The 230,686-nt window shown below is 38.7% G+C and carries 231 protein-coding genes and 4 tRNA genes (2 of these 235 running past the window's edge); 87 read left to right on the top strand and 148 right to left on the bottom strand.

Translation table 11 applies throughout. The features are described from left to right. Both ABJG98_RS16175 and ABJG98_RS16170 read right to left on the bottom strand, forming a co-directional pair. Positions 1–814: the start of a DUF6443 domain-containing protein gene (locus ABJG98_RS16175; protein ID WP_348280579.1), read on the bottom strand. It extends 5,519 nt beyond the left edge of the window; the window shows 814 of its 6,333 coding nt (coding positions 1–814); its start codon is at positions 812–814; its stop codon lies beyond the left edge, outside the window. Positions 815–819: 5 nt separating this feature from the next. Next, the gene (locus ABJG98_RS16170; protein ID WP_348280578.1) at positions 820–4,140 is read right to left on the bottom strand and encodes an RHS repeat domain-containing protein; all 3,321 of its coding nucleotides are present in this window, start codon (positions 4,138–4,140) and stop codon (positions 820–822) included. Between the two features lie 460 nt (positions 4,141–4,600). On the opposite strand from ABJG98_RS16170, the gene ABJG98_RS16165 reads away from it, so the two are divergent. Beyond that, a complete protein-coding gene (locus tag ABJG98_RS16165; RefSeq protein WP_348280577.1) occupies positions 4,601–4,915 on the top strand; it encodes a hypothetical protein in 315 nt (104 codons plus the stop codon). Between the two features lie 224 nt (positions 4,916–5,139). Here ABJG98_RS16165 and ABJG98_RS16160 read toward each other — a convergent pair whose 3' ends face one another. Next, positions 5,140–6,183, bottom strand: a complete 1,044-nt coding sequence (locus ABJG98_RS16160) for an alkane 1-monooxygenase (protein WP_348280576.1) — start codon at positions 6,181–6,183, stop codon at positions 5,140–5,142. Positions 6,184–6,542: 359 nt separating this feature from the next. Between ABJG98_RS16160 and ABJG98_RS16155 the strand changes: the two genes are divergently transcribed. Together ABJG98_RS16155 and ABJG98_RS16150 are read left to right on the top strand one after the other, a co-directional pair. Continuing rightward, positions 6,543–8,903: an FtsX-like permease family protein gene (locus ABJG98_RS16155; protein ID WP_348280575.1), complete on the top strand. Its 2,361-nt coding sequence runs from the start codon at positions 6,543–6,545 to the stop codon at positions 8,901–8,903. A gap of 101 nt (positions 8,904–9,004) precedes the next feature. Next, on the top strand, positions 9,005–10,087 hold the full coding sequence (locus tag ABJG98_RS16150) for a type 1 glutamine amidotransferase domain-containing protein (protein WP_348280574.1): 1,083 nt from the start codon (positions 9,005–9,007) through the stop codon (positions 10,085–10,087). 82 nt (positions 10,088–10,169) lie between these two features. Here the strand turns inward: ABJG98_RS16150 and ABJG98_RS16145 are convergent, their stop codons facing one another. The 16 genes from ABJG98_RS16145 to ABJG98_RS16070 all read right to left on the bottom strand — a co-directional run bounded on the left by ABJG98_RS16145 (position 10,170) and on the right by ABJG98_RS16070 (position 27,993). Beyond that, positions 10,170–10,640: a hypothetical protein gene (locus ABJG98_RS16145; protein WP_348280573.1), complete on the bottom strand. Its 471-nt coding sequence runs from the start codon at positions 10,638–10,640 to the stop codon at positions 10,170–10,172. 43 nt (positions 10,641–10,683) lie between these two features. Beyond that, positions 10,684–11,976, bottom strand: coding sequence for an amidohydrolase family protein (locus ABJG98_RS16140; protein WP_348280572.1), 1,293 nt, complete (start codon positions 11,974–11,976; stop codon positions 10,684–10,686). Between the two features lie 44 nt (positions 11,977–12,020). Next, the gene (locus ABJG98_RS16135) at positions 12,021–12,470 is read right to left on the bottom strand and encodes a hypothetical protein (RefSeq protein ID WP_348280571.1); all 450 of its coding nucleotides are present in this window, start codon (positions 12,468–12,470) and stop codon (positions 12,021–12,023) included. Between the two features lie 12 nt (positions 12,471–12,482). Further along, the gene (locus ABJG98_RS16130; protein ID WP_348280570.1) at positions 12,483–13,763 is read right to left on the bottom strand and encodes an outer membrane protein transport protein; all 1,281 of its coding nucleotides are present in this window, start codon (positions 13,761–13,763) and stop codon (positions 12,483–12,485) included. Between the two features lie 42 nt (positions 13,764–13,805). Beyond that, positions 13,806–14,162, bottom strand: coding sequence for a hypothetical protein (locus tag ABJG98_RS16125; protein WP_348280569.1), 357 nt, complete (start codon positions 14,160–14,162; stop codon positions 13,806–13,808). Positions 14,163–14,240: 78 nt separating this feature from the next. Continuing rightward, on the bottom strand, positions 14,241–14,771 hold the full coding sequence (locus ABJG98_RS16120) for a hypothetical protein (protein WP_348280568.1): 531 nt from the start codon (positions 14,769–14,771) through the stop codon (positions 14,241–14,243). A 59-nt stretch (positions 14,772–14,830) separates the two neighbouring features. Continuing rightward, on the bottom strand, positions 14,831–16,840 hold the full coding sequence (locus tag ABJG98_RS16115; RefSeq protein ID WP_348280567.1) for a HAMP domain-containing sensor histidine kinase: 2,010 nt from the start codon (positions 16,838–16,840) through the stop codon (positions 14,831–14,833). Further along, positions 16,833–17,225 (bottom strand): response regulator, encoded by a 393-nt coding sequence (locus tag ABJG98_RS16110; RefSeq protein WP_348280566.1) that lies wholly within the window; start codon positions 17,223–17,225, stop codon positions 16,833–16,835. Before ABJG98_RS16110 ends, ABJG98_RS16115 begins: the two co-directional genes overlap by 8 nt. Before the next feature lie 22 nt (positions 17,226–17,247). Next, positions 17,248–18,435 (bottom strand): HAMP domain-containing sensor histidine kinase, encoded by a 1,188-nt coding sequence (locus ABJG98_RS16105; protein WP_348280565.1) that lies wholly within the window; start codon positions 18,433–18,435, stop codon positions 17,248–17,250. Between the two features lie 138 nt (positions 18,436–18,573). After that, on the bottom strand, positions 18,574–20,385 hold the full coding sequence (locus ABJG98_RS16100; RefSeq protein ID WP_348280564.1) for a sigma 54-interacting transcriptional regulator: 1,812 nt from the start codon (positions 20,383–20,385) through the stop codon (positions 18,574–18,576). A 287-nt stretch (positions 20,386–20,672) separates the two neighbouring features. Beyond that, a complete protein-coding gene (locus ABJG98_RS16095; RefSeq protein WP_348280563.1) occupies positions 20,673–20,903 on the bottom strand; it encodes a DUF4331 family protein in 231 nt (76 codons plus the stop codon). A 256-nt stretch (positions 20,904–21,159) separates the two neighbouring features. After that, complete coding sequence (locus ABJG98_RS16090; protein ID WP_348280562.1) at positions 21,160–21,921, bottom strand: lysophospholipid acyltransferase family protein; 762 nt, start codon at positions 21,919–21,921, stop codon at positions 21,160–21,162. A gap of 108 nt (positions 21,922–22,029) precedes the next feature. Beyond that, entirely contained in the window at positions 22,030–24,270 is a 2,241-nt protein-coding gene (locus ABJG98_RS16085; RefSeq protein ID WP_348280561.1) for a hypothetical protein, read from the bottom strand. Beyond that, positions 24,257–25,000 carry a copper homeostasis protein CutC gene (locus ABJG98_RS16080; RefSeq protein ID WP_348280560.1) on the bottom strand — a complete coding sequence of 248 codons (744 nt, stop codon included), beginning with the start codon at positions 24,998–25,000 and terminating at the stop codon, positions 24,257–24,259. Before ABJG98_RS16080 ends, ABJG98_RS16085 begins: the two co-directional genes overlap by 14 nt. A gap of 4 nt (positions 25,001–25,004) precedes the next feature. After that, positions 25,005–27,212, bottom strand: coding sequence for a family 20 glycosylhydrolase (locus ABJG98_RS16075; RefSeq protein ID WP_348280559.1), 2,208 nt, complete (start codon positions 27,210–27,212; stop codon positions 25,005–25,007). Between the two features lie 19 nt (positions 27,213–27,231). Further along, positions 27,232–27,993 (bottom strand): SDR family oxidoreductase, encoded by a 762-nt coding sequence (locus ABJG98_RS16070; RefSeq protein WP_348280558.1) that lies wholly within the window; start codon positions 27,991–27,993, stop codon positions 27,232–27,234. A 153-nt stretch (positions 27,994–28,146) separates the two neighbouring features. On the opposite strand from ABJG98_RS16070, the gene ABJG98_RS16065 reads away from it, so the two are divergent. Together ABJG98_RS16065 and ABJG98_RS16060 are read left to right on the top strand one after the other, a co-directional pair. After that, positions 28,147–29,724 carry a capsule assembly Wzi family protein gene (locus tag ABJG98_RS16065; protein ID WP_348280557.1) on the top strand — a complete coding sequence of 526 codons (1,578 nt, stop codon included), beginning with the start codon at positions 28,147–28,149 and terminating at the stop codon, positions 29,722–29,724. A 75-nt stretch (positions 29,725–29,799) separates the two neighbouring features. Further along, positions 29,800–30,537 carry a class I SAM-dependent methyltransferase gene (locus ABJG98_RS16060; RefSeq protein ID WP_348280556.1) on the top strand — a complete coding sequence of 246 codons (738 nt, stop codon included), beginning with the start codon at positions 29,800–29,802 and terminating at the stop codon, positions 30,535–30,537. A gap of 17 nt (positions 30,538–30,554) precedes the next feature. Here the strand turns inward: ABJG98_RS16060 and ABJG98_RS16055 are convergent, their stop codons facing one another. Together ABJG98_RS16055 and ABJG98_RS16050 are read right to left on the bottom strand one after the other, a co-directional pair. Further along, positions 30,555–32,726: a T9SS type A sorting domain-containing protein gene (locus tag ABJG98_RS16055; RefSeq protein ID WP_348280555.1), complete on the bottom strand. Its 2,172-nt coding sequence runs from the start codon at positions 32,724–32,726 to the stop codon at positions 30,555–30,557. 226 nt (positions 32,727–32,952) lie between these two features. Next, positions 32,953–33,651 carry a hypothetical protein gene (locus tag ABJG98_RS16050; RefSeq protein WP_348280554.1) on the bottom strand — a complete coding sequence of 233 codons (699 nt, stop codon included), beginning with the start codon at positions 33,649–33,651 and terminating at the stop codon, positions 32,953–32,955. A 122-nt stretch (positions 33,652–33,773) separates the two neighbouring features. Here ABJG98_RS16050 and ABJG98_RS16045 point away from each other — a divergent pair, with 122 nt between their 5' ends. Beyond that, positions 33,774–34,547, top strand: coding sequence for an AMP nucleosidase (locus ABJG98_RS16045; protein ID WP_348280553.1), 774 nt, complete (start codon positions 33,774–33,776; stop codon positions 34,545–34,547). A gap of 65 nt (positions 34,548–34,612) precedes the next feature. Then, positions 34,613–34,993 (top strand): hypothetical protein, encoded by a 381-nt coding sequence (locus ABJG98_RS16040; RefSeq protein WP_348280552.1) that lies wholly within the window; start codon positions 34,613–34,615, stop codon positions 34,991–34,993. Positions 34,994–35,028: 35 nt separating this feature from the next. Here the strand turns inward: ABJG98_RS16040 and ABJG98_RS16035 are convergent, their stop codons facing one another. Together ABJG98_RS16035 and ABJG98_RS16030 are read right to left on the bottom strand one after the other, a co-directional pair. Further along, positions 35,029–35,895: a DUF72 domain-containing protein gene (locus ABJG98_RS16035; protein ID WP_348280551.1), complete on the bottom strand. Its 867-nt coding sequence runs from the start codon at positions 35,893–35,895 to the stop codon at positions 35,029–35,031. Beyond that, complete coding sequence (locus ABJG98_RS16030) at positions 35,892–36,761, bottom strand: SDR family oxidoreductase (protein WP_348280550.1); 870 nt, start codon at positions 36,759–36,761, stop codon at positions 35,892–35,894. Before ABJG98_RS16030 ends, ABJG98_RS16035 begins: the two co-directional genes overlap by 4 nt. Positions 36,762–36,778: 17 nt before the next feature. Between ABJG98_RS16030 and ABJG98_RS16025 the strand changes: the two genes are divergently transcribed. Beyond that, positions 36,779–37,342 (top strand): nitroreductase, encoded by a 564-nt coding sequence (locus ABJG98_RS16025; protein ID WP_348280549.1) that lies wholly within the window; start codon positions 36,779–36,781, stop codon positions 37,340–37,342. After that, positions 37,339–38,667 (top strand): aminotransferase class I/II-fold pyridoxal phosphate-dependent enzyme, encoded by a 1,329-nt coding sequence (locus ABJG98_RS16020; protein ID WP_348280548.1) that lies wholly within the window; start codon positions 37,339–37,341, stop codon positions 38,665–38,667. Before ABJG98_RS16025 ends, ABJG98_RS16020 begins: the two co-directional genes overlap by 4 nt. Positions 38,668–38,699: 32 nt before the next feature. Here the strand turns inward: ABJG98_RS16020 and ABJG98_RS16015 are convergent, their stop codons facing one another. Next, positions 38,700–39,056, bottom strand: coding sequence for a hypothetical protein (locus ABJG98_RS16015; RefSeq protein ID WP_348280547.1), 357 nt, complete (start codon positions 39,054–39,056; stop codon positions 38,700–38,702). A 104-nt stretch (positions 39,057–39,160) separates the two neighbouring features. Here ABJG98_RS16015 and ABJG98_RS16010 point away from each other — a divergent pair, with 104 nt between their 5' ends. Beyond that, entirely contained in the window at positions 39,161–39,817 is a 657-nt protein-coding gene (locus tag ABJG98_RS16010; RefSeq protein ID WP_348280546.1) for an RNA polymerase sigma factor, read from the top strand. A gap of 10 nt (positions 39,818–39,827) precedes the next feature. Here ABJG98_RS16010 and ABJG98_RS16005 read toward each other — a convergent pair whose 3' ends face one another. Genes ABJG98_RS16005 through ABJG98_RS15990 form a run of 4 tightly spaced genes read right to left on the bottom strand, consistent with a single transcriptional unit; the run spans position 39,828 to position 43,921 of the window. Further along, on the bottom strand, positions 39,828–40,373 hold the full coding sequence (locus ABJG98_RS16005; RefSeq protein ID WP_348280545.1) for a DUF2911 domain-containing protein: 546 nt from the start codon (positions 40,371–40,373) through the stop codon (positions 39,828–39,830). Between the two features lie 11 nt (positions 40,374–40,384). Further along, complete coding sequence (locus tag ABJG98_RS16000; protein ID WP_348280544.1) at positions 40,385–40,924, bottom strand: HD domain-containing protein; 540 nt, start codon at positions 40,922–40,924, stop codon at positions 40,385–40,387. A gap of 28 nt (positions 40,925–40,952) precedes the next feature. Beyond that, positions 40,953–43,589: an ABC transporter permease gene (locus ABJG98_RS15995; RefSeq protein WP_348280543.1), complete on the bottom strand. Its 2,637-nt coding sequence runs from the start codon at positions 43,587–43,589 to the stop codon at positions 40,953–40,955. Beyond that, positions 43,586–43,921 carry a PadR family transcriptional regulator gene (locus ABJG98_RS15990; RefSeq protein WP_348280542.1) on the bottom strand — a complete coding sequence of 112 codons (336 nt, stop codon included), beginning with the start codon at positions 43,919–43,921 and terminating at the stop codon, positions 43,586–43,588. The genes ABJG98_RS15995 and ABJG98_RS15990 overlap by 4 nt, the downstream gene beginning before the upstream one ends. Positions 43,922–44,066: 145 nt before the next feature. Here ABJG98_RS15990 and ABJG98_RS15985 point away from each other — a divergent pair, with 145 nt between their 5' ends. The 5 genes from ABJG98_RS15985 to ABJG98_RS15965 all read left to right on the top strand — a co-directional run bounded on the left by ABJG98_RS15985 (position 44,067) and on the right by ABJG98_RS15965 (position 47,912). Continuing rightward, positions 44,067–44,756 carry a hypothetical protein gene (locus tag ABJG98_RS15985; RefSeq protein WP_348280541.1) on the top strand — a complete coding sequence of 230 codons (690 nt, stop codon included), beginning with the start codon at positions 44,067–44,069 and terminating at the stop codon, positions 44,754–44,756. A gap of 122 nt (positions 44,757–44,878) precedes the next feature. After that, positions 44,879–45,295: a hypothetical protein gene (locus ABJG98_RS15980; protein ID WP_348280540.1), complete on the top strand. Its 417-nt coding sequence runs from the start codon at positions 44,879–44,881 to the stop codon at positions 45,293–45,295. 9 nt (positions 45,296–45,304) lie between these two features. Beyond that, complete coding sequence (locus tag ABJG98_RS15975; protein WP_348280539.1) at positions 45,305–46,327, top strand: histidine kinase; 1,023 nt, start codon at positions 45,305–45,307, stop codon at positions 46,325–46,327. Continuing rightward, positions 46,324–47,070, top strand: a complete 747-nt coding sequence (locus ABJG98_RS15970) for a LytTR family DNA-binding domain-containing protein (protein WP_348280538.1) — start codon at positions 46,324–46,326, stop codon at positions 47,068–47,070. The genes ABJG98_RS15975 and ABJG98_RS15970 overlap by 4 nt, the downstream gene beginning before the upstream one ends. 68 nt (positions 47,071–47,138) lie before the next feature. Continuing rightward, a complete protein-coding gene (locus tag ABJG98_RS15965; protein WP_348280537.1) occupies positions 47,139–47,912 on the top strand; it encodes a hypothetical protein in 774 nt (257 codons plus the stop codon). Here ABJG98_RS15965 and ABJG98_RS15960 read toward each other — a convergent pair. Next, on the bottom strand, positions 47,906–48,667 hold the full coding sequence (locus tag ABJG98_RS15960; RefSeq protein ID WP_348280536.1) for a LytTR family DNA-binding domain-containing protein: 762 nt from the start codon (positions 48,665–48,667) through the stop codon (positions 47,906–47,908). The two genes, ABJG98_RS15965 and ABJG98_RS15960, sit on opposite strands and share 7 nt — an antisense overlap. Before the next feature lies 1 nt (position 48,668). Next, entirely contained in the window at positions 48,669–49,706 is a 1,038-nt protein-coding gene (locus tag ABJG98_RS15955) for a histidine kinase (RefSeq protein WP_348280535.1), read from the bottom strand. 244 nt (positions 49,707–49,950) lie between these two features. Between ABJG98_RS15955 and ABJG98_RS15950 the strand changes: the two genes are divergently transcribed. The 3 genes from ABJG98_RS15950 (at position 49,951) to ABJG98_RS15940 (ending at position 53,817) form a co-directional block, all read left to right on the top strand. After that, the gene (locus ABJG98_RS15950) at positions 49,951–52,350 is read left to right on the top strand and encodes a TonB-dependent receptor (protein WP_348280534.1); all 2,400 of its coding nucleotides are present in this window, start codon (positions 49,951–49,953) and stop codon (positions 52,348–52,350) included. 5 nt (positions 52,351–52,355) lie between these two features. Then, positions 52,356–52,601, top strand: coding sequence for a hypothetical protein (locus ABJG98_RS15945; protein ID WP_348280533.1), 246 nt, complete (start codon positions 52,356–52,358; stop codon positions 52,599–52,601). Between the two features lie 73 nt (positions 52,602–52,674). Beyond that, complete coding sequence (locus ABJG98_RS15940) at positions 52,675–53,817, top strand: lycopene cyclase family protein (protein WP_348280532.1); 1,143 nt, start codon at positions 52,675–52,677, stop codon at positions 53,815–53,817. Here ABJG98_RS15940 and ABJG98_RS15935 read toward each other — a convergent pair. Further along, positions 53,814–54,650, bottom strand: a complete 837-nt coding sequence (locus ABJG98_RS15935) for a DUF6268 family outer membrane beta-barrel protein (RefSeq protein ID WP_348280531.1) — start codon at positions 54,648–54,650, stop codon at positions 53,814–53,816. The genes ABJG98_RS15940 and ABJG98_RS15935 overlap by 4 nt on opposite strands. A 162-nt stretch (positions 54,651–54,812) precedes the next feature. On the opposite strand from ABJG98_RS15935, the gene ABJG98_RS15930 reads away from it, so the two are divergent. Next, positions 54,813–55,190, top strand: coding sequence for a nuclear transport factor 2 family protein (locus ABJG98_RS15930; protein ID WP_348280530.1), 378 nt, complete (start codon positions 54,813–54,815; stop codon positions 55,188–55,190). A 164-nt stretch (positions 55,191–55,354) separates the two neighbouring features. Then, a complete protein-coding gene (locus ABJG98_RS15925) occupies positions 55,355–56,188 on the top strand; it encodes an alpha/beta fold hydrolase (RefSeq protein ID WP_348280529.1) in 834 nt (277 codons plus the stop codon). Positions 56,189–56,436: 248 nt separating this feature from the next. On the opposite strand, the gene ABJG98_RS15920 is transcribed toward ABJG98_RS15925, so the two are convergent. Further along, positions 56,437–56,922, bottom strand: coding sequence for a hypothetical protein (locus ABJG98_RS15920; RefSeq protein ID WP_348280528.1), 486 nt, complete (start codon positions 56,920–56,922; stop codon positions 56,437–56,439). A gap of 136 nt (positions 56,923–57,058) precedes the next feature. After that, on the bottom strand, positions 57,059–57,643 hold the full coding sequence (locus tag ABJG98_RS15915) for a Crp/Fnr family transcriptional regulator (protein WP_348280527.1): 585 nt from the start codon (positions 57,641–57,643) through the stop codon (positions 57,059–57,061). 438 nt (positions 57,644–58,081) lie between these two features. Between ABJG98_RS15915 and ABJG98_RS15910 the strand changes: the two genes are divergently transcribed. From ABJG98_RS15910 to ABJG98_RS15885, 6 genes are all read left to right on the top strand, one after another. Then, positions 58,082–59,671, top strand: coding sequence for an alkaline phosphatase PhoX (locus ABJG98_RS15910; RefSeq protein WP_348280526.1), 1,590 nt, complete (start codon positions 58,082–58,084; stop codon positions 59,669–59,671). An 80-nt stretch (positions 59,672–59,751) separates the two neighbouring features. Next, a complete protein-coding gene (locus ABJG98_RS15905; RefSeq protein ID WP_348280525.1) occupies positions 59,752–60,396 on the top strand; it encodes a DNA alkylation repair protein in 645 nt (214 codons plus the stop codon). A 327-nt stretch (positions 60,397–60,723) separates the two neighbouring features. After that, positions 60,724–61,518, top strand: coding sequence for an alpha/beta hydrolase (locus tag ABJG98_RS15900; RefSeq protein ID WP_348280524.1), 795 nt, complete (start codon positions 60,724–60,726; stop codon positions 61,516–61,518). A gap of 79 nt (positions 61,519–61,597) precedes the next feature. After that, a complete protein-coding gene (locus ABJG98_RS15895) occupies positions 61,598–62,164 on the top strand; it encodes a Crp/Fnr family transcriptional regulator (protein WP_348280523.1) in 567 nt (188 codons plus the stop codon). Positions 62,165–62,271: 107 nt separating this feature from the next. Continuing rightward, entirely contained in the window at positions 62,272–63,135 is an 864-nt protein-coding gene (locus ABJG98_RS15890) for an alpha/beta fold hydrolase (RefSeq protein WP_348280522.1), read from the top strand. Positions 63,136–63,293: 158 nt separating this feature from the next. Continuing rightward, entirely contained in the window at positions 63,294–64,043 is a 750-nt protein-coding gene (locus tag ABJG98_RS15885) for a TylF/MycF/NovP-related O-methyltransferase (RefSeq protein ID WP_348280521.1), read from the top strand. Positions 64,044–64,066: 23 nt separating this feature from the next. Here ABJG98_RS15885 and ABJG98_RS15880 read toward each other — a convergent pair whose 3' ends face one another. From ABJG98_RS15880 to ABJG98_RS15870, 3 genes are all read right to left on the bottom strand, one after another. Then, complete coding sequence (locus ABJG98_RS15880) at positions 64,067–65,041, bottom strand: hypothetical protein (RefSeq protein WP_348280520.1); 975 nt, start codon at positions 65,039–65,041, stop codon at positions 64,067–64,069. An 86-nt stretch (positions 65,042–65,127) separates the two neighbouring features. Beyond that, positions 65,128–66,846 (bottom strand): lysine--tRNA ligase, encoded by a 1,719-nt coding sequence (gene lysS, locus ABJG98_RS15875; protein ID WP_348280519.1) that lies wholly within the window; start codon positions 66,844–66,846, stop codon positions 65,128–65,130. Between the two features lie 41 nt (positions 66,847–66,887). Next, positions 66,888–68,066, bottom strand: coding sequence for a proline dehydrogenase family protein (locus tag ABJG98_RS15870; RefSeq protein ID WP_348280518.1), 1,179 nt, complete (start codon positions 68,064–68,066; stop codon positions 66,888–66,890). Between the two features lie 61 nt (positions 68,067–68,127). On the opposite strand from ABJG98_RS15870, the gene aroB reads away from it, so the two are divergent. Beyond that, complete coding sequence (gene aroB, locus ABJG98_RS15865) at positions 68,128–69,150, top strand: 3-dehydroquinate synthase (protein WP_348280517.1); 1,023 nt, start codon at positions 68,128–68,130, stop codon at positions 69,148–69,150. Here aroB and ABJG98_RS15860 read toward each other — a convergent pair. After that, positions 69,143–69,298, bottom strand: coding sequence for a hypothetical protein (locus tag ABJG98_RS15860; protein ID WP_348280516.1), 156 nt, complete (start codon positions 69,296–69,298; stop codon positions 69,143–69,145). The two genes, aroB and ABJG98_RS15860, sit on opposite strands and share 8 nt — an antisense overlap. 69 nt (positions 69,299–69,367) lie before the next feature. Here ABJG98_RS15860 and aroA point away from each other — a divergent pair, with 69 nt between their 5' ends. Then, positions 69,368–70,594, top strand: a complete 1,227-nt coding sequence (aroA, locus tag ABJG98_RS15855) for a 3-phosphoshikimate 1-carboxyvinyltransferase (protein WP_348280515.1) — start codon at positions 69,368–69,370, stop codon at positions 70,592–70,594. Positions 70,595–70,596: 2 nt separating this feature from the next. On the opposite strand, the gene ABJG98_RS15850 is transcribed toward aroA, so the two are convergent. Both ABJG98_RS15850 and ABJG98_RS15845 read right to left on the bottom strand, forming a co-directional pair. After that, positions 70,597–71,253, bottom strand: a complete 657-nt coding sequence (locus tag ABJG98_RS15850; RefSeq protein WP_348280514.1) for a hypothetical protein — start codon at positions 71,251–71,253, stop codon at positions 70,597–70,599. Continuing rightward, positions 71,250–72,866, bottom strand: coding sequence for an amidase (locus ABJG98_RS15845; RefSeq protein WP_348280513.1), 1,617 nt, complete (start codon positions 72,864–72,866; stop codon positions 71,250–71,252). Before ABJG98_RS15845 ends, ABJG98_RS15850 begins: the two co-directional genes overlap by 4 nt. 99 nt (positions 72,867–72,965) lie before the next feature. Between ABJG98_RS15845 and ABJG98_RS15840 the strand changes: the two genes are divergently transcribed. Beyond that, positions 72,966–73,814, top strand: a complete 849-nt coding sequence (locus ABJG98_RS15840; protein WP_348280512.1) for a hypothetical protein — start codon at positions 72,966–72,968, stop codon at positions 73,812–73,814. Here ABJG98_RS15840 and ABJG98_RS15835 read toward each other — a convergent pair. Further along, positions 73,811–74,470, bottom strand: a complete 660-nt coding sequence (locus ABJG98_RS15835; protein WP_348280511.1) for a DUF6090 family protein — start codon at positions 74,468–74,470, stop codon at positions 73,811–73,813. The genes ABJG98_RS15840 and ABJG98_RS15835 overlap by 4 nt on opposite strands. A 79-nt stretch (positions 74,471–74,549) precedes the next feature. Beyond that, positions 74,550–75,059, bottom strand: a complete 510-nt coding sequence (locus ABJG98_RS15830) for a hypothetical protein (RefSeq protein WP_348280510.1) — start codon at positions 75,057–75,059, stop codon at positions 74,550–74,552. A gap of 149 nt (positions 75,060–75,208) precedes the next feature. On the opposite strand from ABJG98_RS15830, the gene ABJG98_RS15825 reads away from it, so the two are divergent. The 3 genes from ABJG98_RS15825 to ABJG98_RS15815 all read left to right on the top strand — a co-directional run bounded on the left by ABJG98_RS15825 (position 75,209) and on the right by ABJG98_RS15815 (position 77,372). Continuing rightward, the gene (locus ABJG98_RS15825; protein ID WP_348280509.1) at positions 75,209–76,219 is read left to right on the top strand and encodes a helix-turn-helix domain-containing protein; all 1,011 of its coding nucleotides are present in this window, start codon (positions 75,209–75,211) and stop codon (positions 76,217–76,219) included. Positions 76,220–76,229: 10 nt separating this feature from the next. Continuing rightward, a complete protein-coding gene (locus ABJG98_RS15820) occupies positions 76,230–76,406 on the top strand; it encodes a hypothetical protein (RefSeq protein WP_348280508.1) in 177 nt (58 codons plus the stop codon). A gap of 321 nt (positions 76,407–76,727) precedes the next feature. Then, a complete protein-coding gene (locus ABJG98_RS15815; protein WP_348280507.1) occupies positions 76,728–77,372 on the top strand; it encodes a hypothetical protein in 645 nt (214 codons plus the stop codon). A 52-nt stretch (positions 77,373–77,424) separates the two neighbouring features. Here the strand turns inward: ABJG98_RS15815 and ABJG98_RS15810 are convergent, their stop codons facing one another. Together ABJG98_RS15810 and ABJG98_RS15805 are read right to left on the bottom strand one after the other, a co-directional pair. Continuing rightward, positions 77,425–78,708, bottom strand: a complete 1,284-nt coding sequence (locus ABJG98_RS15810) for a hypothetical protein (RefSeq protein ID WP_348280506.1) — start codon at positions 78,706–78,708, stop codon at positions 77,425–77,427. 24 nt (positions 78,709–78,732) lie between these two features. Then, a complete protein-coding gene (locus ABJG98_RS15805) occupies positions 78,733–79,263 on the bottom strand; it encodes a YceI family protein (RefSeq protein ID WP_348280505.1) in 531 nt (176 codons plus the stop codon). Between the two features lie 457 nt (positions 79,264–79,720). On the opposite strand from ABJG98_RS15805, the gene ABJG98_RS15800 reads away from it, so the two are divergent. From ABJG98_RS15800 to ABJG98_RS15790, 3 genes are all read left to right on the top strand, one after another. After that, positions 79,721–81,439: a tetratricopeptide repeat protein gene (locus tag ABJG98_RS15800; RefSeq protein WP_348280504.1), complete on the top strand. Its 1,719-nt coding sequence runs from the start codon at positions 79,721–79,723 to the stop codon at positions 81,437–81,439. Between the two features lie 70 nt (positions 81,440–81,509). Next, on the top strand, positions 81,510–81,926 hold the full coding sequence (locus tag ABJG98_RS15795; RefSeq protein WP_348280503.1) for a hypothetical protein: 417 nt from the start codon (positions 81,510–81,512) through the stop codon (positions 81,924–81,926). 1 nt (position 81,927) lies between these two features. After that, positions 81,928–82,503 carry a YdeI/OmpD-associated family protein gene (locus ABJG98_RS15790; protein WP_348280502.1) on the top strand — a complete coding sequence of 192 codons (576 nt, stop codon included), beginning with the start codon at positions 81,928–81,930 and terminating at the stop codon, positions 82,501–82,503. 4 nt (positions 82,504–82,507) lie between these two features. Here ABJG98_RS15790 and ABJG98_RS15785 read toward each other — a convergent pair whose 3' ends face one another. The 4 genes from ABJG98_RS15785 to ABJG98_RS15770 all read right to left on the bottom strand — a co-directional run bounded on the left by ABJG98_RS15785 (position 82,508) and on the right by ABJG98_RS15770 (position 85,496). Continuing rightward, positions 82,508–84,031 (bottom strand): serine hydrolase, encoded by a 1,524-nt coding sequence (locus ABJG98_RS15785; protein ID WP_348280501.1) that lies wholly within the window; start codon positions 84,029–84,031, stop codon positions 82,508–82,510. Positions 84,032–84,160: 129 nt separating this feature from the next. Then, a complete protein-coding gene (locus ABJG98_RS15780) occupies positions 84,161–84,610 on the bottom strand; it encodes a CBS domain-containing protein (protein WP_348280500.1) in 450 nt (149 codons plus the stop codon). Positions 84,611–84,696: 86 nt separating this feature from the next. Then, on the bottom strand, positions 84,697–85,125 hold the full coding sequence (locus ABJG98_RS15775; RefSeq protein WP_348280499.1) for a nuclear transport factor 2 family protein: 429 nt from the start codon (positions 85,123–85,125) through the stop codon (positions 84,697–84,699). Beyond that, positions 85,122–85,496, bottom strand: a complete 375-nt coding sequence (locus ABJG98_RS15770) for a TerB family tellurite resistance protein (RefSeq protein WP_348280498.1) — start codon at positions 85,494–85,496, stop codon at positions 85,122–85,124. The genes ABJG98_RS15775 and ABJG98_RS15770 overlap by 4 nt, the downstream gene beginning before the upstream one ends. A 146-nt stretch (positions 85,497–85,642) precedes the next feature. Between ABJG98_RS15770 and ABJG98_RS15765 the strand changes: the two genes are divergently transcribed. The 4 genes from ABJG98_RS15765 (at position 85,643) to ABJG98_RS15750 (ending at position 88,487) form a co-directional block, all read left to right on the top strand. Further along, positions 85,643–86,221: an ACP phosphodiesterase gene (locus tag ABJG98_RS15765; RefSeq protein WP_348280497.1), complete on the top strand. Its 579-nt coding sequence runs from the start codon at positions 85,643–85,645 to the stop codon at positions 86,219–86,221. Next, entirely contained in the window at positions 86,218–86,583 is a 366-nt protein-coding gene (locus ABJG98_RS15760; protein WP_348280496.1) for a CrcB family protein, read from the top strand. The genes ABJG98_RS15765 and ABJG98_RS15760 overlap by 4 nt, the downstream gene beginning before the upstream one ends. Positions 86,584–86,895: 312 nt before the next feature. Beyond that, on the top strand, positions 86,896–88,080 hold the full coding sequence (locus tag ABJG98_RS15755; RefSeq protein WP_348280495.1) for a DnaJ domain-containing protein: 1,185 nt from the start codon (positions 86,896–86,898) through the stop codon (positions 88,078–88,080). Next, entirely contained in the window at positions 88,080–88,487 is a 408-nt protein-coding gene (locus tag ABJG98_RS15750) for a DUF3052 domain-containing protein (protein ID WP_348280494.1), read from the top strand. Before ABJG98_RS15755 ends, ABJG98_RS15750 begins: the two co-directional genes overlap by 1 nt. Here the strand turns inward: ABJG98_RS15750 and ABJG98_RS15745 are convergent. Genes ABJG98_RS15745 through ABJG98_RS15735 form a run of 3 tightly spaced genes read right to left on the bottom strand, consistent with a single transcriptional unit; the run spans position 88,462 to position 90,232 of the window. Then, a complete protein-coding gene (locus tag ABJG98_RS15745; protein ID WP_348280493.1) occupies positions 88,462–89,046 on the bottom strand; it encodes an acyl-CoA thioesterase in 585 nt (194 codons plus the stop codon). The genes ABJG98_RS15750 and ABJG98_RS15745 overlap by 26 nt on opposite strands. Positions 89,047–89,048: 2 nt before the next feature. Further along, positions 89,049–89,786 (bottom strand): hypothetical protein, encoded by a 738-nt coding sequence (locus ABJG98_RS15740; protein ID WP_348280492.1) that lies wholly within the window; start codon positions 89,784–89,786, stop codon positions 89,049–89,051. Positions 89,787–89,821: 35 nt separating this feature from the next. Then, positions 89,822–90,232, bottom strand: a complete 411-nt coding sequence (locus ABJG98_RS15735) for a hypothetical protein (RefSeq protein ID WP_348280491.1) — start codon at positions 90,230–90,232, stop codon at positions 89,822–89,824. Between the two features lie 84 nt (positions 90,233–90,316). On the opposite strand from ABJG98_RS15735, the gene ABJG98_RS15730 reads away from it, so the two are divergent. Then, complete coding sequence (locus ABJG98_RS15730) at positions 90,317–91,084, top strand: class I SAM-dependent methyltransferase (protein WP_348280490.1); 768 nt, start codon at positions 90,317–90,319, stop codon at positions 91,082–91,084. Between the two features lies 1 nt (position 91,085). On the opposite strand, the gene ABJG98_RS15725 is transcribed toward ABJG98_RS15730, so the two are convergent. The 5 genes from ABJG98_RS15725 to ABJG98_RS15705 all read right to left on the bottom strand — a co-directional run bounded on the left by ABJG98_RS15725 (position 91,086) and on the right by ABJG98_RS15705 (position 98,519). Then, entirely contained in the window at positions 91,086–91,679 is a 594-nt protein-coding gene (locus ABJG98_RS15725; RefSeq protein ID WP_348280489.1) for a hypothetical protein, read from the bottom strand. 9 nt (positions 91,680–91,688) lie between these two features. Then, positions 91,689–92,474 carry a hypothetical protein gene (locus ABJG98_RS15720; RefSeq protein WP_348280488.1) on the bottom strand — a complete coding sequence of 262 codons (786 nt, stop codon included), beginning with the start codon at positions 92,472–92,474 and terminating at the stop codon, positions 91,689–91,691. Positions 92,475–92,584: 110 nt separating this feature from the next. Continuing rightward, positions 92,585–93,856, bottom strand: a complete 1,272-nt coding sequence (locus ABJG98_RS15715; RefSeq protein ID WP_348280487.1) for a YHYH protein — start codon at positions 93,854–93,856, stop codon at positions 92,585–92,587. A 93-nt stretch (positions 93,857–93,949) separates the two neighbouring features. After that, complete coding sequence (locus ABJG98_RS15710; RefSeq protein ID WP_348280486.1) at positions 93,950–97,621, bottom strand: M1 family aminopeptidase; 3,672 nt, start codon at positions 97,619–97,621, stop codon at positions 93,950–93,952. Positions 97,622–97,631: 10 nt separating this feature from the next. Beyond that, a complete protein-coding gene (locus ABJG98_RS15705; RefSeq protein WP_348280485.1) occupies positions 97,632–98,519 on the bottom strand; it encodes an ABC transporter ATP-binding protein in 888 nt (295 codons plus the stop codon). 203 nt (positions 98,520–98,722) lie between these two features. On the opposite strand from ABJG98_RS15705, the gene ABJG98_RS15700 reads away from it, so the two are divergent. Beyond that, a complete protein-coding gene (locus ABJG98_RS15700; protein ID WP_348280484.1) occupies positions 98,723–99,679 on the top strand; it encodes a kelch repeat-containing protein in 957 nt (318 codons plus the stop codon). A gap of 10 nt (positions 99,680–99,689) precedes the next feature. Here the strand turns inward: ABJG98_RS15700 and ABJG98_RS15695 are convergent, their stop codons facing one another. Both ABJG98_RS15695 and ABJG98_RS15690 read right to left on the bottom strand, forming a co-directional pair. Next, complete coding sequence (locus ABJG98_RS15695; protein WP_348280483.1) at positions 99,690–100,010, bottom strand: DUF1801 domain-containing protein; 321 nt, start codon at positions 100,008–100,010, stop codon at positions 99,690–99,692. Between the two features lie 62 nt (positions 100,011–100,072). Continuing rightward, positions 100,073–103,432, bottom strand: a complete 3,360-nt coding sequence (locus tag ABJG98_RS15690) for a methylmalonyl-CoA mutase family protein (protein ID WP_348280482.1) — start codon at positions 103,430–103,432, stop codon at positions 100,073–100,075. 217 nt (positions 103,433–103,649) lie between these two features. Between ABJG98_RS15690 and ABJG98_RS15685 the strand changes: the two genes are divergently transcribed. The 9 genes from ABJG98_RS15685 (at position 103,650) to ABJG98_RS15645 (ending at position 109,901) form a co-directional block, all read left to right on the top strand. Further along, positions 103,650–104,399, top strand: coding sequence for a DUF3667 domain-containing protein (locus tag ABJG98_RS15685; RefSeq protein ID WP_348280481.1), 750 nt, complete (start codon positions 103,650–103,652; stop codon positions 104,397–104,399). An 11-nt stretch (positions 104,400–104,410) separates the two neighbouring features. Further along, positions 104,411–104,902 (top strand): hypothetical protein, encoded by a 492-nt coding sequence (locus ABJG98_RS15680; RefSeq protein WP_348280480.1) that lies wholly within the window; start codon positions 104,411–104,413, stop codon positions 104,900–104,902. 40 nt (positions 104,903–104,942) lie between these two features. Beyond that, a complete protein-coding gene (locus ABJG98_RS15675) occupies positions 104,943–105,758 on the top strand; it encodes a DUF3179 domain-containing (seleno)protein (protein ID WP_348280479.1) in 816 nt (271 codons plus the stop codon). 65 nt (positions 105,759–105,823) lie between these two features. Beyond that, the gene (locus ABJG98_RS15670; protein WP_348280478.1) at positions 105,824–106,288 is read left to right on the top strand and encodes a hypothetical protein; all 465 of its coding nucleotides are present in this window, start codon (positions 105,824–105,826) and stop codon (positions 106,286–106,288) included. A 128-nt stretch (positions 106,289–106,416) separates the two neighbouring features. Next, positions 106,417–107,394, top strand: coding sequence for an acyl-ACP desaturase (locus ABJG98_RS15665; RefSeq protein WP_348280477.1), 978 nt, complete (start codon positions 106,417–106,419; stop codon positions 107,392–107,394). 52 nt (positions 107,395–107,446) lie between these two features. Continuing rightward, entirely contained in the window at positions 107,447–107,833 is a 387-nt protein-coding gene (locus ABJG98_RS15660) for a VOC family protein (RefSeq protein WP_348280476.1), read from the top strand. Positions 107,834–107,872: 39 nt separating this feature from the next. Continuing rightward, complete coding sequence (locus ABJG98_RS15655; RefSeq protein WP_348280475.1) at positions 107,873–108,964, top strand: helix-turn-helix domain-containing protein; 1,092 nt, start codon at positions 107,873–107,875, stop codon at positions 108,962–108,964. A gap of 95 nt (positions 108,965–109,059) precedes the next feature. Beyond that, positions 109,060–109,500: an SRPBCC family protein gene (locus tag ABJG98_RS15650; RefSeq protein WP_348280474.1), complete on the top strand. Its 441-nt coding sequence runs from the start codon at positions 109,060–109,062 to the stop codon at positions 109,498–109,500. Between the two features lie 11 nt (positions 109,501–109,511). Then, positions 109,512–109,901 (top strand): VOC family protein, encoded by a 390-nt coding sequence (locus ABJG98_RS15645; RefSeq protein ID WP_348280473.1) that lies wholly within the window; start codon positions 109,512–109,514, stop codon positions 109,899–109,901. Between the two features lie 102 nt (positions 109,902–110,003). Here the strand turns inward: ABJG98_RS15645 and ABJG98_RS15640 are convergent, their stop codons facing one another. The 3 genes from ABJG98_RS15640 to ABJG98_RS15630 all read right to left on the bottom strand — a co-directional run bounded on the left by ABJG98_RS15640 (position 110,004) and on the right by ABJG98_RS15630 (position 112,511). After that, positions 110,004–110,435: an aspartyl protease family protein gene (locus ABJG98_RS15640; RefSeq protein WP_348280472.1), complete on the bottom strand. Its 432-nt coding sequence runs from the start codon at positions 110,433–110,435 to the stop codon at positions 110,004–110,006. Positions 110,436–110,602: 167 nt separating this feature from the next. Next, on the bottom strand, positions 110,603–111,379 hold the full coding sequence (locus ABJG98_RS15635) for a LytTR family DNA-binding domain-containing protein (protein ID WP_348280471.1): 777 nt from the start codon (positions 111,377–111,379) through the stop codon (positions 110,603–110,605). After that, the gene (locus ABJG98_RS15630; protein ID WP_348280470.1) at positions 111,351–112,511 is read right to left on the bottom strand and encodes a histidine kinase; all 1,161 of its coding nucleotides are present in this window, start codon (positions 112,509–112,511) and stop codon (positions 111,351–111,353) included. Before ABJG98_RS15630 ends, ABJG98_RS15635 begins: the two co-directional genes overlap by 29 nt. A 102-nt stretch (positions 112,512–112,613) precedes the next feature. Between ABJG98_RS15630 and ABJG98_RS15625 the strand changes: the two genes are divergently transcribed. From ABJG98_RS15625 to ABJG98_RS15610, 4 genes are read left to right on the top strand one after another with little or no spacing between them, the layout of a single operon-like run. Next, entirely contained in the window at positions 112,614–113,285 is a 672-nt protein-coding gene (locus ABJG98_RS15625) for a DUF2461 domain-containing protein (RefSeq protein WP_348280469.1), read from the top strand. A 50-nt stretch (positions 113,286–113,335) separates the two neighbouring features. After that, positions 113,336–114,166 (top strand): AraC family transcriptional regulator, encoded by an 831-nt coding sequence (locus ABJG98_RS15620; RefSeq protein ID WP_348280468.1) that lies wholly within the window; start codon positions 113,336–113,338, stop codon positions 114,164–114,166. Between the two features lie 52 nt (positions 114,167–114,218). Further along, positions 114,219–114,629, top strand: coding sequence for a DUF1761 domain-containing protein (locus ABJG98_RS15615; RefSeq protein ID WP_348280467.1), 411 nt, complete (start codon positions 114,219–114,221; stop codon positions 114,627–114,629). Between the two features lie 19 nt (positions 114,630–114,648). After that, positions 114,649–115,179: a DUF5655 domain-containing protein gene (locus tag ABJG98_RS15610; RefSeq protein WP_348280466.1), complete on the top strand. Its 531-nt coding sequence runs from the start codon at positions 114,649–114,651 to the stop codon at positions 115,177–115,179. A 62-nt stretch (positions 115,180–115,241) separates the two neighbouring features. Here the strand turns inward: ABJG98_RS15610 and ABJG98_RS15605 are convergent, their stop codons facing one another. Beyond that, entirely contained in the window at positions 115,242–116,315 is a 1,074-nt protein-coding gene (locus ABJG98_RS15605) for a hypothetical protein (protein WP_348280465.1), read from the bottom strand. A 340-nt stretch (positions 116,316–116,655) separates the two neighbouring features. Here ABJG98_RS15605 and ABJG98_RS15600 point away from each other — a divergent pair, with 340 nt between their 5' ends. Then, the gene (locus ABJG98_RS15600; protein ID WP_348280464.1) at positions 116,656–117,675 is read left to right on the top strand and encodes a nucleoid-associated protein; all 1,020 of its coding nucleotides are present in this window, start codon (positions 116,656–116,658) and stop codon (positions 117,673–117,675) included. Between the two features lie 20 nt (positions 117,676–117,695). Here the strand turns inward: ABJG98_RS15600 and ABJG98_RS15595 are convergent, their stop codons facing one another. Further along, positions 117,696–118,094: a hypothetical protein gene (locus ABJG98_RS15595; RefSeq protein ID WP_348280463.1), complete on the bottom strand. Its 399-nt coding sequence runs from the start codon at positions 118,092–118,094 to the stop codon at positions 117,696–117,698. Positions 118,095–118,135: 41 nt separating this feature from the next. After that, complete coding sequence (locus ABJG98_RS15590; RefSeq protein WP_348280462.1) at positions 118,136–118,900, bottom strand: TerC family protein; 765 nt, start codon at positions 118,898–118,900, stop codon at positions 118,136–118,138. A gap of 298 nt (positions 118,901–119,198) precedes the next feature. On the opposite strand from ABJG98_RS15590, the gene ABJG98_RS15585 reads away from it, so the two are divergent. From ABJG98_RS15585 to ABJG98_RS15560, 6 genes are all read left to right on the top strand, one after another. Continuing rightward, the gene (locus tag ABJG98_RS15585; RefSeq protein ID WP_348280461.1) at positions 119,199–120,899 is read left to right on the top strand and encodes an ATP-binding protein; all 1,701 of its coding nucleotides are present in this window, start codon (positions 119,199–119,201) and stop codon (positions 120,897–120,899) included. Further along, complete coding sequence (locus tag ABJG98_RS15580) at positions 120,896–121,315, top strand: DUF3995 domain-containing protein (protein ID WP_348280460.1); 420 nt, start codon at positions 120,896–120,898, stop codon at positions 121,313–121,315. The genes ABJG98_RS15585 and ABJG98_RS15580 overlap by 4 nt, the downstream gene beginning before the upstream one ends. A gap of 83 nt (positions 121,316–121,398) precedes the next feature. After that, positions 121,399–122,499, top strand: coding sequence for an MFS transporter (locus ABJG98_RS15575; protein ID WP_348280459.1), 1,101 nt, complete (start codon positions 121,399–121,401; stop codon positions 122,497–122,499). A gap of 144 nt (positions 122,500–122,643) precedes the next feature. Beyond that, a complete protein-coding gene (locus ABJG98_RS15570; protein ID WP_348280458.1) occupies positions 122,644–123,489 on the top strand; it encodes a hypothetical protein in 846 nt (281 codons plus the stop codon). Next, on the top strand, positions 123,489–124,505 hold the full coding sequence (locus tag ABJG98_RS15565) for a histidine kinase (protein ID WP_348280457.1): 1,017 nt from the start codon (positions 123,489–123,491) through the stop codon (positions 124,503–124,505). The genes ABJG98_RS15570 and ABJG98_RS15565 overlap by 1 nt, the downstream gene beginning before the upstream one ends. After that, the gene (locus tag ABJG98_RS15560) at positions 124,502–125,173 is read left to right on the top strand and encodes a LytTR family DNA-binding domain-containing protein (protein ID WP_348280456.1); all 672 of its coding nucleotides are present in this window, start codon (positions 124,502–124,504) and stop codon (positions 125,171–125,173) included. Before ABJG98_RS15565 ends, ABJG98_RS15560 begins: the two co-directional genes overlap by 4 nt. 23 nt (positions 125,174–125,196) lie before the next feature. Here ABJG98_RS15560 and ABJG98_RS15555 read toward each other — a convergent pair whose 3' ends face one another. The 53 genes from ABJG98_RS15555 to ABJG98_RS15295 all read right to left on the bottom strand — a co-directional run bounded on the left by ABJG98_RS15555 (position 125,197) and on the right by ABJG98_RS15295 (position 163,559). After that, entirely contained in the window at positions 125,197–127,194 is a 1,998-nt protein-coding gene (locus ABJG98_RS15555) for a peptidoglycan DD-metalloendopeptidase family protein (protein ID WP_348280455.1), read from the bottom strand. Between the two features lie 5 nt (positions 127,195–127,199). Next, a complete protein-coding gene (locus tag ABJG98_RS15550; RefSeq protein ID WP_348280454.1) occupies positions 127,200–127,574 on the bottom strand; it encodes a BlaI/MecI/CopY family transcriptional regulator in 375 nt (124 codons plus the stop codon). 78 nt (positions 127,575–127,652) lie between these two features. Further along, positions 127,653–128,402 carry a LytTR family transcriptional regulator DNA-binding domain-containing protein gene (locus ABJG98_RS15545; protein WP_348280453.1) on the bottom strand — a complete coding sequence of 250 codons (750 nt, stop codon included), beginning with the start codon at positions 128,400–128,402 and terminating at the stop codon, positions 127,653–127,655. Beyond that, positions 128,392–129,453: a histidine kinase gene (locus ABJG98_RS15540; protein ID WP_348280452.1), complete on the bottom strand. Its 1,062-nt coding sequence runs from the start codon at positions 129,451–129,453 to the stop codon at positions 128,392–128,394. Before ABJG98_RS15540 ends, ABJG98_RS15545 begins: the two co-directional genes overlap by 11 nt. A 49-nt stretch (positions 129,454–129,502) precedes the next feature. Then, positions 129,503–130,195: a DUF5668 domain-containing protein gene (locus ABJG98_RS15535; protein WP_348280451.1), complete on the bottom strand. Its 693-nt coding sequence runs from the start codon at positions 130,193–130,195 to the stop codon at positions 129,503–129,505. 165 nt (positions 130,196–130,360) lie between these two features. Beyond that, positions 130,361–131,638, bottom strand: coding sequence for a phosphopyruvate hydratase (gene eno / locus ABJG98_RS15530; RefSeq protein ID WP_348280450.1), 1,278 nt, complete (start codon positions 131,636–131,638; stop codon positions 130,361–130,363). Continuing rightward, entirely contained in the window at positions 131,638–132,741 is a 1,104-nt protein-coding gene (gene carA, locus ABJG98_RS15525; protein ID WP_348280449.1) for a glutamine-hydrolyzing carbamoyl-phosphate synthase small subunit, read from the bottom strand. Before carA ends, eno begins: the two co-directional genes overlap by 1 nt. 89 nt (positions 132,742–132,830) lie before the next feature. Further along, positions 132,831–133,472 carry a 50S ribosomal protein L17 gene (gene rplQ, locus ABJG98_RS15520; protein ID WP_348280448.1) on the bottom strand — a complete coding sequence of 214 codons (642 nt, stop codon included), beginning with the start codon at positions 133,470–133,472 and terminating at the stop codon, positions 132,831–132,833. After that, the gene (locus tag ABJG98_RS15515) at positions 133,472–134,461 is read right to left on the bottom strand and encodes a DNA-directed RNA polymerase subunit alpha (protein WP_348280447.1); all 990 of its coding nucleotides are present in this window, start codon (positions 134,459–134,461) and stop codon (positions 133,472–133,474) included. The genes rplQ and ABJG98_RS15515 overlap by 1 nt, the downstream gene beginning before the upstream one ends. 20 nt (positions 134,462–134,481) lie before the next feature. Further along, the gene (gene rpsD, locus ABJG98_RS15510; RefSeq protein WP_348280446.1) at positions 134,482–135,084 is read right to left on the bottom strand and encodes a 30S ribosomal protein S4; all 603 of its coding nucleotides are present in this window, start codon (positions 135,082–135,084) and stop codon (positions 134,482–134,484) included. A 24-nt stretch (positions 135,085–135,108) separates the two neighbouring features. Next, positions 135,109–135,501: a 30S ribosomal protein S11 gene (gene rpsK / locus ABJG98_RS15505; RefSeq protein ID WP_348280445.1), complete on the bottom strand. Its 393-nt coding sequence runs from the start codon at positions 135,499–135,501 to the stop codon at positions 135,109–135,111. A gap of 7 nt (positions 135,502–135,508) precedes the next feature. Next, positions 135,509–135,886, bottom strand: a complete 378-nt coding sequence (rpsM, locus tag ABJG98_RS15500) for a 30S ribosomal protein S13 (protein WP_348280444.1) — start codon at positions 135,884–135,886, stop codon at positions 135,509–135,511. 2 nt (positions 135,887–135,888) lie between these two features. Then, positions 135,889–136,005 (bottom strand): type B 50S ribosomal protein L36, encoded by a 117-nt coding sequence (gene ykgO, locus ABJG98_RS15495; RefSeq protein WP_348280443.1) that lies wholly within the window; start codon positions 136,003–136,005, stop codon positions 135,889–135,891. 29 nt (positions 136,006–136,034) lie between these two features. Next, positions 136,035–136,253 carry a translation initiation factor IF-1 gene (gene infA / locus ABJG98_RS15490; RefSeq protein ID WP_089356818.1) on the bottom strand — a complete coding sequence of 73 codons (219 nt, stop codon included), beginning with the start codon at positions 136,251–136,253 and terminating at the stop codon, positions 136,035–136,037. Then, positions 136,253–137,560, bottom strand: coding sequence for a preprotein translocase subunit SecY (gene secY / locus ABJG98_RS15485; protein WP_348280442.1), 1,308 nt, complete (start codon positions 137,558–137,560; stop codon positions 136,253–136,255). The genes infA and secY overlap by 1 nt, the downstream gene beginning before the upstream one ends. Then, on the bottom strand, positions 137,560–138,009 hold the full coding sequence (gene rplO / locus ABJG98_RS15480; RefSeq protein WP_348280441.1) for a 50S ribosomal protein L15: 450 nt from the start codon (positions 138,007–138,009) through the stop codon (positions 137,560–137,562). The genes secY and rplO overlap by 1 nt, the downstream gene beginning before the upstream one ends. A 2-nt stretch (positions 138,010–138,011) precedes the next feature. After that, positions 138,012–138,191, bottom strand: a complete 180-nt coding sequence (gene rpmD, locus ABJG98_RS15475; protein WP_348280588.1) for a 50S ribosomal protein L30 — start codon at positions 138,189–138,191, stop codon at positions 138,012–138,014. Positions 138,192–138,195: 4 nt separating this feature from the next. Further along, complete coding sequence (rpsE, locus tag ABJG98_RS15470) at positions 138,196–138,714, bottom strand: 30S ribosomal protein S5 (RefSeq protein WP_348280440.1); 519 nt, start codon at positions 138,712–138,714, stop codon at positions 138,196–138,198. Positions 138,715–138,724: 10 nt separating this feature from the next. Then, on the bottom strand, positions 138,725–139,072 hold the full coding sequence (gene rplR, locus ABJG98_RS15465) for a 50S ribosomal protein L18 (RefSeq protein WP_348280439.1): 348 nt from the start codon (positions 139,070–139,072) through the stop codon (positions 138,725–138,727). Between the two features lie 6 nt (positions 139,073–139,078). Further along, entirely contained in the window at positions 139,079–139,630 is a 552-nt protein-coding gene (gene rplF / locus ABJG98_RS15460; RefSeq protein WP_348280438.1) for a 50S ribosomal protein L6, read from the bottom strand. Positions 139,631–139,640: 10 nt separating this feature from the next. After that, positions 139,641–140,039, bottom strand: coding sequence for a 30S ribosomal protein S8 (gene rpsH, locus ABJG98_RS15455; RefSeq protein WP_348280437.1), 399 nt, complete (start codon positions 140,037–140,039; stop codon positions 139,641–139,643). An 82-nt stretch (positions 140,040–140,121) separates the two neighbouring features. Further along, positions 140,122–140,391, bottom strand: coding sequence for a 30S ribosomal protein S14 (gene rpsN, locus ABJG98_RS15450; protein WP_348280436.1), 270 nt, complete (start codon positions 140,389–140,391; stop codon positions 140,122–140,124). Between the two features lie 6 nt (positions 140,392–140,397). Next, complete coding sequence (rplE, locus tag ABJG98_RS15445) at positions 140,398–140,952, bottom strand: 50S ribosomal protein L5 (RefSeq protein ID WP_348280435.1); 555 nt, start codon at positions 140,950–140,952, stop codon at positions 140,398–140,400. Then, the gene (gene rplX / locus ABJG98_RS15440) at positions 140,945–141,277 is read right to left on the bottom strand and encodes a 50S ribosomal protein L24 (RefSeq protein WP_348280434.1); all 333 of its coding nucleotides are present in this window, start codon (positions 141,275–141,277) and stop codon (positions 140,945–140,947) included. The genes rplE and rplX overlap by 8 nt, the downstream gene beginning before the upstream one ends. 2 nt (positions 141,278–141,279) lie before the next feature. Beyond that, positions 141,280–141,648: a 50S ribosomal protein L14 gene (gene rplN, locus ABJG98_RS15435; protein ID WP_348280433.1), complete on the bottom strand. Its 369-nt coding sequence runs from the start codon at positions 141,646–141,648 to the stop codon at positions 141,280–141,282. Continuing rightward, positions 141,648–141,902 (bottom strand): 30S ribosomal protein S17, encoded by a 255-nt coding sequence (gene rpsQ, locus ABJG98_RS15430; RefSeq protein ID WP_348280432.1) that lies wholly within the window; start codon positions 141,900–141,902, stop codon positions 141,648–141,650. Before rpsQ ends, rplN begins: the two co-directional genes overlap by 1 nt. A gap of 9 nt (positions 141,903–141,911) precedes the next feature. After that, positions 141,912–142,124, bottom strand: coding sequence for a 50S ribosomal protein L29 (gene rpmC / locus ABJG98_RS15425; protein ID WP_348280431.1), 213 nt, complete (start codon positions 142,122–142,124; stop codon positions 141,912–141,914). Next, the gene (gene rplP / locus ABJG98_RS15420) at positions 142,124–142,546 is read right to left on the bottom strand and encodes a 50S ribosomal protein L16 (protein WP_348280430.1); all 423 of its coding nucleotides are present in this window, start codon (positions 142,544–142,546) and stop codon (positions 142,124–142,126) included. The genes rpmC and rplP overlap by 1 nt, the downstream gene beginning before the upstream one ends. 13 nt (positions 142,547–142,559) lie before the next feature. Continuing rightward, entirely contained in the window at positions 142,560–143,291 is a 732-nt protein-coding gene (gene rpsC, locus ABJG98_RS15415) for a 30S ribosomal protein S3 (protein WP_348280429.1), read from the bottom strand. Continuing rightward, positions 143,291–143,755, bottom strand: coding sequence for a 50S ribosomal protein L22 (gene rplV, locus ABJG98_RS15410; RefSeq protein WP_348280428.1), 465 nt, complete (start codon positions 143,753–143,755; stop codon positions 143,291–143,293). Before rplV ends, rpsC begins: the two co-directional genes overlap by 1 nt. Before the next feature lie 8 nt (positions 143,756–143,763). Continuing rightward, the gene (rpsS, locus tag ABJG98_RS15405; RefSeq protein ID WP_348280427.1) at positions 143,764–144,042 is read right to left on the bottom strand and encodes a 30S ribosomal protein S19; all 279 of its coding nucleotides are present in this window, start codon (positions 144,040–144,042) and stop codon (positions 143,764–143,766) included. Then, positions 144,042–144,863, bottom strand: coding sequence for a 50S ribosomal protein L2 (gene rplB, locus ABJG98_RS15400; RefSeq protein WP_348280426.1), 822 nt, complete (start codon positions 144,861–144,863; stop codon positions 144,042–144,044). Before rplB ends, rpsS begins: the two co-directional genes overlap by 1 nt. A 9-nt stretch (positions 144,864–144,872) precedes the next feature. Beyond that, complete coding sequence (rplW, locus tag ABJG98_RS15395; protein ID WP_348280425.1) at positions 144,873–145,160, bottom strand: 50S ribosomal protein L23; 288 nt, start codon at positions 145,158–145,160, stop codon at positions 144,873–144,875. A gap of 1 nt (position 145,161) precedes the next feature. Then, positions 145,162–145,788: a 50S ribosomal protein L4 gene (gene rplD / locus ABJG98_RS15390; protein ID WP_348280424.1), complete on the bottom strand. Its 627-nt coding sequence runs from the start codon at positions 145,786–145,788 to the stop codon at positions 145,162–145,164. Between the two features lie 2 nt (positions 145,789–145,790). Further along, positions 145,791–146,423 (bottom strand): 50S ribosomal protein L3, encoded by a 633-nt coding sequence (rplC, locus tag ABJG98_RS15385; RefSeq protein ID WP_348280423.1) that lies wholly within the window; start codon positions 146,421–146,423, stop codon positions 145,791–145,793. A gap of 172 nt (positions 146,424–146,595) precedes the next feature. Beyond that, complete coding sequence (gene rpsJ / locus ABJG98_RS15380) at positions 146,596–146,901, bottom strand: 30S ribosomal protein S10 (protein WP_089356797.1); 306 nt, start codon at positions 146,899–146,901, stop codon at positions 146,596–146,598. A 59-nt stretch (positions 146,902–146,960) separates the two neighbouring features. Next, on the bottom strand, positions 146,961–149,069 hold the full coding sequence (gene fusA / locus ABJG98_RS15375; protein WP_348280422.1) for an elongation factor G: 2,109 nt from the start codon (positions 149,067–149,069) through the stop codon (positions 146,961–146,963). Between the two features lie 8 nt (positions 149,070–149,077). Continuing rightward, a complete protein-coding gene (rpsG, locus tag ABJG98_RS15370) occupies positions 149,078–149,545 on the bottom strand; it encodes a 30S ribosomal protein S7 (protein WP_348280421.1) in 468 nt (155 codons plus the stop codon). Positions 149,546–149,557: 12 nt separating this feature from the next. Next, positions 149,558–149,932 (bottom strand): 30S ribosomal protein S12, encoded by a 375-nt coding sequence (gene rpsL / locus ABJG98_RS15365; RefSeq protein ID WP_089356794.1) that lies wholly within the window; start codon positions 149,930–149,932, stop codon positions 149,558–149,560. 118 nt (positions 149,933–150,050) lie between these two features. Beyond that, entirely contained in the window at positions 150,051–150,383 is a 333-nt protein-coding gene (locus ABJG98_RS15360; protein WP_348280420.1) for a DUF3467 domain-containing protein, read from the bottom strand. A 4-nt stretch (positions 150,384–150,387) separates the two neighbouring features. Beyond that, the gene (gene rpoC, locus ABJG98_RS15355) at positions 150,388–154,698 is read right to left on the bottom strand and encodes a DNA-directed RNA polymerase subunit beta' (protein ID WP_348280419.1); all 4,311 of its coding nucleotides are present in this window, start codon (positions 154,696–154,698) and stop codon (positions 150,388–150,390) included. A gap of 55 nt (positions 154,699–154,753) precedes the next feature. Further along, entirely contained in the window at positions 154,754–158,623 is a 3,870-nt protein-coding gene (rpoB, locus tag ABJG98_RS15350) for a DNA-directed RNA polymerase subunit beta (RefSeq protein ID WP_348280418.1), read from the bottom strand. A 133-nt stretch (positions 158,624–158,756) separates the two neighbouring features. Further along, positions 158,757–159,137 (bottom strand): 50S ribosomal protein L7/L12, encoded by a 381-nt coding sequence (rplL, locus tag ABJG98_RS15345; RefSeq protein ID WP_348280417.1) that lies wholly within the window; start codon positions 159,135–159,137, stop codon positions 158,757–158,759. Positions 159,138–159,168: 31 nt separating this feature from the next. Next, positions 159,169–159,699, bottom strand: coding sequence for a 50S ribosomal protein L10 (gene rplJ / locus ABJG98_RS15340; RefSeq protein ID WP_348280416.1), 531 nt, complete (start codon positions 159,697–159,699; stop codon positions 159,169–159,171). Positions 159,700–159,704: 5 nt separating this feature from the next. Next, positions 159,705–160,403, bottom strand: coding sequence for a 50S ribosomal protein L1 (gene rplA, locus ABJG98_RS15335; protein ID WP_348280415.1), 699 nt, complete (start codon positions 160,401–160,403; stop codon positions 159,705–159,707). 9 nt (positions 160,404–160,412) lie between these two features. Next, on the bottom strand, positions 160,413–160,856 hold the full coding sequence (gene rplK / locus ABJG98_RS15330) for a 50S ribosomal protein L11 (protein ID WP_348280414.1): 444 nt from the start codon (positions 160,854–160,856) through the stop codon (positions 160,413–160,415). Positions 160,857–160,866: 10 nt separating this feature from the next. Beyond that, positions 160,867–161,430: a transcription termination/antitermination protein NusG gene (gene nusG, locus ABJG98_RS15325; RefSeq protein ID WP_348280413.1), complete on the bottom strand. Its 564-nt coding sequence runs from the start codon at positions 161,428–161,430 to the stop codon at positions 160,867–160,869. A gap of 15 nt (positions 161,431–161,445) precedes the next feature. Beyond that, entirely contained in the window at positions 161,446–161,637 is a 192-nt protein-coding gene (gene secE / locus ABJG98_RS15320; protein WP_348280412.1) for a preprotein translocase subunit SecE, read from the bottom strand. Positions 161,638–161,655: 18 nt separating this feature from the next. Next, positions 161,656–161,728: transfer RNA gene (locus ABJG98_RS15315), tRNA-Trp, on the bottom strand. A gap of 95 nt (positions 161,729–161,823) precedes the next feature. Then, positions 161,824–163,011 carry an elongation factor Tu gene (gene tuf / locus ABJG98_RS15310; RefSeq protein WP_348280411.1) on the bottom strand — a complete coding sequence of 396 codons (1,188 nt, stop codon included), beginning with the start codon at positions 163,009–163,011 and terminating at the stop codon, positions 161,824–161,826. A 75-nt stretch (positions 163,012–163,086) separates the two neighbouring features. Continuing rightward, a tRNA-Thr gene (locus tag ABJG98_RS15305) sits at positions 163,087–163,158 on the bottom strand. Between the two features lie 72 nt (positions 163,159–163,230). Beyond that, positions 163,231–163,303 (bottom strand) — tRNA-Gly (locus tag ABJG98_RS15300). Positions 163,304–163,476: 173 nt separating this feature from the next. Continuing rightward, positions 163,477–163,559: transfer RNA gene (locus ABJG98_RS15295), tRNA-Tyr, on the bottom strand. Positions 163,560–163,816: 257 nt separating this feature from the next. Here ABJG98_RS15295 and ABJG98_RS15290 point away from each other — a divergent pair. Genes ABJG98_RS15290 through frr form a run of 3 tightly spaced genes read left to right on the top strand, consistent with a single transcriptional unit; the run spans position 163,817 to position 165,642 of the window. Further along, positions 163,817–164,311, top strand: a complete 495-nt coding sequence (locus tag ABJG98_RS15290; protein ID WP_348280410.1) for a biotin/lipoyl-containing protein — start codon at positions 163,817–163,819, stop codon at positions 164,309–164,311. Between the two features lie 52 nt (positions 164,312–164,363). Next, entirely contained in the window at positions 164,364–165,068 is a 705-nt protein-coding gene (gene pyrH / locus ABJG98_RS15285) for a UMP kinase (protein WP_348280409.1), read from the top strand. Positions 165,069–165,087: 19 nt separating this feature from the next. After that, positions 165,088–165,642: a ribosome recycling factor gene (frr, locus tag ABJG98_RS15280; RefSeq protein WP_348280408.1), complete on the top strand. Its 555-nt coding sequence runs from the start codon at positions 165,088–165,090 to the stop codon at positions 165,640–165,642. Positions 165,643–165,645: 3 nt separating this feature from the next. Here frr and nadD read toward each other — a convergent pair whose 3' ends face one another. From nadD to ABJG98_RS15255, 5 genes are all read right to left on the bottom strand, one after another. Next, entirely contained in the window at positions 165,646–166,218 is a 573-nt protein-coding gene (nadD, locus tag ABJG98_RS15275) for a nicotinate (nicotinamide) nucleotide adenylyltransferase (RefSeq protein ID WP_348280407.1), read from the bottom strand. Position 166,219: 1 nt separating this feature from the next. After that, complete coding sequence (gmk, locus tag ABJG98_RS15270) at positions 166,220–166,786, bottom strand: guanylate kinase (protein ID WP_348280406.1); 567 nt, start codon at positions 166,784–166,786, stop codon at positions 166,220–166,222. Positions 166,787–167,111: 325 nt separating this feature from the next. Continuing rightward, on the bottom strand, positions 167,112–167,702 hold the full coding sequence (locus tag ABJG98_RS15265; RefSeq protein WP_348280405.1) for a sigma-70 family RNA polymerase sigma factor: 591 nt from the start codon (positions 167,700–167,702) through the stop codon (positions 167,112–167,114). Between the two features lie 275 nt (positions 167,703–167,977). Then, entirely contained in the window at positions 167,978–169,288 is a 1,311-nt protein-coding gene (ahcY, locus tag ABJG98_RS15260) for an adenosylhomocysteinase (RefSeq protein WP_348280587.1), read from the bottom strand. Between the two features lie 78 nt (positions 169,289–169,366). Next, complete coding sequence (locus ABJG98_RS15255) at positions 169,367–170,083, bottom strand: biotin--[acetyl-CoA-carboxylase] ligase (RefSeq protein WP_348280586.1); 717 nt, start codon at positions 170,081–170,083, stop codon at positions 169,367–169,369. Positions 170,084–170,168: 85 nt separating this feature from the next. Here ABJG98_RS15255 and rsfS point away from each other — a divergent pair, with 85 nt between their 5' ends. Genes rsfS through ABJG98_RS15235 form a run of 4 tightly spaced genes read left to right on the top strand, consistent with a single transcriptional unit; the run spans position 170,169 to position 174,219 of the window. Further along, entirely contained in the window at positions 170,169–170,546 is a 378-nt protein-coding gene (gene rsfS, locus ABJG98_RS15250; protein WP_348280404.1) for a ribosome silencing factor, read from the top strand. A 54-nt stretch (positions 170,547–170,600) separates the two neighbouring features. Beyond that, positions 170,601–172,664 carry an ATP-dependent zinc metalloprotease FtsH gene (ftsH, locus tag ABJG98_RS15245; RefSeq protein ID WP_348280403.1) on the top strand — a complete coding sequence of 688 codons (2,064 nt, stop codon included), beginning with the start codon at positions 170,601–170,603 and terminating at the stop codon, positions 172,662–172,664. A gap of 3 nt (positions 172,665–172,667) precedes the next feature. Further along, on the top strand, positions 172,668–173,456 hold the full coding sequence (locus ABJG98_RS15240) for a UDP-2,3-diacylglucosamine diphosphatase (protein WP_348280402.1): 789 nt from the start codon (positions 172,668–172,670) through the stop codon (positions 173,454–173,456). Continuing rightward, the gene (locus ABJG98_RS15235) at positions 173,419–174,219 is read left to right on the top strand and encodes a hypothetical protein (protein WP_348280401.1); all 801 of its coding nucleotides are present in this window, start codon (positions 173,419–173,421) and stop codon (positions 174,217–174,219) included. Before ABJG98_RS15240 ends, ABJG98_RS15235 begins: the two co-directional genes overlap by 38 nt. A gap of 13 nt (positions 174,220–174,232) precedes the next feature. On the opposite strand, the gene ABJG98_RS15230 is transcribed toward ABJG98_RS15235, so the two are convergent. The 3 genes from ABJG98_RS15230 to ABJG98_RS15220 form a co-directional block, all read right to left on the bottom strand. Continuing rightward, a complete protein-coding gene (locus tag ABJG98_RS15230; protein ID WP_348280400.1) occupies positions 174,233–175,537 on the bottom strand; it encodes a TolC family protein in 1,305 nt (434 codons plus the stop codon). Between the two features lie 95 nt (positions 175,538–175,632). Further along, complete coding sequence (locus ABJG98_RS15225) at positions 175,633–176,343, bottom strand: ABC transporter ATP-binding protein (RefSeq protein ID WP_348280399.1); 711 nt, start codon at positions 176,341–176,343, stop codon at positions 175,633–175,635. Positions 176,344–176,402: 59 nt separating this feature from the next. Beyond that, complete coding sequence (locus tag ABJG98_RS15220) at positions 176,403–177,650, bottom strand: efflux RND transporter periplasmic adaptor subunit (RefSeq protein ID WP_348280398.1); 1,248 nt, start codon at positions 177,648–177,650, stop codon at positions 176,403–176,405. Positions 177,651–177,842: 192 nt separating this feature from the next. Between ABJG98_RS15220 and ABJG98_RS15215 the strand changes: the two genes are divergently transcribed. From ABJG98_RS15215 to ABJG98_RS15170, 10 genes are all read left to right on the top strand, one after another. Further along, a complete protein-coding gene (locus ABJG98_RS15215; protein ID WP_348280397.1) occupies positions 177,843–178,109 on the top strand; it encodes a hypothetical protein in 267 nt (88 codons plus the stop codon). After that, entirely contained in the window at positions 178,069–178,722 is a 654-nt protein-coding gene (locus tag ABJG98_RS15210) for a TetR/AcrR family transcriptional regulator (protein WP_348280396.1), read from the top strand. The genes ABJG98_RS15215 and ABJG98_RS15210 overlap by 41 nt, the downstream gene beginning before the upstream one ends. 50 nt (positions 178,723–178,772) lie before the next feature. Then, positions 178,773–180,884 carry an ABC transporter ATP-binding protein gene (locus ABJG98_RS15205; protein WP_348280395.1) on the top strand — a complete coding sequence of 704 codons (2,112 nt, stop codon included), beginning with the start codon at positions 178,773–178,775 and terminating at the stop codon, positions 180,882–180,884. Further along, the gene (locus ABJG98_RS15200) at positions 180,884–182,218 is read left to right on the top strand and encodes an HlyD family efflux transporter periplasmic adaptor subunit (RefSeq protein WP_348280394.1); all 1,335 of its coding nucleotides are present in this window, start codon (positions 180,884–180,886) and stop codon (positions 182,216–182,218) included. Before ABJG98_RS15205 ends, ABJG98_RS15200 begins: the two co-directional genes overlap by 1 nt. After that, positions 182,215–183,678, top strand: a complete 1,464-nt coding sequence (locus ABJG98_RS15195) for a TolC family protein (protein ID WP_348280393.1) — start codon at positions 182,215–182,217, stop codon at positions 183,676–183,678. Before ABJG98_RS15200 ends, ABJG98_RS15195 begins: the two co-directional genes overlap by 4 nt. Before the next feature lie 119 nt (positions 183,679–183,797). Further along, on the top strand, positions 183,798–185,177 hold the full coding sequence (locus ABJG98_RS15190; RefSeq protein ID WP_348280392.1) for a sigma-54 dependent transcriptional regulator: 1,380 nt from the start codon (positions 183,798–183,800) through the stop codon (positions 185,175–185,177). Between the two features lie 151 nt (positions 185,178–185,328). Next, positions 185,329–186,531 carry an ATP-binding protein gene (locus tag ABJG98_RS15185; protein ID WP_348280391.1) on the top strand — a complete coding sequence of 401 codons (1,203 nt, stop codon included), beginning with the start codon at positions 185,329–185,331 and terminating at the stop codon, positions 186,529–186,531. A 12-nt stretch (positions 186,532–186,543) separates the two neighbouring features. After that, positions 186,544–187,623, top strand: a complete 1,080-nt coding sequence (locus ABJG98_RS15180) for a glycosyltransferase family protein (RefSeq protein ID WP_348280390.1) — start codon at positions 186,544–186,546, stop codon at positions 187,621–187,623. Further along, positions 187,620–188,579, top strand: coding sequence for a bestrophin family ion channel (locus ABJG98_RS15175; protein ID WP_348280389.1), 960 nt, complete (start codon positions 187,620–187,622; stop codon positions 188,577–188,579). Before ABJG98_RS15180 ends, ABJG98_RS15175 begins: the two co-directional genes overlap by 4 nt. Before the next feature lie 11 nt (positions 188,580–188,590). Continuing rightward, the gene (locus ABJG98_RS15170) at positions 188,591–189,634 is read left to right on the top strand and encodes a hypothetical protein (protein WP_348280388.1); all 1,044 of its coding nucleotides are present in this window, start codon (positions 188,591–188,593) and stop codon (positions 189,632–189,634) included. Here the strand turns inward: ABJG98_RS15170 and ABJG98_RS15165 are convergent. Both ABJG98_RS15165 and ABJG98_RS15160 read right to left on the bottom strand, forming a co-directional pair. After that, positions 189,631–191,133, bottom strand: coding sequence for a HAMP domain-containing sensor histidine kinase (locus ABJG98_RS15165; RefSeq protein WP_348280387.1), 1,503 nt, complete (start codon positions 191,131–191,133; stop codon positions 189,631–189,633). The genes ABJG98_RS15170 and ABJG98_RS15165 overlap by 4 nt on opposite strands. Then, positions 191,130–191,825 carry a response regulator transcription factor gene (locus ABJG98_RS15160; RefSeq protein WP_348280386.1) on the bottom strand — a complete coding sequence of 232 codons (696 nt, stop codon included), beginning with the start codon at positions 191,823–191,825 and terminating at the stop codon, positions 191,130–191,132. The genes ABJG98_RS15165 and ABJG98_RS15160 overlap by 4 nt, the downstream gene beginning before the upstream one ends. A 235-nt stretch (positions 191,826–192,060) precedes the next feature. On the opposite strand from ABJG98_RS15160, the gene ABJG98_RS15155 reads away from it, so the two are divergent. Continuing rightward, on the top strand, positions 192,061–192,933 hold the full coding sequence (locus tag ABJG98_RS15155; protein WP_348280385.1) for a hypothetical protein: 873 nt from the start codon (positions 192,061–192,063) through the stop codon (positions 192,931–192,933). 53 nt (positions 192,934–192,986) lie between these two features. Here the strand turns inward: ABJG98_RS15155 and ABJG98_RS15150 are convergent, their stop codons facing one another. The 15 genes from ABJG98_RS15150 to ABJG98_RS15080 form a co-directional block, all read right to left on the bottom strand. Beyond that, positions 192,987–193,475 carry a phosphoribosyltransferase domain-containing protein gene (locus ABJG98_RS15150; protein WP_348280384.1) on the bottom strand — a complete coding sequence of 163 codons (489 nt, stop codon included), beginning with the start codon at positions 193,473–193,475 and terminating at the stop codon, positions 192,987–192,989. After that, the gene (locus ABJG98_RS15145; RefSeq protein WP_348280383.1) at positions 193,468–193,959 is read right to left on the bottom strand and encodes an Lrp/AsnC family transcriptional regulator; all 492 of its coding nucleotides are present in this window, start codon (positions 193,957–193,959) and stop codon (positions 193,468–193,470) included. The genes ABJG98_RS15150 and ABJG98_RS15145 overlap by 8 nt, the downstream gene beginning before the upstream one ends. Positions 193,960–194,174: 215 nt before the next feature. Next, positions 194,175–197,705, bottom strand: coding sequence for a PKD domain-containing protein (locus ABJG98_RS15140; RefSeq protein ID WP_348280382.1), 3,531 nt, complete (start codon positions 197,703–197,705; stop codon positions 194,175–194,177). A 9-nt stretch (positions 197,706–197,714) separates the two neighbouring features. Further along, positions 197,715–198,923, bottom strand: coding sequence for a hypothetical protein (locus tag ABJG98_RS15135; protein WP_348280381.1), 1,209 nt, complete (start codon positions 198,921–198,923; stop codon positions 197,715–197,717). Next, positions 198,920–199,783: a glycosyltransferase gene (locus ABJG98_RS15130; protein WP_348280380.1), complete on the bottom strand. Its 864-nt coding sequence runs from the start codon at positions 199,781–199,783 to the stop codon at positions 198,920–198,922. Before ABJG98_RS15130 ends, ABJG98_RS15135 begins: the two co-directional genes overlap by 4 nt. Next, the gene (locus ABJG98_RS15125; RefSeq protein ID WP_348280379.1) at positions 199,783–200,757 is read right to left on the bottom strand and encodes a glycosyltransferase; all 975 of its coding nucleotides are present in this window, start codon (positions 200,755–200,757) and stop codon (positions 199,783–199,785) included. Before ABJG98_RS15125 ends, ABJG98_RS15130 begins: the two co-directional genes overlap by 1 nt. Continuing rightward, the gene (locus tag ABJG98_RS15120) at positions 200,754–201,752 is read right to left on the bottom strand and encodes an SGNH/GDSL hydrolase family protein (protein ID WP_348280378.1); all 999 of its coding nucleotides are present in this window, start codon (positions 201,750–201,752) and stop codon (positions 200,754–200,756) included. Before ABJG98_RS15120 ends, ABJG98_RS15125 begins: the two co-directional genes overlap by 4 nt. Positions 201,753–201,754: 2 nt before the next feature. Then, the gene (locus tag ABJG98_RS15115; RefSeq protein ID WP_348280377.1) at positions 201,755–203,017 is read right to left on the bottom strand and encodes an MBOAT family O-acyltransferase; all 1,263 of its coding nucleotides are present in this window, start codon (positions 203,015–203,017) and stop codon (positions 201,755–201,757) included. Between the two features lie 145 nt (positions 203,018–203,162). Continuing rightward, positions 203,163–203,954: a phytanoyl-CoA dioxygenase family protein gene (locus ABJG98_RS15110; RefSeq protein WP_348280376.1), complete on the bottom strand. Its 792-nt coding sequence runs from the start codon at positions 203,952–203,954 to the stop codon at positions 203,163–203,165. A gap of 93 nt (positions 203,955–204,047) precedes the next feature. Beyond that, positions 204,048–204,986: a hypothetical protein gene (locus tag ABJG98_RS15105; protein ID WP_348280375.1), complete on the bottom strand. Its 939-nt coding sequence runs from the start codon at positions 204,984–204,986 to the stop codon at positions 204,048–204,050. A 1-nt stretch (position 204,987) separates the two neighbouring features. Further along, complete coding sequence (locus ABJG98_RS15100) at positions 204,988–206,307, bottom strand: MBOAT family O-acyltransferase (RefSeq protein WP_348280374.1); 1,320 nt, start codon at positions 206,305–206,307, stop codon at positions 204,988–204,990. Between the two features lie 157 nt (positions 206,308–206,464). Continuing rightward, positions 206,465–207,391: an FkbM family methyltransferase gene (locus ABJG98_RS15095; RefSeq protein WP_348280373.1), complete on the bottom strand. Its 927-nt coding sequence runs from the start codon at positions 207,389–207,391 to the stop codon at positions 206,465–206,467. 3 nt (positions 207,392–207,394) lie between these two features. Further along, on the bottom strand, positions 207,395–208,852 hold the full coding sequence (locus ABJG98_RS15090; RefSeq protein ID WP_348280372.1) for an oligosaccharide flippase family protein: 1,458 nt from the start codon (positions 208,850–208,852) through the stop codon (positions 207,395–207,397). Further along, a complete protein-coding gene (locus ABJG98_RS15085; protein ID WP_348280371.1) occupies positions 208,849–210,549 on the bottom strand; it encodes a CDP-glycerol glycerophosphotransferase family protein in 1,701 nt (566 codons plus the stop codon). The genes ABJG98_RS15090 and ABJG98_RS15085 overlap by 4 nt, the downstream gene beginning before the upstream one ends. Positions 210,550–210,601: 52 nt before the next feature. Further along, positions 210,602–211,840 (bottom strand): hypothetical protein, encoded by a 1,239-nt coding sequence (locus ABJG98_RS15080; RefSeq protein ID WP_348280370.1) that lies wholly within the window; start codon positions 211,838–211,840, stop codon positions 210,602–210,604. A gap of 137 nt (positions 211,841–211,977) precedes the next feature. On the opposite strand from ABJG98_RS15080, the gene ABJG98_RS15075 reads away from it, so the two are divergent. The 4 genes from ABJG98_RS15075 to ABJG98_RS15060 are packed head-to-tail and all read left to right on the top strand — an operon-like array spanning position 211,978 to position 217,328. After that, positions 211,978–213,384: a hypothetical protein gene (locus ABJG98_RS15075; protein WP_348280369.1), complete on the top strand. Its 1,407-nt coding sequence runs from the start codon at positions 211,978–211,980 to the stop codon at positions 213,382–213,384. Between the two features lie 3 nt (positions 213,385–213,387). Further along, entirely contained in the window at positions 213,388–215,238 is a 1,851-nt protein-coding gene (asnB, locus tag ABJG98_RS15070; RefSeq protein WP_348280368.1) for an asparagine synthase (glutamine-hydrolyzing), read from the top strand. Positions 215,239–215,265: 27 nt separating this feature from the next. Beyond that, positions 215,266–216,261, top strand: coding sequence for an NAD-dependent epimerase/dehydratase family protein (locus ABJG98_RS15065; RefSeq protein WP_348280367.1), 996 nt, complete (start codon positions 215,266–215,268; stop codon positions 216,259–216,261). Beyond that, the gene (locus tag ABJG98_RS15060; RefSeq protein ID WP_348280366.1) at positions 216,261–217,328 is read left to right on the top strand and encodes a glycosyltransferase family 4 protein; all 1,068 of its coding nucleotides are present in this window, start codon (positions 216,261–216,263) and stop codon (positions 217,326–217,328) included. Before ABJG98_RS15065 ends, ABJG98_RS15060 begins: the two co-directional genes overlap by 1 nt. On the opposite strand, the gene ABJG98_RS15055 is transcribed toward ABJG98_RS15060, so the two are convergent. Continuing rightward, positions 217,325–218,485 (bottom strand): tetratricopeptide repeat protein, encoded by a 1,161-nt coding sequence (locus tag ABJG98_RS15055; RefSeq protein WP_348280365.1) that lies wholly within the window; start codon positions 218,483–218,485, stop codon positions 217,325–217,327. The genes ABJG98_RS15060 and ABJG98_RS15055 overlap by 4 nt on opposite strands. A gap of 42 nt (positions 218,486–218,527) precedes the next feature. On the opposite strand from ABJG98_RS15055, the gene ABJG98_RS15050 reads away from it, so the two are divergent. Further along, the gene (locus ABJG98_RS15050) at positions 218,528–219,175 is read left to right on the top strand and encodes a hypothetical protein (RefSeq protein ID WP_348280364.1); all 648 of its coding nucleotides are present in this window, start codon (positions 218,528–218,530) and stop codon (positions 219,173–219,175) included. A 169-nt stretch (positions 219,176–219,344) separates the two neighbouring features. Continuing rightward, positions 219,345–222,314, top strand: a complete 2,970-nt coding sequence (locus ABJG98_RS15045; RefSeq protein ID WP_348280363.1) for a DUF2723 domain-containing protein — start codon at positions 219,345–219,347, stop codon at positions 222,312–222,314. 76 nt (positions 222,315–222,390) lie between these two features. Here ABJG98_RS15045 and ABJG98_RS15040 read toward each other — a convergent pair whose 3' ends face one another. Further along, positions 222,391–222,723: a T9SS type A sorting domain-containing protein gene (locus ABJG98_RS15040; protein ID WP_348280362.1), complete on the bottom strand. Its 333-nt coding sequence runs from the start codon at positions 222,721–222,723 to the stop codon at positions 222,391–222,393. Between the two features lie 259 nt (positions 222,724–222,982). Here ABJG98_RS15040 and ABJG98_RS15035 point away from each other — a divergent pair, with 259 nt between their 5' ends. Then, positions 222,983–224,899 carry a DUF3857 domain-containing protein gene (locus ABJG98_RS15035; RefSeq protein ID WP_348280361.1) on the top strand — a complete coding sequence of 639 codons (1,917 nt, stop codon included), beginning with the start codon at positions 222,983–222,985 and terminating at the stop codon, positions 224,897–224,899. Then, positions 224,896–226,794: a DUF3857 domain-containing protein gene (locus ABJG98_RS15030; protein ID WP_348280360.1), complete on the top strand. Its 1,899-nt coding sequence runs from the start codon at positions 224,896–224,898 to the stop codon at positions 226,792–226,794. The genes ABJG98_RS15035 and ABJG98_RS15030 overlap by 4 nt, the downstream gene beginning before the upstream one ends. Here the strand turns inward: ABJG98_RS15030 and ABJG98_RS15025 are convergent. The 5 genes in view from ABJG98_RS15025 to ABJG98_RS15005 are tightly spaced (at most 6 nt apart) and all read right to left on the bottom strand, a layout consistent with a single transcriptional unit that may run on beyond the window. Continuing rightward, on the bottom strand, positions 226,791–228,281 hold the full coding sequence (locus ABJG98_RS15025; RefSeq protein WP_348280359.1) for an NAD(P)H-hydrate dehydratase: 1,491 nt from the start codon (positions 228,279–228,281) through the stop codon (positions 226,791–226,793). The two genes, ABJG98_RS15030 and ABJG98_RS15025, sit on opposite strands and share 4 nt — an antisense overlap. A 5-nt stretch (positions 228,282–228,286) precedes the next feature. After that, on the bottom strand, positions 228,287–229,498 hold the full coding sequence (locus ABJG98_RS15020) for an NADH-quinone oxidoreductase subunit D (RefSeq protein WP_348280358.1): 1,212 nt from the start codon (positions 229,496–229,498) through the stop codon (positions 228,287–228,289). A gap of 6 nt (positions 229,499–229,504) precedes the next feature. Beyond that, a complete protein-coding gene (locus ABJG98_RS15015; protein WP_348280357.1) occupies positions 229,505–230,002 on the bottom strand; it encodes an NADH-quinone oxidoreductase subunit C in 498 nt (165 codons plus the stop codon). Next, positions 229,992–230,528 carry an NADH-quinone oxidoreductase subunit B family protein gene (locus tag ABJG98_RS15010; protein ID WP_348280356.1) on the bottom strand — a complete coding sequence of 179 codons (537 nt, stop codon included), beginning with the start codon at positions 230,526–230,528 and terminating at the stop codon, positions 229,992–229,994. The genes ABJG98_RS15015 and ABJG98_RS15010 overlap by 11 nt, the downstream gene beginning before the upstream one ends. Continuing rightward, positions 230,525–230,686 carry the final stretch of an NADH-quinone oxidoreductase subunit A gene (locus ABJG98_RS15005; protein ID WP_348280355.1) on the bottom strand. The gene runs 297 nt beyond the window's last position, so 162 of the gene's 459 nt are visible here — the last part of the coding sequence; its start codon lies off the right edge, out of view; it ends in the stop codon at positions 230,525–230,527. Before ABJG98_RS15005 ends, ABJG98_RS15010 begins: the two co-directional genes overlap by 4 nt.

The raw sequence follows: 230,686 nt of genomic DNA, 5'->3' as shown, positions 1-230,686 counted from the left end.
CACCGCACTGTGTGTCAATCACTTTTCTTTTAAATTGTGTGGCTTGGGTAAGTGCTCCAATCTCTGACGAAGAAAGGCTTATTCCACCCCCAATATTAGTCCAACTCCCCCCTGATGCCGGTTTCTTCTCCCAACTATAGGTATAATTTCCCGCGCCTCCTGAGGCAGATGTGGCAGTAATAGAGGATGGGGTTTCACCACTACACACAGATTGATTGCTAACACTCCCTCCATTTAGCGGATTGGCGAGTGTGACAGTAATTGTATTTGAATATTGTGCGGCACATGTCGTTTGAGTACGGACTCTGTAACTATAGGTCGTTCCGACTGTTACGTTTTCATCCAACAACGGGTCAGGAAATCCCAAGGCATAATCACCCCATGGTCCGGATCCGGTTTTCTTTTGCCATTTCACGTTTCCCGAATAGCCAGATGCATCCAGTGTTAGGTCATTTCCTCCGCAAGCGGCAGTTGGTCCACCGCTGAGGATAATCGACCCTGGATCTGCCCCTATAGAATAAACTGTAAGAGAGACATTGATGCCTTGCATGAGATTAGTTGCTCTTACAAGAAATGAAGATCCTGATGAAGGAAAATCAATTTGATTTGAGTAACTAGTCCCTGGCACACTTTGTCCATCAACTGACCAGTAAAACTTTCCAAAAGGTATTCCGCCACCGCTAGACTGAACCGAGTACGAAACATTTTGCTGTCCCGGACAAACGGAGGTAGGTCCAACAAGTTCCCATGTTTGGGCGTTCGCAAAAAATGAAGCCACAACTAAGACCAGGGTTATGTATATATTCTTTCTCATGGCGCTTAGTTGTTTTTGAATTTGTATGAAATCTTTCTCACCAGGTCGTTGTTTTGGTCGAAGACCATGGACAGCCGTCCAAAGTCGTCGTATTTATACCTGGTTTGTATCCCACTGGGGTCTATGATCCGTGTGGGGCCATGTTTACCCCCGTCATCATCGTCATACAGGTAGAGTGTCATGAGTTGATGAGGTTCCAATTCTGCTTTGATGGCATTCATCGCAACTTCAACAGATGCTGAATCTGCAAGCTGTTCCAAGTCGTTAGCTGTGTATGTCGTGTTGGCTAACGCTGCATCAAATTGTGTTTTTGTAATTCCTGTAATTTCAGCCACTACACGACTAAGTGAATCGTAGGCCCGAATGTAGATGGAACTGATTTCGTCATCGTAAGTGGTAGTCAATGGGTTGCTGATGACTTGCTCAATTTCACCACTTGACTTGCGAATGATGTGCTGCTTTTTGATAAAAGCCCCATCCATAGGTTCATTTAAACCTGATACTCCGTCCCAGGTTTTGTACGCAACTGGTAGGTTGGTGGAATAATCTACTTTTTCAGCGCGAACCAATACACTATCGCGTTCCTCTGTTAGCATGCTGATTAAACCAGGAACTGTTGAAATTCTTGTAAACGTAAATTCTACGGTCTCACCCAGACTATTTGTGGTTTCCATTGATTCGGTCTGATGATGCGACCATCCACTCTGGTAGGCGTCGTATGTAAACGTAGTAGATTTGGATAGCTCCTTATTTTCAATGCTTTTCTCCACTTTGGTGAGCAACCTGTTCCACCGGCGATAGATCTTGTATGATGCGTATATTGTATTTGCTGGAATGCATGAATAGCATGTTCTATTGGCGGCTTTACGGAACATATAAGCAGTAACTGATGGTGAGGTAATTGCTTCAGTATCATGTGCATCTTCATAGGTGTTCACTTCTTCCATGATTTGCTCCAATGCATTAGAGGCGTTAAGTCTGTAGTCTTCCTTGATCTTAAGCTTGCCATTCTTATAGTCCAGATCTTCCAAGGGTACAGGTGGGTAAACCAACTGACTTGTATGCGTATCATTTTTATAGGTATAGATGGTCTCTCCATTCACCTTCACGGAATCTGCAAAGCCATTCACAGGCTTTATCCCCGAATCCATTTTGTAGGTAACCACCCGGTCGTAACCCACAGGACTGCCTTGAGAAACTCCCAATGGGATCTGACTGACCTGGCTGAGGTTTACAAAAGACGTGATGCTTCCATTGTCTTCAATACAGGTTTGACCAACATTGCCAGTCGTGGCTGAAGTGATGTATCCGCCAATGCGTGGATCAGTGTATAGCTTCCCACTGGATGTTTTTGCTAAACCAGAACCCGAGGTGTACTCATAGAACCGGTATTCATTTTTATTGGTGACCGGATCATGAAACGTCATCTTTTTGATACGAAGGCCCCCGGCTGTTACAAACTTCTCTGTATCGACCTGTTCGAACTCGATTTCAGCGATAAACTCATTTGAAGATTCGGAGGCAGTATATAACCTGTAATCTCCTGCATCCAGATTGACGCGATTGCCTATGGTAGCACTGGGTGTATGAGGCATGTAGGTCGTCCCGTTGTGTTTTTGCAATTGCGCACCACCATCCAGTCCACCTTGAGGTAGGGTATATGTCAGTGTGGCTGTGCAGGCACTCCCCACGGTAAAATATTCATAGTCTTCTACCGGATTTCCTTCTGTTCCTCCAGATGCGGATGAGACGTAGTTGTAGGTGAAGGCATAGTTTTCGTTGTAAAAGTCATTGAGTTCATAATCAAAAAGCGTGTATCCACTCGTTGGGTAGGTGATCTTGCTTAATGTTCCAACCTTGGCAAACAGAATGTTGGGTTCTCTATCCGCGCTTGTGCTGGAATTCACATGATAGTTGGCATCCTTCCATTCCGGAATCATGGAACTGTTGCCCGAACCATTGTAGTAGCCCCAATAGTCCTGGCTCTTGGAGTCTATCGCAGGAAAGCTTCCCGAAAAATAGTCCAAGGTATATTTATTGAGAACCTCAGTATCTTCTTCAGGGTTCACAATCTGAACTTCGTCTAATCTGAGTTTGTCATTGCTGCCAAAATAGGACTGGATTAAACGGTAGTGCTTGATTACCTCGCCATTCAACTTGACTATGATCTCTTTGATTTGGTGGCTTCCTTCCAAATCGTCCCGATCTGAGGTGTCAGCCACAAAGATCACCTCATAACCGTTAGTGGTTGTTATACTGCTTATGCGCTTAGCAATTACGGTCATGTCATTCATGCAGGTGCTGCCTTTGGCTTCTACGGTACCTGTAGTACCAGGTACTTTGAATTGTTGCGTCTCGTAGTAATTATTTTCGTGTAAAATCGTTTCAGTATCATAGTTGAAACTGATCGCCCTGGAACCAATGGACATGGTGCTCAAATACCAGGCTGATTGTCGGTTGCTTACCCCATTATTATCATCAGGGTCATTGGGGAAACAGCCGGACACTGCCGTGGTTCGCTCTACATCACCATAGGTATATGAGATCCCATTTTGATCATTTATGCCAAATGAATAATCAGTATTGGTTGGGTCCGAATTAGCGGTTATCGCCGGACAGCCCACGCATCGCTTACTAGCGTTCGAAGTGAAAGGATATTTATTGAAAACTATATCATCTTCCATCAGTTCGAATAAGCTACCATCGCGCTCGAAGATGAATTTAGAAGATCCGCCCGGGTAGCTCAGGTGATACATGTCGGGTTCTAAATCCCAGTTGCCTCCTGCTAAATGATCAAGTGGATCTACTGGCCTTGAGGTAGTACCATCGGAAAGAACCGGGTAGTACACGTCACAGCTGTTGATGTAGGTCCAATCAAGGGCACCCCCATTGGTATAAAGTGAATCGTTGGAATTATTCGGAGAGACAATAAAGGAAGTTTGAAACAACCCTCGTTGCTCACCAGAATTGAAAGTACCCGCATTGTACACTTCATCTGGCAACCCATGAATGCTGCGTGTAATCACACCGCCGGCATTCAAGCGCCAGCCGGCACCTACATTTGAAGCCTTCTCTTCTACTTTCAAGCCTGAAGCATGATAGTCCAAAGAGATGGGTAGCGATATTCCTTCTACCTGTAGGGTAAATAAAGGAATTGTGATGTTGGGAGTGCCTGTATAAAAGCTGACCGGAACATCCACAAACTTATTTATCGCCGCTGCATTGGGTGAAGGTGGGATTACAGATATTTCTGGTCTAATGGTCTCTTGTGCAAAAACAAGAAGTGATACAATAGTCAGGTGACAAATCAATAGCAGCCTTTTCATACTGATTAGAATTTGGTTGAGTCGAGAAATTCAAACGCATTCATCTATGGAGGGTGATGGTGATATAAATGCGTTATCAATTATCAAATGATAATGCCGGCAATTATAATTAATAATTTTAAAAGTGCCTATACCTAATTTTGGGGATATTAAAAAAATGACGGGGTGGAGACTATTCTGTTTCGAGAATTGTTGAGGGTGGTTGGTTGTTAATTAAATATGAAGGCGTAGCGGATGCATACGCCTAGCTGGGGATTAATAGGAAGGCGTAGCGGATGCATACGCCTAGTGGGTTCCAAATCCGATACTAAATGTTGTTCTTAAAATAATTAAATATGAAGGCGTAGCTGATGCGTACGCCTAGTGGGGGATTAATAGGAAGGCGTAGCGGATGCATACGCCTAGTGGGGGCAGTTAACCACTACTATTATTTGATCGCATTACTAAATATTTTAGCAAAATGAGATTGTATGAGAACACCAGACCTTCCCAGGGAGTTTCGTATAGACCGTGGGCTGAAAGAGTAAAAGAACTACTGGATGAACATGATCTTGAAATGCCACCAAACCATTACCTTCATAGCTATTACCATCAAAATTTCTCTTATGAGGAAGTACTATTTAAACAGCAGTTTAAAACAAGAAAGAATGTATGGATGGAAGTTCACGTAAGACATGAGAATGGTAAATACTCAAATACCTTTAATACTTCAGATCAAGCAAAAGAATTCTTCAAGCGATTTCCTGAATTAAGGGAGGATTTAAATAGCCTATAACTCCGAATGTGAGTTGTTTCTTAAAGCAATCCATAAGAAGGCGTAGCTGATGCGTACGCCTAGTGGGATAATTAAATATGAAGGCGTAGCGGATGCATACGCCTAGTGGGGTTGTTCTTAAAATAATTAAATATGAAGGCGTAGCTGATTCGTACGCCTAGCTGGGGAGAAGTAACAACCTTATAAATAAATTTCTTCCAGCACTTCTTTCCTTTTGCTCAATCTCATTCCGCGTTTTGAACCAATTGGTCCAGCTTTCTATTCATCAACAAAAACCAAAAAGGTTGCAATACTGCCAATACCATCATCCCTGGATACCCTGTAGGCATTTGGGGGCTGTCCGAATGAGACAGTAATATTTGATATTTTTTGCCCCCATTGTAATGATGATCTGAATGTCTGGAAAGATTGAATAACAACATTCTTCCCAGCTGATGATCCGAATTCCATGAATGGCAGTGTCGCACTCTTTCATAGTCTCCTTCTTCGCTTCTTTTCCTCAAAAGCCCATAGTGTTCGATGTAATTGACTGTCTCCAACAGGATAATTCCAATAATGGCTGCAGCAATGAAGGCTAGTAAAACTATCAGGTTAAAAAAGTGATAAATAGTAACGAGCAAAAAGATATTCGCTATTGAGTACACTATCATTCGATTGTTTAATGATAAAACTGACTTATTCGCTTTTTTCATTCTGTGGTTCTCTATTTTCCAGGCTTTAATGTAGCTGCCAAAATGAGACGTTATCCAAAATAGGTATAGAAGCTGATCTCTTTTTGCTGTTGCCGGATCACGTGGCGTGGCTACATCCCGATGATGCATCTCATTGTGATATATGTGAAAATGTGTATCCAGTGAGGTGAGTAACAGTATCTCGCCTAGAAACTTTTCCACCTTATTTCTCCTGTGACCCAATTCATGTCCAATGTTAATACCTAAAACCCCACACATAAATCCCATAGATGAGATTTTACCTAAAAATTCAACTGAGTTTACTGGAGAATTATCAATTACATGTAGAAAATAGATGAATACAAATAATTGAACAGGTACCGCAAGGAAGACGATCCAATCATACATTTTGTTTGAGCCTTCAATGCGCTCCGTCTTTTCATCAAAATTTTTAGTGTCCGGTTTTATAAACAGCTCGATTATTGGCAGTATCACAAAAAATAGGATGACAGGAGAAAAAGTCCATAGTCCGCTTTCGCTAAAGGAGAAACAAACAGTGATTGGTAAAATGTACACCAATAGATATTTTAATCGCATTTATTTTTCATTTGATGAGGGCTTCTGATATTTGTATATCACACACGCTAATTCGAAAGTGAATTCGTTTCTTTTTAAACATTTGCAATTGACGTACCAATCAGTTTAAGTCACTTGTTTACAGCTGGTTGAATGAAATATGAAAAATCAATTCTTTATTTTATTTCAGGGATTTATGATATAAAAGAATTGTATGTAATAATATTCATACCCACTACACTGTTTTTAATCAGTTTCTTCACCGGTGTATTACGGGCATCAAAAAGCAACCTTTTTATAAAATATGAATCTATTAGAGCGTAGCTCTATTCGATCTTTAGAATAGAAATCAACCATTTCAGGACTAAAAAGGAAACCTAATGTTCAAAAACTACCTCAAAACCTCACTTAGAAGCTTATTAAAAAACCCACTCAGCTCATTTATTAATTTATTTGGTTTAGCTGTGGCCATTGGCGTCTGCTTAATTGTGTATTCATTTATGGAATTTGATTATACCATCGATGACTTTCATGAGAATAAAAATGAAGTTTATCTAACCACATTTTTTGTGGATAGAGATGGTACAGAACGTCACCTGGGTTTGTCGCCAACACCACTCGGGGCGATGCTAAAAGAAGATTTTACACATATAAAGAAGGTGTGCAGAGTGGAAGACTTTGGCGTGGTTGTCAAGTATGAGGACAAGGTATTTAACGAGGGGGTTCGATTTGCAGATCCGGAGTTCTTAGAAATGTTCACATTCCCTCTAAAATGGGGACAGGCTAGTTCGCTGGCCGATATGAACAGCATCATTTTTAGCGAAGAAATGTCTATTAAATACTTCGGAAAGGAAAATCCCGTAGGCAAAAATGTGCTTCTGAAATTTGGAGACATACGCAAAACGTTCACCATAGCTGGGGTTGCTCAACCATTCCCTTTGGCACATGCGATTGATTTTGACTTCCTTGTCAATTTTGAAAATATCAATACCACCTACCCTGAGTATGATTTGAACAACTGGCGTGGGTTCGTCCATGCTACCTTAATACAAGTGGAGCAGCCTTCGGATCTGGCCATCATCGAGAATGGTATGGAAAAGTATCGTACGCTTCAGAATAGCGTGCGAGAAGACTGGGCCATCTCAAAGTTTGAGTTTATTAAACTTGCAGATTTACATAATAGATCTGGAGATATAAGCAGTGATATTTCTTCTGGAGTGGAGGATGAGGCAAGATTAATTCTCCCAATCATCGGTTTGTTCATGCTTTTGCTGGCATGCTTTAATTACATCAATATAGCCATCGTCTCTGCATCCAAGAGGCTGAAAGAAATTGGTGTAAGAAAGGTAATCGGTGCCAACAGACGTCTGGTAATTATCCAATTCATCGCAGAAAACATCTTTGTGACACTCTTTGCATTATTCTTTGGACTCCTTCTTGGTGCTTTTGTTTTCCTTCCATGGTTCAATAACCTTTTCACCATCAATCTTACCCTTCGTCTTACTGATGGTAACCTGTGGATATTTCTTGGTTCAATACTTCTATTTACCGGTGTAGCTTCAGGTATCTATCCTGCCTTTTATATCGCCAAATTTGAAGTGGTTAGGATATTTAAAGGGTCTGTTCAGTTTGGAAAGAAAAATCCACTTACCAAAATATTCCTGGGCTTTCAATTGATTCTTGCGTGTATAACGATCACTTGCGGGGTGATTTTTACTCAAAACACCACCTATCAGGCTAGTCGAAGTTGGGGATACGATCCACTAAAATCAATGTACGTGAGAGTGCCGGATCAATCTGCATATGAAAAAATGAGTGCGGCCATGGCACAAAATCCTAATGTGCAACAGATACTTGGATCTCAAAATCATTTGGGTAGAGGCTCTTTGACCAGAGTAATAGAAACCCCAGAACGCCAATACGAGGTGACTGAGTTGGCCGTAGATGCCAACTATGTTGAATCAATGGGTTTAGAGTTGCTGGAAGGTAGGTTTTTCAAAGACCGATTTGAAAGTGATAAAAGAGCTGTGGTAGCAAATGAGCTTATGGTCGAGAGTATGTCGCTCAAAGATCCTATAGGTAAGTTCTTTAAAATCGATAGCGTCCAATATGAGATTATTGGCGTGGTGAAAGACTTTCACATGTACAGTTTTTTCAATGAAATCAGACCGACGATGTTTCGGGTGGCAGACAAGGAAGATTATCGCTATTTATCCATGAAAGTAATGGCTGGTACTGAGGAAGAGACGTATGAAGCCCTTCAGGAAGAGTGGACTGAACTATTCCCAGAAACTCCCTTCAATGGTGGGCATCAAGAAGATGTATTTGGCAATTACTTTGAGGAAATTGGCAATCACGCAAAATTCATGAAGGCTGTGGCTTTCATCGCAGTGATGTTAGCTGCTCTTGGTTTATATGGGTTAGTTACGCTCAATGTAACGGGAAGAGTGAGGGAATTTAGCATCCGAAAAGTACTTGGTGCCGAACTAAAGAACATCGCAACCAATATCACTAAGCAATATGTACTACTGTTTGCTATTTCGCTGACAATCGGGGGGCCAATTAGCTATTTTCTAATGGGAGCACTCATGGATGAAGTGTATGAATATCACATTCCAATGACTGTTTCTGGTGTGATGATAGCCGTTGTACTTTTGATATTCGTATTACTTGCTACCGTTTCAACACAGGTCAGAAAAGTCTCTAAAGCAAACCCAGTGATCGGATTGAAGGTGGAGTAGTTTGCAGATGACCCAATGGTGTCTAAAGCTGATGGAGCAGCTTTTTTTATGTAAAAAGGATGCTCATGTAACAAAAATGCCAGCTACTCAATCACTATATCATGAACATCAGAAAAATATTGAAAATATCCTTATTCAGTTTGCTAATTCTCATAGTAGCAATCATTGGATTTGGTTATTGGTTTATCGGACTTATCAGATCAGATATTCCACGGGAAGATGTATCTCAAGTACAATTTACGGATCTTCCATACCTGGCCGAAGACTCCACATCTTATCGAGGAAAAATACTAGCAGTGGTTACAAGCACGGCTCAAATTGGAGAAAGCACAAAATCAACCGGATATGAGTTAACTGAGCTTTCTCGAGCCTATTATGTCTTCCATGCAAATGGCTTTGAAGTGGACATTGCGAGCCCGAAAGGTGGTAAGCCTCCTGTTGTAATCGACGATGATGATATCGGGATTTATGATTATGCGTTTATGAATGATCCAGTTGCAAACCATAAAACGCAAAACACCATTAGATTAGAAGATGTAGCATTTGCAGACTATAGTGCCGTCTACTTTGTAGGTGGTAAAGGTGCCATGTTCGACTTTCCTAACAATCTGATAATACAATCGCTGGTTCGGGAATATTATGAATCAGATAAAGTGATAGGAGCCGTATGCCATGGACCTGCAGCTTTGGTAAACGTGAGTCTAAGCAATGGACAATCGCTTCTTGAAAACAAAGAGGTGAGCAGCTTTACAAACGAGGAAGAGCTATTCCTGATACCTGATGCCGGTGATCTATTTCCATTTCTTTTGCAAGATGAACTGGTTGGAAAAGGAGCTCGGTTTAAAAAGGGAACTATGTACCTAAAAAACGTAGTGAAAGACGGTAAATTGATCACCGGCCAAAATCCCTGGTCTACCTGGAAGCTTGCAGAGGAGATGGTAGAAGCATTGGGATATGTTCCAAAATACAGGCCTCAAACTTCAGAGGAATCTGCTATTGAAATTCTACTGAGTTATGAAAATAATGGGTATCAGGAAGCGAAAAGTCAGGCTAGTGAAATGCTTACCTCAGGTATGGCTATAAACAAGGAATTAATTGCAGTCCATAGTATTACGTCGGTCATGCAAGGGAATATTGGGAGAGCAATAAGTCTTATTAAACTGCTCAACTTTATAAGTGAATAACCTCTAGTATTTGAATCATTCTAGAAGAAGTGAAAATCAAACGTCACATAAGTAAACCCGGTGACAAGATTGAACGTGTGATTTACAAATGGTCTTCTGCTACATTATTCACTTGGTGCTGGCGTGCGCCAATCCCAAATGCCCACATTGTACCACCTGTCAAGGCTGGAATTACAACTAAAATGACGAGGGCAACATGGATGATATTATTCGACAAGGAATTATATACAATAGCAATTCCCTCTACTTGCAAGAATGATTTGATCAGTGTAATCAACCAGTTGGCATAATTGGAAATTATGAACATGAGAATCATAGCCCTTTTATAACCGTGACCATATTTTATACCGGGTAGGATGAGGATCAGGCTTAATAAAATCATAGCTCCGATGATTCCGTTGAGATGAGCAGCCAGACTGGCACCAATGTTACCCTCAATTTTTCCGGTTGCAACCATGGTAACATAAATGCCGGTAAGTAACCCAAGCAGGAATAAGATAGCTGCTGATCTGGTGACTATTACATTATATCTATTGGCGTCTTTTATTGTCATTTTTATACGTTCTTGTGGTTCAATTCTGTGTATTGATGTGGCGTTATTTTCGTACATGTATAATCCCCTCCTTCATGACCAGGTAAATGCTCTTGGTATTTTGAATCTTTTCAAGTGGGTTCTTATTTAGTACCACCAGATTTGCCTTTTTTCCAACCTCGATAGAACCAATTTCATGGTCCATATTCAACGCCAAGGCGCCGTTGATAGTAGCTGTTTTCAAGGCATCAATCATCGAAAAACCGGACTTTTCTACATAAAGGGCTATCTCATCATGTAAGAATGGATATTGTTCATCTTGATATGCGCTAATAGTGTCCGTTCCGGCTGTAACCATAACTCCAGCTTTATATGCTTCTTCAATGATCTTACTGCTAGCTTCAGACAGCTTATTTAGACGTTCGACTTTTTCATAAATAAATTGAGTAGGATCCAAGAATACTTCATTCGCTTTCATTTCTTGAAACAGTTTCTGCATTAACTGATCATTTTCAGGATATGACGAACCACCGACCTCTTCTGGCAGAACATCAAGCAAGAGAGAAGAATGAGATAAAGAATGGACGCCACTATCCACCAACTCAAAAGGATTGCTATATTGAGTACTTCCATGCGCCAATACCATAAGACCTCTTTTTCTGGCTTCTGTACTTATTTTTTCGACTAATTCTGGTTTTAAGAAAGCATACAACTTGATGCCGTCACTACCATTTCCTATGGCTTCAATTACTGCTTCAGAAATATCAGTACTGTCAGCAATCGTTTTGAACCAAGACACTCGACCTGGCAACTCACCTCTGGTAGCTGCTGCAGCCCTGGGGTCTTCAAAGAATTCCGGGCCTGCAAAGAGTGAAGTGAATACGATATCCGGAGATTGTATTGTTCCCAGTTTTGCTGCTCTGCTGAGTTCACTGACTACTCTTACATCTGATGCCATTTCCCGTATAGTGGTAATACCTCCATCCAATGCATGCTCTAGAAGTGCTACTAAATTTTCTCTTGAGGGATTGTATTTGCGAGCAGGCTCCCAATACGCACTGTGTTCGATGTGTGTATGACTATCGATTAATCCTGGGATCACATATTTCCCTGATAAATCAATGACTTTATCATTTTCAAATGTTTCGGGCGGAGCATTGTGAATATTCACAATTTTCCCATCACGTATTTCAATCGCTTGGTTCTCGAGTATTCCTCCATTAATCACATCAACAATATTGACATTTTTAAGAACTATGGATTGACCAAAAACTGCCGAATGGCTTATTAAAAAGAATAAAATGGGTGTAAGCCTGGTTACAATTTGTTTGTGAGTTCTATTGGTTTTCTTTCTCATTCTACTGGGGAATTATTTTACTAATTAAGGAATTATTCATTTAATCAAATGTTCCTGATGTGAAACAGCTTTAATGGCTTTTTCTCTGTCCATTCAAGGCATGTCACAAACAGGATAATGCATAATGGTTTAACTAGAAGCCACATATAAATTATTTCCCAAATCCATATCAAGGCAAGTGTCAGGGATATGGTTAAAACAGACCAAATGGATCGTTTCAGTAAGTCAATTCTCTTCTTTCTTAAAAGCACCGATTGAAGCTGACTTTCGATCAAATATTTAATCTCAAAAATAGCTTTCAGTAGATACGAGTCTAAGTCCAACTGCGTGCGGCTGTTAACCAAATCAATCCACCGGTTTATTTTAAGAATGTGCTCTTCCTCAAGTTTTTTAGTGTCAATGACATTAAGAATTTTTATCAGGTATTTAAGTTTTAGTTCTTGTGCATCGCTTAGTTCTTTATGCTGCAAGGCAACATTCTTCAGTTCGGTCATTCAAATCGATTCTCAAAGTTTGATTCCTATATCCAGAGAAAACAAATTGGTAGCAAGCGATGAACGGGTGATTGAGGGCACTGCCTGACCACCGTCCGCTGTTGGAAGTATAAAAGGTCCCTCGATTTTACTTTCAAAGCCATGGTGATATCCAATACTCACATCAATGACATCAGAAAAAGCATAGGACGCACCAACTCCTACTGTATGCTGAACTGCAGCAGGTGCTACCGTGCTGAAAAATGAAGCATCATCATCTATGGGATTTGTGCTGTATGAGTAGCCACTTCTAACAATCAATTCTTTGCATATCGATCGTTCAATCCCAATTCCATAAAAGTAGGAATTGGCCCAGCCAAAGCCTCGCACGGAAAAATCGGCAGCATACCCGGTTTCGTTAAATCCTTCCGTCGATGCATAATCAATGTATCTGAAGTCAAATGCTAAAGAGGTTTTACTGAATCCTCTGTAAGAAATACCACCGGCTAGTATCATAGGGTAGTCCAGGGATGTAGTTGACGGGCTTCCTTGACCATTTAATTGATCGTATTCAAAATCTTCAAATTTCTGTTTGCTCTTATAAAGAACACCAACACTAAGCGACTCATTGACTGCATACGTCATCCCCAGATGTATTCCATAACCCAGCGCTTTGGCTTTATCTCGTGATGGGAATAAGATACCCCCTGCTCCTACAAACGGTGTAGCTGTTACAATTGGGCCTAGTTCAAGGGAAGCAATATTAAACGTGGGTGATATCGCTATTGCCAATTTATCTGTAAGTTGATATGCCGCAGTAATTGATAACTGAAACAACTGGTAATTAGAGAAAACATCACCAAAGAGCAGCGAAATAGGACTCGTAGCTGCCTGTGGAAAGTCTACTCCAAAGCCTCCTATCCCTGCTGCGGTAAAACCGAAACTCCATTCACTTTTGGGATTGTAAATGAACGAGATGGTTGGCAGAATGGTGTTGCCTGTTTCATCGTTGAGCGGTCCTGCAATGATCGATCCCTGCGGCAAACTTGGATCTAAAAAAGAAAGATCCAATTCTGAATAGTTTTCGGTATTCAAGGAGATAATAGAAGAACTAAATTCAATTGAAGTAGGGATTTGGGTAATACTGGACGGACTCCACTGAAGAGCTGAGGTTGGATTCATTGCATAGGCAGTTCCCACGCCGGCCATTCCAAAACTTCTTGCTCCTGCTCCATTCAAAATATGCCCGGTTTGAGCGTTTGCGGTGATATTGATCCATCCCATAACGAAACAGATAATTAAAATTCTATTCATATTTATAGTTTGTTTTAGCTTATTGATATTTTCTTTTGAGTACTAGTCGGTTAGAAATTTGAGGGCTAGTTCCTCATTGTCAAAAGGCACAAATTTGTTTTTTGATACTGCATTAAATCCATTTAATAGAACTTTTTTAATTCCTATAATTCCAATCAAGGCTGCCTTTTCAACCTTATGATCAAAGGTTCTTTTTGCTACCTCTTTTACTGCCTTCATAAACTCTGTACTCCCATGTGTATTTGAAAGATCAGCCAGGTACAAGACTGTGCCAGGTTGCCGCTGCATCAGTTGTTCAACTACATAGAGTTTTTCAATCATTTTCTCCTTTTTGTTGCATTCTTTAAAGTCACCGTAAACAATTTTTTTTCCGTTATGTGTTATTAATTCTACAGACATGGTTATCAATTTATAATTCTAATAATGAGAAAGGGATGATTTATTTAAAAAGAGTGGTTTAGCTGTTTAAAACTGAACTTATTCAGTAGCCAGATTTGGAACCGCCAGGTTACTACCATATGCACTTGATTTTCCCATGAGGTTTTCCAGTCTTATGATATAGCTGTTCAACTCAATGTTGTCTTGATTACGAGCAACTAGATTGGCTTTCGAGACGTATTTTTCGGCAAGTTTTCGATTGTTGCTTCTATAATAAGCCATACTGAGTCCGGCATATAGCAGTCCTAAATATTCTACATTTTGAAACTCCTTTACACCAATGAGAAAATGATTTATTGCATTCTCGATATCACCGTATTTTAGATAGAAGTGACCAATGCGATTTTGCCACAATGATGTTGCATATTTCTCCTCTGAGAGGTTGTTGCTAAATTCTGTCATGAAGAACTTGAATGCTGGGAAATTATTTTCCTTCCATGCGAGCCAAATCAATATATCCTTGGTCTTGGTATCTAAATCCGGTGATAATCGGAACTTTTCTGCATAGCTGTCAAAAAAGTGATCGAAGTATTCCTGGCCCTTAAAATCTGTTATTGTTTTTTGAATCATTCACTTGACTCCACACGCATCATTACCGGATGGAGCTAATTCAATTTCTTTCATTTGTTTTAATTATCAATTATGTTGAATACTGTTTTTCCCAGGTTTACTGAAGGTTTTGAATTCCTATTGATCGGCAGGCAAAAAATAAACTTTGAGCCCCTTCCGGGTTTAGACTCAATCACAAGCTCACCGTTGTTTTTCTTGACAAAATCCACACACAATTGAACGCCAAGTCCTGTTCCCATTTCTTTGGCAGTACCAGGTTTTGTGAAGTGAACATTAGGATTCATCAGATTATTGATTTCGGTGTGATTCATACCAACTCCAAAATCAACAACTTTTACATTCAGAAATTTGTCTTCTCGTTCAAACTCAATTTTTATTCTGCTCTTTTCATAGCTGAATTTTATCGCATTTGCCAAGAGGTTTCTTATGACAAATTCGATTGTTTGCTTGTCTCCAAATACCCTGGTTGATACTTTCTGCTCTAGAATAACCTCAATCTCTTTTCTTCTCAGGTCTTCTGAAAACAGTCGCGTGCATTGATTAGCAATTTCTCTTATGTCAAAAAATTCGGGTCTCAGTTTTAAAGTACCCATTTGGGATCTCGCCCAGTTCAGAAGGTTGTCTATTAGCATTTCTACATTCTGTAGAGACTCTTCCAGGCGATCCAAAATTTCAGACTCCTTGTCTTTGCCTAATTCAATGGTATTATCATTGAGTATTTTGATGAAACTGCTGACTGTTCCAATAGGTGAGCGCAGATCATGCGAGATTATTGAAAAGAATTTATCCTTAATTAGTGATGCTTCCTTTTGTTTTTTCTCAGAACTTTTCAGTCTGGTGTTTAACTTTTTTAGCTCTTCATTTTGATTGGATAGCGTGGTGTTAGATTCTTGCAACCGTCTTTTGAATCGTTGCTCTTTCAAATAAAATCGATGACGAAAGTCTGTGAGCCAGATACTCGCAAAGCCAATAGAAAATAACAGTAGCCCCCCTTTTTCAACAAAGTATTCCAATGAGAGTCGACCTTCGACTAAAGCAAATAAGATATAAGACACAAGCGCCACCCCAACAGCAATGAGGGTATCATACCATCGCCAAAGTAGGAAGAGTGCCGATATTAGAAATACCGCTGAATAATTAAGATTATATACTAAAACATTGCTGATAGGCACCTGAGAGGTGGCATAAGAAAGGAATAATACTAGTGCAATTAGACACGAATGTGCTAAAAATCTAGGAGATACTTTGCCTAATACATATGCGTATTGCGCCAATACAAAGTACATAACTATTCCTATTCTAATTGCAAATAAGACCATCCAGCTATCATCCTCAAAAAACAGCGCATCTGGAAATATAGGAAGCAACACAATCGCAATCCACACAAGTTTACGATGGAGTTTACCAGACTCTTTTTTCAATGACATGTTGTCTTCCAGACTTGCATTGTCTGAGGGAATATTCTCAATCAGAGGTGTACTTGGAAGCTCTCTCAAGAAGGCCTGATATTTTCTAGATTGTACATCAAATAGAATAATCACCGAACAGTAGCACATGAATGTAATCGCAAAGACCAAGACCAAAGTCTCATGCCATGCCATGTCATATTGAATTGGAATGTTGTTAATGTGATTATCAAAAGCAAAAAGTGTCACGAACTCCGTAAAAGTCAGAAGTATCCAAAAGGCACTGTTCCTGTTAACTTCATAATCAGAAAAAATAAGTGCGAAGAATGGTGAACACATCAGCCAATATAACGCTGGAGATGAAATACCTCCACTATATATTACTTCAACCAAAAACATCAGGTTGGCATATAAAGCGAGTAAGTTGATGGCACTGATTAGCTTTTTTCTTCTTCTAAATAGAATACCTACGTGAAGAACACCAAGCGTACCAAAGAGGCCCATCCATCCACCTACTGTAAACCCAATGGCGAAAAATGAAATGCTTGTAATAAATAGAAAGAGAAGCGAAAGCACCAAACAATTAACCAATACTCTTCGCTTTGGCCAATCGTCATATGTGTGGTTGAGTGCTCCCCTAAAAAAATGATATACACTAGTCATATTGCATTTGATTGAAAATCATGTCTTTTAAAGTATTTTTCAATATTGGCTTGTTAAATACTCCAGTCACATAATTGAGATTTCTCAGATAGTCCTCCTCAAGCAAACATGAGGTGACGATGAATATAGATGGGACTTTGCTCAAGAGTGGAGCTATCGTGTTGAATTGGTGAAGAAACTCAACTCCATCCATGATGGGCATATTGATATCCAATATGATAAGGTCAGGCAAGTCGAATCCATCCGAATGATGATCTTCAAAATACTTGATGGCATCATACCCATTAAAAAATGATTCCATCCGATAGCCACTCATTAAGTCATTTAAATAGAGACCATAGAGTTTGTGAATCAGTTCATCATCGTCAATCGTAAAAAGTTTCATTGGTTGTTTGGTTTAGTTTGATTTACACCCTCCATTCAAAAAAGAATGTGGTCCCTTGATCAGGTTCAGATTCATACCATATATCACATCCTCTTTGCATCAAAATGGTTTTTACGGTGTACAGACCTATGCCATTACCATCTTTCAATTCTGATTTTTCTATTCGCTCAAAAGGATCGAAAATTCTATCACCTACATCTTGAGAGATGCCGGGACCATTGTCCTTCACAAAGAAGGTGATAGGGTCTTCACTGGAAACTCCCACTTCTATGGTGGTGAACTCACAGTTGCAATACTTGATTGAATTAGAAATTAGGTTTTGAAAGATTATCTCAAGAAGTACTCCTTCCGTTTTAATCACTGGCATATCATCTGCCATTGAAAAAGAAACTTCCCTTACGTTGAGCCTTTCCATGAGGGACTTTAGGAGAAGCTCGGTACTGATTTTTTCCTTTCGAAGCGACTTTAGGTTATTGCGAGAAAATGCCAAAAGTCCGTCTATCATTTGACCCATTCGATCGAGGTACGAGAACATCTTCTCTTTGTATTGCTTCGCATTTTCTTCATCATGTCTCATTAGCTCGTATAAGGACTTTATACTCTGCAATGGGCTCTTTAAATCATGAGCAATCATTTTAGCGAATTGGTAAAGTCTGGCGTTGACTTCAGCCAGTTCTTTATTCTTCCTGCGAACGATTTCCCTATTTTTATCCAGTTCGAAATGCGACACCACCGAATTGGCTAGCGTTCGAAGCGCTTGTTTCTGAGATGCATTTAGCTGCATTGGCCATCGCTCGACTACACACAGGGTACCTAACTTATATCCATTTGGGCTTACTAATGGGTATCCTGCATAATATCTAATGTTCTTTTCGGTAACAATTGGATTATCCTTCCATAGGATGTCTTTTGCTGTGTCTTTAACTTCATACAAATCATCACCTTGAATGGTGACCTTGCAAAATGATATATCACGAGGGATCTCCCTGGAGGACAGACCTGTTTCCCCTTTGATTGATTTGTACCAATTCCTTTCCGAATCCATTAAGGTAATGAGTGATACATCAGTCCCGCAGATGTAGGAAGCTAGCCTGGTAATGTCATCATACTTATTATCGGGAAGGGTATCTAGAATTTGATAGCTATCTAATTCCTTTATTCTCTCGGCTTCTTTTTTACTGTCTGCTACAGGAATGCTATATAATGACATAATACTCAGTTGATTGATTTAGCTTTTGAACCATAGGCTAAATCAATGCCAAAGTATGTAAGTGCCTGAATAACTGTTATTTGTAGTTACATAATGGAAACTAATGATGCTTATTTATCAGTAATTTCTTTTATTTAATCATTGATGAAGATCCCTCTTATCTATCTGCAGTTTCCTGATTTTAGACTCCAGCGTTTTAGCGTTAATTCCAAGAAGTTCCGCTGCGCCACCAGCACCGCTCACCTTCCCGTTGGTTTTGACCAGTGCTTCGATAATTAAGGCTCGTTCTTTGTCTAAAAATTTACTCCCTGAATGGTCGGGAAGTCGAACAGGCAGCCACTCTCCAAGTTCAAGAATACGCTCTGAGGTAATCATGGCCCGCTCTATTACATTCTCTAATTCTCTAATGTTTCCCGGCCAGTCATAATTCATGAGCTTTTCCATTGTCTCCTCAGATATTGAATCGATAGTCTTGCTCATCCGCTTTTCAAATTTTTTGAGAAAGTGGCTGACAAGCGCAGGAATATCAGATTTTCTCTGTCTTAATGGAATGGGGTTAAGTGGAAATACATTTAATCTGTAGTAGAGGTCTTCTCTAAATTCTCTGTTTGAAATAGCTTCCTCTAAGTTTTTGTTTGTGGCTGCTATAATCCTGGCGTCTACACGGATGATTTCGTTGCCTCCTACTCGTTCAAATTCTCCCTCTTGAAGAACTCGTAGCAACTTTGCTTGTATATCCAATGGCATCTCACCTACTTCGTCCAAAAAGAGTGTGCTTTTATCTGCAAGCTCAAATTTTCCTATGCGGCGATTAGTTGCGCCCGTAAAAGCGCCTTTTTCATGTCCGAATAGTTCACTTTCTACAAGCTGCGGTGGTAGTGCAGCACAGTTTATTTTGATTAATGTATTATCTTTTCTATCGCTGAGATTATGAATGGCCCGAGCGAAAAGTTCTTTTCCTGTTCCTGTTTCTCCAACAATTAATACAGTACTTGAAGTCCTGCTCACTTGTTCCAATCGTTTCAGAAGCTGCTTGCATTTCTTATTATCAGCAATGATTTCATCAAAATTATATTGAACCTTTATCTCTTCTCTTAAGTAGCTGTTTTGTTTCTCTAGCTTATTTTTTAAACTTTCTATTTCATTGTAAGCTTTCAGGAGCTTCAATTCGTTATTTCTCCGCTCTGTGATATCTCTGACTACACTGCATTTAAATTCTTTGCCTTCCCAGAGGATTATATTATTTGTGATCTCAACAGGCAATTCCGTACCATCTTTTCGTAAATGGATGGTATTAAAAGTCAAACTTCCCTTAGCTTTTGTTTCTAACCACAACGCCCGGGACTTTTCAAAAGAGAAAGAAGGATTGATATCCAATCCTCTTTTTCCCATCAATTCTTCCTTGGTATATCCCAATAAATCCGCAGCGGCCTGATTTACTCGAATGAACCTTAACTTATCATCAAACCAGTAAATTCCTTCAGATATGCGCTCAATCGTTAAATCCGTGAAAAGCAGTTGCTTCTGCTTTTCCTGATGATCTGAAAGGTCACATATAGTACCAAAAAGTCGCCTTACAGCTCCACTTTCGTCCTTGGTTGCCGCGCCCGTTGCTCTTATATATTTTCTACATCCTTTGCGATCTTCAATCTCACAAAAGATTGAATATGGAGTCCCATTAATCATTGCCATGGTAATAGTGTCATGGATTTGATCCTGCTCTTCTTTGGACGAAAATCTTATAATTTCTTCTAAGTGCGGTGGTGTAGAATTCTGACTGAGTCCATAAATTTTATATACTTCGGGAGACCACTTTATTTCTCTTGACGCTGTGTCATATTCCCATATACCTGTTTTAGTCTGTTGAAACGCCCGTTCTAGTTCAGACACTCTTGATTGAGCATCTTTGAGTTTTTCAACTTTATATTTTTCAATACCCTCCGCCTTCACTTTCTATCGGTTTGCTTTCTTTAATATACTACAATACGTAAAAAATACCCCGACTTTTCGGGGCATTCTATCACCGAATAACTAATCCAACGTTCACACACCAATGGCATCAATGCATTACTAATTGGCTAATTATCCTACCACCGTTAACTAATCTTAATTTTTTACTTCAGAAGCCTTTCCACGATAGTCTACAAAAAATTGTTGATTTCACATTAACTGTTGGGTCAAACAACATGTAAAAAGGGAACGGAGATAGCTCCATTCCCTAACCCATAGCACTTATATTAATGAGAAGAAGCTATGTATGGAAAAGAATTTGAATGCGGTTTATCATTGCCGTCTACACAGTCAGTAGACAAACCAGCTTTGACCGTATTGTCGCCAGCCTCTAACTGGTCGTTAAACACCAAAGCTATCGTTACATCATTGATATCGTCATCAAGCGTTCGGCCATTAAGTGTAGCGTATGACGAAAGAGAACTTACCCCCACCAACAAGTACAAAATTTTTCTCATTACAATTAATTATTAAAAGAGTATCCTTAAATTCTCATTGTGGATTTACAAAGGGTATGCCATACAGTATAAATAACTGGTTAACAGTTATTTATACCATTTCTCTACTCTGAAAAATTTATCTCATTTAAGGAATTTCTGAGATTAAGGAAATAATGATTGCGGAAATTATATACCCGGGTTAACGGATGGACTTGTGTCGTTTTTAAAAATGGGAGTGTCTACTAGCCGTAGTTTTAGATTTCAATACCAGATATTATCTAACAGCATTGCGCACATTCAATTCTGTTTGAATAGTATTTCGCACCTCCATTTGGAACTCTTTTAAGGTTTCAGTCTGGTACTTGGAAGGGTCTATCGGTTCATGAATGATTACCCTACTTTTTCTCTTCCATTTAATCAAGAAACTTCCATCATCGGGAAGAATATGCCAATTATCGGCTAGTGTGATTGGGACCAGGTGTACACCCGTTTTTAGTGCCATTTTGAAAGGACCCTCCTTAAATTCACTCAACTCTGTGGTATCACCTACGTTGATGCCTCCTTCGGGAAACACCGTAAGTGAAAAGTTTTTTTGCAGCGAAGTAATGCTCTCTTTGAATGCAGCGTAGCTACTTCTTAGACTTTCACGATCCACCATGATATGAAATTTTCGAAAATAATACCCAAAACCAGGAATTTTTGAAAGTGACTCTTTACCAACAAATTGAACAGCTACTGGGACCTGAGTCATGATTGGGATATCTAAATAGGAAAAATGATTGGGGCAGAATATATAGGTTGATTTCTTATCCAGCAGGTGTTCATTTTCAACCACTATTTTTATTCCAATAAGAAAATAAAACATTGTGGTCCAATATTTTGTAAGGATCAATCCAAAACGCTTTTTCTTAAACAGCACTGCAAGGAAAAAGATTGGAAGAAGTGAAAAGAATAACAGAAAAAAAATAACTCCGATATAGACTAATAAACATCTATTTAAAAATTTTGAAAGACCAGTGGTTTGATGTTTCTGCATATGCAAATTGCTTTCTTTGTTCTTTCTGGCAAAACTAATGATCGCTCAATGTACTTTTTGTATATGACCGCTTAAATCGCGCTATTTAATGGGGGTTATGCCCTATTTTCATTCATGCTGGAAAGTTCGACCAGAAACTACTTTATCATCAATAATTAGTTTTACCTCGCCTCTTTTCAGTCTCATTTTATCATCACGAAAAACTTCCATTATACCATTCTTCTTGCAAGTGATTGGTAATGTTTGGCTCTGCTTTTCACCATACTCGTTATAAAGTGTCAATTCCATTACAGCTCGAACTTCTTCTAAGGAATCATTCACGATAGAAATAATAAGGTGGTCATCTTCCCAATATGGGATTAACACAACAGGAGCAAATAGCTCGTATAATTCTTCAAATAGAATTTTCTTTCTACCAAAGACGTCTACCGCACTCCAACTTGGTCCTGGCCAGCAATCATTGAGTTGCCAAAATAGACTTCCCCAACAGTGACCTTTTTGCAATCGGTGTGCATCAATAGCCATCTGTATAGCCTTTGCTTGTGTTTGCTGACTTTTCATCACAAAATCGTCAAAGTCGGTTGCGTCATTGAAGTATTTTCCAAGCTGTTCAGTGATCATGTCATTACCTACATAGCTTTTTTGATGATGCTTCATCACATTCGATGCTAAATTCCATTCAGTGGAATCAGCAAAATATGCAACGGTTTCCATGTCTGGGAATGATTGAAAACCGTACTCGCCCATGAAGCGACCGACGTTATTTTTATAATCCTCAAAATCATCATCTCCATGCCATACACCCCAATAGTGCATGCTTGAAAAATTGAAATTTTCAGGTGTCCCCCAGTTGCTCAAAGGAGAGGTAGTAGTATATGATCGATCATCCAGCTGCCTTAGTAAGGAAGGTATTCGATTATGGAATAGGTCTAAATAGTCTTTCCAAATTTTCAAAGAGTCTTGTGATGAATAGCTGTACTGCTTCTGCCATCCCCAGTTCTTCCAGGCTACCTCGATTTCGTTATTTCCATTCCAATGGACAATTGACGTATGGTTTCTCAGCCGCTTTACATTATCTACAACTTCCTCTTCTACGTTCATTACAAAGATGGAATCTCCTGGATACATGCTGCCAGCAAACATGAAGTCTTGCCATACCAGGATCCCATTTTCATCACATAAGTCATAGAAAAGATCATCCTCATATATGCCTCCTCCCCAGACTCGAAGCATGTTCATCCCGGTCGCTTTCACATCCTCAATCAATTTTTTATAGTCTTCATCTTTTACTGACGGAATGAAGTGGCTTTGAGGTATATAGTTGGCACCTCTTGCAAAAAGTGGCTCACCATTAATTCTGAAATAGAAACTCTTGCCAATGCTGTCTATCTCATGAATTAATTCGACAGTCCTGAGCCCAATTTTTATTGTATCTGCATCTAATAAATGATTGGCAGTATGAATTGAAACTGGAATGGAATATTGGTATTGATTACCCCATCCATTGGGCCACCAAAGCTCTGGCTTCTCGATTTCGAACGGAATACGTAACTCGTTGTGGCCTTTGGTGACTTCAAACTCAATCTCTTGATCCATTACTACCACATCCAATGATTCATCGGACTCAACTTTTACCGATATCACTGCTTCGAGTATTGCCAGACTATCGCTAAGTTCCTTTTGAATAATTTGAATGTTATCGATGCGTGCTAAGTGATAAAATTCTAAATTAACAGGCCTCCAAATTCCCGAAGTAACCAGGCGCGGACCCCAGTCCCATCCGAAATGATAAGGTGCTTTGCGTGTGAAAGGGCTCACTTTTTTATCTACCATTTCACTTCCGGCGGGTAGTTCGTAGCCAAGAGCATCAAGTTTAGGACTGTTGACCGTAATGGGAGATAAAAACCTAACTATTAGTCTATTTTGATCTGCTCGTAGTAAATCTTTCACATCTATTCTCCAGGTGCGAAACATGTTGTCAGCAGTCAGAATCAGTTGATCATTAAGCGTAACCTCAGCATAGGTGTCTAATCCTTCAAAAACCAGATCAATCGCTTCTCTTTCTAAATGGGATTGTTGGACATCAAAGATTTTCTGGTATATCCAGTTTTCATTTTCAATCCATTGAACCTCTTTTTCGTTGGTTCCTTTCCATGGATGGGATATTATTCCATTGATTATGAGATCTGTGTGAATAACACCCGGCACTTCTGCCATTTTCCAACTTTTGGAACCTTCCTGCTTGAATTCCCAGCCATCATGTAACTGATAACTGATTATTTTTTTTGGTTCTTCACAATTAATCAAAGTGATGACTAAACCAAGGTATAACCATCTATACCTTTTCATCTAATATTTTTTTTACTTCCAAAATTTTCCTCGAATCAGAAACCTGGATTGAATCTTCCGAAATGTCTGGGGAGCCATTCATTCGCACCTTCGCCTGTTGCTCAGCTAATCCTGGCATTAATGTTTTTGCAGAAAAGTGAAACTCTCTGCATCCTATATCATACAGCTGAGTCACATTTTTCTTATTAATCCCTCCACCTGCTAAAATTGTGATGCGATCAGCAGCTAGAGCCAACATCTTTTCAATGTTTGCTATCCCATGTATCGCTTTTTCCTTTTGACCTGATGTCAATACTCTTTGTATACCACATTGAATTAAGTCTTCTATTCCTGATATAAAATCGGGTACCTGATCAAATGCCCGGTGGAAAGTGAATGAAAGTGGAGATGAAAGTGCTACCAACTCTCGCGTGCGTTTGATGTCTATTTTACCGTCTGGCAACAATACGCCTGAAACTACTCCATTTACTCCAGCTTCTTTGGCTGCAATGAGGTCTTCTTTAATTATTTCAAATTCCATATCACTATAGACAAAATCACCACCTCTGGGTCTTATTAATACAAACGCAGGAATGTTCAACTGTTTTTTTGTCAGTCGTATAGTCGCTATACTTGGTGTGGTTCCTCCCTCCCACAGATTGTCGCACAATTCCACCCTATCAGCACCTCCTTGTTCAGCATTTATTGCTGACTGGACCGAATTTGCACATATCTCGATTTTGTAACTCACAAGGCTATTTTACACTAATTTCATCAATAAATAGCCACGCTTTACTTCCTGCAGCATCGTGCCATTCAGGACAAAAGCCCAAGTTTTTGGCTTTAATCCGGATGTATCGAGCCATAATTTTATCTTGTAGCACTAAGGTGTATTCCTGCGTCTTTTGCTCCTTGTTGCGAGGTGAATCGCTATTCAATACTGTTCCTAGAGAGGAGAAGTTTATCCCATCTGAAGAAATCTCATAAGTGACTTCTACCGGGAAGAATATCCAGGCATTGTTATATTGAAGGAAGCCTGATGAAAGTTGCTGAATTGATATCAACTCTCCTAAGTCTAATGTTGCCGTTACATCATCGCCCCAGTACCCTTGCCAATTGCCATCCCTAAACTGGTTGGTGCCCTTGGTGCCATTTGTAAGTCCATATGCACCTCCGGCAGTGTAGTTTGAATGGTATTCAGCTTCAACTTTAGGTTTTAATCCATTGGCAAGGTGTGGTTCAAAACGCTGATAAATAGTGTCTTTGAAAATTGAAGTACCTTTTCCGAACGTGATCGCCCATGACGTTGATTCAAGAATTTTTTGAGGATTTGTATAGGTGTAATTCTTTAGGCCATCGTGATAGTAAATGATGAGAGTGGAATCATAAGAGACTAGCGAGACTTTCAAGTTATTATTTTCTGACTGAGTCTCAATTTTAACCGGAACAGTCTCAAAGCCATAATTCACGTTCAGTTTATCAAGCATTGGATAATGCTGGGACAGTCTGCTTCTAAATTCATTAAAATTCTTTTGACCTTGGCCACTCCAGAGTACTTCAGACATGGCAATCAATCTAGGGAAAACTTTCGAATCAATTTTTGTTTGTGGTGCACGCTCACTCCACATGTTACATTCGCCGCCAAGAATGAACTCTTTTTCTTGTTTGGTTAAGCCTTCTGGTATTGGATTAAAGTGGTAGACTTTCTCCAAATCAATATCGTTCAATCCGTAATCAAAATAGGCGTGTGAGGTAGGTGATACGATAGCCTTATGACCCAATTTAACTGCAGTTTTTGCACCTTCAAATCCACGCCAGCTTTGCACGGTGGCTCCCTCGGGTAAGCCTCCTTCAAGAATCTCGTCCCAGCCAATTATTTTCTTACCTTTCGAAGCAAGAAAACTTCCAATTCTACTTATGAAATAGCTTTGTAGCTCATGCTCATCATGAAGTCCTTCAGCCTGAATTCTTCTTTGGCACTTTACACAATGTTCCCATCGATATTTTGGAACTTCATCACCACCGATGTGAATGTATTCTGAAGGAAATAACTCAATGACTTCTGATAGTATGTCTTCCAGAAACGAAAAGGTGGAATCATTACCTGCACAGTATATTTCTTTAAAAACGCCCCATTCTGTTTCTACTTCAAACGGTCCGCCCGTACAGGAATATTCAGGATAAGCTGCTAAAGCTGCTTGTGAATGACCCGGTAATTCAATTTCGGGAACTATGGTAACACCACGTGCCAGTGCATAATCTACAATCTCTCTGATATCTTCTTTGGTATAAAATCCACCATACTTCCCTCCTTTCCCATCGTCTCGCCAAGCTCCTAATTCTGTCAGCTTGGGGTATTTATCTATCTCAATACGCCACCCCTGATCTTCGGTCAGATGCCAATGAAGAACGTTCATTTTATATAAAGCGAGAAGATCAATGTATTTCTTTACGAAATGCTTTTCCATGAAGTGCCTGGAGCAGTCTAGTAAAAGCCCACGCCAAGCGAACTCAGGTCTATCTATTATTTCCAATATGGGGACAGAATATCCTCCATTCATTAAAAGAATCTGTCTTAGAGATTGAAATCCGTAGAGAAGAGCCTGATTGCTTCCCCCAATCAATTCAATTCTATCTTCATTTACACTTAAATGGTATTCATTTGAAGGCAAATCTCCGATCTTGAATGAGATCATATTTTTTTTCTCTTCGTCTACAATCTCTAAATCAAACGAAGTTATATTCTTTAGATATTTTCGAACTACTTCAGCATTGGTAAATGATTCACTATCAAAGTATAGTTGGGTTTCATCATTGATCTTGAATGTTCGATTACTTACAGATATTTCCGTAGGTTTTGGGATCAGTGCGATCGATGAATTTTCACTCGGATTACAGCCCGTAGAACCAATAACCATCGACAAGACATAAATCCGATAATAAGAATTTAGCTTAAAAATCACGCACTAAAATACTCAGAAATCACAGAGATATGCCGCCATCAATAGTCAGTGTCTGTCCAGTAATGAAAGTCGTTTGATCTGAACATAACCAATAAATTGTATCAGCGATTTCATCAACTTTAGCCAGGCGCTTCATTGGGGTTGCTCGAAGCAGACGCTCTTTTAGTTCTGGTTTTGATTCATGCAATTGATCAAAGTGATTAGTATCTGTGTATCCGGGGCAAACTGCATTCACTCGGATATTTTTTTTACCATATTCAAGTGCTACAGTTTTAGTCATATTTATTACAGCTGCTTTGCTGGCTGCATAAGCTACATTATTAGGAGCTGCTACCAATCCTGCTAGTGAGGCAACATTTACTACTGTTCCATGTCCTTGTTCCAGCATGTAAGGAATGGCATATTTCATCCCATAATAGACTCCACTTTGGTTAACTGCAATTACTTTATCCCAATCCTCCAAAGAAGAATCTGCCGTTTTGGCAACCTTTGATTGACTAATACCGGCATTGTTGATCAGAATATCCAGCCTACCAAAGCGATCAAAAGCAGCTTTCATTAGCTGAGATACTTGCTTCGAATCCGAGACATCTGTGGTAAAAGCAATGGATGATTTAGGACGAATGGTATTGAGGTGATTCATAAGCGAATCGGCTCCTTCTTTGTCCCTATCTGATAAAACAACGTTCATCATTCCGTGCAGGCTCATTAATCTGGCGGTAGCTGCACCAATTCCATGAGCAGCGCCGGTGATTACGCATACCCTGTTTGATGTTTCCATAATCTTAAGTTAGCTCATAATTTTATCTTTTGATAATAGTTTAATGTGTTTTCTATCCTGAAAATATCTACTCATAGATTATGACTGTTAATCAATTGATCGCTTAAATGGAACTACTTTTGCGACCTTATATAAACATTAAAAATCCTTTTGATGAGGTTGTCCATTATTTTTCTTTTAACAATTGCAGCAAGTAAGCTAAGCGCTCAGGTCATTTTTCCGGGATATCATTTGAATGAATATTATGATCTTCTTCGAATGAAAAATCCGGAGTTGATAGATCCAATCTCTTACCACCCTTCTATCATCAATGATTACGCTGCTGATTCAGCCTTGACGTGGGATATATGGGAAGGAAAATTTGACTTATCAAAGAAAGATGGTGATTACATAGAAGTACTAAACCCCTTTGCCAAAATAGGATATTCAAGTGCATTCCCTGATAACTACAATGATGGTGCAGTTTGGGAAGGGAAAGGATTTAATAGCTCATTGAATTTTGGCTTTACAGGTAGAAAAGGAATACTATCATTCACTTTTGCTCCAGTTGTGTATACTTCACAAAACAAAGATTTCTACATTGCCTCTTCTCCATTCACCAAAAATCCTTTTTCATATCCATTTGAAAGAAAGATAGATTGGATCGTAAGATATGGGGATCAATCGGTAAATAAATTCAACTTGGGTCAGTCAGAGGTTAGGTTTCACTACAAGAAAGTGACCCTTGGGGTATCTACTCAATCAATGATTTGGGGACCTGCTCAGGTTGCCCCCATAGTCATGTCAAACAATGCCGCAGGAGTTCCACATCTGGATATTGGCACAGCAAAGCCAATCGAAACAAAAATTGGAAAAATTGAATTCAAGACTTTTTGGGGTCTGATGGATGAATCCGACTACTTCGATGCGGATGACACTAATGATCAACGTTATTTAACTGGAGCTGTATTTGGATATGAACCAAACTTTATCGAAGGTCTGAGTCTGGGGATCAATCGTGTTTTATATCGCGATATGTTCGATGGAGACTTTAAACCATTAGATTTGATCGCTGCTGTCTGGGGCAACATTAGCAACCCTAACCTTCCCAATGATGACTATGACCAAATGATGTCATTGATGGTCAGGTGGAAATTCAAAGAATACGGATTCGATTCTTATTTAGAATTTGCTCGAAATGATTACCCCGGAGTGATTGTTGATTTTTTTGAAAACCCAGAGCGAACAAGAGGTGTTACTATGGGATTTGTAAAAACATTTGATCTCAACAATGGTAACTTAATAAGGATCCTTTTTGAACATACTAAGCTGAATAAAATAAAGTTATCGGCAGTAACAACAGGGCATCCTACCTACTACGTTCATTCTGTAGTAGAGAATGGTTATACCAATAATGGACAAATAATGGGAGCTTATGTAGGGCCCGGATCTAATGCCAACCACGTTAAGATTCAATACTTTACACCCAAAGGAAGAATGGCATTTACCATAGACAGGGTTCGATTCAATGACGACTATTTTATTGCAAATTTTGGCGGGACGCAAACCATATCAAATGATACACGCTTCCGCATGGGCCTGGATTATCTTCGCTTTATCGGGAATTTTAGTTTGGATGCCACTATTAATGCTGGGTACCGTCGCAATTGGTATTATGAACCTGGCTTAGACACTAGAAACCTTACGGTATCCCTAAAGATTGGATACCTGTTGGATCAAAGAAGCAATTAAGTATTTCTTATTAATGGGTTGTCTACGTACTTTTGAGTGCTAGTCAAGAATTACCATATACCTACTTAACCGATTATGTCCTTTCTGAAAAACTTGGGTGAAAAGCTAATTGATACCAAAGATCCTATTCATCAATCGGTCAAGCAACTTTCTATTGATGAGTTAAAAAAAACGCCCTCAAGGACAGAGGTTATTAACTTCCTCCTAGGAAAAATTGAAGGTAAGACTACCTACTTGGAGATTGGTGTGAGAAATCCGGATGACAATTTTAATCACATAAATGCGACTAGTAAATACAGTGTGGATCCTGGTGTTGAGTTTGAATCCAATCCTGTGGATTTTAAAATGACAAGTGACGAATTTTTCACAGCTTTGAGGAACGGTGAGGTATTGAAAGATGTCAAATTTGATATAATATTTGTTGATGGTCTTCATCTGGCTGATCAGGTAGATCGTGACATTCAGAATTCACTGGAGTTTATTAATACTGACGGATATGTACTCTTGCATGACTGTAATCCCCTATCAGTTTGGCATGCCAGAGAATTCTATAATTACAAGCTATCTCCAGCTGGGGGACACTGGAATGGAACTACGTGGAAAGCCTTTGCCAAGGCTCGGCAACGAAGCGATCTTTCTTCTTGCTGCCTCGACACAGATTGGGGAATTGGTATTATTACACAATCAAAGACACTTGGAAAGCCTAATCAGGTAGAAAATCCTTACTACGAGTATTTTGTTTTAGAAGAAAATCGTAAAGAGACACTAAATCTTATGTCGTTTGAAGAGTTTAAGCTTTTGCTTAAACAATAAACGTCAACTGTTGTCAATTACTTCTTAAAAAGCTTTAAGGTTTCTATTCCCGATTCTGAATAAACATTCAATAAATACACTCCGCTCTTTAATTTGGCTAGATCTTCAGAGGTGGGTTTATTAGGAAATTTATAGTCATATATAACCTTACCATTTAAGTCATTCAACTGTATGGATAGAAATTTATTGATGCCTTCAATTTTCAATTCATAGCTAAATGGATTAGGATAAGCTTGAATACTTCCCCTTGTTTTAGAATCAATAGCTGTAATAAGACCAGCGAAAATAGCTTTAGAATAATCAAACGCTCTGATACCAATTTTCTCACCAATTAGTCTCCCTGGAATATCGTCAAAAGACGGATGTATTCCTCCCCAAATTCTAGAAAGAGAGCATTGATCGGAAGCATCTCTATAGGTGGCCCACTGTAAAACTACATCCTGACTTGGTCCTTCTTCAAAAACCAAAAATTCATTTTGTGGTGCTAAGAACTCTCCCATTCCGCCAGGAAAAAACTCACTACCAGTTAGCATAGTTAACACTTCGGCTGCAGCTCTCGAATATGTGCTATGCCCCGAAACATAGCCGGCAAAAGGTGGCGTCACAAAAGTAGGACGCTGATACGGCCACCAGTTTTCTGCTAAAATCCAATCAACACCGGCGTAATCAATGCTTGGATTGTCAATATAATCCGGACCTCTCCAGGCTTTAAGCTTCAGCTTGTTTAAGTGTTCCATCTTACTACCGACCAAAGGATCAGTTTCTCCAACAAGTTCTATATATCCATCAATCAGTGGCAATCCATCAGGGTCATAATTAGGTAATTCCGAATCTGATGATTGACCTAAACCTGCCATATACCTAATAGCGGAAATCGGCCTAACAAAATCATAATAGCCTTTGATACTCCACGATGAAATAGCTACATCATGCATCGTGCCACCTAGGATGAAATAAGATTTCACATCCCACTCCAAATCATCCAATACATCTCCGGCGCCCTCAAATTTCTTTACCAGGTCAGGATGATCACTTACATAGTTTAAAATGGTAAACCAATGTCCAGGTGGAGTCTCAGAATCTGGGCCATCCGCCCAGAATTCAGCCAACACCCGTGCATAGTCACCCAATTTTACCACTTGAGGATCATAAGCCAAACCAGTAATTGGGTTCAATGCTCTTCCGGTAGAAACATCACCTCCTTCCAGAAAATCGTAAAACTCATCGTATAATTCAAAAGAGGTTGGCATCTGGTCAATGTCAATATTGCCCAAATTTCCAGGCGAAATATCAAGCATGGTTTCACTATCCGGATCTAAATGACTGGACCATGTAGCTACCATTGCAAAACCCCATTGAAACAAGGTGTCTGTCGTACTATCAAAATCTAACAGTGGCGGTAAGCCAGGATCATGAAAAACCCTATAATCGAATCCATCCCTGGAATAAATCTCAGACTCTGATAAACTAAGTGAAAACGGATAGACATTGCCCCATTCCGGACTTAAAAATTCAGGAACTGCCCCAGGTATTTCGTTGCCACTTTGATCAACAAAAACATCAAAACCAAGGGGTTGCCATCTGTTTGGGTCAGTCATGTTTGGATTTCCGGCAGCTTCAGGGCTCAAAAACTCATTAACAGGTTCATAATATTGATTGACATACTCATTTTGTTCGTTTGAGCCATCAAGTAGGCCGTAATCAATATACTGCTCAGCAACGTAATTGCCCAATGCAGCTGCTGACCCAGTTGAATAATCAACTGAAGTAAACGAAGCATCTAATCCCAGATCGCTAAATAAAGAATCAATGTAAAATTTAGTTTCATTCCAATCTGGGGAATCAGCAAATCTGTGACTAATGAGCCTATAAGATGCATAGCTAATTGATTTTTCAAACAGTGCGGATTGCTCTTGTGCTCCCGCATTAAATCCATCAAAGTTGGTGGTAAAAGCTCTTACATTTTTGCCGATAAGGTAAGGTGATGAAGAACCGTCTATGATTGCCCATGCATCATACATGGCCGCTGAAACATGAAAAAGATTCCTCGCATGCACTGTAGGTCTTGCAAAATCATTTCTAACAGCTTCCAATAAGGCCTCATTCCATATTCTTGCTGTCGACTTTTCTTGAGCAAACGATGAAAAAAAATGTAAAACAACAATTGCTAGTGTCAATCCCCTTACCATACTTATTAATTATCGTGTTTTTGCGTGAAATTAAACACCAGAAATTTTTGCATTATTATCAGGTTGATTTATCAAAATCAATGTTAATAATAAAATCACATCAAATAAATACCCCTTAAGGGGTAAAGTCCATTTCTCTTGCAGAGAAAGGAATCTTTGTTCTCAGATTTTATAATGACCAAAAACTCATTCAGAGCGTTAAGATTACAATACAATAATCTTTTATCTAGTTAATTTTTTCATTGTAGTATTTAACTATTTCTTTCAAATCGCTTTCGTTATTAAATTTTAGGTTGGAGTCATTTATATATCTAGTGAGCTCTTTCGAATCAAAAATTTTCAAACTCTTTCGTTTTCCACCAGACAGCTCTACTGCATTACCACCCCTTACAAGATAATACTCCTCAATGCTTTGAATATCAGTATCTGTATCATTGACAAGAGTCGGTGAGGTAGCTTCTCTTGGGGCATACATTCGTTTGCATTTTAAAAGTTTGGTGTTACCATCTTCCAACAACTGTAAAAACCCCGTTACTTCTTTACCTGGATCAAACTTAAAATCATTTCTTAGTACAAATTTTTCGGGTCTTAATCGCTCCACGCTAAACCATTCAAATCTTTTAATAAACGATCCATTTATTGCCTTAATATCATTATCAAAAATGACTTCCAGTTGATTTCGAATCAAATCGTAACGCATATAGTAGGCGACTAAAGAGTCGCCATTATTCAGGTATATATTGCCTGCATTCCACTTCTCATCAAAATGGTAGCGACCTATAGAAGTAAGACTAACCGTAAACACTTTACTTTCTTCGGGCTTATTTCCAAAAAAGAATGGATTGAAAGTTGGTGCCTGTGCCTGGATAGAAATGCTACTTAATGAGACAAAACAACATATTGCAGTAAACGTGATAAATTTCATAGCATTTGATACGATAATGGATGAAACTCGTTTGGTATTGATACTGAAAAGATGATTTTTTATGCGAGTTGACATTGTATTTTGTCTCACCTCGATTTCCAAATCAATTACCTTTGCCACTTATGAATACAAAAGATGAAATAGTAGAAAACTGGCTACCGAGATATACAGGTACCGAGTTGGATGAGTTTGGTCAGTACATCCTTCTTACGAATTTTAAAAATTATGTAGAATTATTCGCAAAGCGTTTTGACGTTCCCATTAAAGGTAAAAACGGCGCAATGCAGACCGCTACAAATGGGGAAATCACCATTATCAATTTTGGCATGGGGAGTGCAATGGCGGCTACTGTCATGGATTTGCTATCTGCAATCATGCCAAAGGCTGTCCTCTTTTTAGGCAAGTGTGGTGGACTAAAAGCCCAAAATCAATTAGGGGATTTAATCCTGCCAATTGCAGCAATTCGAGGTGAAGGAGCATCTGATGATTACATGCCATCTGAAGTACCTGCCTTACCATCATTTCGCCTCCAACGTGCTATCTCCCATGTTATAAAAGCAAAAGGTCTTGATTATTGGACTGGAACTGTCTTTACAACCAATAGGCGTGTCTGGGAACATGATGAGGAATTCAAAGATTATCTGAGAGCTATCCGTGCTTCCGCCATTGATATGGAAACAGCAACATTATTTACCGTTGGGTTCTCCAATAAAATACCAAGAGGTGCGCTACTATTAGTTTCAGATAATCCAATGGTTCCAGAAGGGGTGAAAACTTCGAAAAGTGATCGAAAAGTGACTACACAATATGTAGAGAATCATTTGGATATAGGAATAGATGCTCTTTCTGAATTAATCAACTCCGGTGAATCCGTAAAGCATATGAGATTTGAGTAAGTTTCTTCTCGAGGCATTAAACCATTATCAATTTTTGGTATCTAAGCAGAAACAAAATATATAAGATGAGAAAACTTGCATTAATTATTGGACTAATGGTGGCAGGAAATATTCTTTTTGCTCAAGAAGAAAAAGAGCAAAAAGAAAAACCGCCGGTAAAAATCGAAGAATATAAAGAGCGACTTAAACTTACCGAAAGTCAAATAGCGGAATTAAAAAAATTAAGAGAATCGATGAAGCCCGAATTAGAGGCCATTCGAAAGGATGAATCCAAATCCAGGAGTGAGCGGATGCAGGCACGCACGGATGTTATGAAAAAGCAAGAAGAGCGCGTAGCCGAGATTCTGGATGATAAGCAAGAAGCCGAACTCAAGGAGATTCATCGCGAAATCCGTGACAATGTTAGGGAAAGACGTCAACGCAAAAGAGAACGAAGAAAAGGATGAAATTGAACCCTTCAAATGAAGGTTTTTTAGCTAGACTATTCCTGGCCTACAGGAATAGTCAAATTCAGACCAAATTCTTTGTTCAACTTTTGAGTAAAGTGTGCTGAAAGTACAGGAGATTCTTTTTCTAGGTTTTGATGAACAAAAAAGTAAAGGTTTTCCATTCCTGCATCTGCCCATTTCTTTAAGCGATCAAGCCAAGTATCCAGACGTGAATAGTCGCTTTCATGATTAGCGCCAACATATCTGATAAAGACAGACGGAGAAGTTAGCCGCATATGCAAAAGATCTCTTCTACCTGCAGTATCTGTGATGATATTGGAAACATTATTTTCCTCAAAAAGTGCATAAACTTCGTTTGCTACTTCAGCATCATTGAACCAATCGGTATTCCTCAATTCAATTGCTAAAGGCACATCTTTGGGCCAAAACTCAACGGCAGTTACCAGTCGCTCTATATTCGCCGGCTTGAAATTGTCATGAAGCTGTAGAAAACACATTCCCAGTTTATCGCCAAAAGCCCTAATATTAGTCACATATCGTTCAATCGGTTCTTCCACATCGTTTAACCGCTTGATGTGGCTCACCATCTGATGAACCTTAGGGAAAAACTTGAAATTATCAGGCGTTTTACTTACCCACTTTTCAATTTGTTCCGTGCGGAAATGATTGTAAAAGGTCGCATTCAATTCAATGGAATTGAATTGTGTGGAATAGTATTCCAGTTCATCTTTTGTGCCTCGAGGATAGAATTTCTTTAATTCCTGACGATTCCATTTTGCGCAACCTACAAATACTTCATTCAGTCCTTTGCCTTTCTTCAAGACACGTTCCGTATCGTGATGATCGTCAGGTAAACTGAAATCAATCTCTTCTGGGTTTTCTACACTTCCGAATTTCATTTTTTGGGTCTTAGCTTCAAATTCTTACGTACGAATTTATCTAAAGCTTTACTTGGAAGCAATCTGGGCAGTATCCAGTTTTTAAAACGCTGTGGTACGAGAGCATATCTAGCTTTTGGGTTTTTTTCTTCAAAAGCTCCAAAGATGATCCTTGCCGCCTTCTCTGATGTCCATCCATTCTTAATCGCATCCTTGACAAAAGAGTTTTGAAAAATATTGATGGATTCTTCATAAAAAGAATCTTTGAATCTGGTATTTGCTTCTTCAGATACTCCTTTATTCCAAATGGGTGTTTTAATCGGGCCCGGACCGATGACAATCACCTTGATTCCGAATAATTGCAATTCTCTACGGAGGCTCTCTGATAATCCTTCCACAGCGTGCTTTGACCCAACATATGGAGACATGAAAGGCATGCCTATTTTACCCGCAACAGATGATATTTGCACAATACGGCCTGGTTCTGAATGGTGATCACTCCTAGCACCTAACAGTGGTAAAAAAGCTTTGGTTACCTTAATCAATCCAATCACATTGACTTCAAATTGCTGTCTGTAATCATCTAGGGAAAGATCCAACATTGGTCCACCAATGGCTATTCCCGCATTGTTGATTAAACCACCAAGCCCTTCTCTCCCAATCTTTTCATACATCTTCTCAGCCTCATTATCTACTGCTGCATGATCTGTGACATCAAATAAGACGGCATTAAACTTTTCTCCAAGCTCCTGGGAAAGCCTATCTGCATCAGCTTGCTTTCTTACACTGCCATATACGGTATAACCGTTCTCAACAAATACCTTTGCCAGATCATATCCAATTCCGGTGGATGCTCCGGTGATTAATATGTTTTTAGATTTAGCCATTCTTAAACTAGAAAAAAGTGAGTTTAATAAACGAGACAATCAGGAAGAGACGGTCTGTCTATCCAATGCAATATATCAATAAGCCTATCCCAAAAGAAATACTGGCTGAGTTGATGATAAATGCCAATCATGCTCCTACTCATAAACTTACGGAACCCTGGCGATTCAGGATTTTTACTGGAAACGGAAAAAAAAGACTTGGTGAATTTTTAGCAAAAAAATACGAAGAAATTACGCCAGATTTTACAACCGCTAAATTTGAAAAAATCAAAGTTAACCCACAAAAAGCAGGCGCTGTTCTAGCCATCATTCTTCACCGTGATCCGGCAGAAAGAGTTCCTGAGTGGGAAGAAATCGCATCGGTGGCATGTGCTGTACAAAACATTTGGCTAGCTCTTGAGCAATATGAATTGGGTGGATACTGGAGTAGTCCTCCTCTTTGCAAATTTCTCGGTGAGCATATAAAATTAGCTCAGAATGAATCGTGTATAGGTTTTTTCTATATTGGCTACTGTGGATCAACAGAACGTATCATAGCAAAGAAACCCATTGAAGAAAAAATAGAATGGATTGAAGAATGAAACTAGAAAGAGAATCAATAACACTACTCACCAAAGCATTGCAAAGACTGGAATCCGGTTTTGACTTACCGGATGTAAATCAATCGTTGGATACCAAAACAATGGAGGAGGTGATCTTGAAAACTGCGGAGAAAATGCAGGATAACTATCCCTATTTCCATCCACTATTTGCCGGGCAAATGCTCAAGCCTCCACACCCAATAGCAAAAGCTGCGTACATGCTTGCCATGTGGGTCAATCCAAACAATCATGCAATGGATGGCAGCAAAGCCAGCTCTCCGATGGAGAAAGAAGTAGTAGCAGATTTAGCAAGCATGTTTGGATGGAAAAAGCATCTTGGTCATTTGACTAGTGGTGGTACTATGGCCAATCTAGAAGCATTGTGGGTAGCTGGCAACATTCATCCAGATAAGGCAATTATCGCTTCGGATCAGGCGCATTATACGCATGAGCGTATATCCGAAGTGCTCAAGTTAAATTTTGATAAGGTAGCTACAGATCAACAAGGAAGACTTGATCTGGAAGCCCTTGAAGAAAAGTTAAAGCTAGGGAATGTTGGAACCGTAGTTTGCACCATGGGGACAACCGGGCTCGGAGCAGTCGATCCTTTAAAAGAAGTACTCGAGCTACAGGAAAAGTATCCGTTTAGAATTCATGCAGATGCTGCTTATGGTGGGTATTTTAGATTGGTTGAAAACCTAGCCTTAGAGACAATTCAAAAGTATGCCTTGTTAGATCAAGTAGATAGTCTTGTCATAGATCCACACAAACAAGGTCTTCAACCGTATGGATGTGGATGCGTACTTTTTCAAAATTCCGAAGTAGCTAAATACTATATCCACGATTCACCTTACACCTACTTTACTTCAGATGAAATTCATTTGGGAGAAATTAGTCTTGAATGCTCTCGTGCCGGAGCGTCTGCTGTAGGACTTTGGGCAACACATCAATTACTTCCCCCTATACCTAAAGGTGAGTTTTCAAAGGATCTTCAAAAATCCAGAAATGCTGCCATCAAGCTCTATAAAAAGTTGTTGAGTAGCGATCATTTTTTACCTATTGTGGCGCCAGAAACGGATATTGTGGCCTGGACTCTTAAAGGGGCAAGCACAAATGAAATGAGTGAAAAAGCACAGTCTTTTTTCAAAAGAGCCGAAAAAAATCACCTTTACTTGTCTCTATATAAATACCCAACTGCAAAATTTGAAGATGTCGATTTCGAAATAAATACAGAGTACCTGATTTGTTTGAGGTCTTCACTGATGAAACCAGAACATGAAGATTGGCTGGATCAAATCTGGGACAGGCTAGAACAAAGTCTTTAAGAATGCGGGCAGGGTGTCTGCCCGCAATTTCTTTAAACATGATCTGAAAGCTTGTAGAGTACAAAGGCTCCCAAGGCCATCATTAAATCTCTGACTGCCACATCCACGTAGCTCCAACTTACAATTAATGTCAAAGCGATAAGCGTCAGCCATAGCGCAACGATTAATGCTCCAATTTTGGTTTTCGTAAGAACGAGAATACCTGCAACGATTTCTACTACACCCACGATCATCATAAATACTCCAGCGTCTATGGGAATCATTCCCTCAGTGAGGTACTGTCCCCAATCGGTCAGGATGTTCGTGAATTTATCTGCTCCAGCCACAATTGGAATTATTCCGTATGCGTACTTAAGCAGGTTGAATACATTCTTTACTGTTGTTTCCATTTTCTGTTTGTTAGTTTTTGAGGTTGGATAAGAAAAATGGAAAAAGGTTACACTAGTTGTAACTTTCATCTGGAACAGTGATCTAATGTTTAAAATGATTATTCATGAACATGATTCCAATTACCGAAACGAAGAACAACAAGCTTTCAGAAAAAGAAATCGTTCAAAAAGTTCTTGCGGGAGAAAAGGGCCTGTATGAAATCTTGCTAAGGCGTAATAATCAAAAACTATATCGTGTACTACGTGGTTATCTGCCGGATCACACAGACATTGAAGACGTCATGCAGGATACCTACATGACTGCTTACGAAAAGTTATGGCAATACCGTCTGGATTCAGCATTTTCTACTTGGCTCATACGAATTGGCATCAACAAAGCACTATATACTCTGAAGAAGACTAAGCAAACTGTTTATTTAGCTTCGGAAAAGGAGCGGTCAGTAGACATCAAAGACAAAAGTCATACACCTGAAAATAAACTCATTCAAATGGAGGCAAAGCAAATGCTGGAGGCGGCAATTGGACAGCTAGATCGGAAATATAGAAGTGCATACATCATGAAAGAAATTGAAGGAATGTCAATTGCTGAAATCAGCGACTGTCTTGATTTATCAATTTCGAATGTGAAGGTGCGAATCCATCGCGCAAAAACCATGATCAAGGAAAACCTATATGATCAATCACAGGCTACAACACTATTCGAATTTGGATTCAGTAAGTGTGATAACCTGGTGGAAAAGGTGATGGCTGAAATCTTATAATTTCTCCCTTTTATTGTCTTTCAAGCGCTAGTTCCCACATATAGTTCCCCCAGGTAAAAACTACATTCACTCCATTAGAAGCTTCCACAGCTTCAATTGTAAACTGCTCGACGTGCTCAGTCCGTGATATAGGAACTACTACGGTAGCTAGATCTTGTGAGTAATCAGGTTCAGTATATCCCCAAAACCGTAAATCTGAATTCAATCTGATTTCCATTTCACCTTTTCGAGGAAAAGCATAAATCACGTACTTTCCTGCTGGAAAAGCTGTTTCTCCAAACATAAAGTCTTCGGAAATTTCCATTATGGTTGGCTCATTCGCTCCTAATCGCCAATAAACTCCATATGGCTGCAATGCGCCTTCTTCTTCTTCTCCAAAAATCATTCGATCACGCACAGATGGACGAGAATAACTCACGTTTACTGTTATTCCATTTCCCTGAGCACTTGTTTCTCCTGGAGGGCTCAGCGTCCGGTTGCGATTGTTCGCATAGACCAAAAACGCAATTATCAATACTACAAGTATTCCAAAGCCAATGAGTAGTTTCTTTTTCATAATATGAATATCTAAATATGAAGTTCTTGCTTATTCTTTTTCAAAACATCTATGATAAAGTTAATATGTTCCGTCATATCTACGCCTAGCATTTCTACTCCTTTTGATATTTCATCGCGCTCTACTTTAGCTGCAAAACTGGCTTGCTTTAGTTTCTTCTTCACTGACTTGGCTGTCAATGTGGAAATTCCTTCCGGTCTTACCTGGGAACAGGCAACTATAAATCCTGTTAATTCATCACATGCCAAAAGGGCTTTGTCTAGTTTGTTTTCATAAGACACATTCCATTTGGTGTAGTGTGCTGAGATAGCGTGAGCGATCTTTTCTTCGTCTTTGTCCCTCAGTATGGCTACAATCCGATTAGGATGCTCTTCCGGATATTTTTCATAATCTGCATCATGAAGCATTCCAGTGATCGCCCATTCTTCGGGATCTTCTCCGAATTTAGGCGCATAGGCTTCCATCACTAACTCGACCGTGCGTGCGTGTCTTAGCAGGCTGTCACCTTCGGTCATCGAGGTAAGAATTTCCTTCGCTTCCTTTCTGTTCATAACAGAAAAATAGCAAGATCAGTCCAAACTATTCATCCCTAAGCATATCTGCTGGGTTAGCTCTTGCTGCCCTACCGGTCTGCCATCCAATGGTTAAAATTCCGATAGTGAACACAATAAATACGCCAGATAATAGCTCGATCGGGCCTATAATTATTCGATTCACAAAATCTGCCATTACCATCTCGTTAAAGAAAAGGTAGCTAAGTGGCATCGCGATAGCGGCTGAAATTAACAGCATTACAATAAATCCTTTTGACAGAATAAACATTAAGTTCTTTTTACTGGCACCAAGAACCTTTCTAACGCTTATTTCTTTCTGTCTGGTTTCAGTTGTGAATACAGCCATTCCAAGCAGTCCCATTGTAGCAATAGATATAGCTAGAAAAGCTAAAAAACCAAAAATCTTAAACAAAATTGCTTGATCATTATATGCCTCCTGGATAAGTTCATTGTAAAATCTAGCCTCAAAAGGGTGGATGCGATCGACATCTGACCAGATTTCTTCAAGTTTATTCATAAACGCTACTACATCGTCTGTTTTGACAACAAGGTTAAGGTGCATATAATCAACTGGTGTCCCTTGAATCAACGCTACTGGTTCTGATTCACTATGGATTTTAGCATATTGAAATTCACTTACCACTCCAATTATTTCGAGCTTCAAATCTTCAAGTCTTCTATCCACTGTTATTACCTCGCCAATAGCACTTTGTGGATCTTCAAAATGGAATCTTTTGAGTAGTAATTCATCCACAACAACAAACTTTGCAACTCCCTCCTCTTGATCGTATGGAAAAGAACCTCCGGCTAGAAAAGTGAATTCGTGCGTGGAAAAATAATTTTTATCTACATAGTTTACAAACACATCGGCTGAGTCAAGCGGGTCCTTATATTTGATTTCTTCGCTCCAAACCTCACCCGTATTGGGTATCATTCCTGATCTCGATATTTTACTTACCTCTGGCAGCTTTTCTATCTCAGGAATCAACAATTGAGAATCATTCTCCTGAAGCGCCACATTAAGCACATTCTCGGTAGTGAATCCCATGTCAAAGTTTAGTGCAAACTTGTATTGTCTATAGGCTATGGTAGATCCAATAATTAGAAAAATGGAAGTTGTAAATTGGAGGACAATCAGAATTTTTCTTAGACTTAGCCCCTTCATTAACTTAACTGAGGAGGCATCTCTAAAAATAGATATCGCTTTGAGTCTTGCTAAGACAATTGACGGTAAGATGCCCGCAACAATTCCAATAAATAAAGCAAAAGCCACGAAGTACAATGCATGAATCCATTGAAAATCCATGGTAATCAGATCATTGTTATCAATGACTATTTCCAGAAAGAAGGGTTTTATAAGAGAGAATAATCCAAATGACATTATCACCGAAATCAATGAGACAATAATTGCTTCAAACACAAATTGAGTAAATATTTGATTTCTCCCAGCTCCTACAACTTTTCGAACTCCTACTTCTTTTGCTCTTCTTAGCGATCTTGCTATAGAAAGATTAGTGTAATTAAAACATGCCGATACAATTACAAAAAGGGTAAGGAAAACCAACTGATAGATGCCTTTCCAACTCATGCTTGGTCCAATTTGGTTAGATAGCTCCTGGCTAGGGACGAGATTTGCCAGGCTTTCAACTCGATGATTAATCTGATATCTATCAGTTTTTGCATTTTCTGTGACAGCAATATCTCGTAGATATCCGTTTATTAAATCCGGGTCAGCATTCTCCGGGAGAAGGAGATACACATAGTTCATCCATATGCTTCGCCAATCATAAAAAGTAGTCGTTTCACTAGCTGAATATCTATTCTCAAGCGTGATAAAAGACATCAAAGCTTCAAACTGGATGTGTGAATTGGTTGGAAGATTAGCGACTACTCCAGTCACTGTATATGATTCTTCACCTGAAACCACCACCTGCCCTATTGCCTGCTTATCTTTAAATAGCTTTTCTGCAGTTTTTTCGGTTAACACTATCGAATTTGGTTCAGACAAAGCAGTCGATGGGTTACCTGCTGTAAGTTCAAATGAGAAAACATCAAAAAATTCCCGTGAAGCATAATGTCCTCTAACGGGAATCGTGTTTTCACCTTTGCTTATGTCTGCACGGAAGTTTCGTCGCATCAATAAGACCTTCTCAAAACCGGAGTATTCTTCTTTTAGTTTTTTTCCAATAAAAACTGAAGTTGAAGCAAAATCGGATGACGTAGGTGATGACACACTCTTATATGCAGATTGTACTCGATAAATTCGCTCTCCTTTTTCATGAAAAGTATCAAAGCTTAAAAGCTCACTTATATAGGTTATCATCAAAATACCGATGGACATCGATATGGCAAGCCCAAGGATATTGATAGAAGAGAATAGTTTGTTTCGTGCGAGACTTCTGGTTGAAGTCTTGAAGTAATTACCTAGTAGATTAAAAATAGTCATTTGTCCTAGTATTTTGGGTTTTCGGATCGTGTAGAGTCGGCAGAACTTGATCACGTCTAGTAAGAATATAAGATTGGCTTTGAATCGACTCTTTTTTATGTTTCTAGCATAGTATTCATGCAGATCTCCTTGCAGATCTTCCAATAAGTCTTTAGAACAATAAAGCTCCAGCAGCCAATTCATCCAACGAGGCGGTATTTCTCGGTTCTTACTCATCGGATGCCTTGAAAAACTAATTCTGGGATATTACTCCAGAGTCTGTCCCGTTGTTCCTTGGCTTTCATTAATGCTACCTTGCCAGCGTGCGAAATGTGAAAAAATCGTTTCCTTCTACCTCCTCGCTCTTTAGTAGGTTCTCCCAGCTCAGAGGTTATAAATCCTTTTTTTTCCAAACGGTTGAGCACTGCGTGCACCACACCCAATTTGGTTTTTCTTCCGGTTATAGAAGCGATTTCATCTACAATATTTACACTGTATGCTTCCGACATAAGTGAGGCAATTGTGAGTAATACTATTTCCTCAAACTCACCAAGATTAGTTCCTTTCATTTTCTACAAAATCTGATTAATTCATTAAATGTATAAAAAATCAAAACGGCACTCAAATCAAAAGGTTTAATTTTTTCATGTTTTGTATATTAAATACACTCAGAGGAATGATTAATTATGTAATATCTTCACCAAAATTTATCTTATGAAGCACGTATTATCTCTCTTATTAATCAGCTTAACATACTTTGTGGAAGGTCAAGAAGGCTACCTGATAACACTTGATGGAGACTCAACTGTTGGAGAAATAAAGATCACTCAAGGAATGTACTATGATGAGGTAAAGATCAAAACCAACGCCGGTAGAGAGATGCATAAAGCCTTCAAACTAAAATCGATCATGATAGATAATGAAGTGTATGAACCAATAAATTATAACAAAAGAAAAACCATTGCTAAAGTATTGGCAAAAGGTGATTTGAGCTTTTATGCAGTGAGACTTGAAAATAATACTCAGTATACTGAAAGAGTTCTTTACAAAAACAACAATGCCCTGGTGGTGAGTAGTATTGGTTTTCGCGGAAGTGTAGCTGATTTCCTCGACGATTGTGTAATACTTACATTAAAAATAAAGGGAAGAGAACTTGGGTATTCCGATATTGACGAAATCATAGATTTTTATAATAATCGATGTGAACCACAAGCAATCGACCCAGCGATTGAAGCCGACACTAAAGCCATCATCAATTTCTCACAACTTTTGTTTGACATAACCTCCAGACTTGAAAATGGAGAAGATGTTCCAGATTATATGATAGAAGCGTTGGAAAAATACTCCGCTGTTTCGCTTGATGCAGAAATTAAAAATTTACTATCAACGTTAAAGAAAAACTGATTTACAGTTCAATCCCTAAAACAGACAATTCAATAGATTTTAATTCAATCCAGCCTATTTCATAGTAAGAAGCACGTGAAACCACGTGTCATTTGTATATCAAAACCGAAAAATATACTACTATGAAAAAGCACTTCGCTCTACTGTCTATTCTGGTTTTCGTTGCTTCATTAGCCATGGCTCAAAGCTTTGATGCTCCAAAAAAAGGAGCTAAAATTTATGCCCAGGAGTATGTGATCAACATAGATGCAGACAGCAATACTTCTTTTGACCTATGGATCGTTCGCGCAAAAACTGCTAAAAAAGCCAAATTTCTTGCACCTACACTCAATAGTAGCTCTGGCCTTACGTTTGAGATAGCGCAGGATGCAGAAAACCAAGATCATTTTTTAGTTACCGTAGCTGCTAATAAAGTGGCCGTAGGTCAATACACTGTGATCGTTTCATCAAGAAGCAATGGCACACAAAAGGTAACTGGCACTACACTTTCTTTTAATGTTCTTGCAAGCAAAGCTGTTGCTTCGGAAGATGGAGAGTAATTTTAAGGAATGAAGAAGTACCTATTTAGGCTTTCTATAAGCTTTCTGATATTTCTCTTTTTCAGGCTGACGGATGCTGGAGAACATACGATCCTTGAATGGAGCCTCCTAAATTTAATCAGCCTGACCTACACCATCTCTGTCGTATTAATATGCTGGGAAGTTGCAGCTTGGAGTATCTCTTTCTTCTATAAAAAAAGTGGAATCAGATCCAATAGTGATCTTTATAAGATAACAATAAAGGCAGTACTTATAGTGCTGCCTTTTGTACTCTTATTTTCTTATATAAATCACTACTATATTGAGCCATTATGCTATCCAGATTATGTACCTACACTACAGAAGTTTCAAATTGTAAGTGCACAAGGCTTCGTATTGTCCCAAATCATCATCCTATATGAGATCTTCAAACTCTACATCTCCTATGCGGTGAGAACGGCCCGAGAGAAGGAACAAATTCAAAAAGAACTTGTAGCAGCCAAATATGAAGGTCTCAAAAACCAGGTAAACCCACATTTTCTTTTTAATAGTTTCAGTGTGCTTAGCTCACTAGTCGAAAAAGATTCGAAAATAGCTATTGAATTCATTGCCAAACTTTCAGACATCTATCGGTATATTCTTGAGAATGATGAAAAAAGTGTTGTTAGTCTACAGGAAGAATTAGACTTCTTAGATAATTATGTGTTTCTGCTTCAAATGAGACACCAATCAGCAATTGTCGTGGAAAAGGATATTTCACTGGATAAGTTAAATCTGTCTGTTCCTCCAATGTCCATTCAAATACTTGTTGAAAATGCCGTAAAGCATAATGCTTTTTCCATTGATGATCCTCTTCATATTTCCATAAAGAATGAAGGAAACAAGGCGATTGTGGTAGAAAACGAAATAAGAAAAAAAGAGAATTTATCATCCAGCACTAAAATTGGACTAAAAAATCTATCAAGCAGGCTGCTTCTTTCTGTTGGTAAGGCCTTGGAAATTACGGACAATGAAGAAACATTTAAGGTAAGATTACCGCTATCACTTACATGAAAGCACTCATTATAGAGGACGAAAAACTTACCGCTGATCGATTATTAAAATTAGTCAACGAGCACACTTCCATCAATATCCTTAATACTTGCTACTCTGTGAAATCCGCCAGACAATGGATCAATGAAAATGAATGCCCTGAGCTTCTTTTTCTAGACATTCAACTTGGAGATGGGACTGGTTTTGATGTTTTAGAATCATTAGAAACCTTCCCTCATGTGATTTTCACGACAGCTTTTGATAAGTATGTATTGGAGGCATTCAAATACAATAGTGTAGACTACTTACTTAAGCCTGTACAATCAGATAAGCTAGTCCTGGCAATTGAGAAACTGAAAAAAGTACGCGTACAAGGAGACTTATCTGATGTAATCGGAAATCTCAAATCACAACTTAGTTCAGCCTATAAGCAAAAATTTTTAGTGAAAACAGGGCTTAAATATGCGTCTATTCCTGTTCAGGATATTGCATACTTCTACAGTGAATCGAGCACCACATATCTCAAAACCAACCATGAAGAGTCGATGATAGTAGATCATTCATTGGATGAAATAGAAGAGCTGATTGATCCTTCTTGTTTCTTCAGAGTGAACAGATATATGCTGATATGCGATAAAAATATTGTTTCGATAGACAGTTATTTCAACAATCGTCTTTTACTATCAGTAAAGCCGGAATACAAAGAAAATATTATTGTAAGTCGTGAAAAAGTGCGTTCTTTCAAAGATTGGCTCGATAGTTAGCAGCCCATTTTAGATAGGCGGCCATACAGTTACTCCAACGGAATGGGATTAGTTTTGGACAAGTGTCTATGAATAAATACCTAACCATGAAAAACTGTTTCTTAATCGCTCTTACCCTACTCCTTGCTTGTCAACCGTCTGGAAACGAGAATGTATCTGAAAAAAAATGGCTTGGACTCTCAGTAGATCTTGCGAGCATTCAGCCAGAGATCAATACGTATTACATGTTTGATTCCACAAAGGCCAAGATCGGTTCAATGATCTTTGGAACATACTTTGAAAATGGAAAGCTCATATCAAGAGATACGTCATCATTTGATGACGGGAGCGTATATGAAGAAGCAGAATTTATATTTGATACTGGAACATTCAAACTGGAAGAGGTGTCCATCGGCATGCAGATAAATAGCACCAAGTTAAACGTGGATATTATAGCAAGCGAAAACCAAGTAAATGGCCTTTATAGAGTAACCAGAGACACAACTATTAGCGACTATCCGGTAGATTCTTTATACACTTATGATGTTATTCGAAGCGAGCTGTATATGCTCATGCAAACGCTTGACTACAAGACTGAAGACACCATCAAGTTTAAGGCATTGATTCCTACAAGCATGACTGTCTCAAACGCATCTCTTTATTATGTAAAAGACGAAACGGTAACCACACCGGCTGGAACTTTTGACTGCAAAGTCATTCATCTGATGACAGATGGAAAAATGCCGCAAAATCGAATATGGATTACTAAGGAAAAACCAGCTCGGATAGTCACGTTTTATGTCCCAGGCCCGAAGCTTTCGATGGAATTAATAAACTCTAAAAAAAGCAATGGTACTTATTGATCAAGCCACTGCTTCAATGTAGTAGCCTTTTCACTACTAACTAAAATTTGTTCATCCGAGAAATGGCTCATCTCTATCATGAGCTTACCTTTAAAGTGTTTGTGCACAGTAGTGATGTAGTCAGCATTGACTATAAACTGGCGGTTGGCCCGATAAAAGAGTCGTGGATCGAGTTGACTCGAGAGTACATCTAGTGTAAAATCTGATAAATAGGTTTTTTCATTTTTCGTATTGATATGTACAACACCGTGTTTGCTTTGGAAGCAAACTATATCCTCAGAACGAATGGATAACATTTTATCGCCCTGCTTTACAAGAAAACGTGATTTGTATTTTACCTCAGTCAAATTGATCTGGTTCAGTAATGCCGCCATATTTATTCCATTTTGGCTAAAGTTGGCCTTCAGGCTGCGGTATTTCCGAAGAGATTGCTCCAAGTCTTCTTTCTTTATTGGCTTCAATAAATAATCGATGCTATTTACCTTAAATGCCTTTAGCAAATACTCATCAAAAGCAGTAGTAAAAATCACTGGGCATTTGATTTCGATTTGATCAAAAATCTGAAAGCTGATGCCATCGCTAATTTGAATGTCTAGCAACGCCAGATCAGGGCATTCGTGATTATTCATCCACTTCACTGTTTCCTCTACACTATCTAATACCTCTACAATTTCGATGGTAGGATCGATCTCCAGTAGAATCTTTTCCAGTCTTCTAAATGCAGGAGCTTCATCTTCTACAATCAACACTTTCATATTAGCTGAAATTTAAATCGCTTTCTTCAAGTAAATCGATGAGCGGTACTGCAACCATAAAATTGGATGTGCTCGTAATGACATCAATTTCTTTTTTACCTAAAATGTTGTACCTCTTACGGATATTATCAAGCCCGGTTTTCGTTGACTTTTCTAATGACTCTTTGCGCTGCAAATTATTCTTCACAATCACAGATTTGCCATTTTCGATATAAATATCGATGTGCAGCGGCTTAGCTTTAGAAACTACATTATGCTTAATCGCATTCTCTGCCAGCATTTGGAGCGTTAATGGCGGAATGGTCAAATTAAGGTATGACTTTTCAATATTAAAGCTAACTGTCAGGTTATCAGGATATCGCATGCGCAATAAGAAAAGGTATGACTTTACGAAATCAATCTCTTCTTGAAGGCTCACCAACTCTCTGTCTTTATTTTGAAGAATGTAGCGATATACTTCTGAAAGCCGCTCTGTAAATGAAACTGCAGCTTCGGCATTCTCAGGAATAATGGTGGTCAGCGTATTCAGGCTATTAAATAGAAAATGAGGACTCATCTGGTTTTGCAGCACCTCATATTGTGTACGAATTTGTTGATTTTTCAGCTGTTGATTCAGCGTAAATTGCTCCTTCCATTTATCAAAGAAATAAAAGGCCTCATACGAAAGCGTAACTACAGTCGCAATTATAAAGTTGAAAGGAAGGTACCGAAGGTGTTCATTTATTGACAACAATTCCTTCAATTCAACAACGTTGAAGATGATTTTCAATGGGATACCTCCGACAGTCATCCAGATACCAATAAAAAGACCTGACCATAAAACTCTGCGTTTTGTTTTACTGATTTCTGGAAATTTCTTTCTTAAAAAGAATATGACGGCACAAGCACCATTCCAATAAAGTGTCGTAAAACAAAAGGATACAAAATAATGAAACCAAAGAGGTTTATCAATCATATGGTCATCTCCATCATTGAAAGTAGACAATGCGGCTACTAAAAAGATTCCGACCCATCGAATATGTACTTCTCGCAATTTCATTACGCATTAAAGATAAGTAATGGCATTCCAGAAATTTTGATCAAATCCGAGTGAAGCTGGGAAAATGAGCGGTGAAACAGCATTATCCATTCATGAAACAGCAGGCGCAGTTTAACTGGCCCAATTGTAGGTTCAATCACAAAAAATCGCGCTTCAACCTCGTAATCAAGCGTCTGATTATGAAACTCGTTTCTTTCCAAGATCTCCACCAATAGGTTAGCATCGAAAATCAACATTCAAAACGATGAAAAATTCGAAAGCTATTATTACAATTCTGGGAATTCTTGTGTCAATAGCAAGTATTGCTCAAGATCAAACTGTCAAAGGAATTATTCTTGATGCTCAAGCTGAATATCCATTGATTGGAGCAACGATACAGCTGGTTGGGTCCGATCCTATACAAGGTGCCATTGCGGATGTTAATGGAGAATTTAGAATAGAAAAAATCCCTGTTGGCAGACAGACTTTTGCAGTCACCTACATTGGCTACAAGAGCATTTCATTACCCAACATATTAGTAACCTCAGGAAAGGAAGTCATCCTGCGTGTCCTGCTTGAAGAATCCGTTGAAAAGCTCGATGAAGTAGTAATTACTGCCGCTGCTGACAAAGATCTTCCTATAAATGATCTAGCCAAGGTAAGTGCACGTACATTTAGTTTGGAAGAAGTCACTCGTTTTTCCGGTGGAAGAAATGACGTGGCAAAACTAGCCACATCATTTGCTGGAGTAAATGCTACTAACGATGCACGAAACGACATTGTGGTGAGAGGAAACTCGCCGATAGGATTGCTTTGGCGAATTGAAGGGATTCCAATTGCCACCACCAATCACTTTGCCACTCAAGGAACCACAGGTGGACCTGTAAATGCATTAAACACCAACCTATTACGAACATCCGATTTCCTAACCGGGGCTTTCCCAGCAGAATACGGAAATGCTAATTCGGCTGTTTTTGATGTTTTTTTCCGGAATGGAAATACAGATAAGTATGAATTTACAGGGCAACTTTCAGCATTTAGTGGGTTAGAATTTATGGCTGAAGGTCCTATAAGCAAGAAAAACAACTCATCTTTTGTGACATCCTATCGCTATGGAATTGCAAGCCTTGCGGCAACCGGAACTTCAGCAATCCCCTTTTATCAAGATATTTCGTTCAAAGTAAATTTGGGTGAAACTAAAATTGGGAGGTTTGAAATCTTTGGTTTGGGAGGAAAAAGCAGCATTGACTTTTTAGGTGAAGACATAGATGATACAGATCTATTTGCTGATCCTGAGCAAGATGCTTTTGTCCAAAATGAGTTAGGGCTTATTGGCTTAGCTCATACCATACGCATGGGACAAAAGACATATCTCAAAACCTCTTTTGGAGCATCGACCAACTACAATGAATACCTACAAGACAATCGCATGTTAGATGAAAACAATCAATTCATTGGAAAGTATCGAGCTACTAATGTTAGAAACAGGGAAAATAGATATACGATTACGTCCACACTCAATACTAAATTCAATGCAAGATGGAGTATGCGAGCTGGATTCCTTAACGAAACATATGCTCTCGATTTGTTTTCCGAGGATAGAGATGCTCGTGTCACTATCCCTGATGATAATAATGATGGAATCCCTGATTACTTTCTCATTAATACCGAGGTTGACGAAACCTATCATTTACTTCAAGTATTTGGACAAGCTGAATATAAAATCACAGATGACCTATCTACGACCTTTGGTCTTCACAGCCAATACCATGAATTCATGGATGCGTTTATTCTGGAACCTAGAGCAGCTATTAGCTGGCAACAAACACCTGTTCAGCGCTGGAGTCTTGCCTACGGACTTCACGGCCAAGCGGTTCCATCTCCGGTAGTATTCTATCAAGAAGAAGTAAGTCCGGGAAACACCGCACGAACAAATCAGAACCTTGAGTTCATTAAGGCACATCATTTTGTATTGGGCATGGATCGAAATCTGGGCATTGACTGGAGATTAAAAACGGAGGTCTACTATCAAAGCATTTATGATGTTCCTGTGGAGCAAACATCTTCCAGCTATTCAGTCCTCAATGAAGGCAATGATTTCATCTTCGAAGAGAAAGGTTCATTGGTCAGCGAAGGTTCGGGATTTAACTATGGCACTGAAATCACACTCGAGAAATTTTTTAGTCGGAACTATTACATGCTTTTAACGACCTCTCTATTTGAATCCCAATATGAGGGAAGCGATGGAATTCAACGCAATACAGTGTTTAATAACAACTATGTTTTAAATGTGCTCTTTGGCAAAGAATGGAAGTTTGGACCAAACGATCAAAATGCGTGGACATTCGACACTAAGGTGACTACATCTGGCGGTCGCCCATATACTCCTTTAGACATAGATGCAACTCGAAATAATTCTGGAAGAGAAGTACGCCAAGATCAGATCGCTTTTAGCGAACGATATGGTCAATATTTTAGATGGGACGCAAAATTTGGGGTGAGGCTAAATCGGAAGAAGGTGTCTCATCAATTCTTTGTGGACTTCCAGAACCTTACAAATAGAAAAAATGAATTTGTCAGAAGATACAATCAGGTTACCGATCAAATCAACGTAGTTGAGCAAATTGGATTTTTTCCTGATGTGATGTATCGTATTCAATTTTAAACATTATGAAAATACTCACCAGACCTAAAAAAGATCTTAATGTTTTGATTTTAAAAAGCAATATCAAAACCAAAAATGATGTTGAAAAAATCAATCAGGTGTTCAGCCAGATTAAATACATACAACGCTGGACAGTGGACCTAGACGATTGGGAGCATGTGTTGAAAATAGAATCGTCCATTCTTACATGTGAAAACATTGCTGTCATATTGGAAAGGTTTGGATATCAATGCTCAGAATTAACACATTAGCCTAGGAAAATTAGGTAGTGAATGTTGGTGGGAATAGCTCTGCGAAGGCAGGGCTATTTATATTTAGGGCAAGATGAATCAGACCTCATATGATTATGCTATTGTAGGTGCTGGCGCTGCCGGGCTCCAGCTCGCTTTGAAGATGATCAATGATGACTTCTTTAAAGAAAAAAGCATTCTACTTTTAGACAAAGACGATAAGGTTGCCAACGACAGAACCTGGTGTTTTTGGGAAGCAAAAGAATCATTGTGGGATCAATTGGCCATTCAGACATGGGGCAATGGATTATTTTTCAATAAGCAGGAAGCAATTTCATTCAGTCTGTCACCTTATCGGTATAAAATGGTTCGTTCCGCCGATTTCTACGCATATGCAAAAGCTGAGATTGCCAAGGCTAATAATGTCGTTTGGATTAAAGATGAAGTCAAAATCATCGACGAAAAGCAAATGACTGGAACAGAGGGATCCTACAGTGCCAATCACATTTTTGACAGCCGCATCCCTGAAGAATTTAATGAAAAGAAAGATAAATTCCATTCACTCGTTCAGCATTTCAAGGGTTGGTTTATCGAAACCGAAAGTCCAATATTCGATCTGGAAACATTTACCATGATGGACTATCGGCTCAAGTGGAAGGACAGCACCAGCTTTACTTATGTATTGCCCCTCACACCAAACACCGCGTTGGTTGAATTCACACTTTTCAACGATCGATTACTGGCCGATGACACTTACGATGAATATCTCAAAGAATACATTAGCAAATACTTAGAAACAAATAACTACCAAGTCAAAGAAGTGGAGCAAGGCCTGATACCTATGTCAGATTATCCGTTTCATAAACATCACTCAAAGTACATCACTAAGATTGGGACGGCTGGTGGTTGGGTCAGGCCGTCTTCCGGCTATTCATTTAAAAATGCTGATAGATATTCGACCATGATGGTGGAAAACATAAAGAAGGGAAACCGGCCGGAAAAAGGAGTTGCCAACTCTCGTTTCAGGACTTACGACTCCATTTTCCTAAATGTACTAGCTTCAAGAAATGATCTTGGAGAGGATATTTTTACGCGACTTTACACGAAGCCTCCCATTCAATCTGTATTTAGATTTTTAGACGAAGAGAGTTCGTTTGCGGAAGATATACGCGTCATGTTTTCACTGAATCGTCCACAGTTTTGGCGAGCCTTTCTATCTACCTTCTGGCGGAACTAAATTTTGCATCTGATACCTATCCGCAAGAGCAAGGCATTATCGAGTGATGGTTGGAATACAACATCTTTCCCCTGTCTCAATTGTAAATCAGAAAAGACCGTTCTTGAGAAGACTAAATAGGATTCAATGTGTTCAGAAATCTTGTATTCGTACCGGAAACCAACGTTGATTAGGAACACGCGGATTCTATCCGCAATACCAAAATCATTTATTAATAGATCCTCCTGAATATGTGCGTTGAACGCCTCCCCTTCCGCATGGATCTTGAAGCGATGTTTTTCGGTAGCATGAAACTGAAAGTTCGTATAGGGAGCACCGATTGTATATGACCATTTCTGATGAAATTTTCGATAATAATTGATGAATGGAAACGGAATCGGGAATCGGGTAGTCGTAGAGTAGGCCAACCCAAGGATAAGTCTATTTCGCTTTTTGCTTAGCGATCCATCTTTGGTTTTAATAAATGCCATCACGCCATTGACTAAAAAATCACCTGAAGTGATTCCACTTTGAAAGTTGCTATTAAATGAAGGTGACAGCTGAATGCCGAAGCGCCAGTTATTTTGCAATTCGAACGTATACGTGAGATTAAGATCTATGGATTGGAAGTTTTCTGCATGGGTCTTATCGTATGAATCCTCAGCTTCCTGAAATCTGAATAATATTCGGCTATAGTCGAACCCCACAAATAGGTATGCTCCTTCTTTTACTTCAAATGGAATATTTGCTTCGATCTGTTGCCGATGATATTCAAAGTTGCTACTGCTACCCGGTACATATAGGTACTCTGCCTTTGCCAAATCCAATAACTGGCCATGACCTGAGGTTAGCATTAAACAAAAAACACATCCAATTATAAAACGCATAGAATTCGCCAAGATCGGGAAATTTCCTCCACTGCCACTATACATTTTTTCATATTTCGATAAACCAGTGACATAGGGCTGTCACTCTAGCCCATTTCTTTACCTCATGTTCAACTCTAATACATAAATATGACAACAGAAGAAGTAGCAAATCGTTTGGTGGAACTTTGCCGTGAAGGCAAGTTTGAGCAGGTATTTCAAAAGCTCTATTCACCTAATATTGTAAGCAAAGAACCTGAAGGTGCTCCATGGGGTACGGTGCAAGGCTTTGATGCAATCGCTAAAAAAGGTAAAGAATGGAACGAGATGATAACTGAATTTCACTCCAGCGAAATATCAGATCCGATCGTAGCAGAAAATTTCTTTTCTATTACCATGAAATCCAAGGTGACAATGAAAGGAATGGATCAGCCAATTGATATGGATGAGGTATGTGTGTACAAGGTAGAAAATGGCAAGGTTGTCCTTGAGCAGTTTTTCTACACACCTATGCCCGAGCTGGTATGAGTTGAAGCTAATAGAATCATAAGGAGAAAGGCCATCGGGAGATGGTCTTTTTTTGTTAAAAGTCGAATGAATCGGATGGACCTCTAAACTAGGTTACAAGATGTGCGCAGCCATTTTTTCTAAATTGCGTTTTGTATAATTATTGGCAGTTATGAAAAAAAAACATGAGAGAAGTAGAAATTGAATCGGGTGTGGGTGTTATCACTGCTACTATATATGACAGTATCGACCCCAACACCGTTCTTGTAATTGCTTCAGCAACAGGAGTTAAACAATCATTTTATAAAAAATTCGCCGAGTACCTCTCATCACAAAATGTTACTGTAATCACCTTTGATTATTACGGCATAGGTCTTTCCCTAAAAGGGTCTATAAAAAAACTGACTAATGATGCAGAAGGTTGGGGAGCTGAAGATTTAGAAAGTGTTATTGACTATGCTTTGAACAATTTTGTCGGCTATAAAAAATCTCTGCTAGGTCATAGTATTGGCGGCCAATTAGTAGGACTTTCCAAGTCCTCAACTAAAATGGACAAGATTGTTTTAGTTGCGGCTCAATCCGGTTACTGGAAATTATGGGATGGAGTAGGAAGAATAAAATTATGGTTCAATTGGCACATCCTTTTTCCTCTTTTAACCAACCTCTTTGGTTACTTACCATCAAAGAAAATTAGTGGTATGGAGAATCTTCCTAAAAATGTCGCAAATCAGTGGAGCAAATGGGGAAAGAATAAGGATTACCTCCTTAGCGATAAGTCCCTGAAAGAAACTTTTTTTGAAAAATATTACTCAGAAATAGCAGCCTTTAGCATTGATGATGATGATTTCGCTCCCCGGAAAGCCGTTGAATGGATGACAGGAAGATATTCAAATGCTAAAACGAAAACCCGACACCTAATACCAAAGGATTATAACACACAAAAAATTGGACATTTTGGGGTTTTTAAAGAGAGATTTAAAGATACCATATGGAAAGATTTACTCAATGAGATCAAATAAACAAACAGCTAACAATGTATATAACTCATAGCTCCTCTGGTCTCTATGTTTTATATATTGACCGTTATCCCCCCGCCTGGCACGGGTTTGTAACTTGAGCCTTTACATAATGAAGATACCCCCGCTAGCAAGCGTTTGTAACGTATACCCAATTGCAATTTGAGATCTCGTCCTGACAAAAAAAGACTCGAAAATACCTAGATTTCCGAGTCTTAATTGCTCTTCATTCTAACTCTACTCCTACTTACCTATATCTTTCTCTTATAGTAACTACTGGTAATAAGGGCGACGGGTAGGCCAACCAATACCATGTGCCAGACAATACCTACCGCCGCGAGTCCGGCATCAAATGGGCTAGCAGGAACATTGCTTGATGGGATCACCAACAGGTTCATGACAAGCCATACGCCTAAGCCATATACCAATCCAGCAATGACTTTATATTCTCGTAATACCGCAAGTTTCGGATAAGCAACGAAATATAGGATTGCCACAACATAGGCAATTAAAAAGTGGAAAAACAGCCCAATGACAGTCATCAGAGCTCCTCCATCAATAGCTGTCGGTCCATAAATGCCAGTAGCAATGAATTGCAATACCTGAATGGGATTCAGACCGAAGTAGATATAATAGACCACTACTCCAGCGAGGGAGTCCAGGACTCCCGCGACCAATCCCGACCATAGGATCACTTTTGTCGGACTGCCGAACGTCGATGCGTCAAGTATTAACATTTTCTCTTTCATGTTATTCTTTATTTATATGATGAATGACAACATTGTGTTGAATGCAATGCAAAGTTCCGACGGCTCGAGACGAGAATAAATAAGGTATGTTAAGAAAAGAGGTTAAACTAGTTTAATAGCCTACTCAATCCGAATTGGCAAGTTCATTCCTGATCTTGCTCAGAAATTCCTTGGTGATCCCAAGGTACGAGGCAATCATGTACTGAGGTACGCGTTGTTCAATTTCAGGATATTGCTCCCTGAATGTTACATATCGATCTTTCGCTGGATGACTAAAATTCCTGATGATTCGTTTTTCAGAGGCGACAAATGCTTTTTGTATTATAATTCTGAAAAATCTATCCAGCTGTGGGATGAGTGTGTAAAGTTCTTCAAGAGCTTCATAGGAGAATTGGATGACCTCCGTATTTTCGATGCATTGCACATTGTAGTCTGCGGGTGTCCGTGTAATGAAACTACCCATGTCTGCCGTCCACCAGTCTTCTATTGCAAAGCGGATGATGTGCTCCTGACCTTCACTATCGATATGAAAGGTTTTGAGACATCCTTTCACAACAAAACTTTCGTGTTTGCAGACATCTCCTTGCTGAACAATGAATTGCCCCTTTAAATAGTTTCGGTAATTGACTCGCTCAGAAAGAATGGCTATCTCTTCCTTACTTAAGTAAATGTGATGACTTATATGCGCTAGAAGTGGTTCAATATCCATTTGCATAGGAATAACTACACTTAAACCTATACATGCAGAAGTTAGGATTAGTTCTAATTTGTCGGTTTAATGAGGAAGCGTACTTCCAATGAAACGAAATCGTTCTCTTGGACTTGAAAACTTGTTGGTAAAAGGAAAAGCCGAATTGGAAACCAAACTTGAAGAGTGTGAGAATAGCAAAGAATAAAAAACATTCCTACAAATGGGGAAATACTAGAATCGCTCAGTTGTCAAGATTGCAATTCTGCTCTTAATTTTTCTCAATCCGAATATCAAATAGTTCCCAATTTTAATTAACCAAAAAACAGATAATAATCGATCTATTTCCTGTCTCAAAGAGAGTTACTTGAAACTGATAAGCAAAACTGCTAGATTGTAGATACTAATTAAGCCTAGAGACTATTCCATACCTAGGTCGTTAGCAATAAATTGGATTCCATGAAAAGGAAATACGTTTATTTACTTTTTTCATTCATTTCACAAGTTGGAATGGTAAATGCACAGCATATCAGTGAATTTAATTCCCTGCTCCCGGGACCTCAGGAAACGTATTTTAAATTGGCTCAATCTCATTCCTTTCAATATATTATAGAGTGGGGTGATCCGCTTAGCCAAGGAGGGACATTGCCAAATAGATGTGACTTTACCGGATTCGTTCCAATAGATCGTAGTAGCTCGATAGGGTACTTGTCGATAAGCTCTGAAAGTCAATTAGGAGGAGTGACAATTTTAGACGTTCACCTAGAAAAATCAAACACAGAATGGATTGTTGACAGATCAGAATATTTAGATTTCTCTTCAGTAGGAGGTACAGAAGCCAACTGCTCAGGAACTGTTACTCCATGGGGTACCATTGTGACCTGTGAAGAAACAACGGATGAAGATTTGAATGGTGATGGTTATAATGATCTGGGATGGGCTATTGAAGTAGATCCCATCTCAAAAGTTGTAATTGATCAGAATGGAGGGCTAGAAGGGGGTGATAAATTGTGGGCCCTTGGAAATTTTAAACATGAAAACTTAGTAATTCATTCGAATAGAAGAACTGCATATCAAGGTGTGGATGATGCTGAAGGTTACTTATTTAAATTTGTAGCTGATATCCAAGAAGACTTAAGTGCTGGAAAGTTATTTGTTTATAAGGGTTCGAAAAATGGCTCTGGTGAATGGTTAATACTTAACAATTCTACAGTTAGTGAACAAAATAGCACATTAATTCAGTGTGCTGAATTAGGTGCCACACAATTTTTAGGTATTGAGGATGTGGAAATAAACCCAATTGATGGTAGGGTTTATTTGGCCGTAAAAAATGAAGGTCAAGTTTATCGTTTTGAGGATAGTGATCCCATAACGGGAACAACTGTCTCAAATTTTGAAACTTATGTTGGCGATACGACATATGAAATAAGTAATGGTGAAATTACTCTAATTGAACAATGGGGAATTGGTAATGATAATCTTGTTTTTGATGAAAAAGGCAACTTGTGGGTAGCCCAAGATGGAGGCAATAATTATCTATGGATCGTTGAAAATGGACATACCCAAAGCACTCCTAAGGTGAAGATTTTTGCGCAAGCGCCAATAGGTAGCGAACCTACAGGAATGACATTTACCCCAGACTATAAGTACCTTTTCATGTCAATTCAGCATCCGGATAGTGACAATGACTTATCAACGCAACTGGATGCGTTCAACATACCAAGAAAATTTGATAAAGATGTTGCATTAGTAATTGCCTTGAATGAAAATCTAAATCAGACTGTGACATCTATCGCTGAACTTAAAGACCTGGAACCAGTTCTTTACCCTAATCCAAGTAATGAATTTGTAAGACTAAAATTTGTAAAAGAATCGATCCCAACAAATATTCAGCTATTCGATTCTAAAGGCAATAAATTGAATGTTCACTATAAAACAGTCAACCAGGAAATACAGGTTTCAATTGCAAATATCCCTGCTGGGATATACTACTTAAATTTTATTAATAACGGTAATTTGAACTCTAACAAATTAATTATACGGAAATAATTACTGTCAACAAGTGATATAGCATCTGCCTTTAAGGTGTTAGGTGTAACTATGACTTCCCGAAACTTTCATTTAGAAAAATGGCACTTTCATCAGAAGCGAAAAATATTTATTCCCAGATAAATCAAAATACTAAACTTGGTGATCTTCGAAAAATTGCGAAGGACATTAAAAAGGATCAAGAGATTGCGATGGAACTTTGGGCGACAGGGCATTTTTTACCCCGCCAGCTGTCTATTTTGATAATGGATAAAAAGCTCCTTACCCAAAAGGTTATTGACAAACTCTGTAGGGATATACAAAATCATGAACAAGAAGAGCAAAACCAATTAATTGATTGGCTGCTGGCCAATCAGCTTTCGAAGGACAAAAAAACTATTGCACTGATGGAGTCCTGGGAGAATTATCCTTCACCTCTACAAAGAAGACTATTTTGGTATTATCAGGCTCGTTTAAGATGGATGGGAAATACTAACCAATCCAATACGGATTCCTTATTAGCTTCAATCGAAAAGAACCTATTAAATGAAGAACCTGAAGTTCAATGGGCAATGAATTATACGGCTGGCCAAATAGGAAAGTGGCAAGAAGAGTATCGCGACAGATGTATTTCTATTGGAGAAAAAACGGGGTTGTATAAGGATGAGGTTGTTGCTAAAAATTGTACCCCAAGTTATTTACCGAAATTCATTTCTATTGAGGTCGCCAAATTACAAAAGCAATAAAATAATGCGTGACGAAATAGTAAACAAACTACACACAACCAAACCTAAACAAATCAGAGTGCTTCCTGGTCTCAGCACGATTTAGTCAAGATAGAAACAGAATGATAAGGAAAAGCTCCTCAGTTGAGCTGCTTTTGTTATTATTGCAAAAAGCAATTCAAAAGTTTGATTGCTCGTTTGAATATATGCTCTCCTCAAGCATGAGATAAATTACTTCAAGGAACCTACTCAGCCCCACCCTTGAATAATAATTCGAAAACTTAAATAAAGTAAAAGGTGAATGTCACCTTGTAAATTAAAATCGCCAAATGTGGCGTAACTAAAACAATGAAAAATATTATAACAATCTTGCTTCTGACAGTAATGTCAGGACATATCTATTCACAAAATATAAAAAAATCTGAACTCGTTTTCGTTAATGGAAAGAAGCTTTATTACGAAGTTTATGGTGAGGGAACCCCTCTTTTCCTACTCCACGGATATAGTTTGTCTTCTCAGTCGTGGAAACCTTACGTTGAGAAATTTGAAAAAGACTATAAAGTATACCTCGTTGATCTAACCGGGCATGGCAAATCAGATCCATTTAAAGATGATCTATCCATTAAATCTGTTGGAGAAGACATTAATGCTCTAGTAAGCTATTTAAACCTGGAAAAAGTGAAAGCCATTGGGTTTAGCTTCGGTGGAGATGTACTCTTTCAACTCGCCTTAATCAACCCATCACTTATTGAATCCATGATTACAATTGGAGCGGTAGGTACTTGGACAGTCAATGACTTTCCACAGTATCAACAAGTATTCACATTTGAAAATCGAGCTGATTTTCCCTGGCTGGAAAGTTCTCATCAGAGTGACGAACAGGTAAAAGGAATAATGAATCAATTCAAAAATTATACGATATCGCTAAGTGATATAGAACTTCAGCAGATACAAGCTGAAGTCATGATTATGATGGGGGATGATGATGAAGGAATGAATTTTGATGAAGTAGCCAGAGTCAAGAAAAACCTTCGTAATTCTGATGTCTGGATCCTTCCCGATGTATCACACAGTGCGCATGAAGGTGAGCATATGTATGAGTTCATCCTAAAAGCAAAAACCTTTCTATCGAAGACTAGATGACAGATACAATAGTTCGCTAGTTTTATCTTGCCTTGATAGTTGAGATATTGCATCTTAGCTTGACGTCAATTCTGCAGAAATGAACAGTCTAAAATCGTACTTTGAACAAGAGCTACCATTAGTTGATGTCCAACCTTTAGTGGATTGTTTTACTACAAAAAAGATTCTCAAAAAGGGAGAAAAACTTGTAGTGCCAGGCAACCGAGCATCATTCCTTGCTTTTATCAATAAAGGAGCATTTCGAGCCTTTTTCATAAACAACAAGGGTAATGAAATCACTTCCTGGTTTTCATTTGAAGGCATGTTTATCACCGACTTACTTGCTTATTACAAGGGAACTCAAGCAGAACAATTCATTGAGGCAATCGAAGAGAGCGAAATATCAATAACGCAGAAATCACAGTTGGAAAAGCTTTATATGACACAACCTGTGTTTAGAGAATTCGGTAGAAAATTTGCAGAAAAAGGTATGATAATGGTCATGGAGCGTATGCTCTCGTTGCAAACTAAGTCAGCAGAAGAACGATATAGAGATCTTCTTTATAAGCCCCAGTTTTTAGAAAAAATTCCATTGAAGTATCTGGCAACTTACCTAGGCATCACCGATACCTCCCTAAGTAGAATTAGGAAATCCATTGTTTTGTGAAAGTTGTCATTTGACAAGAAAAACTTAGCATTAGCATAACTTGTCATTTGCTAAGAAATAGTACTTTCCCTACTCCCAAATTTGTCTGAGAAATAAAAAAAACTCAGATGAAATACAATGCCGCACTTTATCCATTCGAAAGCAAGTGGATTAAGCTTAACAACGATCAAATTCATTACATTGATGAAGGAACAGGACAAGTAATTCTGTTTAGCCATGCCGCCATTGGATCATCCTTTATGTACCGGAGATTCGTACAAATTTTAGGCAAACATTTCCGATGTATTGCACTTGATTTTCCTGGATTTGGTATATCACAGCATGATTCTCAAAAACAGTATAGCATTGTTAGTCAAGCTGATCTGCTTGGAAAGTTTATTAAGGGTCTTGGTCTTCAAGACATCATCGCTTTTGGTCATGATACAGGTGGCCCATCGATTATCAATGTTGCAGTCAGGTATCCTGATATTTTTAAAGGTTTGATTCTTACGGACACTATTATGTTTCCAACTACTGAATATCAAAAAATACACAAAATGCTACGTGTTGTAGGAAGCACTCCGTTTGAATGGCTAAACAGCCGTACCAATTTCCTCACTAAACTAACCCTCAATAAAGGAGTGACATCAAGGCGATTGCTAAAAGAAGAAAAACATGAATACTTCAAAATGACATTTGATAGTAATAGAAGAAATAATATTACCAGCGTGCTGAGCAGTCTAAGACAAAACCCTGATTTCATGAACGCTATAAAAAACGGACTCGAGAATCAGCTTAACCAAAAACCGACACTACTTATATATGGTGAAAATGATCCTGTTAACATCCTAGGTATTCCCGAGCGAATACACAAGATGATGACCAATTCAGAATTATTTTTGATCAATAGTGAGTCTCATTTTCCGCATGAAGGACAGCCGGAACGTATGTCAGAAATAATATTTGAATGGATCAATAACTTAAATACTTAAAACAGATTAATCCAATCTAAAGCAGCTATTATTGAGCCAACCCGAATTAAATCAGACATTTAGCTACCGCAAGTTTCCATTGAAAAATTAGTCTTATTTTAGCTGATTCCAGAATTGAGAAGAATGTCTTCTAAGCTTTACTGATTGTAGAATTCACCATGAACAAAATTAAAGTAATCAAAAAGTTCAAAGCCAACTTCATCAGGCTTAAACTCCATAAGTTGATTGGCTTTATTGCTGACTATTTGCTTTACCTAGGGTACCTTTTGAAATTGTCCAGATGGATCGATTTAAATAAAACAAAATTTAGGCACAATGATTTTTATAACGCACGTGTAAATCAACAAGATAGATTACAGCTATATAGCGTTTTTGCATCCGAATGTGAATTAAACAAAAGTGCCATCAGCTATTTAGAATTCGGCGTAGCCCGTGGAAACTCTCTCAGATGGTGGGTAGAAAATAACAACAACCCTCAATCATTATTTTGGGCATTTGACACCTACGAGGGATTGCCCGAAAAATACGGCACCTACGAAAAAGGGACCTTTAATCAAGATGGTAATTTTCCAGATATCCCTGATAATCGAATAAACTTCATAAAAGGCCTATTTCAGGATACTCTCCTGGATACAATTCCACAAATTGACTTTGAAAAAAGAACAATAATTCACATAGACGGGGATTTATATTCTTCCGCCCTATATACGCTAAGCATGCTGTATCCATATTTAAAAAAGGGTGATTTTATACTATTTGATGAATTTGGTGTACCGCTACACGAATTCAGAGCCTTTAATGATTTCGTGAGATCATTTTATATAAAATTGGAGCCTGTAGGAGCGATTAATAATTACCTGCAGGTAGTCTTCGAGATCAAGGAAATTAAGAATGGAACGGCCCAGTAAAATCAGCTAGTCTCGATATTCAATCAATACAACTTCTCCAGATCAAATTTTACTTTCAGGTAGCTCTCATCCCAATTGGGATTGAGTTCCCTTAAGAGCAAAGCTTCAGCAAAACCTACATCGTAAACAGTTACTCTGCCTACTTCCTCCAATTTAAGCTTACGAACATTCTCAATGTGTTTTTGAAAAAAGGATTCTTTGTATTCATCAAACGGAACAAAATCAGGTAACTTTTTTACTTCTTCAGAAGCTTCATAATTTTCCAGTTTTTCAAGGAATGCATATTCAGTATACCGTGCAATTCCTTCTTGATACCATTGAAAAGAAATGTATTTGTAATCATCAGGCACAAGTGCTGATTTGAATGCTCTTCTGGCGGAAAAAAATTCCTTTTTTGTTGCTTCCCAATTTTCCTTCCCAATAGATTTCACTGCCTCATAAAGCGCTTGTGTGTAAGTTTCGTAAGCCATTATCACTTTAGCGTCCTTGTACGGAAACGGATAATTGAGTTGCCACATGCCTGATTCATCCCCCTTAGCAAGATTCAATTCATTCGTTTCCAAAAAGTACTTAGGTGAAGAATACTGATACTGATGAAAACGTTCGTGCAGGAGTGTAACGATCCATTCTGTGGAATTCAACCCGGTATTTTCTGGCGTGCCAATGACAATGGTGTTGAGTCCGGCAAAGGGAAATGTAGCTAGAAAGTTCTTATTCATCTGTGCAGGCCTACGATGCAATGTAGAATGAATGATGGTATCGTACTCCAGCCGAGCAAAATCATCTGGCTGGTAATAATGTTCAATCAGATACTCATAATTATCCATGACGAAGAGTATGGCAAATGGGGGTTCATTGTATCCACTCCAGATCAGATCTCCAAACAGATAAGAAATTTGTTTAGCTTCTTTGATCCTGATCTGATCCTCATATCTCAGCTGAGCACCGGACTCTATGAATGTTAGAGCTATCAGGAATACAAATATGAAGGATCGCATGAATGAGAAAGTTGAGTTTCGTTGTAAAACAAACGAAACTCAACATAGATGGATTGTTAAAGCGGGTGAAAGATTGTTAATCAATCTTAAACAGTCTCTACAAATAGGCCTTCGTCAGTCTTTTCTACTTTAGCAAAGCCTCCTTGTGTCAGTTTTTTGATTGCTTTATCCCATTTTTTGTTTGATAAGCCTGATTGCTCCTTTAGGCCATTTAAGTCCATCTTTCCTTCTTTTTCCAGCACTTCGAAGACTACTTTTTCATCACCATTAAGCTCGGCCACTTTGGATTTAACTTCCGGTCGCATTTGAGGGAAGAATAACACATCTTGAATGGAATTAGAATTGGTCATAATCATCGAAAGTCGGTCGATTCCTAAGCCTACACCGGCAGTTGGAGGCATTCCGAATTCAAGTGCTCGTAAAAAATCTTCATCTAGCGTCATTGCCTCATCATCCCCTCTTTTGCCCAACTCAAGCTGCTCCTCAAAGCGCTCTCGCTGATCTACTGGATCATTCAGCTCTGAGTAGGAATTCATAATTTCCTTCCCATTGCAGATTGCTTCAAATCGCTCAACCAATCCTTCCTTCGATCTGTGCTTCTTGGTTAACGGTGACATTTCCACTGGATAGTCAGTAATGAATGTAGGCTGGATTAATAAAGGTTCGCACTTTTCACCAAAGATTTCATCAATAATTTTTCCTTTGGCCATCGTGTCGTCTAATGGCACTTGCAACCTTTTAGCAGTTGCTCTTAGCTCATCTTCGTTCATCTCCGAGATGTCAATTTTCGTGAAATGCTCAATGGCTTCAAACATGGTGAATCGCTTCCAAGGTCGCTGAAAGTTGATCACATGTTCCCCTACCTGCACCTTAGTATCACCATGAAGGTCCATGGCCACTTTCTCAATCATCTCTTCCATGGTATCCATCATCCAGTTGTAATCTTTGTATGCTACATACAGCTCAACCTGAGTAAACTCTGGGTTATGGAATCGGCTCATGCCTTCATTCCTGAAATCTTTGGCAAATTCAAATACACCGTCATATCCACCTACGATTAAGCGCTTCAGATAAAGCTCATTGGCTATGCGCAGGTATAAGGTCATATCCAGTGTATTGTGATGCGTCTTGAAAGGACGAGCCGCTGCTCCACCATATAGTGGCTGCAGGATTGGCGTCTCTACTTCCAGATATCCTTTTCCAGCAAGAAATTCACGAATGGAGTTGACCAGCTTGGTGCGTTGAACGAATGTCTCTCGAATTTCTGGATTCACAATTAAGTCAAGGTAACGTTGACGGTATCGCTGCTCTGGATCAGTGAAAGCATCATGCGTTTTCTTATTTCCTTCCTCGTCTGTAGTTTCCTTCACAATTGGAAGTGGTCGAAGTGATTTAGCAAGCATTTTTAGCTCCGTCACATGTATAGATATCTCCCCAACTTCAGTCTTGAAAACATACCCTTCGATTCCGATGATATCACCAATGTCCATCTTCTTTTTAAAGACTTCATTGTAAAGTGATTTATCATCTCCTTGGCAGATATCATCTCTTCTAATATAAATCTGAATTCGGCCACTTGAATCCTGAATTTCAGCAAACGATGCTGACCCCATAATCCGTCTACTCATCAATCGTCCTGCAATGGAAATATTCGTGTAATCGCCGGGTCTACTATCGAAGTTTTTCTTAATGTGGTTGGCAGTCACATTCACATCAAAAGATTCAGCCGGGTACGGATCTACACCCATTCCCATTAACTCTTCTCGAGATTTTCTTCGTTGGATTTCCTGTTCGCTTAACTGCATGTCGTTGCTCGTATTCTTCTTTTTCTTTTAAATGTATTTTTCTACGCCGACTTTCTCCGACGCAACTCTTTCTTTACTAACGTATATTCTCTTCCGCTCTGTCCTGCAATAGATGTGTTTTCTTCCGCACGTCTGAAAAGATACGGCAGCACTTTTTCTACCGGACCATACGGAACATACTTAGCCACGTTATAACCTAAATCTGCCAACTTAAAAGAGATATTATCACTCATTCCAAGCAGTTGACCAAAAAATATTCGATTGTCTTTATTGGATATTTTCTGCTCTTCCATAAGATTCGTTAAAAGCCTACTTGATTCTTCATTATGTGTTCCTGCACACATACCCATTCGATCAATATATTTCATGCAAAACCTAAGAGATTGATCATAATCTTTATCAACCGCCTCCTTGTTTTTATGAATAGGTGATTCATACCCCATTTCTTCTGCACGATCCCGTTCTTTTTCCATGTATGCCCCACGCACCAACTTAGCTCCCAGATAATATCCATCTACTTCTGCTTGAATCTGTGCACGTTTGAGTCGGTCAAGCATATCATGTCTATACATCTGATATGTATTATATACAACAGGACGATCCTTATTGTATTTCTCCATCATACGATATGCAACACCATCTATGAAGCTCTGAAACCATGATTCTTCAGCATCAATCATCACCATCAAACCTTTGCTACTCGCTTTCTTCACGATTTCATCTACACGTTGTTCTGCATAATAAAGCTTCGTTTTTTCAATTTCGGTCAGTTTTTCTTTTGCTTGTGCCTTAGTCATAAGCGAAGTTGAACCCAAGCCAGAAAGCTTCAAGACGCAAAAAGGGATGTGATCGTTGGTTGAAGCAAAATCGATCACTCGAAGTGCTTCTTCTTTGGTATCGTTGTAGCCATCTTCATTCTTAAGTCCTTCTACCGAGTAGTCTAAAATGGTCTGCACATTATGATCGCCGAGTAAATTGATGGTCTTGGAACAATCTTTTACAGATTCACCTCCACAAAACTGATTGAAAAGTGTTTTTTTGATCATTCCCTTTACGGGTAATTTTAGCTTCAATGCCAAATTTGTCATCACTGTGCCTACCTTCACCATCCATGGTTTACTCATGGTTGTAAACACAAAATGCGAGTTCTTTAATTCTCCATTGGTACGGTAGGCAAAGGCCGTAGCTGTATCATCAAAATTGATTGGCTCTGATTGCATATTTTTGAAAATCGGTGTGCAAAGATAACTAACAGATTCACACCATTATCTGTTTAAACAAATGTCTAATAATCTCCCTAATTACCTAACTATTTCGTCAGTTATAAATGCTGATCTAAATACTTCCATTTCTGCAATTAACGCCGATAAAATCGCGATTCTGGTTGATGATAATACCAAAAAATATTGTCTTCCGAAATTGAAAACTAGTTGGGATTTGGTCATTGAGATAAAAAGTGGAGAGAAAGAAAAAACCTTAACTTCCTGCGAGCATATCTGGTCCGAATTGACAAATGCCGGATTTACCCGAAAAAGTCTTCTTATAAATCTAGGAGGTGGCGTGATTGGAGACATGGGAGGATTTGCTGCTGCTACTTTTAAAAGAGGAATGGCATTTATTAATATCCCAACTACACTTTTGTCTCAGGTAGATGCCAGTATCGGAGGCAAGCTTGGAGTAGATTTCCAAGGCTTGAAAAACCACATAGGCCTTTTTCAGGAACCAAATAGTGTAATAATATATCCGGAATTTTTGAAGACTTTACCTGAAAGAGAATTAAAATCAGGCTTTGCAGAAATCGTGAAACATACACTCATTCGGGACAAGATCCAATGGGAATATCTATTAGAAAAATCTTTTGATTCCCTTGATTGGAAGGAAATTATTCCTAAATCTATTGCCCTGAAAAATGAAATTGTAAGCCAAGATCCGCGAGAAAAAGGGTTAAGGAAAATATTGAACTATGGACATACAATTGGTCACGCAATTGAAACCCATTTCCTTGACACTTCATCACATCTACTACACGGAGAAGCTATTGTATTGGGAATGATACTTGAAAATAAGCTTGGAGTCGAAGCGGGAATATTAGATGAAAACTCAGCGAAGGAGATTGAAAAGTATCTGGAGGGTATCTATACCTTACCGGACGCACTTCCTACGTTAGAACATTTGAAAGCTCATTTAGTGCAGGATAAAAAAAATGACGGAGTGGGGATTCGCTTTTCTTTAATTGACAAAATTGGATCTTGCACATATGACGTGCTGATCGAGAATGAAATCCTCAAGAAAGTTCTTAAATAAATAAATCTTCCTGATCGCTCTTGTTATCATCTTGAGAAGTCTGTGGTTCTTTCTTTCGTTCTACTTTTTTTGGTGTTGTAAGAAAGAACGTAAGCGCTCCCAAAGCGATAGATGCGAATATTGTTCCTATGGTACGTGATCTTGACATATTATAATTTATTGACAACTTAGCAACGGAAAAAGTTGTGATGTAGTTCATCAAAAAATCTGCCAAAAATTGAATTATCGACTAAAAAAGCATAATAAACGATTAAATAATACAATCACTCTTGAATCTTCGAAAAGTGAAAGTAATCGTGCGCTCATCATTAATGCATTAGCAGGTGGTGAAACGTCCAATATTTATAATCTTTCTCATGCCCGAGACACACAAACCATGCTTCGCCTGTTAAGTCAAAATCTAAATGAATATGACGTAAAAGATGCAGGAACAACCATGCGTTTTTTAACTGCTTATTTAGCAATCAAAGGGCAGAATGTGATTATTACTGGAACAGAACGTATGAAACAACGTCCAATTGGTCCACTTGTGGACGCGCTAAGACAACTTGGTGCAGAAATCAGCTACTTGGAAAAGGAAGGTTATCCTCCCCTTAAGATCAACCGAATACAAAGTCAGGGGGCCAATGAGATAGCTATTTCTGGGAATATCAGTAGTCAATACATTAGTGCATTATTGATGATTGCTCCGTGTCTGCCCAAAGGGCTAACCATCACCCTTACAACCGAAGTTTTCAGCCAGCCATATATTCAGATGACTCTGGATCTCATGCATACATTTGGCATTGATACAGACTGGGTAGGTAACGAAATTTCAATCGCTCATCAATCCTATAAGCCAACTAGCTTTACCATTGAAGGGGACTGGTCTGGTGCGAGCTATTGGTATGGATTTGCAGCTCTTGCCTCCGAAGGAAGCTTGTTGACACTTCCAGGCCTACGGAAAAGATCTTCACAAGGTGATCAAGAGATTACAGCTATCATGAATCATTTGGGTATTGGTACTCATTTTGAAAAGAGTCATGTAAGTCTCGAGAGAAGAAATACAGGTTTAGCAGCACTTGAATTAGACTTTAGAAATTGTCCTGATTTAGCACAGACAGTGATGGTTGCGGCAGCTGCATCTGGTGTAAATCTGCAAATGACTGGTTTGGAGAGTTTAAAAATAAAAGAAACAGATCGTGTCTTTGCGATGCAAAATGAGCTTAAGAAAATTGGAGCGAGTCTAGAAGAATCAAATGGGAAGTGGACGCTTTCTCCAAGCAAAAATTTGCCCACATCAGTAGCAATTGATACCTATGAAGACCACCGCATGGCTATGGCTTTTGCACCTCTCTCCTTACTTACGGATGTAATAATCCATGACCCCATGGTAGTTGAGAAATCATATCCAGGATTTTGGGATGAAGTTTTAAAACTGGGAGTTGAGATCGAAACCACTTAAGTTCAATGACTGACCTCTAAGCCTGTAATCTCCAAATCAACAACCATACTTGGATGGAATGTAGAAAACCAGACCCCTTGTTTTTCTACCCAACCTCCCCAACCAATCTTTAATCCCCCTAATGGTACGTTAGATGTCCAAAGTTTCCAGGCTTTTGGAAAACCTTTATCGTCTAGAATCCATAAATAACTATCGCCTGGTGTTACACCTCCAGTAGTATAAGTGACTAATAATCCTCTCCCATCATCAACCTCAACGGAAGATCGTACAACTCCATCATCTCTCACCTTAAAGGGTGCAATCATCCAGAATGAGTCGTTGAGAAAAAATTCGTACCCCTGATATTCCACAACGTTGAAATCTTCTATCGATTTATTCAAGTCAAGCAAAACATCATTCCTCTCCCACTGGACTCTTACCTTATTTTCAGCTTTGTTCCATTCATAACTATGTCCTCCTGGGTAAGTAAACTTGATCATTGTGAGTGTATCAAAAGCTGGTTTATTGAGCACATCAAGCATTTCATCAGCTAGCTGCTCGGCTTCTTGCCCGGCAGTGCCATTGGGCACAGATTCATCAATAAATAGATAAACAAGGATCCCGATTATTAACAGGGTGACAAGTCCTATTCCTAAAAACTTAAAAATTGCTTTAATCATGGTAACTGTAAAGTTGGTAAGAGTTTTGGTGCTATTCTTACTTTAGTTGCTTGCTCAAATGCATAGGCAATGCTAATCAGCTTAGGCTCCTGATATTTACCTCCGAAAATGGACATCCCAACTGGCAAACCATGCACATAACCTGCCGGAACTGTTATGTTTGGGTATCCTGATCTTGCTGCAGGTGTCGAGCTGCCCGTGCCAAAATGATCTCCATTGATTACATCAATTGGCCAGGCCGGACCACCAGTCACTCCGATTATTGCATCCAAATTATTTTCTTTCATCGCATTATCTATCCCATTTCTGGAGACGGATGTTACAGTTTCAAGTACCTCCTTATATTCTTTATCTTCTAACGATCCTTTCATTTCAGCACGTTCCAAAATACCCTGAGGGAAATAAGGCATTTCCACATCAGCATTATCTTTATTGAATTGAATCACATCGGCCAAAGTCCTTACTTTAACATCGGGGCGAGATGCTAAATATTTATTCAAACCATCCTTAAACTCGTATAACATGAGCTCTAATCCAGCATTTCCATAGGCTCCATTTTCACTTACTCTTATGTCTTTTACCAAAGTTGCTCCCTGTGCCTCCATGACCTCAAAAACACGCTCCATGACCTCATCCACTCGTTCGTGATAGCCAATTACGCCATCCAAAACTCCAATTCGCTTACCGTTTAAACCATTATTATCGAGGAACTGGGTGTAGTCTGAATAGAAGTTTTCTTCACTTTCTTTTGTTCTTGGATCAGATTCATCTACTCCAACCAATGCGCCCAAAAGCGCTGCAGCATCTGCTACTGATCGTCCCATCGGACCGGCTGTATCTTGCGTTTCTGAAATGGGGATAATACCATCTCTACTCCATAATCCGACTGTAGGCTTTATTCCGACAACTCCATTAGCTGAAGATGGACAAACAATAGATCCGTTGGTTTCTGTTCCAATGGCTATGGCACACATATTTCCTGAAACTGCCGATCCAGAACCTGCGCTTGACCCGCATGGATTGCGATCTAATGCATATGGATTTCTGGTCTGCCTTCCTCTACCACTCCAACCGCTAGAGGATCGGAATGACCTGAAGTTTGCCCATTCACTTAGATTAGTTTTACCTAAGAGTACGACTCCTGCCTCCCTCAATTTCTTAACTATAAAGGCATCATCAGGAGCAGATGAGCCTGCAAGAGCCATGGACCCTGCAGTTGTCATCATCTTATCTCCAGTATCAATGTTGTCTTTGATCATTACTGGAATACCATGTAAAGGACCCCTTATCTTACCATTGGCACGCTCGTTATCTAGCGCATCGGCAATATCTAGCGCTTCAGGATTAACTTCTATGACACTATTCAATCCATTCTCCGATTGATCTTTTTCGTTGATTCGCTTTAAATATAATTCGCAGATTTGTCGAGAAGTGTATTCGCCTGATTCCATAGCTTCTTGCAATTGGCTCACTTGCCACTCTTCCAGCTCAAATTGCTTTTCTTCTTGTGAGTCGATCACGGCTTCTTGAGAAGGTGAAGCGCAAGCCTTGATTCCTAAGAGCGGAATGGCGCCAGTAATTGCACTCAGCTGAATAAAATTTCTTCTCTTCATAGGTATTTTATTTTATTGGAAGGTTAGTCAAGTCTAAACACTAAATTTAACTTATCGTTTGACCGAATCAAATCAGCTATTTAAACCATTCCAATTACAATGAAGAAACTAGTTTTATTCCTTTTACTTGGCTCACCAACTATCTATCTCCTTTCCCAACCAAATACTGAAGTGTATCTAATGGATCTAAGGAGATCCACCGACGGCCTTGTTATCGAAAAACTTAACAACATATCCAGTAATGAAGGATATGACAATCAGCCGTCGTTTTGGTCGGATGGAGAATCGGTTTTGTACGCTAGAAATGTGGAAGGGCAAACGGAAATAGCGAGGTATTATTTAGGATCTGGAAACACCATGATTATTACGAATACCTTCGGAGGCAGTGAATACTCTCCTACGCTAATGCCTGATGGACGGATTTCAAGCATCAGATTAGATACAACAGGCCTGCAATTGCTTTACGCCTATACGTTCCGAGGCTTGGATGAGGTACTGGTACCGGAACTAAAAATAGGCTATCACGCGTGGATAAATTCGGATGAGATAGTTGCTTTTGTCCTAGGTGAGCCAGCGACTATGCAAATTATAAATACACGGTCTGGCAAGACCAGAATAGTTGGAAAGAATATCGGTCGATCTCTTCACAAGATTCCCGGTTCTTCTTCCTTTAGTTATGTGGATAAAAGTGCTGAGCAGTGGTTGATTAAAAGTATGAACCCTAATACTGGAAAATCTGTGACATTGACTCCAGTAATAGAAGGGTCGGAGGATTATTGCTGGACGCCGAATGAGGAAATTATTATGGGTGCCGGGAGCAAATTATACATTTGGAAACGAGGTTCGGAATGGATTGAATTTGCAAATCTTGAGGCATTTGATGTTACAAATATTACTCGACTATCTATTTCTCCTGAAGGTAAGAAGTTAGTTGTAGTAAGCGATTAATTTTTTTGAATCTCTTCAATAATGCCTAGAATTTTTCTAATCTGCTTTTTGGATCGATTATACTGAGCACTTAGGTTGCTTGTGTCGTTGTATACATAGACTACCCAGTTTCGAAATTGTGTTCCATAGAAAAAGGAAGGATTTTCAACTTTCCCCGTTATCATGTCAATCTCTGTTAAGACCTTGGGATAGTAGTTCTCATCCAAGGCTTTGGTAAAGTTGTTCTGATCGCGTTCAATCATTTCATACAACCATCTGAGCCTGAGAAGCTCTTTCTTTAGCTGATCTGATTTCAATGTTTTAAAATCCCCACTTTGAAGCAACGAATTGATTGTGAAACTTTCGGGGAAGAAAAAGTTGTAATTACCAATAACACCAATACTTTGAAAAAGGCTATCCTGATAATTCATCTCTGCATCTTGTATCAATAGCTGTAGTATACCTTCAACCTTCTCAGTCTTGTGCTGACTGAACTGATAACTAGTATTTAGATTAGTCGAATCTCGAATCAGATCTGATTGGATGTCATTGATGAACTTAGCTTCCAGCTTATTTTCCTTGCTGTCCTCAGCCATATTGTTGAGCCAAAATGCAACAGTAATTCCTATTATTACTATTACCAGCTCGATAAGGTATTCTCTCCAATTACGCTTCATATTGATTTAATAGATTGTCCAGTAGAGTGGAAGGTTGCATCAAATACTTGATAATCTATTATCCAAATCGGAGCGATGTTTAATTTGCACGCTTATAATTAATGCGCCACGAAAGCTGCCAGTTTTCTCCACCATCTGTTGACGCTTCCCAGTCCCATACAAATGAGTTTTCGGTAATATTATAAAACCGCATTCTGGAAATTGATTCGCTTCCATCAGGCAGTTTACGCGGACGAGTCAGTTGAAAGATTCGGGTGTCTCCATCCATAATTCCGATCAGATCTATATACCCTCCCTGGCTATCAGCCCATGCCTGATGCCACTTTCCATCCTGAGGATTAAAGGTGCTAATGCTGGTACCAAGGTATCCTTTGAAATTTCCTTCGGTTGCTTCAAAATTTTCCTGGATCACTCGTTCGTTGAGTTTTTTTTCAATGAGGTTAGTTCCTTTTCCACCCTCCCAGGTCAAATCCCATTTACCGACCCAAAAATCAAGCTTGGAGAGATCCTCTTCAGAAGGTTTAGGAGGTTGCTGCGTATAGGCTGTCATACTCAGAATGATTGTAAGAGTTGCTAAAATTCGTTTCATGTGTCTACAATTTATTTTCAATTATAACCTTCAAATGAAGCATCCCATGTATGACCTGAGATAGTTGAAGTAAATATTAGCTAATATTTATCTATCCCGATGAATTCAGTTTTATCTTCATGGCTACTAAAAGCTAATATCGAGAACGTATGTCATGGGAAATCATCTTGTTTTTAGCAGCCGCTATTAACGGTATAATTATATCCATACTTTTTCTGCTTGATCGACGAAACCTAAGAAAAGTGTTTCTCGGTATTTACTTGCTTTGCTTCTCCATTACCATCCTATATTATGTAAACTACTGGACTCAAGCATTTCAATTACATCCGTTGCTGCTTTGGATAGGTATTGTGTCAAGCTGGCTGATGCCATTTTCCTTCTATTATTATATGAAAGTTGATGAGCAACTTGATCGATTGTGGCTGCACTTAATAGCTCCAGTGGCATTTACCATCTATTGGGCAATCTCAAACAGTATTCCATTATCCAATGAATTGAGGCAGGTGGCAAGGCCTATTGTAATCAATTTACAGCTTGTCTTGTTCGTGGTATATGGATTAGCATTACTTAGATCCAAAGCTTACATAAAGGAAAATGCTATTTTCTATCTTCCCTATGTTTCCTTTATTCTTGGATTGTCTGCATACCATCTTTCTGTAGCGCTTGGGTTTTACACACTCCGGTTAGATTACATCATCTGCAGTGGCTTTGTCATTCTTACCTATGGCATTACTTATTTAAGTGAGTTTAGCTTTTTAAAGGATAAGGTAAAGCCAAAATACTCTTCCAGCAGTCTTACAAAAGAAGACGGTGATTACCTGGTGCAAAAGATAAACGCAGTGCTAGAACAGAATAAATATTACCAAGATCCTGATTTCAACCTTTCAAGCTTTGCAGAAAAATTAGGAGTGCCCAAGTATCGTATTTCACAGGCACTAAATGCATTTTCTGAGAAGTCATTTTCCGAGTTAATCAATGAGTTTAGGGTTGAGGATGCCAAAGCTCGCCTACAACAGGCGTCTTCCAGCCACCTAAAGTTGGAAGCTATTGGTGAGGAAGTTGGTTTTCGCAATAAAGTCTCCTTTTATAAGAACTTTAAAAAACTTGTTGGTTCCTCACCAGGTGAATTTCGGGAAGGCCACATTCATAAAAGTTCATAGTGTAGCTAACATGACAATTATAGTTTGTGATCAACCAGGAATTGCAATGGGTATATGCATAGGTGTTTCAATTGGCGTAGCTACAGATAATCTCGGCACGTGGATTGGAATGGGGGTTGCTATAGGAGCTGGAATTGGAATTATCATATCGCAAAACGGAAAACAGCGAAGATGGACCTTCGGATGAGAAATAAGAAAAGTCAATTCATTAGCCTATTTTTTTGAATAACTGCGTAAAAATTATTTCTCCTTAAATTTCTTTTCAGCCTATAAAGGTGCGGTTTTAAGTACCCTCTGTCTCGCGCTTTTTCGAATCAACTTCCCTTACTCTTTTCAAGCTCCAGCATACAGCAGAAAAATGATCCTCTATGAAGCTTGCTCACCAAGCAGAGTGACCATGTTTAAGTGAATTCCATCTGGATATAAAGTCATATTTAAAACTTACATACATCACTTTTCATGTGACATAAATCACCCAACATTGCTCTACATTTTTTATTATTATACCATGAAAGAAGCAAGAATCATATTTATTCTGCTTGTCATATTGATCTTCCATGATGGCTTATGGGCTCAAAACGGTTCCCCCACCCGGATTGATAATGAAGAGCCTTATTATCATCAGGTCACGATTATGGCTAGTTCAATCACCATTCATGGACAGACGAATGTCAATCGCTTCAAGTGTGGCATGCATCAACCTGCTCTCAATGACTCTATTGTGGTCAAAAACATTTGGTCGAATTTCAAGCTGGATTTTGAAGGGCTTCAATTGGTTTATAAGGTTCAAGATTTTGAATGCGGACTGAAATTGATGAATACGGACTTTCAGGAATTGCTAAAGGCAGAGGAAGAACCTTACTTGTTACTTGAGCTCAATTCTATTACTCTTCACCCTGGCAATGATGCCTTTGAGGAATTGGACGTGGATGCAGAGGTGGGGATTTTTTTAGCAGGAGTTGAGAAGCACATAAAAGTGCCGTGCGTCAAAGTTTACAATCATTCATCAGCTCATATGACACTCCAAGGAAAAAAAGACTTACAAATGACTGAGTTTGAGATCGAGCCACCATCTAAATTTCTTGGAATGGTGAAGGTGAATGATGAGATCGAGATTGAATTTGAGATTTCCATGAAAGTCTCGATACTTTAAATAACAAAAGCCGCTCTAAGGTTGAGTGGCTTTTATCTGAGAAATTTTCGGACTAGAATCCAATTGTGGCTTCAATTACATACCCATCAAACTGAGCGTCTTGAAATTTAGTACCGTTCCAGCCATCTCCTTCATATTTGTTGGTTACATACTCGGTTTTCACTGCAACGTTGTTGGTAAGAAACCAACCAAAACCGAAGTTGGTCCTTTTTATATCCTGAGTAGCTGTGCCATCTGAAACGTTCCCGCTTACACTATTGAATCTACCTCCTACGAATAGCTGTTCTGTAGCTCCAAATCTGTACAATAACTCTGCACCTATTTGATCAAATCCTCCTCCTACATCTCCGTCCCCATTATTGGCTATTTCATATACTCCAAAGAATTCCAAACCTCCGTATTTCACAAAAGGGTTGATCTGTATGGCTGTGAGGTATCCAAACCCAGGGCTAAATCGAGGGTCAAAGTCACTACCACCATTTGCAATACTCTCTATGACATTGTAGTATCTAGCACCTGCCCGATCACCGGCGTAGAGATAATCTCTGGAACTTCCGCTGGAACTACTATAAAATGAGCCCGTAAGACGTAATCTCAGATCGTCATTCATTTGTTTGTCATATCCTAGTTTTCCATAGAATACGCGTCCTTTATCTGCTGGTGATCCACCAAATCCAGGCTTATTTGTTGGAGATTGATTCAATCTTCCGTTAGTAACCCCTACTACGCCGATTATCCCATTACTTTGAACCGTTACTTCCATGTAAGGTTCAGTAGTGAATGAATCCATGATATAGTTTCCAACGAATGGATTGTAAATAGCTCTTGCATTGTCAGATCGCCTAAAATGAGTGTCGCCGTAATTGATCTCATCCATACCAACTTTGATGGTTGCGATATCCATAAATCCGCCCAAGAATCCGGGGCTAATGAAATCCAACTTATCGAATTGTAGATAGCCACCTTTTACCCATGCTTCTTCATGGTGTCTGGAAGAAAGATAAACACGTAAATGCATCCTCACTCCGTCCTCTAGCTGCGCGTCAAAATTCAAGTTGGCGGTAGGAAGAGCAAAGTTGTTTGCCAGTTCCACCAATGGATCAATGCCCGCAGCATTTTCATGCGAAATACCTTGCAATTGGAAAGCGAAATCACCTCCAACCCTGAGTTTTAGATTATCATATTTCACCGTATCCTTCTTGCTAGTTTCGAATACATTAAGGCCTCTCTTGTCGTTGTACCTGTAGTACTGAATAGAAGGTAACTGAGCATAAACTGCCACCATCCCAAAAAGCATTATTCCTGCTAGTATTAATTTAAAAAATGAAGTTTTCATAATTCAGGTTGTTTGATTGAAAAATTATTTAGTAATAAAAATGTCGTAATGAATGACCACCCCGTCCCCGGTTTTAAGGGTACCAAACATGGCTGTCGGTGGCGTGATGTCAAAGTCTGTCATTTTCAGTGGCACCTCACCTCTCAGCTGCATTGTCCCATTTGCATCGCTAATGATATCCGCTGAAAAATCGATTTCTCTTGATTTACCGGCTATTTCCAATGTCCCCATTCCCCTAATTTTACCTCCATCAAGCTGAAGTGATTCTGCTGAAAATAGAATACTTGGATAATCATCTGCCCGTACCGCATCGTAAGCTTTATTGTCCATAATGGACTTTCCACTTTTCATGGATTTGGCGTTAACGGTTACTTTCAAATTCTTAATTTGAGATTCTGTAACCAAGCCTATCGCGTCGTACTCATCGACAATCATTTCCCAATCATGAAGCGACGATGTTCCGACAATTTTCAAGGAACTATCTTCTTTGTTTAGCTTCAAGTGTCCAATGAAAGTAAAGCCTGTTATAGCGACTAAAATCAATATATATTTCATGATTAATACCCTTTTGATTCATATCTAAATTAGAGCTCAAATCAGGCGTAATCAATGATATCCAACAGGTCGAAAATTGATCTATCTCAAAGAGTAAGATGAGTTTTGAGCGCTGATTTAATGACTTAAATCAGTCATGAATATTGCTTTAATTCAAGATCAAAAAATGACGTCTCGTCGAACAGGAAAAGGACAAATTGATTGATGCAACCGGTGCAAGGAATTATTTCATTTTAATCCGTTTAATGCAGGGTTCACTAAGAGTTAATTCTATTTATAAAAAGTAGCATCTGAATCTCAGATTAGACAGTGCTTATCTCACATCTATTCTAAAAATTGAATTGTAATCAAAAAACTCACTTAAGCTCTAATTTGGAGACATGAACCATCTTCCTGTAACTTATGGGTAACTTATCGTAATGTCCGATGCGTTGGGCATTGCCTAACCACCAGTATTATGGGTAATGAGAACTTCTTTAAAGACTTAGGTAAATCTGTTGTTGTCTATCTTGGAAGTGCCTGGCTCTTCCTTGAATTGACCAATTTCTTAGTCGATCGCTTTGCGTTAAACTCGGCTTTTATTGACATTCTGCTTTGGTTAGTCATATTCGGTTTGCCAGCCTTCATCATTCATCTATTATTTAATCAAAAATTTTCTCGAAAAGCTATTTTTTTCCAGTCAATCAATGGACTCTTTGCACTTTCCGTAATCATCTACCATTTGGTAGATCCGGATAGATTGGATCCGTCTCGATTGCGATTGCTCAACTTCAAAAATCAACAGTCTGAAATTGCTTCATCAATACGTTCGATCGCTATTCTGCCAATCATGAATTATTCAGGTGACGACTCAAAAGATTATCTCTCCGCAGGAATACACGATGCGCTGATTAGTGAGGTAGGTAAACTCGGTGCGATTCGTGTTATTTCACGTACATCTACACTTCCCTATTTTGATTCTAAAAAGAGCATTCAAGAGATTGCCAGTGAGTTAAAGGTGGATGCGATAATGGAAGGATCTCTCCTATCTGCCAGCGAAATGGTACGTGTTCAGGTAAAACTCATAAGTGCTTATCCCGAAGAAATGCAGCTATGGTCACAAACTTATGACAGCAAGCTCACAGATATACTGCAGACCTATGCAAGTATGACCAATAGTATTGCCCGTGAGGTCAACATAACACTTTCTCAAGAGGAGCAGCGCTTGCTTGGAAACAACAGAAAGATTAACCCAGATGCATATGAAGCTTATCTAAAGGGTAAATACAGTTTAGGTATGCTTTCGGAGGAAGGTATTCAAGCCGCAATGGGACATTTTAAGCGTGCCATGGAGATTGATCCTGAATTTGCTCCACCGTATGCTGGAATGGCTGGCATTTGGGCCATTCTAAAGCAAATGGATATAGTAACCACAGAACAAGCCGAAACGCCAATAAAGGAAAATTTGCAAAAGGCTAAAGCGCTGGATAGTACGCTTGCAGAAGTGTATTACTTCGATGCGATCAGCGCCGTTTGGACTGAGTTTGACTGGGCAAGAGGTGAAAAACAGTTTCTAAAAGCATTAGAGATTAACCCGAATCATTCTGAAGCTAGAGGACTTTTGGGCCACTTTTATTGGTGTATGTCCAGGCTAGACAAGGCGGAAGATCAGTTGAATCAGGCGCTAAGACTAGATCCGGAAAATCCTTTTGTGAAAGTCCTCAATGCGACCAGGCTTGGAAATGCTGACATTGATCCTGACTCAGCAATTGTCATATTAGAACCTTTGCAAAAAATGATGCCTACCAACCCGCTGGTCAATTTAGTACTGCTTCTGAGTTACAATAAAGTTGGAGCCAAAGACAAAACCTTCGAGCAAATGAAGATGAAAGTGTCCATGGAAACGGATACAGCCATTCATGACTGGATGGATGAAAAATACGAACAATTGGGACTTGATGGTGTGGCTAGCGAAACTGCCATGTTTTTAGAGGAAAACTATTTCAGCGAGGTATCAGCCCAAACTTTCCAGGTACTATATCATCTCGCCGAAAATGATGAAAAATGCCTGGATTGGCTTGAAAAAGGATACATCAGAAGAGATCCGGATATGCCTTACATGAAGGCTGTTTACTACGCGAATCATTACGCCTCACATCCTCGATTCAAAGAAATTGCTCGAAAAATGAATTTATGACTAGCTTATAGTAACCTTTTGTTTACTGTCCTACGTATACCGTTTCTTCCTTTTTGACAAACTTTGCACCATGAGAATTAAAGATCACTACCAGTACACAGATGACGAGTTTGAAAAGCAGTTCGAAAGCTTTAAACTGAAACCGGGGCTTTTCTCTCATGAAGCGCATCTAAGACTTGCTTATATCCATATTGAAAAGTATGGACGCGAGCAAGCAGAGCGTAACATGTGTGAGCAGATCAAAGGATATGCAGAGTCGCTCGGTGTGTTTGATAAGTTCAACAAAACAGTCACCATCGCCTCTGTAAAAGCCATGGATCATTTTATGCTAAGGGCTACTTCTGATAACTTCCCAGATTTGATAAAAGAGTTTCCAAGACTTCTTACCAACTTCAGAGATTTGCTAAGTAAGCACTATGGTTTCAATGTATTCGCCAGCAAGCGAGCTAAAAAGGAATACGTAGCACCCGATTTGTTGCCGTTTTAAAATGGCGACCTTTTTTGCCACACCATCTGATTTTAGGAAATGGCTTAATGAGAACTATTCAAACGAGAAAGAGCTTTGGGTGGGATACTACAAAAAAGCGACTGGCAAGGCAAGCATCACCTGGCCTGAATCGGTAGATCAAGCATTGTGTTTTGGTTGGATAGATGGCATCCGAAAGAAAATTGACGAAGAGGCTTATCAGGTACGTTTCACTCCTCGCAAAGCCAATAGCCACTGGAGTCATGTCAACATTAAGCGCATTGTAGAATTAAAAAAAGACGGACTGATAACGGAAGCTGGATTGAAAGCTTATCGCAGAAAGAAACCTGAAAACACAGGACGAGCTTCTTTTGAACAAAAGGATGTTAAACTCAGTAGTAAATATGAAAGTAAACTCAAGGCCAATAAAGAAGCCTGGTCATTTTTCAATGGGAAGCTGGCGCCTACTTACCGCAAGCAATCTATCTGGTGGGTAATGAGTGCCAAACGAGAAGAAACAAGAGAAAGGCGCCTAAAAACCTTGATTGAATGCTCCACTCAAGGGAAAAAAATACCGCCTTTAAAATGGACTAAATAACTTATCACTTCCTTTTTGGGTGCAATTCATGAAAAAATATGTCTCCATTTGGGACATCAAATTCAATAGCTTCTACCTCCAGGTTGTTATCTAACTCAAAAGAAACTGTTCCGAAATCAAACCAGGCATGGTCTTCATCCCATTTGATTTCATAAGTATCGTAATGCCAATGTGATAATGTGGCTCCGAGCTTAGGTGCATCTGCAAATTCAATTCTGAGCACGCCTTCTACTCTTTTGACTGTGATATCGCCAAACATAGGATCGTTGTATGTTCCTGTAAACAGCATTGCATCAATAGTAGGTTTTGTTCCTAAAACACGCTTGGCCTTCCGTTCCTCTACATCATCTTTGTGTCCATTTCGCGATCTTGATCTTTTCAGGTATTCTGCAGACCAATCACGCATATCCTTTTTCAAATATTGATTGACTATGTAATAGGCAATTGGAGTTGAGATTCCCTCCATTGTATTCGTAAGTATTACAATCCCTAATTTTATATCAGGAATCATCAATACACGCGAGTACATACCGTCATAGCCTCCTCCGTGGCTTACAGCAAGGTTGCCATGGTAATCCATCAGGCTCCATCCCAAACCATATCCTGCAAAATGTCTGCCTGGAAGTGATTCTTTTGATTCTTCACTTAGCTTGAAATTATTGTGTGGTGTCCAAAGCAGATTTTGCTGTTCTTTGTCGAGGTATTGCCTACCCTTCCACTCACCACTATTCAGGTTCATCATCATCCATTTTGCCATATCAGATGAACTGGAGATAATTCCGCCTGCCGCACTGGAATTGTCCCAACTGGCCCAAACACTTGGTACTGTACCATTTTCCAAAGTTGGCTTATGTGGAGTTGCGGCATTGTTGTTTAAATCTCCAACACTTATTACAGTATTGTTCATTTGCAATGGCTCAAGAAAGTTTTCTTTTACATATTCTTCCCATGGCTTACCTGTTACTACCCGAATCACCTCACCTGCAGCTATAAACATCAAGTTGGTATAGCCATATCCGTCTCTAAATCTATATTTCTCTGGAACGTATGCTGAGCGTTTAATAATTTCCTCGGGTGATTTATCAGATTTATACCAAATCACATCTCCACTGAATGTTCCTAAACCCACACGGTGGCAGAGTAGGTCCTCTACTGTAGCTTCTGCAGAGACATATTCATTTCCATAGAGTGTGAAGTATGGCAGAAAGTCTCTCACTTTATCTTTCCATGAAAGCTTCCCTTCTTCTACCAATTTGCTGATGCATGAAGCAACGAATGCTTTGGAATTTGAGGCTATCGCAAACTGAGTATTCTCATCTACTTTGTCCTTCTTGCCTAGTTCTTTTAGTCCGTATCCTTTACTTAAAACCACTTTCCCATCTTTCACAATTGCTACGGCCATTCCGGGCACTTTCCAGTCTTCCCGTGCTTTTTCAATGTAATTACTTATAGATTTTACATCTACCTGAGCGTTTACAAGACAGGAAACTAAAATCAAGCAGATGGTAATTAGGGGCTTCTTTTTCATAGTGGGTTTGGATTAATGATATATCCACAAAGCGTAGATATTCTAGGTTACATCATTGTGCAACTAAAATAACCAATAAACTCTCAGAATTAAGTGAGCCTTTGATAATTCATGGGAGATGAAAAATAATCACCAAGTAGAACTCTTGGCTTTTAGCACAGCTTTCATCACATCTTTTTGACTAATCTGACCAATCAATTTACCGTCATGTATCACAGGAAATCTTCTTAATCTTTTTTCCAAAAACATCTGAGCTGCTTCGAAGATATTTAGGTCTGGACTTACTGTAATTACATTCTTAGCCATATGCTCTTCAACAAGCCCTGTGAAGATAGGCATGTTGTCATATTTACCTTTTACTACTTCCTTGAGGCAGTCTCCTTCAGATATGACTCCAACTAATTCTCCATCATTATTGACTACAGGTCCACCCGAGATTTTATGCTTCATTAGTGCGTCCACCACCTCGTGCATCGGTTGGTCTGGCTTGAAAGTAATTAGTTTTCTTGCCATGTAATCTTCGACCTTAAGTGCTTGTGGTGCCTGGATTTTTGGAGCCTCGGCTCCTCTGTAGCTCATTACCATATTTAGCTGATTTTAATGTTTTAAGTAGCATAGAATCTACTCAAAAAACACCAAAACACCAAATTAAGTATGCCCGGAATTTAGCTTGAATGATCAGCTACAATCACCCATTCATTGTCTAATCTTCGGAAGATAAGTGAGAAGTGGCCTTTGGGATTATCATTTTCTCTTTTAAGGTTCCATTTTCCAATCACGGACCAAAAGTCATCACTCAAAGGCTCTAGTATGATTAGCTCAAATGACAACATTCCCATGGCAGCTTTGTCTGGATAGCTTTTCTTGTAATTGTCCAATGTTTTCTGCCAACCATATGTCACACCAGACTTGCCTATAAAGACGAGCTGTTCGGATTTCCAGTAGCCTTCCATGAAACATTCAAGATCTCCGTCATTCCAACACTCTTCTTGCTGAGCTAAGACATCTCTTATTGCCCTTTCATCAGGGTTCTGCTGAGCTTGTATTTGAAAAAAGAACGCAATGGAAAAAAGAAGAGAAACAGGTACCCTCATTTTCGCAAATAGGTTTGAATCTTTGCTTTCAACGTTTCTTTATCTGTGGTAATGTGAGGGTCGCTATAAATCTTCAGCATCATTTCCCTCAACACGTCTTCATCATAACCTAGCTTACTTGCTATTTTCGCACAAAACTTGATTTCCTCTTTGTATATCCGACCATCAATTTTCATTAACTGCACCACATTGTAGAGGTAGTCATATCGCTGATCATCCGAAAGTGTCTCCAAACCCTCAATAATCGATGGATCTTCAAAGCACTCACTTATTTCTTCGGCAGACATGCCGTTGGCCTTGCCTATTTGTTTGATAAGGTCTATCTCTTCCTGCACAACCACACCATCAACGCGTGCTAATTGCACAAGCATGTTTAAATGAGACCTGACGATATTTGGAAAATTATTCTCGATGGCTTTAAATAAGTTATTATAGCTTTATACTAAGCTTCACAAAAGTAAGCCCGAGCTGGTTAATCTCAAACTATATTGTGTTATCGTGTAAATAATGACATGAGATGAATTTTTTGGCACATCTATATCTGAGTGGTGACGATGAAGAACTTATGGTAGGAAACTTCATCGGTGATTTTGTCAAAGGATCACAGATGGAGCAATACCCGGATAAAATGCGAAAAGGCATACGATTACACCGTAGTATTGATCATTTCACAGATAATCATGAGGTAGTACTTCTCAGCAAGGTAAGATTGCGAGAAAAGTTTAGCCACTATGCACCTGTAATAGTTGATGTGTATTATGATCATTTCTTAGCTAAAAACTGGGGTGCATTTTCAAAAATCCCACTCAAACAATACACTGAAAATTTCTATCAACTGATGAAAAAGTATGTAGGTATTATACCAAAAGGTGTTACTCACATGCTAAGTTTTATGTCGAGAGATAATTGGCTTTACAACTACCAATTTATTGAGGGAATAGATAGAGCGCTAACCGGAATAAGTAAGCGAACTAAATATGAAAATAAGATGGATGAAGCATCGCTTTCATTAAAGGAGCACTATCATGATTTCCAAGAAGAATTCAATCAGTTTTTTCCAGATCTTCAAGTCCATGTAAGCAATTTTGAAGAATGAAGGATCTTTTAATTGTAGGAATGGGAGGTTTCATTGGTAGCGCCGCAAGGTATGGTATCTATCTAGCGACGATTAAAAACTTTGCAGACAAACCATATACTTCGACTCTAATTGTGAATTTGGTTGGCTGTCTTCTTATTGGATTACTTAGTGGTGGTTTAGTCAAACTCAATAATACGACCTCATTGTTTCTGATTGCTGGTCTTTGTGGCGGCTTTACCACCTTCTCCACTTTTGGCTTAGATGGCCTCAAGCTCATTAAAGATGGCTTCATCTTGCAGTTCTTTTTATATGCCTCCGCAAGTATGGTTGGGGGTTTAGCTCTGTGCTTTGCAGGATTTTATGCTACCAACCGTATCTAGGTTACTGGTAGAAAAAATTTAAAAAAATCTCATTCTTATCGGAAAATCGAACGTGTACACCGCGTGTATACATTGATTTTTTCCATCTAAATCACTCAATATCTATCATTGTTCTGCCTACTCACTTGTGGGTTTACCGCCTATTCGATTAAGATTTTAAACAATGCATTTGATGCCACTAACATGCATTTGTAAAGCACTCAAGATTAATTCCTCTAACAACTAGTTAAAGCATCCGTTCATTGGGCGGATGTTTTTTTACCAATATCTTTTGGGCGATTATCTCGTTAAAAATGTACCTTAATCTTCCAAATGACTAACTACTATCACGTATTAGGGCTTTCTGAGGACGCTACTCCTGATGAGATTAAAGCAGCTTTTAAGCGGCTAGCGGTCAAGTATCACCCGGACAAGCACCCGGATAAGCCGGAGATGGAAGAAAAGTTTAAAGAGGTCAATAGAGCTCATCAGATTCTGTCCGATGAATATGAGAAAGCGAGATTCGATCTCAAACTAAGATACCGACAGTTTTCCCAGAGTGAATCAAGGCCGTACACTTATCAACCGCCACGATCGGATGCTTGGAAGAACCGAAACAGGACACGGTATGCTTCAGGGCAAATTGACTATAGACAAAATGCAATAGCCACAGCATATGCTTTTGGCATCACTTTTCTAATCGCTCTGGTAGTGATGACGGGCGTATGGGTCAAGCAAAGCTATGATTATCATAAGCTTGAAGAACTGCTCGCGGAAAGACGAACAACCTACACGGAAGCAAGGCATTTTTTTGAGGCAGGGGAATACAAGATTGCATTTGAGCTCATGACATCATTAAATTTTTTCCGCAATGAAGAAGTAGATATGAAAAACTTCAAGAGTTCCATGTTGGAAAGGATCATAGCAAAAGGTGATTTACAATACAAAAATGGTAATTATACTGGCGCAATTGTTCTATACGAGATGGTCCAGGAATTTGCACCCAATTTGCCATTCTATGAACTAAGACAAAAACTTGCTGAGGCATACAAAGAGACCAATCAACCAGAAAAAGCCATTGAGATTCTTAAAAACTTTTTAGTGGGCGAGTATGAAATCATAGCCTCGCTTGTGAAAATTGCTGAAATTCAACGTGATGAATTGAATAATCCAGAAGAAGCCCTGGATCACCTTCTTATTGCCCACAGACTGGCAATCAAGCGATATAAAACCTTCTATGGAGAAGGCTACGCGTTGGTCATCAATGAAAAATACGTACCCAAGTCCCACTACTATTTGTATACAAACTTAGCAGACATTTACCTGAAACTGGACGATCCTGATATGGCATTAAAAGCTTCCGACTGGAACAAATATGTCTGGCCAGATAGTGCTGCATCATTTATCACTAGTGCGAATGCATATATCGCCTTAGGTGAGCACAGGAGAGCTTGTCAAGAATTTGATGGAGCATTTGAACGACAGTGGAAAGGCGACGCTCCTAACTTTTGCAACTAATGGCAGGCTACTCAAAAAACCCCTTATGGAAAAAGCTTGGTATCAAAGAAGGATACACTTGCTATCTATACAACTCTCCAGAAAATTATTTTGAGTTGCTGGAAGAAACACCTAAAGACACTGAATGGGATGATGAGCTGAATGCCTCGTTGTATGATTTCCAACATGTATTTACTACTCACATGTCTACTTTAAGTTCCGAATGGACTAAATGGAAAAATACGTTGAAAAAAAACGGTACGCTGTGGATTTCCTGGCCGAAAGGCGGCTCAAAGATTGAGACGGATCTAAACGGAAATATTGTGCGAGAGTTTGGACTCAAAGGTGGACTCGTAGATGTAAAAGTTTGCGCAGTAGATGACGACTGGTCTGGGTTGAAATTTATGTATCGGAAAAAAGATCGTTGAAGTCATCGTCGAGCTTAAATTCTATTTTGCAGCGACGGTCACTCAGCAGCTCCATATCATCAACAGGAATAAACTCACCCTCTTCTTTCTTAATTTTTTCGTTCGCTTCTTTTTTTACTTCCATTCGCTTAATAGCGTCAGCAAAACGTCTCATTTCCGTCATATCTTCTAATATAAGCTCCGGAACTTGACATGGCTTGCCATCATCTCCTTTTGCTACCATTGTGAAGTAACTGTTGTTTGTGTGCTTTACCTCATTAGTTTTTACATTCTCCGAGGTGACTTTTATGCCTACCACTAATGAGCTGTTTCCGACGTAATGGACTGCAGCATCTAAAGTTAACAGCTCCCCTACATCTACGGGTTGCAAAAATTCAACCCCATCTACTGTCACAGTAACACAATATGTACCTGCATGCTTACTCGCCACTGCATAGGCTACTTTGTCCATCAGAGAAAGAATAAGTCCTCCATGAACTTTGCCTCCAAAATTGGCGAAAGATGGAATCATTAGCTCGGTGAGCTTAGTTCGTGAAAACTGAACTGATCGGGGCTCCATTACTAAAAATCTATTTTAATATCCGTGGCCTGTTCTCCATTGAGAACCTTAAGTAAATCAAACTCATATATTACATCTTTACCTTGCTTCTCTACCAATTGATCTTTACTGGCTTTCTTCACATTCTTTGGTAAATGTATGATCAAACGAGACTTTGAACCTTCCAGTAATGTGTTTAGCATCATCATTGTAGAATCATTCATTTCAATTTGCTTATCTATTATTGTGGTTCTAGAAAACGATTTACCATCAAAACTATATTTCACTTGCATATTGGGTAAATCCATTCCCATTCCCCCACTGGTGGCTGATTGATTTTCATTCATGAATTCGAGAAAATCCTCCAGATCATTCACCGCTTCGAACTTGTAACTCATACCTGAGTTGAGATAGCCTTTTTCCTTACTTCCTCTCATAAACATCTCTATTCTTTCCAGGTATTTCTGATTATCAGGGTCGTTTTTGATACTATCCGGCACGCGTGTGGAAAAGTCTATGAGTGAATCCACTTCATCTGGCATATCTGCCCAGATTTGTGCATCAATGACTTGTCTCAAGCTATCTTCAGACGCATCGGGATAAATACTACTCATCATACCCATCATCATACCTCGTGTACTGCTGATAACATCAGTGTAGACAAGATATTCGCCGCTTCCATCATTATTCAAATAGATTTCTTCAGTAATACTAGTACATGAGCACAAGAGGAGTAAAATGAGAAATTTTATCTTTTTCATCGTACAGGGATTAGGTTGAAACTAGAAGATAATAATTATCCTACCAGATCACCACTTAGCACCCTACATTTCTTAATCTTCTTGTTCAATATGATCTTCCAAAAAGGTGAACGGGTAACAACTAATTTGCTTTTAACCCACAGGTTATTCAATAATTTTCCTTTCCAGGTCTTACTGCCTGCAATATTTGTTGGTTCAACCAGGTATTCAAATCCCATCTTGTGAGTTTCTTCTAACACGCATAGATTGCCGTAAAGAATGTTATTGGCATTAGGTACATAGATTAAAGCATATTTCTTACGCTTTGGCTTATTTGCTCGTTTATTCGAGTCTTTTCTCATCTCCAGATTTTCTGTTGGTAATTCTTGTTCTACGGGCTTTTCCTTTTGTGCCAGGCAGCTCAAAGTAATGGTGACTAAGATTACAGAAAAGAGTATGCGCTTCATTCAAAAACCAAAATAGAGAAATTTTAAGCAATGATTGCGGGTCGGGGGACGAATAAATAACTTGCGGCGCAAAATAGACACCAGGTGAAGTTTATTATTTCTTTTTTCTTAAGACACGTCCCGCGTAAGTATCTGCAATTATTTAGCCATATAGCTATGCGGATAATGGCTTTTTTTTATCGAGGCAACAAGGTAGAATGTCCAGTATGTGAATCACACTTTCGTAAGTTTTTGCCCTACGGAAGACTTTCATCAAGAAGCAATGCCCTATGCCCAAAATGCCTTTCGCTTGAGCGTCACAGACTGATATGGCTGTATTTAAGGCGGAAAACGGATTTTTTCTCTAAGGAAGCTAGGATGTTACACGTGGCACCGGAACTATGCTTTATGAATCGCTTTGAGGCACTTGAGAATCTAGATTATATTTCTGCGGATATTGAATCTCCATTGGCTAAAGTAAAAATGGATATTCATGAAATTCCTTTTGAAGACAATTCTATCGATATCATCTTTTGTAATCATGTATTGGAGCACGTGGATGATGACATGAAGGCTCTCAGTGAGATGAAGCGTGTACTGAAGCCCGGAGGATGGGCCATTTTGCAGGTACCTTTCTTCTATCCGCTTCCAGAATCTACCTATGAAGATCAAACGATTATTGATCCGAAAGAGCGAGAGAAAGCATTTGGACAGGATGATCATGTACGTATGTATGGGAAAGATTACGCAAAAAGACTTGCGAGTTCAGGACTTCAAGTGCATGAAGAGCGAATAATTGATGAGTTAAGTGCTGATGAAAAATCTCGTTATGCCTTACCTGATAGTGAAATTATATACCGGGTTGTTAAATAGTTTATTCTGACTTTTCAATTGCTACAGTATCCGTGGGAATTGAATAGGTTTTTCTTGCATAATCATTGAACTCCTTGAGCTCATTTATTAAGCTAAATTCTATTGCTCCGTAATCACTGAAGAGAATTCCACAAACATTTTTCATTCGCGGATCATCAAAGAATGCCGGCTGAAAAATAATATCTCCCAACTTAGTATTGAAGCGATTTACCAATACTTCGTACTTTTCAATTTCAGCCAACCGATTGATGAATTCGTAAGAAACCAGCGTATGCTTGGAGTCCTGAATCAGAAACTTCCAGGTAGTCGATTTCAAATCCGGAGTATAAACCCCTTTGCTTTTTCTAATTATATCTGCTAAAGTGTATTCATCATCATCTAGATATCGCTCCAATGTATCCATAAAAAGCGCCTGACGCCTTAGCGCTTCATTCAGCTCTAGAATATTCCCTTCATTCTCTTTGATTATTGATTTTACCGAGTTTTGAATATAATTTTTCTCTGAGTTTGACTGTTGCCAATTATTAATAAATAATGCCAACAGGATACCTACTAGTACTGGAATTATATCAATTAAGATTTTCTTCAGCTTCATAGACAAATATCAATTAAAACTATATTCCACACCAAAATACACTTCATAGATAAACTTATTCAGTGGAATGATCGGACGATCGTCAAGTAAGAAGTTGGAAGTCATTTTAACCTTGAACTGCTCCGTGAGGGCATTCTTAAATTCCAATTGTCCACTTATCCGATTTCGAAATCGATCTATTGCACCATCTCTTCCTGATTGTAGGTACACGATCGCATTGATGTTGGTCGAAGGTGTTAATTTGATATCTGCACTCACATATGAGTTCATTTTCCAGAGTTCTTTATTGATTTCCATCTCTCCAGCATTCCAGCGCTCCATTTCTCTAAAAATCCCTAACCCTGCATAGAGCGAACTCCTTTTTTGAAGAATATTCCAACGATAGCCTCCTCCGAGCAGCCATCTCAGCTCCATATTTCTTGATTCATCAAATTGAATCTGTCCATAAACTTCTGGAGTTAGCCTGGCTGATCTACGCAATATTTGCCTCAAATGTGCGGTTCCATTATAAATAAGTGGACCGTTTCCAATCTTGAAATAATTGAGGCCACTTAAAAAAACGGTCGCCGATTTCTCTGCTATATAAACGATATCAATATTATTATTTACTCCGACATAAACACTTTGTTCTTCCACAGATGAGCTTCTATTATTGATTGCGAATGTGGCATCTATCACTCCAATAAAGTAGTTGGATGAATCAGAAGATAAAGATCCTTTATCCACTTTTAATATCTGAGCATGCGCTGTGGATAGTAAAAAACTAAAGACTATTGAAATAACTATTTGCCTCATAGGTCCATTTTTCAAACTGCAAATCTTAAACGGATCAAGTGGCCTGACAAGCCTAAAACAAAAAAAGTCCTGTTTTCACAGGACTCTCTGTTCCATTTCAAGATGGTTAATCACATACCGCCTTTAGCAAAGTCTTGGCTAGGTGTACCGGACAAGCATCTAGAGATTACCGGAAAATCATCGGTGATCACATAGAAGTAGTCAAAAGTTTCGGTGCCTTGGGTTTGAGAATTGAAGATGGTAACTGCTCTTGAGATGCCATTGCATGCATCCAAATCGCCAGATCCGGTCACATATTCATAATCATTGGTATACTTACCATTGTACTCACCGCATGGCTCTGAGTTGCCGTCTCCTGGTCGTTCACCATCCTTCAATTGATAGCTTGGAGTAAGTAATTCCACTCCTTCACTACCATCCGGGCCATATTTGTAAAAGATTGGAAATCCATCGACTGCCCAACCTACTTGAACCGGTTGACTAGGGACTGTGCTTCCTGTGCCTAATCCTGCAAGCAGCGCGTCGGCGTATACTGCCATGTCGCCATGGTAGTGGATAAGGCCTGTTCCCGCTTGCATATCAGGCTGTAGGTGTGCATTGTTACAATCTAATCCGACTTCAGATCGGTTGTTCGTAGGTTCAAAAACCCAATCCCAATTGTACTCACCAGTATCAGTATCTTCAAAAATAAACGGTGTACCTGGCGCCGGGTCTATTGGAACTCCGTTCAGCGCTATCCCAAAATCATAGGCTGGCATGTTGTCTGTGTCGATTATGCTAGTCGTATTTGTTGCGAGCTCAGGAGTAGCATCAATTTCATATGTAACCATATTGGAAGTAAGTCCTGAGATTCCAAGGTTAGCCACCTGATTTCCATAATCATGAGCAGGCACTCTGTTGGTTGTTATTTGCCTGTTGCCATTACCAATAAAGGTTTCTGTGTATTCATTGTCAGCAGATGGGGTATTGTTGCACACTGTATTATTCTGATTTGTAGAATTGTCACTGGTACATTCAGTGGTTGCTACTGTTACTGAGAAGTTATCGGTTGCACTACCTCCGTTACCATCTGTTGCCGTTACGGTAATGTCTGCATTTCCATTTGCTACCTCATTTATCGTCAATGTACTCCCTGCTACTGAAACTGTGACCACCGTGGTAGCACTGCTTGTAGCGCTATAGTTCAGGCTGTTTCCATCAGAATCGTTAAATACAGGAGCTAGGTTAACTGTTGTAGACTGGAACCCAGGTGAAAGCGTTATATCATCTAAGGCTGCAACTACTTCCGGACTAGCATTAACATCTTCATCGCCATCGTCTCCACAAGCAATGAAAGTGCTTATAAAAAATGCGACTAAAAGGTATTTTGAGAATTTTATCATCGTAGTGTGTTTGTTCTATTACTTAGATGATATTTTCTGAGAAATACTTGCGCACAAAATAAAAAAGGCTCTTTTCAGAGCCTTTTATATTTATCATTCAGAATCTTCGACGGGTGAAGAACGATTATCATTCGAAACAACATCTATCAGCTTATAGTATGGATCTATACCGACTGAGGTTGGCTTTTCGTCTACAATGACCTTTATCTCATTATTGATTTGCTCAAATTTTTGTTTCTTCAAGTAAAGAGGTACCTCTTTCATTTTCCCATCCACCTCTTTTTCTACGAAGACACCTACATCAATCCAATCATTGAGAGGAAGTGAAATCAATGGCCTACGTCTTCCTTCAACTTGATAACTTAGACTATCTCCATTGGCATCTGTAAAAATCCGTTCTCCTTTCTCATCCGCGCGATATTTGGAAATCAGTGTCGCAAGGGTCACCTCATATTTTCCATCATCCAGTACTTTGTAAGAAGCTTTGGTCACGCGATTATTATATAGCGTAATGGTCTCCAGCATATCCTCCACCAGGTATCTTAGTGAGTCAGGAGTTGCTTCTTTGACAAAACCAAGGTACTCCAGAGCTGTCGTATATGGTGGTTCCTGAAATGCAACACTATCAATGTATTGGCTCATTGCCTTATTAAATACGGACTCACCTAGATAGTCACTAAGCGCATAGAGTACTAATGATCCTTTATTGTAATGGATATATTGTTGGTTTTCATTGAAGATCAACGGCTTTTCTTTTAGGCGCTCGAAGGTTCTACCTTGTAAATACTTATCTAAAGCGTCTTTCAGAAATACACGCATTTTATCAGATCCGTATTCTTTCTCCAATACACGTAGGCTGCTATACTCAGACATACTCTCAGACATCAATGTAGCGCCCTGCACATTAGCGCCAATCACCTGATGTGCCCACCACTGGTGTGCTACTTCATGAGCAGTGACGCTGAATGGATAGTCTACTCCTTCCGGGTCTTCATCGTCAACTTCTGCTATAAAACCAATCGCTTCAGAGAAAGGAATTGTATTTGCAAAAGATTGTGCAAATGATCCACTGGTTCTTGGAAATTCAATAATTCTTACTTGCTTATGCTGATATGGACTGAAATTTCTGGTGTAATATTCAAGAGATTTTTTTACCCCTTTAATCATCCTGTCCAGATTATATTCATGTCCTTCATGATAGTAGATTTCAATATTGATATCATTCCATTTATCACGCAAAACTTCATAATCAGCTGACTGATATGCATAAAAGTTCAGAATTTTACTGTCCATTTTATAATGGAAATACCTGCGTCCTTCCTCCGTCCATTCTTTTTGAAGGTATCCTGGCGCAATGGCAATTTGATCTTCTGCTGTGCTGACAGTTGTTTCGAAGGTGATCCAGTCTGCACTGGAAGAGATGTAAGTATTCGCCAAGGCAGTCGTATCCAAAGGAGACTTCATACGTTCCTTTTCAGGCAATCCATACTTTTCACGCACTTTATTGTCGACCAATTCAGCACTTTCAGAATAGCCAAATGTTGGAAAGATGCCATTATTTACGAACGTTCCGTTTGCAATAACCGGTGAATTATTTCGTAAAAGCGTATTCGGCTTGTTCCACATTTTGAAGGTAAAAATGATGGAATCGCCAGGCTTCATGGGTTGTGCCAATCGATAGAAATCATAATGGTATGTGGTATCCTCCATTACCAGCTCATTGGCTACCGAAAAAGAAAACTCACTAGGATAGTTGGTGTGATTTAAAAACAATGAGTCTATATCTTCTTTGGATTTGTTGACTACAACAAAAGTTGCAGCTACCTGGAAATCTCTCGTTTTCGGAAAAATATCCATGTCTACTTTGACGTCTGTTATTCGGGGTTGAGCCATTCCAGCATACTTACGGTAGAGCTTCTCTTGCTCCACTTGTTGCTCTTCGCGTTCTTTAGCGGACACATAGGTATTCTCGACATTATTGACATACCAGATGTAGCTGCCGAGTCCTAGAAACGAAAGAATGAATAATGTAAAGGCAATCTTTAATGGTCGCGTAAAAGAATGAAGGCCTTCCTTAAGCTTAATCTTAAATGTAGTAGGCATTCCTCGTCGCCAAAATGCAATGGCCAAAACATAAAATGCACATCCCAAAAGCAACCAATATATCTTATATACAAAATACCTTGCGATAGAAATTCCGTAACCATTCATTGGAGAATAGGAAGTCCCCGGTCCCTCGTTATATTTAAAAATGGATTGCTCTATGCCTACTGAGTCTAGAAAATTGATACCAATACCGACACCTAAGGCTATAAAGAAACCTACGAGGTAGTTGGGAATTAAAGTGTGAATGAAAATGGCTAACAAACTCCAAACAATGATATTCCAAATTCTTAGGAAATACAGATCCTGTAGGTACAAGCCAATGTCATAGTCATAGAAACCTGCATATGACTGAATCAAGATTCCGCTTATCATAATCAGAATCAACAGTACTACCTGAATCTTAACGAGCGCAATAAACTTAGACAATAACATCGTCCAGTTGGGCATTGGAGCTACATCTACCAATTGGTTGATCTTAGAAATCCTATGCCTATGTATAAGCATACCTGCATAGAGATAAGTAATTGGCAGAATCGCAATTCTTGTAAATACGGCTCCGGCTATGTTCAGCATTTGCCAGGTAACCGGATAGGTAGCGGTACCAAAAATTTGTTGACCTACTGCCAGAGTGGTTGTTAAAATGAGCAGACCAATTAATGAAATAATGATAAATGGCCAACTTTTTACCACAAACAGAAAGTCATTATTCGATAGTGTCCATGCTGATTTCATTCTATTTAGTAAGCTGTGATCGAGTGAAACCTTAGGCAAGTTGACGCGAACCATGCTGCCAAAATTATTTTTCGTAACACGCGCTCCTTTTTGCTTTTTAAAGCTGAAAGAAAGTGGATTATGAGAAAACTTGAACACCCAAAACACGCTCATAAAGATTAATAATCCCAGTCCTCCCCAGATCAGTCTATTGTATATGATGTATCCTTCGAATGGCAGCAGGTTCTCATTTTGTTCAGCTACAGTCCAGTATTCTGTATAGTACGAGCTCGCAGAAGCACCAAACGGATCGAGAAGTGCGCCGAGCTCTTTATTGTCTAGGTTTCCAATAATTGTTTCGGCAACTCCTTGCAAAAGAAATAATGCAATCACCGCCACGAAGCCTGCGGATATATTTCTAGAGAATGTAACCACACCAAAGATGATCGCGCTAAAAAAAATCAAGTTAGGGATGATGTAAATGAGATAGGGCTGTAGGTAGTTCAGCAAATTGAAATCCCCTAAGAGCTCCGGATTTGTACCTGGTAAATACCCTCCAACAATTGCTCCCAAAGCAATGGAAAGTAGTACCATTATTGTCACTGTCAGGCCACTCAAATATTTTGCAAGGAGGTAGTCTGTCTTCGTGAAAGGATATGAATACAACACATTGCTAGTGTTACTGCTATAATCCTTGTTAATGGTTCCACCTACGATTGATGGAATAAGGAAAAAGGCAATTATTGAAAAACCATTGATGAAGTTGTTCAGTGAGAACGCTGAGTTTATAAAAGCGATTGAACTTCTGATCACGGTGATAGAATCAAAGATTCCCGCGTTTGAAGCCATGGCCAATGTAGAAATGGCAAACAGAGAGCCCAGGTAGATATAAAACAGAGGATTCTTAACCCAATATTTTATTTCAAAAGAGAATATTTTCAAAAACATATTGGATGATTTAGACTTCTGCAGTTTGTTCCTGACTAAGCGTGGTGAAGTAAACATCTTCGAGGTTTGCCTCCACCGGCTTAAACCCATCTCCTGGGTTGCTGTCGTTTAAAACCCGAATGTTTACTGTATTGTCATCATTGAAATTGGACGAGATGACATTGTATTTGGCTTCTTCTGTTTCCAGATTATCTCGCTCTATGATCTTCTTCCATATCTTACCCTCAAGTGTTTTTACGGCCTCTTTTGGTGTTTGATGTGACAAAATTCTTCCGCCATTCAAAATGGCCATGTCTGTGCAAAGCTCCTTTACATCATCCACAATGTGGGTAGAAAAGATTACAATGTTATTTGTTCCTATTTCGCGAAGTACATTCAAAAATCTTTGTCTCTCGGTGGGATCAAGTCCTGCTGTAGGCTCATCCACTACGATCAGTTTAGGATCATTAAGTAAAAGCTGAGCAATTCCAAATCTTTGCTTCATCCCTCCTGAATACTTCGCTACATCTTTTTTTCTTACTTCATAGAGGTTGGTCACTTCAAGTGCACTTTTCACAATGGCATCACGCTCAGCTTTGGTTGATACACCTTTTAAGGTTGCAAAATATTGCAGAAGGGCTTCCGCTGACATTTTTCCATATACACCAAACTCTTGTGGCAGGTATCCCAGGCGCTTCCTAAACTCCATTTCATTTTCATGGATGTTCATATCATCCATATAAATCTCACCTGAATCTGGTGATTGTAGAGTTGCAATGGTTCGCATCAAAGAGGATTTGCCAGCTCCATTTGGTCCAAGTAGGCCAAACATTCCGGATGAAATCTCCAATGAGACATTGTCAATGGCTTTTACGCCATTTTTATAGGTTTTGGAAAGGTTAGAAATCGTCAGTTTCATGAAATTAAGTTTAGGGATTCGGTCACATTAGTATCCCGCAACTTAAAAAACTTACAGTTGAAATTGAGAAAAAACATTTCTAACAAGTATTCGATGAGAAGAGCATGTGTTTTTTATGCAGACATCACCAACTCATGACAGATGATTTTATCCATCAGGGTTTCAGTGTACTTTTTTGTTAAATTGATTTAAAGCCTAATGCTATGAATTTGATTTTGAAATTGATTCTGGGACTTTCAATGACATTAATTTATAACATTGAAATGCAGAAACCTTACCCAAGGAATCAGCCGGTGGTAGCATATCACACAAAGCTTCAATCAGTGTTTTTGTTTGGTGGATTTGATTCAAACATAAAAATGAGATCAAATGATTTATGGAGCTTTAATGGCAAAAAATGGTCAGAATGGAATTCTGATGAAATCCCAGAACCAAGAAATGGACATGCGATGATATATGATGAACATACTAATCGACTTGTACTTTTTGGAGGTAAAACAGACAATGGAAATTTGCTGAATGACACCTGGATTTGGACACAATCAGGTTGGCAGGAATTATCGATAACCGGTCCGGAAGCCAGACAGTCTCATAGAATTCTTCCTACAAAAGATGGAATTATACTTTTCGGTGGCTCTGATAGCAATGGAAATTCTCTTAATGATACGTGGATTCTTCAAGATAGTAGCTGGCGAAAAGTTGAAACTAAAGTGAAACCACCATCAAGAAGGCAACACACACTTGCATACAACTCTGCGCAAAACAGTGCTATCCTATTTGGTGGATTTGATCGTTTAGCTGGTGAGAAAATTATTTACGGTGACACATGGATGTTTGAACATATGACCTGGAAGAAAGTTAATGAAAGCCCGGAGCTGGGTCGTGATCATCATGCAATGGCCTACGATAAGAACAACAAAGCGATCATTCTCTTTGGTGGATACAATAAAGGATATCTTGGCGATACAAGATTATGGAATGGTTACGAATGGGTGGAACTAACTTCGGATGGACCTTCCCCTAGAGCGGGAAAACCAGGCCTGTTCTATGATTCTAAAAATGAAGCTGTTGTTTTATTTGGCGGATGGGATGCAACTAATAAACCATTGATAGATTTCTGGAAATTTGATCTTAAATCTAAATCGTGGACCCAACTTTAGTTTTCTAAAATCAACAATCAATATCTTCACTTTTTCTCCACATATCGACGGCCTTCTCAATGAATTTTTCAATAGGGGTTCCTGCTAAATTTGTCGATTTCTTAAATCGAAGACAGCCTTTTCCGTGATCTATTCCTTCGAGCAGTTTTCCACTTGGATCAACCTTACTCGCATCACCAACATAAAGTGCTACATAATTTTTCTGTGCATTGAGCTGAAAAATGACTCCTTTTTCATCCTGATAGCTGAGCATCTTATACCGAATTCCTTCGGTTAAGCATATTGAGTGAGCAGAATATCTCTCAGCTTGAGGAGTTTTTCTTTCCGCCAATCCTCTTCCAATTGGTGTAAATATTCGGTCGGTGTGGTTGCTTCGTATAACACTACTATAATTTACATGTTTCTACGGTATTGTCCTCCAACTTCAAACATTGCATGTGTAATCTGTCCTAGCGAGCAGTACTTTGCTGCTTCCATTAGGGTGGCAAAGGTGTTTTCGTTATGAAGCGCGGTTTCTTGCAGCTTCACAAGTATTTCTTCTGCTTTACCTGAATTACCTTCTTTCAGTGAGTTGAGGTTGGTAATCTGCTGTTCTTTTTCGTCTTGCGTAGCGCGAATTACTTCGTCAGGAATAATTGTCGGTGAACCCTTGGATGACAAAAAGGTATTCACGCCAATGATTGGTAGTTCTCCTGTGTGCTTCTTGGTCTCGTAGTACAGTGATTCTTCCTGAATCTTACCTCGCTGATACATGCTTTCCATGGCACCCAGCACGCCACCTCTCTCAGTTATCCTGTCAAACTCCATCATTACTGCTTCCTCTACCAGATCGGTAAGCTCCTCAGTGATAAACGAGCCTTGCATTGGATTTTCGTTCTTCGCAAGACCAAGTTCTTTATTAATAATCAACTGGATAGCCATTGCCCGACGTACCGAATCTTCAGTAGGTGTTGTAATTGCCTCATCGTACGCATTTGTATGGAGTGAATTACAATTATCATAGATCGCGTAAAGTGCCTGTAGCGTAGTGCGAATATCATTGAAATCAATCTCCTGCGCATGGAGTGAACGTCCTGAGGTTTGAATGTGATACTTCAGCTTCTGTGCTCGCTCGTTAGCTCCATATTTTAGTTTCATTGCTTTGGACCAAATACGCCTGGCAACTCGACCAATGACTGCATATTCTGCATCAACTCCATTGGAAAAGAAGAAGGAAAGATTCGGTGCGAAAGCATTGATATCCATACCTCTGGACAGATAGTATTCCACAAATGTGAATCCATTTGCTAGCGTAAATGCAAGTTGGGTGATGGGATTTGCTCCAGCTTCTGCAATGTGATAACCAGAAATGGAAACAGAATAGAAGTTTCTTACATTGTTGTCAATGAAATACTGCTGCACATCTCCCATGAGTCTGAGGGAGAACTCTGTAGAGAAAATACAGGTATTCTGTGCCTGATCTTCTTTGAGAATGTCAGCCTGTACTGTACCTCGCACTAACGAAAGTGCTTTCACCATCATTTCCTGATAAACATCAGCAGGAAGCACTTGATCTCCGGTTACGCCCAAAAGCATCAACCCAAGGCTGTTGTGGCCTTCCGGAAGATCACCTTTATACACAGGCCTTGCTACTCCACGATCTTTATAGATCTTCTCGATTTTCTTTTCTATTTCTTTTTCCAACCCATTCTCCACAATGTATTTCTCACACTGCTGATCGATGGCGGCATTCATGAAAAATGCACAAATAGTGGCGGCGGGACCATTAATGGTCATGGAAACAGATGTGGTTGGATCACAAAGATCAAAACCAGAATAAAGTTTTTTGGCGTCATCAAGACAGCAGATGCTTACTCCAGAATTACCGATTTTACCGTAGATATCCGGGCGATAATCCGGATCTTCTCCATAAAGTGTTACCGAATCAAAAGCCGTGGAAAGTCTTGCAGCAGGAAGTCCTTGCGATACGTAGTGGAAACGCTTATTGGTACGTTCTGGTCCTCCTTCTCCTGCAAACATCCGTGTTGGATCTTCGCCTTTTCTTTTAAACGGGAATACACCGGCTGTAAATGGGAATTCGCCTGGTACATTTTCCTGCAAACTCCAATGAAGCACATCTCCCCAGCCTTCGTATTTCGGCAGTGACACCTTCGGCACTTTGGTATGTGAAAGTGTCTCAGTAGTTGTCTCTACTTTAATTTCCTTACCGCGAACCTCATAGATATACTCATCACCTTCGTAGTTGGCCTTCTTTTCGTTCCATCCTTCAATGATTTTCAGGTTGTGTGGATCAAGGTCCAATCTCAGATCTTCTTTGGCTTGATCAATAGCAGCCAGTGCATCTTTTTGGTCTTTGAGGATCTCTCCTGATTTGTCTAGACTGTATAGCTTCTGTGCTATTTCCCGTTGTTCGAGGGCTTTCTCATTATAGCCTCGAATGGTCTCCGTAATCTCTGATAGATAGCGTGTTCTCTTTGGAGGAATGATGAACACCTTTTCGCTCATCTCTTCGGTACTCTCAAATGATGACTTCAAGTCTGAGTCTGTTTTCTTAGCGATCAAATTCATCAGCGATAAGTAAAGCTGATTCATACCCGGGTCGTTGAATTGTGAGGCGATCGTTCCAAACACCGGAAGATCCTCATCTTTTGCATCCCAGAGTTGGTGATTGCGCTGATACTGTTTCTTTACATCTCTAAGTGCATCCAGCGCGCCGCGTTTATCAAATTTGTTAAGCGCAATGATGTCTGCAAAGTCCAACATATCAATTTTCTCCAGCTGAGTAGCAGCCCCATACTCGGGCGTCATCACGTACAGTGAGGCATCGGAGTGATCTGTGATTTCTGTATCTGACTGACCTATTCCAGAAGTTTCTAAAATTATCAAATCAAATCCAGCTGCTTTTACAACATCAATGGCATCCTGCACATATTTGGACAGTGCCAGGTTGGACTGACGAGTTGCAAGTGAACGCATATATACACGCTCACTAAAAATTGCATTCATCCGGATGCGATCTCCCAGCAATGCACCACCGGTTTTACGCTTGGATGGATCTACTGAAATTACAGCGATGTTCTTGTCTTTAAAGTCTACCAGAAAACGACGTACGAGCTCATCTACCAATGATGATTTACCTGCTCCACCCGTACCAGTAATCCCCAACACTGGTGTATTCACAGCTTGTTTTCGCAGTGCTTCCATTTCTTCCCGATTCTGATCGGGGTAGTTTTCGGCTGCCGAGATCACACGAGCGATTGTGGAGTGATCTTTGGTGCTAATTTTCTTTATCTGCCCATTTAGATTCTCCCCTACTGCAAAGTCACTTTGCTTGACTAAATCGTTGATCATGCCTTGCAGTCCCATTGCACGTCCATCATCCGGAGAGTAAATACGTGTGATTCCATGATCGTGAAGTTCCTTGATTTCTTCTGGTAGGATGGTTCCTCCTCCTCCACCGAATAGCTTAATATCCGCGCCCCGCTCTTTTAGTAGATCATACATGTACTTGAAGTACTCCACGTGACCACCCTGATACGATGTGATGGCAATGGCTTGCGCATCTTCCTGAATGGCGCAATCCACAATCTCCTGTACCGAACGGTTATGCCCGAGATGGATTACCTCACAACCTGTGGACTGGATGATCCGTCGCATAATGTTGATGGCCGCATCGTGTCCATCGAACAGGGATGCTGCTGTAACGATACGAATGTGATTCTTAGGCTTATAAATCTCAACTTCTGGGTTCATGTCGCTTCAATTTTGGGAGGGTAAAGTTACTGAAAATGGAGATGATTCGAATGTATTTGGATAACCCTAGGATTTAGAAAAGGTTCAATCAATGAATAAAGGCTGATAGCTATTTTCTTCTTTAAATGATTTGAAAAACAGAAGATTTGAATGGTTAGGTTAACACTTTTAGTACAGACTATCGTCATAGCTTAAAAACTTTTCCTAATTTGAGTGCATGTCTGACCCTACTTCTTCGACTGGTCAATGCCTGAACTGTAATGCCACTCTTACCGGTAACTATTGTCAGGAGTGCGGCCAGTCTGCTAAAATCAAGCGTCTCACTTTCAGAGAGGCAATCGACGACTTTTTTAGCTCCACCTTCGCTTTGGAAGGCCCGCTACTTTTTACGCTCAAATCTTTGATCCTCAATCCCGGCAGGATGTTTCGAGAGTTTATTTCAGGAAGACGAAAGACGTATTACAAACCGATTGCTTTTTTCATTGTATTGACGGCAATCTATCTGATCGTAAAAGCCCTAATTGATTATGATCCGCTGGAAGGAGAATTTCGCCAAGCAGATGAAAATGCGCATCCACGTGTTATCAAGTTTAAAGAAGCAGCAAGATATATGGTGACGCATATCAATAACATCATGCTGATCTTCGTATTTTCAATAGGTATTAATTTGAAACTGTTTTTTAGCAAGCGATATAATCTCACAGAATATCTGATCATTAGCTTCTACATTATAGGAGTATACATTCTATTCGCAACAGGTGTTATGATTGTAGATAAGTTTCTTTTTTCCACCTCCAAAGTATTCATATTTTCATTTTTAGCTCTATATATCATTTACTCGTCTGCCACTCTTTTTCAGTCAAAATCCTTCCTGGCATACTTTAAGTATTTGCTCGTGGCAGTGTTGAGTATCGCACTATACATGACTGCCGGATTTGCATTGAGCTATCTGATTGTTACTTTATAGTTATGCCTCACATGATCGGAATCGGAGGATGTAGCAGGTCAGGGAAATCAAGTCTGGCATATGAGATCAAAGAACAACTTCATGACAGGAAGGTGGTTTTGCTAGCTATGGATAATTATGTATTTCCAGAATCTCAAATACCTAAAATCAAAGATCGTATTGATTGGGAAAGTCCCGAATCAGTGAATTTTGAACAAATCATGCGAACGATTGAAGATTGTAAATACTATGATGTCATTGTAATTGAAGGCATATTGATTTTCGCTGATGAATCATTGCGTAAACAGTTTGATACAACCGTGTGGATGCAGATCTCAAAAGAGACTTTTCTCGCACGGAGACGAAATGAAACCCGTTGGGGCGACGAGCCGGATTGGTTTCTCGAGCATGTGTGGGAATCTCATCTACAATATGGTCAGTTTCCGGAAGCTGATTTCGTTGTTTCAGGCGAAGAAGAGATTTCACTCGAAGTACTAAATAGGCTCGTTAAAACCCTTTCCTGATGGGTTGAAGTACTTACCTTTATACACTAATCTATCTAAAATGAAATACTCACTTCTCATCCTTTCTTTTTTCATCTTTGCCAGCTGTACCTCCAATGTTTCGCAGCAAGCATCCGATAAGGAGAGCGAAGAATCCCAAAAACGCCAGCGACCTGTATCGGTCGATAATGGAAAAATTTTCCAAGTGGATAATCGAAAGATGCTCTATGGAGGGCCAGATAGCTCGCAGCATTTTGACATCACAAACAATGAACTGAAGGATGAGCAATTCCACTATGGGATTGGTCGTGAGGCATTTTCAGCACTACTGAATCCTGAATTTATAACGATTTCTGAGGCCGACAGTCAGTGGCACGACACGACACGTTTTTTGGTAGCCTACCGCGGCGATGAAGTCAAGGCATATTCAGTGCCCGACCTTACGCGGCATGAGGTGGTCAATGACAGCCTCGACGGAAAGCCGATTATGGCTGCCTATTGTATACTGGCAGATCTGGGCGCCATCTATAATCGCCAATATGGAGACAAGACGCTAACATTCGCTTTGAGCGGTTACACATATTTTGATGACGAGGTATGGGGTGGATTAGATGGCTTTGTTTTCTGGGATCGCGAAACTGAAAGTCTGTGGTGGCCGCTGATCGGGCGATCTGTCTCAGGCCCGCTAAAAGGCGTGAGTTTACTGGAAATGGATGAGGAATATTGGGAAGATACCGATTGGGCTACCATCAAAGAAAAATACCCAAATGCTCAAGTGATGCTATCAGGACAAGACTTTGAACGTCCCACTTCATGGCCTGCTATAGATGATGTCAATCAAATTATAGCAGACTATCAATCTTCCAGTGGGGACTGAGATGAATGAAGACCAAGGCCTATAGCATGATTTAGGTTTTTAACAGGATTTACTTCCTTTGTTTTATGATTCAATTGAAAATAGTCCTTTTCCAGCTCCTTCTGATTATCGCATGCGCTAGTTCGGATACAAAAACAATCTCTCAGAATAGGCAAGCCGATGTGACCAGAGTCACTGCTTCAGGCTCAGAAAATAACTACTCTTTCTCCGTTACCATTGCGAGCCCTGACACAGGATGTGATCAATATGCAGACTGGTGGGAAGTGGTGTCAGAAGAGGGTGAATTGATCTACCGCAGAATTCTCCTCCATAGTCATGTAAATGAACAGCCATTTAAGAGAAGTGGTGGGTCAGTAACTGTTGCAAAAGATCAGACGGTTTGGGTGCGTGCCCACATGAACAATACCGGATATGGAGGAGTGGTCATGAAAGGTACTGTTGAGGATGGGTTTAAAGTAGCCGATTTTCCAGATACGCTTGGTGTTAATCTGGATAAGGTGGAGCCACTTCCTGGTGATTGTAATTTTTGAGCGCCCGATCACATAGGGAATTCACCATTAAACACCGCTAAAAGCTTCTGGAATTTTTCTTTAAATCTTCTCATCACAAACTTCAAGGAAAGCGCTTACAATCCGGCTCATAGAAATACCTTCGCATAATGAACTTGAACAACATACGTAAAGAGGTGATGCAGACCCTCGAAAAATCGATGGATGAGCTTTTGGGTAAATACCTGAAACCGATCGAAGAAATATGGCAGCCGTCGGATATCCTCCCGGATTCTAATTCGCCTGATTTCATCGAGGAAATCCGAGATATTCAAGGACATTCTGCAGAAATGGACTATGATCTTTTTGCGGTACTAATTGGAGATACTATTACGGAAGAAGCACTTCCAACATATGAAGCCTGGCTTATGGACATGGATGGTGTAAATCAGGAGAACCAAAATGGATGGGGACAGTGGGTAAGAGGATGGACTGCAGAAGAAAACCGTCATGGGGACTTGCTGAGCAAATACCTCTATCTGTCGGGGAGAGTAAATATGCGAGAGATGGAAGTTTCTACGCATCATTTACTGAACGATGGATTCGATATTCAGACTTCCAGAGACCCTTATCGAAGCTTCATCTACACAAGCTTTCAGGAACTTGCTACCAACATATCTCATAGAAGAGTAGCAAGTCTGGCAAAAAAAGCAGGAAATACGCTCTTAGCTAAAATGTGTGGCATCATTGCGTCTGACGAGGCCCGTCATGCTAATGCATACAAGAATTTTATTAAAAGCATCTTTGAAATAGATCCTAGTGAAGTCATGATCGCTTTTGAAGATATGATGAGGAAAAAGATTGTAATGCCGGCTCATTTCCTTAGAGAATCTGGCGGTAAGATTGGCGATCTATTCAAGCATTTTTCTGATGCTGCTCAACGAACACTTGTTTACACTACACAGGATTACATCGATATTCTGAATTCCCTGATAAAAGAATGGAACATAGAGAACATTAAAGGAATCAATGAAAAAGCCGAAGAAGCTCGAGATTACTTAATGGCACTTCCAAATCGGCTGCAACGACTATCTGAACGAGTGAAAATTCCTGAAAAGCAATTTCAGTTTAAATGGATTGCCAGCTAGCTTTAAGCCATTTACCAGGTTATCGCTATGGAGATTATCTTGAGCTAGCCCAATGAAAAACGAAATATTCCAACTTACGCTTGTAGTAAGAGATTATGATGAAGCAATTAGCTTTTATACAGAAAAGTTGGGGTTCGAACTTTTGGAAGACACCAGATTGAGTGAAACCAAACGTTGGGTGCGTGTAGCTCCTCCTCAATCGAATACCTCGCTACTTTTTGGTAAGGCTGCAAATGAAAAGCAAAAACAGGCGATTGGTAATCAAACAGGAGGTCGGGTGTTCCTATTTATGCATACAGATGACCTGGATGGATATTATGCTCAGCTAAAAGCCAATAAAGTGAAAATCATTAGAGAACCGTCTAAAGAAGATTTTGGAAAAGTGTTTGTCTTTGCTGACCTCTATGGAAACCTGTGGGATTTGATCGAGCCGAAATAAAGGAATACTCAACAACGATTGTTCATATATTTAACCTGAATGATCCACTTATCCTTCATATTGCACGCCTTAATCGCATTTGGTGCCTTTCAAGCCATTTTCCTTTCAATCATATTTTTTACAAGAAAAAAAGGTGGTCTTACTGATAAGTTTTTAGCGCTTTTTCTCACTATTGAAGGCATTACGCTTATTGAAAGGCTACTCGCAGAAACCAAACTGATAGAAGCATTTCCGCACCTTCTTGGCATCAGCTATCCAATTAATTTCATCAAACCTCCGCTTTTGTTTTTTATGACGCTGGCAATTGTTTATCCAAATTTCAAGCTCAGATTCAAGCACTTATTACATGCAATTCCATTTTTTATACTGCTGGCTATTAACATTCCTTTCTACGGAATGTCAGCCACAGACAAGCTTGCATACGTCGCAAACTTCATTACCTATGTACCTTCATACAATAGCTTTGATTTCTGGCTATTCATTTCATTCTATCTCTACATTGGAGCTTATCTCTTGCTAAGCATTTCGAAACTCAAATCCTTTAAAGAGCACATCAAAAATAATCGACATGCTAACTGGTATCATTCGGTGCTTCGGCTTTATCTTTTAGGTCTAGCCATTGGCTTTGCTTACTTTCTGATTAGACCATCAGGATTGGTAGAGATTCCATTATTTAATCTAATAAGCATGCTAGTAATGACCTTTTTGATTCAGTCTATAGCATACAATTTTATTACTCAAAACAATCTCTTCAATAGACATACTTTCCCGACTTTATACGATCTGGATCAGCGAAACAAAGATGCTGATACGATTAGAAACAAATTAGAGGTTGAGAAGGCCTACCTGGATGACACCATTACGCTCACAACTTTTTCCGAGTCACTTGAACTCTCAAAAAAGTACGTTTCAGATTTGATCAATCAACAATTGGGTTACACCTTCCGTGAAGCGATCAATTATTATCGAGTTGAGGAAGCAAAAAAACTGATGCAGCTAGAAGGTCAGAAAAATGGAGGGTTGATTCAAATAGGAATGAAGTCTGGTTTCAACAACAAAGTAAGCTTCTACCGCACTTTTAAGCGTTTTACAGGAAAGTCACCTTCTGAATATGTGGATACCACTTTCTGAAAAAAACAGAACAGTAATATTTTCTGGTTACAAAACGATTTGGTAACCTCCTGGTAGAAGCAGTAACTTATTCTTGAAGAAAAAATCAGAACATTATGAAATTCAATGGATCAATTGATATCAAACAATCACGTGATAAAGTAGCTGAATTATTTGCTGACCCAGCTTATCTCAAAGAATACCAGGAAGGCTTTGAAAAAAAAGAACTTTTGAAGGGTGATGCAGGTAAGGAAGGTGCCATTTCCAAAATGTACTATCGGAATGGCAAACATGAAATGGTGCTTACTGAAACCATCATTAGCAATAACCTGCCTGACTCTTTCGAAGCACTTTATCACCACAAGCACATGGATAACACGATGAAATGCACATTTACCCAACTAGAAGACGGAGTTACCCGATATGATACGGAAGTGAATTATACACGCATCAATTGGGTACTACCACGACTTATTGCTATTCTTTTCCCCGGTATGTATAAGAAGCCCGCTCAGCGTTGGTTGGAAAATTTTAAAAATTTTGTTGAAAAGCAGTAACCCTAGCAGTCATGAATACTATTATTCCCTACCTCGTTTTCCCCGGCGTTTGCAAAGAAGCCATGACGTATTATGCTTCTATTTTCGAAGGTGAAATTACGACAATGATCACGTTTAAAGAATCGCCTGTACCTGTACCTGACACTGCCGGTGATCGTATTTACAATTCAGAATTGAAAGTCGGAAATCTAGTCATCAAAGCATCTGATGATATTCCAGGGTATGAAGTGACGCCCGGGAGCAATTTTTCTCTATACCTACCATTTGAGAGTGTCGAAAAGAAGAAGTTCGTATTTGGGAAGCTTTGCGAAGAAGGAAAGATGTTGTTTCCTATTGAAGATAACTTTGGCATGTGCAAAGACAAGTATGGAATTCAATGGATGGTTGTGACTGAAAGGTAACTTGCTAATCTCTACCTATCTTTAGTAAATATTTCGATGCGGGCGGGCTACTATAATACTCTACTATGATAATTTCCCACCCTGCATCGAAAATCTTAAGACTCACTCAATACTTGCTATCTGCAGTTTCTTTCTTCGATAATCGATGATTGCACCATGTGATTGGAGAAAATCGTTGCCGAGAATCCCCAATACACGCTGCTGACTTTGAGAAAGAATCGTGTTTAGCCCACTTAAATCAGAAGCTGAAAAACTGAATGGTCGATCAGTTAATGCGCCCTTCATCGTAAAAGAAACTTCAGAAGTCCTCATTAGTCGCGTTTTACCTCCAAATCCTGTCAATCGATTATCTGTATCTATTGAATAAGTAAAATCATATTTCTTTGATTGAGTGAAATCTAGCAATGACACACTTGCACCCGTGTCCACAATAAACTTTGACCATTTATTATTTACATATGCCTCCACAATGATGATGTTGTGGTACATCTCGAAATCAACTGTTGTAAGTTGATCGCTTGATGTCAATGCCATTTCCCTGGCACATCCACAAAGGATGAAAGTCAATAAAATTAGTATGGCAGCTTTGTGCATCATTACCATTGAAAACGGTGAGGCTGCTGAGCTCGATGAAAAGAAGGGATAAACAGGAAATCAAGTGACAAAGTGTTCGAATTATCCTATTTGCACAAAATAGCCGTCTATGACTTCACCTTCATGGATAGGTGATTCTTGATGTCAGAAGCAAAACTTCTTCCAGAAATCACCTTAGTAGAATTGCACAACTCAAATTCGTATTCACTTTTGCCTAGGTATTGAACAGCATTGATATTGGCAAGATTGACAATGTAGGACCGATGAATTCTAATAAACTCCATAGTGCTTAATTCCTTCTCCAGTTTCTTCATCGTTTGCTTGTATATATAAAATCGGTTTTTCAGATGAATCTTGCAATAATTACCATGAGCTTCAAAAAAAATGATGTCAGGGTAGTCGATAAATACATCCCACCCTTTTTCTGTAATCCTTATTTGGTTGGCATCAGATTGCGCGGGTTGATCTTCCTGTTTAATGAGATTAGAGATTTGTTGATTGATCAGCGATGATCTTCTCAGGGAGACAAACTCTTTCGCCTTTTCGGCTACTTTATAAAATCTTGAATTTTCGTAAGGTTTTAATATATAGTCAATGGCATTGTATTCAAATGCTTTAAGAGCAAAATCATCATAAGCTGTAACAAAAACTATGTATGGCTTATAATCTGACGGAAGCTGAGACAATACATCAAAGCCTGTCCCATCCGCCATTTTGATGTCTAAAAAAACCACGTCTGGTTTCTTGAACTTCAACATTTTGAGGGCATCCTCAACGCCAGTTACCTCACCTACGATTTCAAAAACAGGGTCGTTGAGGATTAATTTTTTGATTCTAGCTGATGCATACGATTCGTCATCCACTAATGCCGTTGATATTTTCATTTTTGGTAGCTTCCTTCCTGATCTTAATTTCAACAATAAATCCGCCATTTGCAGATTTTGAGTTGACATTCAACTCGTATCCCTCTCCATACGATGTTCTCAGTCTGTCCTTCATATTTGTTAGTCCCATACCAAATGAAACTCCTAAACTATTCTTTTTTCCATCTCCATTATCAGCTACTTCAATCCACACAAAATTGCCTTCTTCATAGGCTTGTATGGAAATTTCACATACTCCCGTCTTATTATAAAACCCATGTTTGACGGCATTTTCCACAGCTGGTTGAAGTAGTAGTGTGGGAATAGACACCAGTTTTACTTTAGGATCTATTGAAAAACGTGTAACCAGTCTTCCTTTGAATCTAATCTGTTCCACCTCCAAATACAGCTTAGCCATTTCTACTTCATCTTCAAGTGCAACCAGCTGTACGTCTCCATCTTTTAAGATTTTCCTGAGCAACAATCCCAGTTTAGCAATCATCCGCTGAGCCAGTGGCACATCCTCTTCCATGAGTGACGATATGGTATTGAATGAATTGAATAAAAAATGTGGGTGTAACTGATTTTTTAACGCGCTCATCTGGGCTTTCACCAGTTGGGCTTCTAGTTGAGCGTTGCGCAATTCGGCCTGCCTAAACTTTTTCTTAGAATGAAAGTGAATAAGTAAGAAAGAAATAACCCAATATTCTACAAATGTCTTTGATAGGCCCAAAACTCCTGATTTAATATCCAATTCGAAAAAATCATTGAAATTGAGAAAATATATTAGGTATAGACTTACATTAAAAATGAGGAGAGCTAAAAGCTCATGCCCCAAGGTAAATGCCAGCCCTAGAGCAACGTAAGTCGTATTTCTTTTAAGGGTGTCCGCATGTGTATTAGCTTTTAAGAGTAGAAGAAAAAGTAGTGGTGATGTAGCAAGCCAAATGCCATAGTTTAAAATTGGGAAGACGTATACCGCTCTTACCAATAGCCAAGATTCAACGGCATGTGTTTTGGTAGCTAGCAACAAATATGTCTGAAGGCCCATGATAAAAGCCACTACAATGGTAGCAACCAAGGCGTTGCTGAAACTAATGGGTAATAACCCAAAATATCTCTTTATCCCATTCATCATACCTTGCAAGTTCACGCAAAAGATTGACCAATAGTTTATTTAATATCCAAACGGGATATTTATTGATGAATGGGAAGCTGAACCGTACCAGATCGATTTGCGTTTTTAAACGCTCATATGAATAACACACTTTCTTTCCTAAGCAAACTCAGCAAAAACAATAATCGCGAATGGTTTCAAGCCAATAAGACTCAATATGAGCAAGCTCATCAAGAGATGATCGCTTTTGCGGATGAGTTGATCGCTTTGATGAATACTCATGACGTCATTGAAAATCAATCAGGCAAAAAGAGCTTGTTCCGTATTTACAGAGATGTGCGCTTTGGTAATGACAAGACTCCATATAAAACTCACTGGGCAGGATACATGCGCCGAGCAGGTGCTGATAGAAGAGGTGGATATTATTATCGTATTGGCTTAGATGGTGTTCAGGTGATGGGAGGTTTTTTTAACCCCAACGCTCACGACCTTTTGCACATTAGAAACCACCTTGCTCAAGATGGAGATATTTTACGATCTGTTATCGAATCAAAGCAATTCAAAGCCTTCTTTGGTGAGCTGCTAGGTGAGAAGCTCAAAACTGCGCCTCGTGGATTTGAAAAGGATCATCCAGATATTGATTTGCTTAGATACAAGCAGTTTATTATCAAGCACGAATTCCCCCGTGAAGAAATGGTGCAGCCTGATTTTGCAAAAAAACTTTCACATGCCTTCTATCAGATGCGCCCATACTTTGATGTAATGACTGAATTACTTACCACGGACTTGAATGGGATTTCTTTAGTTTAAAATCAAGGCTTATTTTCAAGGAATAATAAATAAATCACCCAATCCTGTTTATGAACTTTGAAGTGCATCAATTGCCCGATAATCTGTCCCGATATGTTGAATCGGTATTCTATTTAAAAGATTTCATTCCTGATCATTCAATAGAACGGGTAGTACCTACAGGTCATGTATTTCTCATATTCGAGTTGGACGGTATAGTTAGAAACACATTTGACAATGACACCTTAAAAGCCAACAATGCCTATGAAAAGGCTTGGATCTCTGGTGTACATAAAAACTATCTTTCCATTTCAGCGCATGAAAACTCAGAGATGCTTGTTATTCAATTTAAACCTTATGGGGCATATCCATTTTTCCATTTCGATTTAAATCGGATCAATGATAAAGTTATCAATACAGAAGAGCTTTTTGGCTCTGAATTAACGGATTTGAGAGAACAACTCCTGAGTCAACCGAATTCCATCAAAAAATTTGAGCAGGTAGAAAAATGGTTAAATACAAGGTTTAATGAAAACAAGCAACCTCCTCCAGAGCTTTTGGATTTCTATGAGGAATTGAAAAAAACACCAGCAGCTAGTTTTGCTCAACTAGCAGATTCATACCCAAAAACTCAAAAGCACCTAATTGATCAATTCAAAAAGTATGTTGGCATTACTCCAAAGTCTTCTCAACGTATACTGCGGTTTAATGAAATCTTGCATAAAATTCACAATAAAGAAATGATCACCTGGGCCCAGGTTGCTTATCAGTGTGGTTTTTCAGATCAATCTTACTTTATCAAAGAATTCAAACACTTTTCTGGATTTAACCCTGAAGAGTTCATTGATCAGGAATTCGATCAAGATGATCCGAATTTTTTTCCACTGGACCGAAGAGGTTAATTTTTTACTATGACGGCTAAGTCGCAGGTATTAATCTTACCGAAAAAAGAAAATGGATTTAGCAACAGCACTTGAAAACATCAACTGGGTTTCTGTTTTGATTGCAGCAATTTCATCATTCCTAATAGGTGGCGTCTGGTATGGGCCATTGTTTGGTAGGCAATGGATGAATGCTTTTGGATTTACAGAAGAAGAGTTGAAAAAACGAAGTATTTTCAAGACGTTTGGATTGTCCTTTCTGCTTGCCTTGTTCGCGGCATTCATCTTAGAAATGTTTATTGGACCAGAAGCTGACCTGATTTTTGGCACAATGGCTGGGCTTTTTGCCGGACTGGGTTGGGTAGCAACATTTCTTGGAATACTCTATCTCTTTGAAATGCAAACAATGAAAGTATACTTGATCAATGCTGGATACTGTGTTATATCACTTACTATTATGGGGTTGATTTTAGGCAATTGGTAAAACAATAATTAATTGAATGATGGAAAAGGGATTACTTGAAAAAACCGGACATCCACTTGAGCATTGGATCAAATTGGTTGAAGCGTCAAAGCTTGAAAAACATAAAGAGATTATGGACTTCCTTAAAACCGAGCATGGATTTACTCATGGATATGCCAATTTTGTAACTCTAAAAAGTCGAAAAGCCGATGCTGGCTCTCATGATAACGAAGTGCTTTTAAAAAATCAATATCAAGGTAAAGAGATACTTTATCCAATTTATGAAAAGTTGTTAGCTGAAATTGCAAAATTTGGTGTAGACATCATACAAACGCCAAAGAAAGATAGCGTTAGCGTGATTCGTAAAAAACAATTTGCCTTGATCAAACCGGCAACCAAAATCCGAATCGATTTAGGAATTAAGCTTAAAGGAAAACCATACACAGATCGTTTGGGAGATTCGGGGCCCTTTGGAAGCATGTGTACACATAGGGTACAACTCACAGCGGTAGAAGATGTAGATCAAGAATTGATTATGTGGTTAAAGGAGGCTTATGATGCAGCTGTTTGAAAAACATCTTCCAAAAAAAATCCCAACCTCTCGGTCGGGATTTTTACTAACTTAAAACTCTACTACTGGATGAAGTCAATTTCTAGATTCTGAATGTCATTTGGCACAAAAGGATTCATTCCTGATAGATCTACGAATGCGGCGTCAAAGCTAGCTGGCTTATTATCGGTACCAGATGTAATAAATCCATCATTATTGAAATACGCTGGAGAGAGGGCCTCTGCAAGAATTGCATCGATAATACTTTGATCCAGATTTGCAACTGCATTAATCTCAGCTTCCAACACTGCAAAAACAGAGAAATCTTCAAGCACATCTGATGTGGTCGTGGAAGATGGTGGAAGTGCCAATTTTATCACACCTAAGTCAGTAGACTCATCACCTCTTCCAACGAATGCATAGTTTCTGCCCCCAGTGAAGTTTGGATCCACGATCTCAATGTTTGGATGATTTGAGTTGCCCATCACTTCAACGATATCTCCTTTTTTACCCACAAACATCTTCATGTTATCAATATCTCCATTGTCCACAGGTTGAATGCCCGCAATTGATACGGTCATGGTTGCATCATATGTAGCATCATCTTCGCTATACTCAATTCTAACAAAAGCGTTTGGCTCATCGGTTTGTTCATCTCTATTGATATTGTAAGGTTTCAGAATAGCCACTCCCTCTACAGGATCAGTATTCCATAACAATTGCAAAGCCATCTCATTGTCAGCGACATCAATCATGGTCATTTCATAGTCATAAGCCACTCCTCCTCGAGTCACTCCTTCAACTAGATCGATACGTTTTTCTCTATTATCATCTTCACTTTCAAATGTGAACGTTCTTATATTTTGCACCTCCAGGGCTACAGCGACAAGCAAGGTTAATTCAACGATCTCAGCAGATCCCTCGCCAATTTTAATGAAGTGTCTCAGACTCTCATAAATTTCATCTCCTTCTATCACTCCATCTCCATCTCCGGAGGTTCTACCACTCAATCCGCCTGCATTGGCACTTATTGGTTGTGGAATGTCCACTGAAAATTGAGCGGGAATATCTATGGAGCTAGTAACTTCATCATCGCTTGAACATGCGATCATGAATGAAAAGCTGATTAACAAAGCAATTAATTTTAAATTTTTCATCGTGGTAATTTTAGTAGTACTACATGCATGTGAGGTTTTACCCTACCATATAAATTAGTAACTTTTAAGAAAAGCACCTAACATGTTGAAATTTATCCGAATAGTATCATTGATTCTATTTTGCATGATGTGTACACCTGGCTCAGAGGAAGAGAAAGAATCCGACTTTCCTGAATGAAGCACTCAAAGACTATTACACGCTTCAGGAACTAAACGAAATCCAACTTTGGCAGAAACTTACCGGTAAAGTAGAATCATTAGAGTACAACTGCCATGAACTTAATAAATACTATGAGTGAATGAGTTCTCTTTCCATATTTTCGCAAACTAAATTTGAAATATGATTGACTACAAAGGAGCTAGTGTAAAGGAGCTTTTCTTTCAAAAAATAGAAGAAGAAACAACTGACCATCACTTGGTTCAAAATGAGTTTTCACCAAGTGAAGAGGAAATGCTTAAAAACATATTCTTAAAACCATTTGCAGCTTCTACCAATACCTATCAGTTCACTCACAATGTAGAAATCGATCTCAATGTACTTTACAGTCTATCCCGTGAGATCAATAGAAATGGAGCAATCGGCGATACTTATGAAGGTATCATATCACACTTGAGGACCAGCTCCCGACATCCTAATATCAAGGAAGGTGAATTATTTATTGTCCGCTTTAGTGACATCTTCATCAATGGGATTACAATTGATGGCCTGGGGATTTTCAAAGTAGAAAAGAAAGATCCTTTCATCGAAACACCTGACTGGACCAAAGAACCTACACTTCTGTTTAAAGAAGGTATTGGAGAAAAGAAGTTAGATAAGGCTTGTTTGATCTTGTTTGATGAAGATCCATTTACCATCCTGGCTTATGACAACAACAATAGTGAGGCCGTATACTGGAAGAATGATTTTATTAATCTGGATTTCAAAAAAGATCATGTAAACAATACCAACCATTTTTTGGAGATGACCAAGTCTTACATCACGGACCAAATGCCTGAGGAGTTTGAAGTATCCAAAACAGATCAGATTGATTTGCTTAATAAATCAATTAAATACTTCAAAGAAGCGGAAGATTTTGATAAGGGTGAATTTGAGCTATCTGTCTTTGGCCGCGAAGATGAGGCCGTTAAATCATTCAGATATTTTGACAAACAATATCAAGAAGACATGGACCTTGAGATTGAAGATAACTTTAAAATAGCTGCTCAATCTGTAAAAAAACAGGCACGTATTTTCAAAAGTGTACTTAAGCTAGATAAGAACTTTCATGTATACATTCACGGAAATCGTGAACTTATCGAGCGAGGAGAAGATTCTGATGGACGGAAGTATTATAAAATCTATTATGAGAATGAATCATAAACATAGATTGAATTGGTAAATCAAAAAAGATGCTTACCGTCAGTCTTGCTAAAAATAACTTTTCGAAAATCTGCTGGCTGTTTGTTGTTAAGAAGCCTTAACGCTCCCTTTTCATTGATCAGTGCAGAGAATCTTTCTTCTGCTTTTTCAAAAGATAATTTATCTGGATAAGTGGTTTTAAGTATAAGATGAAATGGAGAGTCATCTGCAGCCTCAACCTGAATAATTTCATAAGAATCAATGAAACCATTTTCAACCGCCATTTTCCTTAGCACCAACCAATTGTTTTCGTAGTAGAAAATTGCCTCTTCGATATTGTCATTCTGTATCTGCACAAAATCTATCGTCGAAATTTTTGAGCTCTGAGCAAACGATACAACTGAGAGCAAAAAAGAAGCTGCACAAACTATTGATTTCATGACCTAGATATTAAGTGTTCAGTCCATTAAAACGGAACCTCTCAAACTTTAGATTCATTCTTCTTTTGGATAAGCTTGCGCTGATACCTACTCTGAACCATATCAATAACTACCAGAATGAAAATAACAAAGTAAAATGTGGTTTTGCTCATTGGTGTAATCTCATTCCCAAAAATCTTCAAATGAGCCAGATGCCCACCTTCAGATAAAAGCATTACGCCTACAAGAAACAAAATAAAAAGGCCAAGAATTTCATAGAGTCTATTTTTTGCCAGAAACTTAGACACGCCATCAGACAACCAGATCATCAATCCTCCACTGATAATAATAGCCGTTGCCATCACCCAAAAGACATCACTTAGCGCCATAGCACTCAAAATAGAATCAAATGAAAAAATCAGATTCATAAAGACAATCATGATAATGGTCTTGGCTACACTTTGCTTATTTTTTCCATCCCCTTCATGCTCCTCCAAATACACCAAGTGAAAAATCTCCTTCACCGCTGTGTATAAGATAAACGCGCCTCCAAACAAAACAATCAAGCTGTGGATGCTAATTGCTCCTGTAAGGAAACTTGAGTCTAATTCTAAAAATGGGTCCTGGAAATACTTAATAACGCTTACCAGTACATAGAGTAAAACGATTCTCAATGCAATAGCGATTCCGATCCCCATTGATCTAACCATTTTCTGTTTTTCAACCGGTGCACGTTTTGACTCCAGGGAAATGTATAGAAGGTTATCAAATCCTAGGACTGCCTGCAAAAGAATGAGCATTAGAAGTGTGAAAATATTTTCTGCCATAAACTAAGAGTTAACGAGCGCTAATATCTTAAATAAGAAGCATAAAAAACCGGAAACGCTCGGTTCCTTAATGCAGACATGATTCACATATAATCGTGTATAAGAGCGGAATGATTACCTCCTATTAATAGTTTTGAAGCTTATTAAGCATTCTTTTTCGTTTAAAACGGGAAATGCTTCCTATTTTAAGAATTTTGAATATCAACATTGATTCAAAATCCTTTAATTTCACTTCAACCATAGGCCAGCCAAATTGAAATTCTTGCTCAAAAATATTCTTCCCAATACGGATCGATCAATGAAGATTGAACATCGGTTATTCGAGATCACACTCTTTCTCACTGTTATTGTTTTCCTTTTTTGGAGTATCTATGGATTTATTGTAGGGTATGAATACTTTGTGCAGACGGTATACACGAGCGGTGTATTCATCTATACGGCCTTATATATTCTTCAAAAAAAAGGAGTCAATTACCGTGTTCTTACCCAGACCTATTATTACTTGATATTGTTCTTATTAGGGATATCGTGGCTTCCATCAGGAGGTATTAAAGCAGCGATACCCACTTTTCTTGCACTTGTTTATTTATCAGGATTGTTGGTTCTTCCACTTAGGGACTATCTGATTTTCATTATTGTGACATTTGGGTTAGTTCTGGGCCTTACGATTTTCGAAATGCAAAACCAGGAGATGGTTGGCATTTACGAAAGTGCAGACTTACTCATGCAAGATCTGGCTATTGCCACTCTCATTTCTCTCGTAATTATGGGAATATGTCTGTATGCTTTCAAACGAACTTACATAGATGATCGACGGGAATTAAGAAAACGTAACAAGGAGCTTGAAAGAGAGAAACAAAACGCTGAAACTACAGACCAGGCAAAAACAACATTCTTAGCTACCATTTCTCATGAAATGCGGACCCCGCTAAACGGGATAGTTGGAATGACAGAACTGCTATCCAAGACTAACATTAACAAGGAGCAAAAGGAGCTAATCGAGAGTTTAGTGTATAGCAGTAATATTCTTCATGGCCTCATCAGCAACGTATTAGACATCACCACGATTGAGGCTGGTAAGTTGAAATTACAAATAAGCTCTTTTGCCATTAAAAATGAACTGAAAGGAATCTGGCAAGTTTTTCAAAATAAGACAAGTGGGAATAGTCATCTTGAGATCTTACTAGACCTTGACTCAAGACTACCTGACTATTTGAGAGGAGATATGGCTCGAATCAGGCAGGTATTAGTGAACTTAATGAACAATGCCATCAAGTTTACCTATAAAGGCTCCATTACCCTTAAAGTGGAAGTCTTGGGGCAAACGGGAGATGTGGCTTCCGTTCAATTTACGATTAAAGACACCGGCGCCGGAATACCGCTTGATAAGCAGCCTCACTTATTCGAAACGTTTTATAAAGGAACAGATAGTGATGGGTACGAAGGGACTGGGCTTGGGCTTTCTATTGTTGAGAAACTGGTCACACTGATGGGAGGAACTATCGGATTCGAATCTGTCCCTCAAAAGGGAGCTACGTTTTTCTTTACTCTTCCATTAGGAATATCCGAAGAAGAAGACATAAATGAGTTAGATCATATAGAAGTACCGGGACTTAGTGAACTCAAACTATTGATTGTAGAAGATGTGGAAATCAATAGGTTGGTAGCTTCTAAAATGCTAAAAAGTATGAACATCGATGATGTAGACATTGCAATTAATGGATCTGAGGGTGTACAAAAAGCAAAAGACAAGCTATACGATGTGATTTTAATGGATTTGCAAATGCCAGACATTTCCGGATTTGAAGCATCGAAGCTGATCACAGCACATTATCAAGAGGCTGTGAGGAAACCAAAAATAATAGCTCTCACAGCTAATGCAATGAAAGGTAGCATGGAAGAGTGTCTTGATGCAGGAATGAGTGACTATGTATTGAAGCCGATAAAAACGGATACCTTGAAGCAAGTTCTTATTAAGCACCTCAATGAACCTACATGATCATATTGTCTAGCATACTTTTCTTGATTTTTCTTGCATTATCCTTACTTCACTTGAGTTGGGCCTTTGGCAGTTCATGGGGATTTGAAGACGCTCTACCAAAAAATGAAGACGGCAAACGGATGCTCAATCCTAAAAAGCTTGATAGCTTCATTGTTGGATTTGGCCTACTCCTATTTGGCTGTTTCTATCTAATTAAAGCCGGAATTGTTCCTTTTGAGATTCCACCTTTTGTGATTTCAGTTGCAAGTTGGGTAATCCCAGGTATCTTTCTCTTAAGAGCCATCGGAGATTTTCGTTATGTGGGATTTTCCAAGAAAGTAAGGAACACAACTTTTGCCAAAAAAGATACAAGCTTCTACTCTCCACTCTGTCTATCTATCTCTGTAATTGGTTTCATTCTGGGAATGGTCTAAATTATCCTTACCTAACGACTAAAATCCGTTCTGTGAACGCATTGCGTATGTAGATACATCTATCATCAAAAGAATGAAAAATTATGTTGAGTGAAAAAACAAGCTCCCTAAAGTGGAGGGAAGTATACAGTCTTGCAGCACTTAATGCTGCTGTTGTCATTAGTTGGATTGCATATCACGAGTATCAGCCAATTTTAATGAAGAATCTTGGGATCACACATTTACTTGATTTCATGATTGTGGCTAAAGCTATTATTTTGGTTACTATCCCACCAATAGCTGGTTGGCTTTCTGATAAGATTCTACAAAAAAACGGTAAATACTTAATTATTTTCACTGTCGGTATTGGGGCCACAGCGATGGTTTTTATGGTGGTGGCCACTCTGGTAGGCACATCACATATTATGGACGTCTCCACCATTGTCCCATTTATGATTGTCATTTGGCTCATAAGTATGAATCTATTTATTAGCCCTGCAAACTCCATGATTGAAGCATTTGCTCCGGTGCAGCAACTTCCTATTGTTGTTGGTGTCTTATTTCTGGTTACTGAAGTCCTTTATGCATTAGAGCCTGTAGTTGTTGCTTTGGTTACATTCTTTGGTGATACGCTCACATTTGTAGTTGGAGGAATACTCATCTCAGTTACAGGATTCATCTTTCATAGAGTTTCAAGGGATGAGGTGATGCAACGTAAATCGGAATTAATTTCGAATGATAGAGTAAAAAAACAAACACCTATTTCATACTTGGCCATTGTCATGGTCGGTTTGTTCCTTGGATTAGGAAAAGCATTTCTTGTGGAGTTTTTACCAGATCATTTTGCGACAAGGTTTCCGAATTTTACCGAGTACGAAGGCTACATATCTTTTGCGATACTTGGACTTTGTGCCATTTCAGGTTTCCTGATAAGTAAGAGAATTTCCAGAGCCGATCTGAAAAACGTAATCATCAGCAGTTTCATTGTGATGGCAATTGGTGTGATGGCAATAGTATTTTCCTCCAATCCATATTTAACAATACTGGCGGCCCTGATCATTGGTGCGGGTTTCACTATGGCCAATATCAGTGGGCTTCCATACGTAATTAAAAACCTTTCCGTGAGACATGTGACTTATGGTGTAGGTATATACATCGGAGCATCGGAGATCCTCACAGGACTGTTCGAGTATATGCTGAGGTAACTATAATCATTGAAATTTTTCGAAAGCCTTGATGATATCAAGGCTTTTTTTATGTTCACCCTGAAATTTTGTGTGTTTACAGATAATATTTTTCTCTACTTTGGTCTTCGATCACTTTTGAGCCATCATCAAAACTGAAACAAAATGAAAAAGAGATCAATTATTTTAATCGGCTTAATAGCCATATTTCTAAACTCATGTGTGTATTCACTTTTTCCCATATATACCGAAGACACGCTGGTATTTAAAGAAGAACTTCTTGGAACGTGGGATCTTGGAGATGACTCCTTTATGATCTTCGAGAGAGGAAGCGAGGAGGAAGAAAAGAAGGAAGATGAAGACAAGGAATATAAATATTCAATTGACATCAAAGAAGGGTTTACCATAAGTTCCGATGAGCCAATTTCAATGGAGATTGATGGTAAAACCGTATATGATGAAGATGTAATAAGAAAAGAGATGCTCAGAAGAATGTCTCAAAGCGAGCCTGTACTACAAGATACGGCTGAATCCGAAGCTTCAAAAAAGCTATTCGAAAAGGCATCCTCAGTCGCAAAAAAGGGGAATCTAGAATATGAGGGTAGTGTTGCCGTATTCGAAGATAAAAGCTATCGATTAACAGTCGTAGAGGAAGATAAAGATTCTGAGACTGCATATGTTGCACACTTAGTAGATATTGGTGGAGATCTTTTTTTAGATCTTTATCCCATAACCAATTATAATTCTAAAGACTTCTCAGATAATTACTTTCCCGTGCATACTTTTTACAAAGTGGAGGTTACAAAAGATCATTTTACCATGATCCATTTTGATCTTGATAAGCTCAATGACTTATTTGAAAGTAATTTAATTCGCTTAAGACATGAAAATGTAGACGGCACCATTCTGATTACAGCACAGCCAAAAGAGCTTCAAAAGTTTTTTGACAAATATGCTGATGATGAGTCCGTCTTTAGTGGCAGAGAAACATATAGCAGATCATCATTGTAATGGAAAAAATCAAGAATATGCTATTGAGTAATTGGCTACAACACTTGGTTTTCTGGGTGTTGTCGTTTTATGCTATCGGAAGTTACTTTTCAATCTCCAATGAATTGAAAATCATCGATTTTATCTATTCAGCATTTTTTCATATTCCGCTGTTAGTTCTCTGCTACATAAACCTGAGATATCATGTTCCTATGTTTTTATTGAGGGAGCGTTACACGCTCTATTTACTACTAAGCTTCATTAATATTGGCTTTGCTTATTTTTTACATCAGCTAGTATTTGAGATTTTAATCCCGGTTTTACCAACAGATTTCTACATGGTCTCATTCACCGATATGTCGGTGCTGATCACGATATTTACTATATACTGGGTGCTCACTACGCTACTCAAACTGTCAAAGTCCTGGTATCGTTTGCAGCAAATAGAAAAGGAAAAACTCTCATTAGAGTTAAATTCATTGAAGATGCAGATTAATCCACATTTTCTGTTCAACAGTTTGAATAGTATGTATTCACTGGCTCTCAAAAAGAGCGACAAAACTCCAGATGCAATTCTGCGACTATCCAATCTAATGAGATACATGATCTATGAAGTGTCAGAAGATGTACCACTATCTAAAGAGGTTGAGTCCATTACTGACTATTTAGATCTACAAAAATTGAGAATCAATGAAGATGCCATTATAACATTGGAAACGGATGGTGATTTGGACAGTCGGATGATTGCGCCATTGCTGTTTTTTCCTCTCATTGAAAACAGCTTCAAACATGGCTTGAAAGGAGAGAAAGATAAGAATTTCGTGAAAATTAACTTAACCAACAATTCAACTAATTTGTCTTTCCATATTATCAATAACAAAGGGGAAGTAGATGATTCTGAGCATGGAAAATATGGAGGGATTGGGCTTGAAAATGTAAAGAAGCGGCTGCAACTTATCTATGGAGCGATGGGAGAAATGGAGATAAATGAGACTGTTGAGCAGTTTGAAGTGAAAATTAATATTGACTGGAAATGATCAAATGCCTGATAATTGATGATGAGCCGCTGGCTCGAGAAGTGCTGGAATCATATGTGTCAGATCTGCCATCATTAAAGCTAATAGCTAGCTGCAAAGACGCTGTAGAAGCTCTTGATTACTTGAACAAGGAGTCCGTTGACTTGATATTTCTGGATATCAACATGCCTAAGCTTTCAGGCATCAATTTTTATAAATCCCTATCAAAAAAACCAAAAGTCATATTTACAACAGCTTATGCTGATCACGCAGTAGAAGGATTTGAATTGGAGGCAGTTGACTATTTACTTAAGCCTTTTTCGTTCGAGCGATTTATAAAAGCAGTTAATAAAGTACAGTTGGGTGCCTCAGAATCTCAAGAGAATTTCATCATGCTTAAGGCTGACAAGAAAAATCATAAGATCAAATTTGATGAGATCACTTACTTCGAATCTATCGGTGACTATGTGAAAGTGCATCTTAAAGAAGAAAAAACACTCATTATCAGTGAGACTTTGAGGAAATTAGAGAATCTACTTCCGTCGGGTTTCATCCGAACACACAAATCATTCATCATATCACTTAATCACCTTGAATACTTTGAAGGTAATCAAGCTAAGATTGGAGAAGCAAAAATCCCGATCGGACAATCCTATCGGGATAAAGTAAATGAGGTTTTTCGGAAGTGAACTAAATCGTTCTCGACCAGATGTTAGTTGAACTTTGACTTGCTCTTCTCCTTTGACTTGTCCTTTTTCTTGTCCTTCGACTTATCCTTTTCTTTTTGCTTGTTTTTAGTAGTTATCTCAATAACGCCATCTTTCCCTTTATCGCCATATTTTTCCTTCGCACTTTTACCTTTAAGTACATCTATTCTGGCGATTTCGTCTGGTTCCAATTCAGAAACCCCGGTAACAACCTCACCATCGACCACAAACAGTGGATTTTCTCCACTACCAGAAATACTAATACCCGGATTTTGTTTGTTGTCTTCAAATCGTAGTTTTTCGTTTAAGATTTTCAGCTCCATCAACTTCCGTTCTTCAGCGATTCTTTCCCGCTCAATTTCTATCGTGCGCACCTCCTCATTTCTTTCCTTAACGCGTTGTGCAGCCATAGCTTCTTTTTCTGCCAATAGCATTTCCTGCTGAGCCTGTTTCTCTTCTTGCATGACACTAATTTGCTTTTGCTCTGCCAATACCCTTTCCTGTTGGGCCAAAGCCAGCTGTTGTTCTGCAAGCAGTTGTTCCTGCTCTTTTAGATTCTCCGTTTTTGGATTCCGATTGGATTTAAAATTGTAATCCTTGATATAGTCTATTGGGTTGACTCGCTTCTCACCTTTGAGCACTTCATAGTGTAAATGGGGAGCAGTAGACATTCCAGAGCTTCCAGATAATCCGATTACGTCTCCTTTCTTGACCAGGTCTCCAACCTTTACCTTAAACTCAGATAGCTGAGCATATTTAGTATGGTAGGCATTACCATGCTTAATGGTAATCAATTTTCCGTAACCACCTTCATTCACTTCAACGGCTATTACTTCACCGCTTGCTGTAGCAAATATCTCGGTTCCTATAGGGCATGAAAAGTCCACCCCTAAGTGCATTTTTCTCACTTTTTGAACTGGATGCATGCGCATACCAAATCCTGAAGTAAGCCGTGTCAGATCAGAACTCTTTACTGGTGATATTGAGGGCGTGTTTTCTTGAGCTAAACCTTTGAGTTCTTTCTGTGATCTGGAATTGACTACATTTTCCATAAGCTTCAATTCCGGCCAGTCCAGTCCTTTTTCAGGTCCAAGTATTGAGGCGATCTCGTCACCTACTCCACTGAGAGGCTCCATGGCTTCTTTACTTGAAAAAGCAAATACCACCATTAAAGTTACCGGTGCAGTCAAAGCATAGACCCATCCGGACATTTTGTGTTGTTTGTTCATCATTACAATCCTTTTTTTAATCATTGAAAAATTGAAATGACTCACCAAACCCGAGTATTGCGCAGACTGAAGTTGTGAAAATAAAATTTCCTGATATCCAACCGGATCTTTAAACCGATTGAGTACCACTTCATCTGCTTGAAATTCATGGATTTCGATGAGCGCGTTTCGATACAAAAAAATGAAGGGATTGAACCAAAACAGCGAAACAATAAAATCCGTAAGCAGCCTATCTATTGAGTGAAGCTGCCGTACATGCTCACATTCATGCGCAAGAATTTGCTCAAATGCTTCTGTCCCAAAAAGTGATTTCGGCATGAATACATTTGAGAAAAAACTGAACGGACGATCTTGTGATATTTTAAAAAGTTTAAACCAACGTTTCTTTACGTATTCAGAATGCTTTTTAAGTCTGGCTAACAACGCTAGATAGAAAACAGATCGCATTAATAAAATCACAGCTACAAGAGCGTAGAACCATGGGATCAGGTGCCAGTAAGAATTAGAAACATCTTGCTGCTGTACGGGCACCAATTCAAACTCTTCAATACCTGAAACCGGTTCAGACAACCACATGATAACAGAAATTTCATCAGAGGGTTGGACCATATCAGGTAGGGGAATTTCAATGAATGGTATAAAAAATGCTGCTATAAGTGCGACAAGTAAATAGCCACGATTAAATGCATGATGTCCTGTATTTCTCAGCACAAGTCTATAAAACAGGTACAATAGCCCATGTATGGCCATGACTTTGAGTATGTAAATGATCATTTCAATCATGACTTACGCTGCGCTATTTGTTCATCAATTAGCTTTCTAATTTCCTGTAGTTCTTCTACAGAGAGATCCTTTTGTGATGTGAAAAAGGATGCAAATTTCTTGGTGGAATTATCAAAAAAGCTCCTCATTAGTCCATTCATAGACTGTTGAGTATACTTTTCCTTCGAAAGAAGAGGAAAGTATTCACGTGATTTTCCGTGGGTATTGAAGCCAATAAATTCCTTCTTCACGAGAACATTTACTACTGTGGAAATAGTAGTATAAGCAGGAGCTGGTTCTGGGTATTGCTCTACAATGTCTTTTAAATAAGCTTTTCCGAGTGTCCAGAGATAATGCATCAATTGCTCCTCTGCTTTGGTCAATTCCTTCATAACACAATACTATAACTATATTTATAATTATACAACTATTTTTATAGTAATAAATGATTCCGATGAAATAATTTCGAATTAGAAGCCTAGAACTTCCTTTAGTCTAGAGTACCCAGATCGGCTAACAGATAATTGAGTGCCGTCTTCTAGCAATACCACATGTGTATCTTTCCCCATCAATTCTACACGGGAAATTTCTTTTATTCGAACTATGTAAGATCTATGAATTCTCAAAAAATCATTTTCAGGAAGGTGGCATTCATAATACTTCATAGTTTGTTGCTTTAAGAAATTACCTTCGTCCGTGTAAAGCTTCACGTAATCATCTTGTGCTTCTAAATACTTGATTTTTTCTATCGCAACAATATGAATCTTCGATCCAGTTCTGACCGCAACTCTCGTTAAAACTTCTGCTTTTTCACGTTGCTTATCAAGCACTTTATTCAAAGCCTCTTGATTCACCGTTTGTGAAGCTAGTTTTGATTTTGCCTTTTTCAAGGACTCGAAAAAACGCTCCTTCGTGTATGGCTTTAGGAGGTAATCAACAGCATTTTGCTCGAACGCTCTGATGGCATATTGATCATAAGCAGTACTGAAGATTACAACAGGTGGGTTCTCTAAAAGCTCAAGCATTTCAAAACCCGTAAGTTTCGGCATCATTACATCCAGAAAAACAAGGTCAGGATTTAGTTCGTTTATTTGCTTAAATCCCTCAAACCCATCACTGCACTCGCTTATAATTTCAATGTTATCGTCTTCATTCAAATAATCTCGAATGATCTGACGAGCGAGATGCTCATCATCTATAATAAGTGTTCTAATTTTCATCTATTGCTTGATTCACGGGTATTGTTATGGCGACAGAAAATTCATTTTCACTTCTATTTACTTCCAATAAATCATTTCTACCATAAACAAGAGTCAATCTTTTTTTGACATTGTCTAAACCAATTCCTTCTCCCTTTGCCGGGACTGATGTCTGATCAAAATCATTTTTAACATGAATCTTTAGCATTCCTTCGACTAACTCACATTTCAATTTGATGGTAACTGGCTCGATGCTGTTATAAACTCCATGCTTAATGGCGTTTTCAAAAAGTGGCTGAAAAATCAGATTTGGCATTTGCACACTTAAGCACTCAGAACCGATTTTTTTTTCAAACTTGAGTTTGTCACCAAATCGAACTTTTTCTATATCTAAATAGAGAGTGGCATTTCTAATTTCTTGTTCAAGTGAATTCAATTCACTGTGATCTTTGCCTAAAGAGTATCTCAGAAAGTCACTAAGCTTAATAACCATTTCGCGCGCGTCTTCCGGCTTTGAAACTGTTAAAGCACTTACAGAATTAAGACTATTGAAGATGAAATGGGGGTTGATTTGAGATTTTAGCATTCTCAACTCTGAGTCCTTTAATAGATTTTGAAGTTCCAACTCCCGATTCAATCGCTTTTGCATATCCTGATAGTACTTGATTAAATAGAATATCAATACGCTTATGCTATAAAACAGGATACCAACAATTACTCGCCAAACACTTGAATCACTTAAAAAAGTGAGATATGTCAACTCTGCATAAAATATTAATTTGAGGGCATAACTGGATAAAGAGAGCCAAACTACTATAGTGAGAAATGCCGCACCTACATGAGTTCCAATAAGCGATAGTTCATCTTTATTTAGACCACCGAAAGTCACAATAAACCAAAGCCCAGGTGCTATTGCACCAAAAATGAGGTTGTAAATCAGGCTGTCTGCAATGGCAATGGCAACAGAAAAGTCATAATAAAAATAAAGCACAGATCCATGAGCAGCCATAACTACCAACCAAATAAGAACGTAAAGTTTGTAGCCAGAACCGCTTAGAATTGGGTGCTTCATTCGTGATTAGGTAATAATTAGTCCTAAAGTTATAAAACGAATGTCAGGTCTAGCCTCCTCTTAATTCAGATCCTCCAAATAGAACCATGCCTTTTAGCCTTATTACTTTTTCAGGATCCTGAGTTACACCTGAAACAGAAGCTCTCTTATCCGAGAAACCGCCAAAGATGACGAACATTTCATTTCTAACTGTCCAATCGTTGGGAATGATGATCTCATTTCCTCCAAAAAGGCATAGACAATCCACAATCACTTCTTTTTGGCCCAATTTTGCTCCAAGTAAATTAAGCTCTGAGCCTCCAAAAATCGAGTTAATTCGAGCTGCCTTTAGATTTTGTGATGTAATTGTTTTGGCTGAGCCACCAAAAATAGACGTGTCGTCAAAAAATTCTTCATTAGAGACATCTGGATCTTTGCTGGTATAGCTACGTCTTCTTAAAAAGATTGACAAGCCCAATGCAATCAATATGAGCGGCCACCAATCACGTATGCGAAAGTGGGGGATATGCAAAATATCAGGCAAAATGAAGAATACTCCTATTCCAAAAAAAACTAATCCCTCTCTTCGTCCAGTTACCAGCATTGCGCCTCCAATAATTATGAAAATCGATTCCCACCCAAATAGCCAATAGGGTAAAAATGATGGTATCATGTGCAGATTTCTAAGCAGAAAGTAGCTGCCTAAGAGGACTAGGACTAAACCTAGCCATACTTTTGAGTTTGTGTTTTCGTGTCGTGACATAACCTTTGAGTTTAAAATGATACCCAAAGCTGCTGATATCCTATTAACTCTAACAGATCAAATCGGTAAGCTGCAGTGGGTCACCGGTGAGTAGCGCATTCATTCTAGTAAATAAAAAAGGCTTCCGTTGGAAGCCTTTAAAAATTTCCTGAATACTACAAGTCATTATTTACCTGGATAGATGGCTACATCGCCGAGCTCTTCTTCTATTCGTAACAACTGATTGTACTTAGCCATTCTGTCCGATCGACTCATAGAACCTGTCTTAATCTGACCTGCATTGGTTGCAACAGCTATATCAGCAATTGTTGAATCCTCTGTTTCTCCTGAGCGGTGAGATACGACTGCTGTCCATCCAGCTTTGTGAGCCATCTCAATGGCATCGAGCGTTTCGGTAAGCGTACCAATTTGATTCACCTTAATCAAGATTGAGTTCGCGGCATTTTCTTTGATTCCCTTCTCAAGGAATTTAACATTTGTCACCAAAAGATCGTCACCTACTAGCTGGCATTTATTACCAATTTTCTCTGTGAGCATTTTCCAACCTTTCCAGTCATTCTCATCACAACCATCCTCAATACTGTCTATTGGATAATCATCTACAAGTTTTGCAAGGTATTCAGCCTGTTCAGCACTTGACCGTTTCGCTCCATTTTTTCCTTCGAACTTGCTGTAATTATATGTACCCTTTTCGAAAAATTCTGAAGAAGCACAATCCAACGCGATTGTTACGTCTTTTCCTGCTTTATATCCTGCCTTTTTGATGGCAGCTAATATACTTTCCAAAGCTTCCTCTGTACCACCTTCAAAATTTGGTGCAAATCCACCCTCATCACCAACCGCTGTACTTAGCCCTTTATCATGGATAATTGCTTTAAGGTGATGGAAAATTTCTCCTCCCATTCTTAGTGCCTCTGTAAACGTAGGTGCACCAACCGGTCTGATCATAAACTCTTGAAATGCGATTGGAGCATCTGAATGAGATCCACCATTAATGATGTTCATCATTGGTACAGGCAGTACTTTGGCATTCACACCGCCAATGTATCTGTATAGCGGAAGTTGACACGCATCAGCGCCTGCTTTTGCCACAGCAAGAGAAACACCTAAAATCGCGTTTGCTCCTAGTTTTGATTTATTTGGCGTACCATCGAGATCGATCATCAACTGATCGATATAAGCTTGTTCTACTACCAATAGTCCTTCAACTTCAGGTGCAATAATATTGTTAACGTTATCTACTGCTTTCTGCACGCCCTTGCCCATGTATCTGGACTTATCGCCATCTCTTAGTTCCACAGCTTCATGCTCACCCGTCGATGCTCCCGAAGGAACAGCTGCTCTTCCAATATATCCAGACTCAGTAATTACTTCTACTTCTACAGTCGGATTGCCTCTTGAATCCATAATCTGTCTGGCAAAAACGCTCTCAATAACGCTCATTATTTATTGTCTTTAATTAGTTGAATAAAATCATCGAATAGGTAGGTAGAATCATTGGGGCCTGGTGATGATTCCGGATGGTATTGTACGGCGAATGCAGGTTTATCTTTTAGTCTCAATCCTTCCACTGTGTCGTGGTTTAAATCAATATGTGTCAGTTCTGCTTCTTTTGAATTCTTCAAAGCTTCCATGTCTACTGCAAAGCCATGATTCTGAGACGTGATTTCACTATATCCTGTATTTAAATTTTTGACAGGATGATTCAGTCCTCTGTGTCCATGATGCATTTTGTATGTTGGGATACCAACAGCCTTGGCGAGTATCTGACTTCCCATACAAATTCCGAAAGTTGGCTTGTCCTTATCAAGCATTGCCTTGACTGTATCAGAAGCATAATCCATCACTGCGGGATCACCGGGTCCATTTGAAATGAAGTATCCATCTGGATTCCATTTTTCCATTTCCGCAAATGATGCCTGAGCAGGGAATACTTTACAATGACAATCTCTATCTACTAAATTCTTCAAAATCGACTTCTTAATTCCAAGATCCAACACTGCGACTTTAAATCCTTTATTTTCTACGCCAAGCTCATATGCTTCCTTTGTTGTCACAACCGTAGACAATTCCAAAGCTTCCATGCTAGGTACTTGATCAAGCTCTGCTTGTAAGGCATTACCTTCTAGCTCAGAAGAAATGATCGCATTCATAGCTCCTTTGGTGCGTATGTGTCTCACAATCTTCCTGGTGTCCACTCCAGCAATTCCTACAGTATTATTCCTTTCGAGGAATTCTTGCAAACTTTCACTTGCCTTTGCACGACTATAAATGTGAGAAAAATCATTTACAACCAAGCCTTTTATTGTTGGTTGATCACTTTCGACTTCTGTGTCTACAGCACCATAATTCCCAATGTGGGAAGTAGTATTCACAATGATTTGTCCATAGTAGGACGGATCTGTGTAAATCTCCTGATATCCGGTCATTCCTGTATTGAAGCAAATCTCACCTCCTGAGGTGCCTTGCTTGCCTATGGAGTATCCAGTAAATGTGGTGCCGTCTTCTAGTAGAAGTGTTGCTTTCTTACGGGTAGGGTATTTCATACTGGGGAGCAAAAATAGTTATGGATTGGGCAATAAAAAAGCCATTCACAAGTATGTGAATGGCTAATATTTTATTTGATTAGACAAACTTACTCTTCTTTCTTTTTGTCGTCCTCTTTTTCTTCTTCTTTTGCTTCAGCTTTAGGCTCTTCAGTTTCCTCTGCTTTTACTTCAGTTTCTTCGGCTTTAGTCTCCTCTACCACCTCCTCGGCTACTGCTTCTTCAGCTTTAACCTCCTCAACAACATCTTCAGCTACAACTACTTCTTCTTTGACCTCTGCTTTAGGAGCTTCAGTTTTCGCTTTGCTTGATCCACCTCTTCTAGATCTTCTGGTCTTCGCTTTTCCAGCTGCCTCGTCACCAAGTAATAGCTCATTAAAATCAACTAACTCCATCATACACATCTCTGCATTATCACCAAGTCTAGCTCCGGTTTTAATGATTCGAGTATATCCGCCAGGTCTGCTAGCAATCTTTTCCGCTACGGTATTGAATAGCTCAGTTACTGACTCCTTATCCTGAAGGTAAGAGAATACAACTCGTCTAGAGTTTGTATCATCAGTTTTAGACTTGGTAAGAATTGGCTCAATGTATTTCTTCAGCGCTTTCGCCTTAGCTACTGTTGTGTTAATTCTCTTATGTATTATAAGAGAAGAAGCCATATTAGAAAGCATCGCACTTCTGTGTGCAGTCTTTCTACCAAGGTGATTAAATTTCTTTCCGTGTCTCATTATTCTTCCTCCAATTTGTATTTACCAAGATCCATACCGAAAGTAAGACCTTTGTCGGATACCAACTGCTCAAGCTCAGCCAATGATTTCTTACCAAAATTTCTGAATTTCATCATGTCAGAAATTTCAAGTGACACAAGATCACCAAGAGTTCTTACATCAGCAGCTTTCAGACAGTTGTATGCTCTTACAGACAAGTCTAGATCATTAAGATTAGTCTTGAGCATTTTTCTCATGTGCAGTAATTCTTCATCAACCTGCTCTGGCTCACCAGCTTCCTGAGTTTCCAAAATCATATTCTGATCTGAAAACAACATGAAGTGTTGAATCAAAATGTTAGCTGCACCTTTAAGGGCATTTTCCGGATGGATAGATCCATCAGTCTGGATATCAAGAGTCAACTGCTCATAGTCAGTTTTTTGTTCAACCCGGGTATTCTCAACGCTGTACTTTACATTTTTAATGGGTGTAAAGATTGAATCGATGGAAATGAATCCAAAGTTCTGTTCTGCAGGTTTGTTCTCATCTGCACCAACGTATCCTCTACCTTTTTCAATCGTAAGTTCCATTTCGAACTTAGCTGATTCATCAAGATGACAAATAACATGATCAGGATTTAGGATTTCGAATGATGTGGTAGCTTTCGCCAGATCTCCTGCAGTAAGTTTCTTCATATTAGAAACAGTTACAGTGATGTTGCTATCTGCTACATCTTCAATCTTTTTGAACCTTACCATTTTCAGGTTGAGGATCATCTCACTCACATCTTCTACCACTCCTTCTATTGTAGAGAATTCATGCAAAACACCAGGAATCTTCACTCCCGTGATCGCATAACCCTCTAAAGAAGAAAGAAGTATTCTTCTTAACGCATTACCTACTGTAACACCGTATCCTTTTTCAAGAGGTTTGAAAGTAAAGAGGCCATGGAAGTCATCTGCTTTATCCATTACCACTTTTTCCGGCATTTGAAATGCTAGGATCGACATATATCTTATATTTTGAGTGTTTACTTAGAGTACAATTCTACAATCAACTGCTCCTTGATATTCTCAGGGATTTCCTCTCTACTAGGAGAGGTTAGGAATTTTCCAGTCATGCTGGCAGAATCCCATTCCAACCAAGAATAGCTACGTGCATTTGATGCAAGACTATCAGTGATAGCTTCAAGAGATTTTGATTTCTCTCTTACTCCAATGATGTCGTTATTTCTTAATGTATAGGAAGGGACATTTACGATCTCCCCATTTACAGTAATATGCTTGTGAGAAACAAGCTGTCTGGCTGCTCTTCTTGTTGGAGCTATTCCCAAACGGAAAACAGTGTTATCCAACCTTGCCTCCAATAATTGAAGTAAGATTTCACCAGTAATTCCACTTTTTCTTGAAGCCTTTTCAAAAGCATTGGAGAACTGACGCTCCAATACACCATAGGTGTACTTTGCTTTTTGCTTTTCAGCTAGCTGGATAGCATATTCAGACTGTTTTTTTCTTCTTCCACGACCGTGCTGTCCAGGAGGATAGGCTTTCTTCTGCAAAGCTTTACTTGCTCCGAAGATAGGTTCTCCGAATCGTCTTGAAATTTTAGTCTTAGGCCCAGTATATCTTGCCATTATCTATTACCGTTTTATAATATCTTAAACTCTTCTTCTTTTTGGAGGTCTGCAACCATTGTGAGGTAGTGGAGTTACATCTTTGATCATTGTAACTTCGATACCAATATTCTGAATGGTTCTAATTGCAGATTCTCTACCAGACCCAGGTCCTTTTACAAAGACCTCAACCTTTCTTAATCCAAGATCATATGCTTTTTGAGCACATTCCTGAGCCGCTACTTGAGCTGCATATGGAGTATTCTTCTTTGATCCGCGGAATCCCATTTTACCAGCTGAAGCCCAGCTGATAACCTGACCTGTTCCGTTGGTCATAGATATGATGATGTTGTTAAATGATGCCTTGATGTGGGCTTGTCCTACAGCATCAACAGCAACAACTCGCTTTTTCGCTTTATCTTTTCTCTTTTGTGCCATCTATGTATTACTTAACAGCTTTCTTCTTATTAGCAACAGTTTTTCTCTTTCCTTTTCGAGTACGAGCATTGTTCTTGGTATGCTGACCTCTTACGGGAAGACCTTTTCTATGGCGGAGACCTCTGTAACAACCGATATCTAACAATCGCTTGATACTCATTTGGATCTCTCCTTTGAGAACACCCTCTACTTTGAACTTCTCTCTGATCGCGGTTCTAATGTTACCACCCTCTTCGTCTGTCCAGTCTTGAACTTTTTTGTTTGGATCTACACCTGCTTCAGATAAAATCTTCTGAGCGGATGTTTTACCAATGCCAAAGATGTAAGTCAAGGCTATTTCGCCTCGCTTGTTATCGGGAATATCTACTCCTGCAACTCTTGCCATAATTATCCTTGTCTTTGTTTAAACTTTGGATTCTTTTTATTGATTACATAAAGCTTCCCTTTTCTTCTGATTACTTTGCAATCAGCGCTTCGTTTTTTTACGGATGCTCTTACTTTCATTTTCTTTTCTATTTATCAGCCTAAGGCTGTTATTTATAGCGATAAACTATTCTTCCTTTTGTTAGATCATAAGGTGACATTTCCAACTTCACCTTATCTCCAGGTAAAATCTTGATATAGTGCATTCTCATTTTTCCTGAGATATGTGCTATCACTTCGTGACCATTTTCAAGTTCTACTCTAAACATTGCATTTGACAATGCTTCCACGATAGTTCCGTCTTGTTCGATGGATGCTTGCTTTGCCATTATGCTGCTTGAGTTCTCCCTTTAACTCTACCTGTTTTCATCATACCTTCATAATGTCTCATGAGCAGGTAGCTCTCAATCTGCTGAAGGGTATCAAGAATTACTCCTACCATAATCAATAGTGACGTTCCTCCATAAAACTGAGCGAAGCCTTGATTCACACCAGCTATCATTGCGAAGGCTGGCAGGATTGCGATGATCGCTAGGAAGATCGCACCTGGTAAAGTGATTCTTGATAAAATATTATCCAAATAATCAGCGGTCTGCTTTCCTGGCTTAATACCTGGAACAAAACCACCATTTCTTTTCATATCATCTGCAATCTGGTTAGGATTGATTGTTATGGCTGTATAGAAGAACGTAAATACAATAATCATAATCGCGAACGTAACGTTATACTGCCATGAAGTAAAGTCAGAGAATGTAGTACCAATGTAGTTTGCAAAATCACTTTCCTCTCTCCAAAGTCCAGCCAACATTGCTGGCAAAAACATAATAGATTGAGCAAAGATGATAGGCATTACTCCTGAAGCATTAACCTTCAATGGGATGTACTGTCTCTGACCACCGTATACTTTATTTCCAACTACTTGCTTTGCATATTGAACAGGAACTCTCCTGACTGCTTGTACTAATGCGACCGTTACAAGTACTACAAAGAACAATGCGACCAACTCAAGGATGAACAATAGCATCTCACTCATTCCTCTTGTGATTGCCTCTGCAGCAATACTTCCAGGGAACCTTGAAATGATACCTATCATTATAAGCATTGATATTCCATTTCCAATTCCTTTATCAGTGATTTTTTCTCCAAGCCACATACAGAATATGGTACCAGAAGTAAGAATAATTACTGAGGTGAATTTGAAGAAGAAAGTATTACTAATAATAGCTTCAGCAGGGATCGCAGCTGAAACATAGCTGAAACCTTGTGCCGTACAAATAGCAATCGTCAATACTCTTGTAAGCTGATTAATTTTCTTCCGCCCACTATCTCCTTCTTTTTGAAGCTTCTGGAAATACGGTACAGCTACTGTCATTAACTGCAACACAATCGAAGCAGATATGTAGGGCATGATTCCTAATGCAAAAACGGAAGCATTACTAAACGCCCCTCCTAAGAACGTGTCCAATAATCCAAAAATACCAGTTGCATCTCCTCCAAGATTACTTGGATCTACTCCTGGGAGAACCACGAAAGAACCAATTCTAAAAATAACCAAGAATCCTATCGTATTTAGGATTCGGGTTCTCAGCTCCTCAATGGAAAAAATGTTTCTTATGGTATCTATGAATTTCTTCATTATTCTACTACTATAATAGATCCGCCAGCTTTCTCTATTGCTTCTTGAGCTGTTTTTGAAAATTTATGTGCTGTAACTTTTAGTGATGCTTTCAATTCGCCTCTACCCAAAACTTTTACAATGTCTTTCTTCTGTGCAAGACCATTTTCTTTCAAGATTTCAGGTGTAATTTCTTTCAATTTCTTCGTTTCACTTAGCTTTTGAAGATCGTCAAGGTTGATAGCTTTAGAAACAATTTTATTGTTATTCTTAAAGCCAAACTTTGGCACTCTTCTTTGCAAAGGCATTTGTCCACCTTCGAAACCAGTCTTTCTAGAGTATCCAGCACGAGATTGAGCTCCTTTATGACCTTTAGTGGAAGTACCACCTCGACCAGAACCTTGTCCTCTACCGATTCTTTTTCTATTCTTTGTTGAGCCTTCTGCAGGCTTTAGTGATTCAAGTCTCATGATTACAGCTCTTTAACTTCTACTAAGTGATTAACCGTTTTGATCATCCCACTAATAGAAGGAGTCAATTCTTTTTCAACGGATCTATTGATTTTACCAAGACCCAGAGCAGCAATTGTTCTTTTCTGATTCTCAGGACGCTTGATCGTACTTCTCTTCTGTGTGATTAATACTTTTCCCATTGTCTTAGCCATTGAAAACTTTATCTAAAGACACACCTCTTTGCTGTGCTACAGCAAATGGGTCTCTCATTTTGTTAAGGGCGTCAAAAGTTGCTTTTACCACGTTATGCGGGTTAGAAGAGCCTTTTGATTTTGCAAGTACATCGTGTACTCCTGCACTTTCCAGCACCGCACGCATCGCACCACCTGCTATTACTCCAGTACCCGGTGCAGCTGGCTTAAGAAGAACAAGTCCTCCTCCGAACTTACCCAACGCCTCATGGGGAACTGTGCCTTTGAAAACTGGCACTTTCACCAAGTTTTTCTTAGCATCATCAATTCCTTTTGTGATTGCATCGGTAACCTCATTTGCTTTTCCAAGTCCATATCCTACCACTCCGTTTCCGTCTCCTACTACTACGATAGCTGAGAAGCTGAATCTACGTCCACCCTTCACTACCTTAGCTACTCTTTTGATCGCAACTACTCTCTCCTGAAGGTCGATTTCACTTGCTTTTATAGATCTTATATTGCTTTGTGACATAATTTTCTTCTTAGAATTTTAATCCTCCTTCACGAGCACCTTCAGCCAAAGACTTTACACGGCCATGGTACGGGTATCCTCCTCTATCAAAAACTACCGTTTCTATACCTGCACTTTTGGCGTTTTCAGCCAATTTTTTACCTACCTCTTTTGCTATCTCGACATTCAACGCCGCTTTTCCAAGCTCTTTAGTAGATGCAGATGCTAAGGTTTTACCATTCACATCGTCAATCAACTGAGCATAGATGCCTTTGTTGCTTTTGAAAATAGATACTCTAGGTCTATCAGAAGTACCAGAAATCTTACTTCTGATACCCAGTCTAAGTCTTTTTCTTCTTGCTGTTTTAGTAATTGCCATGTCTTATTATTTAGCAGCAGTTTTACCAGCTTTTCTTCTAATTTGCTCACCAACAAAGCGAATACCTTTTCCTTTGTATGGTTCCACTTTTCTAAGTGATTTAATTTTCGCAGAAATCTGACCAACGAGTTGTTTGTCAATTCCTTCTACTGTCACTTTTGGATTCTTGCCTTTTTCTGTTTCTGCAGATACTTTGATTTCTTCCGGAACAGCAAAATATATACTGTGGGAATATCCAAGGTTAAGCTCTAAAACGTTGTTTTGTACGGCAGCTTTATAACCTACTCCAACAAGCTCCATCTCTTTCTTATATCCATTGCTCACTCCTTCTACCATGTTATTCACCAACGAGCGGTAAAGTCCATGAAGAGATTTGTGTCTTTTCTGCTCAGTAGGACGCTCTACAGTCACTACTCCGTCTTCCACTTTGCAAGTGATATCTGGATCTATTTGCTGAGTCAGCTCTCCTTTAGGTCCTTTCACATTTACAGTATTATTATTTACTGTAATTGAAACTCCTTCAGGTAAATTAATTGGTGCTTTTCCTATCCTTGACATCTCAAATCAATTAATACACGTAACATAAAACTTCTCCACCTATATTCTCTCTCCTAGCCTCTTTGTCAGAGATTACTCCCTTCGAGGTTGATAGAATCGCGATACCAAGACCATTAAGTACTCTTGGTAGACTTTCAGCACCTGCATACTTTCTTAGTCCTGGAGTACTTACTCTCTCAAGACTTGTAATCGCTGACTGTTTTGTCTGTGGATTGTATTTCAAAGCAATTTTGATAATACCTTGCTTTGCGTCATCCTCAAACTTGTAGTTTCTGATGAAGCCCTTGCTGTGCAATACTTTAGTGATCTCCTTCTTTAAATTAGAAGCAGGCACCTCTACCACACGATGATTCGCACCTATTGCGTTACGAATCCTAGTTAAATAATCTGCTATCGGGTCTGTTACCATTTCTTAAACACACTTATCCCCCTTGAAAAAGGGGGTGCAAAAATAATAATTTATATTTTGAAACGAAAGGAAGATTTAAAATCTACCAACTTGCTTTTGTTACTCCTGGAATTTTACCATCAGATGCCATTTCTCTGAATGTCACCCTAGAGATACCAAATCTTCTCATGTAACCTTTAGGTCTACCAGTAAGCTTACATCTATTATGCAATCTTACTTTCGATGAGTTTCTTGGCAGTTTGTCAAGACCTTCCCAATCTCCCGCTGCTTTTAAGGCAGCTCGTTTCTCGGCATATCTTGCTACAAGTTTTTCTCTTTTTCTTTCTCTCGCTTTTACTGCTGATCTAGCCATAATTTCTTAGTTCTTCTTTGAAGTAAACGGCATTCCTAAGGATCTCAATAATTCGAGACTCTCTTCATCAGTTTGTGCACTTGTCACAAACGTAATGTCCATACCTGTGATTTTGTTTACTTTATCGATACTGATTTCAGGGAAGATAATTTGCTCCTGCACACCTAATGTGTAGTTACCTCTTCCGTCAAACCCTTTTTCTCTTATTCCTTTAAAGTCTCTAACACGTGGTAGCGCTACAGTCACCAACCGATCAAGAAACTCATACATTTTATCACCTCTAAGGGTAACTTTCGCGCCGATTGGCATTCCTTCTCTTAACTTAAAGTTGGAAACAGACTTCTTAGCAATTGTAGGAACTGCCTGCTGCCCTGTAATTTGAGTTAGCTCTTCAACTCCTGTATCTACCAACTTTTTATCAGACACCGCAGCACCAATACCTTTATTGATTGCTATCTTAGTCAGCTTAGGTACCTGCATGACAGAACTATATTGAAACTTGTCCTTCAATTGAGGGACAATCTCTTTGCTGTATTTTTCTTTTAATCTAGGACTAGCCATTCGTAATAAATTCTCCTGATTTTTTTGAATATCTCTGCAGCTTATCGTCTGCGTTTTTCTTTCTTCCTATTCTAGTTGCATCTCCAGATGATGGATCTACAACTTTAAGATTACTAAGGTGAATTGCTGCTTCTGTTTGCTGAATTCCTCCTTCAGGATTTTCAGCAGAAGGCTTCACATGCTTAGTGATCATGTTTGCTCCTTCAACAATCGCGCGGTACTTCGCGGTGTTTACTTCAAGAACTTTGCCAGTCTTTCCTTTGTCGTTTCCGGCAATGATCTGAACAGTATCTCCTTTTCTTACGTGAAATTTTGCGTTGCTCATTGTTAAAGTACTTCAGGTGCTAATGATACAATTTTCATAAACTGCTTCTCTCTAAGCTCTCTGGCAACCGGACCAAAGATCCTTGTTCCTCTAGGCTCATCATTTGCTGTGAGTAGTACGGCAGCATTATCCTCGAATCGGATATAGCTCCCATCTTTTCTTCGAACTTCTTTTTTAGTTCGTACTACTACTGCTCTGGATACAGTTCCTTTTTTTAAACTACTTGATGAAAGCGCGTGCTTTACAGTCACAATAATTTTGTCACCTACAGAAGCATATCGCTTCTTGGTGCCTCCAAGCACACGGATTACTAGCACTTCTTTAGCGCCGCTGTTGTCCGCAACCGATAATCTTGACTCCTGTTGTACCATTATTTTGCTCTTTCAATAATTTCTACCAACCTCCATCTTTTGTTCTTACTCATGGGACGGGTTTCTGCTACCTTCACGGTATCGCCGATATTGCAATCGTCTTTCTCGTCATGAGCTGTGAGTTTTGTAGTCTTTCTCACGAACTTTCCGTAGATCGGATGTTTTACTTTTCTTTCTACTGCCACAGTGATGCTTTTCTGCATTTTATTGCTCACCACTTGTCCGATTCTTTCTTTTCTTAAATTTCTTTCCATCACTGAAAATTATTTGCTTGCTTCAGCAACTTGGTTTAATTCTTTGGCCTTAATTTCTGTCTGAATTCTTGCTACCAATTTTCTATTCTCACGAATTTTCATTGGGTTTTCGATTGGAGTAATGCTATGCGCAAATTTTAATTTGGCATACGTCTCCTTCTCTACTGCAAGCTTGTTCTTCAGCTCGTCCAGACTCAATCCTCTTAGTTCAGAATTTTTCATTACTCTGGCTTATAATCTTTTGCTAATGTGAATTTTGTAGAAATTGGCAACTTTTGTGCAGCCAATCTTAAAGCTTCCTTCGCCAACTCGATATCCACTCCTGCTGCTTCAAAAAGAACTGTTCCAGGTTTCACAGTAGCTACCCAGTATTCTGGTGCTCCCTTACCTTTTCCCATCCTTACTTCAGCAGGCTTCTTAGTCACAGGCTTGTCAGGGAAGATTCGGATCCATACTTGCCCTTCTCTCTTCATTGCTCTTGTCATTGCAATCCTGGCAGCTTCTATTTGACGGCTAGTGATCCATCCTGGCTCCATTGCCTTGATTCCAAAAGTTCCGAATGCCAGTCTATGCCCACGTTGAGCAAGACCCTTCACTCGGCCTTTTTGCATTTTTCTAAATTTCGTTCGTTTTGGCTGTAACATGCTTTACAAAACTTTACTTTCTTCTTCTATTTTCTCTTCTCCTTCTATTCGGAGCTCCTCCACCTGGTGCGTTATTATTTCCGCCGCCAGACTGCCCTACGTTCGGAGAAAGATCTCTTTTACCGAAAACCTCTCCTTTAAAAATCCACACCTTGATTCCGATTTTACCATAAATGGTATGCGCTTCTGTAATTGCATAATCGATATCTGCTCGTAGTGTGTGCAACGGAATTCTTCCTTCTTTATATTGCTCACTTCTCGCCATCTCAGCTCCACCGAGTCTTCCTGAACATTTGATCTTAATTCCTTGAGCTCCAACTCTCATTGAAGACGCAATTGCTTGCTTCATCGCTCTTCGAAATGAGATTCTTGCTTGAAGCTGCTGTGCGATAGACTCTCCTACCAACTTAGCATCTAATTCAGGTCTTTTGATTTCAAAAATATTGATCTGAAGGTCTTTACCTGTCAAGTTTTTCAACTCTTCTTTGATCTTATCTACTTCAGATCCTCCTTTACCAATCACAACACCTGGACGGGCAGTATGTACTGTAAGAGTAATTCTTTTAAGTGTTCGCTCGATTACGATCTTAGAGATCCCACCTTTAGGCATACGTGCCATGATGTATTTACGAATCTTGTTGTCTTCTACTAGTTTATCCGCATAAGACTTGCTATCGAACCAGGCAGAATCCCACCCTTTGATAACACCTAATCTAAATCCAACTGGGTTTACTTTCTGTCCCATTACTTGTTGCTTTCTTTAGTTTCTTCCTGGTTGTGATTATCAACAACGATAGTCACATGATTTGATCTCTTTCTGATTCTGTGTGCTCTTCCTTGTGGAGCAGGTCTTAATCTCTTAAGCATTCTTGCACTATCCACATAGATTTCTTTCACATAAAGGTCAGCTTCTTCGATACTGATGTCTTCGTTCTGCATTTGCCAATCTGCAATTGCAGTCAGAAGAAGTTTCTCCAAAGTATTAGATGCATGATGTGCATCAAATCGAAGAATGTTGAGAGCAATATTTGCTCTTTCTCCACGAATCATATCTGCAACTAACCGCATCTTACGAGGAGAAGTTGGTACATTTCGAAGTGACGATTTTACCGCACCAAGCTTTCCCTTGTTCTCTTCACGGAATTTCTTGTCAGCTTCTTTCTGAAGTCTGATTCGTACTGATTTCTTTAATTTCTTTTCAGCTTCCATTGGTGCTATTATCTTTTACCTTTATCCTTCTTAGCGATATGCCCTCTAAAGTTCCTAGTCGGTGCGAATTCGCCAAGTTTATGTCCTACCATATTTTCAGTTACGAAAACAGGGATGAATTTATTTCCGTTGTGCACTGCGAAAGTGTGACCTACGAAATCCGGAGATATCATTGATCTTCTTGACCATGTTTTGATCACAGATTTCTTACCAGAGTCATTCATCACATCGACTTTTTTCTCAAGTCGGAAATCTATATAAGGTCCTTTCTTTAATGATCTTGACATTATTTCCTTCGTTTAACTATCTGCTTATCAGAATATTTATTTGGTCGACGGGTTTTCAAGCCCTTTGTATATTGACCGTTTCTGGATCGTGGGTGACCTCCAGAAGATCGACCTTCACCACCACCCATTGGGTGATCAACCGGGTTCATAGCTACACCTCTTACTCTTGGTCTTCTTCCCAGCCATCTGTTTCTACCCGCCTTACCTAATCTTACGCTCATGTGATCTGAGTTAGACACGGTACCTACTGTCGCCAAACATGTATTCAGTACCATTCTCATCTCACCTGAAGGAAGCTTTACTGTTGCGTACTTACCTTCTCTAGCCACCAACTGCACATATGTTCCGGCACTTCTTGCCATTACACCACCCTTACCAGGTTTCAACTCAATGTTGTGGATAATTGTACCCAGAGGAATGTCAGATAAGAATAACGCATTTCCCACTTCTGGTGCAACTCCTTTACCCGAGGTAATTACTGTACCTACCTCCAAGCCAGCAGGTGCGATGATATATCTTTTTTCACCATCAGCGTAGTAAAGCAACGCGATTCTGGCTGATCGGTTTGGATCATACTCGATTGCTTTCACAGTAGCAGGAATTCCGTGCTTATCTCTTTTGAAGTCGATAAGTCTTAGCTTGCGCTTATGACCTCCGCCAACATTTCTCACGGTCATTCGACCCTGATTGTTTCTACCACCATTTCTTTTTGAGGTAGTTACCAAAGACCGCTCTGGGGTAGACTTGGTAATATCATCAAAGACAGGAGCCATTCTGAATCTCTGTCCTGGGGTAGTCGGTTTAAGTTTTCTTACAGCCATCTCTATATATTATATTCCGCTATAAAAATCAATTATATCTCCTTCAGCCACCTGCACAATTGCCTTTTTATACGCTGGAGTTCTACCTTCAATGACTCTAGACTTAGTGTATCGTCTTTTAGACCCACCTGGCTGAACCATTGTATTCACAGATTCTACAGTAACACCGTAGGTTTTTTCAACCTCAGTCTTAATCTGAACCTTATTAGCATTCTTGGCAACTACGAATCCGTACTTACCATGCTCATTAAGAGCAGATACTTTTTCCGTAACTAGTGGTTTTATTAAAACTCCCATCTTAGTTAAATCTTTCTTTTAGTTGCTCAAGTGTTCCCTCACACAGAATCAGACGCTCAGCGTTGATTAGATCGTAAGTGTTTATTTCGTCAACAGTCGAAACAAGTGTTTTCTTAAGATTTCTTGAAGACAAGAAAACATTTTTGTTTTTGTCACTTATCAGAAATAATGATTTCTTATCACTTACTGAAAGGCTGTTCAGCAGATTAATGAATTCTTTTGTCTTTGGCGACTCAAATGAAAAATCCTCTAGGATTTGAATCGCTTTCTCTTTTGCTCTTGAAGAAAGAACTGACTTTCGAGCTAGTTTCTTAACTTTTCTATTAAGCTTGAAACCATAATCTCTTGGCTGTGGACCAAAGAATGTTCCTCCACCTCTCATAACACCAGATTTAACACTACCTGCTCTCGCTGTACCTGTGCCTTTTTGTTTCTTGATCTTACGAGTCGAAGCAGTGATCTCTCCCTTGTCTTTCGTCTTAGCAGTGCCTTGCCTTTGATTTGCTAAATAGTTCTTTACATCAAGGTAGACAGCATGTTCGTTTGGCTCTATACCAAAGATGCTCTTATCCAGGTTGATTTCTCTTCCTGTCTCTTCTCCTTTTATATTTAATACAGCTACCTTCATGATTACTTCTCAAGTATTACGAATGAATTTTTAGCTCCTGGGATAGCACCTGAAATAAGTACCAGGTTTTTCTCAGGATATACTTTTAATACTCTAAGGTTTAATACCTTCACTCTATCACCCCCCGTTCTTCCGGCCATTTTCAAACCTTTGAATACTCTTGATGGGAATGATGCAGCGCCGATAGAACCGGGAGCTCTAAGTCTGTTGTGCTGTCCGTGAGTTGCCTGACCTACTCCACCAAAGCCATGTCTTTTTACTACGCCTTGAAATCCTTTACCTTTTGATGTCCCAACGGCATCAACATAGTCTTGCTCATTGAATACATCCGCAATTGTGATTTCATTACCTAACTTAACTTTATCGTCAAACTCAGATCTAAAATCTCTGAATTCTACAATTTTCCGTTTAGGAGTAGTCTTTGCCTTTGCAAAATGACCCTGAAGCGCCTTAGGCGTGTTTTTTTCTTTTCTTTCACCGTAAGCCAACTGCACAGCTTTATATCCGTCTGTCTCTTCGTTCTTAACTTGAGTCACGACGCAAGGACCCGCCTCGACAAGGGTACAAGCGATGCTTTTACCGTTCTCGTCAAAGACATTTGTCATTCCTACTTTCCTTCCTATTAAACCAGGCATTTTCTACTCGTTTATATCTTATAATTACCCTTTCAGGCAAACTTTTCGTGAAAAGGACTGCAAAGATAGCAAATCCATATGCCGATCAAAACTTTGATCAGTTATTTTTTTAGACAAAAAAAGAACCAATCGATATAAACCAATTGGTTCTTTATTCCGGCATTATGTCGGTCTATACTTTTATCTCAACATCTACTCCACTTGGAAGCTCCAACTTCATCAAAGCATCCACAGTCTTGGCACTATTGCTATAGATATCTACAAGTCTCTTGTACGTACATAACTGAAATTGCTCTCTTGCTTTTTTATTCACGTGTGGTGACTTGAGCACGGTAAATTTCTCTTTCACAGTGGGGAGCGGAATTGGGCCGCTCACAACTGCTCCAGTAGTCTTTACTGCTCGAACAATTTTCTCAGAAGACTTGTCAACCAAATTGTGGTCGTAGGACTTAAGTTTTATTCTAATTTTCTGATTCATGATCTTTTCATCAATTCTTTTGGTGAAGTGAAATCTTTCGATTTCACTTCAAATTTCCTTTAAACGTTAGCTGTGCCTTTAACATCAGCAATAACCCCTTCCGCAATATTCTTTGGCACTGGATCGTAGTGAGAGAACGTCAGAGACGCTGTTGCCCTGCCTGAACTGTTAGTTCTTAGATCAGTAACATATCCGAATAATTCAGATAATGGTACATCTGCTTTGATTACTGCAGAAGTACCTCTAGTATCCATCCCCTTCATCATTCCTCTTCTCTTATTCAAATCACCTGTGATGGTACCAGTGTATTCATCCGGAGTAACAACCTCAACAGCCATTACAGGTTCAAGAATCACTGGGCCACATTTTGCAGCAGCTGATTTAAATCCAGCTCTTGCGGCAAGTTCGAATGATAGTGAATCTGAATCTACATCGTGGAATGATCCGTGATATAGTCTCACTTTCATATTGTCGATTGGGTAACCTGCTAACGGTCCATTGACCATGGCTTGCTCAAATCCTTTCTGAATTGCAGGGATGAATTCTTTTGGAATTACCCCTCCGACGATTTCATTTACAAACTGAAGGCCGTCTTTTTCGTAATCCTGGTCTTTTGGACCGATTTCAAATACAATATCTGCGAACTTACCCCGTCCACCAGACTGCTTCTTATAAACTTCTTTATGCTCTATAGACGCCGTAATGGCTTCCTTGTATGCCACTTGAGGAGCTCCTTGATTGATCTCTACCTTGAATTCTCTTTTCAAGCGATCAATAATGATGTCAAGGTGAAGTTCCCCCATCCCCTTAAGGATGGTTTGTCCAGTTTCGTGATTGGTTTCTACCTGAAGAGTAGGATCTTCTTCAATAAGTTTCCCAATAGCGATACCTAGCTTATCTACATCAGCTTGAGTTTTCGGCTCAATTGCATATCCAATTACCGGATCAGGGAAATCCATTGATTCAAGTACAATTTTCCCTTTTTCATCGCAAAGGGTATCTCCAGTTTTGATGTCCTTAAATCCAACAACCGCACCAATATCTCCACAATGCAGCTTATCGATTTGATTCTGTTTGTTGGCGTGCATCTGGAAAATTCTAGAAATACGCTCTTTCTTGCTCGTTCTTGTATTATACACATAAGAACCAGAATCCAACATTCCGGAATATGATCTCACGAAACATAGGCGTCCTACGAATGGATCTGTTGCTATCTTGAATGCCAGAGCTGAAAAAGGCTCATCTACAGATGGCTTCCTTGTAACAGGCTCTTCCGTATCCGGATTGGTTCCGGTGATACTATCTCTATCTAGTGGTGATGGAAGTAACTCCATCACGTAGTTCAACAATGTTTGAACTCCTTTATTCTTGAATGCTGAACCACAAAGCATAGGCACGAATGCCAAATCAATAGTTGCAGCTCTTAATGCAGCAACAATTTCATCTCTAGTAATACTTTCAGGATCTTCGAAGTATTTCTCCATCAATCCCTCATCATATTCTGCTACAGATTCCACAAGATGTTCTCTGTATTCTACTACTTCATCTTGCATATCTGCAGGAATGTCAATTTCCTCGAAAGTCATTCCCATATCTTCTTCATTCCAGACATAGGCTTTATTCTCTACTAAATCTACTACTCCTTTGAAATTATCTTCCGCGCCGATAGGCAATTGGAGAGGTACTGCTTTAGTGCCAAGCATTTCTTTTACCTGCTTACAAACTTTCAGAAAGTCTGCGCCTGATCGGTCCATTTTATTAACAAAACCAATTCTTGCTACTTTGTAATTATCCGCAAGTCTCCAGTTTGTCTCAGACTGAGGCTCAACACCATCAACAGCGCTAAACAAGAATACCAATCCGTCTAATACACGAAGCGATCTATTCACTTCTACAGTAAAGTCAACGTGACCTGGTGTATCAATAATATTGATATGATAATCTTCTTCTTTGTACTTCCAGAATACAGTAGTTGCAGCGGAGGTAATGGTGATACCTCTTTCTTGCTCTTGCTCCATCCAGTCCATGGTGGCTCCACCATCGTGTACTTCACCGATTTTGTGGTTGATACCAGCGTAATAAAGAATACGCTCAGTGGTCGTTGTTTTTCCGGCATCAATATGTGCTGCGATACCGATATTTCTTGTAAGTCTTAAGTCTCTAGCCATTTTGGTTCTTAGAATCTGAAGTGAGAGAATGCTTTATTAGCTTCGGCCATTCTGTGCATGTCGTCTTTCTTTTTAACAGATGCTCCTTCGCCTTTAGATGCAGCGATTATTTCTGCAGCAAGACGATCTTGCATTGTTTTTTCTCCTCTTAGACGAGCGTATTTAATCATCCACTTAATCCCAAGAGCTATTTTTCTATCAGGTCTTACCTCTATTGGTACTTGGAAGTTAGCTCCACCAACTCTTCGAGCTTTAACTTCAACAGAAGGCATGATATTACTCAATGCTGACTTCCATGTTTCAAGACCATTTTCACCAGTTTTTTCTTCTACTTGCTGAATGGCATTATAAAAGATTTTGTAAGAGATACTTTTCTTACCACTTAGCATTAGGTTGTTTACAAACTTGGTAACAAGTGTATCCTGATAAATAGGATCAGGAAGGATGTATCTCTTTTTTGGTTTTGCTTTTCTCATTTCTACTGCAAATTATTTTTTTGGTCGCTTAGCGCCATATTTAGATCTTCTTTGTAGACGTCCGTTTACACCAGCAGTATCCAACGCACCTCTAATGATGTGATATCTCACACCTGGTAAATCTTTTACTCTACCTCCTCTGATAAGCACAATGGAGTGCTCTTGAAGGTTGTGTCCTTCTCCTGGGATGTAAGCATTTACTTCTTTACCGTTGGTAAGTCTCACCCTTGCTACTTTTCTCATTGCTGAGTTAGGTTTCTTAGGAGTTGTGGTGTACACACGTGTACATACACCTCTTCTTTGTGGACAAGAGTCCAATGCTGGGGATTTTGACTTAGAAGTCAACTTCTTTCTTCCCTTCCTTACTAATTGTTGTATAGTTGGCATACGCTATAATTTCTAATCGTCCCAAAATTTGGGAACGCAAAGATAGATATATTGAGATTATATCAAAAAGTTAAAAGATGAATTAACAGGATTATTTATAGAAAAGTTAAGAACCATGTCAAGCCTCGCCCATGGTTCCTCCAAAATTCATAGGAAATTTTGGGATATCGTCGGCTTGTTTCACCTCGCCAAACGAAGCTTCATATTTCTTAATGTTGTCTTGAAGTGCGTGCAATAGTCGTTTTGCATGCTCTGGAGTGATCACAATTCGAGATTTCACTTTCGCCTTCGGTACACCTGGCATTAGACGAATGAAATCAATAACAAATTCGCTACTTGAGTGAGCGATCATTGCTAAATTAGCATAGACGCCCTCGGCAGTTTCCTCCGAGAGCTCTATGTTAATCTGATTATTTGGATTCTTTTCGTCTTTTTTTGGTTCGTCGCTCATTTTATTAAGCTTCTTCTACTTCTTTTGCCTCAAAGTGTTCCTTGGAAGACACTAGCTTGTCATACTCTTCTTGAGAATTAACAATGTATTTCTGGTGTTCTCTAATTCCAGTTCCTGCAGGAATCAAGTGTCCTACGATCACATTTTCCTTCAGACCTATCAATGTATCAGCTTTTCCTTTTATGGAAGCTTCACTTAATACTTTAGTCGTCTCCTGGAATGATGCCGCAGAAATAAAGCTTTCAGTTCCTAGTGACGCCTGCGTGATCCCTTGCAGCGTTGGCTTACCCGTTGCCGGTTCGGCATCACGAGTTGTCATTGCTTTAAGATCGCGACGTTTCAAGCTAGAAACTTCATCTCTTAGACTTCTTGCATCAATGATCTGTCCCGCTTTGTAATTGGATGAATCTCCTGGATCAACGATTACTTTCTTATCAAGAATATTGTCGTTTTCTTCCATGAAGACAAAACGATCAGCTAATTGATTTGTCAGGAAGCTTGTATCTCCCGGATTCTCAATTACTACTTTCTGCATCATCTGACGAACAATCGCTTCGATGTGCTTATCATTTATCTTAACTCCTTGTAATCGGTATACCTCCTGAATTTCATTCACTAAGTATTCCTGTACTGCTGTTGGGCCTTTGATTTTCAAAATATCTGCCGGTGTAATAGCGCCATCAGAAAGTGCATCACCTGCCCTTACGTAATCGTTATCCTGAACTAGGATATGCTTAGAAAGCGGCACCATGTAACGCTTCTTCACACCGTCTTTTGACTCGATGTAAATTTCTCTGTTACCTCGTTTGATTCCACCGTACTCTACAACTCCATCAATCTCACTTACTACCGCAGGATTTGATGGATTTCTTGCCTCGAAAAGCTCAGTTACTCTAGGAAGACCACCAGTAATGTCTCTTGACTTACCTGTTTTTCTAGGAATCTTAGCAAGTACTTGACCTGATTTAATCTTAGCTCCTGCATCTACTGCTAAGTGAGCACCCACTGGAATGTTGTAAGCTTTCTGAGTAGCACCGTCTTTTCCAACCACCTCAATCGCAGGGTTCTTTGTCTTATCTTTTGTATCGATAATTACTTTTTCTCTGTGACCTGTTTGCTCATCGGATTCTTCTTTGAAAGTAATACCTTCAATGATTGAATCGAATGAGGCGGTTCCGTCAAATTCAGACATAATTACCGCATTGTACGGATCCCAGTAGCATAGCTCATCACCTTTGGCCACTTTACCGCCATTTTTAACTTTTAGGATTGCTCCATAAGGCACGTGGTTAGAAATCAATACTTTTTCTTTCTTAGCATCCAGGATCTTGATCTCTCCAGATCTACCCATCACAACTTCCATCTTGTTGCCTTCATCATCGGTAGTCTTCACCGTTCTTAACTCATCAAACTCAATCACCCCTTCAAACTTCGCTTTGATATTTGCATCTACGGCAATGTTTGAAGCCGTACCCCCTACGTGGAACGTTCTCAACGTAAGCTGCGTACCTGGCTCTCCGATTGACTGAGCTGCAATAACTCCGACAGACTCTCCAACGTGCGACATCCTTCCTGAAGAAAGGTTTCTACCGTAACACTTGGCACAAACCCCTTGACGAGTTTCACAAGTCAATACTGATCTGATTTCTACTTCTTCGATACTTGACTGGTCTATATAGTCAGCTATCTCTTCCGTGAACTCAGCTCCAGATTCAATGATCAATTCTTCTGTGATTGGATCATAGATGTCGTGAACAGAAACTCTACCGAGTACGCGCTCAGAAAGTGCCTCAACCACTTCTTCATTGTCTTTCAATGCTGAAACAGAAAGTCCTCTCAATGTTCCACAATCATCTTCGTTGATCACAACATCTTGTGCAACATCAACCAGGCGTCTTGTTAAATAACCTGCATCAGCAGTTTTCAAAGCTGTATCGGCTAGTCCCTTTCTAGCACCGTGCGTAGAAATAAAGTACTCAATTACATCCAGTCCCTCCTTAAAGTTTGAAAGGATTGGGTTTTCAATAATTTCACCAACGGATCCTTGTAGGTTTTTCTGTGGCTTGGCCATTAAACCTCTCATCCCACCTAGCTGACGAATCTGCTCTCTAGATCCTCTTGCACCGGAGTGCATCATCATGTAGATCGAGTTGAAGCCTTGATCATCTTCTTCCATCTGCTTCATCAGCGAGTTGGTCAACATTGTATTCGTTCTCGTCCAGATATCAATTACCTGATTGTAACGCTCATTATCTGTAATGAGGCCCATCAAGTAGTTTTGCCAAACTGCATCTACTTCTTCTTTCGCCTGCTCTACCAATTTCTCTTTCTCTGCAGGGATGTTGATATTATCAAGTCCCATTGAAAGTCCTCCTTTGTAAGCCATCTGGAATCCGAGCGCTTTAATGTCATCAAGGAAGTGAGCTGTTCTAGCCATTCCCACTATCTTGAAGACATTAGAGATAATTTTCTGTAGTTTCTTCTTGGTTAGGAGTTCATCAACGAAGCCAACCTCTTCAGGAACAGATTCGTTAAATAATACTCTACCTGCCACTGTCTCAATCACTTTCGTGTCAAGCTCTCCTTTCTCATTTCTTACGGTCGTTCTTACTTTTATGTAAGCGTGCTGAGAAATTTGCTTCTCATTTAAGGCAATGATTACCTCTTCGTGAGAGTAGAAAATTCTTCCTTCTCCTGCTACTTTTTCTTTATCTGTACTTCTTCGTCCTTTAGTAATGTAATAAAGACCCAATACCATATCCTGAGATGGCACTGCAATAGGAGCACCGTTGGCAGGGTTAAGGATATTATGTGAAGAAAGCATCAATAAAGAAGCTTCCAATATAGCTTCATGACCAAGAGGTACGTGAACCGCCATTTGGTCACCGTCAAAATCGGCGTTGAATGCTGTACATGCTAGCGGGTGAAGCTGGATTGCTTTTCCTTCAATAAGTTTTGGTTGGAATGCTTGAATACCCAGTCTGTGAAGCGTAGGAGCCCTATTCAATAGCACTGGATGTCCTTTCAATACATTTTCTAGAATATCCCAAACTACTGGGTCTTTTCTATCAACTATTTTCTTAGCAGATTTTACAGTCTTAACGATTCCACGCTCAATAAGCTTTCTGATAATGAATGGCTTGAATAGCTCAGCAGCCATATTCTTTGGCAACCCGCACTCATGCATTTTCAATTCAGGACCTACAACAATTACAGATCGCCCAGAATAGTCGACCCTCTTACCTAGTAGGTTTTGACGGAATCGACCCTGCTTACCTTTGAGCATATCACTCAAAGATTTAAGCGCTCTGTTTCCATCGGATCTTACTGCGTTTACTTTTCTTGAGTTATCGAAAAGTGAATCCACTGCTTCCTGAAGCATCCTTTTCTCATTTCGAAGGATTACTTCCGGTGCTTTAATATCAATCAGTCTTTTCAGACGATTATTTCTAATAATTACTCTTCTGTAAAGGTCATTCAAATCAGAAGTCGCGAATCGACCTCCATCCAATGGAACTAATGGACGTAATTCCGGTGGAATAACTGGTACCATTTTTACGATCATCCATTCAGGTCTATTCTCAATTCGAGTTTTCGCATCTCTGAATGCCTCAACTACTCTCAATCTCTTCAATGCTTCTGCTTTTCTCTGCTGAGAAGTATCAGTAGCTGCCTGATGCCTTAACTCGTAAGAAAGCTCATCCAGTTTAGTTCTAGCAAGCAACATCTCTAAAGCATCCGCGCCCATCATTGCGATGAATTTGTTCGGGTCATCATCCTCTAGCATCTGGTTTTCTCTTGGAAGCTTATCAAGTATATCAAGGTATTCTTCCTCGGTAAGGAAGTCTAGTTTTGTAATACCATCTTCTTCTTTAACCCCTGGTTGGATGACGATGTATCGCTCGTAGTATATGATTTGATCCAATTTCTTGGTAGGCACACCAAGTAGGTATCCAATTTTATTTGGTAATGATTTAAAGTACCAGATATGAGCTACAGGAACAACCAACTCGATGTGGCCCATTCGCTCTCTCCTAACCTTCTTCTCAGTTACTTCAACACCACATCTGTCGCAGATGATGCCTTTGTATCTGATTCTTTTGTATTTACCACAATGACATTCCCAATCTTTTACTGGACCGAAAATTCGCTCGCAGAAAAGGCCGCCCATCTCAGGCTTATAAGTCCTGTAGTTGATGGTTTCTGGCTGAGTTACTTCACCGTGAGAGCTTTCCAGAATAGATTCTGGAGACGCAAGGCTGATGGTAACTTTAGAGAAGTCATTATGAATTTTTTTGTTTTTTCTGAACGCCATGTTGTATATCAATAAAGCCTCCCGATCTCTCGGAAGAATGATTGTCAATAATTAATTAGTCCAAAGTAATTTCAAGAGCTAATCCTCTCAATTCATGTATTAATACATTGAATGATTCTGGAATATTTGGCTTATTCATATTCTCGCCTTTGACGATCGCTTCATAAGCTTTTGCTCTACCAATTACATCATCAGATTTGATAGTGAGGATTTCTTGAAGAACGTTGGCAGCACCAAATGCTTCCAATGCCCAAACTTCCATCTCACCAAAACGCTGACCTCCAAACTGTGCCTTACCACCTAGCGGTTGCTGAGTAATAAGTGAGTATGGTCCGATACTTCTTGCATGCATCTTGTCATCTACTAAGTGACCTAGTTTCAGCATGTAAATAACACCTACAGTCACCGGCTGATCAAAACGTTCACCTGAAAGTCCATCATATAGATAAGTTCTACCGAAGTTTGGTAGACCTGCTTCTTTCAATTCGTTCTGCACTTCTTCTTCAGAAGCACCATCGAAAATTGGGGTAGCATACTTTCTATCAAGCTTTAATCCGGCCCATCCAAGTACGGTCTCATAAATTTGACCAATGTTCATCCTTGAAGGTACACCCAGAGGGTTCAATACGATATCTACCGGAGTTCCATCTTCCATGAAAGGCATATCTTCCTCTCGCACAATCTTCGCTACAACCCCTTTGTTACCGTGACGTCCTGCCATCTTATCTCCAACTTGAAGCTTACGCTTTTTAGCAACATAAACTTTAGCCAGCTGAACAATTCCAGCAGGTAACTCATCTCCTACTTCCAGTGTAAATCTTTCTCTTTTGAAATGTCCTGAGATATCATTTCGGTAGCCCATGTAATTTTTGATCAACATGAATATTGCATCGTTGATCTTATCATCGGTCACCCAGTTCTCGATAATTAAATCAGAGATCAAGTTTGCCTCTTCAGGTACATTGTAATTACTCTCATCTCTGTACTTATTTTTAGGAGGGAATAGGTTCGCTTCGATGTTCTTCTTAGTAAACTTCACCCCTTTACTCATTACCTCTTCACCAAACTTGTGTTTGATACCTTGGCATGTTTTACCCTCAATAAGTTTTGCAATCTTATCAAGCATTATTGCTCGAGCTTCAGTCAATTGTTGGCCATACCTGTTCTTCAGTAGCTCAACTTCTTTCTTAGCTCTAGCCCTTACATCTTTATCTTTCTTAGGTCTTGAGAAAAGCTTAGTGTCAATTACGACACCTTTCAATGATGGTGAAGCTTTCAATGAAGCGTCTTTTACATCTCCTGCTTTATCACCAAAGATTGCTCTAAGTAGTTTTTCTTCTGGTGTAGGATCTGACTCTCCTTTAGGAGTAATCTTACCAATAAGGATATCGCCTTCTTTGATTTCCGCTCCAGTTCTAATGATACCATTTTCATCTAGGTTTTTTACAGCCTCTTCAGAAACGTTTGGTATCTCACTTGTAAGTTCTTCTTCTCCTCGTTTGGTATCTCTTACCTCAAGCTCGAACTCATCAATATGGATAGATGTAAAAATATCTTCACGAACCACACGTTCAGAAATCACAATTGCATCCTCAAAATTGTATCCTTGCCATGGCATGAAAGCAACTTGCATGTTAATACCTAATGCAAGCTCTCCTTTCTCCGTTGCGAAACCATCGCAAAGTGCTTGTCCTTGTTTTACTTTATCTCCTTTCTGAACGATTGGCTTCAAGTTTATACAAGTATCCTGGTTTGTTCTTCTGAACTTAACAAGATCGTATGTTACAACAGAGTCATTGAAAGTAATAACCTGCTCGTCTTCATCTAAATCATACTTGACAGTAATCTTATTAGCATCAACGTACTCTATTATACCGTCTTTTTCAGCTCTAACTAGTGCGCGTGAGTCTAGAGCTACTCTCTCTTCCAGGCCTGTTCCCACGATTGGAGCTTGTGGCCTCATCAGAGGGACAGCCTGTCGCTGCATGTTTGACCCCATCAATGCTCTGTTTGCATCATCGTGCTCGAGGAACGGAATCATAGAAGCTGCAACAGAAACGATCTGATTTGGAGCAACGTCCATGTAGCTAACTTCATCTTCGCTACAAAGCGGGAAATCACCTTCAAATCTTGCTTTAATCTTATCATTCAAGAATTTACCCTTGTCTGACAAAGGCGCATTAGCCTGAGCAATGTTGTGGGTATCTTCTTCTTCTGCTGTCAAGTATTTTACATTACCTGACATATCTACAGTCCCTTTTCCTACTTCTCTATAAGGAGTTTCAATGAAGCCCATCTGGTTCACTTTTGCGTGAACGCATAGAGAGGAGATCAAACCAATGTTTGGTCCCTCTGGAGTTTCAATGGTGCAAAGTCTACCGTAGTGAGTGTAGTGAACATCTCGTACCTCGAAACCAGCTCTTTCTCTTGAAAGACCACCTGGCCCAAGTGCCGACATTCTTCTTTTATGAGTTACCTCAGCAAGTGGATTCGTTTGATCCATGAACTGAGATAGCTGATTCGTTCCAAAGAATGAGTTGATGACAGACGACAAGGTTCTAGCGTTGATAAGATCAACTGGCTTAAAATCTTCATTGTCTCGAACATTCATTCGCTCTCGAATGGTTCTTGCCATTCTTGCCAAACCAACTCCGAATTGTGAGTAAAGCTGCTCTCCTACTGTCCTTACCCTTCTGTTGCTTAAGTGATCGATATCATCGACCACTGCTTTACTGTTGATTAGTCCGATCAAATATTTTACAATAAGGATAATGTCCTCTGTTGTTAATACTCTTCGATCCCAATCTGTATCAATACCTAATTTCTTGTTGATTCTATATCGTCCAACTTCTCCAAGGTCATATCTCTTATCTGAGAAGAATAAACTAGTGATAATATCACGTGCAGTTTGTTCATCAGGAGCCTCCGTATTTCTCAACTGACGGTATATCTGCTCAACTGCTTCTTTTTCAGAGTTTGAATTATCTTTCTGAAGCGTGTTATAAACGATTGAATATTCAGCGATATTCACATCTTTTCTGTGTACAATGATCGACTTTGACCCTGAGTCAATGATTGTTTGAATATCGTCTTCTGTAATAATGCTGTCTCGTTCAAGTACTACCTCATTTCTATCAATGGAAACCACTTCTCCGGTATCTTCATCTACGAAATCTTCAGTCCAGGTTCTCAGTACTCTTGCAGCTAATCTTCTATCGATAACCTTTTTAAGATCCTTTTCAGTTGCTTCGATTTCTTCTGAAAGGCCAAAGAGATCAAGGATTTCTTTATCCGATCCGTAGCCGATAGATCTAAGCAAAGTAGTAATAGGGAATTTCTTTTTACGATCGATATATGCATACATCACGTTGTTGACGTCAGTTGCAAATTCGATCCAAGATCCCTTGAAAGGAATAATTCTTGCGCTATAAAGCAGTGTTCCGTTCGTATGCTTGCTTTGAGCAAAGAATACACCCGGTGATCTGTGAAGCTGTGATACAATCACACGTTCAGCGCCGTTGATTACAAAAGAGCCTTTCTCAGTCATGTATGGGATGTTTCCCAAGAACACTTCTTGCTCAATTGTTTCAAAATCTTCATTTTCCTCGTCATTACAAAGCAGACGAAGTTTAGCTTTTAGTGGAACCGAATATGTTAATCCTCTTTCTATGCATTCTTGAATGCTATACTTTGGAGGATCCACTGTGTAGTCCACAAATTCCAATACGAAATTTTCTCGCGAATCCGTGATTGGGAAGTTTTCCATGAACACTTTATAAAGGCCTTCGCCTTCTTTCCTTTCGGCAGGTGTATCAAGCTGGAAAAAGTCAACGAATGACTTTAATTGTACATCCAGAAAATCCGGATAATCAATAACTGATTTGATTGAAGAGAAATTTATTCTCGTGTTATTGTTGTTAGCCAAAGCTTACGGAGTTTTAGTTATATAAAAATGAAAAGGACTATTAGCATTATATACAAACAGGAAAAGACCTGATCCCTTATCTCGAAAAATCCGAGAGGGAGCCAGGCCTAAACCTTTTAGTATTATGTGCTAATTACTTTAATTCTACTTCAGCACCAGCTTCTTCAAGCTGTGTTTTTAATGCTTCAGCTTCGTCCTTAGCTATTCCTTCTTTTACTGGCTTAGGAGCACCGTCGACAAGCTCTTTTGCTTCTTTAAGGCCTAGTCCAGTAAGTTCTTTCACCAACTTAACGATAGCTAGTTTTGCACCACCTGGAGCTTTAAGGATCACATCGAAAGAAGATTTTTCTTCTTCAGCTCCGCCTTCAGCTCCGCCACCACCAGCAACCATTACTGGTCCTGCTGCTGCAGCTGGCTCAATTCCGTACTCATCTTTAAGGATGTTAGCTAATTCGTTTACCTCTTTTACTGAAAGGTTAACTAGTTGCTCTGCAAATTCTTTTAAATCCGCCATTTTATTAAGTGTTAATTCTGTTTAAAATTTTTTAATTCTCTCGTTCTGAAAGTGTTTTGACAATACCAGCAAGTTTGTGCTCTCCACTCTGAAGTAGAGTAAGTACATTCTTAGCAGGCGATTGCAATAATGTGATGATCTCTCCGATAAGTTCTTGCTTAGATTTCAAGCTAGCAAGCGCTCCAAGTTGATCTTCACCAATAAATAAATCCGAGTCTATGGAAGCAGCCTTGAATTTCGGTCTATCATTTGAATCCGCTTTTTTGAATTCTTTAATGATCTTCGCAGGAGCGTTGGCAACTTCGTTTACGAACATAATACCAGACGTACCCTTCAACACATCGTCCAAAGACGAAAAATCTCCATCTACATTCTCAAGGGCTTTCTTTATAAGCGTGTTTTTCACGATCTTATACTCTACTCCTTTGTTGAAGCACATTTCTCTGAACTTGTTAATCTCAGCAACTGTGAGACCAGAAGTGTCAGCTATATAGAAATGATCTGTTTCCTTCAGCTTTGCTGTAAGGTCACTTATTAGTTGTGCTTTGTCTTCTCGTGTCATAACTATTATAAGCTTGTTATGCTACTTTTATCAATTGCTATACCACTACTCATAGTGCTTGAGAGTGTAATCGACTTGAAGTATGTCCCCTTAGCGGAGGCAGGCTTCAATTTTGATACAGTCTGAATCATTTCTAGTGCATTGTCTTTGATCTTATCAGAGTCGAATGATACTTTCCCCACACTGGTGTGGATGATTCCGAATTTATCAACTTTAAAGTCGATTTTTCCAGCTTTTACTTCTTTTACTGCCTGTCCAATATCCATAGTCACAGTTCCTGACTTTGGATTAGGCATCAAACCTCTTGGTCCAAGTACTCGTCCGAGTTTACCTACTTGTGCCATCACAGTTGGCATGGTGATGATAACGTCAATGTCCGTCCAACCTCCTTCAATCTTTTTAACGTAATCATCAAGTCCAACATGGTCAGCACCAGCATCTTTTGCCTCTTGCTCTTTATCAGGTGTGCATAGCACCAATACTCTCACATCTTTACCTACTCCATGAGGTAGAGATACTACACCACGAACCATTTGGTCAGCTTTCTTTGGATCGACACCCAAACGAATGTCAATATCTACAGAAGAATCAAACTTGGTGAAGGTTATTTCCTTCACAAGTTTTGAAGCTTCTTCCAAAGAATACTCTTTTCCAACCTCTAACAGTTCATGAGCTTTCTTTTGATTTTTTGTAAGCTTTCCCATTACCAAATATTAATTTGCCCAAGGGGCTTTACCTGAAATTTTCACACCCATGCTTCTTGCAGTACCAGCTACTACTTTCATAGCAGACTCAATACTAAATGAGTTCAAATCTGGCATCTTTGTCTCTGCTATTGCTTTAACCTGATCCCATGAAACTGAACCTACTTTCACACGGTTCGGCTCGGAAGATCCTTTTTTCAATCTAGCTGCTTCCATTATAAGTGAAGCTGCTGGAGGTGTTTTAATTACAAAGTCAAAAGACTTGTCTGCAAAAATCGTAACAAGAACTGGGAGCAGTTGTCCTGGCTTATCCTGCGTTCTTGCGTTAAATTGTTTACAGAAGTCCATGATATTCAGACCCTTAGCACCAAGTGCTGGCCCAACTGGAGGTGAGGGATTAGCCGCTCCTCCTCGAATCTGTAATTTCAAATAGCCTGATATTTCTTTAGCCATTTTTACCTTATTAATCTTCTTTTTCTACCTGTATATAATTCAATTCGACAGGTGTATTTCTGCCAAAAATCTTAACCGTAACATTAAGCTTCTTACGATCCTCAAATACCTCCTCTACTGTACCCGTGAAGCCACTAAAGGGACCGTCCATCACTTTCACACTTTCACCCACAATGAATGGGGTGTCAAGCTTCTCTTCGTATTCCTCAACCTCATCAACTTTACCAAGGATTCTATTTACCTCAGCTTGCCTCAAAGGAATTGGATCTTTTGTAGTGCTACTCCCGGTGGATCCTAGAAAGCCGATCACATTCGGAATTAGCTCTTTATTCGTAACCAGGTGCTGAACCTCACCATTGGAGAAGTCGGCTTGAATCAACACATATCCTGGAAAGAAATTTCTTTCTCTTACTCTTTTCTTACCGTTTCGCATCTCATATACTTTTTCCGAAGGAATAAGTACTTGAGGTATATACTCAGAAAGTTCTTGTCGGACAACCTCGTTTTCAATAGCTTCCTTAACTTTCTTTTCCTTTCCGCTTACGGCTCTAACAACGTACCACTTATGCTCCATCCTGACCCGTACGTATTATAGTTCCTGATAAATAAATTCCATTAAATTCTCGAAGGCATAGTCTATTGCTCCAATCATGAGCGCAAAAATCAACGATGCTACGAGCACCAAGATGGCGCTATTTTGCAAATCACCATACTTCGGCCATGACACTTTGTGTGTCAATTCGTCGTACGAATCTTTGAAAAATGTGATAACTTTAGACATAATTTTCCTTCATTTTAGCACGGGAGGAGGGACTCGAACCCCCAACCAATGGTTTTGGAGACCACTACTCTACCAATTGAGCTACACCCGTAAAAAACAAGCAGTCCCAAAAGGACTGCAAATTTAGAGTAATCAGTTTGTATAAACAAATCCCGACTTACTTACGTATGTCGGGATAACTATTTATTAATCAAGAATTTCAGTTACCTGACCAGAACCTACAGTTCGTCCACCTTCTCTGATTGCAAATCGCAATCCTTTTTCTAGTGCAACCGGGTTAATTAGGTTCACTTCGATTGTAACGTTATCACCTGGCATTACCATTTCTATGTTCTCAGGAAGCATAATTTCACCTGTTACATCTGTAGTTCTTAAGTAGAACTGCGGCCTGTATTTGTTGAAAAATGGAGTGTGTCGTCCACCTTCTTCTTTTGATAGAACATAAACCTCAGCTTTGAACTTCGCGTGTGGAGTTACAGAGCCAGGCTTACAGATAATCATACCTCTTTTGATCTGATCTTTTTCAATACCTCTCAAAAGAAGACCAACGTTATCGCCAGCTTCACCTCTATCTAGAATCTTACGGAACATTTCTACTCCTGTGATTGTAGATTTAAGATCTTCAGCACCCATACCGATAATATCTACGGCTTCTCCAGAGTTGATTACACCTCTTTCGATTCTGCCTGTAGCAACGGTACCTCGACCAGTAATTGAGAATACATCCTCAACTGGCATCAAGAAATCTTTATCGATAGCTCTTTCTGGAAGTGGGATGTACTCATCCACTGCATCCATAAGCTCTTCAATTTTTCCTACCCAATTAGCATCACCGTTAAGTCCACCAAGAGCAGAACCTTGAATTACAGGAATATCATCTCCTGGGAAATCATAAGCAGAAAGCAGCTCTCTAATTTCCATTTCTACTAGTTCAAGTAGTTCAGGATCATCAACCAAATCCACTTTGTTCATGAATACAACTAGAGCAGGTACACCTACTTGTCTTGAAAGAAGGATGTGCTCTCTCGTTTGAGGCATTGGTCCGTCAGTGGCAGCTACTACGATAATAGCTCCGTCCATCTGGGCCGCTCCAGTTACCATGTTTTTTACATAATCCGCGTGACCAGGGCAGTCAACGTGAGCATAGTGACGTTTTTCAGTCTGATACTCAATGTGTGAAGTATTAATGGTAATACCTCTTTCCTTCTCTTCTGGCGCATTGTCAATTGCAGAGAAGTCTTTAATATCTGCCAATCCTTTTCCAGCTAGTACAGCTGAAATGGCAGCAGTTAAAGTTGTTTTACCATGGTCAACGTGTCCGATTGTACCAATATTTACGTGTGGTTTCGAACGATCAAAGGTTTCTTTAGCCATGCTTGATAATCCTCGTTTGTTTAATTTATGTTTATTACTCTATTTTCTAATTCAATTTCTCATTCCTTGAACAAGAGCCAATGAGGGGATTTGAACCCCTGACCTCTTCCTTACCAAGGAAACGCTCTACCCCTGAGCTACATCGGCTAGTTTTCAAAACTCTCTGAGTTCAGAAACTTGAACCAAAGAGCTCAAAGACCCTGAAAATTCAGGGATTTGAGCGGGTGACGAGGCTCGAACCCGCGACCTACAGCTTGGAAGGCTGTCGCTCTACCAACTGAGCTACACCCGCTTATTTTATTTGCCCTCAAATTTTGAAGGATGCTAAATAATTTTCAAAAAATCAAAATCATCGAACTTTTTCGATAACTACACGCGAATGACTCGGCTCGAAATTGTAACAGTGAACCGTCACAACAGCTTAGAAAGCTTGCTCCACAAACTGAGCTCACTTGCGTGAGATAGTGGGGAGAGCAGGATTCGAACCTGCGAAGGAATACACCAACAGATTTACAGTCTGTCCTCGTTGGCCGCTTGAGTATCTCCCCCTGTTTTAAACTACTTTCAAGAACGTCTTTTTCCAGATACTTCCCAGAAAAAGGATTGCAAAAGTATATGGTTTTTTCAACTAATCAAACTTTCATTTTTATATTAAAAACTAATTCATCGGTATTGCTAGATTTTTTAGTCCAACTCTAATTTTTGGTTAAATAATTAAGTCTAGAAGGGTTTAAAATTGAACCTTAATTTTTAATACACAGTAGTATCCATATTTTTGGGCATCTTAATTTCAAATGAAATCTCAATGATAGAAGTAAAGGTCGGCAACAGTGCTAAAATTAGTGTGACAAGGCAGAAAGAAGAACTCCTCCTTAATGATCAGTTATTTCATGGAGAGATTATAAAAATAAATGAAAGTTTATATAAGATTTTTAAGGGGAATGCAATTTATCGAGTTGAGGTTGTTGAGCGAGCGGGGAAAGATATCAAGCTAAAAGTAAATGATGTTCTATTAGATGTTTCTGTCACCGATCATATTGATCAGGTTTTGGATAAATTAGGAATGAACGTAGCGGCAAGTACTGTCGTGAAGGATGTGAAGGCACCAATGCCAGGGTCTATATTGAATATAATAGTATCAGAAGGGGATGAAGTGAGCCTAGGGGATCAACTGCTAGTGCTTGAGGCTATGAAGATGGAAAATGTTATTAAGTCGCCAGGTGAAGGGAAAGTGAATAAAATTCACATTTCTGAAAAAGAGAATGTTGAGAAAAATCAAGTCTTGATTTCATTCGAATAATTTCAAAACAATACAGATATATTTGCACGATTTCACTTGATAAAACCACATAATGACCTATAAACGAATACTACTGAAATTAAGCGGCGAAGCTTTAATGGGTGACCAGCAGCATGGAATAGATTCAAACCGTTTAACTCAATATGCGGAAGATATTAAGAAAGTAGTCAGTGAGGGCATTGAAGTAGCTGTGGTAATCGGGGGTGGAAATATTTTCCGTGGTGTGGAGGCTGAGGCTTCCGGAATTGATCGTGTTCAAGGTGATTATATGGGGATGCTGGCCACTGTTATTAATGCTATGGCGCTACAAAGTATGTTCGAAAAGCAAGGGATGTATACTCGCTTGATGTCTGGTTTGAAAATGGAGCAGGTTTGTGAGCCATTTATACGTAGAAGAGCAATAAGGCATTTAGAGAAAGGTAGGGTTGTCATATTTGGTGCAGGTATTGGAAACCCCTATTTCACCACAGACTCAACCGCAAGTTTGAGAGCTATTGAAATCGAAGCGGATGTAGTATTAAAGGGTACGCGAGTTGATGGTGTCTATTCAGAAGATCCTGAGAAAAACCCGGATGCCAAGCGTTTTTCTAAAATATCTTTTCAGGAGGCTTATGAAAAGAATCTGAATATTATGGATATGACAGCTTTTACGTTATGTCAGGAAAATAATTTACCAATTATCGTTTTTGATATGAATAAGAAAGGGAACCTTCAGAAAATTGTCTCTGGAGAAGAAGTTGGTACGCTCATTAACTGATTATTTATAATTTTTAAATATGGAAGAAATAGACATTTATCTTGATACCGCGAAAGAGATGATGGCAAGTGCTGTTCAGCATACGCTAGATGAATTCGCGAAAATTCGTGCTGGAAAGGCAATGCCTTCTATGCTAGATGGTGTTGAAGTGGAATACTATGGAACACTAACACCTCTTAATCAAGTAGCTGGCGTCACAACTCCGGATGCACGTACACTTAGTGTGAAACCATGGGAAAAAACTATGCTTCAGGAGATTGAACGAGCTATTATTAATAGTAATCTTGGGTTTAATCCTCAAAACGATGGAGAACAGATCCGAATCAACATACCTCCTCTTACAGAAGAAAGGCGACTTCAATTAATGAAGCAAGTGAAAGCTGAAGCCGAAAAGGGCAAAATAAGTATCAGGAATGCAAGAAAAGACACCAACGACTCACTAAAAAAGTTGGAAGGTGTTTCTGAAGACCTTGTGAAAAATGCAGAAGATGAGGTACAGAAGCTTACAGATACTTATACTGCGAAAATTGATTCTCTTGTAGAGAGCAAAGAGAAGGATATCATGACCGTTTGACTCTTAAAGATAGTATCCTTTAGTTTTTATTAGTGATTCTACTGATTCTGGTACAAGATATTTGATTGATCTTCCCTCTTTGATGAGCTTTCGAATTAGAGTAGCTGAAATATCTACTTCAGGCGCTTCGATCATTTTTACGTGTTCAGATTTTGATAGTTTGCTTGATTTCGAATGAGGTCTTGGGTAAACAATCAATCCGAAATGCTCTAATATTTTATCATGATTCTTCCATTTAGGAAAGGCCTCGAGATTATCCTGCCCAATAATTAAGTGAAATCTTTTATCGAGATGTTTCTCTTGCAGAAGAGTAAGCGTATCAATGGTGTAGCTTGGGCGAGGCATGTTAAATTCAATATCGCTGGATCTGAACTTATAATCATCGCCTATTGCCACATTGACCATATCCAACCGATCAAATTCGTGAAGCAAGCTCTTATTTTTCTTGAAGGGATTTTGAGGACTCACAACGAACCATACTTCCTCAACATCTGTAGTTTCTTTGACAAGACTAGCAATAATCAGGTGCCCAGTGTGAATGGGATTGAATGACCCAAAAAATAATCCAACCTCCATCTTAGCTTAAGATAAATGATTTTACAATGAACTCTGCTTTATTTATCGCCTCATCCAGGTTTTCATTTAGTACCACCTGATCAAAATGAACTTCCTCTTTCATTTCTTCTGATGCTTTATCGATTCTCATGTTGAGCACTTCTTCACTTTCCGTATTTCTCATTTGTAATCGCTCTCTGAGTATCTCCTTACCTTTCACTTTTACAAAAATAGATATGGCTTGATCTTCTAATATTTCTTTAAGATGCTTCCCTCCTTTTACATCCACATCAAAAATTACATGATTGCCATCAGCCCATATTCTCTCTACTTCACTTTTAAGTGTGCCATAGTAAGTATCTGTATATACCTCTTCCCACTCCAATAATTCTTCGGAATCTATTTTTGATTTAAAATCATTTAAGGAAAGAAAATAATAATCCCTCCCATCAATCTCTGTGGAGCGTTTGGGTCGAGTTGTTGCTGAAATAGAAAAACGTAAACTAGGAATTCTATCCAATAGACTATGTACTATCGTTGTTTTACCAGCTCCTGACGGGGCAGAAAAAATGATGGCTTTTCCTTCCATCCGGCGAAGTTAAAATGATCATCTCACAATCTTGCCTCGAATCTCATTTGCCAGAGCACTTGGTACAGATTTATTATTCAACTTGGTTTTGATAAGCTGTCGAATTTGCTTTTCAACATTATAATGCGCAAAGCAAACCATACACTTTTCTATATGTGAATTAAAAAACTCTTCTTGCTTATGTGTAGCTTCATTATCCAACATGAGGTTCAATATCCTCAGGCACTTATCAAAATCACTGCAACCACAATCGGGACAATCTGACATTTCTAGAATGTTGCTTTTGTATTAGTATGGAATGGTGAGACTTTGAAAAAAGTTCATATTAGTTGTATCCCATGGATAAGGCATAAGTTCCAAGCTTCTCTCTTAGTAAATTTCTTGCTCTATGAAGTCTTGAACGAACGGTTCCGATTGGAATATCAAGAATTTTCGCCATCTCTTCATAAGTGAATCCTTCAAGGTCGCAAAGAATTACTACCGTTCTGAAATCCACAGCTAATGAGTTTAGCGCATTGCTAATTTCATCACCAATCATGTCCTTGGTAGTTTCCATTCGGAGATCCACCGTGGCATTGCTTGGCGTATCTTCTGAATTGTAAAACTGCTCTACCTCTTGATAATCAACTTTTGCAGGTTGTTTGCTTTTCTTCCTATAATCGTTAATGAAGCTATTTTTAAGAATTCGATATAACCAAGCTTTTGCGTTAGTTCCTTCCTGGAAAGAATTTATAAAGCGAAATGCTTTCATATAAGTATCTTGGACCAAATCCTTTGCGTCATCTTCGTCGAAGGTGAGACGATATGCGAAATTGTACATTGAATCCACATGAGGCATAAATTCCCCATCAAATACCTGTATTTTTTTTGTTTCGGAATATGATCTTTTTACTGGAGTATCTATTTGATTGGCCATGGCTGCTTTCAATTTATGTGTATGTACATCAATATACGCTACTGATTTAGATTTGTTCTAAATAAGTGAATTCTTTTTAAAGATTTAAAGTTACCAACCTCTTTTTCAATGTGATTGTTAAGCATCCGACAATCTTCATTTAATGAGGTTGGATCATGATAACATCCAAAATCTTGCCAGGCGACAACCTCTGCCATTCAGGCAGACTAGCAGTAGGAAATAAAAAAAGGATTCTCCTTATTGAAGAATCCTTTCAAAAGAAGAATCTTATTTTCTCAGTATCTGTAATATTCTGGCTTAAACGGACCAGCAACTTCTACACCAATGTATTGAGCTTGATCTTCCGAAAGTGTATCTAGCTCCACTCCTATTTTGGCCAGATGAAGAGCCGCTACTTTTTCATCAAGATGCTTCGGTAGCATATAGACTGCATTATCGTAGCTCTCATGATTCTTCCAAAGCTCAAGCTGTGCAAGTGTTTGATTTGTGAATGAGTTTGACATCACAAATGATGGATGACCTGTAGCACAACCAAGATTTACCAGTCTGCCTTCAGCTAAAACGATGATATCATTTCCATTCACATTATATAAATCAACTTGAGGCTTAATTTCAATATGAGAATCTCCATGATTTTTCTTCAGCCATGACATATCAATCTCGTTATCAAAGTGACCGATATTGCAAACAATCGCTTTGTCTTTCATTTTCTCAAAGTGCTCTCCTTTAATGATGTCTTTATTTCCAGTTGCTGTTACAATAATGTCCGCACGAGAAACCGAGTCAGACATTTTTTTAACCTCGAACCCATCCATAGCAGCCTGAAGTGCACAAATAGGATCAATTTCAGTAACAATTACACGAACACCTGCACCTCTTAAGGATGCAGCCGATCCTTTTCCTACATCTCCGTAGCCTCCAACTACCGCAACTTTACCTGCTAGCATCACATCGGTAGCTCTTCTGATTGCATCTACTAGTGACTCTTTACATCCGTATTTATTGTCGAATTTGGATTTAGTCACAGAATCGTTCACATTGATAGCTGGCATTGGAAGTGTCCCATTCTTCATTCTTTCATAAAGCCTATGAACACCTGTTGTGGTTTCTTCTGAAAGGCCTCTGATATCTTTAATCAATTCTGGGTATTTGTCCAGAACCATATTAGTAAGGTCTCCGCCATCATCAAGAATCATGTTCAATGGCTTTCCATCTTCGAATGCAAATAATGTTTGCTCAATGCACCAGTCAAACTCTTCATCATTCATCCCCTTCCACGCATATACAGGAACTCCTGCTTTTGCGATAGCTGCTGCAGCGTGATCTTGTGTAGAAAAGATATTACATGAGGACCAACTAACATCTGCTCCTAATTCAACAAGAGTTTCGATTAAAACAGCAGTTTGAATAGTCATGTGCAGACATCCAGCAATTCGTGCACCTGCTAGTGGCTTCTCTTTACCATATTCTTCACGCAGAGCCATTAGACCTGGCATTTCTGCTTCCGCTAGCTCTATTTCTTTTCTACCCCAATCAGCAAGGGCAATGTCTTTTACTTTAAATTTTTCAGTAGTAACGCTCATTATTAATATAGTTCTTGTATTGATTTTCTTTTTTCGGAGTGCAAAGATATAACCATTCCTAATCATTAAAGTTCAACAGCCCTATCGCATAAACTCTACCTCCTTAATTCCGAATGTTCTCAAGTTTCCGTCCTGATTAATTGCGAGTTTACCGTGCTGATCAATCCCTACTATTTCACCTTCAAACTCTTCATTCTTTGATTTGAAAATTTTTACCTCACCTCTCCACATGAGTAACTTATGGTATTCATCAAGGATGTAAGTTGTTGATCCATTTTTAAGTTGTAAATACCACTTTTCTAGCCTGCAAAGTAAAGTTTCAATTAATTCGTTTCTATCAAACTCAATATTCGTTTCCATTACTAGCGATGTAGCAGTATTTATTCTGAATCCTTGTTGATTTACATTAATTCCGATTCCTACTACAGCTGATTCTAATCTGTTCCCTCTTAGGTTATTTTCAATCAAAACTCCAGAAATTTTATTTCCATTTATGAAGACATCATTCGGCCATTTAAGTAGAACTTCGCTGGTTACATGACTTTTCAATGTATCTACAATAGCTAAACCTGAAATAAGGTTGAGGTAGAATTGATTAGAAGGTGACAAAAAATTAGGTCTAAGTAAAACAGACATTAAAATATTTTTCCCCGGCTCCGTGATCCATGCGTTTCCCCGCTGACCTTTGCCCATTTGCTGATCATCGGTATAAACTAATGTTCCCTCAGGTTCATTGGATTTACGTGTCATCTGAACCAACTCATCGTTGGTTGAATGACATTGTGGCAGGAAAACCACTTTTTTCCCTAAGAATAAGGGTTTGGCAAAGATTTTATGCAATAGATTAATGTAAATTTGCGGCAAATTTAATTGTAAACTATTAGTGAATCAGCAGGTAAGTAAAGACATCAACTCAAAAGAGCTAAGTGAGTGGGTGGTAGAAGGGATGTTAGATAAAAAAGCATTGGATGTTGTAGTCATGGATCTGCGAAAAGTAAAACACGCAATAGCTGATTATTTTATCATTTGCAGTGGTAATTCAGACACACAAATCGATGCAATATCTGACTCAATAGAAGAGCAAATACATAAAAGATCAAAGCAAAATCCATGGAAAAGAGAAGGACGACAAAATAAAGAATGGATTTTACTTGATTACGTAGATGTAGTTGCTCACGTTTTTAATAAAGAGAAGAGAACATTTTACGGATTAGAGGAGCTTTGGGGTGATGCGAAAATTACCCGGATAGAAGAGAACTAATAACGAGTCACCTCGTTTTACCTTAACAGAAAATTTTACAGGAGGAAAAAAAGAATGCCCGATAAAAAAAGAAAAGACGCACCAAAACCCAGACCTGGATTTCAGGGATGGCTAATAGGAGGACTGCTTGCACTTGTTATTGGACTTACAGTATTTTCAAATGATAGCGGTACGGTTACAACAACCTATCGTTCATTTGAAAAAATGGTAAGATCAAATGATGTTCAAAAAGTAGCACTAATCAAAAATCAGGATTTCATTGAGATTACCTTAAAGCCTGAGGCGTTAAGCAATACAAAATATAAGATTGAGCTAGAGCAGAATCGCAGCATTCTTAATAGTGGAACCGGACCTCATTATAAGGTTGAAATTGTTAGCATTGAGAAGTTTGTAAGAGACTTTGAAGAGCTGATGGCAGACGTTCCAGAAGATCAGCGATTTGATTATAAAATTGAAGAAAGAGGCGATTACACAAGCATCTTCTTTAATTGGGGATTTTTAGTTCTTCTCATTTTTGGTTTCTGGTTTTTAATGCGCAGAATGACTGGTGGTGGAGGTCCTGGTGGACAAATTTTCAATATTGGTAAATCAAGGGCATCATTATTTGATGCTGAGAACAAGGTAAAAATTACCTTTTCAGATGCCGCCGGTCTTGAAGAAGCAAAAGAAGAGATTCGAGAAATTGTGGAATTCCTCAAAAATCCAGGCAAATTCACCAAGCTTGGAGGTAAAATACCAAAAGGAGCTCTACTTGTAGGCCCTCCTGGAACGGGTAAGACATTATTAGCTAAAGCAGTAGCAGGTGAAGCTGGGGTACCCTTCTTCACCCTGTCCGGATCAGACTTTGTGGAAATGTTTGTTGGGGTAGGAGCTGCAAGGGTTAGAGACCTTTTTAAACAAGCTAAAGAAAAAGCACCATGTATTGTATTTATTGATGAGATTGACGCAATCGGTCGATCAAGAGGAAGAGGACAGATGCCAGGATCGAATGATGAACGTGAAAATACATTGAATTCGCTGCTTGTGGAGATGGATGGATTTTCTACTGATGCCGGAGTAATCATACTGGCTGCAACGAACAGGCCTGACGTGCTGGACTCTGCGCTTTTAAGACCGGGTCGTTTTGATCGTCAGATTAGTATAGATAAACCAGATATTGTAGGTCGAGAGGCTATTTTCAAGGTTCATATTAAGCCTATTCAACTTTCCAAAGATGTCGATACCAAGAAACTAGCTGCACAAACACCGGGTTTTGCCGGTGCCGAAATCGCCAATGTTTGTAATGAGGCAGCATTGATTGCCGCTAGAAAAGACAAATCAAAAGTAGATATGACTGACTTCCATGATGCAATTGATCGTGTGATTGGTGGGTTAGAGAAAAAGAATAAAATTATTTCTCCAGAAGAGAAAAAGATTGTGGCTTATCACGAAGCAGGTCATGCAGTTGCTGGTTGGTTCCTGGAACACGCCGACCCATTGGTTAAGGTAAGTATTGTCCCACGTGGTGTTGCTGCATTAGGTTACGCTCAGTATCTGCCAAAAGAACAGTTTTTGTATCAAACCGAACAGCTGATGGATGAGATGTGCATGGCTCTTGGAGGACGAGTTGCGGAGGATATCATCTTTGGGAAGATTTCTACTGGTGCTCTAAGTGATCTTGAACGAATCACAAAGCTTGCTTACAGTATTGTATCTGTTTATGGCATGAATGACAAAATTGGAAATGTTTCATTCTATGATTCCAAACAATCCGATTATAATTTCACAAAACCATACTCTGATGCGACTGCCGAACTTATTGATAAAGAGGTAAAAGCACTTATCGATGTGGCATATCAAAGAACCAAAAAGCTCTTGCTTTCTAAAAAGAATGAAGTTGAAATTCTTGCAAAAGAATTACTCAAACGTGAGATCATTTTCCAATCTGATCTTGAAGGCCTGATCGGCAAGCGACCGTTTAAAACTCAAACAACTTATGACGCTTTCACAAATGGAACTTCCGATGAAGAAGAATCTCAAGTGAAAAAAGAAAAGGAAGAAGATCTGGACCAAGTAAAAAATGATGTAAAAGAAGCTGTGGAAAAAGAGGAATCGACTGCAGCTGAAAAAAGTGAATAATCGATGAAGGCGCAGCCTGAGCTCATCAGCTCTTTCAATGAGCTATCTTCATTGAAAAAACTCTATTTCGCCAGTGATTTTCACTTGGGTATACCAAATGAGACATCAAGTAAAGAGCGCGAAAAGAAAATAATCAAATGGTTGGAGCATGTTTCTAAGGATGCTTCAGCCATTTTTTTAGTTGGTGACATTTTCGATTTTTGGTTTGAATACAAGAATACTATCCCCAAAGGCTTTATACGTTTTCAAGGAAAGTTGGCAGAACTCAGCGACAAAGGAATCTCTATTTTTCTATTTACAGGAAATCATGATCTCTGGATGAAGGATTATTTTCCTCTTGAGCTTGGAATTAAAGTCATTACACAGCCAATTCTTCTAGAGGTAAACCAAAAGAAGCTATATGTTGGTCATGGAGATGGTTTAGGCCCTGGAGATACATTATATAAGATAGTAAAGCGAATATTCACCAACAGTATTTGCAAATGGATGTTTCAGTGGATACATCCCAATATAGGTGTCTCTCTGGCTCAATATTGGAGTAAGAGCAGCAGACTCGCTAGTGGAGAACATGATGAAAAATTTCAAGGAGAGCAAGAACGGCTTTGGCAATATTGTAAAACCCTAAATAAATCCTCTCATTACGATTACTATATTTTTGGTCATCGACACCTTCCACTTGAACTTCCTGTGACCGATAACTCAACGTACTTTAACTTAGGTGAATGGGTAAATCATTTCACTTATCTTGAATTTGATGGAGAGAAAGCTTCACTTAAGGTTTTTGAAGGTTAATCTGCTATTGGTCTTATCAATAGCTGGATATGGTCAGGTTTGGCACAAAATCAGTACATCAGAGCTAAAACAGGGACCAAGCGCCTATTCTACAGACTTTCAGGGGAATCTATATTTAGGTTTTTCAGATGGTCGACTTACTAAATATGATCCAAGGGGAAAGGTTCTCGAAAATTTCTCTCTTTCAAATAATTCATCAATTTCACTTATTGATGTTCAAAACAACCTAAAACCCTTTCTTTTTTATTTTGACAATCAACAGATTACTATCCTAGATCGATTCGCATCAGTCCCCAAAGACTATCGTATATCAGACTTTGAATTAGAGATTGGTATGCTGGCGTGTCCAGCTCCAGATGGTGATTTTTGGATTGTTGAAAACAACCCTCAACGTTTAAAGAAAATCAATCCTTTGAGAAAAATTACTGTTTTAGAAGTGCAAGTCTCTCTAGGTGATTCCATCAGTCGCATGCAGGCATATCAGAATATTCTTGTCATTGGCGATGTAAATAAACTCTACATATTGGATCAGTTTGGTGGAATTCTTCACGTACTAAAATTTGAGAAACTCATCAACTTTCAAATTGCCAACGGGATTCTCTATGCCAATACAAATTGGGAAATCCATGAAATAAATCCATTCAAAGGAATCATTATATCAACATTAAAAAAACCAGATAGTGGAAAAATGCTGAAATCGAAAGCTGGATTTATCTCCATTGCCAAAAAGACTCTGACCTTTTATAGGTTAGAAAGACCTTAAGGTGATCTTTATATCAGTTGCCTCGATATAGATCTAAAATCTGTTTTCTTAATACAATGGTATACTTAGCATTGATTAGCTGAGCCTCAGCTCTATTCTTATTGTTCAAACTCTCCAGATATGAATAGAAGTCGGTATTTCCAGTTTCAAATCTCTTCTTAATAAATTCGAAGGTTTGATTCAATGCTTCATAATTTTCTTGAGCAGTTTTATATGATGTCTGGGCTGAAACCAGATCTAAGTAGTCTCGTTGGGCGGCATTGGTAACGTTTAACACGGCTTGTTCATTTTGAAGCTGTGCATTCAACATTGTCACTTTAGAATTGTCAATGTTGTTTTGGATTTGATATCTATTAAAGATTGGAACATTTAACGTGACTCCAATGCTATTACTGGGTGTGTTTTGAAACTGCTCTAGGTACTCAACATCAAGAATTGAAGTGTAATTTCTGGAATGAGCAGCTCCCGCAACCAATGAAGGATAGCGATTACTTCTTGTTTGCTTTAATTGTGCCATTGCAGCCTCTTCGCTTTCTTCAGCACTTTTTAGTAGAAATGAATATTGAATAATTTCATCTAGGACCTGATTGTACGGATCGTATTCAACCAAAATTTCAAGGCTTTCTAAATCCAGGGGAGCAATACGGACACCTGAATAATTTTCTAACTGAATGGACTGAAGTAGTGCGAGTAAATCAGATTGGTACAGATTTCTTATGTTCACATTGTTCAATTTCTCATTTGCCACTTGGGATTGGAAATTGTAAACCGTTTCATAGTTACCTACGCCTACCGAGACACGCTTTTTCTCTCTATCCAATTGGTCTTCCAAAAATTTGAGACGCTGATCGGATATTCTTACGTTCTCTGTATCTACTAATACACTGAGATAGTTTCTAATTACTGTTGCTTTAATAGCTATTTTGCTATCCTCCAGCTGATATCTGGATGATTCATATTCATGTTTTCTTCTGTTAAGTAGATGATGATTCGCAAATGCACTAAATAATACCAAATTAGAAGAAATAGATGGACGTGAAGATCGACTTGTATTCGAAACTACTTGACCTGAAAAGTCAATGTTATTTCCATCAAAATAACTATAGCCACCAGAGGCGTTTAAGTTCGGAAGAAAGTTGTAATAAGCCTGACGCTTATTGGAATGCGCCCCAATCAAATTATTTTGATTTTGCTTAATCGTCAAGTTTCTACTGCTAGCCATATCAATACATTCTTGAAGTGTAAGAACACGCACAGAATCCTGTGCTGCAGAAGAAATGCCAACTAACAATATAAGTCCGAAAATAAATTTTCGCATGGTTTTAGATCTTTGATAGGTTTTCAGGGGTACAGTTTCCCTGATCTACCCATGAGAGGATAGACCAGGTAACTGACTGTGTAAGTATGAAGAGATTACACTAAAGCTTCTTTTGCGTTGATGTTTTCAGACACTATCTGACCATCAAATAAGTGAACAACTCTGTGTGAGTATTCCGCATCCACAGGAGAGTGAGTTACCATTATTACTGTAGTCCCAGCTTCATTCAGCTCAGTAAGTAGGTTCATCACTTCTTGCCCGTTTGCAGAGTCCAAATTACCAGTAGGCTCATCCGCTAAAATTAGTTTTGGCTTGGCAACTACAGCTCTTGAGATCGCTACACGTTGTTGCTGACCTCCAGATAGCTGCTGTGGAAAGTGGTTTCTTCTGTGCATAATTTTCATATGCTCCATCACCTCTTCCACTCTTTTCTTACGCTCGGCAGCAGAATACTTCAAATAAATCAATGGTAGCTCAATGTTTTCAAATACAGTAAGTTCATCGATCAGGTTAAAGCTCTGGAATACGAAGCCAATATTCGCTTTTCTTAAATCAGCGCGTTGACGTTCCTTATACTTAGAAATCTCTAAGTTGGTGAAATGAAATTCTCCTTCCGAAGGATTGTCCAATAGTCCAATTATATTGAGTAATGTTGATTTACCACAACCTGACGGTCCCATGATCGCAACAAACTCACCTTCTTTAATGGTAAGGTTAACTCCCGCGAGGGCTGTTGTTTCAATCTCATCTGTGTAGTAAAATTTCTTTAAATCTTTAGTTTGAATAAGTGCTTTAGCGTTTTCCATGATTTATTGAGTTTTAGTCTTTGGATTCTATTTTAAAATACTTTCTAATTTATTATTGGTTACTTTATTACGAGAATGTCTTTGTCTTCATAACCTCTATATGAAGAGACAACAACTTTTTCCCCAGGTTGCAATCCTTCCACAACTTCGTAGTATCGCTGATTTTGACGACCTAGTCTAATATCTCTTCTTACTGCCTCAGTTTCATCTTCATTCACTACAAAAATCCAGTTTCCTCCAGTTGTTTGATAAAAACTACCTCGTGGAATTTGCACTGCAGTAATATTTTCACTTAGCTGTAGCCTTATTTGAAGTGTCTGCCCTCTTCTAATACCATTTGGTATAGAATCAAAAGCCATGTCAACTTCAAAAAGACCATTATTCACTTCAGGATACACTTTTGTAATCGCTAAACCGAAATCAGTTCCAGCAAAAGTGAATGTACCATTCAGTCCCGCATATATTCTAGATATATAATGTTCGTCAATAGTTGCACGGACCTTAAATCCATTTAAGTCATCTATCTGTCCAATGTTCTGTCCTGTAGCAATTGACTCACCCACTTCTACATTAACAGTTGAGAGGCGTCCGTCAATTGGCGCCTTGATATAAAGGTTCTCCAGATTCCTCTTAATCATGTCAAGATTGTTTCTGGTTCTTACCAAAGTCTCCTCAGTTTGTCTGATTTGAATAACAGCATTGAGTGAATCAAACCTATTGGATTCGATTTGAATTTTACGATTATCCGTCAAACGGTTATATTCTCTTTTGAGATTTAAAAATTCTTGTTCAGATATAATTTTATCATCAAAAAGTTTTTTTCCACGTTCATAGGCATCTTTTGCTGCATCTATCTGATAATCTAGTTCTATCAAATTCCTACGTAAGTCAAATTGATTTCTCTGCAGACTCAATTTGGTGTTTTCCAGGTTGTTGACAAGAATAGAGGCTTGGGTCTCTTCTCTAACAAAGCTTTGGATTAAGTCATTATTAGCAAGTGTCAAGATGGTATCACCCTTTTCAAGTAAAATTCCCCCATCATAAAATTTTTGAGCAACTACTCCCCCTTCTATAGCATCCAGCCGAATAGTTAAAATTGGAAGCACGTTTCCATCTACGGGTATAAATTCCTGAAAGTCCCCTTCATGCACAGTGGCAATATTTATTTTGTTCCTTTCCACGTTGAGCCGTGTACCACCTCCTGATAGTAAGAAGTTGTAAGCAATGAAGACTACAAGAAGACCACTTCCACAGTAAATACTGATCTTCTTAATGGTCCACTTTTTCTTTTTAATCTTTCTGTCCATTTGACAATTTGGTCGTTTTAGGTTTTCGATCCGCAGTATGCCAATAAGGATGCCATTAATCATAAGTATCTATAAAACAGATACTTATATAAAGAATTGTTGGATTATTAACATTCACCATGTACAGTTTAGTACAGAAAAGTGTTCGCAATCGATCACTGATCGCATACGCTATGAAATACTTGTAAGGATTTGGAGGAAGAGCTTAGCCGCTTTGGTAAAAAAAAAGGTCCAGGAGGACTAACACCTGAACCCAAAGGTCAAAAACTCAAAATAAAAAGGACTAATGACTTCAATGTTAGCAAAAATTCAATTGAAAAAAAAATCAAAACCGTAATGAATTTCAATCGTTATGATAGTATTACTATTATATTTAATAGCTTAATCAAAACTAATGGTAGCAAAACTTCAAATACAATTGAATTCAGTTCTATATTTAAGAGATCCTCAGACGAGTGATTTGGGTCAAAAAATTGTGCAGGAGAGTATTATTCTTATTAATAAAATTGGATTTGAATCTTTTACTTTTAAGAAATTATCAATACAAATAAGTTCTACTGAAGCTTCCATCTATAGATACTTTGAAAACAAGCATCGGCTTCTTGTGTATTTAATCTCATGGTATTGGAATTATGTAGAGTATCGGATCACATTCGAAACGCATAATATTTTCGATCCTGTTGAAAAGCTGAAAATCGCTATCAGGTTAATCACCAGAAAATTGGAAAATGACGAAAACTTCCCGGGCATCAGTGAGTCAGAGCTTCAGCAGATTGTTATCAATGAATCTGATAAGACATACCTTACTAAAGATGTTGACAAAATCAATAAAGAGGGTGTTTATAAAGGATATAAGTCATTGTGTGAAACATTCGCATCATACATGACCGAGATAAATCCTGAATTCAAATTTCCTAGATCTCTTTCAAGTACGTGCTTAGAAGCTGCTCATCAGCAAGTGTTTTTTGCTCAACACTTACCTCGTCTCACCGATATCAAAAAAGAAAAAGATATATACGAGCAAAATTTTCAATATCTAACTACTATCATTTTCAATTCCTTGAAGAAATGAACAATCAGCAAATAATCAGATGCTTGCAAGAGTGTGCCACAAAGCTAAAAATGGATTTGAATATTTCGAATCTGCAAAATGTGGATATTATTCCACGACAATATGAGGCTGATGAAATCGCTGAATTTCAGCGAGACCTAATAGAGGCAGCTAACGATGCAGGTGTTGTTTTGATAGAGAAATACCTTCGAAGGGATAAGCTCGATGGATTAATCACAGACAATAAGACACCACTCATTGTTTTTGTAGAGCAGGAAGGGTTCTATCCAGCCTTTTTGACAAAGGACAAGAAGAAAAGAATTTTTCTTGAGTTTATCACCAATGCAGGAGACTTAAAAATGCTTGAGTTAAAGAATCTGGATGACGTCAAATTTTCATCTAATAGGGATGGTGAGGTATTTACGCTCTCCTGTTTTGCATATCAAAGTTTCATGTCAGGAGCTGAAAACAAAAATGTATCTCCAGTTCGAAGGCTGTTCCAGCTATTATCTGCCGATAAAAAAGACATTTTTTTCGTGTATGTGTATGCTGCCTTGATTGGCTTAGTCAGCCTCACTCTGCCTTTGGGAATTCAAGCCGCGGTTGAGCTCATATCAGGAGGAGTCGTGTCTAGCTCGGTGTATCTCCTCATCGGCCTGATAATTTTCGGCACACTTGGTACTGGGATTCTGCAAGTGCTCCAAATCACCATTGTGGAGTATCTACAAAGGAGGCTATTTACTAAATCCGCGTTTGAGTTTGCTTTTAGAGTTCCTAGAATCAAAATGGAATCAGTGCTTAATATGCACATGCCGGAATTAATGAATCGATTTTTTGATGTTTTGACGCTCCAAAAAGGATTACCTAAAATCCTGATCGACTTGTCCACGGCCATTATCCAAATTCTATTTGGGTTGCTTCTATTGGCATTTTACCACCCATTCTTCATCATCTTTGGATTAGGTCTATTGGGATTATTATTCCTCATATTTTTCTTTACAGGACCTAAAGGACTTAAAAGTTCAATTAAAGAATCAAAGTATAAATACAAAGTAGTTTATTGGCTTGAGGAAATGGCCCGCACGCTTTATTCTTTCAAGTTGGCCGGAAATACTGTCTTACCTCTCAGAAAGACCGATTATCTGGTGAACAACTATTTAGAAAATCGAAGCAAGCATTTTAAAATTCTTATTTCTCAATATTCATTTATTCTTCTTTTCAAAGCTTTAATTACGGGAGGACTTTTGATATTAGGGACGATCCTGGTTATCCAACGAGAGATTACGCTTGGTCAGTTTGTGGCATCCGAAGTAATCATCATTCTAGTATTGGCCTCAGTTGAGAAAATCATCATGTACATGGATGTGGTCTATGATATGCTTACTGCTGTTGATAAAATTTCACATGTTACAGACTTACCTCTTGAAAATACTGGCGGGATTGATATCCCTGCTGCTCAATTAAAAGATGGATACGAAGTGGAAATGGATGATGTCACCTACACCTACCCCGGCGCTCAAAATCCTTCGCTGAAGAACATTTCGGTGCACATTAATAAAGGACAGTCACTTTGCATCAGTGGCGGAAGTGGTTCTGGTAAAACAACATTAACAAACATTATCGCAGGGATTCATCAGAATTATACTGGAATAATGACTTACAATGGATATTCATTGAGAGACTTAGACACAACTTACATCAGAGATAGGATAGGAAAAAATGTATCTCAAGAAGACATTTTCGAAGGTACTATCCTTGAAAATATATTGGTTGGTAAACCAACATCAGATATTAAGAATGCTCTTGATGCAATTGAAGATGTGGGGCTCAAAGATGAAATAAATCGATTATCAAATGGCTTAAATACCGAAATGCTGAGTGGAGGAAAAGGATTTTCATCATCATTTGTCAATAAGCTGGTACTGGCAAGATGTCTGGCAAAAAGACCCGCCATGCTCATCTTAAATGATTTTTTCAACAACTTTTCAAAGCGTGAAAGACTTAAACTCATTGAACTGCTCACCGATATCAAAAGAAAATGGACACTGATTGTGGTGTCGAATGATCCACTCATTATGGCAGCATGTGACAATGTATTGTTCCTGGAAAATGGAGAGCAACTGGCTTACGGAGCTTTCGAAGATTTAATTAAAAAAGAAGAAATACTAAAAGACATCTACTAATGGATCATCTGGATAAGCTAGCAGAAACTCATCTGTACTCTCTTCGGACGCTAAAAACTCCGGGCATTGGTCGTACGGTTGCCAAAGTATTATTAGTTGCATTTGTATTCTTCATCATTTTCCTTTTTCTACCTTGGCAGCAGAACATTAGAGGTAAGGGCAAACTCACTACTCTGAACCCAAAGAATAGACCTCAGCAAGTTCAATCCGCTATAGCGGGTCGAATTACAGATTGGCATATTATGGAAGGTGATTATGTCAATAAAGGAGACACCCTATTAACAATTGCTGAAATTAAGGACAAATATTTTGACCCAAATCTTGTACCGCGTATCAGGGAACAATTGGTTGCCAAGAAAAATGCTGCTGAAGCCAAAGACAACAAAATCTCCGCTTTAAATAGGCAAATCACGGCGCTTAGGAAAGCCGTTGAGGCTAAAATGGCTCAAGCAAAAAACAAATTGAAGCAATCAAGACTAAAGCTAGAAGCTGACTCCCTTGCCTTTATGGCAGAAAAAGTTAATTATAATAATGCAAAGAGTGTTTTCGATCGAAATAAAAATCGTTTTGACGCCGGGAACATTACACTTACAAAATTTCAAGAAATAGAGAATAAATTTCAAATGAGTGGTGCTAAAGTATTAAAAGTTGAAAACGAGTGGCTTCAACGAAAGGCTGACTTGGCGAATGCATCTCTTGAGCTTGCGTCTGTAGACGCTGAATATTCTGATAAAATAAGTAAAGCTCAATCTAACCTCAATGAAACGATTGCCAGCCGAAATGAGACACAGGCTCAAATAGCCAAAATGGAAAACGAGCTTACGAATGTATTAGTGAGACAATCTCAATATCAAATCATCGCGCCTCAGTCTGGATACATAGTAAAAGCCATAAAAGTTGGAATCGGTGAAACCCTCAAAGAAGGCGATGCAGTAGCTACCATACTTCCACAATCAGATGATATGGCTTTCGAAATGTATATAAAGGCGATGGATATGCCTTTGATTGGCAAAGGACGAAAAGTCCGAGTACTCTTTGATGGCTGGCCAGCGTTGCAATTTTCAGGTTGGCCCAATGCATCAGTAGGTACATTCGGAGGAATAGTAGCCATTATCGACAGAGTCGAAAGCAAAAATGGCATGTTTAGAATTATTGTAAAACCTGATCCTGAAGATGAAAAATGGCCGGAATTACTTCGGATTGGTTCTGCAGCCAAAGGCTGGGTCATGCTTAACAACGTTCCAATTTGGTATGAAATCTGGCGAAATATGAATGGATTCCCACCTACAATGTATGAAGATGAGAATCCCGGCATTAAAATTGGCAAGAAATGAGAAGATATGTAATCATCATATCGCTGGTTCCATGCCTCCTATTTGGCCAGAATACGTCTGACAGTTTAAGCGGAAACGCGACTTTCCTTTCATTGGAAACTGTGCTGAAGATGTCACTCGCATACCATCCTATAGTTAAGCAAGCAAATCTAATAAATGTAAACGCTGAAGCTAGATTGAGAGAAGCAAGGGGTGGGTTCGATCCGGAAGTCGAATTGAACTATAATGTAAAAGACTTTAAGGATACCGAATACTATAACCTCTTAAACACAACATTCAAAATTCCAACTTGGATCGGTATTGATCCCAAGATTGAATTCATCCAAAATACTGGAGATTTTTTGAATCCGGAAAATTTCATCTCTGATAATACAGCCAACCAGCAAGTAGCCGTGGGGTTTTCTGTTCCGCTAGGTAAAGGTTTATTCTTTGATGAGCGAAGAAATATGATCAAAAGAGCGGATGCTTTTTCTCAAATAGCCGAAGCTGAACAAACTAATGAAGTAAATAAAATCTTATTTACAATAATTAAAGACTATTGGAATTGGTACTTGTATTATCAGAAAATACAGCTAATGGATCAAGCGATTGATCTTGCTCAAAACCTATTTGATCGTACGTTGATAGACTTTGAATTTGGTGAAGCTGCCATTGTGGATACACTCCAAGCAAAAATTAATCTTCAAAAAAGAACGGTAGATTTCAGAAAAACACAGCTTGAGTATGAGCTGTCCAAGCTGAATTTATCCAAGCACCTTTGGTCAGAGGATTTAGTTCCACTTGAACTACAACTTGGAGTTTCACCTGATTCATCAACTCTATTCACTACACCGAGAGATACCGAATTGAAAAGTGCCATTGAGTATGCACTCACAAGTCATCCAGATATCAGTAAACTGGACGGAAAAAGAAATCAGTTAGATGCTGATCTTAGATGGGCTAAAGAGAGTATTAAACCCCAAATTGACTTATCCTATTCGCTTATTGATGCGCCACTAGATCCTGACTTTAATTCAAATGGCGTAGAATTTGGAGAAAACTATAAAATGGGACTCGACTTTTCATTTCCGATTTTGCTTAGAAAAGAACGAGGAAAATTGCAGCAGACGCGCCTGAAACTTCAAAGCAATGAGTATGAACTAGCCCAAAGCCAAGTTAACATTAAGAACCGTGTGTTAGGTGCATATGCTCAAAGCAATGCATTTCAAGATTTACTTTTTCAATATCAAGGGGTCTCTCAGAATTATCGCAGGTTGCTCAATGCTGAAATCATTAACCTCCAAAATGGAGAGACTGATTTATTTAAGCTGAACATCCAACAAGACAAATACATAGAAGCACAGACAGACTATTTTGACGCTTTGACTAAATGGGAAAAGAGTAAAGCAGAATACTATTATATAACCGGAGTTCCTATACTTGGGCTGACCGATGTGTTCAATATTGTAAAAAATCAGTAAGAAACTGTTCAATTTCGAACATTTAATTCACTACTTTTAGCGCCTGAACTATTCTGAGACTTATTTTCTGGTCTTGGCACAATTGTAGCCTTTTAAATAATTACATAAATACAAATCCAGTGGACGAAGAAATAAATAAAATACTAATAATAGATGATGATGAAGATGTGTTGTTAGCCGCTAAAATGCTGCTAAAGAAACATATCAAAGAGGTGATAATTGAGAAAGATCCACGAAAAATCCCTTTCCTTCTCAATAACGACACCTTTGATGTCATCCTTCTGGATATGAACTATAGTCAGGACACCACAAGCGGTAAAGAGGGATTTTACTGGTTGGAACAGATCCTTGAGAAGGACCCACAAGCTGTGGTGATTCTGATTACAGCATTTGGAGATGTAGAGATGGCTGTAAAAGCCTTGAAAGCCGGAGCAACTGACTTTGTATTGAAACCTTGGCAAAACGAAAAACTATTAGCAACTCTTTCAAGTGCGGCAAGGCTTAAAAAGAGCTATAAAGAGGTCTCGCAACTAAAGCAAACAAGTAAGACTCTCCAGGCTGATAGTAGCAAAGCCTTTAAAGACATCATTGGGGAAAGTGATGCGATCAAGAAAGTTTTCAAGCTGATAGATAAGGTGGCAGCCACTGACGCCAATGTGTTGATCTTAGGCGAGAATGGTACTGGTAAAGAATTGATCGCACGTGCCATCCATCAGAAATCCTTGAGGAAAGACATGCCATTTATTGGTGTGGATATGGGTGCAATCACTGAGTCACTTTTCGAAAGTGAACTATTTGGTCACAAGAAAGGCTCATTTACAGACGCCAAAGAAGATCGAGCTGGAAGGTTTGAAGTAGCTTCTGGCGGAACTCTTTTTTTGGATGAAATTGGCAACCTAAGTCAACCGCTACAATCCAAACTTTTAACAGCCATTCAAAACCGAAAGGTCACTAGAATTGGTAGTAATCAGGAAGTACCTGTAGATATACGACTGATTAGTGCTACAAACATGCTTGTGTACGAAATGGTGAATGACAATACCTTCCGGCAGGATTTGCTCTATAGAATCAATACTGTAGAAATCCAGCTGCCTCCACTTCGTGAACGGATGGAAGATATGGAACAGTTGGCTAATCATTTCGTGAAAATGTATGCTGGAAAGTATCGAAAGACTATCGATGGAGTGGCAGCATCAACAGTGGGTAAACTGCAAAAGTATCCCTGGCCAGGTAATATTCGCGAGCTACAGCATGCCATTGAAAGAGCTATCATTATGAGTGAAAATGGACAGCTAATGCCAGAAGACTTTTTTTTCCTTGCTCAGAAGCCAGAAAGCAACCTTTCTCTAGAGCCAGACTCTTATAATCTGGACGACATGGAAAAAATCACCATCCAAAAGGTTGTGAATAAGTATGAAGGAAATATTTCCAAAGCAGCTAAGGAACTTGGACTCACACGAGCTTCACTGTATAGAAGATTAGAAAAACATGATTTATAAGTCTTTTAAATTTCAATTGATCGGCAGGATGTTATTGCTCCTGCTTACTATGTTTTTGTTTACATCACTGTATTACTCTGACTCCTATTTTTTTACCAAATTTCTAGTTTTTTCTCTTACGGCCTTTCAAGGATGGTACTTGTATCAATTTTTGGAAAAATCGAATCGTGAGATTGTTCATTTTCTCGAAAGCATTCATTACGATGATTTCACGAACACATATCCAGAAAAAAAATCTGGATCGAGTAGAGATTTGCTCTATCATGAATTCAATGAAATTCTACGAAAATTTCGAGAGATACGAGCTGATAAAGAAGCGCAACATCAGTACCTCCGAACGATTGTTCAGCACATAGGAATTGGGATAATCACATTCGATGTGGATGGTGAAGTCCAAATCATGAACAATGCAGCTAAGAAGCTATTGGATATCAAGATGATTAAAAACATTAAACAGATCGGCAGAGAACACCCAAACCTTCAAAACTCATTTACAGAATTGAAGACCGGAGGCAGAGATTTGATTAAGATCACCAAAAATGATGATGAAGTGCAACTCGCAGTATATGCAATTGAGTTGTCACTCCTTGGTAAAGCCTTCAAGCTTGTTTCAATTCAAAACATTCAGTCAGAACTGGAAGAAAAAGAAATGGAGGCATGGCAAAATCTGATCCGGGTACTTACACATGAGATCATGAATTCTGTTACTCCTATTTCTTCTTTAGCGGCAACAGTAGAAACTGAGTTAGATGAATTTCTAAAAAACGGGAAGAATATCAATGAGATTCCTGATGATACCATTGAAGATTTTTACTTGTCGGTAAAAACCATTCATAATCGCAGCGAGAGTCTGATCAAATTCGTTTCCGATTTTAGAAACATGACTCGAATCAAGTTACCAAATCTTGAGCCGGTTGAAGTTGAGGATATGATTAAACACGTGTTGATGTTACTTAAGCCAGATTCTGAACGGGCCAGCATTACAGTTAATTGCTCAGTTAAACCAAAGCTCAAAGTAAACATTGACAGAGAGCAGATTGAGCAAGTAATCATCAACGTCGTAAAAAATGCAATCCAGGCATTGGATGCTGCAGAAAAAGAGAATAAATCTCTAACGATAACCGCCATGCCTACAGAAGGTGGTGGGGCTTATATTTCAGTTGCTGACAATGGTACGGGAATAGAGGAAGAAGCTATTAAGAAAATATTTATCCCATTCTTTACCACCAAGAAAAACGGTTCAGGTATTGGACTTAGTCTTTCTAAGCAGATCATGAGGAAACATGGAGGTAACATAACTGCAAAATCTCAATTCGGCCAAGGAACCGAGTTTCTACTTAAGTTTGCGAGCTAATATCTAGCTTGTTTGAAATATATTTTTATTGTTCAAGGAGAGGGACGTGGGCATATGACCCAGGCTATTTCATTGTTCCATATTCTAAAAGAAAATGGGCATGAAATATCTCATGTAATTGTAGGTAAGAGTAAAAGACGAGCACTTCCAAAATTTTTTCTAGATCAAATTGATAGTCCAGTTACACAACTAGAAAGTCCAAATTTTGTAACAGATAAAAATGCACGATCAGTCAATGTTTTGAAAACGTTGGCGGCTAACCTTTGGAAAGGTCGGGCCTTCCTACATAGCATCAATCAAATAGATGCTATAGTAAAAGAGGAAGAACCAGATATAATCATCAATTTCTATGATTTTTTGAGTGGCCTGTATTTTATACTCAAAAAACCGAAAGTGAAGCACATTGCGTTAGCCCATCAGTTTTTATTGAATCATTCGTCATTCGAATTTCCGAAAGGCAGGTTTTATGACAAAACTTCACTATTAGCTGGCAATCGATTGGCTGGATATGGCGCAGACAAAATTCTGGGTTTATCATTCCAATCCATGGTTGATGAGTCTAAGAAAAAGCTATCGGTGGTTCCACCGCTACTAAGAGATGAGGTTAAAACTATAAAAACATCTCAAGGTGATCATTTCCTTGTATACATGGTAAATCATGGCTACTCAGAAGATGTGAAGGCTTTTCACTATAAACACCCGGAAATACCTATTCATTGTTTTTGGGATAAGAAGGATGAACCAAATGAGTTGAATGTAGATGAAACACTAACCTTTCATCAGCTTGACGATGAGAAGTTTATTCAGTTTATGTCTAGTTGCAGAGGCTATCTAACTACCGCTGGTTTTGAATCCGTATGTGAGGCTATGTACATGGGCAAACCCATCCTAATGGTGCCTGTAAAAGGTCACTACGAACAAGCATGCAATGCATTGGATGCAAAGAAGGCAGGTGCAGGTGTGTCAAGTGAAATCTTTGATCTGGAAGTATTGTTGGATTATCTTCCACAACATAATGAGGCAGGCGATAAATTCAGAAACTGGTGTGATACTTCGACTAAGAGGTTTCTCGAAATACTGACAAAGAAATGATACTAAAATATTCAGATAATCCATTCAAGCAGATCCTTGGGATCACTTTTTATAATAGAAAAAACATTCTCCTTTTCACGATCATTTCCATAGTGGCTGTTTTCCAATATGAGTTCGGTGAAATATTTGATTTCGAACCTCTCACATTGCCCGTGGTTCCAGTAACTATCCTAGGTGGCGCGTTGGCAATTTTTCTTGGATTCAGAAACAACAGTGCCTATGACCGTTGGTGGGAGGCGCGAAAAATTTGGGGCGGAATAGTTAATGCCAGCCGAACTTTTGGTGTAATGATATGTACGTTTTCTTCAACCCATTTTTCCAAGGGAAAAGTAAAGGATAAAGATGTGCTGATATGGAGAAAAGAGCTCATTACCAGACATATTGGCTGGCTCTATTCATTGATCATGCATTTGCGAAAGCAAAATCATTGGGATGATCTAGGAAAATATCTTTCAAAGAAAGAAGTAGATCAAATACGTAAAGTTCACAACAAGCCTACCCAGCTTTTGCATAAGCAAAGTGAACGCTTACAAGATGCATATGAGAAAAATATCATTGAAGATTTTCGTCACATGGAATTAACCAATGTAATTAAGGAATTTTACAGCTTGCAAGGCATGGCCGAACGAATTAAGGGCACCATTTTTCCATATTACTACAATTACTTCACGGGTGTATTTTTATGGCTTTTTGTGACTTGCCTCCCCTTTTCACTTGTCACAGATATGAGCTGGAGTGCCATTCCCATGTCAATTGCTATTTCCTTTGTATTCACAATCCTGGAAAAATCCGGAGCTGTGACGGAAGATCCGTTTGAAGGACGCGCAGCTGATACCCCAATAACAACGATTACTCGTAACATCGAAATAGATTTATTGGAAATGATCAAAAGCGATACGATTCCTGCTCCAATTGAGCCTACAATTGGGAAATTTGGTGTGAAGTATCTTAACTAGCTTGTATCTCAATGGCAATCATTAGTAAGAAAAAAGAAATTTTCCCGATTAGCAAATCGCTTCGCGCCTACATCAAAAAATACGATCGTGAGATGAATTTGCCTATCTATTATGGTGATCTACTTCGCTATGACAACTCCATTCCTCTTTATGATAAGTCAGGTAATGATACATTGTGGGAAACAGTGTTCTTTCCTCAAGGCGATATGGACCATATCAATGCGTCGCTAAAAAAAGTCTATGCCATCATGAAAGCTGATGGTGATCTATCTGCGATGGATCATTTAATCATCGATCGTGTAGATCTATGTGCTTATGGCAATACACAACCCTTTCGGGTACGTGTAGTCAATCAGATAAATGACAACTTCGATTACTTTTATATAAAGAATGCAGATGCTTCCCGTATCTATGGCTTAGAACTTGAACATTTGCTATCGCCAAATAAGATAAGCTACGTAGTAAATAAGGAAACACTTATTGAAGAACATATTGTGGGTGTTCCTGCAGAATTATTCATCAAACGCTATCTTGGAAGTGCCAACCTTAATGAAATCCGACTTGCGAAGGAATTTGTGAAGTTCAATGAACGCTGCTTCGTTCGACTGCTTGGGGATATGCATAGCAGCAACTTTGTTGTAGATATAACTCCTGATTTTGAAGACGTGGAATATCGATTGCGCGCTATAGACTTTGATCAGCAATCGTACGAAGGTAGGCGCGCTATATACTTACCTCAATACTACACGCAGAATAATCCAATTATAAAGATCGGGCTGAAACATATGACACCAGAAACGGTGAAACAATACCAGCGGGAAGAGCGCTCGAATATTTCCAATAGACTGAAAGTAGAAAAGAAACGCGTAGATGATTTGCTGTCGGCAATGAAAAAAGACAAACTTTCAAAACCTGAAAACATTAAAAAATTAAGGAAAGAGCTAGCAAACTATTATGAGGACAAAGATTTTCTTTTATGTGAAAATATGGGAGACTTGGTAGATATGAGTTTGCAGATGCTCACCAGAAAGCCTAATCTGTACAAAGACTACTAAACGCCAGACACCTGATATTTTGGCAAGTGAAAAATAAACGTGCTTCCTTCATTCGGACTACTAATCACTTGAATGGTGGTGTTATGCAATTCCATAATCTTCTGAACGATCGCAAGTCCGAGTCCTATCCCTTCTTCGGTTGAGTTCTTCTTTGACTGTCTGTATCTATCAAATATCACTGACTGATCATGCTTATTTATTCCGGGACCAGTGTCAGAGATACCCACTTTTACCTGATCATTATTTGCTGCTATGTTGAGTAATATTCGTCCTCCTTCAGGAGTGAATTTCAGGGCATTATCCAGAAGGTTTTGAAGTGCCCTCTCCACTAAGCCAATGTCAGCAAAAACCAATGGAACCTGATCGTCAGATTCCAATTCGATTTTTACATTTTTCTCCTCACCAAGTACCTGGTATTTTGAAACCAAATCCATAGCAAGGTCTGTCATTGCAAATGGTTCATTTAGCGGTTCTACTTGTTTCGCCTCCAGTTTTGAATATTCAAATAGCTGAGAGACCAGCCGAGTAAGTTTTTCAGAGCTAGCCTTAATAATGCTTAGGTATTGGTCCTTTTCATCTTCTGTCAGGTCAGCTTTCTTTATTTGCAGTGTCTCAATGTAGCCATTGATAATCGACAGTGGCGTTCTTAAATCATGAGAGACATTGGCAATTAACTCGCGTCGAAGCACATCAACAGATCTAATCTTATCCATGTTCTTTTCAATGGTATCTGCCATTTCATTAAAATTAACTGCCAGTATGGATAGATCAGTTTTTTCTGCCTCCGCTATTCGAATATTTAAATCTCCTTCCCTAAATCTTTTTACCGTATAAATAATGGAGCGAAGGTTCTTCGTCAGAAACCAAAAACTGATTAAGCCAAGAAAAAGCACAAAGGTCATTGTGATTATAGACGCTCCTATACTTAGTTTCATAAAGTAGTTTGAAAACAAGGTGGATGACACTCTATCTATTTCCTGTCCCGCCAAGACGATATAGATATATCCTTCAGTGCCTTGATGCTCAAATCTGGCGGCCGAAAAAATCTTCTTTTCTCCAGCTTGCAGTGGGTCATCACCAAGAATGTACGTTCCTCCATTCGAATCGATAAATTCACGAATGGGCTGTAAATTTACATATCGTACCGGATCACTTGGGTTGTCGTGACTGAGCACTACAGAATACAAGACTTCACCATCCGTACTCAACAGGTACACCTCAATGCCGCGATTTACAGCCATCATATCATGCATCAGATCTCCGAATAATGGTTTGTTTATGGAACCATCTGCTAGAAATGGGGAGTTTCCTTTGAATTTTTCTTCGATCAGATGATTGGCCAGTTGTGCGTTCAACCTTTGTGATCGCGCTTCAAAGTGTTTATTAGTAAGGTGGATCGTAGTGAATATATAGCTTACGCCCATGATAACTACCAAAAGGAAGAAAACTACGGCAATCTTCTTAATCAAGCGATTGGTTAAAAGCCTGTACTCGCTCATAATTCTTCGCTGAATTTATACCCAACTCCCCAGGTTGTAAGAATGTATTTTGGCTTAGTCATATCCGATTCAATTTTAGCCCTGAGGCGGTTGATATGGGAATTGACGGTATGCTCGTAACCTTCGAAATCATAGCCCCAAATTATTTTTAAAAGATCACTCCTCGTGTAGCTTTTACCTGGATGCGATGCCATTAAAGTCAACAATTCAAACTCTTTAGGTGATAGCTCAATTCGCTCATTATTAACCTCCACTTTTCTCTTTTCTATATCAATAGTTAATCCATCAAACCCCAACCTGGCAGTTCCGTTTGCGATACTTTCTTTGATCAGCTTCGTCCTTCTGAATATTGCTTTTACACGTGCAATAAATTCTCGAACACTAAATGGCTTGATGATATAATCATCTGCTCCTACTTCCAATCCCAGCACTCGGTCTATTTCCTCAGATTTTGCAGTGAGCATGATAATCGGTGTAGTCTGATTCATTCGTATCTTTTGGCACACTTCTATTCCATCCATCACAGGCAATGCGATATCCAATATGATAAGGTCAGGATTTTCATTTTTTGCCATTTCCAATCCCACACCTCCATCCATAGCCTTCAAAACATCACAGGACAGGTCATTGAGATGAATCTCCAGCAGATTAATGATCTCCAGATCATCTTCTATGATTAATACTTTTGCCATCGTCTTCGAAAGAAACAAAAACTTATCACAGAAGTATCACAAACAGGTTGTAAAACACAACAATGGTATTCCGCGCGTCATATTACGTCAGCTCAGACCATCGCATTTCAATTCACAACTTATTGAATATCTGTGACCTACATAAATGAAACAATCAATTTAAAAATGTTAATTCTATGTGATTCTTTCACAACATCTCATCCGTTGATTTGTATCAAACAAAAATGAACGCTAAATGAAAAAATTATTTGTAATGCTGGCAGCTGTGGGTTTAATATTCACAAGCTGTAGCGATGACGATGAAAACGGACCTTCGATATCAAATCTCACTGTATCAATAGGCGGTCTTGAAGATCTTGGCGGTGATTTCGCTTACGAAGGATGGGTAATAGTAGATGGTTCACCAGTTTCAACAGGAACATTTACAGTCGATGGAAGTGGAAATCTTTCTGCAACGACTTTTGAAGTAGAAAGTAGTAATCTTGAATCAGCAACAATGTTTGTTCTTTCAATTGAGCCAGTACCGGATACAGACCCTGCGCCAGCTGCGACCAAGATTTTAGCCGGTGCATTCGATGGCAGTTCTGCCAGCTTAGCTACCTCTACGATTGGCACAGCCTTTGACAATGCAACAGGTAAGTATATCATAGCAGCACCTACCGGGACCGGTGCTGCAAACGAAGAATTTAGTGGTATTTGGTTTTTAGATAATAGTTCTGGTTCTGCAGTAGCGGGACTGGACTTACCTGAACTTTCTGAAGGATGGAAATATGAAGGCTGGGTGGTTATTGCTGGGACACCTGTAACCACAGGAACATTTACTGATCCTTTGGTAGCGGATGAAGCTGCGCCATTTAGTGGTGCTAATGGTGGGCCGAGCTATCCTGGTGAAGACTTTTTAAATAATGCTCCGGCAGGATTAACCTTTCCAACAGACTTAAGAGGGACTACTGCTGTTATTTCAATTGAACCAGACCCAGACAATAGCACTGCTCCTTTTACTCTGAAGCCGCTCGCGGGTGCGATTCCTTCAACACTTTCAGGAAATCCATACAGTATTGATAACAATGTGTTGGCTTCTTTTCCGACAGGTACCGTAAGTAGATGAGTTGATTTTGGTTACTAACTGTGAAACCCCGGCAAGTTATTGTTGGGGTTTATTTATGATAAATACACGCCATCGCCCATTCGTACTTCTACATGTTCTTTGATAGTAGTAGACAGTTCGTATCCTTTATAATTCGCGTAAATCGGAAATCTACCATGTGTGCGGAGAACCAAAACGGCGGTTTCTACTTTTTTTACCTTAAGTGTCAGCAGTTTTGTAAGGCTATAGGCTAATGTTCTTCCGCTATTCAGCACATCATCACAAAGGATGACGGTTTTATTTTTTAAATCGGTTACATCCCCATCTATGAGGATGTCTTTATTCAACGGATTTTCTTTGTCAAGAGAAATGGTGTGACAAATCGATTTTTTACCGGCAATCTCACCAAGCGTCTCATTGATTTGATCGGCCAGTTTCTTACCCCCCGAATCAACTCCAACAAGCACCACCTCTTCATTCATGTTATTCTCATAAATTTGATACGCGATCCTGCGAATGATCTGGTCAACCTTTGGTTGAGATAAAATTTGATTATTACTCATTTTCAGGTACAGGCATTACTTTGCTGTCCTTGAAAGTAGAGAGTATTATCATGGATTGCAAGCCATCAACCACCTCAATTTCTGATACCTTTTCTAGCATCAATTTTTGATAGGATTGTATGTCACTTGATATGATTTTCAGAATAAAATCGCCTGAGCCAGTAATATGGTGACATTCGATTACCTCTGGAATTGCGCTTATTTCATTGATGAAAGCATCAATATTTTTCTTGTTATGACCTTTCAAAGAAACTTGCACAAACGTGTGTACTCCAAGTCCTACTTTATCAGTATCCAGCTTTGCATGATAGCTCTTAATTATTCCGGAAGTTTCTAGTTTTTTTACTCGCTCCAATGTAGGAGCTGGAGACAACCCAATGTCTTTTGAAAGTTGGGCATTGGTGATTTTTGCGTTTGACTGTAGGATGTCAAGAATCTTTCTGTCGATCTTGTCCAGCTTAATACGCGATGATTGTATTTTCATGTGTGTTTAGGATTTTTTGTGGTCATAATGGTCCGTTAAGGCGGTAATCCACATGGATAAAATTCATTCTTAAGTATAACATCCCATCACTCATCATATGACAGAATTTTATTTGTCGCAAAATTAATACTATTAATAAAAATTCTGGCGACCATTCAAATAAACTACAAACCTTTAACAATTAATTGACAAAAGACCCTAACGACTGTTCAGAATTAAAGTTTAATGACTTTTCTTTTGTGAGTTGTACCTAGGACATCTACTGTGACATAATAGATTCCTGGATCTAGTAGGCTCATATCAATAAAGAAGTTATTTAGCCCTTTTGAAACGGGTTCTACGTTATTAATCTGAATTTTCCCAGCGGAATTAATTAATGAGATGTTGGCAGCACCGCTTTCATTAACGATTAATTTCAGTCTAAATTGATCTCTAACTGGATTGGGGAATGGATCTTCAACCTTAATCACTGGTTCGATCGTAATACACTTTTCGTTATTGACTGGGTCTAAATCTTGATATTCTGAGTATTGCGATGATAACTTAACGCAGAAATACGATGGCTCTGAAATATTTAATGGAATGCCGACATTGAGGTTGACCAATCTTGATTCTCCTATATCAATAAAACTTATTATTTGTTCGCTAATCGTAAAGGTGTTTTCCAAAACGATTTGAGCATCAATTATTTCTACAGGTAGATTACTGAAGTTTTGCACTTCTAAGAAGATTCTTCCTACGTTGTTCTCACTAACTAATTCAAAACTTCCAATTGCCAAGTCAACTTCTGGAATAGCTATCAGGATTTCTTGATGTGTGGTGTCATTACATCCCAGACTATTTTGTGTAACCAGACTCACGTTATAGGTACCTGACTCTGTAAAAGTAATTGGTTCGGATTGTGGATTTGTGCTTCTCGGTAAACCATCTAATAGCCATTGATAGGATACTCCTCCTATCGAAGTATTGGTAAATGTGAGTTGATCATTAGGAACACCATAAGTTCTCGAGCTCGTAAATGATGACTGAGGAGCTTCATTAATGATCAATGCTTGTGATGCGCTGATAATACATCCTTCCTGAGTTTCTAACTCGAGTGAAAGTACATAAGTATCATCTGCTAACTCTGACAAGATTAATTCTGTACCATTGCCTACATTTTCACCATCGAGCATCCACCTGCGTGAGATGACAGGATCCGCTGAAACTGTGGATTGATCTGACGCCCTTATCAATTGATTGTCACATTCTCCTTGAATTGCAAAGCTGACAGTTGGGAGTTCTACTATTTCCACAGATTTAGTGATGGCTTCTGAACAAAAATTTTGGCCTGTCACCTCAAGTGTAACATCGTAAGTTCCTGCATCAGTAAATAGATGACTTATATCTTGTGTGCCATAGTTGGTGCCATCCACCGTCCATAACCAAGACACAATCGGATTACCAGTAGCTGAAGTATTATCTGTAAATGATGATGTTTCTCCCTGACAGCCTAAGTCTATCGTAAAGTCTGGAGCAGGTGAGGCTAATACCTCAATATCTTCGTTGTAGGAAGATTCGCAACCATTGGAACTCTGAACATCCAATCTAATATTCTTTACTCCTGTGCTACTAAAGGTTATTTGTGGGCTTTGCTGATTAGACACTTCCACATCATCTACAAACCATGTCCAGGTAACCAAATCTGCATTATCTACTGTGGTAAGATCAAAAAATTGGATTCCGTCAGACGAGGTGCATGGGATATCAAAGTTAAAACTAATCTGAGGACTATCTGAGATCGCTACTTCTATAACCTCTGTATCTTCACAGCCTTCTGCGTCAAAAGCAGTGAGGGTTACGAAGAAATTTCCAGCTCCTGTAAATACATGGCTAGGGTTAGTAGCTGTAGACATGAATCCATCACCAAAATTCCAGCTGTAAGCAGTGGCATCCGTACTTGTATTGGTAAAATCCATGGCTTCATTCTGACAAACTGAAGCAGCAAAAAAGTCTGCAGTAGGGCCAGGGGTTATCATCAGCGTTTGCTCGGTAACTTCAGTGCAACCAGGTATACTCGAAGTAAGTCTGACTGTCTTTTCCCCTGCAGTTTCAAAAGCATAAACTGCATCTTTTGTCGTAGCTGTGGCTACAATTGTACCGGAGGGTTCATCGATAAATTCCCACAGGTATTGTAATGGACCAGCATACGCTCCATCCGCTGTGATATTAGTGAATGTAAAGTCTGCATTGATGCAAGTACGTACCGAAGAATACGTGTAAGATGGTGCGGGCGGCGGATCATAAATGGTAATTTCTTGTTCGAAAAAGTTGTTGCACGTTCCGTCAGAAACATCTAATCGTGCGGTGTAAGTACCTGTTCCTAGTCCAGAATAATCAAAGGATTGAGCGGCTCCTGTCATATCGGTCACATCAACAATATCATCTCCATTGAAATCCCATTCATATAATGTTAAGCCAGTATTGGAAGGTGAGAAATTCACAAGTGAGTTGATACAAACATTGTCTGAGGTGAAGGAGATTGAAGGTGCTGTCATCCCTAAAATAGTGATTGTATCTTCAATTGTGATTACTTCGTTATTTTCTTCGGATCTTAATTCTATCCTATACTCATTTTCTGTTGAATAACTTATTGACGATGGATTTTCGAGATTTGAATAAGGGAGGGCAATGCAATCATAAGAGTAATTTGAAAGGTTTAGATTGTCAGAAGTGGTAACTCCTATAATTGTAGATTGTCCATTTTGACGAATAAATGATGTGGATGATGTACGTGATATGTGTGTTTGTGAGCTGCTGGTAGGACTTGATGTTAAATTATTAAAATCAACGAGTGTACCATCGAATGAAAAGTTTGAAACAAACGCATAAAATTGACTCCCTTCTTGAATAAGATCTATTGTGGTTGGATTATTAAATAATCCAATAGTATGAATTTCTTCCGAAACGGGTGCCGATGTAATATCGGTCCCGAAACTAATTTCATGAATAGTTTGGGTATTTTCTGTTGTAGCAAAAATTATCCAATTTCCATCTGAATCCTTAACAATATCAATTCCTCGAGGCTTTGTTAGCATCGAAACAGCATGGGTTGTGGTCGTTGGTATATTGCCAAATGAATTGCCGTAGTTAGCAATGAATATGGAATTTCCATCATAATACCCCAATACTAGCAATATGTCAGTCCCTTGCATAATTACACGAGGTGTTAATGTTCTGCTCAAGCCAAAATTACCTAATGAGCTAGCTGTCGGTATATTGCTCAATGAACTACCAAAATCAAGTAGTGTAATTTCAGAACCAAAGGAAAAATAGGCTACAACACCATACCAGTTCCCATCGATTTGTATTATGTCGATTCTTCCAGGTCCATTAAATAAATCTCCTGGATTTCCCAGGTTAGTTGATGTTGGAGTGGAAAATAAGTCTGAGCCAAAGTCCAATCGATACAATTCATTTTGTGTATTGTTGACAATAAACGCGTACCAATTACCATTATCTCTTCCAATCCAAAAACCTATTGGATTTGATAGAGCCGGAATGTTGATTGCTGTAGTTGAGCTTACGGTCCCAAGCTCAATATCATTCAGGCAAAAATCCCATTCATAGTTGCTAAATCCGGTAGATGTATTTAGCGCTGTAACAGACTCCTCTCGACAGTACTCTTCATCGACAGTAAAACTTAATTGACTGAATCCCATCAGGCTAGAAGCAAAACAAAAAGTATGTACAAGGAACCTTTTCAAAATATCTCTCTACAATGACTTAAAAGCGTTTAAGCTGACAAATCTAAGTTTTGAAAAACCTCGATATTGTAAGCCCGCGCTTCTGCATTTTTGTCTCAATATACGGCTATCCGTTTTCATAAGATCTTCAATTTCGACAAACTGCTTTTCGATATTGACTTCTTCGAAATTGTCTAAAACAACCCCAACTCCCTCTTTTTTTGCATATTCATCATCTTCAGATACGCCTTTACATACAATGTATGGAATTCCACAGCAGAGATATTCACCTACTTTGATTGGGGATCGAAATTTTTGAGAGGGCAATGGTGGTACAGATACCAACCCTATGTCACTTGCTGAAATATATCTGTATACCTCATTATAGGGTACAAGACTCACATAGTAGTTCTTTTCACTAATACCAACTTGTTTGAAATTACTTTTTATCGTATCTTGATCGTTTGGAGTCAAAAAGAGAAAAAAGAATGTTGGATCTCTCTCCAAAATGCTCTTGCATAGTTTAAATACCTCCTGATCGAAATAAATACCTCCAAATTTGCCTACATAGATCAAAACTTTTCGATCAACAATTTGCAGGGATTCTCTTATTTGGCTTCTATTTTCTTTCGAAAAACTGAATAACTGATCGTTGACGCAGCTTGGAATCTTGAAAACTTGCGCCTTCGATCCCATTTTATGTAGTCTGTTCATCATATGGATCGTACCTGTAGCAATAACTTCTGTATACAAGCCAGACCTTTTTTCAAGCCAGTTTAATACTTGAAAACTCAACGATCTCTCACTCCAGATTCCCATGTCTTTTAAAAATTCGCTGTGAGGTTCGTACTGATAGAGGTAGTGCCTCATTCTAAATAATACAGAATAGATATATGCAAAACTCCCTGAAACTGTTCCGAGGGAAACTATGCGATTGTATCCTAACAATCTGTACTTTAAGATTATCAACAGACCGTACAGGGCATCCCAGGTTTTCTTGATTAATTTGAGTTTGCCTGAATGCCATCTCAATGGGATCCAATAAATATTCCTTTCCTTCAATTCTTTCTTTAACTCTTTCTTTTCTGCTTTGGAAATTGCAAACTCCGATTGCTCGTATGTTATTAAAGCAAATGAATAATCAAGTTCTTTATTAGCATCCAAGAGATATAGCAACATGTTGGATTGAAAGAGCGGATCTTTAAAACTATTGTAAATGTATACGACAGCCTTTTTCACAATATTTTTTTTAATAATTTTCGCATCACGTTGCTAAAATCAGACTGTAGTGATTTCATAATCATGATGATTGCGCGCTTTTTATTTGCCCCTTGAACCCAATAGCTACCGGCAAGTATCATATACATATTAGAATAACACTTTCTTTTGAAACTTCTATTCTTATAGAGATCTAGTTTAAATGCTTTATTGTAGGCATATATGTGTTCTTTTTCCATGCGAACAATATTTAAGTGCATATTTTCTCCATGAATTCGGTATAACCCTAGCACTTTACTTACCATACCTATCTTGTATTGGTTAGCGATTCTGAAAAAAATCTCCTGATCCGCCGCGGTAGATAGATTTGTATCAAATAAACCAATATTTTCCAAGACTTCTCTTCTCATCAGAATACTGCTTGGAGCGGGTATACAACATCCGTTCCAAAGAAGTAAATCTTCCAAAATATCACCTTCTTTTCCAGCATAAACATCTCCATTTTCTTTACTATTCTCATCTATTACAGCCATGTGGGTATGGACTAGTCCAACTTCTATATGTGCATCTAAGTACGCTACTGTTTCATATAATCTCTCAGGTAACCAGAGATCATCTGCGTCCAAAAAAGCGAGAAAATCAGCTTTACTTTCTTTGTATCCAACATTACGCGCATTTGAAACTCCTCGATTTTCGATGTGCAAGACTTTTAGTCTTTGATCAGAAAATGACTCTAGAATCTTTTTCGTGTTATCCTTTGAGCCATCATCGACGAGTATGATCTCAAAATCTTTAAATGACTGCTTTAAAACAGAATTAATCGTTTCACTAATAAAGTTCTCTCCGTTATATACTGGAATAATGACTGATACTCGTGGCATCATGACTCGATTAGATAGTTAAAATCCTTAAATCCCTTCTTTACTGCACTTATAAATCTTGCGTTATATAATTTGGACATTAATCTGTCAGATAAATTTGATTTTTCTGCAACCCAAATTATACCGTCAGTAAAAAAGCGTCCCATGCGAGTTCCTAAGAAACTCGCCTTAGTTTTAAAGAGTACTTCACCAAAAGTATCCTTTTTAGTAATTGGCTGGTAAAGTGTATAGCGACTGCTCTGCTTTAATTCTGGATGCTTTTCACATAGTAAAATAAAACTTGCTACTCCCCTATAATGACGATTCATCCAAATGGACATTTCTGCGTTGTAGGGTTCGTTATGGTAGCAAATGTTTTGGGTATCAAATATGAGTTTATGGCCTTGTTTTTTGGCGCGCTCAAACAGATCATAGTCTTCACTGCCGGCATATGGAAATTTTTCATCAAAACCTCCTAATACTTCAAATGTTGACTTCCTCATACTACAACTAAAGGTAGCAGCACCATCAATGTAAGAATACCGATCACTGATTTTTCCTTTCACAAAACCTTCATGCCAGATATAATCGTGTTTGTACTTATAGCGCCCAAATGAAGTTTTACTAAAAAGGTCAATTAGATCTTGTCTTTCTTTTCGATTGGCTGTGACTATGCCATTTGGATATTCAGAAAGGGTATTCAAATGATTTTGTAAGTGGTCTTCTGTGATCACAATATCATCGTCAATGAAAAGTAGATTGCTTTTTGCAGCATGTTTTACTCCTAAATTTCTAGCTGCTGCTGCTCCCTTAGCTTGATTTTGTAACACTTCAACTCTTTCATCATCAAATTCTAATTCCAACGGAGCTCCATTGTCATCATTGACGATCTTGATTTCAAATTTTTCTTTCGGATAAAAATTCAAAATCGTAAGCACCGTTTCTTTCAGGATTGATTCCCTCTTGTATGTAGGTATTATTATACTAAGGTTCATAATACTTTACTAAGCTCATTCAAAATAAGCTGATAGCCTTCAACATTTAGATGTGTATCGGCAGGCCAATAGTAGATTTCATCACTTTTTAATAGCGTATCATAAATTGAGACATAATTAACTCCATTATTTCGAAGTGAGCTGTGGAGGTTTGCCAGGAAGGTATTATCCATCTTTTCGCCTGCTAAATCATGATATATTGTATATTTTTCTGGGATGGTCAGAAGTATCGGATTGGCACCCTTCCTTTTAATATTGTTAAATAAACTCTTCAAACCCTTCACTGTATTTAACATTTTAAGTGAGTCAATCTGGTTGTAAAAGAAATTGACAGATTCGTGATAAAATAGCATTGGAGGGTCGATTGAAAATCGTGGAGTCGTTGGAGGTGTTATATATGATAAATCAAACCTTAGGGTTGCCCATACTTCATTGATACCCCACTTATTCAGTAATACATTATGATCAATGAAATAATTATAGTTACGCTCTGCATTCACAAACATATTTCCATAGACCTTTTTTACGATCTGAATTAGTTCTTCTTTCAAAGGTGCAGAAGTGTTGTAGAACCTTGGATTAGTAAATCTTTCAACAAGAAACCTTTCTGTAGATTCATATATTACTGTTTTGCCCTCCATGTTTGCTTTCGAAAGGTCGGGTAATTCCAGATATAAATCTTTATATAGAAGCAGGAATACTTTTTTGTTAAATCTCTTCCCTATTAATTGTGGCAATACGGGATGTCCAAAGCTGGTTTCAGAAAAGCTATCACCTATTAAAATAATATCAGCATCGTCGTGATTTGTGACTATCCATGAGCTATCCAAATTCTTCGGTGGCATCACAAATCGAAAATGCTTGATTTTAGAAAAATCATACAGATTCCCATAAGTATAATTTCTTTTTGCCACAGAATTGACTGCTGAATCGTACTTTGTAATCACGAACAAAATCAGACAAAAAAAACCACATACAAAGAGACCTTTTTTCATTCTTAAAATTGAAAATAGATAAAGCTGCTACTATCCCAAACTCCAAATAACATAATTACAATTAACATCCCTAAATATAGAATTGGACGCACTGCTCTTCCTAAATTACGAATCTTCATACTCACATTCCATTTTTCATCGATTGCTTCCACAACGATAAATATCAAAGTAGCTACAATTACAAACCAATACTTTTGTTCGGTTATTCTTAATAAGCTATAGTCTATTATCTCCCATGAAACGAATGTATTTTTGAGTATGTAGACTGCATCTCCAATTGAGTTAGATCGAAAGAAAACCCATGCTAAGAGTATTAGATGAAAAGTTATTATTCCTCTGATAAGAGAAGGGAGTTTTATACGTTTACTCGAAAAAACAGTTTCTATAAGCAAATAAAATCCATGCAAAAAACCCCATGCTATGAATGTCCAATTGGCTCCATGCCATATGCCGCTGACTACAAAAGTGATAACAATGTTTCTATACCATGAAAACTTGCTAACCCTATTTCCTCCTAGTGGAATGTAGACATAATCTCTAAACCAGGTAGAGAGTGATATATGCCATTTGGACCAAAATTCTTTTATGGATATGGCAAAATAGGGCTTTTTGAAATTGGTCATTAGATCAAATCCCATTATCCGTGCGGTACCAATAGCAATGTCTGAGTAGCCTGAAAAATCACAATATATTTGGATTGCGAATAAGTAAGTTGCTAAAGCAAAATACCCTCCGGAAAAATCGTGTGGGTTAGCATAAACAGAGTCAACAATTATTGCTATTCTGTCTGCAATTACAATTTTTTTAAAGAAACCCCATAAAATTAATTGCAACCCGTTAATGATTCTTTCCTTATCAAAACTGTATTCCTCAGAAAATTGAGGGATCAGGTTTGAAGCTCTTTCGATTGGACCTGCTACTAGTTGAGGAAAGAAGGACACGAACACCGCAAACTTCAAAAAACTTTTTTCGGGATTAAGCTTCCCTCTGTAAACATCTATGCTGTATGAAAGCGTCTGAAAGGTGTAAAATGAAATACCTACTGGTAAAAGTAACTTATGCAAGGAAGGTGAAAAGGGTATTCTAAACAATGACGCAAAATCTAGCAACACCTCATTGAAAAAATTGAAGTATTTGAAAAAGAAAAGTAAACCCAGGTTTACCGATAGGCTAAGGATCAACAATGGTAGTCTTTTTTTCTTACTTGCAAGTTTACCCATCCATAGACCAGCTACATAGTCAATGATAGTAGATATGAGAATCAATACTACATATTTTGGCTGCCAACACATGTAGAAATAATAGCTTGCTAATAACAATAACCATAATCGTCCACGCTGCCTTAATAGGAAATAGAGCGACAGAACTATTGGAAAGAAAACCAGAAATTGGGTAGAATTAAAAAGCACCTTATTTCTTTATTAAAAGATCTTTGAAGTAGGTATGAAATCGATCTTTCTTATAAGATCCGACATAATAATTAGTTAAAGCATATCTGGTACCCGATTCTATTGGCATGCCTCGATGCAGACCTTTTGTATCTACTAGAATCACCGTACCCCTTCTTGCAGTAAAGGTTGTCAGCTTTAGGTTTTGTCTTCGAATGAACTCCTCAATCTCTTCATTTGAATATCGGTTATTGTTGGTGCCAATTCCTATGGTTTTCAACACACTTCTGGTTCTATGCGAGCAATTTACATATTGAAATGGTCCGTTTTTTTCTTCTACATCTGACAAATAAACAATGCTTTTGAATTGGTGTTCATATGTACTGTCTCTGTGCCAGCCACCTCCTGATCCTTTATTCATAGTTTTTGCTTCAAGTCTTGCACCAAGAGTCATATAGTTGACAAGTGGTGTATTAAGATATGCCTCTCCTAGTGTTTTTAATCGCTCATTGGAGTGGAATTCTAATATTGATTCTGAGATGATCTCAGCGCCAAATATTCGATGATCAGATGCATGAGTGTCTTTCCAAATTTCCTTGTTGCGATTCTTTATGATTGAATCGATCTCTTTTGAGATCAATCCACATTCTTCTCCCGAGAGAAAATTTTCAATAACTGTAAAGCCTTGTCGGGAAAGTTCAGTAATTAGATTTTTATCCTTGTTCTTGATACTACTCGACTTGAAATGAAACAAATCATTGAGATTCTCAGTATAGCATTTAATTTGGGTCGTTATGTATTGTTTAGATGGCATATGACTTTCATACAATTATCTCAATTACAAAAGTAAAGTACTGGATTTGTATCGCTTTTGGGTGTCCATCAAATTTGTAAAGTTTTCTATTTTTCAATCTAAATTCTCAAGACCAAGCATATTTATCAAGTTGGCTGTAAAAACTGATGCTCCAAAATAGTTCACATGATCAATATCCCGATAGTATGTCGAATCAAGATAAAGTTTGTTTCGAACCAATTTGTATCCTTTTCTTTCAATTTCATCCAAAGTATTCGAATATTCTGACAGAAATTCTTCGTTAAAAAAATCTGTGAGTTTATTGGTTGGCGTCTCAATAACAATTGGGTTAATACCTCTTTTCTTAAGTGAGGATAGAATATTAATTAACCTTTCTCTGCTTCTATCTTTAAAGTTGTCATCCAAATATTTTTGGTATAAATGCTTATTCTCCTGGTAGTATTTTGTTGAAAATGTATCGTACCTATGGTAGAATCCTTTATAATCCTCACTTGCATTTAATATTTCAGAGTGGTTGGATCTTTCATTTGAACGTAAATAGAAAAGTCCTCTTACAAACCCTGATTGAGTAGCTTTTAAAAGTTTTTCCAGATTCAGATCTTCAATCAACATTTTAGCGGAGGATTGAGGACAGTTTAAATAGCGATGATAAGGGTTGGCACCCCAATCATCACCACCAACCGAAAAAATCGTTGGGGAAATAGTAAGTATTACATTTGAGGTCTTTCCACCTAAACAATTCAAAAAGTCATTTATCATCAATTCATACATCAGTACACCGGCGCCGGGGGTACCATAGTTGTAAATATCGATTTCAAGTGAATCAAATAACGGAGGATACAGTGAGGAATAGCCATAGGAATTTCCAACCACCAAGTAGTCTAGTTCCAAATGATTTCTGGCATCTATAATCCTTGATAAATTAATATTTTCAGGTTCTAAAACATGTTTATCAAAGCTGGCAACCCAAAACACCGGCACCATTAAGATGACAATAAATCCAATTGACTTTAAAGTAAAACGAATCTCCATTTCAAAACTGAAAGTAAATAAATTCTTGATTTTGGTAGACACCTTTATAAATTATTGCTAAGCAAACCAGCAAATAGATAGTCCATCGAACTAATGGTGAATACCTCCCTACTCTTTCCACTATAGTCGTCCCTTTTTGTTCGGTTAATTCAACAAATAGTAAGAAACCAATGAGAAAGAAAGAGAGGTAGATATCCGAACTATTATTGAAAATATTTTGCAAATCAAAAAATTCACTAATGCTCCATTTGCATGATAGGATTGAGGATGTAAGTATTTGTGAATCGTTGAGCGAATTGGCTCTGAAATAAATCCAGGAGAAGCTTACAAGAATAAAGACTACTGGCAAACCGAGCTTTCTTTTAATCCAATCGCTTTTAGTATTTCCTATCAGGTTCGTAAACAGGATGCCAAGGATTAGTAATACCCCATGAATGCCTCCCCACAAAATAAAAGTCCAATTGGAGCCATGCCATAGCCCGCTAATTAAAAAAGTAATTAGCAAGTTGTAGTACCATCTCCACTTCACAACTTTATTACCACCAAGAGGTATATAAACATAATCTCTGAACCACGTACTCAGGGAAATATGCCAGCGCGACCAAAATTCAGATATGCTCTTTGAAAAATATGGACTTCTGAAATTAGTCATGAGGTCAATACCCAGCATTCGAGCGATTCCGATTGCTATGTCTGAATAACCTGAAAAATCACAGTAGATCTGAAATGCAAAAAAAATTGTTGCTATGCTCACTCCTAATCCATCGTAATCAGCAGGATTATTATATACCTCGTTTACCAATATTGCTAGACGATCTGCGATCATTATTTTTTTGAAAAACCCCCATAAAACCATCCTTAGCCCTGAAACAACTTTATTGTAATCGAACTGATGGGATTTAGATAGTTGAGGAAGAAGTCTATTTGATCGCTCTATCGGTCCTGCCACCAATTGAGGGAAAAATGATACGTATAGAGCAAAGCGAAAAAAGTTAGTTTCAACTTTAGTTTTTCCTCTATAAATATCAATTGAATAACTCAATGTTTGAAAGGTATAGAATGAAATACCGACGGGAAGTAAGAGGTCAAAGACTGGTGCATCATTAAACAGACTCAATTTGGAAAAAATCACTTGAACACTTTCACTAAAAAAATTAAAGTATTTAAACAAGAATAGAATTCCCAAATTCATGAAAAGACTCACCATGAGCAAACGTTTTCTGATTCTTTTGCTGCTGCTTTTGGCCATTGAAAGGCCTACCTGGTAATCAACAACCGTTGACAGTAATATGAGTAGGGCATATTCTGCTTTCCAACTCATGTAGAAGTAATAACTAGCAATTAGAAGTAGCCAATAACGAAATCTTTCTGGCAAAGAATAGTACAATGTGAGTACTAATGGGAAAAATAAAAGGAAGTGAGCTGAATTAAACAGCATATAACATTAAATTCAAATTGATTAAGTTATTAAGGTTTTTTTAGATTCCTATTTTCCTCAAAATGAACCTAATCTTATTTTTTACTCTCATTTTTTTTGCACTCCTAGAATTATATCTACGCTGCTCAAGTTTTGAAAGAGTATGATTAGTAGCTTTCTTTTCACTTGCATTGAGTAAACTATTGCTTCTAACAAGGTTCATCGCCAATGAGGTATAACCAAAGACATCAAGAAATCCGATAAATTTTAAGAACTCTTCCTTCAGGATAAAATCATTCGGGTATTTAAAAAATAAAGATTCTGACAATACATAGCATGGCTTGTTGGAAATTATGGTTTCCTTATTTTTTTTAAAATCCCATCTTCCTACTGGGTACTGATCGAATATATAAAACCCCTTCTCGTTCAAAAGCTTCTCTACATCAGCATGCAAATACTGTCCTTCATGTATTGGCTGATGCCAAGTTTCAACTAAAACGCCCATAACTGAATCCTTTAGGGCTTTTTTAGCTCCTTCAAGAGCTTCATACTCAGCAGAATGAATGTCCAATTTTATAAAATGAGGCTTTCCTGAATCTGATTCCTCAATTGCTTTGTCTATTGTAATCCCATCAACTTCTATAATGTATTCAGTGCTTCGAACATCAATGCCATAAGCATCTTCAAACGATTTAATGAGATCAATATTTGGGGGGTACACTGAGGAAGTACTCGGATCTTTAGCAATGTGTACTTTGATTCGTACCTCATTATTCCAAAGGCCTTTATTGAATTTGAAAATTGTAATGTAGGCATCTTCATTACTTATGATCGAAGCGTGATCATCAGGATCGAATGCTAGTATATTCATGGGCGTTTTAACACCTCTTAATGGAGGGAAAAGTTCGCCTCTGGCTCCTCCATCAACAATAACTAGCGGTTCACTAGCGTGTTGCTTATAAAATTCGCTTTCAAAGAAACAATTCATTTATTAAATTTTATCTAAAAGCCCAAGCATACCACTTTTCTTTATTTCCTTATAGTGTTTGGCTACAAATAACATTGAGAATATCATGAAAATAATAATAGGTAAATAGTATAAACCCATCTCGATTGATTCTTTAAGTCCAATTAAAACATTAAGGGCAATTAAAATTGAGAATAATAAGAATCCAGCATTAATTATGGAAACATGAAATTGAAATTTTATAAATCTTCTTTCGAACCACATTGATAGGGGTAATAAACTCAGCCTTGTGATTACCATCACTAATCCTACTCCTAGAAGTCCTAACATTGGAATTAAATATATATTAAGAAAAACTGTAATCGTTGCTATTAAATTTATAGCTGGCAGAAATTTAGAAGCCTTTTGACTGTAAAAAAGAAACTTGCTAAAAAGACCGTAATAAAATTGAATCAGGAAACCAACCAAAAGAACTGGAATCAACGAAAGAGCTAAATCATAAGTGGGAGGAACAAATTTTAATATGAATAATGGTGATCCTGCCAAAATCAAGCAAGCAAGAAAAAGAACGCTAACGCCAGTGACTCGGAATATTTTATTGATTCTATGCTGGTTTTTCATCTGTCCTTCTTTGAGCAGTGAAAACACTTCTGGCACTACTGCCTGATCAATAGCATTAATGATAACCTCTAAAACTGACGCGATAGTGAATGCAACAGAATAAATAGCAAGACTTTCAACGGAGAGAATATTCTCGATCATTATTCGATCCAAATAAAGATACGCAAAGCCCAATAAAGTGTAAGGTAGGAGGGAAATAGAATAAAGAGAGGTTTCTTTAATAAAATTGATATTAAAACTAAATGAAAACTTAGATAGGTAGTAAAACAAAAAACCAAATGTGACTACAGAGATACCTAATAGCCTCGCAATAAGCACTCCCTGGGCATCTGCATTAAGTATCAGTATTGCTATACTCTCTGATATGGTGCTCAGTATAAATGCTCCACCAGCTAATATGGCATAAGCTCGTAAGTTTTTTTCATTCCTTAGGAAAACTAAAATAACTGCGTTAATAGCTAAAGTGAATGCGAATATCACTGACAATAAGCCATACGGAAAAAAAAGATACTTGGAATCTTCAAAAAGAAATGGATAAGTGACCGGGCCAACGAAAATTGCCGTTAGCGAAATTACGATTCCAACTACTAGAACAGTTATTAGAATGGTCGAAAAAAATACCTCTAATTGCTTCCTATTGTGCTTATAGTTAAAGTAAAAACGCGACAAAGTGTTATTAAGACCGCAAAGCATCAAGATTAGGAAAAACTGCATCATCGTAGAGTGCAGTCCCAGTACCCCATAATCATACGGGCTAAGAAAATTTACAAAAATTGGGAACAGTACAAAACGAGATGCTAACGGCAAAAAATTAAGGATGCCATATAATGCCGATGATTTCAATAAAGCTGCCGCCTTCATTTACCAATGATTCTTTCTAAAAGCTCAATTACTCGCTGTGATGCTTTGCGATCTGTCTTAAACAGGTACCTTTCTTTTACCCCATCCATTTTCTCGGTCAATTTGGAAAGAAATGTCTCATCATCCAGCTGAATTATTTGTTGCTTCAACTCTTCTATATTCAAGGCTTTAAATATAAATGGCTCAGAAGAGATTGCCATAAAATCAGTAATTACTCTACTCTTGGAATAGGAAAAAGTAATATACGGTTTCCCATAGTAAAGTGCGTCAAGCACAATACTAGAACCGGGACTCACCACTATATCCGAATAATAAACACACTCCATTGCTGATAGATCTGAATGTGAAAAGACAATTTGATTCTTAGACCTTACCTGTTCCTTGGCAATTCCATCTTGCTCTAAGGGATGTGTTTTAACAATTAAATTAAATCCTTGTTCGATACACAAGCGGGATATTTCAGCAAGCATTCTCCTTTTTATGGCAGGATCATACCCATGGCTGCTTGCGAAAAAAATAGTCTTATTGGATGGTACTAAATTATACTTCCCCATAAATTTCTCCTTGGACAAAGGTGATTCTTTAACCTTATCATATTTGAGATAGCCCGTTACTTCAAACTCATGTGTTGGATCGTTTCTCTTTAACCATACTTCTTGCTGAGCATTGGAAATTGTACATTTATAATCGTATTCGACTTCCTTATTGAAGGTATAATCATTGGTAATAAAGCTGTAGTCAATGCTGACAGATGGTGTATCATATGCTCTACAAACGTCAGCTAAATATCGTCCTGTATCTTGGTATCCCACAGTTACACAAACATCAGGCTCTAATTCAAGAAGCATATTTTTCATCATTGTGTAGTTAGCTTCTACAGATGGATAATCAATTACTCCCGGGCTGATTTTTGATTGTATAAATTTTCGTGGAATTACAAAAGACGGCAATCCCCTGAAATCCTGAATGGGCCGTGTTATAAGTCCTTTAGGTATGTGTATTCGAAACTTTTTATCATCACCAAGGTACATTGGGTAGTATACTACAATGGGTTCTACTTCTTTAGATTTATGGAAATGCTTATAAACTTCATTTAATAACTCGTGATGGTGCTCTGCTGTCTGTACAAGGAAAATAATTCGCTTTGCAATTTTAGCCGATGAACTGCTTAAATATCTCTTTAGGTTAAATAACAAATAAGCCTTATTTAGCACTTTCTGTCTAGTAATTCGTCTCCTTAATTTCTTATCGATAAAAAAGGTACTTTCAATGGGAGTAGAATTAATATCCTTCAGATCAAGTAGCTTATAGACTTCAGATAAATGCAATTTCACCTTTTTGTATTGATTGTCCGAGACTAAAAGCTTTAGTAAGACTTCAATGAAGTTTTTTTTCTCGACAAATGACCACATAAGAGTGGCAACAATTCCCTTTATACCCGATTGATTTTTTGATATAAATGGATGTTGAATATTAGCGGATGCGTCAGTGAGTGCATTTAATTTATTAAAAAAGTCATTCTCATTCAATAGCCGTTCTTGAATAAATGAATCATTAATTTTAAAAATATCACTCTCACTTAAATGAGAAGATCTTGAGATTATTTTAAAGAAAGTGTTTGAAATCAATATGCATTCAGCATCAGCAACTGAACTTTGAAAAAATGACTCAGAATCTGTAATTAACAGTTTAGCCATCTATCCATTCTATTTTCTTGAATTTCTTTCCCCTTCAAATAGTACTTCATTTCTACTTTTTCAAATTCTCTGGCATTTCTTTCCATGCGAGCAATATCAACACAATTAAATAAAGTGGTAAAATAGGCACCTTATATCTTACCAGCGCTCCAAAATTATAAGTTACTGCGCCGATGGCGAATGCAAAAGTGAGCGAAAATACAGTAAGGCTTAAGATTAATGGATGTGATAATCTTTTATACAAATCTTTAAATCGGACTTTGAACATCACGTAGACAGTTAAAATCAAAAAAATCAAACTCTCAAAGGATGAAAAGAGCATAAATACACTTTTTACTTCCCATGGATAAGGTCTGAAAAGTGTAACATTGATGGCCGGAATAATTTTTTTAACTATACCTCCTGCCGAATAATCATAATCCCCTAGCGTATAACCGGCGCCAGATTCTTCCTGGCTTACATATCCATGCCACCAAGCAGTTGCCTCTGCAGTTTCAATCAAATTATCCAATGAGTATTTCCCCCCTTTATTCACAAAATTTATTCCAAAAGCAGAAACTAGTACCGCCGTCCCTATAAGTATTGGTCCCAAAATTATTCTGAGTGGTCGTGGTTTAATTTGAACTTTAAAATTCTGAAATATCATGATTCCCGCACATGGGATTAGACAGAAAAGCACATAGATTTTGGTCATAAATAAGATATACAGCCCAAGAATCATATATGATAGATGCGTTGCTTTAAATCGGTTGTCTGCAATCAATCTTATAAGTGCACCCACAATAAAGCATACACCACCAAGTGTAAGTGTGTCTTTTAAAAGGCCTGAGCCCCACAATATAATCGATGGTAAAAAAAAAAGAGCTATGGCTATATACCTGGTTCGAGGAGTGTGATAGTAAGAGAGTATACTAAATAGATACCATGAACCCATAAAACTAATAAGTGCAAAAAAGATTGCGATTGTAGAGTAAGTATTTGCAGTAAATAATGCGAAGAATCCAGCTACTCTTGATACAAACCCCGCTCCTCCGGTATCATAAAAGATCATCCGACTGGTATATTGGTACAACTCGGGATTGTGAGTTTCTGAAGATCCGAAAATAATTTCTAGCGCTTGAATCGGAGAATCCAAAAATGCCTCCCATACCCATTTACTCCCCCAGTAATAATAATTGTAGGTATCTCCTCCTTGATAATAGTACTGATAAATAAAGCCCAAAACGAGTGCTCCAAATATTTTTACACTTAAGGCTGGAAAAAAATATTTTCGCGTTGTTTTATTTGTCACTCTTGATTTTAAAAACCAGGCGGTCAATAAAATTAAAATAAGGTAGATTGGCGTTATGACTACATCTTGAAGTTCCACAGATATAAAGTGAACGACAAAAGTAATCTACCTTTGAAGAAAAGTCTGCTTTTAGCTTAATGAGAAAAATAATAGTACTTGAGGTCAACGAATTACCCTATAAAGTGTATGATAGATATGTAGATAAAAATCCAAACTGTCTACTCGCCCAAATCTTCAATCACTCAACACAATATATTACCAAATCGACTGATGAAGGTGAACTTCATCCATGGTCTACCTGGCCGACATTCTATAGAGGAATAGATAATGCTAAGCATAAGATCAAGGATATTGGTGAGGATCTTACGGAACGAAATAAGATGTATCCACCTCTTTGGGAAATACTCACTCAACATAATATAAGTGCTGGGATATTTGCTTCTCTACATACCTATCCGTTACCCTCTGATCTTAAAAATTACAAATTTCTGGTGCCTGATCCATTTGCTCTTGGTTCAACCACCTTTCCGAAAAAAATAGAGCCTTTTCAAGCTTTTAATCTTGCAATGACAAGGAGGTCTGGAAGGAGTGTGGATAAAAGCATTGATAAACGCAGTGCACTTAAATTAATGTTTGCTCTACCAGGATTAGGTCTTAGGATTTCAACCATTCTCATTACGCTCAAGCAACTAGTAAATGAGAAATTTGCATCCTGGAAGGCAAGTAGAAGAAGAACTTTCCAATCTGTTTTAGCATTTGATCTTTTTATAAAACTCCTAAGGAATAATAAGCCGCAGTTTGTTACATTCTTTTCAAATCATGTTGCATCTGCAATGCATCGCTATTGGGCCGCTACATTCCCTGAAGACTATACTAAAAACGATCTTCCAAAAAAATGGATTAACCGTTATAAATTCGAGATTGACTATTGCATGGATCACTTGAATAGAATGCTGATTTCTATGCATAAATTCCTTAAAAAAAACCCAGAGTACCTATTAGTTGTTGCCAGTAGTATGGGCCAAGAAGCTACAAAAGCAGAGATGGTTACGCATGAACTTTTCTTAGACGATTTCAATAAGTTACAGGATGCAATAGGTGTTGAATTGGAGCCATTGACAGCCATGCATCCTCAATATAATTTTGCTGTAAATGGAGACGCTGATCTAATGGAGACTCGCTTGAGACTATTGTCTCTTAATGGAGATAAAATTACTTATCGTAGAAAAGATAATATATTCTTTAGCATAGATCTTGGATATCCGAATGTGACAAGATTTGAAGCGAAATTTGAAGGAAGGCAAGTAGGTTTGGAAGATTTAGGAATGAAAATAAAAGCAATCGATGATCAATCTGGTGGGACAGCATATCATATTCCAGAAGGTTCATTTTTTATTTATGACATAAATAATCAAGATCCAGACAAAGAAAGAAAAGAAGTGGATTTGAGAGTAATTGCCCCATCAATATTGAAGTATTATCATGTTGAAGCTCCAAAGTATATGATTAAAAATGGTTTGATTCCAGAACTAATTCATAATTAGATAATGTGTGGCATAACAGGTTTCAAACTATTCTCAAATCGTCGTGATTTAACCGAATCTCTTGCAAGAGCTACAGATTCACTTAGTTTACGAGGACCAGATCATCAAGCCACATTTACCGATAAATCTGTTGGCTTGGGTCACACACGATTGTCAATTATAGATACAAGTAGCAAGGCGAATCAACCTATGACAGATCAATCTGGTAGGTACACTTTGGCATTTAATGGAGAAATTTATAACTATGGAGATTTGGCAAAAAATCTGTCAGTAAACTTTAAATCAAGTTCAGATACAGAAGTCTTGCTTTATCTTCTCATCAAGGAGCGTGAACATTGTTTAGAGAAACTTAATGGTTTTTTTGCTTTCGCTTTTTACGATTCTATTGATGAAACTCTACTTTTAGCTCGAGATCGAATGGGGATAAAGCCTCTTCATTATTATCAGAATGAAGATCTTTTTGTTTTTGGTTCTGAAATGAAAGCCATACTTAATTTTCCTGTTCCACGCACGATCAATAAACATAGTATTCACTCTTACTTGCAATTCACTTACTTACCACATGAGATGAGTATGATTGATGGAGTGAAGAAACTGCTTCCTGGACATTTCATCAAAATTAGAGGAAAGGATGTGTTGAATGGCTCGTATTGGAAGTTAGATGATTGTGCAGAGTTTAACAATACATATGATAATGCCAAATCACAGCTTGTCGACATCATGGAACAATCTGTTCAAAAAAGAATGGTAGCCGATGTACCACTGGGAGCTTTTCTTAGTGGGGGTACAGATTCATCAGCTGTAGTTTCGATGGCATCCAAGTTTAATTCTAATCTTAATACTTTTTCAATTGGATATGCTGACCATCCTTTCTTCGATGAAACAGGTTTTGCAGAACTAGTCGCAAATAAATTTAAGACTAATCACACCACTTTTTCTCTTTCTAACAATGACCTACTTGAAAGTCTGACTGAAATTATAGACTACATTGACGAACCATTTGCTGATTCATCGGCCATTCCAACTTATCTATTGGCGCAACTTGTAAGTAAAAAAATGAAAGTAGCACTCTCAGGTGATGGAGCGGATGAACTTTTTGGCGGCTATTACAAACATTTGGCCTTTCATAAATCACGAAAGAAATCTATATCAAATTCGTTGATCAAATCTTTTGCGCCACTTTTGTCCTTCCTTCCTAAATCCAGATCTTCCAAAATTGGCAATAATGCAAGACGCATATCAAAATATGCCGAACTTCTAAGACTTAGCCCTACTGAAAGATACTGGCACCTCGCTTCATTTAACCACAACGTCAACGAATTGCTTCTTGACGATGGGGCATTTCAAAGCATAATTCATCCATTTCATCTAAAAGAACCATTTGACTTAAGCAAATTTCTTGATATTGATTTGCAGATGGTTTTGCCCGGTGATATGCTGACAAAGGTGGACTTAATGTCAATGGCAAATAGCCTTGAAGTTCGTGTTCCATTTCTTGATAAGGATATGATTGCATTTGCCCGATCATTGCCTACAAATTTTAAAGTAAAAGGAAATCAAAGAAAAAGAGTGCTACAGGATGCTTTTGAACATATACTGCCAAAAGAGCTTCATCATCGTTCCAAAAAAGGGTTCGAAGTTCCTTTACTTCATTGGCTTAGAAATGAGCTGTTGGATGATCTTGATAAATGTGTTTTTGATGAAGAATTTCTTGAAAGCCAAAAGTTATTCAATGTAGCAAACATCATAAAACTTAAAAGACAGTTATTATCAAATAATCCAGAAGATGTGCATGCAACTGTTTGGTCACTATATATTTTTCAAAAATGGTACGCTCGTCACATCAACCAATAACATTCTAACTTTGAAAAAAACAACTCAATGTCATACTCATTAGTAACAGGTGGTGCCGGATTCATAGGTGCACATGTTTCCAGAAGTTTAATTGAAAGTGGAAAAAATGTAATCATCCTTGACGACCTAAGCGGCGGATTTGAAGAAAACCTTCCCATGGAAGCTATTTTCATAAAAGGATCAATTACAGACCATGCATTATTAGAAAACCTATTCAATGACTATGAAATTGAATATGTCTATCACCTCGCAGCATACGCCGCTGAAGGTTTAAGTCATTTTATCAAAAGATTCAATTACACCAATAATCTTACGGGAAGTGTTAATCTGATTAATGAGGCAGTAAAACACAAAGTCAAATGTTTCGTTTTCACTTCCTCCATTGCTACCTATGGCGCCTTACCTCCTCCTATGAAGGAAGATATGATACCACAACCAGAAGATCCTTATGGTATTGCCAAATTGGCTGTAGAAATGGATCTTAAGGTAACTCATGAAATGTTTGGTTTAGACTATGTCATTTTCCGCCCGCACAATGTGTATGGAGAATATCAAAACCTTGGGGATAGATATAGAAATGTAGTTGGCATCTTCATGAATCAGCTCATGCAAGGTAATCCTCTAACAATCTTCGGAGATGGAAGTCAGACCAGAGCATTTACGTATGTTGGAGACATTGCCCCAATAATAGCCAATTGCGTAGATCATAAAGAGTGCTATGGTGAGGTATTCAATATTGGTGCGGATAAAGAATACACTGTCAAGGATCTTGCAAGTGCCGTCATTGATGCCATGGATTTGAAAAGTGAGCTCCGATTTTTAGATGCTAGAAATGAAGTGGTGCATGCACATTCCGATCATTCCAAAATAAAAAAAGTATTTGGGGAGTACAGCAAAACATCCCTGAAAGATGGACTGAAAGGCATGGTAGGATGGGCCAAGGCCACGGGAGCCAAGAAAAGCTCTAAATTTAAAAATATTGAAATCACTGAAAAGTTGCCGCCAGTTTGGCTGGAAGACTAATGCCTAAAATTCTATTTCTCACACTTCATAGAAAAGAACGCTCTCCTGGTCAACGGTTCAGGCATGAGCAATACCTTGATTTTTTAGAAAAAAATGGATTTGACATTACCTATTCCAATATGCTCACCGCTAAGCAGGACAAGGTTTTCTATGGATCTGGAAATACATTGGGTAAGATTAGTGTTGGCCTGTCTGCAATGCTGAAGCGATTCAGAGATGTAGTCAGAGCTAATCGATTTGATTACATATTCATTTACAGAGATGCCTTTTTTTTCGGGGTCCTCTTTGAGTGGTTATTTATGCGATCGAAAGCTAAGCTCATTTTCGATTTTGATGATTCCATCTGGCTGCAAGATGAAAACCCAAATCAATCATTATTCCAAAAGTTGAAAAATCCGGCTAAAACCGGTAAGATCATTTCTTATTGTGATCTAACAATTGCAGGAAACGAATACTTGGCCAAGTATGCTAGTATTCACACAAAGAATATTACTATTATTCCCACGACTATAGATCTCAAAGAGTATACAAAAACTGAGGTAGTAAAGGATAGCAGAGTGTGCATTGGATGGAGTGGAAGTTTTTCTACAATCAAACATTTCGAAGGCTCGACAGAAGCACTTAAACTGATCAAAGAGAAATATCAAGACAAAGTTTATTTTAAAGTAATTGGTGATGGAGATTATATCAATCAAAAACTAGGAGTTAAAGGCCTTCCGTGGAACGCCAAAACTGAAGTTTCTGACCTTTGCGAAATAGACATTGGAATAATGCCACTCCCTGAAGATAATTGGAGCAAAGGCAAATGTGGATTAAAAGGTCTGCAATATATGGCGCTAGAGATACCAACAATTATGTCCCCGGTAGGTGTGAACTCTGACATTATTCAAAATGGGAAAAATGGATTTCTAGCCGCTACTACTAAAGAATGGGTAGATACACTTTCTATTCTTATTGAGGATGCCTCCCTCAGAGATAAAGTAGGTAAAGCTGGTAGGATCACTGTTGAGAACGGATACAGCGTAGAAGCTAATAAGGGTAAGTGGTTAGCGGCTTTCTCATTTTAAAGTTTCTTTAGGCGTTCTCTCGCACCTTTATGTGCCGAATGTTTTCGCTTTGCTGATTTTTTCACTCTTGTATAGTATTCCTTAGCTAATTCAATATCTTCCTCCGCTTCAGCTATCTGTCCCAGATGTAACAGCGAGTAAAAGTAATAACCCATGGTTGTAGCTTGGGCCTGTTCTGCATATGATAACCCTTGCAAGTAATAAGCCTTGGCTTTACTATAATTTCTTCGAATCTCATTTACATGCCCTAGAAAAAAACAGGCGTACCTCCCACTGTTTTCTTCATAACCTACTTGCGCGCTATCTATCCTTTCCAAAATCTCAAGTGAAACTTTTTCAGCTTTAGAATATCTACCAGTTTGATATAACAAACGTGCATAATATCTATGGAAATAGGCATTGCCTGGAAATTGCTCATTCAAATATTCTGCCACCTGCAGTGCTCCCGCAATGTCATTCTCTTCGGTAGCTAGAATCCTCATCAGATAATATTGTGCTTCGGTTCTGGAGTAAAATGCATTTCTGGCTACTTCCTTTAGCTGTCCAATTCCTTTATCCTTATCCCCCTTTGGGAAAAAGACCATAATCGGGCGCAGCAATGGATATTCTTCCCTAATCCATTCAGCATAGTAATTAAAGAGTGCGTCACCAAATAACAGTTCGGGACTGTATTCTTCATAGCCTTGGCATTCCCCCAAATATTTCAAAGATCTGCCGCCAGCAAATGCCGCCTTCCTATATTCTCGGCGCTCTGAATACAGCCGTCCTTCAAATGCATAAGCCGCGGCAAGAAAGAATGCACCTTCAATTTCATTGTAATTTTCTTTCACGTTTTCAGCCAGATATTTGGTTGTGTCCATATAGGCCAGAAATTGTTCATCCCATTCTTGATTGTTATAGTTTGGAACAATTCTCCACCAATAATTCAGACCTTTGAGTAGATACGGAAGTGGATGCCAAGGATACTTTTTTTGCAGATAGTTAAAATGATTATGGGCCTTGGTAAACTCAAAATTGTACATTGAATTTATTGCTTCTGTTGACTCAATCTGAATAAAGGGATTCACTAGCAAACTATACCGCGCACTATCGCCATCCGCCAGTTCAACCTGCCGCTGAGCATACACTCTGATGGAGAGTAGGATAAGGGCGCACATGATAATATTTTTGACGTGTAATTGCATCAATCGCAAATCTAAATGACGAATCGTTTAAGTAAGTACAGAAAACAATTTCTAGAAGACTGGTTTGAGTTTAGCGGAGTTGGTATGTTCGTAACTATTTGCCTGACATACATTGCTTTGCTTTTTGTTAAACGAATCTTCATCATTGACTCCATTGCTGCATTTGAAGTACTGAACGAACGTGGAGACATTTGGGTATTTGACATTTTGTATGGAGTCCAATACTTAAGTGTTCCAATTTTTCTTACTTGGAAATGGACCTGGACAACACTCACCTTGTGGATTGGATGTTTCATGTTTGGTTATCGTCTACATTATAATCAACTCTGGAAGATGATAATGCTTTCAGAAATCTTTTTCTTTTTTCCAGAGGTTGTGAAAATACTTTGGTTTACCATCTATCATACTGACCCTAACTACAACGATTACATGGCCTTCTATCCATTTTCATTGATCAACCTAGTCGATTACACACAAATCGCTCCAAAATGGCACTACCCGCTCAAGTCTATAAATCTATTTGAAATACTCTACTGGCCTATACTCATGGCAGGTATTTACTTCCTCAGCGGCAAGAAATTTAAGATCTCAGCATCAATAGTAGCAAGCACATACATACTCTTCTTTATTATATGGCTCTTCTTCTATGTTGCTGTTTATTGATAAAAGATGTTAAAAAGAGTCATCTGAAATGGAGAAGCCTCGTATAACTCCAGCATTCAGCATTATTATTCAATATCTTGCAAACCAATTAGTATATCTAAATCTGGAGATAGTATGAGCAGAATTCTACTGGTTAATTGCTATTTTCGCCCCTCACATTATTTCAACTATGGGATACCAAAAAATCAACGTAATCACTGGATGGGTCGCTTTCTTGATCGCTCTTGTGACTTATTGCCTTACAGTAGAGCCTACAGCTAGTTTCTGGGATGCAGGAGAATTTATCGCTTGCTCATATAAACTAGAAGTACCTCACCCACCCGGCGCACCTTTCTTTTTACTAACAGGAAGAATGTTCTCGCTCTTGGCAGGGGGGGATGTAACTCAAGTAGCTTATTGGGTAAACATGCTCAGTGTGATGAGTAGTGCCTTTTTCGTTTTGTTCATTTTTTGGTCAATTACCCACTTAGCAAAGCGTGTATTGAAGGTAAAAACTGGTGAAGAAACAACAGCCGATACCATCGTAATCATGGGAACGGGACTTGTCGGTGCGCTAGCGTGTACGTTCTCTGATTCTTTCTGGTTCTCTGCAGTCGAAGCAGAAGTTTATGGCATGTCGGCATTCTTTACCTCATTCGTTTTCTGGGCTATTCTGAAATGGGAAAATATGACTGCCGAACAAGATCGTGCTCGCTGGTTAATTCTCATCGCATACATGATGGGATTATCCATTGGTGTTCACTTGTTGAATTTAGTGGCCATTCCGGTTTTAGGTCTTATTGTCTATTTCAAGTATTACGAAAAAGTAACTCGGAAAGGCATCATATATACCATGTTAATATCAGCAGCAATAGTTCTGATCGTTCTTGAAGGTGTCATTCCTGGTCTTCCTTCCATGGCGGGCAAAATAGAAATTTTCTTTGTGAATGGTCTTGGTCTACCGTTTGGATCTGGAGTAATCTTCTTCGGCTTATTAGTTATTGGAGGACTGACTTATGGAATTCACTATTCTATTAAGCATAATAAGTACGTTCTCAATACTTCGCTTTTGGCATTGGCATTTATTCTAATCGGTTATTCTTCTTACGCAATTGCTGTTATCAGAAGTAATTATAACCCGCCTATTGACGAGAACAATCCGGAAGAAATCATTTCTTTCGTTTCTTATTTGAAACGGGAGCAATATGGCAGTCGTCCATTATTTAAAGGCCCATATTATACGGCTGACCTTAAAGAAAACAAACAAGGTGCTCCTGTATATATGCGTGGAGATGATAAATATGTAATTAAAGATTATAAGGTTACGCAGGTATTTGACCCTAAGCATACCACTATTCTTCCACGGATGTACAGCTCATCTCCAAATCACATTCGGAAATACAGGGAGGTTACTGGCTTGAAAGAAGGAGAAAAGCCAAGTTGGGGAGATAACTTTTACTACCTCATTGTACATCAGCTTGGTCATCAGTACTTCAGATATTTTATGTGGAACTTCTCTGGACGAGAACATGATATTCAAGGCGCTGGTTGGGTTGGGCTGAGAGACGCATTTTCTGATATCCCAGATATTCTGGAAAGCAACAAAGGAAGAAATGTGTATTACGGATTACCTCTGCTTCTCGGCTTATTTGGCATGTTCATTCAGTACAAAAAGGATGTCAAATTATTTTCGGCAACAGCTCTGCTTTTTTTCATGACAGGTATAGCCATTGTCCTTTACCTTAATACACCACCTATAGAACCAAGAGAGCGTGATTATATCTATGCCGGTTCCTTCTACATATTTACCATTTGGATAGGTTTTGGCGTGCTCTTCCTCTATGACTTACTTAAAAATATTTCGAAAGAGAAGAAAATAGCGGCGGTATTGGCATCAGTCATTGGTCTTACTATACCTGCTTTGATGGCTAGTGAAAACTGGGATGATCACGACCGCTCTGATAGATACTTCTCTGTGGATGCAGCGAAAAACTATCTTTCTACTGTGGCACCTAATGGGGTAATATTCACTGGTGGTGATAACGACACATTCCCACTTTGGTATGCCCAAGAAGTCGAAGGCTTCCGAACGGATGTACGTGTTCTTGTACTGAGTTACTACAATACTGATTGGTACATTCAACAGTCAGCAAGGCAAGCATACGAGTCTGATCCAATTCCTTACGGCCTGGATGTTAAACTGTATCAACAGGGAGGAATGAATGACTATCTACCTGTTTTTGAAAGAGAAGAACTGAAAGGAAATGCCATCAATGCCAAAATTCTTTTGAATTTCATTTCCAATGAAAACCCTGGACTTCAGATACAAGCAAATAGTTATACAGTTTATAACTCCATTCCTGCACGCACACTTTTTCTAGATATCAATAAAGAGAAGGTTAAAAAGATTGTGCCTGAAGATATGCATGACGATATCGTAGACCGAATGGTACTCCGAATAAAGGGAAGAGGATTAGAAAAGAAAGACCTGGCATTCCTTGATTTTTTAGTTAATGCTGATTGGGAACGTCCTATCTATCTAAATAACACTTCCATTTCTCAATTAAACCTTGACCTTCGAAATTATGTGGTCCAGGAAGGAATGGCATATCGAGTGGTTCCTGTGCTTAATGAAAATGCGAGATCAGGGTCTTACCCGGTGAATACTGAAGCCATGTATGACAATGTGATGAATAAATTCACTTGGACCAATCTTGATGACCCAAGTATCTACTATACCCAAGACTACTTGGGCTTTGTTCTTAACTCTCGATCTACATTCAACACTTTGGCCGAAAACTTAATAGCTGAGGGTGATTTTGAAAGGGCGGCAGAAGTGCTTAAAAGATGTCTGGAGGTAATGCCAAATGAATCTGTACCCTATGATATTTTCAGCATGCAGCAAGTTGATCTATTATTACAGGCAGGAGAGCCAGAGTTAGCTGAGCACATTGCAGAAGTCACTTCAACATATGCTTCTCAATGGCTGGATTATTATTTCGAAACTGACGGCACTACTGATCCTAATGAACTGCAAAGACAACTGCTCTCGCTTAATGAAGTGGCTCGTGCATATCGGGCAAATGGAGATCGAGAGAAAGCGGCGTATTACGAGGAATTATTCAACAAGTACTATGCCCAGCTTCAGGATAGGCAATAAGCATAAGGCAAAAAAAAGGAGATCATAAAAAAACCTTCAACATGATGTTGAAGGTTTTTTTTATAGATTTTTTTAATTACCGCTTTAAGAATTTATAAGCTTTCTTAAATCGCTTTGCTTCATCCTTTACGATAAGGAAGTAATATCCAGTAGCTAAATCCTTCACCTGGATTTTGTACTTTCCTATACCCACTTCTTCGGGTTTTATTTGAAGCTTGTTTCCAATCATTGAATTAAGTTCAAACTCTGCGTTATCAAAATCACCATCGACTTGGACTACTATGAATTCAACTGCCGGATTAGGGTAGATACTGATTTTAGCATCTTGCAGCTCCTCTGATCCTCCCTGAGCCAGGGCTACTCCGCTTAAAGCCAGAGCGAACGTTAGTATGATCAGTTTATTGCGCATTGTTAGTATACAAATTACGCATTTTTTTTCATATTGTTCCTAATGACTTTGAAATAATAACCGTTAATTAACGTTAACCAGGCTATTTTCCATAGGATTTTTCACAGAAATAATTGATTAATACCAATTAGAGTAGGTTTTCTACTTCCGTCGAATAAAATCACAATTTTATCTAAATTCAGAATTAGCCTTAACGCGATCATAAAATCAACCAAAATGATTTATATAATTGTGCATCCAAAAGTAACCTTACCGATTTATGAGAAATTTAATTTTACTAGCTGCCATTCTTGTCATTCCCCTTTGCGTTAAGTCCCAAAAGAAGATCAAGTTCAATAATTTTGATCAGAAGTATTTGACCATGACCCATTGTCCTTTTGATTCATCAGCTGGAGCATTTTACATCAGTGAATATGGTAAATCAAGACTAGATCATAATTATGAAATAGAATTTACACACCATGTGATTTTAAAAGTATTAACACCTGAAGAATATGATCGAGGTGATATAAAAATACGATTTTCCAGAAATGACAGAGTCACCGGTTTCGAAGCTGTTGCATACAATATGGTTGATGGAGAAGTGGTAGAAAGTAAATTAAAGAGAAAAGATGCCATCATTGAAAAAGTAAATGACAACCTAAACAGCTTCAACTTCACATTTCCCAATGTGAAGGAAGGAACCATCATTGAATACACATATAAAGTGAACTATGGATCAGTAGTTAGATTAAATACCTGGTATTTTCAGCGATCCATACCCGTAGCAAAAAGTCAGTATGAGGTGATTATCCCCACGTATTTCAATTATGAAAGAATGTATCAAGGATATTTCCCACTTAAAACTGCAGATGTCAAGTTTGATATTTTGCCAGTTGGCTCAGGTGTGACTACAAATCATCAAATTCATAATTATATAGGTCAAAATATTCCAGCATTTAAAAATGAACCATATATAACCACAAGAGAAGATTATATCAGCAAAATTGATTTTGAACTCAAGCGTTATGACCTGCCTGGTCAACCAGCTAAGGTCTTTATACCTGAAAGCTTTTTGGCAATTGGCAGACAATACTATGAGAGTGATTATTGGCATGGGAGTGTCACGGACTCAAAATTCGCTCGTGACGTAGTAGAAGTGCTCAAGAATTCCAATAGTGACCAAACCCAGTTAGCTGAAAGCATCTACTATTACGTGAGAGACAATTTTGAAGAAGATTATGATATTGATCTGAATTCGCAAAAAAAGGTCTTTCAAGAAAAGAAGGGTACAGCCAATCAAATCAATAAGGTACTTGCGGCAATGATGAATGAAGCTGGTATTGAAGCGAATCTAGTCCGTCTAAGTACTCGCAAAAACGGAAGAATTTGGAAACACATTGCCATAGATCGCCAATTCAATCACACGATAGTACATATAAATATTGATGGTGAGCGAATCCTGATGGATGCAACAGAGGAAAATATTCCGTTCAAAGTACTACCAGATTATTGCTTGAACGGAGAGGGTCTTCTGATAAGTAACAATCCAGAGTGGGTTCCGCTTGAGGCGAATTTAAATAACTCCATTACTTACGGTGGAGAATTTGAACTGAGCGATGGATTACTCATCGGTGATTTTACCAGAAAGCGTTCGGGATATTATGCGTGGAATTTTCTAGACAATACAGATGATGTAGACGAATACAAAAAAGAGTTTAACGAAAACATGGAGACATGGATTATTGACAGCCATGAGGTTAGTGATCTAATCGATAAACTAACAGTAGAAGAGACACTTCAGATCGAGGTTGAAGGGAAATTAGATGACTTAGGAGATTTAATTTACCTAAATCCAATTATCTATAATCAACTAGAAGGAAACCCGTTCAAATCACCGACAAGAAGTTTTCCGATTAATTATGGTTACCCAATTAGCGAAACACATTATTATCAAATAAAGCTAGGAGAAGCATATGAAGTAGAAGAACTGCCTAAGCCATTGAGTATCGGACTGCCTAATAATGGAGGTAAGCTTATATTCAATGTCTCCCAAAATGGGGATATGATTACTATCATGTGTAGAACTCAAATAAAAGAAGTTGAGTTTCCAGCTGAACAATATGCGTACTTACGTGAGTTTTATGCACAAAAGATCGAAAAACAAGGGGAACAAATTGTACTTAGAAGAAAATGAAAAGTTTTATCCTTTCCAACGTACTCATTGCGTGTGTATTAGTTCCTGCATTTTCACAAGACTATTCCGTTGATAAAATTTCAGCTGAACTTAAAGACGGAGTTGATGCTGTGACTAGACATCATTCGGGAGAATTTGAAATCCTATCCATTAATAAGGCAAAATTTAAGATGAGGCGTGTGATTACCATCTTCAATAAAGATGGTAATCACAATGCTTTATTAAGTGTGTTTTATGATGACTTGAGAAATGTTAATGACTTACAAGCATTTAAATATGATTCGAATGGTGATAGGATTGAAAAGGTTAAAAAAGCAGATTTCATTGATGAAAGTGCTGTCTCAGGAAGTACCTTTTTTGACGATAGTAGGGTTCTTTGGTATGATTTAAGACAAGATCAATATCCATACACTGTTGAATATGAGTATGAAGTCACGTACAAATTTCTATACAGCATACCCGATTGGCATTTTATTGACGCTTATGATGAAAGTGTTGAATATTCCACTTACAGCGTAAAAAGTCCGGAGTCTTTAACACCGCGATACAAAACTTTGAATGCCAAGAATCCAGAAATTACCTTGGAGAATGGATCATCTACCGCAACATGGACAGAAAAGAATGTAGTTGCCATTCCCTTCGAACCTTACAGTTCACCATTAAGCGATGTAGCTCCAAAAGTTATTCTTTCGCCTGCAGTTTTTGAATTTGAAGGTTATCAAGGTGACATGTCTACCTGGGACGGAATTGCTAAATGGCAAAACACCCTGAATGAAGGTCGAGAAGAACTTTCAGCAGAAACGGTAAATAAAATTAAAGAGCTGACTTCAGGAATGTCTGATTCCGAGAAAATCAAAACCATATATGAATACGTACAAGAGAATACAAGGTATGTCAGTCTTCAATTGGGCATTGGTGGATTCCAACCATTCCCAGCAAAGTTTGTAGACGAAGAAGGGTATGGAGATTGTAAAGCTTTAAGTTTTTACACTCAATCATTACTCAGGTCTGTGGGGGTCACATCTCACTATACTTGGGTTTCAGCAGGAAATAATCCACCAAGTGTTGACCCGGATTTTCCCAACGACACATTTAACCATATTATCCTTTGTGTTCCGAATAAGGGCGACACTATCTGGTTGGAATGTACGAGTCAAATCATGCCATTCGGGTTTCTTGGAGACTTTACGAGTGATCGAGATGTTTTTGTTGTCACAGAAAATGGTGGCCAAATAGTGAGAACACCTTCCTATGACCTAAATGATAATTTTCAGCAAATCAATTCAGAAGTAGAGTTATTCGAGGACGGAAATGCCAAAATTAAGAGTAATGTCACCTACTCCGGACTCAGGTATGACGCCTTGCTTGGTGTGCTTAATTCGGGTAAAGAAAATCAGGAAAAGTGGCTTGAAAGAAACATTAAAATTTCTTCCTTCATTTTGGAAGAATTCTCATTTCAAAATAATAAGAATAAAATGCCCCAGGCAAACCTTGAAACTTATATGGTAGCAAGAAATTTAACAAGCAAGTCAGGAACTCGATTTTTTCTGCAGCCCAATCTTATGAACAAAAACACTTTCATTCCAAACAAGGATAGTGATAGGAGGAGAAATATCAATATTAATTATGAGGTCTCAGAAACAGATTCAATTTTCTATACTCTTCCAGAAAACCATGCAGTAGAAGCTTTTTTTGAACCTGTTGAAATAAGAAGTCAATTTGGAACTTATAAAGCAGAATTATCTCAGCTAGAAGATGGTCGTATACTTTATTATAGATCATTTACTCAAAACAAAGGTCAGTATGAACCGAGTAATTATCAGGAATTTACTGATTTTCATAAACGAATAGTTCGCGCCGACAAGAAGCGAATCTCATTTAAGAAGAAGACTTAATTATTGAGTAGGGAACCTATCGCCTGAGGTATAAAGTCAATAATGTCTGATGCTTGAATCCAAGGTGTTTGTAACTCACGAGTAGCTTCATCTCCCGCCGAACCATGGAGGTAAACAGCCAGTTGAAGTGCGTCAAATGGCGACAATCCTTGAGCTAAGAGAGCACCTATCATTCCAGTGAGTGCATCTCCACTACCTGCAGTGGCTAGTCCGGGGTTTCCCGTAGGGTTAAAATAGATCACGCCGTGACTATTGCATGTCGCTGAAAATGCACCCTTTAACACAACGTTGAATTCATTTTTAATGCAGAAAGCTCGAAGCTTGTCGAGCTTATCAAAGTCATTTTCCCATTCACCTATAAGCCTTTTTAATTCTCCAGGGTGTGGTGTAAGAATTGACTCTTTTGGAAGCATATTGATTAACTCCAAGTTATTAGCTAGAATATTGATTCCGTCAGCATCGATAACCAGCGGTTTGTTCTGACTTTTCAAAAACACACGCAATGCTTCTACTGTCTCCTTTGAGATACCAAGTCCTGGTCCAATAGCAATTGTATCCGTGGTTTTAGGAATTGATTCAATGTAAGCTTCCCCTTCATCGTAAGAAACCATTGCTTCTGGAATACTGATTTGTAGGATGTCAACGCCACAACAAGGTACGTGGACATTGACTAGGCCTGCACCAGATCGAAAGGCTGCCCGAGTGCATAGAACCGCTGCTCCCATTTTTCCTTTGCTACCAGCAACAATCATCAATCTGCCTACTTGATTTTTATGAGCAAATGTTGATCTGACTGGAATCAGTTTCTTTATTTCTTTTGCTTGAGATAAGTAAAAATTGGTTTTCTGATTTTGGATGAAATTCTTCATCAATCCAATATCAACTACTCTCCATTGCCCAACATACTTTTCGTAATCAGGCAGAAAGAAAATTAGTTTGGGCAACTGAAATGAAATACTGTAGTCTGCTTCAAATACTGCACCATTATCAGACAAAGGGGAATCTGCAAAAAGCCCTGACGAAATATCAACAGCAATTCGTTGAGCATTTTGTTCATTGAGGAATTTTATCAAGGCGCCAAAAAGACCTTCAATAGGTCGTGAAAGACCAGAACCAAAAAGTGCATCGATGACAATGGAATTAGAAGGAATGTTAGGAAAGTCATCAATCCTGCCGATCGATTCAAAAGACTTAAGCCTTTCAAGATTGATCTTAAAATCATCAGTCCCCTTTTCAGGATCACCTACTATGTAAACATGTACTTTCCAACCTCTTCCGGTTAGGAGTCTACCAATCGACAATCCATCACCACCATTATTTCCTGTTCCACAAAAAATATAAACCAATTTCTTTTCCGGATGAAGCCCCAGGAACTTATTGACAAAAGCATTGCTGGCACGCTCCATTAAATCGATAGAGGAAATTGGTTCGTGCTTTATAGTATATTGATCTGCTTCTCTTATCTGTTGCGAGCTAAGTATTTTCATATCGACTAGCGATCTACTTCTCCCATATTTAAATCCATTGAACCTAAGATAGCAAACAAATCTGCTAGCATGCATCCTTTGCTTATCTCAGCGATTACAGAAAGATTGCTCAGACTTGGAGATTTGGCTTTGCACCTTAACGGCTGGTCAGCTCTTCCATCAGTTCTAAAAAAGAAGCCCAACTCACCTTTTGGGTTTTCAGCTCTTACATAATAATCCTGAGCTTTCGGTCTGATTTTTTTAGGAACCATCGCTCTCGGATCAAAATCCTTGGTCCGCTTATGCTCACCTAGCAACTGCTCAACACACTGCTCAATGATTCTAATTGACTCCCAGCACTCTTGATATCTGACCCAATTGCGATCCCAACAGTCCCCAACCGTTCCCATCTTTCCTGTTCCTACAGGGACGTCAAAATCAATTTCAGGATACACGCTATAACCGTCTACTTTTCTAAGGTCATACTTCAAACCAGAACCTCTGAGCATTGGACCATTGATGCCATAATTGATTGCCAGGTCAGCGGGGAGTACACCAATGTTGGCTGTTCGTTCAATGAATATTTTATTGTTGATAAGAAGTGTTTCGGAATCTTTCAGCTTTGGTTTCAGGTAATTCACAAATTCTTTAGCCCTTTCTTCAAAACCTATGGGCAGGTCATAAAACAAGCCTCCAACCCAAATGTAATTGTAAAGCATACGTGCTCCACTTGCCCATTCAAGCATTCTTAAGATATGCTCCCTGTCTCGCATCATCCATAAAAAAGGAGTGAATGCACCAATATCCATTCCATACGTGCCTATTGCAATAAAGTGTGATGCAATTCTATTCAGTTCAGCGACAAGGACTCTAATGTATTCTATCCTCTTAGGAATCGCTTCATCAATTCCCAGCATTCGCTCCACTCCCATTACAAAAGCCCACTCGTTGTTCATGGCAGCAACGTAATCCATTCGATCGGTGTATGGAATTGTCTGATTGAAGCTTAAAGACTCGGCATGCTTCTCAAAGCAACGATGTAGATAGCCCATGTGCGGAACTACATCTACTACTATCTCACCATTAGTAACTACTTCAAGGCGCAATACGCCATGGGTTGAAGGATGCTGAGGCCCGAGATTAATGATCATCTCCTCAGTCTTGAGGTCGGACTCTTTGTATTTCAAAGGTTCTGACTTATGTAATGGAGAATTGCTATTGGACAATTGAGAACTCATTCTGCATTATTCATTTTCACTTTTCCATTTAACAATAACATCATGATACTTCTCTTGCTCCACATAGTCTTTTCTTAGTGGATGACCCTCCCAATCGTTCGGGAGTAGAATTCTTCTTAAGTCAGGATGATTTTTGAAATGAATACCTACCAAATCATAAGCTTCACGTTCATGCCAGTCGGCTGCTTTCCAAATATCTGAGACAGAATCTACCTCAGGGTTCTGCCTGGATAATTCCACTTTTAGCATTAAATGATAGTCATATGGAATACTGTAAAGGTTATAAACTACCTCGATGGAATTCTTTTCTTCTCCATTGTCTAGTCCGGTCAGGCATGACAAAGAATCAAAATAAGTTTTTTCATTGGCATGGAGAAAATCACAAACCCTATGTATAAACTGATTTGAAATGATTAATGCTTTTGGAGTTGCATCCTGATCTTCGTCAATGATTGCTCCAGCTAGTTCATTTTGGACCAAAGACTTAATTTCTTCAAACAGCATCTTTTTTCATTATTTTTTCCAATGCCTTTGGCTGCAGCACAGATTCTGTTCTGATTTTCTCCTGAAGCTTCAAAAATCCACCAATAAGTGCTTCTGGTCTCGGAGGACATCCAGGTACATATACATCAACAGGTATCACTCGGTCCACTCCTTTAACCACATGATATCCGTGCTCCCAATAGGGACCTCCACAATTGGCACAGGATCCCATAGATATTACATATCGAGGTTCAGCCATTTGTTCATAAAGTCTTTTTACACGATCCGCCATTTTAAAAGTCACTGTTCCGGAAACAATCATTACGTCTGCTTGTCGGGGAGAATTTCGTGGGATAACTCCGAAACGATCTAAATCATAAGCGGAAGATGCAGTAGACATAAATTCTATGGCGCAACAAGCAAGGCCAAAACCTACTGGCCATAGACTGCTTAAGCGCGCCCAGTTTAGGAGGTCGTCTAGCTTAGAAATGATGATTCCTCCTTCACCTGTTTTAAGTCCACCAATGGTTTGTTCTTCTGCACTCATTTGTATCTATTGTAAGCATTGGACGGGATACGTGACTGATAATCTGAAGCCTTTGGCTTAGGTCGAACCCACTCCAACATACCTTTTACCCATACATATGCAAGTCCTGCCAGCAGGATTCCAACAAAAATAAATGTCTCAATCATCGAAAATTTAGC

The sequence above is a fragment of the Ekhidna sp. genome (genome assembly GCF_039960695.1).
Classification (GTDB): domain Bacteria; phylum Bacteroidota; class Bacteroidia; order Cytophagales; family Cyclobacteriaceae; genus Ekhidna.
This window is presented reverse-complemented; position numbering and strand designations above follow the sequence as displayed.

Coding starts and splice junctions, on each gene's coding strand:
- ABJG98_RS16170 (WP_348280578.1), bottom strand. CDS start 4,140: ATGAAAAGGCTGCTATTGATTTGTCACCTGACTATTGTATCACTTCTT.
- ABJG98_RS16165 (WP_348280577.1), top strand. CDS start 4,601: ATGAGATTGTATGAGAACACCAGACCTTCCCAGGGAGTTTCGTATAGA.
- ABJG98_RS16160 (WP_348280576.1), bottom strand. CDS start 6,183: ATGCGATTAAAATATCTATTGGTGTACATTTTACCAATCACTGTTTGT.
- ABJG98_RS16155 (WP_348280575.1), top strand. CDS start 6,543: ATGTTCAAAAACTACCTCAAAACCTCACTTAGAAGCTTATTAAAAAAC.
- ABJG98_RS16150 (WP_348280574.1), top strand. CDS start 9,005: ATGAACATCAGAAAAATATTGAAAATATCCTTATTCAGTTTGCTAATT.
- ABJG98_RS16145 (WP_348280573.1), bottom strand. CDS start 10,640: ATGACAATAAAAGACGCCAATAGATATAATGTAATAGTCACCAGATCA.
- ABJG98_RS16140 (WP_348280572.1), bottom strand. CDS start 11,976: ATGAGAAAGAAAACCAATAGAACTCACAAACAAATTGTAACCAGGCTT.
- ABJG98_RS16135 (WP_348280571.1), bottom strand. CDS start 12,470: ATGACCGAACTGAAGAATGTTGCCTTGCAGCATAAAGAACTAAGCGAT.
- ABJG98_RS16130 (WP_348280570.1), bottom strand. CDS start 13,763: ATGAATAGAATTTTAATTATCTGTTTCGTTATGGGATGGATCAATATC.
- ABJG98_RS16125 (WP_348280569.1), bottom strand. CDS start 14,162: ATGTCTGTAGAATTAATAACACATAACGGAAAAAAAATTGTTTACGGT.
- ABJG98_RS16120 (WP_348280568.1), bottom strand. CDS start 14,771: ATGATTCAAAAAACAATAACAGATTTTAAGGGCCAGGAATACTTCGAT.
- ABJG98_RS16115 (WP_348280567.1), bottom strand. CDS start 16,840: ATGACTAGTGTATATCATTTTTTTAGGGGAGCACTCAACCACACATAT.
- ABJG98_RS16110 (WP_348280566.1), bottom strand. CDS start 17,225: ATGAAACTTTTTACGATTGACGATGATGAACTGATTCACAAACTCTAT.
- ABJG98_RS16105 (WP_348280565.1), bottom strand. CDS start 18,435: ATGTCATTATATAGCATTCCTGTAGCAGACAGTAAAAAAGAAGCCGAG.
- ABJG98_RS16095 (WP_348280563.1), bottom strand. CDS start 20,903: ATGAGAAAAATTTTGTACTTGTTGGTGGGGGTAAGTTCTCTTTCGTCA.
- ABJG98_RS16090 (WP_348280562.1), bottom strand. CDS start 21,921: ATGCAGAAACATCAAACCACTGGTCTTTCAAAATTTTTAAATAGATGT.
- ABJG98_RS16085 (WP_348280561.1), bottom strand. CDS start 24,270: ATGAAAAGGTATAGATGGTTATACCTTGGTTTAGTCATCACTTTGATT.
- ABJG98_RS16070 (WP_348280558.1), bottom strand. CDS start 27,993: ATGGAAACATCAAACAGGGTATGCGTAATCACCGGCGCTGCTCATGGA.
- ABJG98_RS16065 (WP_348280557.1), top strand. CDS start 28,147: ATGAGGTTGTCCATTATTTTTCTTTTAACAATTGCAGCAAGTAAGCTA.
- ABJG98_RS16060 (WP_348280556.1), top strand. CDS start 29,800: ATGTCCTTTCTGAAAAACTTGGGTGAAAAGCTAATTGATACCAAAGAT.
- ABJG98_RS16055 (WP_348280555.1), bottom strand. CDS start 32,726: ATGGTAAGGGGATTGACACTAGCAATTGTTGTTTTACATTTTTTTTCA.
- ABJG98_RS16050 (WP_348280554.1), bottom strand. CDS start 33,651: ATGAAATTTATCACGTTTACTGCAATATGTTGTTTTGTCTCATTAAGT.
- ABJG98_RS16045 (WP_348280553.1), top strand. CDS start 33,774: ATGAATACAAAAGATGAAATAGTAGAAAACTGGCTACCGAGATATACA.
- ABJG98_RS16040 (WP_348280552.1), top strand. CDS start 34,613: ATGAGAAAACTTGCATTAATTATTGGACTAATGGTGGCAGGAAATATT.
- ABJG98_RS16035 (WP_348280551.1), bottom strand. CDS start 35,895: ATGAAATTCGGAAGTGTAGAAAACCCAGAAGAGATTGATTTCAGTTTA.
- ABJG98_RS16030 (WP_348280550.1), bottom strand. CDS start 36,761: ATGGCTAAATCTAAAAACATATTAATCACCGGAGCATCCACCGGAATT.
- ABJG98_RS16020 (WP_348280548.1), top strand. CDS start 37,339: ATGAAACTAGAAAGAGAATCAATAACACTACTCACCAAAGCATTGCAA.
- ABJG98_RS16015 (WP_348280547.1), bottom strand. CDS start 39,056: ATGGAAACAACAGTAAAGAATGTATTCAACCTGCTTAAGTACGCATAC.
- ABJG98_RS16010 (WP_348280546.1), top strand. CDS start 39,161: ATGAACATGATTCCAATTACCGAAACGAAGAACAACAAGCTTTCAGAA.
- ABJG98_RS16005 (WP_348280545.1), bottom strand. CDS start 40,373: ATGAAAAAGAAACTACTCATTGGCTTTGGAATACTTGTAGTATTGATA.
- ABJG98_RS16000 (WP_348280544.1), bottom strand. CDS start 40,924: ATGAACAGAAAGGAAGCGAAGGAAATTCTTACCTCGATGACCGAAGGT.
- ABJG98_RS15995 (WP_348280543.1), bottom strand. CDS start 43,589: ATGAGTAAGAACCGAGAAATACCGCCTCGTTGGATGAATTGGCTGCTG.
- ABJG98_RS15990 (WP_348280542.1), bottom strand. CDS start 43,921: ATGAAAGGAACTAATCTTGGTGAGTTTGAGGAAATAGTATTACTCACA.
- ABJG98_RS15985 (WP_348280541.1), top strand. CDS start 44,067: ATGAAGCACGTATTATCTCTCTTATTAATCAGCTTAACATACTTTGTG.
- ABJG98_RS15980 (WP_348280540.1), top strand. CDS start 44,879: ATGAAAAAGCACTTCGCTCTACTGTCTATTCTGGTTTTCGTTGCTTCA.
- ABJG98_RS15975 (WP_348280539.1), top strand. CDS start 45,305: ATGAAGAAGTACCTATTTAGGCTTTCTATAAGCTTTCTGATATTTCTC.
- ABJG98_RS15970 (WP_348280538.1), top strand. CDS start 46,324: ATGAAAGCACTCATTATAGAGGACGAAAAACTTACCGCTGATCGATTA.
- ABJG98_RS15965 (WP_348280537.1), top strand. CDS start 47,139: ATGAATAAATACCTAACCATGAAAAACTGTTTCTTAATCGCTCTTACC.
- ABJG98_RS15960 (WP_348280536.1), bottom strand. CDS start 48,667: ATGAAAGTGTTGATTGTAGAAGATGAAGCTCCTGCATTTAGAAGACTG.
- ABJG98_RS15955 (WP_348280535.1), bottom strand. CDS start 49,706: ATGAAATTGCGAGAAGTACATATTCGATGGGTCGGAATCTTTTTAGTA.
- ABJG98_RS15950 (WP_348280534.1), top strand. CDS start 49,951: ATGAAAAATTCGAAAGCTATTATTACAATTCTGGGAATTCTTGTGTCA.
- ABJG98_RS15945 (WP_348280533.1), top strand. CDS start 52,356: ATGAAAATACTCACCAGACCTAAAAAAGATCTTAATGTTTTGATTTTA.
- ABJG98_RS15940 (WP_348280532.1), top strand. CDS start 52,675: ATGAATCAGACCTCATATGATTATGCTATTGTAGGTGCTGGCGCTGCC.
- ABJG98_RS15935 (WP_348280531.1), bottom strand. CDS start 54,650: ATGCTAACCTCAGGTCATGGCCAGTTATTGGATTTGGCAAAGGCAGAG.
- ABJG98_RS15930 (WP_348280530.1), top strand. CDS start 54,813: ATGACAACAGAAGAAGTAGCAAATCGTTTGGTGGAACTTTGCCGTGAA.
- ABJG98_RS15925 (WP_348280529.1), top strand. CDS start 55,355: ATGAGAGAAGTAGAAATTGAATCGGGTGTGGGTGTTATCACTGCTACT.
- ABJG98_RS15920 (WP_348280528.1), bottom strand. CDS start 56,922: ATGTTAATACTTGACGCATCGACGTTCGGCAGTCCGACAAAAGTGATC.
- ABJG98_RS15915 (WP_348280527.1), bottom strand. CDS start 57,643: ATGGATATTGAACCACTTCTAGCGCATATAAGTCATCACATTTACTTA.
- ABJG98_RS15910 (WP_348280526.1), top strand. CDS start 58,082: ATGAAAAGGAAATACGTTTATTTACTTTTTTCATTCATTTCACAAGTT.
- ABJG98_RS15905 (WP_348280525.1), top strand. CDS start 59,752: ATGGCACTTTCATCAGAAGCGAAAAATATTTATTCCCAGATAAATCAA.
- ABJG98_RS15900 (WP_348280524.1), top strand. CDS start 60,724: ATGAAAAATATTATAACAATCTTGCTTCTGACAGTAATGTCAGGACAT.
- ABJG98_RS15895 (WP_348280523.1), top strand. CDS start 61,598: ATGAACAGTCTAAAATCGTACTTTGAACAAGAGCTACCATTAGTTGAT.
- ABJG98_RS15890 (WP_348280522.1), top strand. CDS start 62,272: ATGAAATACAATGCCGCACTTTATCCATTCGAAAGCAAGTGGATTAAG.
- ABJG98_RS15885 (WP_348280521.1), top strand. CDS start 63,294: ATGAACAAAATTAAAGTAATCAAAAAGTTCAAAGCCAACTTCATCAGG.
- ABJG98_RS15880 (WP_348280520.1), bottom strand. CDS start 65,041: ATGCGATCCTTCATATTTGTATTCCTGATAGCTCTAACATTCATAGAG.
- lysS (WP_348280519.1), bottom strand. CDS start 66,846: ATGCAGTTAAGCGAACAGGAAATCCAACGAAGAAAATCTCGAGAAGAG.
- ABJG98_RS15870 (WP_348280518.1), bottom strand. CDS start 68,066: ATGCAATCAGAGCCAATCAATTTTGATGATACAGCTACGGCCTTTGCC.
- aroB (WP_348280517.1), top strand. CDS start 68,128: ATGTCTAATAATCTCCCTAATTACCTAACTATTTCGTCAGTTATAAAT.
- ABJG98_RS15860 (WP_348280516.1), bottom strand. CDS start 69,298: ATGTCAAGATCACGTACCATAGGAACAATATTCGCATCTATCGCTTTG.
- ABJG98_RS15850 (WP_348280514.1), bottom strand. CDS start 71,253: ATGATTAAAGCAATTTTTAAGTTTTTAGGAATAGGACTTGTCACCCTG.
- ABJG98_RS15845 (WP_348280513.1), bottom strand. CDS start 72,866: ATGAAGAGAAGAAATTTTATTCAGCTGAGTGCAATTACTGGCGCCATT.
- ABJG98_RS15840 (WP_348280512.1), top strand. CDS start 72,966: ATGAAGAAACTAGTTTTATTCCTTTTACTTGGCTCACCAACTATCTAT.
- ABJG98_RS15835 (WP_348280511.1), bottom strand. CDS start 74,470: ATGAAGCGTAATTGGAGAGAATACCTTATCGAGCTGGTAATAGTAATA.
- ABJG98_RS15830 (WP_348280510.1), bottom strand. CDS start 75,059: ATGAAACGAATTTTAGCAACTCTTACAATCATTCTGAGTATGACAGCC.
- ABJG98_RS15825 (WP_348280509.1), top strand. CDS start 75,209: ATGTCATGGGAAATCATCTTGTTTTTAGCAGCCGCTATTAACGGTATA.
- ABJG98_RS15820 (WP_348280508.1), top strand. CDS start 76,230: ATGACAATTATAGTTTGTGATCAACCAGGAATTGCAATGGGTATATGC.
- ABJG98_RS15815 (WP_348280507.1), top strand. CDS start 76,728: ATGAAAGAAGCAAGAATCATATTTATTCTGCTTGTCATATTGATCTTC.
- ABJG98_RS15810 (WP_348280506.1), bottom strand. CDS start 78,708: ATGAAAACTTCATTTTTTAAATTAATACTAGCAGGAATAATGCTTTTT.
- ABJG98_RS15805 (WP_348280505.1), bottom strand. CDS start 79,263: ATGAAATATATATTGATTTTAGTCGCTATAACAGGCTTTACTTTCATT.
- ABJG98_RS15800 (WP_348280504.1), top strand. CDS start 79,721: ATGGGTAATGAGAACTTCTTTAAAGACTTAGGTAAATCTGTTGTTGTC.
- ABJG98_RS15795 (WP_348280503.1), top strand. CDS start 81,510: ATGAGAATTAAAGATCACTACCAGTACACAGATGACGAGTTTGAAAAG.
- ABJG98_RS15790 (WP_348280502.1), top strand. CDS start 81,928: ATGGCGACCTTTTTTGCCACACCATCTGATTTTAGGAAATGGCTTAAT.
- ABJG98_RS15785 (WP_348280501.1), bottom strand. CDS start 84,031: ATGAAAAAGAAGCCCCTAATTACCATCTGCTTGATTTTAGTTTCCTGT.
- ABJG98_RS15780 (WP_348280500.1), bottom strand. CDS start 84,610: ATGAGCTACAGAGGAGCCGAGGCTCCAAAAATCCAGGCACCACAAGCA.
- ABJG98_RS15775 (WP_348280499.1), bottom strand. CDS start 85,125: ATGAGGGTACCTGTTTCTCTTCTTTTTTCCATTGCGTTCTTTTTTCAA.
- ABJG98_RS15770 (WP_348280498.1), bottom strand. CDS start 85,496: ATGCTTGTGCAATTAGCACGCGTTGATGGTGTGGTTGTGCAGGAAGAG.
- ABJG98_RS15765 (WP_348280497.1), top strand. CDS start 85,643: ATGAATTTTTTGGCACATCTATATCTGAGTGGTGACGATGAAGAACTT.
- ABJG98_RS15760 (WP_348280496.1), top strand. CDS start 86,218: ATGAAGGATCTTTTAATTGTAGGAATGGGAGGTTTCATTGGTAGCGCC.
- ABJG98_RS15755 (WP_348280495.1), top strand. CDS start 86,896: ATGACTAACTACTATCACGTATTAGGGCTTTCTGAGGACGCTACTCCT.
- ABJG98_RS15750 (WP_348280494.1), top strand. CDS start 88,080: ATGGCAGGCTACTCAAAAAACCCCTTATGGAAAAAGCTTGGTATCAAA.
- ABJG98_RS15745 (WP_348280493.1), bottom strand. CDS start 89,046: ATGGAGCCCCGATCAGTTCAGTTTTCACGAACTAAGCTCACCGAGCTA.
- ABJG98_RS15740 (WP_348280492.1), bottom strand. CDS start 89,786: ATGAAAAAGATAAAATTTCTCATTTTACTCCTCTTGTGCTCATGTACT.
- ABJG98_RS15735 (WP_348280491.1), bottom strand. CDS start 90,232: ATGAAGCGCATACTCTTTTCTGTAATCTTAGTCACCATTACTTTGAGC.
- ABJG98_RS15725 (WP_348280489.1), bottom strand. CDS start 91,679: ATGAAGCTGAAGAAAATCTTAATTGATATAATTCCAGTACTAGTAGGT.
- ABJG98_RS15720 (WP_348280488.1), bottom strand. CDS start 92,474: ATGAGGCAAATAGTTATTTCAATAGTCTTTAGTTTTTTACTATCCACA.
- ABJG98_RS15715 (WP_348280487.1), bottom strand. CDS start 93,856: ATGATAAAATTCTCAAAATACCTTTTAGTCGCATTTTTTATAAGCACT.
- ABJG98_RS15710 (WP_348280486.1), bottom strand. CDS start 97,621: ATGTTTTTGAAAATATTCTCTTTTGAAATAAAATATTGGGTTAAGAAT.
- ABJG98_RS15705 (WP_348280485.1), bottom strand. CDS start 98,519: ATGAAACTGACGATTTCTAACCTTTCCAAAACCTATAAAAATGGCGTA.
- ABJG98_RS15700 (WP_348280484.1), top strand. CDS start 98,723: ATGAATTTGATTTTGAAATTGATTCTGGGACTTTCAATGACATTAATT.
- ABJG98_RS15690 (WP_348280482.1), bottom strand. CDS start 103,432: ATGAACCCAGAAGTTGAGATTTATAAGCCTAAGAATCACATTCGTATC.
- ABJG98_RS15685 (WP_348280481.1), top strand. CDS start 103,650: ATGTCTGACCCTACTTCTTCGACTGGTCAATGCCTGAACTGTAATGCC.
- ABJG98_RS15680 (WP_348280480.1), top strand. CDS start 104,411: ATGATCGGAATCGGAGGATGTAGCAGGTCAGGGAAATCAAGTCTGGCA.
- ABJG98_RS15675 (WP_348280479.1), top strand. CDS start 104,943: ATGAAATACTCACTTCTCATCCTTTCTTTTTTCATCTTTGCCAGCTGT.
- ABJG98_RS15670 (WP_348280478.1), top strand. CDS start 105,824: ATGATTCAATTGAAAATAGTCCTTTTCCAGCTCCTTCTGATTATCGCA.
- ABJG98_RS15665 (WP_348280477.1), top strand. CDS start 106,417: ATGAACTTGAACAACATACGTAAAGAGGTGATGCAGACCCTCGAAAAA.
- ABJG98_RS15660 (WP_348280476.1), top strand. CDS start 107,447: ATGAAAAACGAAATATTCCAACTTACGCTTGTAGTAAGAGATTATGAT.
- ABJG98_RS15655 (WP_348280475.1), top strand. CDS start 107,873: ATGATCCACTTATCCTTCATATTGCACGCCTTAATCGCATTTGGTGCC.
- ABJG98_RS15650 (WP_348280474.1), top strand. CDS start 109,060: ATGAAATTCAATGGATCAATTGATATCAAACAATCACGTGATAAAGTA.
- ABJG98_RS15645 (WP_348280473.1), top strand. CDS start 109,512: ATGAATACTATTATTCCCTACCTCGTTTTCCCCGGCGTTTGCAAAGAA.
- ABJG98_RS15640 (WP_348280472.1), bottom strand. CDS start 110,435: ATGGCATTGACATCAAGCGATCAACTTACAACAGTTGATTTCGAGATG.
- ABJG98_RS15635 (WP_348280471.1), bottom strand. CDS start 111,379: ATGAAAATATCAACGGCATTAGTGGATGACGAATCGTATGCATCAGCT.
- ABJG98_RS15625 (WP_348280469.1), top strand. CDS start 112,614: ATGAATAACACACTTTCTTTCCTAAGCAAACTCAGCAAAAACAATAAT.
- ABJG98_RS15620 (WP_348280468.1), top strand. CDS start 113,336: ATGAACTTTGAAGTGCATCAATTGCCCGATAATCTGTCCCGATATGTT.
- ABJG98_RS15615 (WP_348280467.1), top strand. CDS start 114,219: ATGGATTTAGCAACAGCACTTGAAAACATCAACTGGGTTTCTGTTTTG.
- ABJG98_RS15610 (WP_348280466.1), top strand. CDS start 114,649: ATGGAAAAGGGATTACTTGAAAAAACCGGACATCCACTTGAGCATTGG.
- ABJG98_RS15605 (WP_348280465.1), bottom strand. CDS start 116,315: ATGAAAAATTTAAAATTAATTGCTTTGTTAATCAGCTTTTCATTCATG.
- ABJG98_RS15600 (WP_348280464.1), top strand. CDS start 116,656: ATGATTGACTACAAAGGAGCTAGTGTAAAGGAGCTTTTCTTTCAAAAA.
- ABJG98_RS15595 (WP_348280463.1), bottom strand. CDS start 118,094: ATGAAATCAATAGTTTGTGCAGCTTCTTTTTTGCTCTCAGTTGTATCG.
- ABJG98_RS15590 (WP_348280462.1), bottom strand. CDS start 118,900: ATGGCAGAAAATATTTTCACACTTCTAATGCTCATTCTTTTGCAGGCA.
- ABJG98_RS15585 (WP_348280461.1), top strand. CDS start 119,199: ATGAAGATTGAACATCGGTTATTCGAGATCACACTCTTTCTCACTGTT.
- ABJG98_RS15580 (WP_348280460.1), top strand. CDS start 120,896: ATGATCATATTGTCTAGCATACTTTTCTTGATTTTTCTTGCATTATCC.
- ABJG98_RS15575 (WP_348280459.1), top strand. CDS start 121,399: ATGTTGAGTGAAAAAACAAGCTCCCTAAAGTGGAGGGAAGTATACAGT.
- ABJG98_RS15570 (WP_348280458.1), top strand. CDS start 122,644: ATGAAAAAGAGATCAATTATTTTAATCGGCTTAATAGCCATATTTCTA.
- ABJG98_RS15565 (WP_348280457.1), top strand. CDS start 123,489: ATGGAAAAAATCAAGAATATGCTATTGAGTAATTGGCTACAACACTTG.
- ABJG98_RS15560 (WP_348280456.1), top strand. CDS start 124,502: ATGATCAAATGCCTGATAATTGATGATGAGCCGCTGGCTCGAGAAGTG.
- ABJG98_RS15555 (WP_348280455.1), bottom strand. CDS start 127,194: ATGATCATTTACATACTCAAAGTCATGGCCATACATGGGCTATTGTAC.
- ABJG98_RS15550 (WP_348280454.1), bottom strand. CDS start 127,574: ATGAAGGAATTGACCAAAGCAGAGGAGCAATTGATGCATTATCTCTGG.
- ABJG98_RS15545 (WP_348280453.1), bottom strand. CDS start 128,402: ATGAAAATTAGAACACTTATTATAGATGATGAGCATCTCGCTCGTCAG.
- ABJG98_RS15540 (WP_348280452.1), bottom strand. CDS start 129,453: ATGAAGCACCCAATTCTAAGCGGTTCTGGCTACAAACTTTACGTTCTT.
- ABJG98_RS15535 (WP_348280451.1), bottom strand. CDS start 130,195: ATGTCACGACACGAAAACACAAACTCAAAAGTATGGCTAGGTTTAGTC.
- eno (WP_348280450.1), bottom strand. CDS start 131,638: ATGAGCGTTATTGAGAGCGTTTTTGCCAGACAGATTATGGATTCAAGA.
- carA (WP_348280449.1), bottom strand. CDS start 132,741: ATGAAATACCCTACCCGTAAGAAAGCAACACTTCTACTAGAAGACGGC.
- rplQ (WP_348280448.1), bottom strand. CDS start 133,472: ATGAGACACGGAAAGAAATTTAATCACCTTGGTAGAAAGACTGCACAC.
- ABJG98_RS15515 (WP_348280447.1), bottom strand. CDS start 134,461: ATGTCGATCCTAGCATTTCAAATGCCGGAAAAAGTGGTAATGGATAAA.
- rpsD (WP_348280446.1), bottom strand. CDS start 135,084: ATGGCAAGATATACTGGGCCTAAGACTAAAATTTCAAGACGATTCGGA.
- rpsK (WP_348280445.1), bottom strand. CDS start 135,501: ATGGCACAAAAGAGAAAAGATAAAGCGAAAAAGCGAGTTGTTGCTGTT.
- rpsM (WP_348280444.1), bottom strand. CDS start 135,886: ATGGCAAGAGTTGCAGGAGTAGATATTCCCGATAACAAGCGAGGCGAA.
- ykgO (WP_348280443.1), bottom strand. CDS start 136,005: ATGAAAGTAAGAGCATCCGTAAAAAAACGAAGCGCTGATTGCAAAGTA.
- infA (WP_089356818.1), bottom strand. CDS start 136,253: ATGGCAAAGCAAGCATCCATCGAACAAGACGGAACTATCGTGGAAGCA.
- secY (WP_348280442.1), bottom strand. CDS start 137,560: ATGAAGAAATTCATAGATACCATAAGAAACATTTTTTCCATTGAGGAG.
- rplO (WP_348280441.1), bottom strand. CDS start 138,009: ATGAGACTTGAATCACTAAAGCCTGCAGAAGGCTCAACAAAGAATAGA.
- rpmD (WP_348280588.1), bottom strand. CDS start 138,191: ATGGGAAAAGTATTAATCACACAGAAGAGAAGTACGATCAAGCGTCCT.
- rpsE (WP_348280440.1), bottom strand. CDS start 138,714: ATGTCACAAAGCAATATAAGATCTATAAAAGCAAGTGAAATCGACCTT.
- rplR (WP_348280439.1), bottom strand. CDS start 139,072: ATGGCAATTACTAAAACAGCAAGAAGAAAAAGACTTAGACTGGGTATC.
- rplF (WP_348280438.1), bottom strand. CDS start 139,630: ATGTCAAGGATAGGAAAAGCACCAATTAATTTACCTGAAGGAGTTTCA.
- rpsH (WP_348280437.1), bottom strand. CDS start 140,039: ATGGTAACAGACCCGATAGCAGATTATTTAACTAGGATTCGTAACGCA.
- rpsN (WP_348280436.1), bottom strand. CDS start 140,391: ATGGCTAGATCAGCAGTAAAAGCGAGAGAAAGAAAAAGAGAAAAACTT.
- rplE (WP_348280435.1), bottom strand. CDS start 140,952: ATGGCTAGTCCTAGATTAAAAGAAAAATACAGCAAAGAGATTGTCCCT.
- rplX (WP_348280434.1), bottom strand. CDS start 141,277: ATGAGCAACGCAAAATTTCACGTAAGAAAAGGAGATACTGTTCAGATC.
- rplN (WP_348280433.1), bottom strand. CDS start 141,648: ATGGTACAACAGGAGTCAAGATTATCGGTTGCGGACAACAGCGGCGCT.
- rpsQ (WP_348280432.1), bottom strand. CDS start 141,902: ATGGAAAGAAATTTAAGAAAAGAAAGAATCGGACAAGTGGTGAGCAAT.
- rpmC (WP_348280431.1), bottom strand. CDS start 142,124: ATGAAAAATTCTGAACTAAGAGGATTGAGTCTGGACGAGCTGAAGAAC.
- rplP (WP_348280430.1), bottom strand. CDS start 142,546: ATGTTACAGCCAAAACGAACGAAATTTAGAAAAATGCAAAAAGGCCGA.
- rpsC (WP_348280429.1), bottom strand. CDS start 143,291: ATGGGACAGAAAGTAAACCCAGTTGGATTTAGATTAGGTGTTATCAAA.
- rplV (WP_348280428.1), bottom strand. CDS start 143,755: ATGGAAGCTGAAAAGAAATTAAAGAAATCAGTACGAATCAGACTTCAG.
- rpsS (WP_348280427.1), bottom strand. CDS start 144,042: ATGTCAAGATCATTAAAGAAAGGACCTTATATAGATTTCCGACTTGAG.
- rplB (WP_348280426.1), bottom strand. CDS start 144,863: ATGGCTGTAAGAAAACTTAAACCGACTACCCCAGGACAGAGATTCAGA.
- rplW (WP_348280425.1), bottom strand. CDS start 145,160: ATGGGAGTTTTAATAAAACCACTAGTTACGGAAAAAGTATCTGCTCTT.
- rplD (WP_348280424.1), bottom strand. CDS start 145,788: ATGAAGGTAGCTGTATTAAATATAAAAGGAGAAGAGACAGGAAGAGAA.
- rplC (WP_348280423.1), bottom strand. CDS start 146,423: ATGCCTGGTTTAATAGGAAGGAAAGTAGGAATGACAAATGTCTTTGAC.
- rpsJ (WP_089356797.1), bottom strand. CDS start 146,901: ATGAATCAGAAAATTAGAATAAAACTTAAGTCCTACGACCACAATTTG.
- fusA (WP_348280422.1), bottom strand. CDS start 149,069: ATGGCTAGAGACTTAAGACTTACAAGAAATATCGGTATCGCAGCACAT.
- rpsG (WP_348280421.1), bottom strand. CDS start 149,545: ATGAGAAAAGCAAAACCAAAAAAGAGATACATCCTTCCTGATCCTATT.
- rpsL (WP_089356794.1), bottom strand. CDS start 149,932: ATGCCAACTATACAACAATTAGTAAGGAAGGGAAGAAAGAAGTTGACT.
- ABJG98_RS15360 (WP_348280420.1), bottom strand. CDS start 150,383: ATGAGCGACGAACCAAAAAAAGACGAAAAGAATCCAAATAATCAGATT.
- rpoC (WP_348280419.1), bottom strand. CDS start 154,698: ATGGCGTTCAGAAAAAACAAAAAAATTCATAATGACTTCTCTAAAGTT.
- rplL (WP_348280417.1), bottom strand. CDS start 159,137: ATGGCGGATTTAAAAGAATTTGCAGAGCAACTAGTTAACCTTTCAGTA.
- rplJ (WP_348280416.1), bottom strand. CDS start 159,699: ATGACACGAGAAGACAAAGCACAACTAATAAGTGACCTTACAGCAAAG.
- rplA (WP_348280415.1), bottom strand. CDS start 160,403: ATGGGAAAGCTTACAAAAAATCAAAAGAAAGCTCATGAACTGTTAGAG.
- rplK (WP_348280414.1), bottom strand. CDS start 160,856: ATGGCTAAAGAAATATCAGGCTATTTGAAATTACAGATTCGAGGAGGA.
- nusG (WP_348280413.1), bottom strand. CDS start 161,430: ATGGAGCATAAGTGGTACGTTGTTAGAGCCGTAAGCGGAAAGGAAAAG.
- secE (WP_348280412.1), bottom strand. CDS start 161,637: ATGTCTAAAGTTATCACATTTTTCAAAGATTCGTACGACGAATTGACA.
- tuf (WP_348280411.1), bottom strand. CDS start 163,011: ATGGCTAAAGAAACCTTTGATCGTTCGAAACCACACGTAAATATTGGT.
- ABJG98_RS15290 (WP_348280410.1), top strand. CDS start 163,817: ATGATAGAAGTAAAGGTCGGCAACAGTGCTAAAATTAGTGTGACAAGG.
- pyrH (WP_348280409.1), top strand. CDS start 164,364: ATGACCTATAAACGAATACTACTGAAATTAAGCGGCGAAGCTTTAATG.
- frr (WP_348280408.1), top strand. CDS start 165,088: ATGGAAGAAATAGACATTTATCTTGATACCGCGAAAGAGATGATGGCA.
- nadD (WP_348280407.1), bottom strand. CDS start 166,218: ATGGAGGTTGGATTATTTTTTGGGTCATTCAATCCCATTCACACTGGG.
- gmk (WP_348280406.1), bottom strand. CDS start 166,786: ATGGAAGGAAAAGCCATCATTTTTTCTGCCCCGTCAGGAGCTGGTAAA.
- ABJG98_RS15265 (WP_348280405.1), bottom strand. CDS start 167,702: ATGGCCAATCAAATAGATACTCCAGTAAAAAGATCATATTCCGAAACA.
- ftsH (WP_348280403.1), top strand. CDS start 170,601: ATGCCCGATAAAAAAAGAAAAGACGCACCAAAACCCAGACCTGGATTT.
- ABJG98_RS15240 (WP_348280402.1), top strand. CDS start 172,668: ATGAAGGCGCAGCCTGAGCTCATCAGCTCTTTCAATGAGCTATCTTCA.
- ABJG98_RS15235 (WP_348280401.1), top strand. CDS start 173,419: ATGGAGAGAAAGCTTCACTTAAGGTTTTTGAAGGTTAATCTGCTATTG.
- ABJG98_RS15230 (WP_348280400.1), bottom strand. CDS start 175,537: ATGCGAAAATTTATTTTCGGACTTATATTGTTAGTTGGCATTTCTTCT.
- ABJG98_RS15225 (WP_348280399.1), bottom strand. CDS start 176,343: ATGGAAAACGCTAAAGCACTTATTCAAACTAAAGATTTAAAGAAATTT.
- ABJG98_RS15220 (WP_348280398.1), bottom strand. CDS start 177,650: ATGGACAGAAAGATTAAAAAGAAAAAGTGGACCATTAAGAAGATCAGT.
- ABJG98_RS15205 (WP_348280395.1), top strand. CDS start 178,773: ATGGATTTGAATATTTCGAATCTGCAAAATGTGGATATTATTCCACGA.
- ABJG98_RS15200 (WP_348280394.1), top strand. CDS start 180,884: ATGGATCATCTGGATAAGCTAGCAGAAACTCATCTGTACTCTCTTCGG.
- ABJG98_RS15195 (WP_348280393.1), top strand. CDS start 182,215: ATGAGAAGATATGTAATCATCATATCGCTGGTTCCATGCCTCCTATTT.
- ABJG98_RS15175 (WP_348280389.1), top strand. CDS start 187,620: ATGATACTAAAATATTCAGATAATCCATTCAAGCAGATCCTTGGGATC.
- ABJG98_RS15170 (WP_348280388.1), top strand. CDS start 188,591: ATGGCAATCATTAGTAAGAAAAAAGAAATTTTCCCGATTAGCAAATCG.
- ABJG98_RS15165 (WP_348280387.1), bottom strand. CDS start 191,133: ATGAGCGAGTACAGGCTTTTAACCAATCGCTTGATTAAGAAGATTGCC.
- ABJG98_RS15160 (WP_348280386.1), bottom strand. CDS start 191,825: ATGGCAAAAGTATTAATCATAGAAGATGATCTGGAGATCATTAATCTG.
- ABJG98_RS15155 (WP_348280385.1), top strand. CDS start 192,061: ATGAAAAAATTATTTGTAATGCTGGCAGCTGTGGGTTTAATATTCACA.
- ABJG98_RS15150 (WP_348280384.1), bottom strand. CDS start 193,475: ATGAGTAATAATCAAATTTTATCTCAACCAAAGGTTGACCAGATCATT.
- ABJG98_RS15145 (WP_348280383.1), bottom strand. CDS start 193,959: ATGAAAATACAATCATCGCGTATTAAGCTGGACAAGATCGACAGAAAG.
- ABJG98_RS15130 (WP_348280380.1), bottom strand. CDS start 199,783: ATGCCACGAGTATCAGTCATTATTCCAGTATATAACGGAGAGAACTTT.
- ABJG98_RS15125 (WP_348280379.1), bottom strand. CDS start 200,757: ATGAACCTTAGTATAATAATACCTACATACAAGAGGGAATCAATCCTG.
- ABJG98_RS15120 (WP_348280378.1), bottom strand. CDS start 201,752: ATGAAAAAAGGTCTCTTTGTATGTGGTTTTTTTTGTCTGATTTTGTTC.
- ABJG98_RS15110 (WP_348280376.1), bottom strand. CDS start 203,954: ATGCCATCTAAACAATACATAACGACCCAAATTAAATGCTATACTGAG.
- ABJG98_RS15105 (WP_348280375.1), bottom strand. CDS start 204,986: ATGGAGATTCGTTTTACTTTAAAGTCAATTGGATTTATTGTCATCTTA.
- ABJG98_RS15100 (WP_348280374.1), bottom strand. CDS start 206,307: ATGAGTTGGAAAGCAGAATATGCCCTACTCATATTACTGTCAACGGTT.
- ABJG98_RS15095 (WP_348280373.1), bottom strand. CDS start 207,391: ATGAATTGTTTCTTTGAAAGCGAATTTTATAAGCAACACGCTAGTGAA.
- ABJG98_RS15090 (WP_348280372.1), bottom strand. CDS start 208,852: ATGAAGGCGGCAGCTTTATTGAAATCATCGGCATTATATGGCATCCTT.
- ABJG98_RS15085 (WP_348280371.1), bottom strand. CDS start 210,549: ATGGCTAAACTGTTAATTACAGATTCTGAGTCATTTTTTCAAAGTTCA.
- ABJG98_RS15075 (WP_348280369.1), top strand. CDS start 211,978: ATGAGAAAAATAATAGTACTTGAGGTCAACGAATTACCCTATAAAGTG.
- asnB (WP_348280368.1), top strand. CDS start 213,388: ATGTGTGGCATAACAGGTTTCAAACTATTCTCAAATCGTCGTGATTTA.
- ABJG98_RS15065 (WP_348280367.1), top strand. CDS start 215,266: ATGTCATACTCATTAGTAACAGGTGGTGCCGGATTCATAGGTGCACAT.
- ABJG98_RS15060 (WP_348280366.1), top strand. CDS start 216,261: ATGCCTAAAATTCTATTTCTCACACTTCATAGAAAAGAACGCTCTCCT.
- ABJG98_RS15055 (WP_348280365.1), bottom strand. CDS start 218,485: ATGTGCGCCCTTATCCTACTCTCCATCAGAGTGTATGCTCAGCGGCAG.
- ABJG98_RS15050 (WP_348280364.1), top strand. CDS start 218,528: ATGACGAATCGTTTAAGTAAGTACAGAAAACAATTTCTAGAAGACTGG.
- ABJG98_RS15045 (WP_348280363.1), top strand. CDS start 219,345: ATGGGATACCAAAAAATCAACGTAATCACTGGATGGGTCGCTTTCTTG.
- ABJG98_RS15040 (WP_348280362.1), bottom strand. CDS start 222,723: ATGCGCAATAAACTGATCATACTAACGTTCGCTCTGGCTTTAAGCGGA.
- ABJG98_RS15035 (WP_348280361.1), top strand. CDS start 222,983: ATGAGAAATTTAATTTTACTAGCTGCCATTCTTGTCATTCCCCTTTGC.
- ABJG98_RS15030 (WP_348280360.1), top strand. CDS start 224,896: ATGAAAAGTTTTATCCTTTCCAACGTACTCATTGCGTGTGTATTAGTT.
- ABJG98_RS15025 (WP_348280359.1), bottom strand. CDS start 228,281: ATGAAAATACTTAGCTCGCAACAGATAAGAGAAGCAGATCAATATACT.
- ABJG98_RS15020 (WP_348280358.1), bottom strand. CDS start 229,498: ATGAGTTCTCAATTGTCCAATAGCAATTCTCCATTACATAAGTCAGAA.
- ABJG98_RS15015 (WP_348280357.1), bottom strand. CDS start 230,002: ATGCTGTTTGAAGAAATTAAGTCTTTGGTCCAAAATGAACTAGCTGGA.
- ABJG98_RS15010 (WP_348280356.1), bottom strand. CDS start 230,528: ATGAGTGCAGAAGAACAAACCATTGGTGGACTTAAAACAGGTGAAGGA.